The 227,628-nt window shown below is 75.6% G+C and carries 207 protein-coding genes, 4 tRNA genes, 3 pseudogenes and 1 riboswitch (1 of these 215 cut by a window edge); of the genes and pseudogenes, 102 read left to right on the top strand and 112 right to left on the bottom strand.

Translation table 11 applies throughout. The annotated features are described in order from the left end of the window. The first annotated feature begins 95 nt into the window (after positions 1-95). Positions 96-173: riboswitch (adenosylcobalamin (AdoCbl) riboswitch) on the top strand. A 51-nt stretch (positions 174-224) separates the two neighbouring features. The 5 genes from IEY94_RS03340 to IEY94_RS03320 all read left to right on the top strand — a co-directional run bounded on the left by IEY94_RS03340 (position 225) and on the right by IEY94_RS03320 (position 3,571). After that, the gene (locus IEY94_RS03340) at positions 225-419 is read left to right on the top strand and encodes a CbtB domain-containing protein (protein ID WP_189168492.1); all 195 of its coding nucleotides are present in this window, start codon (positions 225-227) and stop codon (positions 417-419) included. A 19-nt stretch (positions 420-438) separates the two neighbouring features. After that, positions 439-1,200, top strand: a complete 762-nt coding sequence (locus IEY94_RS03335) for a CbtA family protein (protein WP_189168491.1) — start codon at positions 439-441, stop codon at positions 1,198-1,200. 7 nt (positions 1,201-1,207) lie between these two features. Then, positions 1,208-1,768, top strand: a complete 561-nt coding sequence (locus tag IEY94_RS03330) for a histidine phosphatase family protein (RefSeq protein WP_189168490.1) — start codon at positions 1,208-1,210, stop codon at positions 1,766-1,768. A 71-nt stretch (positions 1,769-1,839) separates the two neighbouring features. Further along, a complete protein-coding gene (locus IEY94_RS03325; RefSeq protein WP_189168489.1) occupies positions 1,840-2,571 on the top strand; it encodes a peptidylprolyl isomerase in 732 nt (243 codons plus the stop codon). Between the two features lie 109 nt (positions 2,572-2,680). Further along, positions 2,681-3,571 carry an NAD-dependent epimerase/dehydratase family protein gene (locus tag IEY94_RS03320; RefSeq protein WP_229783270.1) on the top strand — a complete coding sequence of 297 codons (891 nt, stop codon included), beginning with the start codon at positions 2,681-2,683 and terminating at the stop codon, positions 3,569-3,571. A 103-nt stretch (positions 3,572-3,674) separates the two neighbouring features. Here the strand turns inward: IEY94_RS03320 and IEY94_RS03315 are convergent. Then, positions 3,675-3,746, bottom strand: a tRNA-Val gene (locus IEY94_RS03315). A 51-nt stretch (positions 3,747-3,797) separates the two neighbouring features. Next, positions 3,798-4,157 carry a TIGR02611 family protein gene (locus IEY94_RS03310; protein WP_229783322.1) on the bottom strand — a complete coding sequence of 120 codons (360 nt, stop codon included), beginning with the start codon at positions 4,155-4,157 and terminating at the stop codon, positions 3,798-3,800. A 403-nt stretch (positions 4,158-4,560) separates the two neighbouring features. Here IEY94_RS03310 and IEY94_RS03305 point away from each other — a divergent pair, with 403 nt between their 5' ends. The 5 genes from IEY94_RS03305 (at position 4,561) to IEY94_RS03285 (ending at position 9,949) form a co-directional block, all read left to right on the top strand. Then, positions 4,561-4,992 (top strand): SsgA family sporulation/cell division regulator, encoded by a 432-nt coding sequence (locus IEY94_RS03305; protein WP_189168487.1) that lies wholly within the window; start codon positions 4,561-4,563, stop codon positions 4,990-4,992. Positions 4,993-5,128: 136 nt separating this feature from the next. Further along, the gene (locus IEY94_RS03300) at positions 5,129-5,584 is read left to right on the top strand and encodes an RrF2 family transcriptional regulator (protein WP_189168486.1); all 456 of its coding nucleotides are present in this window, start codon (positions 5,129-5,131) and stop codon (positions 5,582-5,584) included. A gap of 73 nt (positions 5,585-5,657) precedes the next feature. Beyond that, the gene (locus IEY94_RS03295) at positions 5,658-7,340 is read left to right on the top strand and encodes a hypothetical protein (RefSeq protein ID WP_189168485.1); all 1,683 of its coding nucleotides are present in this window, start codon (positions 5,658-5,660) and stop codon (positions 7,338-7,340) included. A 297-nt stretch (positions 7,341-7,637) separates the two neighbouring features. Next, positions 7,638-9,140, top strand: coding sequence for a glucose-6-phosphate dehydrogenase (zwf, locus tag IEY94_RS03290; protein ID WP_189168484.1), 1,503 nt, complete (start codon positions 7,638-7,640; stop codon positions 9,138-9,140). Positions 9,141-9,559: 419 nt separating this feature from the next. Next, a complete protein-coding gene (locus IEY94_RS03285) occupies positions 9,560-9,949 on the top strand; it encodes a hypothetical protein (RefSeq protein WP_189168483.1) in 390 nt (129 codons plus the stop codon). A gap of 188 nt (positions 9,950-10,137) precedes the next feature. Here the strand turns inward: IEY94_RS03285 and IEY94_RS03280 are convergent, their stop codons facing one another. The 3 genes from IEY94_RS03280 to IEY94_RS03270 form a co-directional block, all read right to left on the bottom strand. Continuing rightward, entirely contained in the window at positions 10,138-10,506 is a 369-nt protein-coding gene (locus IEY94_RS03280; protein ID WP_189168482.1) for an ArsC/Spx/MgsR family protein, read from the bottom strand. Between the two features lie 65 nt (positions 10,507-10,571). After that, positions 10,572-11,093: a DUF6879 family protein gene (locus IEY94_RS03275; protein WP_189168481.1), complete on the bottom strand. Its 522-nt coding sequence runs from the start codon at positions 11,091-11,093 to the stop codon at positions 10,572-10,574. Positions 11,094-11,247: 154 nt separating this feature from the next. Then, the gene (locus tag IEY94_RS03270) at positions 11,248-11,643 is read right to left on the bottom strand and encodes a VOC family protein (protein ID WP_189168480.1); all 396 of its coding nucleotides are present in this window, start codon (positions 11,641-11,643) and stop codon (positions 11,248-11,250) included. A 69-nt stretch (positions 11,644-11,712) separates the two neighbouring features. Here IEY94_RS03270 and IEY94_RS03265 point away from each other — a divergent pair, with 69 nt between their 5' ends. Beyond that, entirely contained in the window at positions 11,713-11,922 is a 210-nt protein-coding gene (locus tag IEY94_RS03265; protein WP_189168479.1) for a hypothetical protein, read from the top strand. A gap of 3 nt (positions 11,923-11,925) precedes the next feature. On the opposite strand, the gene IEY94_RS03260 is transcribed toward IEY94_RS03265, so the two are convergent. From IEY94_RS03260 to IEY94_RS03245, 4 genes are all read right to left on the bottom strand, one after another. After that, positions 11,926-12,096 (bottom strand): hypothetical protein, encoded by a 171-nt coding sequence (locus IEY94_RS03260; RefSeq protein WP_189168478.1) that lies wholly within the window; start codon positions 12,094-12,096, stop codon positions 11,926-11,928. Positions 12,097-12,187: 91 nt separating this feature from the next. Next, entirely contained in the window at positions 12,188-14,722 is a 2,535-nt protein-coding gene (locus IEY94_RS03255; RefSeq protein WP_189168477.1) for a polynucleotide kinase-phosphatase, read from the bottom strand. Continuing rightward, positions 14,719-16,227, bottom strand: a complete 1,509-nt coding sequence (locus IEY94_RS03250) for a 3' terminal RNA ribose 2'-O-methyltransferase Hen1 (protein ID WP_189168476.1) — start codon at positions 16,225-16,227, stop codon at positions 14,719-14,721. The genes IEY94_RS03255 and IEY94_RS03250 overlap by 4 nt, the downstream gene beginning before the upstream one ends. Positions 16,228-16,323: 96 nt before the next feature. After that, the gene (locus IEY94_RS03245) at positions 16,324-16,746 is read right to left on the bottom strand and encodes a DUF1801 domain-containing protein (protein WP_189168475.1); all 423 of its coding nucleotides are present in this window, start codon (positions 16,744-16,746) and stop codon (positions 16,324-16,326) included. Between the two features lie 388 nt (positions 16,747-17,134). Between IEY94_RS03245 and IEY94_RS03240 the strand changes: the two genes are divergently transcribed. Next, positions 17,135-18,655 carry a M4 family metallopeptidase gene (locus IEY94_RS03240; protein WP_189168474.1) on the top strand — a complete coding sequence of 507 codons (1,521 nt, stop codon included), beginning with the start codon at positions 17,135-17,137 and terminating at the stop codon, positions 18,653-18,655. An 88-nt stretch (positions 18,656-18,743) separates the two neighbouring features. Here the strand turns inward: IEY94_RS03240 and IEY94_RS03235 are convergent, their stop codons facing one another. Further along, positions 18,744-20,555 (bottom strand): protein-arginine deiminase family protein, encoded by a 1,812-nt coding sequence (locus IEY94_RS03235; protein ID WP_189168473.1) that lies wholly within the window; start codon positions 20,553-20,555, stop codon positions 18,744-18,746. Positions 20,556-20,687: 132 nt separating this feature from the next. Here IEY94_RS03235 and IEY94_RS03230 point away from each other — a divergent pair, with 132 nt between their 5' ends. Then, positions 20,688-21,305 (top strand): class I SAM-dependent methyltransferase, encoded by a 618-nt coding sequence (locus IEY94_RS03230; protein ID WP_189168472.1) that lies wholly within the window; start codon positions 20,688-20,690, stop codon positions 21,303-21,305. Here IEY94_RS03230 and IEY94_RS03225 read toward each other — a convergent pair. Continuing rightward, positions 21,262-21,921, bottom strand: coding sequence for a phosphoribosyltransferase family protein (locus IEY94_RS03225; protein ID WP_189168471.1), 660 nt, complete (start codon positions 21,919-21,921; stop codon positions 21,262-21,264). The two genes, IEY94_RS03230 and IEY94_RS03225, sit on opposite strands and share 44 nt — an antisense overlap. A gap of 499 nt (positions 21,922-22,420) precedes the next feature. Here IEY94_RS03225 and IEY94_RS03220 point away from each other — a divergent pair, with 499 nt between their 5' ends. Further along, positions 22,421-22,711: a hypothetical protein gene (locus IEY94_RS03220; RefSeq protein ID WP_189168470.1), complete on the top strand. Its 291-nt coding sequence runs from the start codon at positions 22,421-22,423 to the stop codon at positions 22,709-22,711. A gap of 440 nt (positions 22,712-23,151) precedes the next feature. After that, positions 23,152-23,604, top strand: a complete 453-nt coding sequence (locus tag IEY94_RS03215) for a hypothetical protein (protein WP_189168469.1) — start codon at positions 23,152-23,154, stop codon at positions 23,602-23,604. Between the two features lie 41 nt (positions 23,605-23,645). Here the strand turns inward: IEY94_RS03215 and IEY94_RS03210 are convergent, their stop codons facing one another. Beyond that, positions 23,646-24,308, bottom strand: coding sequence for a Rossmann-fold NAD(P)-binding domain-containing protein (locus IEY94_RS03210; protein WP_189168468.1), 663 nt, complete (start codon positions 24,306-24,308; stop codon positions 23,646-23,648). 334 nt (positions 24,309-24,642) lie between these two features. Here IEY94_RS03210 and IEY94_RS03205 point away from each other — a divergent pair, with 334 nt between their 5' ends. Both IEY94_RS03205 and IEY94_RS24145 read left to right on the top strand, forming a co-directional pair. Beyond that, a complete protein-coding gene (locus tag IEY94_RS03205; protein WP_189168467.1) occupies positions 24,643-24,948 on the top strand; it encodes a DUF4286 domain-containing protein in 306 nt (101 codons plus the stop codon). 231 nt (positions 24,949-25,179) lie between these two features. Next, complete coding sequence (locus IEY94_RS24145) at positions 25,180-26,697, top strand: M28 family metallopeptidase (protein ID WP_306341583.1); 1,518 nt, start codon at positions 25,180-25,182, stop codon at positions 26,695-26,697. A gap of 47 nt (positions 26,698-26,744) precedes the next feature. Here the strand turns inward: IEY94_RS24145 and IEY94_RS03195 are convergent, their stop codons facing one another. The 3 genes from IEY94_RS03195 to IEY94_RS03185 form a co-directional block, all read right to left on the bottom strand. Further along, the gene (locus tag IEY94_RS03195) at positions 26,745-27,008 is read right to left on the bottom strand and encodes a hypothetical protein (RefSeq protein ID WP_189168466.1); all 264 of its coding nucleotides are present in this window, start codon (positions 27,006-27,008) and stop codon (positions 26,745-26,747) included. A 113-nt stretch (positions 27,009-27,121) separates the two neighbouring features. After that, complete coding sequence (locus tag IEY94_RS03190) at positions 27,122-28,864, bottom strand: FAD-dependent monooxygenase (RefSeq protein WP_189168465.1); 1,743 nt, start codon at positions 28,862-28,864, stop codon at positions 27,122-27,124. After that, positions 28,861-29,820 carry an MBL fold metallo-hydrolase gene (locus tag IEY94_RS03185; RefSeq protein ID WP_189168464.1) on the bottom strand — a complete coding sequence of 320 codons (960 nt, stop codon included), beginning with the start codon at positions 29,818-29,820 and terminating at the stop codon, positions 28,861-28,863. Before IEY94_RS03185 ends, IEY94_RS03190 begins: the two co-directional genes overlap by 4 nt. Positions 29,821-30,317: 497 nt before the next feature. On the opposite strand from IEY94_RS03185, the gene IEY94_RS03180 reads away from it, so the two are divergent. Genes IEY94_RS03180 through IEY94_RS03160 form a run of 5 tightly spaced genes read left to right on the top strand, consistent with a single transcriptional unit; the run spans position 30,318 to position 36,118 of the window. Further along, entirely contained in the window at positions 30,318-31,883 is a 1,566-nt protein-coding gene (locus tag IEY94_RS03180; protein ID WP_189168463.1) for an aldehyde dehydrogenase family protein, read from the top strand. Continuing rightward, positions 31,883-33,196, top strand: a complete 1,314-nt coding sequence (locus IEY94_RS03175; protein ID WP_189168462.1) for an aminotransferase class III-fold pyridoxal phosphate-dependent enzyme — start codon at positions 31,883-31,885, stop codon at positions 33,194-33,196. Before IEY94_RS03180 ends, IEY94_RS03175 begins: the two co-directional genes overlap by 1 nt. Then, positions 33,193-34,098, top strand: a complete 906-nt coding sequence (locus tag IEY94_RS03170; protein WP_229783268.1) for a CoA transferase subunit A — start codon at positions 33,193-33,195, stop codon at positions 34,096-34,098. The genes IEY94_RS03175 and IEY94_RS03170 overlap by 4 nt, the downstream gene beginning before the upstream one ends. After that, positions 34,095-34,823 carry a CoA-transferase subunit beta gene (locus IEY94_RS03165; RefSeq protein WP_229783267.1) on the top strand — a complete coding sequence of 243 codons (729 nt, stop codon included), beginning with the start codon at positions 34,095-34,097 and terminating at the stop codon, positions 34,821-34,823. Before IEY94_RS03170 ends, IEY94_RS03165 begins: the two co-directional genes overlap by 4 nt. Further along, positions 34,820-36,118, top strand: coding sequence for an aminotransferase family protein (locus IEY94_RS03160; RefSeq protein ID WP_189168461.1), 1,299 nt, complete (start codon positions 34,820-34,822; stop codon positions 36,116-36,118). Before IEY94_RS03165 ends, IEY94_RS03160 begins: the two co-directional genes overlap by 4 nt. Before the next feature lie 49 nt (positions 36,119-36,167). Here the strand turns inward: IEY94_RS03160 and shc are convergent, their stop codons facing one another. The 4 genes from shc to IEY94_RS03140 all read right to left on the bottom strand — a co-directional run bounded on the left by shc (position 36,168) and on the right by IEY94_RS03140 (position 43,921). Then, a complete protein-coding gene (gene shc / locus IEY94_RS03155; protein WP_189168460.1) occupies positions 36,168-38,042 on the bottom strand; it encodes a squalene--hopene cyclase in 1,875 nt (624 codons plus the stop codon). Positions 38,043-38,283: 241 nt separating this feature from the next. Further along, a complete protein-coding gene (locus IEY94_RS03150; protein ID WP_189168459.1) occupies positions 38,284-40,602 on the bottom strand; it encodes a tetratricopeptide repeat protein in 2,319 nt (772 codons plus the stop codon). A 229-nt stretch (positions 40,603-40,831) separates the two neighbouring features. After that, positions 40,832-42,391 (bottom strand): alpha/beta hydrolase, encoded by a 1,560-nt coding sequence (locus IEY94_RS03145; RefSeq protein WP_189168458.1) that lies wholly within the window; start codon positions 42,389-42,391, stop codon positions 40,832-40,834. Positions 42,392-42,538: 147 nt separating this feature from the next. Further along, positions 42,539-43,921, bottom strand: a complete 1,383-nt coding sequence (locus IEY94_RS03140) for an amino acid permease (protein WP_229783266.1) — start codon at positions 43,919-43,921, stop codon at positions 42,539-42,541. Between the two features lie 628 nt (positions 43,922-44,549). Between IEY94_RS03140 and IEY94_RS03135 the strand changes: the two genes are divergently transcribed. Further along, a complete protein-coding gene (locus IEY94_RS03135; RefSeq protein ID WP_189168456.1) occupies positions 44,550-45,353 on the top strand; it encodes a serine protease in 804 nt (267 codons plus the stop codon). Between the two features lie 115 nt (positions 45,354-45,468). Here IEY94_RS03135 and IEY94_RS03130 read toward each other — a convergent pair whose 3' ends face one another. Further along, positions 45,469-46,056: a 7-cyano-7-deazaguanine synthase gene (locus tag IEY94_RS03130; RefSeq protein ID WP_189168455.1), complete on the bottom strand. Its 588-nt coding sequence runs from the start codon at positions 46,054-46,056 to the stop codon at positions 45,469-45,471. Positions 46,057-46,232: 176 nt separating this feature from the next. Between IEY94_RS03130 and IEY94_RS03125 the strand changes: the two genes are divergently transcribed. Continuing rightward, positions 46,233-46,802 carry a hypothetical protein gene (locus IEY94_RS03125; RefSeq protein ID WP_189168454.1) on the top strand — a complete coding sequence of 190 codons (570 nt, stop codon included), beginning with the start codon at positions 46,233-46,235 and terminating at the stop codon, positions 46,800-46,802. 93 nt (positions 46,803-46,895) lie between these two features. Then, positions 46,896-47,528 (top strand): hypothetical protein, encoded by a 633-nt coding sequence (locus IEY94_RS03120; RefSeq protein ID WP_189168453.1) that lies wholly within the window; start codon positions 46,896-46,898, stop codon positions 47,526-47,528. A 225-nt stretch (positions 47,529-47,753) separates the two neighbouring features. Here the strand turns inward: IEY94_RS03120 and IEY94_RS03115 are convergent, their stop codons facing one another. Beyond that, positions 47,754-48,719, bottom strand: a complete 966-nt coding sequence (locus IEY94_RS03115) for a PLP-dependent cysteine synthase family protein (RefSeq protein WP_189168452.1) — start codon at positions 48,717-48,719, stop codon at positions 47,754-47,756. A gap of 120 nt (positions 48,720-48,839) precedes the next feature. Here IEY94_RS03115 and IEY94_RS24215 point away from each other — a divergent pair, with 120 nt between their 5' ends. The 4 genes from IEY94_RS24215 (at position 48,840) to moeZ (ending at position 51,689) form a co-directional block, all read left to right on the top strand. Next, positions 48,840-48,908 (top strand): Ms5788A family Cys-rich leader peptide, encoded by a 69-nt coding sequence (locus IEY94_RS24215; RefSeq protein WP_373291205.1) that lies wholly within the window; start codon positions 48,840-48,842, stop codon positions 48,906-48,908. A gap of 269 nt (positions 48,909-49,177) precedes the next feature. Further along, positions 49,178-50,020 carry a sulfurtransferase gene (locus tag IEY94_RS03110; RefSeq protein ID WP_189168451.1) on the top strand — a complete coding sequence of 281 codons (843 nt, stop codon included), beginning with the start codon at positions 49,178-49,180 and terminating at the stop codon, positions 50,018-50,020. A 5-nt stretch (positions 50,021-50,025) separates the two neighbouring features. Beyond that, a complete protein-coding gene (locus tag IEY94_RS03105; protein ID WP_189168450.1) occupies positions 50,026-50,349 on the top strand; it encodes a DUF1416 domain-containing protein in 324 nt (107 codons plus the stop codon). Between the two features lie 158 nt (positions 50,350-50,507). After that, positions 50,508-51,689: an adenylyltransferase/sulfurtransferase MoeZ gene (gene moeZ, locus IEY94_RS03100; RefSeq protein WP_189168449.1), complete on the top strand. Its 1,182-nt coding sequence runs from the start codon at positions 50,508-50,510 to the stop codon at positions 51,687-51,689. A gap of 46 nt (positions 51,690-51,735) precedes the next feature. Here the strand turns inward: moeZ and IEY94_RS03095 are convergent, their stop codons facing one another. The 3 genes from IEY94_RS03095 to IEY94_RS03085 all read right to left on the bottom strand — a co-directional run bounded on the left by IEY94_RS03095 (position 51,736) and on the right by IEY94_RS03085 (position 53,986). Continuing rightward, the gene (locus tag IEY94_RS03095; protein ID WP_189168448.1) at positions 51,736-52,083 is read right to left on the bottom strand and encodes a YciI family protein; all 348 of its coding nucleotides are present in this window, start codon (positions 52,081-52,083) and stop codon (positions 51,736-51,738) included. 184 nt (positions 52,084-52,267) lie between these two features. Then, positions 52,268-52,456 carry a hypothetical protein gene (locus IEY94_RS03090; protein ID WP_189168447.1) on the bottom strand — a complete coding sequence of 63 codons (189 nt, stop codon included), beginning with the start codon at positions 52,454-52,456 and terminating at the stop codon, positions 52,268-52,270. Positions 52,457-52,567: 111 nt separating this feature from the next. Then, the gene (locus tag IEY94_RS03085; protein ID WP_229783265.1) at positions 52,568-53,986 is read right to left on the bottom strand and encodes a stress response protein; all 1,419 of its coding nucleotides are present in this window, start codon (positions 53,984-53,986) and stop codon (positions 52,568-52,570) included. Positions 53,987-54,279: 293 nt separating this feature from the next. Between IEY94_RS03085 and IEY94_RS03080 the strand changes: the two genes are divergently transcribed. After that, on the top strand, positions 54,280-54,678 hold the full coding sequence (locus IEY94_RS03080; RefSeq protein WP_189168446.1) for an MmcQ/YjbR family DNA-binding protein: 399 nt from the start codon (positions 54,280-54,282) through the stop codon (positions 54,676-54,678). A gap of 150 nt (positions 54,679-54,828) precedes the next feature. On the opposite strand, the gene IEY94_RS03075 is transcribed toward IEY94_RS03080, so the two are convergent. From IEY94_RS03075 to IEY94_RS03045, 7 genes and pseudogenes are all read right to left on the bottom strand, one after another. Beyond that, entirely contained in the window at positions 54,829-55,104 is a 276-nt protein-coding gene (locus IEY94_RS03075) for a MoaD/ThiS family protein (RefSeq protein WP_189168445.1), read from the bottom strand. 23 nt (positions 55,105-55,127) lie between these two features. Further along, the gene (locus IEY94_RS03070; protein ID WP_229783264.1) at positions 55,128-55,589 is read right to left on the bottom strand and encodes a M67 family metallopeptidase; all 462 of its coding nucleotides are present in this window, start codon (positions 55,587-55,589) and stop codon (positions 55,128-55,130) included. Between the two features lie 11 nt (positions 55,590-55,600). Further along, positions 55,601-56,392 carry a sirohydrochlorin chelatase gene (locus IEY94_RS03065; RefSeq protein WP_189168443.1) on the bottom strand — a complete coding sequence of 264 codons (792 nt, stop codon included), beginning with the start codon at positions 56,390-56,392 and terminating at the stop codon, positions 55,601-55,603. Continuing rightward, on the bottom strand, positions 56,374-57,069 hold the full coding sequence (locus tag IEY94_RS03060; RefSeq protein ID WP_373291182.1) for a phosphoadenylyl-sulfate reductase: 696 nt from the start codon (positions 57,067-57,069) through the stop codon (positions 56,374-56,376). The genes IEY94_RS03065 and IEY94_RS03060 overlap by 19 nt, the downstream gene beginning before the upstream one ends. Further along, positions 57,057-57,233, bottom strand: a complete 177-nt coding sequence (locus tag IEY94_RS03055; protein ID WP_189168441.1) for a hypothetical protein — start codon at positions 57,231-57,233, stop codon at positions 57,057-57,059. The genes IEY94_RS03060 and IEY94_RS03055 overlap by 13 nt, the downstream gene beginning before the upstream one ends. Further along, complete coding sequence (locus IEY94_RS03050; protein ID WP_189168440.1) at positions 57,230-58,906, bottom strand: nitrite/sulfite reductase; 1,677 nt, start codon at positions 58,904-58,906, stop codon at positions 57,230-57,232. Before IEY94_RS03050 ends, IEY94_RS03055 begins: the two co-directional genes overlap by 4 nt. 2,641 nt (positions 58,907-61,547) lie before the next feature. Next, a pseudogene (locus IEY94_RS03045) lies at positions 61,548-62,531 on the bottom strand (ABC transporter ATP-binding protein); the annotation flags it as partial. Between the two features lie 3 nt (positions 62,532-62,534). Between IEY94_RS03045 and IEY94_RS03040 the strand changes: the two are divergent. From IEY94_RS03040 to IEY94_RS03030, 3 genes are read left to right on the top strand one after another with little or no spacing between them, the layout of a single operon-like run. Then, on the top strand, positions 62,535-63,221 hold the full coding sequence (locus tag IEY94_RS03040) for an ABC transporter permease (RefSeq protein WP_189168439.1): 687 nt from the start codon (positions 62,535-62,537) through the stop codon (positions 63,219-63,221). A gap of 4 nt (positions 63,222-63,225) precedes the next feature. After that, entirely contained in the window at positions 63,226-63,927 is a 702-nt protein-coding gene (locus tag IEY94_RS03035; protein ID WP_189168438.1) for an ABC transporter permease, read from the top strand. Beyond that, positions 63,908-65,032: a glycine betaine ABC transporter substrate-binding protein gene (locus IEY94_RS03030; protein WP_189168437.1), complete on the top strand. Its 1,125-nt coding sequence runs from the start codon at positions 63,908-63,910 to the stop codon at positions 65,030-65,032. Before IEY94_RS03035 ends, IEY94_RS03030 begins: the two co-directional genes overlap by 20 nt. 108 nt (positions 65,033-65,140) lie before the next feature. Here the strand turns inward: IEY94_RS03030 and IEY94_RS03025 are convergent, their stop codons facing one another. Next, complete coding sequence (locus IEY94_RS03025) at positions 65,141-66,061, bottom strand: sulfite exporter TauE/SafE family protein (RefSeq protein ID WP_189168801.1); 921 nt, start codon at positions 66,059-66,061, stop codon at positions 65,141-65,143. Positions 66,062-66,479: 418 nt separating this feature from the next. Between IEY94_RS03025 and IEY94_RS24140 the strand changes: the two genes are divergently transcribed. The 3 genes and pseudogenes from IEY94_RS24140 (at position 66,480) to IEY94_RS24130 (ending at position 68,838) form a co-directional block, all read left to right on the top strand. Next, entirely contained in the window at positions 66,480-66,629 is a 150-nt protein-coding gene (locus IEY94_RS24140; RefSeq protein WP_306341582.1) for a hypothetical protein, read from the top strand. After that, positions 66,626-67,228, top strand: a pseudogene (locus IEY94_RS24135) (sulfatase-like hydrolase/transferase); the annotation flags it as partial. The gene IEY94_RS24140 and the pseudogene IEY94_RS24135, both read left to right, overlap by 4 nt. Positions 67,229-67,389: 161 nt before the next feature. Continuing rightward, the gene (locus tag IEY94_RS24130) at positions 67,390-68,838 is read left to right on the top strand and encodes a sulfatase-like hydrolase/transferase (protein ID WP_306341581.1); all 1,449 of its coding nucleotides are present in this window, start codon (positions 67,390-67,392) and stop codon (positions 68,836-68,838) included. A 72-nt stretch (positions 68,839-68,910) separates the two neighbouring features. Here the strand turns inward: IEY94_RS24130 and IEY94_RS03015 are convergent, their stop codons facing one another. The 12 genes from IEY94_RS03015 to IEY94_RS02960 all read right to left on the bottom strand — a co-directional run bounded on the left by IEY94_RS03015 (position 68,911) and on the right by IEY94_RS02960 (position 82,490). Continuing rightward, the gene (locus IEY94_RS03015) at positions 68,911-69,276 is read right to left on the bottom strand and encodes a DUF4180 domain-containing protein (RefSeq protein ID WP_189168436.1); all 366 of its coding nucleotides are present in this window, start codon (positions 69,274-69,276) and stop codon (positions 68,911-68,913) included. Between the two features lie 138 nt (positions 69,277-69,414). Next, a complete protein-coding gene (locus IEY94_RS03010; RefSeq protein ID WP_189168435.1) occupies positions 69,415-71,505 on the bottom strand; it encodes a response regulator in 2,091 nt (696 codons plus the stop codon). Beyond that, positions 71,487-72,578, bottom strand: a complete 1,092-nt coding sequence (cheB, locus tag IEY94_RS03005; protein WP_189168434.1) for a chemotaxis-specific protein-glutamate methyltransferase CheB — start codon at positions 72,576-72,578, stop codon at positions 71,487-71,489. Before cheB ends, IEY94_RS03010 begins: the two co-directional genes overlap by 19 nt. Beyond that, positions 72,575-74,689 (bottom strand): hybrid sensor histidine kinase/response regulator, encoded by a 2,115-nt coding sequence (locus IEY94_RS03000; protein ID WP_189168433.1) that lies wholly within the window; start codon positions 74,687-74,689, stop codon positions 72,575-72,577. The genes cheB and IEY94_RS03000 overlap by 4 nt, the downstream gene beginning before the upstream one ends. Before the next feature lie 2 nt (positions 74,690-74,691). After that, positions 74,692-76,167, bottom strand: a complete 1,476-nt coding sequence (locus tag IEY94_RS02995) for a methyl-accepting chemotaxis protein (protein WP_229783261.1) — start codon at positions 76,165-76,167, stop codon at positions 74,692-74,694. A gap of 11 nt (positions 76,168-76,178) precedes the next feature. Next, on the bottom strand, positions 76,179-76,712 hold the full coding sequence (locus IEY94_RS02990) for a chemotaxis protein CheW (RefSeq protein ID WP_229783260.1): 534 nt from the start codon (positions 76,710-76,712) through the stop codon (positions 76,179-76,181). After that, entirely contained in the window at positions 76,709-78,130 is a 1,422-nt protein-coding gene (locus tag IEY94_RS02985) for a CheR family methyltransferase (protein ID WP_189168432.1), read from the bottom strand. Before IEY94_RS02985 ends, IEY94_RS02990 begins: the two co-directional genes overlap by 4 nt. Continuing rightward, entirely contained in the window at positions 78,127-78,588 is a 462-nt protein-coding gene (locus tag IEY94_RS02980) for a chemotaxis protein CheW (RefSeq protein WP_229783259.1), read from the bottom strand. Before IEY94_RS02980 ends, IEY94_RS02985 begins: the two co-directional genes overlap by 4 nt. A 214-nt stretch (positions 78,589-78,802) precedes the next feature. Beyond that, the gene (locus tag IEY94_RS02975; RefSeq protein ID WP_189168430.1) at positions 78,803-79,582 is read right to left on the bottom strand and encodes a YaaA family protein; all 780 of its coding nucleotides are present in this window, start codon (positions 79,580-79,582) and stop codon (positions 78,803-78,805) included. A 128-nt stretch (positions 79,583-79,710) separates the two neighbouring features. Beyond that, positions 79,711-80,631 carry an ABC transporter permease gene (locus tag IEY94_RS02970; protein ID WP_189168429.1) on the bottom strand — a complete coding sequence of 307 codons (921 nt, stop codon included), beginning with the start codon at positions 80,629-80,631 and terminating at the stop codon, positions 79,711-79,713. Beyond that, complete coding sequence (locus tag IEY94_RS02965; protein ID WP_189168428.1) at positions 80,621-81,415, bottom strand: ABC transporter ATP-binding protein; 795 nt, start codon at positions 81,413-81,415, stop codon at positions 80,621-80,623. Before IEY94_RS02965 ends, IEY94_RS02970 begins: the two co-directional genes overlap by 11 nt. A 19-nt stretch (positions 81,416-81,434) precedes the next feature. Beyond that, on the bottom strand, positions 81,435-82,490 hold the full coding sequence (locus IEY94_RS02960) for an ABC transporter substrate-binding protein (protein WP_189168427.1): 1,056 nt from the start codon (positions 82,488-82,490) through the stop codon (positions 81,435-81,437). A 989-nt stretch (positions 82,491-83,479) separates the two neighbouring features. Here IEY94_RS02960 and IEY94_RS02955 point away from each other — a divergent pair. The 10 genes from IEY94_RS02955 to IEY94_RS02910 all read left to right on the top strand — a co-directional run bounded on the left by IEY94_RS02955 (position 83,480) and on the right by IEY94_RS02910 (position 93,521). Beyond that, the gene (locus tag IEY94_RS02955; RefSeq protein WP_229783258.1) at positions 83,480-84,502 is read left to right on the top strand and encodes an ABC transporter substrate-binding protein; all 1,023 of its coding nucleotides are present in this window, start codon (positions 83,480-83,482) and stop codon (positions 84,500-84,502) included. Continuing rightward, the gene (locus IEY94_RS02950) at positions 84,499-85,317 is read left to right on the top strand and encodes an ABC transporter ATP-binding protein (RefSeq protein WP_189168426.1); all 819 of its coding nucleotides are present in this window, start codon (positions 84,499-84,501) and stop codon (positions 85,315-85,317) included. Before IEY94_RS02955 ends, IEY94_RS02950 begins: the two co-directional genes overlap by 4 nt. Further along, on the top strand, positions 85,310-86,179 hold the full coding sequence (locus IEY94_RS02945) for an ABC transporter permease (protein ID WP_189168425.1): 870 nt from the start codon (positions 85,310-85,312) through the stop codon (positions 86,177-86,179). Before IEY94_RS02950 ends, IEY94_RS02945 begins: the two co-directional genes overlap by 8 nt. A 12-nt stretch (positions 86,180-86,191) precedes the next feature. Further along, positions 86,192-87,523 carry an LLM class flavin-dependent oxidoreductase gene (locus IEY94_RS02940; protein WP_189168424.1) on the top strand — a complete coding sequence of 444 codons (1,332 nt, stop codon included), beginning with the start codon at positions 86,192-86,194 and terminating at the stop codon, positions 87,521-87,523. A 19-nt stretch (positions 87,524-87,542) separates the two neighbouring features. Beyond that, positions 87,543-88,064 (top strand): flavin reductase family protein, encoded by a 522-nt coding sequence (locus tag IEY94_RS02935; RefSeq protein WP_189168423.1) that lies wholly within the window; start codon positions 87,543-87,545, stop codon positions 88,062-88,064. After that, complete coding sequence (locus IEY94_RS02930) at positions 88,061-88,747, top strand: malonic semialdehyde reductase (protein WP_229783257.1); 687 nt, start codon at positions 88,061-88,063, stop codon at positions 88,745-88,747. Before IEY94_RS02935 ends, IEY94_RS02930 begins: the two co-directional genes overlap by 4 nt. Before the next feature lie 17 nt (positions 88,748-88,764). Then, a complete protein-coding gene (locus tag IEY94_RS02925; RefSeq protein WP_189168422.1) occupies positions 88,765-89,676 on the top strand; it encodes a TauD/TfdA dioxygenase family protein in 912 nt (303 codons plus the stop codon). Beyond that, complete coding sequence (locus IEY94_RS02920) at positions 89,673-89,957, top strand: hypothetical protein (RefSeq protein WP_189168421.1); 285 nt, start codon at positions 89,673-89,675, stop codon at positions 89,955-89,957. Before IEY94_RS02925 ends, IEY94_RS02920 begins: the two co-directional genes overlap by 4 nt. A gap of 67 nt (positions 89,958-90,024) precedes the next feature. Further along, positions 90,025-90,639, top strand: a complete 615-nt coding sequence (locus IEY94_RS02915) for a hypothetical protein (protein WP_189168420.1) — start codon at positions 90,025-90,027, stop codon at positions 90,637-90,639. Then, on the top strand, positions 90,636-93,521 hold the full coding sequence (locus tag IEY94_RS02910; RefSeq protein ID WP_189168419.1) for an ABC transporter substrate-binding protein: 2,886 nt from the start codon (positions 90,636-90,638) through the stop codon (positions 93,519-93,521). Before IEY94_RS02915 ends, IEY94_RS02910 begins: the two co-directional genes overlap by 4 nt. A 47-nt stretch (positions 93,522-93,568) precedes the next feature. On the opposite strand, the gene IEY94_RS02905 is transcribed toward IEY94_RS02910, so the two are convergent. The 5 genes from IEY94_RS02905 to IEY94_RS02885 form a co-directional block, all read right to left on the bottom strand. Then, a complete protein-coding gene (locus tag IEY94_RS02905) occupies positions 93,569-94,423 on the bottom strand; it encodes an aminotransferase class IV (RefSeq protein ID WP_189168418.1) in 855 nt (284 codons plus the stop codon). Between the two features lie 6 nt (positions 94,424-94,429). After that, positions 94,430-95,488: a 3-isopropylmalate dehydrogenase gene (leuB, locus tag IEY94_RS02900; protein ID WP_189168417.1), complete on the bottom strand. Its 1,059-nt coding sequence runs from the start codon at positions 95,486-95,488 to the stop codon at positions 94,430-94,432. Positions 95,489-95,490: 2 nt separating this feature from the next. Beyond that, the gene (leuD, locus tag IEY94_RS02895) at positions 95,491-96,039 is read right to left on the bottom strand and encodes a 3-isopropylmalate dehydratase small subunit (protein ID WP_189168416.1); all 549 of its coding nucleotides are present in this window, start codon (positions 96,037-96,039) and stop codon (positions 95,491-95,493) included. Further along, on the bottom strand, positions 96,036-97,400 hold the full coding sequence (gene leuC / locus IEY94_RS02890; protein ID WP_189168415.1) for a 3-isopropylmalate dehydratase large subunit: 1,365 nt from the start codon (positions 97,398-97,400) through the stop codon (positions 96,036-96,038). The genes leuD and leuC overlap by 4 nt, the downstream gene beginning before the upstream one ends. A gap of 84 nt (positions 97,401-97,484) precedes the next feature. Next, complete coding sequence (locus IEY94_RS02885) at positions 97,485-99,074, bottom strand: 2-isopropylmalate synthase (RefSeq protein WP_189168414.1); 1,590 nt, start codon at positions 99,072-99,074, stop codon at positions 97,485-97,487. A gap of 239 nt (positions 99,075-99,313) precedes the next feature. Here IEY94_RS02885 and IEY94_RS02880 point away from each other — a divergent pair, with 239 nt between their 5' ends. Then, the gene (locus tag IEY94_RS02880; protein WP_189168413.1) at positions 99,314-100,348 is read left to right on the top strand and encodes a hypothetical protein; all 1,035 of its coding nucleotides are present in this window, start codon (positions 99,314-99,316) and stop codon (positions 100,346-100,348) included. 132 nt (positions 100,349-100,480) lie between these two features. On the opposite strand, the gene IEY94_RS02875 is transcribed toward IEY94_RS02880, so the two are convergent. From IEY94_RS02875 to IEY94_RS02860, 4 genes are read right to left on the bottom strand one after another with little or no spacing between them, the layout of a single operon-like run. Continuing rightward, a complete protein-coding gene (locus IEY94_RS02875; protein ID WP_189168412.1) occupies positions 100,481-101,662 on the bottom strand; it encodes an NlpC/P60 family protein in 1,182 nt (393 codons plus the stop codon). After that, positions 101,659-102,141, bottom strand: coding sequence for a poly-gamma-glutamate biosynthesis protein PgsC/CapC (locus tag IEY94_RS02870; RefSeq protein ID WP_189168411.1), 483 nt, complete (start codon positions 102,139-102,141; stop codon positions 101,659-101,661). Before IEY94_RS02870 ends, IEY94_RS02875 begins: the two co-directional genes overlap by 4 nt. Positions 102,142-102,144: 3 nt before the next feature. Beyond that, complete coding sequence (gene pgsB / locus IEY94_RS02865; RefSeq protein ID WP_189168410.1) at positions 102,145-103,413, bottom strand: poly-gamma-glutamate synthase PgsB; 1,269 nt, start codon at positions 103,411-103,413, stop codon at positions 102,145-102,147. After that, positions 103,413-105,506, bottom strand: a complete 2,094-nt coding sequence (locus IEY94_RS02860; protein ID WP_189168409.1) for a HAMP domain-containing protein — start codon at positions 105,504-105,506, stop codon at positions 103,413-103,415. Before IEY94_RS02860 ends, pgsB begins: the two co-directional genes overlap by 1 nt. Before the next feature lie 208 nt (positions 105,507-105,714). On the opposite strand from IEY94_RS02860, the gene IEY94_RS02855 reads away from it, so the two are divergent. Further along, positions 105,715-105,909 (top strand): hypothetical protein, encoded by a 195-nt coding sequence (locus IEY94_RS02855; protein ID WP_189168408.1) that lies wholly within the window; start codon positions 105,715-105,717, stop codon positions 105,907-105,909. 12 nt (positions 105,910-105,921) lie between these two features. Here IEY94_RS02855 and IEY94_RS02850 read toward each other — a convergent pair whose 3' ends face one another. Together IEY94_RS02850 and IEY94_RS02845 are read right to left on the bottom strand one after the other, a co-directional pair. Further along, the gene (locus IEY94_RS02850; protein WP_189168407.1) at positions 105,922-106,998 is read right to left on the bottom strand and encodes a prephenate dehydrogenase/arogenate dehydrogenase family protein; all 1,077 of its coding nucleotides are present in this window, start codon (positions 106,996-106,998) and stop codon (positions 105,922-105,924) included. Positions 106,999-107,629: 631 nt separating this feature from the next. Then, positions 107,630-108,262 (bottom strand): lytic polysaccharide monooxygenase auxiliary activity family 9 protein, encoded by a 633-nt coding sequence (locus IEY94_RS02845; RefSeq protein WP_189168406.1) that lies wholly within the window; start codon positions 108,260-108,262, stop codon positions 107,630-107,632. Between the two features lie 250 nt (positions 108,263-108,512). On the opposite strand from IEY94_RS02845, the gene IEY94_RS02840 reads away from it, so the two are divergent. Continuing rightward, a complete protein-coding gene (locus tag IEY94_RS02840; protein ID WP_189168405.1) occupies positions 108,513-108,668 on the top strand; it encodes a hypothetical protein in 156 nt (51 codons plus the stop codon). Positions 108,669-108,812: 144 nt separating this feature from the next. Next, entirely contained in the window at positions 108,813-108,917 is a 105-nt protein-coding gene (locus IEY94_RS24205; RefSeq protein WP_189168796.1) for an RCC1 domain-containing protein, read from the top strand. Between the two features lie 127 nt (positions 108,918-109,044). On the opposite strand, the gene IEY94_RS02830 is transcribed toward IEY94_RS24205, so the two are convergent. The 3 genes from IEY94_RS02830 to IEY94_RS02820 all read right to left on the bottom strand — a co-directional run bounded on the left by IEY94_RS02830 (position 109,045) and on the right by IEY94_RS02820 (position 113,238). Beyond that, positions 109,045-109,413: a hypothetical protein gene (locus IEY94_RS02830; protein WP_189168404.1), complete on the bottom strand. Its 369-nt coding sequence runs from the start codon at positions 109,411-109,413 to the stop codon at positions 109,045-109,047. Between the two features lie 844 nt (positions 109,414-110,257). After that, on the bottom strand, positions 110,258-111,826 hold the full coding sequence (locus IEY94_RS02825; protein WP_189168403.1) for a glycosyltransferase family 2 protein: 1,569 nt from the start codon (positions 111,824-111,826) through the stop codon (positions 110,258-110,260). Next, positions 111,823-113,238: a glycosyltransferase family 4 protein gene (locus IEY94_RS02820; RefSeq protein WP_189168795.1), complete on the bottom strand. Its 1,416-nt coding sequence runs from the start codon at positions 113,236-113,238 to the stop codon at positions 111,823-111,825. Before IEY94_RS02820 ends, IEY94_RS02825 begins: the two co-directional genes overlap by 4 nt. Before the next feature lie 396 nt (positions 113,239-113,634). Between IEY94_RS02820 and IEY94_RS02815 the strand changes: the two genes are divergently transcribed. The 3 genes from IEY94_RS02815 to IEY94_RS02805 all read left to right on the top strand — a co-directional run bounded on the left by IEY94_RS02815 (position 113,635) and on the right by IEY94_RS02805 (position 117,344). Then, entirely contained in the window at positions 113,635-114,750 is a 1,116-nt protein-coding gene (locus tag IEY94_RS02815) for a glycosyltransferase family 2 protein (protein ID WP_189168402.1), read from the top strand. Continuing rightward, positions 114,737-115,885, top strand: a complete 1,149-nt coding sequence (locus tag IEY94_RS02810; RefSeq protein WP_189168401.1) for a glycosyltransferase — start codon at positions 114,737-114,739, stop codon at positions 115,883-115,885. The genes IEY94_RS02815 and IEY94_RS02810 overlap by 14 nt, the downstream gene beginning before the upstream one ends. Positions 115,886-116,591: 706 nt before the next feature. Then, positions 116,592-117,344, top strand: a complete 753-nt coding sequence (locus IEY94_RS02805) for a S1 family peptidase (protein WP_189168400.1) — start codon at positions 116,592-116,594, stop codon at positions 117,342-117,344. Positions 117,345-117,480: 136 nt separating this feature from the next. Here the strand turns inward: IEY94_RS02805 and IEY94_RS02800 are convergent, their stop codons facing one another. From IEY94_RS02800 to IEY94_RS02790, 3 genes are all read right to left on the bottom strand, one after another. Continuing rightward, positions 117,481-118,434 carry a dienelactone hydrolase family protein gene (locus IEY94_RS02800; RefSeq protein WP_189168399.1) on the bottom strand — a complete coding sequence of 318 codons (954 nt, stop codon included), beginning with the start codon at positions 118,432-118,434 and terminating at the stop codon, positions 117,481-117,483. 499 nt (positions 118,435-118,933) lie between these two features. Then, positions 118,934-119,443, bottom strand: coding sequence for a YflT domain-containing protein (locus IEY94_RS02795; RefSeq protein WP_229783256.1), 510 nt, complete (start codon positions 119,441-119,443; stop codon positions 118,934-118,936). A gap of 136 nt (positions 119,444-119,579) precedes the next feature. Beyond that, complete coding sequence (locus IEY94_RS02790) at positions 119,580-119,909, bottom strand: hypothetical protein (RefSeq protein WP_189168398.1); 330 nt, start codon at positions 119,907-119,909, stop codon at positions 119,580-119,582. Positions 119,910-120,129: 220 nt separating this feature from the next. On the opposite strand from IEY94_RS02790, the gene IEY94_RS02785 reads away from it, so the two are divergent. Beyond that, on the top strand, positions 120,130-120,327 hold the full coding sequence (locus tag IEY94_RS02785; protein ID WP_189168397.1) for a hypothetical protein: 198 nt from the start codon (positions 120,130-120,132) through the stop codon (positions 120,325-120,327). Positions 120,328-120,514: 187 nt separating this feature from the next. Here IEY94_RS02785 and IEY94_RS02780 read toward each other — a convergent pair whose 3' ends face one another. The 4 genes from IEY94_RS02780 to IEY94_RS02765 all read right to left on the bottom strand — a co-directional run bounded on the left by IEY94_RS02780 (position 120,515) and on the right by IEY94_RS02765 (position 124,589). Continuing rightward, complete coding sequence (locus IEY94_RS02780) at positions 120,515-121,336, bottom strand: DUF1206 domain-containing protein (protein ID WP_189168396.1); 822 nt, start codon at positions 121,334-121,336, stop codon at positions 120,515-120,517. Between the two features lie 133 nt (positions 121,337-121,469). After that, positions 121,470-122,702, bottom strand: a complete 1,233-nt coding sequence (locus IEY94_RS02775; RefSeq protein WP_189168395.1) for a sugar ABC transporter permease — start codon at positions 122,700-122,702, stop codon at positions 121,470-121,472. Next, on the bottom strand, positions 122,699-123,505 hold the full coding sequence (locus tag IEY94_RS02770; RefSeq protein ID WP_189168394.1) for an ATP-binding cassette domain-containing protein: 807 nt from the start codon (positions 123,503-123,505) through the stop codon (positions 122,699-122,701). The genes IEY94_RS02775 and IEY94_RS02770 overlap by 4 nt, the downstream gene beginning before the upstream one ends. Before the next feature lie 4 nt (positions 123,506-123,509). Beyond that, positions 123,510-124,589, bottom strand: a complete 1,080-nt coding sequence (locus IEY94_RS02765; RefSeq protein WP_189168393.1) for a sugar ABC transporter substrate-binding protein — start codon at positions 124,587-124,589, stop codon at positions 123,510-123,512. Positions 124,590-124,835: 246 nt separating this feature from the next. On the opposite strand from IEY94_RS02765, the gene IEY94_RS02760 reads away from it, so the two are divergent. The 4 genes from IEY94_RS02760 (at position 124,836) to IEY94_RS02745 (ending at position 132,152) form a co-directional block, all read left to right on the top strand. Next, positions 124,836-126,647, top strand: coding sequence for a S8 family serine peptidase (locus IEY94_RS02760; protein ID WP_189168392.1), 1,812 nt, complete (start codon positions 124,836-124,838; stop codon positions 126,645-126,647). A 100-nt stretch (positions 126,648-126,747) separates the two neighbouring features. Further along, a complete protein-coding gene (locus IEY94_RS02755; RefSeq protein WP_229783255.1) occupies positions 126,748-129,288 on the top strand; it encodes a putative bifunctional diguanylate cyclase/phosphodiesterase in 2,541 nt (846 codons plus the stop codon). Between the two features lie 290 nt (positions 129,289-129,578). Continuing rightward, positions 129,579-131,519, top strand: a complete 1,941-nt coding sequence (locus IEY94_RS02750) for a methyl-accepting chemotaxis protein (protein WP_189168391.1) — start codon at positions 129,579-129,581, stop codon at positions 131,517-131,519. A gap of 147 nt (positions 131,520-131,666) precedes the next feature. Beyond that, positions 131,667-132,152 (top strand): hypothetical protein, encoded by a 486-nt coding sequence (locus IEY94_RS02745; protein WP_189168390.1) that lies wholly within the window; start codon positions 131,667-131,669, stop codon positions 132,150-132,152. 57 nt (positions 132,153-132,209) lie between these two features. Here the strand turns inward: IEY94_RS02745 and IEY94_RS02740 are convergent, their stop codons facing one another. Both IEY94_RS02740 and IEY94_RS02735 read right to left on the bottom strand, forming a co-directional pair. Beyond that, positions 132,210-136,676 carry a beta strand repeat-containing protein gene (locus tag IEY94_RS02740; RefSeq protein WP_189168389.1) on the bottom strand — a complete coding sequence of 1,489 codons (4,467 nt, stop codon included), beginning with the start codon at positions 136,674-136,676 and terminating at the stop codon, positions 132,210-132,212. A 94-nt stretch (positions 136,677-136,770) separates the two neighbouring features. After that, positions 136,771-137,766, bottom strand: coding sequence for a LysR family transcriptional regulator (locus IEY94_RS02735; protein WP_189168388.1), 996 nt, complete (start codon positions 137,764-137,766; stop codon positions 136,771-136,773). A gap of 189 nt (positions 137,767-137,955) precedes the next feature. On the opposite strand from IEY94_RS02735, the gene IEY94_RS02730 reads away from it, so the two are divergent. Continuing rightward, positions 137,956-138,684 (top strand): S1 family peptidase, encoded by a 729-nt coding sequence (locus tag IEY94_RS02730; RefSeq protein ID WP_189168387.1) that lies wholly within the window; start codon positions 137,956-137,958, stop codon positions 138,682-138,684. A gap of 46 nt (positions 138,685-138,730) precedes the next feature. Here IEY94_RS02730 and IEY94_RS02725 read toward each other — a convergent pair whose 3' ends face one another. Then, positions 138,731-139,720 carry a M4 family metallopeptidase gene (locus IEY94_RS02725; RefSeq protein ID WP_189168386.1) on the bottom strand — a complete coding sequence of 330 codons (990 nt, stop codon included), beginning with the start codon at positions 139,718-139,720 and terminating at the stop codon, positions 138,731-138,733. 88 nt (positions 139,721-139,808) lie between these two features. Continuing rightward, on the bottom strand, positions 139,809-141,026 hold the full coding sequence (locus IEY94_RS02720) for a S8 family peptidase (RefSeq protein ID WP_189168385.1): 1,218 nt from the start codon (positions 141,024-141,026) through the stop codon (positions 139,809-139,811). Between the two features lie 482 nt (positions 141,027-141,508). On the opposite strand from IEY94_RS02720, the gene IEY94_RS02715 reads away from it, so the two are divergent. Continuing rightward, on the top strand, positions 141,509-143,245 hold the full coding sequence (locus IEY94_RS02715; protein WP_189168384.1) for a CocE/NonD family hydrolase: 1,737 nt from the start codon (positions 141,509-141,511) through the stop codon (positions 143,243-143,245). A 251-nt stretch (positions 143,246-143,496) separates the two neighbouring features. Here the strand turns inward: IEY94_RS02715 and IEY94_RS02710 are convergent, their stop codons facing one another. Further along, on the bottom strand, positions 143,497-144,102 hold the full coding sequence (locus tag IEY94_RS02710; RefSeq protein WP_189168383.1) for a helix-turn-helix domain-containing protein: 606 nt from the start codon (positions 144,100-144,102) through the stop codon (positions 143,497-143,499). A gap of 321 nt (positions 144,103-144,423) precedes the next feature. Here IEY94_RS02710 and IEY94_RS02705 point away from each other — a divergent pair, with 321 nt between their 5' ends. The 9 genes from IEY94_RS02705 (at position 144,424) to IEY94_RS02665 (ending at position 155,159) form a co-directional block, all read left to right on the top strand. Next, entirely contained in the window at positions 144,424-145,554 is a 1,131-nt protein-coding gene (locus tag IEY94_RS02705) for an NAD(P)/FAD-dependent oxidoreductase (RefSeq protein ID WP_189168382.1), read from the top strand. After that, on the top strand, positions 145,551-145,784 hold the full coding sequence (locus tag IEY94_RS02700) for a (2Fe-2S)-binding protein (protein ID WP_229783253.1): 234 nt from the start codon (positions 145,551-145,553) through the stop codon (positions 145,782-145,784). The genes IEY94_RS02705 and IEY94_RS02700 overlap by 4 nt, the downstream gene beginning before the upstream one ends. After that, on the top strand, positions 145,781-147,070 hold the full coding sequence (locus IEY94_RS02695; protein ID WP_189168380.1) for an FAD/NAD(P)-dependent oxidoreductase: 1,290 nt from the start codon (positions 145,781-145,783) through the stop codon (positions 147,068-147,070). Before IEY94_RS02700 ends, IEY94_RS02695 begins: the two co-directional genes overlap by 4 nt. Further along, positions 147,067-147,975 carry a dihydrodipicolinate synthase family protein gene (locus IEY94_RS02690; protein WP_189168379.1) on the top strand — a complete coding sequence of 303 codons (909 nt, stop codon included), beginning with the start codon at positions 147,067-147,069 and terminating at the stop codon, positions 147,973-147,975. The genes IEY94_RS02695 and IEY94_RS02690 overlap by 4 nt, the downstream gene beginning before the upstream one ends. Before the next feature lie 4 nt (positions 147,976-147,979). Next, entirely contained in the window at positions 147,980-148,981 is a 1,002-nt protein-coding gene (locus tag IEY94_RS02685; protein WP_189168378.1) for a proline racemase family protein, read from the top strand. After that, on the top strand, positions 148,978-150,276 hold the full coding sequence (locus tag IEY94_RS02680) for an aldehyde dehydrogenase family protein (protein ID WP_189168377.1): 1,299 nt from the start codon (positions 148,978-148,980) through the stop codon (positions 150,274-150,276). The genes IEY94_RS02685 and IEY94_RS02680 overlap by 4 nt, the downstream gene beginning before the upstream one ends. Before the next feature lie 76 nt (positions 150,277-150,352). Continuing rightward, positions 150,353-151,666: a PucR family transcriptional regulator gene (locus IEY94_RS02675; RefSeq protein WP_189168376.1), complete on the top strand. Its 1,314-nt coding sequence runs from the start codon at positions 150,353-150,355 to the stop codon at positions 151,664-151,666. A gap of 143 nt (positions 151,667-151,809) precedes the next feature. Continuing rightward, positions 151,810-153,033 carry a metallopeptidase domain-containing protein gene (locus tag IEY94_RS02670; protein ID WP_189168375.1) on the top strand — a complete coding sequence of 408 codons (1,224 nt, stop codon included), beginning with the start codon at positions 151,810-151,812 and terminating at the stop codon, positions 153,031-153,033. 125 nt (positions 153,034-153,158) lie between these two features. Then, positions 153,159-155,159, top strand: coding sequence for a M6 family metalloprotease domain-containing protein (locus tag IEY94_RS02665; protein WP_189168374.1), 2,001 nt, complete (start codon positions 153,159-153,161; stop codon positions 155,157-155,159). On the opposite strand, the gene IEY94_RS02660 is transcribed toward IEY94_RS02665, so the two are convergent. After that, positions 155,110-156,357 (bottom strand): hypothetical protein, encoded by a 1,248-nt coding sequence (locus tag IEY94_RS02660; RefSeq protein ID WP_189168373.1) that lies wholly within the window; start codon positions 156,355-156,357, stop codon positions 155,110-155,112. The two genes, IEY94_RS02665 and IEY94_RS02660, sit on opposite strands and share 50 nt — an antisense overlap. Positions 156,358-156,727: 370 nt before the next feature. On the opposite strand from IEY94_RS02660, the gene IEY94_RS02655 reads away from it, so the two are divergent. Further along, a complete protein-coding gene (locus IEY94_RS02655) occupies positions 156,728-157,432 on the top strand; it encodes an HAD family hydrolase (RefSeq protein WP_229783252.1) in 705 nt (234 codons plus the stop codon). Here the strand turns inward: IEY94_RS02655 and IEY94_RS02650 are convergent. Continuing rightward, positions 157,429-158,742, bottom strand: coding sequence for a helix-turn-helix domain-containing protein (locus IEY94_RS02650; RefSeq protein WP_189168371.1), 1,314 nt, complete (start codon positions 158,740-158,742; stop codon positions 157,429-157,431). The genes IEY94_RS02655 and IEY94_RS02650 overlap by 4 nt on opposite strands. Before the next feature lie 219 nt (positions 158,743-158,961). Here IEY94_RS02650 and IEY94_RS02645 point away from each other — a divergent pair, with 219 nt between their 5' ends. Further along, positions 158,962-159,282: a hypothetical protein gene (locus tag IEY94_RS02645; protein WP_189168370.1), complete on the top strand. Its 321-nt coding sequence runs from the start codon at positions 158,962-158,964 to the stop codon at positions 159,280-159,282. 79 nt (positions 159,283-159,361) lie between these two features. Here the strand turns inward: IEY94_RS02645 and IEY94_RS02640 are convergent, their stop codons facing one another. The 4 genes from IEY94_RS02640 to IEY94_RS02625 form a co-directional block, all read right to left on the bottom strand. After that, positions 159,362-159,925 (bottom strand): NUDIX hydrolase, encoded by a 564-nt coding sequence (locus tag IEY94_RS02640; protein ID WP_189168369.1) that lies wholly within the window; start codon positions 159,923-159,925, stop codon positions 159,362-159,364. 263 nt (positions 159,926-160,188) lie between these two features. Beyond that, positions 160,189-160,263: transfer RNA gene (locus tag IEY94_RS02635), tRNA-Val, on the bottom strand. 13 nt (positions 160,264-160,276) lie between these two features. Then, positions 160,277-160,347: transfer RNA gene (locus IEY94_RS02630), tRNA-Cys, on the bottom strand. A gap of 37 nt (positions 160,348-160,384) precedes the next feature. Next, positions 160,385-160,457: transfer RNA gene (locus tag IEY94_RS02625), tRNA-Gly, on the bottom strand. A 160-nt stretch (positions 160,458-160,617) separates the two neighbouring features. On the opposite strand from IEY94_RS02625, the gene IEY94_RS02620 reads away from it, so the two are divergent. Continuing rightward, positions 160,618-161,862 (top strand): cytochrome P450, encoded by a 1,245-nt coding sequence (locus IEY94_RS02620; protein WP_189168368.1) that lies wholly within the window; start codon positions 160,618-160,620, stop codon positions 161,860-161,862. 30 nt (positions 161,863-161,892) lie between these two features. Here the strand turns inward: IEY94_RS02620 and bioD are convergent, their stop codons facing one another. Beyond that, positions 161,893-162,627: a dethiobiotin synthase gene (bioD, locus tag IEY94_RS02615; RefSeq protein WP_189168367.1), complete on the bottom strand. Its 735-nt coding sequence runs from the start codon at positions 162,625-162,627 to the stop codon at positions 161,893-161,895. After that, the gene (locus IEY94_RS02610) at positions 162,624-163,793 is read right to left on the bottom strand and encodes an aminotransferase class I/II-fold pyridoxal phosphate-dependent enzyme (protein WP_229783251.1); all 1,170 of its coding nucleotides are present in this window, start codon (positions 163,791-163,793) and stop codon (positions 162,624-162,626) included. The genes bioD and IEY94_RS02610 overlap by 4 nt, the downstream gene beginning before the upstream one ends. Positions 163,794-163,917: 124 nt before the next feature. Here IEY94_RS02610 and bioB point away from each other — a divergent pair, with 124 nt between their 5' ends. Beyond that, positions 163,918-164,913 (top strand): biotin synthase BioB, encoded by a 996-nt coding sequence (gene bioB / locus IEY94_RS02605; protein ID WP_189168365.1) that lies wholly within the window; start codon positions 163,918-163,920, stop codon positions 164,911-164,913. Between the two features lie 8 nt (positions 164,914-164,921). Continuing rightward, on the top strand, positions 164,922-165,119 hold the full coding sequence (gene bsaP / locus IEY94_RS02600; RefSeq protein ID WP_189168364.1) for a biotin synthase auxiliary protein BsaP: 198 nt from the start codon (positions 164,922-164,924) through the stop codon (positions 165,117-165,119). A gap of 1,785 nt (positions 165,120-166,904) precedes the next feature. Here bsaP and IEY94_RS02595 read toward each other — a convergent pair. Further along, a complete protein-coding gene (locus tag IEY94_RS02595) occupies positions 166,905-167,450 on the bottom strand; it encodes a plasmid pRiA4b ORF-3 family protein (RefSeq protein WP_189168363.1) in 546 nt (181 codons plus the stop codon). A 400-nt stretch (positions 167,451-167,850) separates the two neighbouring features. Between IEY94_RS02595 and IEY94_RS02590 the strand changes: the two genes are divergently transcribed. The 7 genes from IEY94_RS02590 to IEY94_RS02560 all read left to right on the top strand — a co-directional run bounded on the left by IEY94_RS02590 (position 167,851) and on the right by IEY94_RS02560 (position 176,863). Further along, on the top strand, positions 167,851-168,612 hold the full coding sequence (locus IEY94_RS02590) for a dihydrofolate reductase family protein (RefSeq protein ID WP_189168362.1): 762 nt from the start codon (positions 167,851-167,853) through the stop codon (positions 168,610-168,612). A 214-nt stretch (positions 168,613-168,826) separates the two neighbouring features. After that, positions 168,827-170,590, top strand: coding sequence for an ATP-binding protein (locus IEY94_RS02585; protein WP_229783317.1), 1,764 nt, complete (start codon positions 168,827-168,829; stop codon positions 170,588-170,590). Beyond that, positions 170,590-171,732: an exonuclease SbcCD subunit D gene (locus IEY94_RS02580; protein ID WP_189168360.1), complete on the top strand. Its 1,143-nt coding sequence runs from the start codon at positions 170,590-170,592 to the stop codon at positions 171,730-171,732. Before IEY94_RS02585 ends, IEY94_RS02580 begins: the two co-directional genes overlap by 1 nt. After that, positions 171,729-174,203: an AAA family ATPase gene (locus IEY94_RS02575; protein WP_189168359.1), complete on the top strand. Its 2,475-nt coding sequence runs from the start codon at positions 171,729-171,731 to the stop codon at positions 174,201-174,203. Before IEY94_RS02580 ends, IEY94_RS02575 begins: the two co-directional genes overlap by 4 nt. Before the next feature lies 1 nt (position 174,204). Further along, on the top strand, positions 174,205-175,134 hold the full coding sequence (locus IEY94_RS02570; RefSeq protein WP_189168358.1) for a hypothetical protein: 930 nt from the start codon (positions 174,205-174,207) through the stop codon (positions 175,132-175,134). A gap of 79 nt (positions 175,135-175,213) precedes the next feature. Further along, positions 175,214-175,915: an alpha/beta fold hydrolase gene (locus tag IEY94_RS02565; protein ID WP_189168792.1), complete on the top strand. Its 702-nt coding sequence runs from the start codon at positions 175,214-175,216 to the stop codon at positions 175,913-175,915. Positions 175,916-175,966: 51 nt separating this feature from the next. Next, positions 175,967-176,863: a DNA-3-methyladenine glycosylase family protein gene (locus IEY94_RS02560; RefSeq protein WP_189168357.1), complete on the top strand. Its 897-nt coding sequence runs from the start codon at positions 175,967-175,969 to the stop codon at positions 176,861-176,863. Between the two features lie 82 nt (positions 176,864-176,945). Here IEY94_RS02560 and IEY94_RS02555 read toward each other — a convergent pair whose 3' ends face one another. The 7 genes from IEY94_RS02555 to IEY94_RS02525 all read right to left on the bottom strand — a co-directional run bounded on the left by IEY94_RS02555 (position 176,946) and on the right by IEY94_RS02525 (position 181,978). Next, positions 176,946-178,007, bottom strand: a complete 1,062-nt coding sequence (locus IEY94_RS02555; RefSeq protein ID WP_189168356.1) for an ATP-dependent DNA ligase — start codon at positions 178,005-178,007, stop codon at positions 176,946-176,948. Positions 178,008-178,011: 4 nt separating this feature from the next. Continuing rightward, positions 178,012-178,452, bottom strand: a complete 441-nt coding sequence (locus IEY94_RS02550; RefSeq protein WP_189168355.1) for a potassium channel family protein — start codon at positions 178,450-178,452, stop codon at positions 178,012-178,014. 93 nt (positions 178,453-178,545) lie between these two features. Beyond that, a complete protein-coding gene (locus IEY94_RS02545; protein WP_189168354.1) occupies positions 178,546-178,818 on the bottom strand; it encodes a hypothetical protein in 273 nt (90 codons plus the stop codon). Between the two features lie 20 nt (positions 178,819-178,838). After that, entirely contained in the window at positions 178,839-179,630 is a 792-nt protein-coding gene (locus tag IEY94_RS02540) for a TIGR03089 family protein (protein WP_229783250.1), read from the bottom strand. Between the two features lie 10 nt (positions 179,631-179,640). Continuing rightward, positions 179,641-180,348 (bottom strand): hypothetical protein, encoded by a 708-nt coding sequence (locus IEY94_RS02535; RefSeq protein ID WP_189168353.1) that lies wholly within the window; start codon positions 180,346-180,348, stop codon positions 179,641-179,643. Between the two features lie 125 nt (positions 180,349-180,473). Next, positions 180,474-181,484, bottom strand: coding sequence for a non-homologous end-joining DNA ligase (gene ligD / locus IEY94_RS02530; protein ID WP_189168352.1), 1,011 nt, complete (start codon positions 181,482-181,484; stop codon positions 180,474-180,476). A gap of 47 nt (positions 181,485-181,531) precedes the next feature. Further along, positions 181,532-181,978 (bottom strand): hypothetical protein, encoded by a 447-nt coding sequence (locus IEY94_RS02525; protein WP_189168351.1) that lies wholly within the window; start codon positions 181,976-181,978, stop codon positions 181,532-181,534. Between the two features lie 183 nt (positions 181,979-182,161). Here IEY94_RS02525 and msrB point away from each other — a divergent pair, with 183 nt between their 5' ends. Beyond that, positions 182,162-182,590, top strand: coding sequence for a peptide-methionine (R)-S-oxide reductase MsrB (gene msrB / locus IEY94_RS02520; RefSeq protein WP_189168350.1), 429 nt, complete (start codon positions 182,162-182,164; stop codon positions 182,588-182,590). Between the two features lie 61 nt (positions 182,591-182,651). Here the strand turns inward: msrB and IEY94_RS02515 are convergent, their stop codons facing one another. The 3 genes from IEY94_RS02515 to IEY94_RS02505 form a co-directional block, all read right to left on the bottom strand. After that, entirely contained in the window at positions 182,652-183,098 is a 447-nt protein-coding gene (locus IEY94_RS02515) for a hypothetical protein (RefSeq protein ID WP_189168349.1), read from the bottom strand. Between the two features lie 114 nt (positions 183,099-183,212). Then, positions 183,213-183,665, bottom strand: a complete 453-nt coding sequence (locus IEY94_RS02510) for a hypothetical protein (RefSeq protein WP_189168348.1) — start codon at positions 183,663-183,665, stop codon at positions 183,213-183,215. A gap of 232 nt (positions 183,666-183,897) precedes the next feature. Beyond that, a complete protein-coding gene (locus IEY94_RS02505) occupies positions 183,898-184,350 on the bottom strand; it encodes a hypothetical protein (RefSeq protein ID WP_189168347.1) in 453 nt (150 codons plus the stop codon). 163 nt (positions 184,351-184,513) lie between these two features. Between IEY94_RS02505 and IEY94_RS02500 the strand changes: the two genes are divergently transcribed. Further along, positions 184,514-185,173: a pentapeptide repeat-containing protein gene (locus IEY94_RS02500; RefSeq protein WP_189168346.1), complete on the top strand. Its 660-nt coding sequence runs from the start codon at positions 184,514-184,516 to the stop codon at positions 185,171-185,173. Between the two features lie 45 nt (positions 185,174-185,218). On the opposite strand, the gene IEY94_RS02495 is transcribed toward IEY94_RS02500, so the two are convergent. After that, positions 185,219-186,241: a M64 family metallopeptidase gene (locus IEY94_RS02495; RefSeq protein ID WP_229783249.1), complete on the bottom strand. Its 1,023-nt coding sequence runs from the start codon at positions 186,239-186,241 to the stop codon at positions 185,219-185,221. A gap of 460 nt (positions 186,242-186,701) precedes the next feature. Between IEY94_RS02495 and IEY94_RS02490 the strand changes: the two are divergent. Next, positions 186,702-187,142: pseudogene (locus IEY94_RS02490) on the top strand (GNAT family N-acetyltransferase); the annotation flags it as partial. A 94-nt stretch (positions 187,143-187,236) separates the two neighbouring features. Here IEY94_RS02490 and hemQ read toward each other — a convergent pair. The 3 genes from hemQ to hemE all read right to left on the bottom strand — a co-directional run bounded on the left by hemQ (position 187,237) and on the right by hemE (position 190,815). Then, positions 187,237-187,878 carry a hydrogen peroxide-dependent heme synthase gene (gene hemQ / locus IEY94_RS02485; RefSeq protein ID WP_189168789.1) on the bottom strand — a complete coding sequence of 214 codons (642 nt, stop codon included), beginning with the start codon at positions 187,876-187,878 and terminating at the stop codon, positions 187,237-187,239. 55 nt (positions 187,879-187,933) lie between these two features. Next, positions 187,934-189,325, bottom strand: a complete 1,392-nt coding sequence (gene hemG / locus IEY94_RS02480; protein ID WP_189168344.1) for a protoporphyrinogen oxidase — start codon at positions 189,323-189,325, stop codon at positions 187,934-187,936. 437 nt (positions 189,326-189,762) lie between these two features. Continuing rightward, positions 189,763-190,815, bottom strand: a complete 1,053-nt coding sequence (gene hemE, locus IEY94_RS02475) for a uroporphyrinogen decarboxylase (RefSeq protein ID WP_189168343.1) — start codon at positions 190,813-190,815, stop codon at positions 189,763-189,765. Between the two features lie 72 nt (positions 190,816-190,887). Between hemE and IEY94_RS02470 the strand changes: the two genes are divergently transcribed. The 5 genes from IEY94_RS02470 (at position 190,888) to IEY94_RS02450 (ending at position 195,619) form a co-directional block, all read left to right on the top strand. Continuing rightward, a complete protein-coding gene (locus tag IEY94_RS02470; RefSeq protein WP_189168342.1) occupies positions 190,888-191,460 on the top strand; it encodes a DUF3000 domain-containing protein in 573 nt (190 codons plus the stop codon). A gap of 75 nt (positions 191,461-191,535) precedes the next feature. Continuing rightward, positions 191,536-192,789 (top strand): HRDC domain-containing protein, encoded by a 1,254-nt coding sequence (locus tag IEY94_RS02465; protein WP_189168341.1) that lies wholly within the window; start codon positions 191,536-191,538, stop codon positions 192,787-192,789. 72 nt (positions 192,790-192,861) lie between these two features. Continuing rightward, the gene (locus tag IEY94_RS02460) at positions 192,862-193,503 is read left to right on the top strand and encodes a TetR/AcrR family transcriptional regulator (protein ID WP_189168340.1); all 642 of its coding nucleotides are present in this window, start codon (positions 192,862-192,864) and stop codon (positions 193,501-193,503) included. A gap of 28 nt (positions 193,504-193,531) precedes the next feature. Beyond that, positions 193,532-194,644 carry an MBL fold metallo-hydrolase gene (locus tag IEY94_RS02455; protein ID WP_189168339.1) on the top strand — a complete coding sequence of 371 codons (1,113 nt, stop codon included), beginning with the start codon at positions 193,532-193,534 and terminating at the stop codon, positions 194,642-194,644. Between the two features lie 87 nt (positions 194,645-194,731). Continuing rightward, positions 194,732-195,619 (top strand): dienelactone hydrolase family protein, encoded by an 888-nt coding sequence (locus IEY94_RS02450; protein ID WP_189168338.1) that lies wholly within the window; start codon positions 194,732-194,734, stop codon positions 195,617-195,619. 24 nt (positions 195,620-195,643) lie between these two features. Here IEY94_RS02450 and IEY94_RS02445 read toward each other — a convergent pair whose 3' ends face one another. From IEY94_RS02445 to IEY94_RS02425, 5 genes are all read right to left on the bottom strand, one after another. Next, entirely contained in the window at positions 195,644-196,690 is a 1,047-nt protein-coding gene (locus tag IEY94_RS02445; RefSeq protein ID WP_373291164.1) for a sensor histidine kinase, read from the bottom strand. Further along, the gene (locus IEY94_RS02440) at positions 196,687-197,358 is read right to left on the bottom strand and encodes a response regulator transcription factor (RefSeq protein ID WP_189168337.1); all 672 of its coding nucleotides are present in this window, start codon (positions 197,356-197,358) and stop codon (positions 196,687-196,689) included. Before IEY94_RS02440 ends, IEY94_RS02445 begins: the two co-directional genes overlap by 4 nt. Before the next feature lie 62 nt (positions 197,359-197,420). After that, entirely contained in the window at positions 197,421-198,176 is a 756-nt protein-coding gene (locus tag IEY94_RS02435) for an FAD:protein FMN transferase (RefSeq protein WP_229783248.1), read from the bottom strand. A gap of 1 nt (position 198,177) precedes the next feature. After that, positions 198,178-198,618, bottom strand: a complete 441-nt coding sequence (locus IEY94_RS02430; protein ID WP_229783247.1) for an FMN-binding protein — start codon at positions 198,616-198,618, stop codon at positions 198,178-198,180. Between the two features lie 15 nt (positions 198,619-198,633). Then, the gene (locus IEY94_RS02425) at positions 198,634-200,124 is read right to left on the bottom strand and encodes a ferredoxin reductase family protein (RefSeq protein ID WP_189168336.1); all 1,491 of its coding nucleotides are present in this window, start codon (positions 200,122-200,124) and stop codon (positions 198,634-198,636) included. A gap of 378 nt (positions 200,125-200,502) precedes the next feature. On the opposite strand from IEY94_RS02425, the gene IEY94_RS02420 reads away from it, so the two are divergent. Further along, positions 200,503-201,039 carry an RICIN domain-containing protein gene (locus IEY94_RS02420; RefSeq protein WP_189168335.1) on the top strand — a complete coding sequence of 179 codons (537 nt, stop codon included), beginning with the start codon at positions 200,503-200,505 and terminating at the stop codon, positions 201,037-201,039. A gap of 127 nt (positions 201,040-201,166) precedes the next feature. Here the strand turns inward: IEY94_RS02420 and IEY94_RS02415 are convergent, their stop codons facing one another. Next, positions 201,167-201,640 carry a GNAT family N-acetyltransferase gene (locus tag IEY94_RS02415; RefSeq protein ID WP_189168334.1) on the bottom strand — a complete coding sequence of 158 codons (474 nt, stop codon included), beginning with the start codon at positions 201,638-201,640 and terminating at the stop codon, positions 201,167-201,169. Between the two features lie 159 nt (positions 201,641-201,799). Between IEY94_RS02415 and IEY94_RS02410 the strand changes: the two genes are divergently transcribed. Next, on the top strand, positions 201,800-202,048 hold the full coding sequence (locus IEY94_RS02410) for a type II toxin-antitoxin system Phd/YefM family antitoxin (RefSeq protein ID WP_189168333.1): 249 nt from the start codon (positions 201,800-201,802) through the stop codon (positions 202,046-202,048). Continuing rightward, positions 202,036-202,428: a PIN domain-containing protein gene (locus tag IEY94_RS02405; protein WP_229783246.1), complete on the top strand. Its 393-nt coding sequence runs from the start codon at positions 202,036-202,038 to the stop codon at positions 202,426-202,428. The genes IEY94_RS02410 and IEY94_RS02405 overlap by 13 nt, the downstream gene beginning before the upstream one ends. A 22-nt stretch (positions 202,429-202,450) precedes the next feature. On the opposite strand, the gene dxs is transcribed toward IEY94_RS02405, so the two are convergent. From dxs to IEY94_RS02385, 4 genes are read right to left on the bottom strand one after another with little or no spacing between them, the layout of a single operon-like run. Next, complete coding sequence (gene dxs / locus IEY94_RS02400) at positions 202,451-204,448, bottom strand: 1-deoxy-D-xylulose-5-phosphate synthase (protein WP_189168332.1); 1,998 nt, start codon at positions 204,446-204,448, stop codon at positions 202,451-202,453. An 11-nt stretch (positions 204,449-204,459) separates the two neighbouring features. After that, positions 204,460-205,959 carry a glycosyltransferase family 2 protein gene (locus IEY94_RS02395; RefSeq protein WP_229783245.1) on the bottom strand — a complete coding sequence of 500 codons (1,500 nt, stop codon included), beginning with the start codon at positions 205,957-205,959 and terminating at the stop codon, positions 204,460-204,462. A 2-nt stretch (positions 205,960-205,961) separates the two neighbouring features. After that, positions 205,962-207,020: a HEAT repeat domain-containing protein gene (locus tag IEY94_RS02390; RefSeq protein ID WP_189168331.1), complete on the bottom strand. Its 1,059-nt coding sequence runs from the start codon at positions 207,018-207,020 to the stop codon at positions 205,962-205,964. Positions 207,021-207,030: 10 nt separating this feature from the next. After that, positions 207,031-207,405, bottom strand: coding sequence for a response regulator transcription factor (locus IEY94_RS02385; RefSeq protein ID WP_189168330.1), 375 nt, complete (start codon positions 207,403-207,405; stop codon positions 207,031-207,033). Between the two features lie 103 nt (positions 207,406-207,508). Here IEY94_RS02385 and IEY94_RS02380 point away from each other — a divergent pair, with 103 nt between their 5' ends. Next, complete coding sequence (locus IEY94_RS02380) at positions 207,509-210,322, top strand: hybrid sensor histidine kinase/response regulator (RefSeq protein ID WP_189168329.1); 2,814 nt, start codon at positions 207,509-207,511, stop codon at positions 210,320-210,322. A 54-nt stretch (positions 210,323-210,376) separates the two neighbouring features. Here the strand turns inward: IEY94_RS02380 and IEY94_RS02375 are convergent, their stop codons facing one another. Continuing rightward, positions 210,377-211,606, bottom strand: a complete 1,230-nt coding sequence (locus IEY94_RS02375; RefSeq protein WP_229783316.1) for a class I SAM-dependent RNA methyltransferase — start codon at positions 211,604-211,606, stop codon at positions 210,377-210,379. Positions 211,607-211,668: 62 nt separating this feature from the next. Beyond that, on the bottom strand, positions 211,669-213,717 hold the full coding sequence (locus IEY94_RS02370; protein ID WP_189168327.1) for an APC family permease: 2,049 nt from the start codon (positions 213,715-213,717) through the stop codon (positions 211,669-211,671). Between the two features lie 155 nt (positions 213,718-213,872). Between IEY94_RS02370 and IEY94_RS02365 the strand changes: the two genes are divergently transcribed. The 5 genes from IEY94_RS02365 to IEY94_RS02345 all read left to right on the top strand — a co-directional run bounded on the left by IEY94_RS02365 (position 213,873) and on the right by IEY94_RS02345 (position 218,867). Continuing rightward, positions 213,873-214,538 carry a potassium channel family protein gene (locus IEY94_RS02365; RefSeq protein ID WP_189168326.1) on the top strand — a complete coding sequence of 222 codons (666 nt, stop codon included), beginning with the start codon at positions 213,873-213,875 and terminating at the stop codon, positions 214,536-214,538. Between the two features lie 2 nt (positions 214,539-214,540). Then, positions 214,541-215,215, top strand: coding sequence for a potassium channel family protein (locus tag IEY94_RS02360; RefSeq protein ID WP_189168325.1), 675 nt, complete (start codon positions 214,541-214,543; stop codon positions 215,213-215,215). A gap of 109 nt (positions 215,216-215,324) precedes the next feature. Beyond that, positions 215,325-216,170 carry a YhjD/YihY/BrkB family envelope integrity protein gene (locus IEY94_RS02355; RefSeq protein ID WP_189168324.1) on the top strand — a complete coding sequence of 282 codons (846 nt, stop codon included), beginning with the start codon at positions 215,325-215,327 and terminating at the stop codon, positions 216,168-216,170. A gap of 73 nt (positions 216,171-216,243) precedes the next feature. Then, a complete protein-coding gene (locus tag IEY94_RS02350) occupies positions 216,244-216,735 on the top strand; it encodes a DUF6069 family protein (RefSeq protein WP_189168323.1) in 492 nt (163 codons plus the stop codon). After that, positions 216,732-218,867, top strand: a complete 2,136-nt coding sequence (locus tag IEY94_RS02345) for a hypothetical protein (protein ID WP_189168322.1) — start codon at positions 216,732-216,734, stop codon at positions 218,865-218,867. Before IEY94_RS02350 ends, IEY94_RS02345 begins: the two co-directional genes overlap by 4 nt. Positions 218,868-218,952: 85 nt before the next feature. Here the strand turns inward: IEY94_RS02345 and IEY94_RS02340 are convergent, their stop codons facing one another. The 3 genes from IEY94_RS02340 to IEY94_RS02325 all read right to left on the bottom strand — a co-directional run bounded on the left by IEY94_RS02340 (position 218,953) and on the right by IEY94_RS02325 (position 221,916). Then, positions 218,953-219,627, bottom strand: coding sequence for a S1 family peptidase (locus IEY94_RS02340; protein ID WP_189168321.1), 675 nt, complete (start codon positions 219,625-219,627; stop codon positions 218,953-218,955). A gap of 1,044 nt (positions 219,628-220,671) precedes the next feature. Beyond that, the gene (locus IEY94_RS02330; protein WP_189168320.1) at positions 220,672-221,394 is read right to left on the bottom strand and encodes a chymotrypsin family serine protease; all 723 of its coding nucleotides are present in this window, start codon (positions 221,392-221,394) and stop codon (positions 220,672-220,674) included. 144 nt (positions 221,395-221,538) lie between these two features. After that, positions 221,539-221,916, bottom strand: a complete 378-nt coding sequence (locus IEY94_RS02325) for a hypothetical protein (protein ID WP_189168319.1) — start codon at positions 221,914-221,916, stop codon at positions 221,539-221,541. A gap of 143 nt (positions 221,917-222,059) precedes the next feature. On the opposite strand from IEY94_RS02325, the gene IEY94_RS02320 reads away from it, so the two are divergent. The 3 genes from IEY94_RS02320 to IEY94_RS23895 all read left to right on the top strand — a co-directional run bounded on the left by IEY94_RS02320 (position 222,060) and on the right by IEY94_RS23895 (position 224,773). Further along, complete coding sequence (locus tag IEY94_RS02320) at positions 222,060-222,677, top strand: GIY-YIG nuclease family protein (RefSeq protein ID WP_189168318.1); 618 nt, start codon at positions 222,060-222,062, stop codon at positions 222,675-222,677. A gap of 318 nt (positions 222,678-222,995) precedes the next feature. Next, a complete protein-coding gene (locus tag IEY94_RS02315) occupies positions 222,996-224,240 on the top strand; it encodes an STAS domain-containing protein (RefSeq protein ID WP_189168317.1) in 1,245 nt (414 codons plus the stop codon). 146 nt (positions 224,241-224,386) lie between these two features. Further along, on the top strand, positions 224,387-224,773 hold the full coding sequence (locus IEY94_RS23895) for an excalibur calcium-binding domain-containing protein (RefSeq protein ID WP_189168316.1): 387 nt from the start codon (positions 224,387-224,389) through the stop codon (positions 224,771-224,773). 125 nt (positions 224,774-224,898) lie between these two features. Here IEY94_RS23895 and IEY94_RS02305 read toward each other — a convergent pair whose 3' ends face one another. From IEY94_RS02305 to dut, 4 genes are read right to left on the bottom strand one after another with little or no spacing between them, the layout of a single operon-like run. Continuing rightward, positions 224,899-225,624 (bottom strand): DUF3159 domain-containing protein, encoded by a 726-nt coding sequence (locus tag IEY94_RS02305; RefSeq protein WP_189168315.1) that lies wholly within the window; start codon positions 225,622-225,624, stop codon positions 224,899-224,901. Next, positions 225,621-225,992: an OB-fold nucleic acid binding domain-containing protein gene (locus IEY94_RS02300; RefSeq protein ID WP_189168314.1), complete on the bottom strand. Its 372-nt coding sequence runs from the start codon at positions 225,990-225,992 to the stop codon at positions 225,621-225,623. The genes IEY94_RS02305 and IEY94_RS02300 overlap by 4 nt, the downstream gene beginning before the upstream one ends. After that, the gene (locus tag IEY94_RS02295; protein WP_189168313.1) at positions 225,989-226,645 is read right to left on the bottom strand and encodes a DUF3710 domain-containing protein; all 657 of its coding nucleotides are present in this window, start codon (positions 226,643-226,645) and stop codon (positions 225,989-225,991) included. The genes IEY94_RS02300 and IEY94_RS02295 overlap by 4 nt, the downstream gene beginning before the upstream one ends. Continuing rightward, positions 226,642-227,127, bottom strand: a complete 486-nt coding sequence (dut, locus tag IEY94_RS02290) for a dUTP diphosphatase (protein WP_229783244.1) — start codon at positions 227,125-227,127, stop codon at positions 226,642-226,644. The genes IEY94_RS02295 and dut overlap by 4 nt, the downstream gene beginning before the upstream one ends. 60 nt (positions 227,128-227,187) lie before the next feature. Here dut and IEY94_RS02285 point away from each other — a divergent pair, with 60 nt between their 5' ends. Then, positions 227,188-227,628 carry the 5' portion of a DUF3093 domain-containing protein gene (locus tag IEY94_RS02285; RefSeq protein WP_189168783.1) on the top strand. The gene runs 36 nt beyond the window's last position, so the window shows 441 of its 477 coding nt (coding positions 1-441); its start codon is at positions 227,188-227,190; its stop codon lies beyond the right edge, outside the window.

The raw sequence follows: 227,628 nt of genomic DNA, 5'->3' as shown, positions 1-227,628 counted from the left end.
CGACGCCCGCGGCCGGGGCCGGTCCGCGGCGCGCCCGGTCCGGTTGACCGCCGTTCGGCGCGGCGGCTACGGTCAGCTCACCCCGCTGCGGCGACGCGGAGGAAACCGGTGCAACTCCGGTACGGTCGCGCCACTGTGACCCGGCCCCCCGGCCGGGAAGTCAGGACTACCGCCCGCCGCGCTGAATCCGGGACGCGTCATCCCACTTCGGAGGTAGGCCACATATGTCCGTCCAGACCACCGGCGCCGCCGCCGGCATCCCCGCGCGCGTGCTCGTCGCCGCGCTCGCGGTCGTCGCCGGCGCGCTCCTGCTCGCGTACCTCGTCGCGTTCGACAACGGCGCCGTCTCGCGCAGCGGCCTGTTCCTGCACGAGCTGATGCACGACGGCCGGCACCTGCTCGGCGTCCCCTGCCACTAGTACCGGGGACGGAGAGCACATGAACGGATTCCTCCGCATCCTGCTGCGCGGCCTCCTGGCCGGGCTCATCGGCGGCCTGCTGGCCGGCACGTTCGCGTACGCCGTCGGCGAGCCGGCCGTGGACCGCGCGATCGCCATCGAGGAGGCCAAGGCCGCCGCCGAGCCGGCGCCGGCCGACGGGCACACCCACGACGAGGAGGCGCTGGTCAGCCGCGCCGGGCAGAAGGGCGGCCTGTTCCTGGCCACCGCGCTGTTCGGGGTGGCGATGGGCGGCCTGCTCGCCACCGCGTACACGCTGCTGCGCCGCCGGCTGCGGCTCGCCGCCGACGGGCGGGCGGCGCTCGCCCTGGCCGGGGCGGCGTTCCTCGGGCTGGTCCTCGTCCCGGCGGTCAAGTACCCGGCCAACCCGCCGGCGGTCGGCGACCCCGAGACGATCACCCAGCGGACGATCGCCTGGCTGCTGCTCGTCGTCCTCGGCCTGCTCGCCGTCTGGGCGGGCGTGGCCGCGTACCGGGCGGTGCGCGGCACCGAGGCGCTGCGCGCGGCCGCGGCGGTCGGCGCGTTCGTCGCCACCGTCGCCGCGGCGTACGCCGTGCTGCCCCGGGTCGACGAGGTGCCGGCCGACTTCCCGGCCACGCTGATCTGGTCCTTCCGGCTCACCGCCGTCGGCACCCAGCTCGTCCTGTGGACGGGCCTGGGGCTGGCCTTCGCGGCGCTGGCCGAGCGGGCCGCCCGCCGGTCCCCGGCCGCCGCGCCGGCGCCCGCGCCCGCCGCGGTGTGAGCGGCCGGTGACCGAACTGCGGCTCGTGGCGCACGCCGCCACGGCCGCGCTCCGCGCCGCCCGCTGCGGCGCCGGCGAGGACGACCTGGACCCGGCCGGGCGCGCCGCCGCCGTGGCCCTGCCGGCCGCGGCGCTGCGCCGCCCGGACCGGGTCTGGACGTCCCCGGCGCCAGCGGCGCGGCAGACCGCCGCGGCGCTGGGCCACCCCGGCGCCGTACCGGAGGCGGCCCTCGCCGACCGCGGCTGGGGGCGCTGGCACGGGACCGCGCCCGCCGACCTGCCGGTGGCCGAGCTGGCCGCCTGGGTCGCCGACCCGGCGCAGGCCCCGCCCGGCGGCGAGCCGCTGGCAGCGCTGCGCGCCCGGGTCGACGCCTGGCTGGCCGGCCGGGCCGAGGAGCCGGGCCGGGCCGCCGCCGTCACCCACCCCGCCGTCGTCCGGGCGGCGCTGCTCGCGGCGCTCGGGCTGCCCGACGCCGCCTTCGCCCGGCTGGACGTGGCGCCGCTGTCGATCACGGTGCTGCGCCGTCGCGGTACGCGGTGGGCGCTGTACCTGCCGCCCGCGCATTGACCCCGACGGATCGGTGTAGTAGACCCCTCTTCGACCGTACGGCGAGGCACATCGATCCCCCGGAGGATTCCATGCGGGTTGAGCAGCGGACAGCACGAGCACTGGCGGCGACCGCCGCGGGAGCGCTGCTGGCGACGGCGGCCCTGACCACCCTCGGCGCACCGGCGAGCGCCGCCCCCGCGGACCGGACCGGCCCGGCCGGCGCCGGCATCTGCGGCTTCACCAAGACCGACGAGACCCCGTCCCGGCCGGTGGCGATCCCGGACGACACCCGGCTGCCGTCCACCGGTACCGCGACCGTGCGGATCACCACCCCGCACGGTCCGGCGACGCTGACCCTGGACCGGGCGAAGGCGCCGTGCGCGGCGTTCAACTTCGCGCACCTGGCGAAGGCGAAGTTCTACGACGACACGCGCTGTCACCGGCTCACGGCGTACCCGACGCTGAGCGTGCTCCAGTGCGGCGACCCGTCCGGCACGGGCGAGGGCTCGCCGGGCTACTCGTTCAAGGACGAGCTGCCCACCGACCTGCCGGGCCAGCCGGGCGACACCACGGGCAAGCGCCGGCTGTACGCCCGCGGCGTGCTCGCCATGGCCAACGCCGGCCCGGACACCAACGGCAGCCAGTTCTTCCTCGTCTACAAGGACTCGTACCTCCAGCCCAACTACACGATCTTCGGACGGGTCGAGGACGACGCGCTCAAGCTGCTCGACGGCGTGGCCGCGGGCGGGGTGGAGGGCGGCGGCACCGACGGCGCACCGGCGATCCCGGCGGAGCTGACCACGGTGACCGTCGAGGGCTGACCCACCCGACCACCGCACCGGCGGCGGGGCGCGGCGCGCGCGTCACCCTCCGTCGCCGGTGCGGTAGAGTCGGCGGGCTCTCGGACCGTCAGCGAAAGGGCCCAGCGCGGTGCGTACGACCATTCTGGTGACCGGCGGCGCCGGCTTCGTCGGCAGCAACCTCATCCGGCACCTGGTGGCCGACGACCCGGCCGCGGCGATCATCTCGGTGGACAACTACTTCACCGGGACCGCGGACAACCACGTCGACGACGCGCGGGTGACGTACCTCAACGCGAGCACGATCGACCTGGACAAGGTCTGGCAGGACCGCGGCCTGCCGTCCCCGGCGGTGGTCTACCACCTGGGCGAGTACTCCCGGATCGTGCAGTCGTTCGCCGAGGGCGACCTGACGTGGGAGTACAACATGCGCGGCACCAAGGAGGTCGTGCACTTCGCGCACCGGCACGGGTCCAAGCTCGTCTACGCCGGGTCCAGCTCGAAGTTCGGCAACGACGGCGCGGACGAGAACCTCAACCCGTACGCGTGGACCAAGGCCAAGAACGTGGAGTACATCCGCAACTACGCGGACTGGTACGGCCTGGAGCACGCGATCACGTACTTCTACAACGTGTACGGCCCCGGCCAGATCACCGAGGGCAAGTACGCGACGGTGATCGGGATCTTCGAGCGGCAGTACCTGGCCGGCGAGCCGCTGACGGTCGTCTCCCCCGGCACCCAGACGCGCGATTTCACCCATATCGATGACATCGTCGCCGGGGTGATCCGCTGCGCCCGCGACGGCAGCGGCGACGGGTACATGCTCGGCACCGGCCGGGAGTGGCCGATCATCGAGGTGGCGCGGATGTTCGGCGCCCCGACGGCCCTGCTGCCGGCGCTGCCGGGCGAGCGGACCCGCGGCCGGGCCGACACCACCCGGGCGCGCGCGCTGGGCTGGGCGCCGACCCGGGAGCTGCCGGCGTACATCGAGGCGTTCCGCGCGGCGCACCCGCTCGGCTGAGCCGGGCGGCCCCCGCCCCAGCGGCCGATCCGGTCCGCCGGACGACCCCCCACAATGGCGAAGGCCCCGCGTGAGCGGGGCCTTGACCTGCTGTTTCGTGCGGTGGGCGATACTGGGATCGAACCAGTGACCTCTCCGGTGTGAACGGAGTGCTCTCCCGCTGAGCTAATCGCCCGCAACGGGACATGACTGTACCGGATGCCGCCGGGGGTCCCGCGCCCCGGGGTCAGTGGGTGGTGACGTACCGCCAGACGTCGGCGACGACGTCGATGCCGAGCCCGTACCGCAGCGACAGCACCGTGACGGCGGCGACGAAGGCGAGCCCGGCGGCCCCGAGCAGCAGCCGGACCGGCAGCGACCGGCCGGTCGCCCACCGGGTCCAGAGCTGGACCCGGTGCCGGGTGTACCGGAGCAGGTGCTTGGCCCAGACGAACTCCACCGCCCAGATGGCGAGCCCCAGCAGCACCAGCGCCCAGCCGGGCCCGGGCAGCGGGATGAGCACCAGCCCCACGGCCACGACCAGGGCGCCGAGCAGGGCGATCGCGACCCGGAACGCCACCCGGCCGGTCGGGTGGGCCCGGATCACGGCGAGGGTGGCGGCGACCCGGAGGCGGAGCCGGGCCCACGGGCCCGCGGGGGCACTAACTCCACGTAATTGGTCTTTATCGGACAAAGTCACCCAATACGGTTACGCTTCGATGCGGTCACTAATTCGCCTCGCAGTCGCATTTGGCCCGTCACTAACCATGACGGCCGCACGTTACCGGAGTGAGTCGACGTACGGGTCAGGCCCGACGCCGGGCCACCTCTGCCTGCGATGGCAGAACAGCGCAGTATATCCGTAAATAGGGTGTTCCGCGGCAACACAATGTCCGCCTTCCCCCTACCGGGTGAGATCGGGGCATGGCTGAGCGTAACGACAGCTATCACCTGAGTATGGGAATCGCGGGGTTGAGCTGCCCCGCCGCGGTGCCGGGGGGAGTTCGTCCATGAGTGCCATTCGACCCACAACCGTTGAGGTTGAAACGTCGCTTCGGCTCGTCGCGCCTGATGCCACCGCGCTGCCGGTGCGCGCCAGTCTCCGCTACGACCCAGCCGATCCGTACGCCGTTCATGTCCTGTTCCACGCCGAGTCCGCCGGCGGGGAGGCCGTGAGCTGGTCCTTCGCCCGCGAGTTGCTGATGACCGGGCTCGACGAGCCCGCCGGCATCGGCGACGTCCGGGTGTGGCCCTGGGCCACGCCGCGCGGCGACTTCGTCGCGCTCGCGCTGTCGTCACCCGACGGCAACGCCCTGTTCGAGGTACCGCGCAGCGTGCTCGTCCGATTCCTGCGCCGTACCTACGTCGTCGTCGCCCGCGGCCGGGAGACCGACCACCTGGACGTCGACGCCGCGGTGAACCGCCTGCTCGCCGGGCGCTGACGGCACCGGGACAGCTCACCCGACCCGAACCGGGTCCGCTCCACGGGAGCGGGCCCGGCGCACTATGGACGCTGCCCGCCGGGCGATCCCGGCACCCGCCCCCGCCCGAACGTAACCATTCGGCATGATGGGGGACGTGCAAATATCAGCGCGCGGTGACTATGCGGTGCGGGCGGCCCTGAGTCTCGCCGCCGCCCACCCCCATCTGCTCCCCGCCCACGCCATCGCGCAACAACAGGCGCTGCCGTACAAATTCCTGGAGGCGGTGCTCGCGGACCTGCGGCGCGCCGGCCTCGTCCGCTCCCAGCGCGGCGCCGACGGCGGCTACGCGCTCGCCTCCGCTCCGGAGGACGTGACCGTCGGCCAGCTCCTGCGGGCCGTGGACGGGCCGCTCGCCGAGGTCCGCGGCGTCCGTCCGGAGGAGACCAGCTACGACGGCAGCGCCGAGCACCTGCCGACGCTGTGGGTCGCCGTCCGGGCGGCCGTCCGCGACGTGGTCGACCACGTCAGCCTCGCCCAGCTCATCTCCGGCCGGATGCCGGCCAGGGTGCGCAAGCTCACCACCCAGCCGGACGCCTGGCAGCCGCGCTGACCGGACGCCGGGGCCGCTCCCCCGGCACCGGTCGGCCTTGTCGCGGCCCTCGGCGAGCGACCACTATGGGTGCGTGACGGGGAACGTGGACGCGGACGGATGCCCGGCCGGGCCCGCCGCCGCACCCGACGCCGCCGGCGACCCGCCGGCGGCCGCTGGCGCGCGAGATGAACCGGCGGCTGTCGCCGCGCGCGACGAGCTGGAGCGCGTGCTGTCCGACCCGGCCACCGGGCCGGACGCCCTCATCGACGCCGCCGACCGGTACGCCGCCCTGCTCACCGCCGCGGGCCAGCCCGGCTTCGCCTGCGCCTGGGCCCGGTACGCCGGCGACGTAGCGGCGCAGGAGGGCGGGCCGGCGGACCCGCGGCGGGTCCGGTGCGCGACGACGCTGGCCGAGGCGCTGCACGCGGACGGGCGGCGGGCGGCGGCGATCCGCCAGTACGAGGCGGTCGTGGCGGCGCTGACGGCCCGGCACGGGGCGGGCGCGGCGGAGACGGCGGCGGCGGTCGAGCGCCTGGCGGCGGTGCGCGCGAACCCACCGAGCGGCGACGCCCGCGAACCCGATTCCGATGTGCCCGGGTCGGGTCCGGCGGCGGGTGGGCCGGTTCCCGCGGTGGTTCCGCCCGCTTCGGTCGTCGGCGAGCCCCGCCCGGACAGGACCGGCCCCGCCCCGGACGGGCCATGGGTGGGTCCGGTGGCCGGGGGTGCGGCGGCCACGGGCGCCGATTCGCGGGCCGCCGGGTCGTCGACCGGCTCGAAGCCACCGCCGAAACCCTCGCCGTCGCGGGTGGCCGATCGGGGTACCGATGCGTCCGGCACCGGGGTGAGCCCGCGGTCGGCGCCGGCCGGTGGCGGGTGGAACGGCCCGGATCCGGCGGGCGTCGGGGCGCACGGCGGACCGCTGCGGGAGCCCGGTCCGCCCGCACTCGCCGGCCGGGTCGAGGTCGATGTGGCCGAACCGGACAGCGGGGGCGACGCGCGCCTGTACGTCCCGCCCGGCTACCCGCTTCCCCGCCGGCCCGGCGACGCCGCTCCTCCCCCGGCGGCTCATACCCCCGCGGTGCCGTTGGCCGGACCGTCCGGTGTCGGCGCGCTGCCGCCCGGCCCCCGCTCCCCCGTTGCCCCGGTGCGGCGCATGACCGTCGACGACGCCCCGGACCCGTACAGCGGGTGGCGCAGCGGCGGGAGCGCGCGGCTGCGGACGCCGCTGCTGTACGGCGGTGTCGCCCTGGTCGCCGCCGCGCTCGGCGCGGGCGCCGTGCACTACCTCGACCGCTCGCCCCCGCCCGGCTCGGCCGTCCCGACGGCGGGTACGCCGGGCGCTGGCGCCTCCCCGGTCAGCGGCGCCCCGACCGGGAACGCGCCGGCGGGCACCGGGGCTCCCTCCGGGCGGCCCGGCAGCGGAACTCCGGGTGCCGGCGGGCCGGGTACCGGCGGGCCGGGAGCCGGGTCGCCGAACGCCGGTACCGCGGTGCCCGGTGCGGCGCTGCCGCCGCCCGGCGGGGTGCGGCTCGTGGACCGGGCCGACAGCGTGCTCCTGACCTGGTCGTACCCGACCGGCGCGCAGGGACCGGTGCTGGTCGCCGGCGGGCGGCGCGGCGGGCCCAGCGCGCCGTTCGGCTCCCTGCCGCCGGGCGCCACCCGCTACACGGTGCACGGCCTGCGCCCCGGCACCGGCTACTGCTTCACGATCGCCGTCGTCTACGCGACCGACGCCATCTCCCCCGCCGCCCCCGTCTGCACCCGCCGCCGCTGACCCCGGCCGAGCCCCCATCAAGAGCTGAGACACCTCTCAGCGCCCTCACGAGGTCTCTCCCACCATGATCACCAACGGCGCCGCGGGCGCGCCGGCAGCGCGGGGCCCGGGGGTGCGGGGGCCGGCGGCGCGGACGGTGGCGGCGGCACCCGCGAAGGGCAGGGGGTTCGCGGGCGCCGGGCTGAAAGGGCAGGTTCGGGAGGGCCGGCGGCGCGGGGTGCGTGGGGGCGGGCGGGGAGGCTGGTCCGTAGCGCGCGACCGCGCCCGGCCGGACCGGAGCCCGGATAGTCTCGGGCCATGACCGCCGCTGACGCCTCCCTCCCCGCGTTCGCCGACGACCGCAGCGCCCCGCCGGCCACCCTCGTGATCTTCGGCGCGTCCGGCGACCTGACCCGGCGCAAGCTGGTCCCCGCCGTGCTCAACCTCGCCCGGCACAAGCGGCTGGACAAGCGGTTCGCCGTGGTCGGGGTGGCCCGGTCGGCCCTGGACGACCCCGGGTTCGCCGCCCGCGCCTTCGACGGCGCCGACCTGTCGGCGCTGCCGCCGCTGCACCAGGGCATCCGGTACGTCAGCGGCGGCTACGACGACCCGGCGACGTACCGGAGGCTGGCCGGCGTGCTGGCCGACCTCGACGAGCAGCGCGGGACCGCCGGCAGCCGGCTGTTCTACCTGGCCACGCCGCCGCAGGCGTTCCCGAAGATCATCAACGGGCTGGCCGGGGCGGGCCTGAACGCCGAGGCGCCGGGGGCGTTCGCCCGAGTCGTGATCGAGAAGCCGTACGGGCACCACGAGGCCAGCGCCCGGCAGCTCGACGCGACCGTGCACGCCGCGTTCGACGAGTCCCGGGTGTTCCGGATCGACCACTACCTGGGCAAGAACACCGTGCAGAACGTCCTCGCCCTGCGCTTCGCCAACTCGATCTTCCAGCCGATCTGGAACCGCTCCTGGGTCGACCACGTGCAGATCACCGTGGCCGAGACGCTCGGCGTCGGGACCCGGGGCAGCTTCTACGAGCACGCCGGCGCGATGCGCGACATCGTGCAGAACCACGTCCTGCAGGTGCTCGCGCTCGCGCTGATGGAGCCGCCGGCGTCGTTCTCGGCCGAGTCGATCCGCAACGAGAAGGTCAAGCTGCTCCAGTCGATCCGGCTGCCCACGGCCGCCGACATCGACGAGATCGCCGTGCGCGGCCAGTACACCCGCGGCGGCACCCGGTTCGAGCTGATGCCCGGCTACCGCGAGGAGGAGGGCGTCGACCCGCTGTCGCGGACCGAGACGTACTCCGCGCTGCGCCTCGACGTGGAGAACTGGCGCTGGGCCGGCGTCCCGTTCTACGTCCGCACCGGCAAGCGGATGCCCAGCCGGGTGACCGAGGTCGTGCTCCAGTTCCAGCGCCCGCCGCACCTGCCGATCGCCGCGGCGCAGGTGCAGGAGATGGAGCCGGACGCGCTGATCCTGCGGATCCAGCCCGACGAGGGGATCACCCTGCGGTTCGGCGCGAAGGTGCCCGGCCACGCGTTCCGGGTCCGCTCGGCGTCGATGGACTTCTCGTACGGCGACACGTTCCGCGAGGAGTCCCCGGAGGCGTACGAGCGGCTGCTGCTCGACGCGCTGGTCGGCGACCCGACGCTGTTCATCCGCTCGGACGAGGTCGCCCAGTGCTGGCGCATCGTGGACCCGATCATCAGCCGTTGGGCGGATGACGACCGACCCATTCCGACGTACGAGGCCGCCTCCTGGGGTCCGACCGACGCCGATCGGCTCATCGCCCGGGCGGGCCGCACCTGGCGGAATTCCTGAGGACACCCGCGGTTCGCATTGGCTTTCCGTCGGCGTCCCATCCGGACGGTCGTGCGAGCGGGGTCACACCGATTCCGGCCGCCCTGTGGCAGCGCTCTCAATCGGCCCAACATAGCGGCTCTGACCTGCGGAAACGCGGAACCGGACCGGCGGATCGACAACTGTCGCTCGTGTGAGCTGCGCCGCTCGGGATCGGGCCCGGAATCGCGCCACCAGGGTAAATCGATCGCCACCGCTGGATACCGATAATCGACGCCGCCCCCCTCCATCGTGGATTGCACTATGGTTCCCCATGGCTGGTTCACCCGGACGGGTGAATAACACAACGGCCACCGGAGAAATGGGACTCCGGTAACGGGGAATTTCCGTGCCCGCCGCGCTCGCGGCGGTCATCGCAATCGTCTTGGGGAGGACGAACCATGAAGGTCGCCACGATGGTCCAGTCGCTCGTCGCCGGGGCCGTCGCCGCCACCGCCGCCGTCGCGGTGCCGGCTCCCGCCGCCGCCACGGTCGTGCAGGAGTCGCCGCTCGGCACCCGCAGCTCGCACACCCGCACCGAGGCGCTCGGCGACGCCGGCCGCGCCGCCGGCCTGTGGGTGACGTACGACATCCACGCCGGCATCGCCGGCCACATCCTGCTGGTCAACCACGCCCCGGCCAGCGGCCTGCGCCAGTCCTGGACCCACCTGTACACCGCGCCGCGCGGCACCGAGTGCGCCGACACCGGCCGGGCCGGCCTGGACAACCGGGTCTGGCTGAGCTTCAGCTGCGTCGGCAACGCCGGCGGCGACCACCTGTTCGTCCGCTGACCCCACCCCCTCCGCCGCCCGCGTCACCCGACGCCGGGCGGCGGACGCGTTCCCGCCCGGAATAGGTGGATGCGTTCCCGCGCGGGAGTCCCCGCGGGCCGCGAGCGCGCCGCCGACCACTCGTGCGGCGGGCGGTGCCGGCTCCCGCTGCGCCCCGGGGGTCGCCCGGCGGGCGTCGCACCCGCGTGTCAGCGGGTGCGGCGGATCGCCTCGGCGATCGCCCCCGGCGTGCGGGCCACGACCGCGCCGCCGTCGTCGGTGAGCAGGATCGGCCGCTGGATCAGCTCCGGGTGCGCCGCCATCGCCTCGATCCACCCCGGTACGTCGGCCGGCGTCCGGCCCCGGGCGGCCAGGCCCAGCTCGGCGGCGACCGGCTCGCCGAGCCGGCAGACGTCCCACGGTCGCACGCCGAGCCGATCCAGTACCGCGGCCAGCTCGGCCGGGGTGGGCGGCGCGTCGAGGTACGGCCGCAGCGCCACCGGCACCCCGGCGGCGGCCAGCTCGGTGCGCGCGGCGGCGCACTTCGAGCAGGCCGGGTTGTCCCACATCTCGACCATCCGGCACCCCCCTGTCCCGGCCACCGTACCGGGCGACGATCCGGCCGCGCCGGGACCCGGCCGGGCTAGCCGGCGACGGCGGCGCCGGTCAGGCCGGCGCCCAACACCCAGCACTCCTCGAACGCCGCCGCGCACGCGCGGACCACCCCCGGCTCCGTGGTGAGCAGCCGGGACAGCAGCCGCCCGTCGCCGTCGAAGTCGAGCAGGACGACGCTGCTGCCGTCCAGCAGGTAGTAGTCGGTCGCCGGCAGCCGGTGGCCCAGCACCGCGCGCCGGGGCAGCCAGCGGGTCGCCTCGCCGGCCTCGATGATCGGCGCGATCATCGAGCGGATCCAGCGGTGGTACTCGCTCAGCGGCTCCGAGACGACCTTGAGGCGGCGCAGGCTGCGGCCGCGGCCGGCGAGCCGGGCGAGCATCGCGGCGTAGTCGGCGTAGTACGACGGGTCGGTGGGCGCGCCGCGGCGCCAGCGGCGGATCTCGGCGAGGTCGTCGGGGGCGCCGTACGAGTCGCGCTGCTCGAAGTGGGCCCAGGACGACCGGATGCCGGTGAGCAGGTCGACGAACGCGTCGCGGGACAGTTCGCGCACTACGCCCGCCCGCACGGGGGCGCCGGGGTCGACGGGTCCACGATCCTGCCTCCACACCTTGACGATGGCGACCGTTCACATTCGATCACGCGTCGCGGCGATGTCGACAGTTCGGTCGGCAACCCGTCAAGGTCACCCGCGCCGGGCGGGCGGGTCAGGTGCGCGGGGCGCCGCCGTACGTGCCGAAGCCCCACAGGTTGCCCTCCGGGTCGCGGGCGATGAAGTCGCGGGAGCCGTGGTCGGTGTCGTGCACGGCCCGCACGATCGTGGCGCCGGCGGCGACCGCCCTGGCGTACAGGGCGTCCGGGTCGGCGGTGACCAGGTACGTGCCGGCCGAGCCCGGCGGCAGCGGCCACGGGTCGTCCGGGCCGCCGCGGGCGCTGCCGAGCATGACCCCGCCGCCGGGCGGCCAGGCCAGCTCGGCGTGGTCGACGCGGTCGCCCTCGCCGTACACGACGGCCTCGGTGAAGCCGAACGCGGCGGTGAGGAAGGCGATCAGGGCGCGGGCGTCGGCGGCGCGCAGCGCGGGCCAGACGTGGGTGTCGCTCATGGCTCCCAGTCTCGTACCGCGCCCGGCCGCGCGGGGCGGCGCGCGGAAATCCGGCTCCTCGAACAGCGCATGGACGTCACCGATGGGATTGCCCTGGTCGCCGCGGACCCCGCCGACGCGGCCGCCGAGCCGCGCGACCGGGTCGAGGTGGTGGACGCGCTGCCGACCAACCGGTACGGCGTCGGGCTGGTCCGCGCCGGCGCCGGCTGGGCCGTGCGGGCGACACGGATCGAGAACGTCCGCCACGCCGGCGACCCGGCGGCGGTCCTCACCCGCTGAGGGTCACCAGCGCCGGCGGCGGTAGTGCCCGTGGCCGCGGGCGCGGGCGGACAGGTGGCGCTCGGCCGCGCGCAGCAGGCCGCCCACCGCCGGGTGCCCGCCGCGCCGGTACGCGGCCCGCTGCAACCTGCCGGCGAGCGCCGACAGCAGCAATCGCTTGATGAACCCACCCACTCCGTACCTCCCGGTCCGCGGCTGCCGCCCAGGCTAGGCCACGCCGCCCGGGGCCGGCTGTGTCCCGGCTGCGGATATCCCGGGAACGGGGTCACAGGCGCGGGTCGACCGGCTCGGACTCGGCGGCCAGTACGGCGAAGACCGGCTCGTGCACCCGCCAGAGCGGCTCGCCGGCGGCCAGCCGGTCCAGCGCCGCCAGGCCCAACTTGTGCTCGCGCAGCGCCAGGCCGCGCTTGCGGCCGAGGTTGCGGTCGCGGCGGGCGGCGAGGCGGTCCGGCTCGGTGTAGTCGGGGCCGTAGATCAGCCGCAGGTACTCCCGGCCGCGGCACTTGATCCCCGGCTGGTGCAGCCGGCCGCGCGCGTCGGCGGCGGCCGGGCCGGCGTACGGCTTGACCACCATGCCCTCGCCCCCGGCGGCGGTGAGGTCGGTCCACCAGTCGGTCGCGGCGGCGACGGAGGCGGGGTCGCCGGTGTCCGCGACCAGGCGGCGGGTCGGGGTGAACCGGCCCGGGTCGGCCGCGACGAGCCGGTCGGCGACCGCCAGGTGCCAGCCGTGGTCCCGGTCGGTGTGCGCGCCGGCGGCGCTGGCCAGCAGCGCGAACGGCGCCAGTGTCACCCCGTCCAGCCCGGCGGTCGGCCGGACGTACGCCCGGTACGCGGCGGTGTACCGGTCCACGTGCTCGCGCCGGGCGGCCAGCCGGCCGCGCAGGTCGGCGACGTCGAGCCCGCGGGCCGCGGCGGCGTCGAGCAGGTCCAGGGCCGCGGGCAGGGCGGCCCGGCCGGCGGCGGCGACGTTGGCGAACCGGGTCCGGATCAGCTCGCCGGCCTTCGCCGACCAGGGCAGCAGCTCGCCGTCGAGCAGCAGCCAGTCGCCGTGCTCGGCGAACAGCCCGGCCTTCTCGGCGGCGGTCCGGGCGTCGGCCAGCAGCGCGGCGTTGGCCGCGGGGTCGGCGAAGAACGGCCGGCCGGTCCGGGTCCAGACCGCTCCCCCGCCCTCGCCGAACCGGCCGGGCGGGGCGTCGGCGTCGCGGTGGACCAGCAGTACCGCGCGCGAGCCCATGTGCTTCTCCTCGCAGACCACCCGCGCGACGCCGGCCCGGCGGTAGTCGTCGAGGGCCTGCTGGGGGTGCTCCAGGTACCCGTCGACCGTGGCGCTCGACGACGGCGCCATCGTCGGCGGCAGCCAGACCAGCCAGCGCGGGTCGATCGCGAACCGGCTCATCACCTCCAGCGCCGCGGCGGCGTTCTCGGCGGCGACCGTGACCGGCCCGTACCCGGTGTCGAGGTGCCGCCGCCCGGCGACGTCGGTGAGGTCGAGGGTGGTGGCGTCGCGCGCCGGCTCGGCCGGGCGCAGCGGCTTGACCGGGGCGTAGTACTCGCGCGCCGCCGGTACCGCGACCAGCTCCCGCTCCGGCCAGCGCAGCGCGGTCAGCGCGCCGCCGAAGACGCAGCCGGTGTCCAGGCACAGGGTGTTGTTGACCCACTCCGGTTCGGGCGTGGGGACGTGGCCGTAGACGACGGCGGCGGCGCCCCGGTACTCGTCCGCCCACGGGTAGCGGACGGGCAGCCCGTACTCGTCGGTCTCGCCGGTGGTCTCGCCGTACAGGGCGAACGCGCGGACCCGGGCCGACGCCCGCCCGTGGTACGCCTCCTTCAGCCCGGCGTGCGCGACCACCAGCCGGCCGCCGTCGAGGACGTAGTGGCTGATCAGCCCGTCGATGAAGGCGGCCACGCCGGCGGTGAACCCCGGCGGCTCGGCGTCGAGCTGCGCCAGCGTCTCGGCGAGCCCGTGGCTGACCGTCACGCCGCGGCCGCGCAGCTTGCGCAGCAGCTTCTGCTCGTGGTTGCCCGGCACGCACAGCGCGTGCCCCGCGGCCACCATCCCCATGACCAGCCGCAGCACGCCGGGCGAGTCGGGCCCGCGGTCGACCAGGTCGCCGACGAACACCGCCGTGCGCCCCTGCGGGTGCGCGGCGTCGACCGGCCGCCCCGCCTCGTCGAACGCGACCCGCCAGCCCAGCCGCTCCAGCAGCGCCACCAGCTCGGCGCGGCAGCCGTGCACGTCGCCGACGACGTCGAACGGGCCGGTCAGGTCGCGCCGGTCGTTGTACAGCCGCTGCCGCTCGATCCGCGCGGCGTCGACCCCCTCGACGCCGCGCAGCAGGTGCACGGTCCGGAAGCCCTCCCGGCCCAGCCCGCGCACGGACCGGCGCAGGTCGCGGTCCATCCGGGCGATGACGGCCCGGCCGATGTCCCGGTCCGGGCGGGCCCGGGTGCGCTCCCAGCAGACCCCCTCCGGTACGTCCAGCACGATCGCCACCGGCAGCACGTCGTGCTCGCGCGCCACCCGGACCAGCGCGGCCCGCGCGTGCGCCTGCACGTTCGTCGCGTCGACCACGGTGAGCCGGCCCAGCCGCAGCCGGTGCCCGGCGACGTGGTGCAGCGCGTCGAACGCCGCGGCCGACACCGACTGGTCGTTCTCGTCGTCGCCGACCATCAGCCGGAACGCGTCGGACGACAGCACCTCGCTCGGCGCGAAGTGCCGGCGGGCGAAGGTCGACTTGCCCGAGCCGGACGCGCCGACGAGCACGACGAGGGCGAGTTCGGGGATCTCCAGGGCGGTCACGCGGCGGCTCCCGGGGTCGGCGCGTCGGCGGCGGTGAAGAGGGCGAGTTGGGTCGGCGGGCCGAGGTCGGGGTCCGCCGGGCCGACCGGTTCGATCCGGCAGCGGTAGCCGTACCGGCGCGCCACCGCATCGGCCCACTCGGCGAACTGCGGCCGGGTCCACTCGAACCGGTGGTCCGGGTGCCGGAACGCGCCCGCGGCCAGGCCGGGGTAGCGCACGTTGTACTCCGCGTTCGGCGTCGTCACCACCACCGTCGCCGGCCGGGCGTCGCCGAACACCGCCGCCGCCAGCGCCGGCAGCCGCGGCGGGTCCACGTGCTCGACCACCTCCATCAGCACCGCCGCGTCGTACCCGCGCAGCCGCTCGTCGCGGTAGGTCAGCGCCGACTGGAGCAGCGTCACCCGCCCGCGCTGCCGCTCCGGCACCCGGTCCGGGTGCAGCCGCCGGTGCGCCCGCTCCAGCTCGCGCACCGACACGTCGGTGCCGGTGATCCGGGTGAACTCCGGATGCGCCACGAGGTCCGCGATGAGCGCGCCCGACCCGCAGCCCAGGTCCAGCACCGACCCGCCGCCGGCCGCGCGCAGGGCGGCGACGACCGCGGCCCGCCGCTGGGGCGCGAGCGGGACCGGCACCGGTACGGCGAGGTCCTCGTCGGCCGCGGCCTCGTCGGCGGGGTCGGCGACCGCGTCGGGGTCGCCGGCCGGCTCGGCGAGCCGCTCGCCGGCGAGCACGGCCAGCGCCGCCTGCCGGCCGGCCTCGTCGAGCTGCGCCAGCGCCGCCGTGGTCAGGCCGCGCGAGTGCGCCAGGTACCGGCCGGCGATCAGCTCCCGCTCCGGGTGCGCGGCGAGCCAGCCGGTGCCGGCCCGCAGCAGCTTGTCCACCTCGGCCGGCGACACCCAGTAGTGCTTGGCGTCGTCGAGGACGGGCAGCAGGACGTACAGGTGGTTCAGCGCGTCGGCGAGCCGCAGCGCGCCGGTCAGCCGCAGCGCCACGTACCGGCTGTCGCCCCAGCCGGGCACCCGCTCGTCCAGCGGCAGCGCGGTCGCCTCGACCGCCCAGCCCAGCGGGCCGAAGAGCTGTGCGGCTGCCGCGGCGCCGCCCCGGCAGCGCAGCACCGGCACGGTGATCTCCAGGTCCAGCGGCGCGGCGGCCCGCTCGGGGCGGTCCCGCGACTCGCCGCGCAGGGCCGACCGGAACACCCGGTTCAGGGCACCGGCGAGCAGGCTGGACGCCGCGTACGACCGGTCGTTGACGTACCGGCCGAGGGCGAACCCGTCGGGCATCGCCGGCCCGCGCCCGCCCTCGCGCCGGCCGCCGGCGGCGAGCCGGTCCTCGTCGACCTCCAGCAGCAGGGCGGCGGTGCAGCGGTCCGCGCCGGCCTCGGGGAAGAGGACGTGCGCGGTGCCGTACGCGAGGTCGAACCGGTGCGCGCGGTCCGGGTGCTTGACGAGCAGGTAGCCGAGGTCGGTGGCCGGGGCGGACGTGGTGGAGATGGTGAGCAGCACGGATCCGATCGTCCCGGGCCGATGCCCCGCCCCGCAGCCCGTTTCCGGCCGCCCGGGCCGGCGGAGCCTCGGTCCGGCAGCGCCCGCGTGCGTGCGTTACGTCGTGATCGTCGTGCCGTCGAGGTGGCGGAAGCTCGTCGCGACCAGTTCGCGCAGGACCGCGTCGTCGACGGCCGCGAGCCGCTTCAGGTACAGGCACGACCGGCCGGTCGTGTGCGGGCCGAGGCGGGCCAGCAGCTCGCGGTGGGCGTCGAGGCCGTCGGCGAGGTACAGGGTCAGGGCCTGCTTGCGCGGGGCGAAGCCGACCGCCGGCCAGTCGCCCTCCCGGCCGGACGCGTACCGGTAGCGGTACGCGCCGAAGCCGACGATGCCCGGCCCCCACATCCGCGGTTCGGCGCCGGTCACCTCGGCCATCAGCGCGCACACGGCGACCGCCTCGGCCCGCCGCCGCGGATCGGCCACGGCTGCCAGGAACTCCTCGACCGACGCCCCGGTCGGTACCGTCTTCGCCTCACCCACCCCCCCAGCCTAGGCGCCGCCGGGCCGCGGATCGCCGGTCGGCGGGGCGGCAGGCCGCCGTACTCCCTGATCTCGGCGGCCCAGGCGTCCGCCGCTGCCCGCCGGCGCCAGCGCCGTCGGGGTCCGGCTCCGCGCCCGCCGGCCGACGGATGTAGGGCACCACCGGCTGCCCTTCCGACACCCGGAGGTGGATCGGCGGGCGGCCGGGGACAACGATCCCGGTAGACATTTCCCGTCCCCACCGGCCGCGCGGCGGACCCCCGGATACCCCCGCCCGGGATCGATCCCGCCCCGGTCGCGCCGGCGTCCACCGCGCCGGTACCGATCGGGGGCTGTCGCTCGCCGGAGCCGCGGCCCCGGCGGGACCCACCCCCCAAAGGAGTCCCCCATGAAACGCACTGTCGCCGCGGGCGCGGCGGTCGTCGTCGCCGGCGCCGTCGCCCTCGCCGCCCCCGCCGGCCCGGCCGCCGCCGCGGCGCCGCGGGCCGCGCCGGCGCTGCTCGCCGCGGCCGCCGCCGACCGGCTGATCGCCGGCGATCCCGATGCGCTGCACCTGTCCCCGTACGACAGCGTCGAGCAGCGGTCCGTCGTCGCTGCCGGCGGGCTGGAGAACGTCGCGTACGAGCGGACGCACCGCGGCCTGCGGGTCCTCGGCGGCGACTTCGTCGTCGTGACCGACCGTGCGGGCACGGTGCTCAGCACGTGGGTCGCCCAGCGGGCCGAGCTGGCGCTGGCCACGACCCGGGCGGCCGTGCCCGCCGCGCGGGCCGTCCGGGTGGCCCGGGCCCGGCTCGGTACCGTGCGCCGCGTCGCCGCCCCGGCGCTGGTCGTGGTCGCCGACGGCGCCGGCCGGCTGGCGTACGAGCTGGAGATCGAGGGCGTCGACCGGGCCGGCGACCCCGCCCGGCTGCACGTCGTGGTCGACGCGCGGACCGGCCGGGTCATCGAGGACCGGACCTGGAACGAGGTCGTGCACGCCACCGGCCACGGCGGCTACTACGGCAAGCAGGACCTCGGCGCCCTGTCGGCCGGGCGGCTGGTCGACCCGACCCGGCCGGGCCTGCAGTGCGGCGGGCAGAACGGCTCGCCGTTCACCAGCTCCACCGACAGCTACGGCAGCGGCGGCGGGGCCGACCTGCCGTCCGGCTGCGCCGACGCGATGTACTCCGCGCAGCAGGAGTGGAACATGCTCCGGGAGTGGACCGGCCGCAACGGCTTCACCGGTACCGGCCGCGGCTTCCCGGCCCGGGTCGGGCTGAACCAGGCCAACGCGTTCTGGAACGGCAGCTACACCAGCTACGGCCGCTCCTCGGACGGCAAGCGGCAGATGACCAACATGGACATCGTCGGCCACGAGTACGGGCACGCGATCTTCGCGAACACGCCCGGCAGCGGCGGTGGCGGCGGTGAGGTCGGCGCGATGAGCGAGTCGGCCGGCGACATCCTCGGCAACGTCACCGAGTTCTACGCCAACCACCCGGGGGACAAGCCGGACTACGAGGTCGGCGAGCTGACGAACTTCTTCGGCAGCGGCCCGATCCGGTACATGTACGACCCGGCGAAGCGCGGCGACCCGAACTGCATGTGGACCGGCGGGCCGCCGGAGGTGCACAAGGGCGCCGGCGTACAGAACCACTGGTTCTACCTGCTGGCCGAGGGCTCGAACCCGACCAACGGCCAGCCGACGTCGCCGACCTGCAACAGCAGCACGGTGACGGGGATCGGGGTGCAGAAGGCAGCCAAGATCTTCGTCGCGACGCTGTCCCGCAAGACGTCCGGCTGGAGTCACGCCCGGGCCCGCGCCGCCTCGGTGGCCGCGGCCCGGGAGCTGTTCCCCGGCGGCGTGGAGTGTCGGACGACCCGGGCGGCCTGGGACGCCGTCTCGGTCCGGGGCAGCGACTCGTGCTAGGGCCGGGGCCGGGGCACGCGGCCGCGGGTCGGTGAACGCCGGGGGCGTCCGGGGTGTCGTGCAGGCACGCCGGGCGCCCCCGGGCCGGCTACCACCACCGGGCCGGGATGTCGCGCAGCGAGTTGGTGGCGCAGTGCACCTCGCCCTTGCCGACGTGGTACGTGGTGTAGTCGTCGACGTACTCGGCCGTCAGGCCCACCGCGGCGTAGGCGGCCGTGACGGCGTCCGCGAGCAGGTCCCTGCCGCCGACGACCGGGCCCCACTGCTTCGCGACGATGACCCGGTTCGGCGGCAGCACGATCGAGTTGATCGCCGCCGGCAGCAGCGCCCCCATCGAGCCGCGGCGCAGCGCCCGGTCCCGCTCGGCCGGCGTCATCCCGGCCAGCCGCTCGCGCAGCCCGGGCGTGGCGGCGAGCAGCCGGTCCCGGGCCGCCGCGGCGCCGGGCCCGCCGGCGGCGCGGCCGCTCTCCGTCCGGTACAGCGTCGGGATGCGGACGATCTCCGCCTCGGTGAGCCCGGCCGCGGCGGTGACCGTCGCCAGGTTGGCGTCGATCTTCTTCGCGGCCGTCTCCTGGTCGGCGAGCAGCCGCTTGTCGGCGAGGAAGCCGGCGATGGTCATACGGCGGAAGTCGCGGTGCGAGGACAGCGGCGCGCTGCCGTTGCCGGCGTCGGCCGCGCGGCGCAGCAGGGCGACGGCGCCGCGCGGGTCGGCGACGGCGTACCGCCAGCCGCGGGGCGTGCTCGCCGGCAGGAACTGCATGAACTCGTCCACGTGGCCGACGGTCAGCCAGCCGGTGTCCAGGATCAGCGGCGCCTGCGCGCCCTGCGCGGCGAGCACCCGGCGGGTGACCGCCGACGGGCCGGACCCGCCGGGGTCCTCGCCGAGCACGAGCCGCCCGGCCGGGTACCCGCGGTCGTCGGCCCGGTACGGCGGCATGGTCTCCAGGTTGCCGAACGAGTTGAACGTGTCCGGCCGCCGGGCCGTCCCGCCGGGGAGCTTCACCACGCCGACGCCGGGCCCGCGCAGCGGGTAGAGCTGGAGCTGCGCGTCCCGGTCCTGGTCGGAGCGCATCAGCAGGCGCAGCGACTGCGGCCCGTCGGGCGCCGGGACGCTGGCGTACATCGGCTCGAACCAGTCCTGCGCCCAGATGTCCCCGCCGCCGAGGATCCGGACCGGGTCGGGCACCCCGGCGCTGCCGGAGGCCCGCTCCAGGTCGCGGCGGAAGGCGGGGAAGTCGCCGCCGCTCGACGGCGCCGCGACGAGCTGCCGGGTCGGCTGGACGTGGGTGTGGGCGAGCATCGGCGCGACCCGCAGGGCGACGGTGTCGGTGCCGCCGTCGCTGGTCGCGACGGTCACCCGGGCGGTGCCGTCCCAGGTTGCCGGGTCGCGCACGATGTCCCGGCCCTCCAGGCCGAGGACCAGGCCGGCGCGCAGCTCGTCGGCCGCGAAGGCGGTCGAGGCCGTGACCTCAGCCCAGGCCGTACCGCGGCGGGCGAACAGCCGGGCCCGGCTCGCGGCGGCGCCCTCGACCGTCACCCGGGCCGTGCTGCCGGCGGCGATCGACGGGGCCGGGACGGTCCGGATCGGGGCCAGGTCGCGGGCGTCCTCGTCGCCGTTGACGACCGCGTCGGCGGCGTCGGCGCACACCTGGTCGCGGCTGGCGCAGCGGCGGGCGTCGTCGTCGAGGTTGGGCAGGAACAGCGCGCCGCGGGTGGCGTCGGCCGTGGTCTTGCCGGCCTCGTCGGTGGTCCCGGTCAGGTCGACGGCACCGTCGCGGTCGGTGTCGGCGCGGATCACCACGGCGGGTGCCCGCCCGGCGGCCGCCGCCGGTACGGTCACGGGCAGCGCGGCCAGCGCCACGATCAGCGGCAGGGCCGGACGGACGGAGGTGCGGCGCATCGCGACTCCCGGGGGCGGGCCGCCGGGGGGATGGGGACGGCGGCTACCGGCGATCATAGGAAGTCGACGGCACCACGTCCATTGATGGTATTCGATTGACAAGCCCGGCCGCGGCCGGCGAGGGGAGAGCGCGTGACGCGTTGGCGGGAGATCTCCGGTAACGACGGCGGCGACCGGTACGCGGCCAGGGTCGACGCGCTGGCCGCGACCGGAAGGGACATGCACGGCGAGGCGGCGTTCTGCGCGGCCCGGCTCGCGCCCGGCGGGCGGGTGCTGGACGCCGGCTGCGGCACCGGCCGGGTCGCGATCCGGCTGGCCGAGCTGGGGTACGCCGTCGTGGGCGTGGACGCCGACGCCTCGATGCTCGCCACGGCCGGCCGGCGGTCGCCGGACCTGCGCTGGGTCGAGGCGGACCTGGCCGACTTCGACCTCAATGACCGGTTCGACCTCGTGCTGACCGCCGGGAACGTGATCCCGCTGCTCGCCGCCGGCACCGAGGCAACCGCGGTGGCCCGGCTGGCCGCGCACCTGGCGCCCGGCGGCGCGCTCGTGTCCGGTTTCGGCCTGCGCCCCGAGGAGCTGCCGCTGACCGAGGCGCCGGTGGACCTACCGGCGTACGACGGCTGGTGCGCGGCGGCCGGGCTGGCGCTGGCCGAGCGGTACGCGACGTGGGACGGCGACCCGTACGCGGGCGGCCCGTACGCCGTCAGCGTCCATCGGCCGGCACCCGGTCCCGCAGCAGCGCCGTGACCTCGGCGTCGGTCACCGCCCGGAAGTCCCGGTAGGCGGCGCTGACAGCGGACAATTCGGGCGCCTCCCGCAGCGCCCGGTACCCGTCGACCAGGTCGCCCGCCGGCCCGCCGCCGGCGGCCAGGCTCACCGGTACGGCGAAGCCCAGCCACGCCGCCCCCCGGCGCCGGGCCAGCGCCAGCGCGGCCCGGGCGGTCACCCCGGTGGCCAGGCCGTCGTCCACCACCAGCACCCGCCGGTCGAGCAGCCGCGGCGCCGGCCGGCCGCCCCGGTAGGCGAGCCGGCGGCGGTGCAGCTCGGCGGTCTCGGCGGCGACCGTCGGCGCGAGCGCCGCCGGCGTCAGCCGCAGCCGGTCCAGGGCGTCCGCGTCGAAGACCGGCGGGTCGTCCTCGGCGAGCGCGCCGATCCCCCACTCGGCGTGGCCGGGCGCGCCGATCTTGCGGACGAGCAGCGCGTCGAGGTCCGCCCCGAGCGCCTCCGCGACCGCCGCGGCGATCACCACGCCGCCGCGGGGCAGCCCCAGGACGAGGTCGACGGCCGTACCGGCGAGCGCGGCCGCGAGCGCCCGGCCGGCGGCGGCGCGGTCGGCGAACGGCGGGGGCGGGCTGCGGTGCACGGGCGTACCTCCGCGGGCGGGACTCCTGCCGGAACGGTACCCGGCCGCGCCCGGCCGAAACGGCGCCCGCCCGCCGTGCGCAACTCTCAGGGAAATATCAGCGAGGCCGCAGCATTACCGCAGGCCAGCGGGCCATCCTGGGGAAATAACCCAGCACGGTCGCGGACCCCTCGGAGGAACAATGTCCGGTACCAGCGCCGATCAACCCTCGTCGCCGGACGCCCCGGCGACCGGTGAACCCACCGCCGCCCCGGCCCCGGCCGCGGCGCCGCACCCCCAGCCCGGTCCGGCCGGACCACCGCCGCCGCCGACCGCGAGCGGCCCGGCCGGACCGACCGGCGCCCCGCCCCACCCGGGCCCGCCCGGCGCGCCGCCGGCCGCGGGACCGTACGGGGGGCCGCCGGCCGGTGGCCCGCCGTGGCCGCCGGGCGGGCCGCCCCGGCGCGGCTGGCGCGGCGGTCCCGGCCGCCCGCCGCGGCGCTGGCTGACGGTACCGACGGTGGTCGCGTTCTTCGTCGGCGTACTGCTGACCGCGCTGCTGTGCGGCGCCGGCGCGCTGGTCGGCGCGGCGGTCAGCCACCACGACGGCGACCGGATGGGCCGGCACGAGCGGGTCGACCGGTGGCGCGACGGCGGCGGCCCGGGCCAGCGGTGGCGGGACGACGACCGCATGCGGGAGCGGCAGCCGCAGATCCGACCGCCGTGGATCAACCCGCCGAGCACGCCGACGCCGGTGCCGGCGCCCACGGGCGGCACGATCACGCCGACCCCGCCGACCCCGACTCCCTGAACCTCGATCCCCTTCCCCCGCGGCTCCCGACAGCCGAGCGGGGTCCCGGCCGGGCGCCGGTCAGCGGGTAGTGTGCCCCCGCCGGCCGGCGCCCGGCGCCGTACCCGCCGATCCGCGTCGCCGCCCCGTTCATCGCCCTCGGCGGTTCGGGGGGAGCACGTCGGCCGCATCCGCACCGGTGGCTTCCCCTCCCCCCGGCGCTCGTCGTGACCGGCTCCCGCACCCGGTCCGATGTGGTGTGTGGTGGCGGAGCGCCGCGGGTCAGCACCGCGGGGGCTGCCGCCCCGCGGCCATATTGGATATGGTCGGTCCCGCCTCCCCGACCGACGGTCGCCCCACCGGCCGATCGCGCGCCGCCACCCGCCGTGCCCGCGGGTCGCGCGACCGGTACCGCCCGACGTCGCGGATGCACCGCCGCGCATCGGGGAATGGGGACGCCCGTGAGGATCGACGATCGGATCGAGGATCTGGTCAGACAGGCGCTCAACGCCGTCATCAAGCGCAGCACGCCGCTGCTGGAGCAGGCGATCCACGTGTTCGGCGACGACGCCAGCCGGACCGAGGGCTGCCGGCTGGCCTGCGCGATCGTCTCGTTCATCGCCCACGACTTCCACGGCCGCACGCCCACGCCGGCCGAGATCGACGACCTGGCCACGGCGATCAGCGACCTGGAGCGGTGGTCCGGCGTGACGGCCGTCGAGGTGCGGGCGCTGCTCACGGTCGTCACCGGGCACGCGGGGCGGGACGGCATCAACACGCTGCTGCCGGCACACCGGGTGGCGCTGGTGTGCTACGTGACGGCGGCCAGCCTGCTGTCCTCGACCCGGGCGGACGGCGAACCCTGGTGGGACAACCTCGACCGGGTCGAGGCCGGCATCGAGGCGATGATGTGACACCGGCCGGCCGGGTACAGCGTCCGTGACGACGGGTCGATTCAGGCGCCGGCGGCGTTGATGTCCGGGCTGGTCATGACGTCGCGCGGCCAGCCCCGCTCGGCGACCGTGACCATCGCCCGGCCGATCGTGTCGGTGCGGGTGGTCCAGCCGGGCGCGACCCGGCGCAGCACCGGGTACAGCGGCGCCAGGACCGAGTAGGCCAGGGCGTACCAGCGGGTGCGCGAGGTGATGCCCGGACCGGCCTGGATGTAGCCCGGCCGGAACGCGTACACCCGCAGCGGCAGCGCCACCAGCGCGTTCTCTGTCGCCCCCTTGACCCGCGCCCACCGGCGCGGGCCGCGCTCGGTCCGGTCGGTGCCGGCGCCCGAGACGTAGCAGAAGGTCAGCCCCGGCGACCGCTCGGCCAGGACCCGGCCGACCGCGAGGGTCAGGTCGTGGGTGATCCGCTGGTACTCCTCGGCCGGCAGCCCGACCGAGGAGACGCCCAGGCAGAAGAAGCAGGCGTCGAAGCCGTCCAGCTCGTCGGCGTACGCCGGGGCGTCGGCCACGTCGGCCGGCACGAGCTGGCGCAGCCGCGGGTGGGCCAGCGCCACCGCCGTCCGCCCGACCGCCAGCACCTCGGTGACCCGCGGGTCGGCGAGGCACTCGCGCAGCACGCCCTGGCCGACCATCCCCGTGCCGCCGTACAGGATCACCCGCACCGGCTACTCCCCCCGCCGTCGATCCGCCCGACCGCCGGCGCCGGCCGCTCGGGTCGTGGACGCCGGCCCCGGTACGGAGCGCGTCGGGTTCGGCGCGGGCGGCGCATCGGTCGGCGTGATCCCCGTCACGTTCAGTGACGCCCGCCGGGCGCCGCGGGCCGGGTCCGGGCCCGCCGCCCGGGCGCCGGGCGGGGTCGGACCGGGCAGCGTCCCTCTCGCGTGCGGCGCCATGGCCGTAGGATCCCACAGCCGACCGACATTCGCGCCGGTTCCGCCCACCGCCGGGGCGGGCCGCGCCGGCCGCCCGGACGCGGCCCGACCAGGGGAGATCGCCATGACGTTCGCCTACACCGTGCGCGCGGAGTTCGAGCTGCCGGAGCGCCGCCGCGACTACCTGAGCTGGCTCGCCGACGGCCACGCGGCGGACGTGGTCGCCGCCGGCGCCGCCGAGGCGCGGGTGATCACGCTGGACGAGCGGACCGTGGAGGTGCGCTACCTGTTCCCGTCGGCGTCGGCGTTCGCCGCGTACGAGGCCGGTCCGGCGGTCGCGCTGCGGGCCGACGGCGCCGCCCGGTTCGGCACGCCCGACGTGCGCTTCTCCCGCAGCACGGGCGAGGTCGTCACCGAGATCACCGGCTGAGCCGCCGCGCTCGCGCCCGGGTGGCACCCGGGCGGGGGCGGAAAATTTCCCCGCCGCCGGACCACTCTGGACCGGCCTCTTCCGTGCCAGACTCCACAGAACATCGCCGACGGCCGATCCGGACCGTCGGCGCGTCCCTGGGGAGGCTCCCACCGCGCCCGTGCCCGCAACGCATCGGAGTGGTCGGAGCGACGCATCGTGAAGAAAGGCGCACTTGTGCACGCGAACAGATTGCCGATCGCAACCGGCAGGCGACGGACCGCAGTCGCCGGCATCGCCGCAGCCCTGCTGGGCGTACCGTTCCTCGCCGCTCCCGCGGCCGCCGGGCCGCCGGACTCCGCCGCCCTGCGCAAGGCAGTGACGGTCCAGAACATCATCAACCGGCTCAAGGTGCTGGACGGCATCGCGAAGGCCAACGGCAACACCCGGGCGGCCGGCACCCGCGGCTACGACGTGTCCGTCAACTACGCCGAGCTGGCGTTCCGGCAGGCCGGCTACCGGGTGGTCCGGCAGACGCTGGCGTTCCGCAAATACCAGGAGAACAGCCCCTCGGTGCTGCGCCGGGAGAGCCCGGAGCCGGCGGCGGCGATCCCGCACCACCTGCTCAGCTACTCCGGCAGCGGCGACGTGCACGCCCCGGCCACGCTGCCGGCGGGCTCGCCGCTCGGCTGCGCGGCGACCGACTTCGCGGCGCCCACCAAGGGCACGATCGCGATCGTCCAGCGCGGCGAGTGCACCTTCGCCCTCAAGGCGACCCACGCGCTCGCGGCCGGCGCGGTCGGCGTCGTCGTGATCAACAACGTGCCCGGTGAGCTGGCCGGCACGCTGGGCAACGACTTCCGCCCCGAGTTCCCGGTGGCCGGGGTCACCAAGGAGGTCGGCGCCGCCCTGGTCGCGGCCGTGCCGAACGGGCTCGCGCTGCACCTGCGCGCGGACACCAAGCGGTGGGACTCCAGCACCGCGAACCTCATCGCCGAGTCGCCCGACGGCGACCCGAACAACGTCGTCATGGCCGGCGCGCACCTGGACTCCGTCGAGGCCGGGCCGGGGATCAACGACAACGGCTCGGGCGCCGCGACGATCCTGGAGGTCGCGCAGCGGCTGCAGGGGACGAAGGTGAAGAACAAGGTCCGGTTCGCGCTGTGGGCGGCCGAGGAGGCCGGCCTGGTCGGGTCGACGCACTACGTCGCCCAGCTCCCCGCCGCCGACCGCAAGAAGCTGGCGCTGTACCTGAACTTCGACATGATCGGCTCGCCGAACTACGTCCGGTTCGTCTACGACGGCGACAACTCCGCGTTCCCGCCGGGCACCGGCTCGGCGCCCGGCCCGAAGGGCTCCGGCGCGATCGAGAAGCTGTTCCACGACTACTTCAAGTCGCAGAAGCTGGCGAGCGCGGAGACGCCGTTCTCCGGGCGCAGCGACTACGGTCCGTTCATCGCCGCGGGTGTGGACATCCCGTCCGGCGGCCTGGCCACCGGCGCGGAGGGCATCAAGACCGCGGAGGAGGCGAAGGTCTACGGCGGCCGGGCCGGCGAGGCGTACGACAAGTGCTACCACCAGGCGTGCGACGACCTGTCCAACATCAACCGCCGCGGCCTGAAGGAAATGGCCGGCGCGGTCGCGCACGCGGTGCACACGTACGCGTTCGACACCAGCAGCATCGGCCGCCCGCTCACCGGCCCGGCCTCGGGTACGACGAAGCCGTCGGCCGACGCCGGCGGCCTGCACGACCACAACACCACGATGTGACCGGTGCGGGGTGGGGCGCGGCGCGCCCCACCCCGACCACGGCGTGGTCAGCCGAGCTGGCGGCGCAGCGAATAGGTGACGCTCAGCAGCCGGTGCGGCTCGTGCGGCAGGTAGAGCACCGTCCGGTCGTACGCCTGCCAGCCGTCCGCGCCCGCCCGGTTGAGGTGCGCCAGGTCGTTGAACCGCTCGTCGGTACCCCAGCGGCCGACGCCGCCCGGGTGGTGGAACGTCGCCGTCCAGTCCATGTGCTTGTCGGTGCCCAGTGTGCCGGCGGCGCGATACTCGAGCCGCGCGTACTCCCATCTCACCATGACCCGATTCTGCCGACCCACCGATGTGTCCGGTCACGGCGCCCCCGCCGTCCCGCCGCGCGCGGCGCGGCAACCGTCGCCCGCGGCTGCCGCAACCGCGGGCCTCGTGGCCCTCATGTCGGTCCGCTCGGATAGCCGAGGACGCGGCGGACCGCGGCCCGGGCCGCGCCCTCCCGCGGCCGGGTGAGGACCGCGCCCAGGTGGCCGTCCGGGCGGATCAGCCACACCTCGCCGGGCCGCGCGCCCAGCGCGGCGGCGACGTCGCCGCCGGGGTCGATCGCCGCCAGCGGCAGCACCCGGATCGGCGCGGCGAGGCCGGCCAGCTCGCCCGCGACGGCGTCCGCGGTGATGCCGTCGGTCGTGAGCAGCAGGATGCCGTCCCGCACGATCCCCCGCAGCCAACCGCTGTCACCGGTGGGCCCGGCGGGGCCCGCCCGGTCGACGGGATCTCCCCACCCGCCGGAGCCCCCGGGACCGGGCGGGTCACCCGATCCACCGGGGAAGCCGGCGGCGGCGCCGAGGTACGCGGCGCCCGGTACGCCCGCGGCGGCCGGGCGGCGGATCGGCGCGTCCGGGACGAGGACCCCCGGCGCCACGGCCGGCGGGTGGCCGCGCGGCGGCCGCCCCGGGAACGGGCGGTCCGGGTCCGGGGTGGTCAGCGGTGAGTCGACGTACCAGAACGGCTCGGCGAACCGCCCCGAGTCGATGAGCCGGCGCGCGTCCGGGTCGGTCCGGGCCCGGTCGAGGATGTCCCGACGGCGGCGCTCGTCCGCCGGGTTCTGCGGGGCGAGGAAGCGCATCGTGGCCCCGGTGACCGCCAGGTTCTCCAGGGCGGCGGCGCGGCGCTCGGCGTCGAAGCTGGCCAGCAGCTCCGGCGGCGCCCAGCCGCGCAGCACGAACGCGAGCTTCCAGGCGGCGTTCTCGGCGTCCGGTACGCCGGAGTTGAGGCCCCGCGCGCCGAACGGCGCGACCAGGTGGGCGCAGTCCCCCGCCAGCAGCACCCGGCCGACCCGGAGCCGGTCGGCGCAGCGGGCGTGGAACCGGTACACCGTCCGCCACACCACCTCGGCCGGGACGTCGCCGACGATCGAGCGGACCCGCCGGTCCAGCCCGCCCGAGGCGGCATCGGCGTCGGCGTCGAAGTCGGGCGGCACCTGCCAGTCGATCCGGTACGTGCGGTCGGGGCACGGGTGCACGAGCACCTGCCGGTCGGCGTGGCCCGGCGGGTCGAAGTGGAACCGCCGCTCGGTGCGCCGGTCCGGCAGGTCCGCGCGGATGTCGCAGATGAGGAACCGGTCGTCGTACGACTCGCCGGCGAAGTCCACGTCGAGCCGCTCGCGCAGCGGCCGGCTGTGCGCCCCGGCGGCGAGCACCGCGTACCCGGCGCGCAGGAGGACCGGGCCGGCCGGCGTGGCGCAGGTGAGCGTGACGCCGGCGGCGTCCTGCGCGATGTCGGTGACCTCGTGCGACCACCGCTCGTCGATCAGCGGGCCGGCGGCGACCCGCTCGGCGAGGACCTGTTCGGTGCGGGACTGGGAGATGTTCACCATCGGCGGCAGCGGCGAGCGGCCGTGGTCCACGAACGACCAGGCGGCCAGCTCCCGGCCCCGGTGGTACGTGCGGGCGGTCGTCCAGGTGACGCCCTCGGCCGCGATCCGCCGCCCGGCCCCGACGGCCGCCCAGATGTCGAGGACGTCGCGCGCCTGGCAGATCGCCCGCGAGCCGATCGCGGCCCTGGCCGGCCGCGCGTCGACGACGATGCTGGGTACGCCCCAGCGGGCCAGCAGCAGCGCGGTCGTCTGCCCGACCGGGCCGTTGCCCACCACGACGACCGGGGCGGGCGGCGGGGCGGTCATCCCTGCAGCCGATCCCACACCTCGCGGTCGCGCTCCGGCGTCCAGATCCGCGGCCAGTCGACGCCGTCCAGCTCGTCCCACAGCCGCTGGACGTTGAACGGCAGGCAGTGCTCGAAGATCGGCCACGCGCCGTAGGTCGGCGCGAGCGCGGCGTGGGTCGCGGCGAACGCCTCGGCGAGCGTGCCGCCGCGGGCGTGCACCGCGCCCACGCGGTCGCGCATGACCAGCAGGAAGTCGCGGGTCTGGCCGATCGCGGCGGCCACCTCGTCGGCGCCCCGGCTGACCGCGCCGCGCCCGCCCACCAGCGTCTCGGCGCCGAGGGCGGCGACGGCGTCCAGCGTGCCGGCGGACCAGTCGGCGTGGAAGGCGTCGCCGGTGTACAGGGCGGCCCGCGCCTCGACCAGGTCGCCGGCGAACAGCACCCGCTGCCGGGGCAGCCAGGCGACGATGTCGCCGGCGGTGTGGCCGCGGCCGCAGTGGCGCAGTTCCAGCGGGCCGCGGTCGCCGCCCAGGTCGATCCGGAGCAGGTCGGTGAACGTCACGTCCGGGCGGGTGAGGCCGGGGATGCCGGCCGGGTCGCGGAACAGCCGGGGCATGCGGGCGTACTCGCTGGCCCAGTCCTGCGCTCCGCGCTCCTCGATCAGCTCCCGGGTGCGCTCGTGGGCGATGATCACGTCGGCGTCGAAAGCGCTGGCGCCGAGCACCCGGACGGCGTGGTAGTGGGAGAGGACCAGGTACCGGACCGGCTTGTCGGTGTGCTCCCGCAGTACCGCGAGCCAGTCCCGGGCGGCGGCCGGGGTGGCCCTGGCCTCGAACGCGACGACGAAGTCCTCGCCCTCGACCGCGCCGACGTTGGGGTCGCCCTCTGCGGTCAGGGCGTACACCCCGTCGGCGAGCACCTCCAGCGTCTCGGTCTTCGCGTCCAGATCGGCCGACGACGCGAACGGCTTGCCCACGACACCCTCCCCTGCCTCGCGCCGGTCGACCCGCGGCCGGCGCCCGTTGCCCGCCGGCGGACCACCCGCCGGGTGCGCCCAGTCTGCCGACTGCGCCGGCCGCGATCCATCCCGAACCCGGTGATCAAGTCGAGCGGACGCCGTTCGGCGCCGAATCCGGGTCCGTTCGACATGATCACCGCAATCGGGGCTGCGCGGGCCGCCGCCGGCTGCTCCACTGGCATCGCCACCGCGGACCGGCCGCCAGCCGACCGAGCCGCGGCGGCGGACCGCGCACGACGCAGCGAACGGGTACGGCGGCGCGGCGGGCGGCGGTCACCGCCGCGAGCCGTCGCGGAGTGGCCGACCGTCGCACCCCGCTTCGGTACACATGCGAAACAGGGACGAAGGTTCTCCTGACAAACGTCAACTGCACCGGAGAATTTTCCGTACTAACGTTGAGTTGAAGGTTCTTCTCCGGGAGACTGGACGCACATCCCGCATCGAGGAGGTTGCCGGTGACTGCCCGTTTCCGCGTTACTTATGCCACCTTGTCGGCGGACCATGAGGTACTGCACGAGGCGTACGAGGAGGGCGTCACCCGCGCCCGCGGCTGGCTCGGCGGCACCGTGACGCCGATCGTCGACGGCGCCGCGCGCACCGGCGGCCCCGTGCACCGCGTGACCAGCCCCAACGACGTACGGCTCGTCCTCGGCGACGTCGTCGGCGCGACGGACCGCGACGTCGCCGACGCCGTCGCCGCCGCCCGGGCGGCCGCCCCCGCCTGGGCGGCGACGCCCTGGCGCGACCGGGTCGCGCTGCTGCGCCGCGCCGCCGACCTGATCAGCGACCGGTCGAACGAGCTGGCCGGCCTGATGAGCCTGGAGGTCGGCAAGAACCGACTGGAGGCCCTCGGTGACGTCGAGGAGTCCGCCGACCTCATCCGGTACTACTGCGCGCAGTTCGAGGACGGCGACGGCTTCGACCAGCCGATGGCGACGATCGCGGCGCGCGAGACCACCCGCAGCGTGCTGCGCCCGCACGGCGTGTGGGCGGTGATCAGCCCGTTCAACTTCCCGATGGCGCTCGCGGCCGGCCCGGTCGGCGCGGCGCTGGTCGCCGGCAACACCGCGGTGCTCAAGCCGAGCCTGCAGGGCTCGTTCTGCGCGGCGAAGCTGGTCGAGTGCCTGCGCTACGCCGGGCTGCCGGCCGGCGCACTGCACCTGCTGCCCGGCGACGACGCGCCGGGGCGGGCGATCGTCGCCCACGACGGCGTGGACGGGCTGACGTTCACCGGCTCGTACGAGACCGGCATGGCGGTGCTGCGGGCGTTCCAGCGCGCCTACCCCAAGCCGGCGATCTGCGAGATGGGCGGCAAGAACGCCACGATCGTCTCCGCCGCCGCCGACCTGGACGCCGCGGCGCTCGGCGTGGCCCGGTCGGCGTTCGGGCTGAGCGGGCAGAAGTGCTCGGCCTGCTCCCGGGTGTACGTGCAGCGGGCGGTCCACGACGCGTTCCTGGACAGGCTGGTCGCGCACGCCGGGGCGTTCGGCGTCGGCGACCCCACCCTGCGCGAGAACCACCTCGGGCCCGTGATCGACGCCGCGGCCGTGGACCGGTACACCGACGCCGTCGCGCACGCCGCCAAGGCCGGCCGGGTGGTCACCGGCGGCCGGGTACTGAGCGGCGAGGACGGCCGCCCCGAGGGCCACTACGTCGCGCCCACCGTGGTCGCCGACCTGCCCGCCGACGACCGGCTGCTGGCCGAGGAGCTGTTCGTGCCGCTCGTCGCCGTCGCCCCGGTGGACGACATCGAGCAGGGATTCGACCTGGCCAACGCCCTGCCGCTGGGCCTCACCGCCGGCTTCTTCTCCGCCGACCCGACCGAGGTGCAGCGGTTCCTCGACCGGATCGAGGCCGGCGTCGTCTACGTCAACCGCCCGGCCGGCGCCACCACGGGCGCGTGGCCGGGGGTCCAGCCGTTCGGCGGCTGGAAGGGCTCCGGCAGCACCGGCAAGGCCGGCGGCGGCCCCTACTACGTACAGCAGTTCATGCGCGAGCAATCCCGAACGGTGGTGTCCTGATGTCCCCTACCCCCACGTGGTTCGACCCGGCCCGGCCCCTGCCGGACCTCCTCACGCCCGTACCCGGGCCGCAGGCGAAGCTGGTCCTCGAGCGGGACGCCGCGATCACCAGCCCGTCGCTGCCCCGGGCGTACCCGATGACGCCGCGGCGCGGCTTCGGCTGCGCGCTGGAGGACGTCGACGGCAACCTGTTCCTCGACTTCAACGCCGGCATCGCCGTCAACTCGACCGGCCACGCCCACCCCACGGTCGTCGCGGCCGTGCAGGAGCAGGCGGCCGAGCTGCTGCACTACTCGGCGTCGGACTTCTACCTGCCGATCTACGGGCAGATGGCCGAGGCGCTGGCGGCGACGGCGCCGATGTCCGGGCCCGTGCGGGTGTTCCTGTCCAACTCCGGCGCCGAGGCCGTCGAGGGGGCGCTGAAGCTGGCCCGGTACGCCACCGGGCGGCAGTACGCGATCAGCTTCTACGGCGCGTTCCACGGCCGCAGCTACGGCGCGCTCAGCCTGACCGCGTCGAAGGCGAAGTACCACAAGGGGTTCGGGCCGCTGCTGCCCGGCGTCCTGCACGCGCCGTACGCGCCGGCGCCGGTGTCGTACCTGACGGACGTGCTGTTCCGGTACGAGGTCGACCCCACCGAGGTGGCCGCCGTCTTCGTCGAACCGATCCAGGGCGAGGGCGGCTTCATCGTCCCGCCGGCGGACTGGCTGCGCGAGCTGCGCGAGGTCTGCGACCGGTACGGCATCCTGCTGGTCGCCGACGAGGTCCAGTCCGGGATGGGCCGGACCGGCCGGATGTGGGCGATCGAGCACTTCGGCGTCGAGCCCGACATCCTCACCTCGGCCAAGGGCATCGCCTCCGGCCTCCCGCTGGGCGCGATCATCGCCCGGCGGGACCTGATGGAGTCCTGGCCGGCGGGGGCGCACGGCTCGACGTACGGCGGCAGCCCGGTGCCGTGCGCGGCGGGCCTGGCCACGCTGCGGGTGATCGCCGAGGAGGACCTGCTGGCCAACGCCACGGCCCGCGGCGACGCGCTGCTGCTCGGGCTGCGCGAGCTGGCCGAGCGGTACCCGCGGATGGTCCGCGACGTGCGCGGCATCGGGCTGATGCTCGGCGTCGAGTTCCCCGAGGGGAGGATCGCCAACCTCGTCCAGGAGGCGGCGTTCCACCGCGGGCTGCTGGTGCTGGAGGCCGGCGAGAACGCGATCCGGATGTCCCCGCCGCTGACCGTCACCGCCGCCCAGACCGACACCGGGCTGCGGCTGTTCGGCGCGGCAGTGGCCGACGTCGCGGACGCCGAGGGGCTGGCTTGAGCAAGGTCACGACGATGGCGGAGGCCGTCGCGGCGTACGTCCGCGACGGCACCACCCTGGCCATCGAGGGTTTCACCCACCTGATCTCGTTCGCCGCCGGGCACGAGGTGATCCGGCAGCGGCGGCGCGACCTGACGCTGTGCCGGCTCACCCCGGACGTGGTGTACGACCAGATGATCGGCGCCGGCGTGGCCCGCAAGCTGGTGTTCTCCTGGCTGGGCAACCCGGGCGTCGGGTCGCTGCACGCGATCCGCCGGGCGATCGAGGGCGGCACGCTGGAGATCGAGGAGTACTCGCACTTCGGCATGGTCGGCCGGTACACCGCCGGGGCGGCGAACCTGCCGTTCTACCCGCTGCGCTCCTACGCCGACAGCGACCTGCCGGCGGTCAACCCGGCGCTGCGGGCGCTGGCCTCGCCGTACGACGGGCAGGAGGTGTACGTGGTCCCGCCGCTGCGCCCCGACGTGACGATCGTGCACGCCCAGCGCGCCGACGCCGCCGGCAACACCCAGGTGTGGGGGCTGCTGGGCTGCCAGAGGGAGGCGGCGTTCGCGGCGGAGAAGGTGATCGTCGTCGCCGAGGAGATCGTGGACGAGGCGGTGGTCCGCGCCGACCCCAACCGGACGCTGCTGCCCGGCCTGATCGTCGACGCCGTGGTGCCCTGCCCGCGCGGCGCGCACCCGTCCTTCGCCCAGGGCCACTACGACCGCGACAACGCCTTCTACCTCGCCTGGGACGCCATCAGCCGGGACCCGGCGGCGCTGGCGGCCTGGCTGGACGAGTGGGTGTACGGCACCGCCGACCACACCGGGTACCTGGCCAGGCTGGGCGCCGACCGGTGGCCGGCGCTGACCCCGGCGCCCGCCCTGTCCGGCGCCGTCGACTACGGGGACTACCGGTGACCGCGCCCGCCGGGGCGGCGTACACGCCCACCGAGATGATGGTCGTCGCCGGGGCGCGGGCCATGGCCGGCGCCCGGGTCTGCTTCGTCGGCATCGGCCTGCCCAACATCGCCGTGGCGCTCGCCCAGCGCACGGTCGCGCCGGCGATCGAGCTGATCTACGAGTCCGGCGTGTACGGCGCCCGGCCGGCCCGGCTACCGCTGTCCATCGGCGACCCGTGCCTGGTCACCGGCGCCATCGCGGCGATGAGCATGCCGGAGCTGTTCCAGTACTACCTCCAGCGCGGGCACGTCGACCTGGGCTTCCTCGGCGCCGCGCAGCTCGACCGGTACGGCAACGTCAACACCACGGTCATCGGCGACTACGCCGCGCCGCGGACCCGGCTGCCCGGCTCCGGCGGCGCGTGCGAGATCGCGCAGAACGCGCGCGAGGTGTTCGTCCTCATGCGCCAGTCCGCCCGGTCGTTCGTCGAGAAGGTCGACTTCGTCACCAGCTCCGGGCGGCGGCTCAGCCGGGTGATCACCGACCTGGGGGTGTTCGACAACCGGGGCGGCGAGCTGACCCTGACCGCCGTCCACCCGGGCGGGACCGTGGCCCGGGTGCAGGAGGCGACCGGCTGGCCGCTGTCCGTCGCCGCCGACCTCGCCGAGTCGCCGCCGCCGACGCCCGCCGAGCTGCGGCTGCTGCGCGAGGAACTGGACCCGGATCGGGCGTACCTGAAGTGAGCCACGTCTTCGGCCGCTGCCGCGCCGACGCCCCGCGCATCGCCCGCGCCCGCGGGCTGGAGGTGTGGGACGCCGACGGGCGGCGGTACCTCGACGCCTGCGGCGGCGCCATCGTCGTCGGCGTGGGCCACGGCGTCGACGCCGTCACCGACGCGATCGCCGCCCAGTCCCGCCGGGTGGCGTACGCGCACGGCTCGATGTTCCGCGCGCCGGTCCTGGAGGAGTACGCCGACGCGCTCGCCGCCGTGCTGCCGGTCGACGACCCGCGGGTCTACCCGGTCTCCGGCGGCAGCGAGGCGGTGGAGACCGCGCTCAAGCTCGCCCGGGCGTACCACCTGGCCCGCGGCGAGGACCGGCACGTCATCGTCGCCCGGGCCGGTGCGTACCACGGCAACACCCGCGGGGCGCTCGACGTGTCCGGGCGGCCGGGGCTGCGCGCGCCGTACCTGCCGTGGCTGGGGCAGGCCCGGCGGGTGCCGACGCCGTACGAGTACCGCTGCCCCTTCCCCGGCGCCCACCCGGGCGGCTGCGCCGCCGCGCACGCCGCCGCGCTGGCCGGCGTGTTCGCCGCCGAGCCGGTAGCGGCGTTCATCGCCGAGCCGATCGCCGGCGCCGCGCTCGGGGCGTGCGTACCGCCGGACGCGTACTGGCCGCTCGTCGCCGAGGTGTGCCGGGCGTACGGCGTGCTGCTCATCGCCGACGAGGTCATGACCGGTTTCGGGCGGACCGGGGCGTGGTTCGGCGTGGACCACTGGGGGGTGCGGCCGGACATCCTGACCGCGGGCAAGGGCGCCGGGTCGGGGTACTGGCCGCTCGGGCTGACCGTGTGCTCCGGGGCGGTGCACGAGGCGGTGGCCGACGGCGGGTTCACCCACGGGTTCACCTACTCGCACCACCCCGTCGGCGCCGCGGCCGGGCTGGCCGTGCTGCGCGAACTGCGGGAGCGGGACCTGGTCGCCGCGGCGGCCCGGCAGGGGCCGGTGCTGGACGCGATGCTGCGGGACGCGCTGACCGGGCACCCCTACGTCGGGGACGTGCGCGGGCGCGGGCTGCTGCGCGCGGTCGAGCTGGTCGCCGACCGGGAGACGGCGGCGCCGTTCCCGCGGGGCGACCGGGTGGCCGAGCGGGTGGCGGCGGCGGCGCACGCGGCCGGGCTGCTGGTGTACCCGGCGACGGGGTGCGCGGACGGCACCGACGGGGACCTGATCGTGCTCGGGCCGCCGCTGTGCGCGACGGAGGCCGACCTGGCGGAGATCACCGACCTGCTCGCGAAGGCCCTCGCCACCCTCCACTGAGGCCACCCAGCGAACAGGCGGGCCGAGCCGACCAGCGGGCGCGGTCCGGTCAGTCCGCCGTGTACCGGCCCAGGGCCCGCAGCGGGTACACCAGCCGGTACAGCTCCCGGTTGACGTGCAGGTCGCCCGGCACGGCGATGGCCGTGTACTCGGGCTCGTCCCACGACCCGTCCGGCCGCTGCCGCCGGACCAGCCAGCCGATCCCGCCGGCCGCCGCCCCCGCCCGCTCCCCCACCGCGAGCAGGCCGAGCACCGCCCGCGCCGTCTGCGACGGCGTGGAGCTGCCGCGGCCGATCCAGCCGGGGTCGCGGTACGAGCGCGGGTCCTCGCCCCAGCCGCCGTCGTCGTTCTGGTGGTCGACCAGCCAGCGCACCGCCCGCCGGACCGCCCGGCTGGCCGGGTCGATCCCGGCCGCCGCCAGCGCGGCCAGCGCCGCCGCCGTACCGACGACGTGGTTGGTGTCCCAGCGGGCCGACCAGGAGCCGTCCGGCTGCTGGTGGCCGAGCAGCCACGCGACGCCGCGGGCGGCGGCGGGCCGGTCGCCGTGGCCGAGCGCGCACAGCGCCTCGACGGCCGCGGCGGTGAGGTCCGGGGCGGCGCGGTCGGTGGGCGCGCCGACGTCGCACATCGGCAGCAGGGCGGGCAGGCGGGCGGTGTTGTCGGCGGCGTACGCCGCCCAGCCCCCGTCCCGGCCCTGCAGGCCGGACAGCCACGCGGCGGCGCGGTCCAGCGCCGGGCGCAGCGCCTGCGGGTCGCGGGCGCCGACCATCGGCGCGAGCGCGAGCGCGACGGCCGCGGTGCCGGCGCTGTCCGGGGCGCCGGCGTTGTCGACCTGCTGGGACCAGCCGCCCGGCGCGAGCCGCGGCCGGCGCTCCTGCCAGTCGCCGGGACGGCGGACCTCCTCGTCGCGCAGCCAGGCCGCCGCGCGGACCAGCGCCGCGTCGCCGGCCGGCGTACCGGCGGCGTGCAGCGCGGCGACCGCGAGCGCGGTGTCCGCGACCGGGAACTGCGCGGGCTCCACCCGGCGCAGGTCGCCGTCCGGGCCGGGTTCGGTGCGGGCGTACCGGTCCAGGCCGGCGAGGCCGCGGCGGACGGCCGGGTGGTCGGGGCCGTAGCCGAGGGTGCGCAGCGCGATCAGCGCGCTCGCCCACGGCGGCTGGCAGCCGCCCCACGAGCCGTCGGGCTCCTGCCGGGCGAGCAGCCAGTCGGCGGCGCGGCGCAGCGCGGTCGCACGCGGCCCGGCCAGGGGGCGGCGGCCGTACCGGCGCAGCGCCGCGTCCAGCAGCCCGGCCGGGCCGCTCGCGCGGGGCGGCGGCGGGTGCGGCGAGTCCAGTTCGGCCAGGTCGAACGGGACCGCGCGGACCGGCCGCAGCGCGGACACCACGGTCAGCGGGACGATCGTCCGGCGGGCCCAGTCGGCCCGGTCGGCCAGGCCCAGCGGCACCCCGGCGGGGACGTGCAGCAGCTCGGGCGGCAGCGCCGGCAGCGCGTCGTACGGCCACAGCCCGAACAGCGCGAGCCGGATCCGGGTGTACGCCCGGGCCCGGGCCGGGCCGCCGGCGGCGCGCACGTACGCGGCGGCGGCGGTCAGGTGCGGGGCGTCGATCGGGTCGCCGGCCAGCCGGAGGGCGGCGTACGCCTCGACCGACGTGGACAGGTCGCCCGGCCCGCCGTGGTGGGTGGGCCAGGTGCCGTTGGGCTGCTGCCGGGAGCGGATCCAGCGGGCGGTGGCGGCGGTCTGCTCCGGGGTCCGGACGCCGAGGAACTCGCGCAGCAGCAGGTCCTCGGCGTCGACCGCGGCGTTGGCGGCGACGCCGCCCTGCCACCAGCCGCCCGGTGCCTGGGCGGCGAGCAGCCGCTGCCGGGCGCGCTCGCGCGCCACCTCGACGGCCGTCGGGGCGAGCCCGACCGCGGTCACCGCCATCCCGCACCCCCGCGCAGCGCTCGCCGTGTCCCCCGCGGCGCAGCGTAACCACGCCCCCGGCCGTACGGCCGGCACTTCCCGCACCACTCCCCCGCGCGTGTCGCCGACGGCGACCACGGCGGCGCAGGCCCACACGCCGCGGCCGGCGGGCCCGAGCACGCGCGGGTGCGGAGCGCCGACCGCCGCTCCGCACCACGAAACGACGGCAGGCCACGAGCGCGGGATACCGGAGCGGGCGCGGTCAGGAGGACGGGGTGGGGGGCGGCTCGTCGTCCGGTGGGGACAGTCCGGCCGCCGGGTCGTACAGCGGCGTCGGGTACGCCGGGCAGCTCCCCCGCCGCCCCGTCACGCACGCCAGCGCCCGCCGCGTCGCCGCCGTGTCCGGGTGGTCCGCGCCGAGCACCCGGACCAGGTCCGCCACCAGCGCCCGCAGGTCGTCGGCGGCGCCCGGGTACCCGGTGCCGTGCCGCAGGTACGCGAGGTTCCCGCGCCCGCGCAGCGTCCGCGGGTGGGTCGGCCCGAGCACCCGCTCGAAGTCGGCGACCACCCCGCCGTACGCCTGGCTGGCCGCGACCAGGTCGCCGCGCGCGCCGCGCCACCAGGCGAGGTTGGCCGCGGACAGCAGCGTCTCCGGGTGGTCCCGGCCGAGGATCCGGTGCCGCTGGCCGAGGACGGTCGCCAGGTGCGCCACCGCCTCGTCCGGCCGGTCGGCCCGGCCGAGCCAGCGGCCGAGCTGGTGCCGGGTGGTGAGGGTGTCGGGGTGGGTGTCGCCGAGCGCCCGCTGCCGGTCGGCGAGCACCGCCCGGAACTCCTCGGCCGCCCCCGCCGCGTCGCCGCCCAGCCCCCGGCAGTACGCCAGGTGGTGCCGGGTCAGCAGGGTGTCCCGGTGGCCGGCGCCGAGCAGCCGGGTCCGGTCGGCGAGCAGCCGGGCCAGCTCGGCGGTGGCGCGGCCGATCCGGTCCGGGCCGGCGCCGCCCAGCCGGGACCAGGCCAGGTGCCCGCGCACGGCGAGCGTGCCGCGGTGGTCGGCGCCGAGCAGCCGGGCGGCGGTGGCGGCCAGCCCCTCCCAGTACGCGGCGGCGGCGACGGTCAGCCCGGCGGCGCCGAGGCTGCGGCCGCAGCGCAGCAGCACCGGCGGGACCCGGTGCCCGGCCCACAGGGCGTCGCCGGCCCGGGTGAGCAGCGCGAGCGCGTGCGTGCGCAGGACCCGGCCGGCGGCGCCGTCCTCGCCGTCGGGCCAGGCGGCGAGCAGCGCCGCGGCGGCCGCCCGGGCGGCGGCGACCCGCTCGCCGGGGGTGAGGTCCTGCCGGACGAGCCGCTGCACGAGCCCGTGCGTCTTGACCAGGTGGACGGGGCGGCCGCCGTACAGGCCGGCGGCGTAGTGGCCGGCGAGCTGGTACCGGCGCAGGCAGGCGATCGCCCGGGCCACGGCGGCCGGGGCGACGGCCGGGTCGGCGGCGCGGGCGGGCGCGGGGCGGGCCGCGGCGAGGTACGCCAGCGCCGGCTCGCCGGTCAGCACGCAGGTCGGTACGCCGGACGGGTCGTACATGGACAGCAGCGCGACGACCGGCCCGGCGAGCCCGGAGGCGAGCGACCGGTCGGCCCCGGCGAGGCCGAGCCGGGCGGTGGTGGCGACGGTGGCGCCCGGGTCGTCGCCGGGCGGGCGCTCGGCGCGCAGCCGCCGGTACTCGGCGCAGGTCAGCTCGTTGTCGCTGATGTACGCGGTGGCGTGGGACAGGGCCAGCGGCAGCCGGTCCAGCTCGGCGGCGAGCGCCGCGGCCTCGCCCCGCTCGGCGAAGCCGAGGCCGAGGCGGTCGAGGACGTACCCGGTGGCCTCCTCGGCCTCGAACACCCCGAGCGGGACGTCCACCCGGCCGCGCAGCAGCTCGGGCCGGCGGACCCGGGTGGTGACGAGCACGTCGCCGTGCCGGTGGCCGGGCGGCCACAGGCCGCGCAGGTCGGCGGGGTCGGTGAGGTCGTCGAGGATGACGAGCCAGCGCCGGTCGGTGGCGTCGAGCCAGGCGAGCAGCCGGGCGGCGGACCGGTCGGCGTCGTGGCCGGGGGCGCCGGTGAGGTCGTCGGCCGCGGCGGCGTACCCGGCGACGATGCCCTCGCGGGTGGTCGCGTTGATCCAGACGAGCAGGTCGACGTCGCCGGCGTCCCGGGCCCGCCGGGCGACGGCGGCGGCGACCTGCGTCTTGCCGACGCCGGCGGCGCCGTGCAGGACGTACGCCCGGCGCGGCAGCGGCTGCCGGATCCGCCGGACGAGCTGGTCGGTGACCGCGCGGTGGCGGAAGCAGGAAGCGGCCCGCGGGACGATGCCGGCGCCGTGCGGCCAGGCGATGCCGGGCGGCTCGACCCGGACGAGCCGGCGGGCCGGCTCGGGGCGGAGCCGGGCGACGAGGGCGAAGACGGCGAGGCCGAGGCCGACCGCGCCGACGACGGCGCCGACGACGCTGGCCGGCTTCCCGCCGGCGGGCCCGCCGAGGCCGGGGAGCGCGGCGGCGAGCAGCGCCGCCGCGCCGCCGCCGAGGAGGACGACGGCGAACCACCCGGACATCCGTCTGCGCCGCACCGTCACTCCCGGCTCCATTGTGGACGACCCCGCGAGCGGGATTCGCCGATCCGGAAATACGTACAACCCGCAAGGGTATTGACGCAAGCCGATTTGTTCCTCGTGTCGCAGAGTGTACGTCCCGGGGGCCGCGGCGCGCGGGCCGCCGCGCCGGAACGGCCGGAGGGGAGGCCGCGGCGCGGCCTCCCCTCCGGACTTCCCTACCGGGCCGGCGCTAGTACCGGAACGGCACCGCGTACGGGTCCGCCGGCGCCAGCGCCGTGGTCGACGCGGTCGGCTTCTTCGGCGCCTTGCACACCAGGTCCGCCCCGGCGCCGGGCTGGCGCTTCGGCAGCGTGCCGGACCTGAGGTACTCGGCGATCGGGCTGTCCACGCAGGCGTTGCCGCGCAGCGACGACGAGTGCGTGGTGCCGCCCGTGCTGTTGATCAGGGCCGAGCCGGGCAGGATCCGGCGGGCCTCCAGCGCCCCGTTGATCGGCGTGGCGGCGTCCAGCTCCTCGGTCACGATGAGCACCGGCGGCGCCTTGGCCGGGTCCACCACGACCGGCGTGCCGGCCTTGCCGGGCCAGGTGTAGCAGGGGGCGTTGAACCAGGCGTTCGCCCAGGTGTAGAACGGCGCCTTCTTGTTGGTCGCCCAGTTGTCCTTGCGCCAGGTCTGCCACTCGGTCGGCCACTGGATGTCGGTGCACTGGGTGGCCAGGTAGATGGCGAACAGGTTGTCGTCGCCGGGGCCGTTGGCCGCGTCGTACGCGTCCTTGATCGCCTTCGCGTCCTGCTTGGTCACCCACAGGCTGAACGCCTTGGCGATCGAGTTCCAGGCGCCCTGGCTGTACCCGGCGGGCAGGAACAGGTCGTTGAACTCGCTCGACCCGATCAGGCCGCCGGCCGGCTTCTTGGCCAGCTCGGCCTTCGTCTTGTAGTAGAGCTTGCTGACGGCGCCGCCGCTCGTGCCGAGGTGGAAGACCTTGTCGTTGCGGCCGATCCAGGAGAAGAAGATCTGGATGTTGCGCTCGAAGTTCACGTCCTGGTTCAGGTTGGCCTTGTACCAGACGTCGCGGTGGTCGACGACGCCGTCGATGACGACCCGGCGCAGCCGCTCCGGGAACAGCGTGGCGTAGACCTGGGCGATGTAGGTGCCGTACGAGAAGCCGTAGTAATTGATCTTCTCGGCGCCCAGCGCCGCCCGGATCAGCTCCATGTCCCGGACGGTGTCGGTCGTCTTGACGTGGTCGAGCAGCTTCGCGGCGGGCGAGGCGGCGCACTTCTTGGTGTAGCCGGCCGCCTTGGCCAGGTTGGCCTTCTCGATCTCCGGCGTACCGGGGGCGTACTCCGGCCGGTTGTAGGTGAAGTACTCCGGGTCGCAGCTCAGCGCCGGCTTGCTGGCGCCGACGCCGCGCGGGTCGAAGCCGATCCAGTCGTACGCCTCGCCGATCTTGTTCGGCACCCGCGCGCCGAGCGTGGCCCAGCGCAGCCCGGAGCCGCCGGGGCCGCCGGGGTTGACCAGGATCGGGCCCTGGTAGTCGGCGTCGGCGACCTTGTGCTTGACCCGCGACACGGCGATCTGGATCTTCTCGCCGGCCGGCTTAGCGTGGTCCAGCGGCACGTCCACGTAGCCGCACTCGGCGCCCGCCCGCGACAGCGTGGCGTCGGTGCAGGGCTGCCAGTCGATGGCCGCGGCCGGCGCCGGCGCGGCGGTGGCGGTGGCCGGCGCGACCAGCGCCGTTCCCGCCAGCGCCACGACCGCGGCGCACGCGCTCGAAACGAATTTCCGCATGATCTCCCCAGGTGTCATATCGATCCGGCGAGGGGCCGGCAATCGAACGGCGCGGATATTACCGGCCACACCCGAGAGCCGACTCTCCGCAAAGAAGCCAAATGGGACGGATCGCGGTGACACCCAGGGAGATGCGCGGAATGTCGTTTATTGAGGCGGCGGGGACTCCGCTCCGGAGTTCCGGCGCAACAGCGAGTTGCGGTACCCATAGGCGAAGTAGACGACCAGACCGATCGCCAGCCAGGCCGCGAAGCGCAGCCACGTCGTCGCGGTCAGGAACGTGATCAGCCAGACCGAGAAGACCACGCCGACCGCCGGGACCAGCGGCATCAGCGGCGTGCGGAACGTCCGGGGCAGGTCCGGCCGCCGGTACCGCAGCACCGTCACCGCCACGCAGACCACGATGAACGCCGCCAGGATGCCGATGTTGGTCAGCTCGGCCGCCTCCCGGATCGGCAGGAAGCCGGCGATGACCGCGGAGGCGATGCCGGCGATCCAGGTCACCCGGGTCGGCACCCGGCGGACCGGGTGGACCTTGGCGAAGTACCGCGGCAGCAGCCCGTCCCGGCTCATCGCGTACCAGACCCGGGTCACCCCGAGCAGGAACGTGAACATCACGGTCAGGATGCCGATGATCGCCCCGACGGCGATCACGCTGGCCAGGCCGTCCAGCCCGACCGCGGCGAACGCGGAGGAGAAGCCGCTCTTGGGGTCGATGTCGGTGTACTTCTGCATGCCGGTCAGCACGAGCGTGGCCAGCACGTACAGCACCATCGAGACGGCCAGCGAGTAGATGATGGCCTTCGGCATGTGCCGCTGGGCGTCCTTGGACTCCTCGGCGGCCGTGCTCATCGCGTCGTAGCCGAACACCGCGAAGAACACCGTCGCGGCGCCGGTGACCGCCCCGGAGAAGCCGAACGGGAAGTACGGCGAGTAGTTGCCCGTCCTGATGTGGAAGAACCCGACGACCACGACCAGCAGTACGACGGCGATCTTGAGCCCGACCACGAACGTCTCGAACCGCGCCGCGGCGCGGATGCCCAGGTTCAGCAGCAGCGCGATGAGCAGGCACAGGACCACGGCGAACAGGTCGACCACCCGGCCGTCCCCGGTGCCCGGCGCGCCCAGCATCCAGGCCGGCAGGTCCAGTCCCAGCTCGCCGACGAGGAAGCCGAAGTAGCCGGAGATGCCGATCGCCACCACGGCGACGATCGCGGTGTACTCCAGCAGCAGGTCCCAGCCGATCATCCAGGCGACCAGCTCGCCCAGCACGGCGTAGCCGTAGGTGTACGCGGACCCGGCCTTCGGGATCAGCCCGGCGAACTCGGCGTACGCCAGGGCCGCCGCGGCGCTGGCGACGCCGGCGATGAGGAAGGACAGCAGCACCGCCGGCCCGGCGGTCTCGTTGGCCACCGCCCCGGCGAGGGAGAAGATGCCGGCGCCGATGATGCCGCCGACGCCGATCGCGGTGAGCTGCCACAGCCCCAGCGAGCGGGATAATGGGCCACTCCGGTCATCAATGTCGTCCACCGGTTTCCGGCGCAGTACCCCGCGCCCGCCGCCCAGTGATGCTGGTCCCGAGGTCATGCGGGTCCCCTCCCGGCTCGTGTGTGCCGTGAAGGAGATCCGACATACGGATGATTGTCAATGTCCACCGAACAGCCTGCGCGACGGCCACGAAAACGAACATTCCGCCCGTACCGTCGGGCCGGGGTCGACCGCGCGGGGCGCGGCCCGCCGCGCGGGGCGCGACCGGACGGCCCGATGCATAGCCTTTTCCATGCCCGGATTCAATCGATCCGGCGCGGCTGAACAATTTTGCTTGCGTACGCCGGCCGCCGATCGAATTGGCGAACAGATTTGCCGCCGCGGCGCGATTCTGTGAAGAACTATTCGCCATTCGGCATTGCCGACGGTTCCGCGATCTTCCTATGCTGACGCTCGACCGCGATCATCGCGGTGCGGCCGCCGGCAGCCGCACCACAGTGGACCCTCGATTCCGGGAAAGCGCGCCCGGAACGCCCGCGGCCGGTCCATTCCGGCGCTCGTCCGCGGGTTCGCCCCGTTTCGCCACAGCCGGCCGGGTCACCCCGGCCGGTCCGGAATCGCGCCCGCCGACCCGGCGGCGCGCCCGCTCCCTCACCACCCCGGAGTTCGCATGAGATCCCGTTCGCTACCGGCCGTCCTCGGCGCCGCCACAGCCGCCGTGCTGGCCGCCGGGCTCCCCGCCGCCCCCGCCGCCGCCGACCCGGCGCCGCGCATCGTCGGCGGCAAGGCCGCGGCCGAGGGCGCCTACCCCTGGGTGACGTACCTCAGCATCCAGAACTTCTACCAGTGCGGCGGCTCGCTCATCTCGCGCGACATCGTCCTGTCCGCCGCGCACTGCTTCGAGGGCGGCCACGACCGCAGCACCGCCAGCGTCGGCCGGGTCGACCACCGCCAGGGGACGAAGCGCAACGTGGTCGGCGTGAAGTACGGCAAGCCCCCGCCGCCCAGCGGCCCGCTGCCGGACGACGTCGCCGACTGGGCGGTGGTGAAGCTCGACCAGCCGATCACCGACATCGCCCCGGTCGCCGTGCCGGCCGACGGCAAGTACGACGCCACCCCGTCCTTCCGCACGATGGGCTGGGGGGCCACCAGCGAGGGCGGCCAGGGCACCAACCTGCTGCGCGAGGTCGACCTGCCGTACATCCCGGACGCCTCCTGCCCGGAGGTCGTCGGCCCGGCCGAGATCTGCGCCGGCGACCTCGCCAAGGGCGGCATCGACACCTGCCAGGGCGACTCGGGCGGCCCGCTCGCGGCCCGCGACGGGGACCGGTGGGTCGTGGTCGGCGCGACGAGCTGGGGCATCGGCTGCGCCCGGGCCGAGAACCCCGGCCACTACGCGCAGGTCAGCGCGTTCATTCCGCAGCTCACGAGCGCCATCCGCGAGCTGGGCGGCACCCTCCCCGCCGGCTGGTGACCCCGGCCGGGCGATGACCCCCGACCCGCCGGCCGCCCCCGCACGGGCAGCCGGCGGGTCGGGCCGCGGGATGCGGCAGCCGAGGTGCGGCATCGAAACGAGCCGACGCGGTACCTCAGCCGACCCGCCCCGCCGGCGCGGCGTACGTGGTCGGGTCGACGATGCCGGCTCCGGCGAATGCCTCCTGCCGCTCCACGCAGGTGCCGCAGGTGCCGCAGTGCACCGAACCGCCGCGCCGGCACGACCAGGTCCGCCGGAACGGCACGCCCAGCACCGCACCCAGGCGGACGATGTCGGCCTCGGACCAGGCGAGGAACGGCGCCAGGACCTCGAAGTCCGCGCAGGCCACACCCTGAATGCCCAGCCGGACCATCTCCCGATACGGCGCGAACCACTCCGGCGGGCAGTCCGGGTGGATCGGGTGATCACCGGCATGCGCGCCGTACACCACCGCGTCGGCGCCGCAGCCGACCGCGGCCGACACCGCCAGGTCGAGCAGCAGCGCGTTGCGGCCCGGCACCACCGTGGCCGCCATCGACGCATCCGGGTCCGGCACCCGGACCGCCCCGTGGGTCAAGGTGCCCAGCGGGGTCAGGTTCACGACGTAGTGGGCAGCGTCCAGCGTCGCCGCGATCGCGGCCGCGCACTCCAGCTCCACCCGGTGCCGTTGTCCTACGCGCGACTCGGGGTACGAGCGGCTCATCGCTGAGTCCTTGGCTTCCCCTCGCGGGGCAGCGCCGCCGGCGACTCCGACGAGGGCGGACCTCCGTGGCCCTGCCGGCGGCGTCCGTCAGGTTCGCGCCGTGGGACGGTTGTGATCATCATCGATGACCGGTGATACTGCCGCCGGAAGCGTCCACATGACACGGGGGTGTAGAAGTGCGACGACTCTTCTTGCTGACGGCTGCCGTCTCGGCAGCGCTGATGATCGTTCCGGCTCCCGGCGTGGCAGCGCGGCCGACGCAGTCCGACGCCGGCACCTTCGTGGTACGGGCCAGGGACGCCAGGACGGGCAAGCCGGTCGAGGGCTTCTGCACCGAGGTGCGCGCCCTGGATGAGAGCCGGGCGGATTGCACCAAAGGCACCGCCACGAGCGTGACGCTCACGGACGTGCCCACGGACGAGCCGCTGACCGTGGTCACCACCCAGAACCTGAAGGAGTACCCGCAGCGGTACTACATCCCTGCCCAAAATTCGGTCCGGCCGGGGATGCCCAGGGAGTACACGTCGGTGTTCGAGCTGGGCGGCATCATCAGCACGTCCGTCAAGCGCAGGGCAACCGGCACGGCCGTCGCCAAGCCCGGCGTGGAGCTGCGCCCGCTGTTCGATCCGCATGCGAAGCATGTCGTGGTCTCGCTGGCTGCCGACGATGCCGGGTTGGCGGTCAGCGAACCGGTACCGGCCGGCCGGTACAACCTTTTCGCGTACGCGGAGGATCTGGGGGCCTAGTGGGTCGGCCAGAGTGGTGGAACCGGCGAGCAGCGCACGGCAGCCCCTGTCACCGTCACCCCGGGACAGACGACATCCGCACCGGCGGTACTGATGGACGAGCCCGGAAAGCTCGTCGGCAAGGTACTCCGCCCCGATGGGCGCCCCTACGGCAAGCGGCTCTACCTCACCACGTACGTCCAGCCCTACCACCAGCCGATCATCACCGGGGGCATGGGCGGCTGGAACACCTACGACGACGGCTCCTACGACTTTGACTTCGGCCCGTACAAATGGGCGTTCCGCCTGAACTTCGGCGCCGTCGGACGAGGCGAATTCCCGAACCAGTGGGCCGGCGGCGCGGTGAACGCCGCGGACGCGCAACTCGTCGAGATCAAGTCCGGTGAGCCCACGGACTGGTCGCCACGGCTCGCGGCCGGGATCGAGATCAAGGGCACCGCCGCCTCTGACGAGGACAACGCCGTTGATCGACGCCTGCGGTTGTGCGACCCCACTACCGGGGAAGTGGTTGACGACCTCCCGGCACCCTACAACTACTCCGCCCGCGTGCTCCCCGGTCATACCTACAAAGCGTTCATGACATCCACGAAGGAGGGCACGGGCGCTCGACTGGAGGGCTGGCACGACAACGCCAACAGCCTCGCCAACGCCACACCCTTCCAGGTCCCGGCCGGACCGGGTCCGGTCACGATCAACCTGCGCCTCCGTCAAGCCAACCCGGCCTAGAGCGCCTCTGAACCGACCTGGAGTGGGCACGGCTGGAGCCGCTGTTGTCGTCGACGTCCAGCCTTCGACAGATCGCCCACCGGCGACGCGCCCTCGGCGAACGCCGTCTCCACCGCCTCATGCAGTGGCGCGGCTCGGCAGCGCACCGGCGAACCCGCCGCGCGCTGCCGAGCCGCGCTCACCTTCCGGCGATCCGCCCCGGCCGCCGTGATCCAGGGGCGCTCGCTATGCCCAGAGCTGGCCGTCCAGCTTTTCGGCGGCGGCGTCGGGGTCGGTGCCGTACGCGCCGGTGGACAGGTACTTCCACCCGCTGTCGGCGATCAGCGCCACGATGTCCGCCCCCTCCCCGTCCGCCGCCGCCCGCTCGGCGAGCCGCCGGGCGACGTGCACGGCCGCGCCGCCGGACAGCCCGGTGAAGATGCCCTCGCGCAGCAGCAGGTCGCGGGTGCTGCGCAGCGCGTCGGTGGCGCCGACGGCGAACCGGCGGTCCAGCAGCGACTCGTCGTACAGCTCCGGCACGTACCCCTCGTCGAGGTTGCGCAGGCCGTAGACCAGCTCGCCGTACCGCGGCTCGGCCGCCACCACCCGCGCCTGCGGGCGGTGCTCGCGCAGGTACCGGCCGACGCCCATCAGCGTGCCGGTGGTGCCGAGGCCGGCGACGAAGTGGGTCAGTGTGGGCAGGTCGCGCAGCAGCTCCGGGCCGGTGCCGGCGTAGTGGGCGCCGGCGTTGGCCGGGTTGCCGTACTGGAACAGCAGCACCCACTCCGGGTGCTCGGCGGCCAGCTCGCGGGCCCGGGCCACGGCCGCGTTGGAGCCGCCGGCGGCCGGCGAGAAAATGATCTCCGCGCCGTACGCCCGGAGCAGCGACACCCGCTCGGACGAGACGTTCTCCGGCATCACGCAGATCAGCCCGTACCCGCGCACCGCCGCGACCATGGCCAGCGCGATGCCCGTATTGCCGCTCGTGGGCTCCAGCAGCGTGGCGCCGGGGGTGAGACGTCCGTCACGCTCCGCCTCGTCGATCATCGCGAGCGCGGCGCGGTCCTTGACGCTGCCGGTGGGGTTGCGATCCTCCAATTTCGCCCAGAGGCGCACGGGCGGGGCGCCGTCGGGCACGGCGGGGGTGAGCGCGGGCAGGCCGACGAGCGGGGTGTCGCCGAGGGCGCCGAGCAGATTGTCATACCTCGCCATGGGTTATCCGCCTGCCGTCGTCGGGTGATCAGCTACGTGCATGGTGACTCCTGGAGGGGCCGCGGGACCACCGGAAACGACGGTGTTCAGCCGCGGATCGAAATGGGCTAGAGTGGCGGCATGAGCCTGTTGCTCACTCGCCGGCGCGCGGTCGACCTGTGCCGCGTGGCCGCCTGCCTGTGTCGCTGAGCGACCCGCACCCCCTGCGGCGTCGCCGCTGTTCGGCGCCCTGATCCCGGCGCCACCCGCATCTGTTTCCCGGGTACCGACCCATTCGGAATCCAGCGCCCGTCCGCGCTTCGACGACTCCGACGAGGCAGCAGTATGCGCGGTATGGCAGGGAATGCGCAACCCGGGGTCCACGCGACCCCGTCCCCAATGGCTCATCCGCCGCCCGGTCCGCCGGCTGCGGCCCGCGCCGTCACCGGCGCAGCGAAAATCGGAAGGAACGAACGACCATGAGTCGTGACCGAGTACTGGTCAGCACGGCCTGGGCGGCCGAGAACCTGGACGCGCCCGGCGTCGTCTTCGTCGAGGTCGACGAGGACGCCGCGGCCTACGAGCGCGGCCACCTGCGCAACGCGGTCGGCCTGGACTGGCGGGCCGAGTTGCAGGACCCGGTCCGCCGGGACCTGCTCAGCAGGGAGCAGTTCGAGGAGCTGCTGTCGGCCAAGGGCATCGGCAACGAGGACACCGTCGTGCTGTACGGCGGCAACAACAACTGGTTCGCGGCGTACGCGTTCTGGTACTTCGCCCTCTACGGCCACGCCGACGTGCGGCTGCTCGACGGCGGCCGGAAGAAGTGGGAGCTGGAGGCCCGCCCGCTGGTCGCCGAGGTGCCCGAGCGGCCCCGCACGGCGTACCGGGCGCAGCCGGCCGACGCCTCGATCCGGGCCCACCGGGACGAGGTGATCGCCAGCATCGGGGGCGCCAACCTGGTCGACGTGCGCTCGCCCGACGAGTACAGCGGCCGCCTGCTCGCCCCCGCCCACCTGCCCCAGGAGCAGTCGCAGCGGCCCGGGCACATCCCGACGGCGCGCAGCGTACCGTGGTCGAAGGCGGCCAAGGAGGACGGCACGTTCCGCGGCGAGGACGAGCTGCGCGCGTTGTACGCGGACCTCGACCCCGACCGGCCGACCATCGCGTACTGCCGGATCGGCGAGCGCTCCTCGCACACCTGGTTCGTCCTGCACCACCTGCTGGGGCACCGGAACGTGAAGAACTACGACGGATCGTGGACCGAGTACGGCTCGCTGGTCGGCGTGCCCGTGGCGGTCGGCGACGAGCCCGGGAAGGCGTGACCCCCATGACCCAGGTATCCAGCACCGCCGGCTGCGCGGCCCCCGACCAGGGCGCCGGCGTACCGGCCTCGGTGGACCTCGCCACGGCGACCGTCATCGCCGGCGTGGTCCGCGGCGCCGACGGCGAGCCCGTCGCCGGCGCCTACGTCCGGCTGCTCGACGCGAACGAGGAGTTCACCGCCGAGGTGGTGACCTCCCCGGCCGGGCAGTTCCGGTTCTTCGCCGCGCCGGGCACCTGGTCGCTGCGGGCGCTGGCGGCCGGCGGCGATGCCGTGCTGACCGTGTCCGCGGTGACCGGCACCAACGCGTTCGACCTGCACCTGGCCTGATCCGTCGGGCCGCCGAAACCGTTCGGCGGCGGGCGGTGCGCACTCCCCCTCGTCGCACCGCCCGCCGCCGGATCGCTCCTCCCGGCCGGCGCCGCCGCCGCATCGGCGCCCCGCGGTACCGCCCGGTGCCGCCGCAGTACTCGACCAGTGAGGTGTGTATGTCCGTCCCGCCCCTCGTCGCGCCCGGACCCGAGCTGTCCGCCGCCGAGGTCCGCCGCTACTCCCGGCACCTGATCATCCCGGACGTCGGGGTGACCGGGCAGCGCCGCCTGGCCAACGCCAGGGTGCTGTGCGTCGGCGCCGGCGGGCTCGGCTCCCCCGCCCTGATGTACCTGGCCGCGGCCGGGGTGGGCACCCTCGGCATCGTCGACTTCGACACCGTGGACGAGTCCAACCTGCAGCGCCAGATCATCCACGGCCAGTCCGACATCGGTACCCCCAAGGCCGAGTCGGCCGCCCGGCGGATCGCCGAGATCAACCCGAACGTCACCGTGGTCCGGCACGACACCGCGCTGGACCGGGAGAACGTCAAGGAGATCTTCGCCCGGTACGACCTGATCGTCGACGGCACCGACAACTTCGCCACCCGGTACCTGGTCAACGACGCCGCGGTGCTGCTCGGCAAGCCGTACGTGTGGGGCTCGATCTACCGGTTCGACGGCCAGGCGTCGGTGTTCTGGGCCGAGCACGGCCCGTGCTACCGCTGCCTGTACCCCGAGCCGCCGCCGCCCGGCCTGGTCCCGTCCTGCGCCGAGGGCGGTGTGCTCGGCGTGCTCTGCGCGTCGATCGGCTCCATCCAGGTCACCGAGGCGATCAAGCTGATCGCCGGCATCGGCGAGTCGCTGCTGGGCACGCTGGTGGTGTACGACGCGCTGGAGCTGACCCACCGCCGGATCACCGTGCGCAAGGACCCGGACTGCGTCCTGTGCGGCCCGAACGCCACCCAGACCGACCTGCTGGACGACTACGAGGACTTCTGCGGCGCGGTCTCCCCGGAGGCCGCGGACGCGACCGCCGGCGCGACGATCACGCCGAACGAGCTGGCGGCGTGGCGCAAGGCCGGTGAGAACATCGTGGTCGTGGACGTGCGCGAGCCGGCGGAGTACGAGATCGTCCGGATCCCGGACACCGTCCTGGTACCCAAGGGCGAGATCGTCTCCGGCGCCGCGCTGGCGACGCTGCCGACGGACAAGCGGATCGTGCTGCACTGCAAGTCGGGGGTCCGGTCGGCGGAGGCGCTGGCGGCGCTGCACGCGGCCGGGTTCAAGGACGCGGTGCACCTGCAGGGCGGCATCCTCGCCTGGATCAACCAGATCGACCCGAGCCTGCCGACGTACTGACCGCGTCGCCGGTGGGGGCCGTTCGCGGGCCCCACCGGCGGCCGGCTCACCGTGCGGCGGCGCCGGGCTGCTGGGCCAGCGGCCAGACCTCGACCACGCCGCCGGCGACCGCGCACGGCGTCCCGGCGACCAGCGCGACCGCCTCCGCCATGGAGTCGGCCTCGATCACCGCGAAACCGGCGACCGGGAGCGGGGCGCGCAGGAACGCGCCCGGCTCGGTCCCGACGCCGGCCGCGCCGTGGTTGCGGACCAGCACCGGCGCGCCGGCGATGCCCATCGCGCCGCCGCGCTCGCGCAGTTCGTCGTCGTGGGCGTGGGCGGCGGCGCGGACCGCCGGGTCGGTGCGGTCGTAGCCGTCCCGGTCGCCGTACCCGATCGTCACGAAAGTGGCCATGACCGGGCAGTTTCCGGTACGCCGCCCGCTCAAACCCCGACCCGCCGCCGCCCCGGCCCGGCGGACGATCGCGGCGAGCCGCCCGACCTGGCGGGATCGTCGGCGCAGCAGTACAGCACCAGCTCGTCGGCACCCAGCCCGCGGTGCGCGGCCGCCGCGTTCGAACCGGGGCGGGCGGGGCCGGTCAGCGGGCGGTCGCCCGCAGCTCGGCCACGTACCGATGGCGGGCGAAGGACAGGGCCGGTAGCCCGGCGTAGTCCCAGTCGCGGTGGCCTGTGCGGAAGCCGGACCAGGTGACGGCGTCGTCGGTCACGTCGACCATCGCGGTGAACGGCCAGCATCCCCAGTCGCCGCAGCCGCAGCCGAGCAGCACCGTGTCGCCGTCGCCGAACCATCGGTGGGCCGGCTCGCCGAGGAAGTGCCGGCTGACCCATGCCGTACGCCGACCGGGGGCACCGCCCCAGCCACCCGATCGCTCGCCCGCTCAGGTATCGCGGACAGCTCCGGCGTTCGGAATCGGAGTGCTATCGGGGTGGTCGTGGCCCGGCAATGGGAACGGCGCTTCGATGAGCGGGTCGTCCTGTGACGATATTGCCGTCGATGCGAGAGGTGGGGGCACGGGCTCCACCTCGACGTCTGTTTCTGCCGAACGAAGTTTCAGTGGTGCCGGCATCCAGGGTTTGAGGTTCTGGATCACCTGTTCGTAGAAGCTGTCGATGGCATCGAGTACCGAGTCGACGAACGAACCACGGCCGGTGGCGCGCTTGGTCCCAGCCGTCGAGTTCGCTGCGACCCGGAATGCCCGAAGCTCTTTGCCGGCGTCCGCAACCAGCAGCGTCGGCTGTTCGCGCACCGCCTTGAGTAGCTCCGTCCTGCCCGGTCCACGCGCATGCGCGGCGAAGGACTCCAAGCGGACAGTCTCCGGCGCTTCGACCAATTGGCGGACGAGCCAGTTGATCCGAGTGGCGGGCTTCCCCTGACGTGGGGCATCGATGTCCACGTGACAGGTGAGCCGAAGTGCGCGGAGATCCGCGGTCACCGAGAGCGGGCCGACAGAGCCGGGAATGCGTAGAGCGGACGTCATCGTCCCGGTGCCGGCGAGCTGTGCGACGAGTGTCTGGGTGCGTGTGGTCGGTTCGGTCAACTCCCGCTTGGTGAGTGACGGAACAACCTCGGTACCGAGGCGCCGCCCGAGCCTCAGGCCGGCAAACCGCACCAGTGCGTCGAACCGGCCGGCCACCTCGGCTGCGCTGGCGTCAGGACGCAACGTTCCTGCGGCCGCCGCCTCCCGCAACTGCACCCAACTGGGTCCCATGTCGACGAACTCCAGGGCACCGGACCGGGGATGCTCCAAGTAGCGGATCAACTCGCCCAGGATCCACGCCTGTTCGGGGTCCGCTACTCCGCGGTACTCCTTTTGCATAACGGCAATCGTCAGGACCTCGGACCAGGGCAGGTGGTGCAGCGCGACTTTCTTGAGCTTCCGTTTGTCGAGAGCGACAGGGTGCTGACCGGGCACGGGAGGGATTTCGTTCGAGATCGTTATCAGAGCATCGAACCCTTGCTCCCTGGCAATATCAAGGTAGCGTTCGAGCTGTTCGGACTGTAGTTCGTTGCTGCCCGTCTTGACCTCCACCAAGGCGGTCCATTGTTTCTTGCCCCGGGTCACTCGGATCAGCCCGTCCGGGAAGTACTTTGCGCCACCCAACGCGAAGGGCACCTCGATGAAGGTGCTCACCGGCCCGGCTGGCGCGCCGAATGGTCGGGTCAACGCCCTGCCGAACTCTCTGACGGCACCCATCACCGCCAGTAACGCCGAGGTCGCCCGGCGCTCTTGCTCCTCGGCACCGTTGATCCCCGAGGTGGGGATGAGGCGAGCAGACAGCCAACTATTCTCGGTCATCGCCGCTCCTCGACAGTAAGGCCGGTCTCCGGGCCGCGGCTCGGGAGGGTGAAAGCTGGTGACGTCGATAGCGTTCGCAGTGAGGGCAGAAGGGGGCGGCAGGTCGACATACCGGCGACTCCATGGACAGTCCGCCACGCGCCCGAACCCTCATGCAGCGATTATCGGATCACCCGACCCCGACGATGGCTCGTTTCGCGGACTCGGGGCTATTCGCTGCTGTCGGCGCTGTCTGTCCGATTGCCGGCTCGACGTCCGCGGGAACTGTCGGTCCGGGCGCCTATCCTCCGGGCATGGGACATCCGATCATGTTCGACGACGCCGACCCGCTGCTGGCCGGGGTGCGGGCGCTCGCGCACGCCTTCCCCGACGCCGCCGAGAAGATCTCCCACGGCCACCCGGCGTTCTACACGACCAAGGTGTTCGCCTACTACGGCGGATCGATCAAGGTCGACGGCGAGTACCGGCAGCACGAGCACTCGGTGATCGTCCTGGTCGACGCCGCCGAGCGCCCGGCCCTGCTCGACGACGGCCGCTGCTACGTCCCCGCCTACCTGGGCGCGTACGGCTGGATCGGCCTCGACCTGGACGGCGACACCGACTGGGACGAGGTCAACGAGCTGCTCGACGCCAGCTATCGGCTGACCGCGGGGCCGCGCCGGGTGGCCCGGCTCGACGCCCGCACCTCCTGACCAGCCCGCGGCAACGGTCCGACCCCGCAGCACGGACCCGACCCCACAGCAACGGCCCGGCCGTCCCGGGCGCCGCGACGGCGGTCACGCCGCCGGGGAGGACACCGACCGGCCCGTGATCGCGCGGCCCGTGTCCCGCCGCGACCCCGGTCAGCCGCCGGCCACCGCCGGCAGGATCGTCACCGTGTCGCCGGCCCGGACCGCGGTGTCCAGCGCGCCGGTGAACCGCACGTCCTCGTCGTTGACGTACACGTTGACGAAGCGCTGGAGCGACCCGTCCGCGCCGATCACCCGGCCCGCGAAGCCGCTGTGCCGGCTGTCCAGGTCGCTGAGCACCTCGCGCAGCGTGCTGCCCCGGGCGGCGACGTTCTTCTCGCCGCCGGTGTGGCTGCGCAGGATGGTCGGGATCGTGACGGTGACGGACATGGCTGGTTCCTTCCGGTGCGTGGTCATGGCAGCACCGCCGGGTGGGGTGCGTCGTAGGTGGCCGCCGCGGCGTACGCGCCGATGGCGGGGTCGAAGCGGAACAGGCGCGCGCCCCGCACGCCCTCCGCCGTCGCGTCGACCACCAGGTGGTCGACGGGGTGGACGGGCTGGCCCTCGAAGACGGCGTACCTCGCGTCCTCGGCGCTGAAGTACGCGCCCACGTCGGGGTGCGAGTGGTAGACGACGCGGACCGGGTCGTCGGAGTCGAACGAGTCGGACAGCTCCCGCAGGTCGGCGACGCCGAAGGCGTACCCGGTGGCGGCGGTGCGGTACTCCGCCGGCCGGGCGCGGTGCAGCTCGTCCAGGACGTTCACGCAGCGGCGTACGTCCGACGCCCGGATGAAGCCGCAGCACTCCACGGGGTAGGCGTCCGCGGCGTGCGCGTACACCAGGGCGAGCTGCGCCGGACTCGGGTACTCGCTCATCATGCTCCTTCCTACCGGGCGCCCGCCCGGGCGCGCGGGAGTTCGGCCCAGCGGGACTGGGCCGACTCGGCGGCCCGGCGCAGCACGAGCCGCGGTACGTGCGGGGTCCGGCCCAGCGGCGCCGCCACCGCGACCGCGCCGGCGGACCGGGCGTCGTCGACCGCCGCGTCGTACAGCAGGCCGGGGGCCAGGAAGTACGACGCCACCGCCACCCGACGGGCGCCGGCCGCGCGCAGCCGGGACACGGCCACGCCCGGCCGGGGGCCGGCGGCGGAGGCGAACGCCGCCACCGCCGGCACCCGCAGCGCCTCGCCGAGCGCCGACGCGACCCGGCGGATGCCGGTGCGCGAGGGAGCGTGGGCCGTCCCGGCCGCCACCAGGACGACGGCGTCGAAGCGCTGGCCGAGGACCGCGAGCTGGTGCCGCAGCGCCGCCACCAGCGGCGCCGCGACCACCCCGCGGCTGAGCGGGCCGAGCGTGTCGGCGAGCGTGACCGCCATCGGCGGGCCGTGCCGGCGGGCGTCGGCGAGGACGGCCGGCAGGTCGACCCGGTGGTGGTACGCGCTGGTCAGCAGCAGCGGCACGACCACGGCGCCGGTGGCGCCGCGGCTGGCCAGGCCGGTCAGCACGCGGTCGACCCGCGGGCCGGCGTGGTCCAGGAACGCCGCCGCGACCGGCGCGTGCGGGCGCAGCCGGGCGACGTCGCGGACCAGCGCCTCGATCACCGGCGCGGCCCGCGGGTCCCGGCTGCCGTGCGCGACGAGCACGAGCGGCTGCGGCGCGGTCACGGGTGCAGCCCGCACTCGGTCTTGTCGAACAGCGGCCACCGGCCGGCCCGCGGGTCCTCCCCCGGCGCGGTGCGCCGGGTGCAGGGCCAGCAGCCGACCGAGGCGTAGCCGTCGGACAGCAGCGAGCTGACCGGTACGTCGTACCGGTCGATGTACGCGTCGACGTCGGCGGCGGTCCAGCGGGCCAGCGGCGCCACCTTGACCATCTGCCGGTTGGCGTCGTAGTCGACCACGGGCGTGCGGGCCCGGGCCGGGGACTCGTCGCGGCGCAGGCCGGCGGCCCACGCGTCGTACCCGGACAGCGCGTCCCGCAGCGGCATGATCTTGCGGATCGCGCAGCACGAGTCGGGGTCGCGGTGGAACAGCCGCGGCCCGTACCGGCCGTCCTGCTGGCCGACGGTCATCGGCGCCCGGATCGAGCGCACCTTGATCGGCAACTGCCGGGCCGCCTCGTCGCGCACCCGCAGCGTCTCCGGGAAGTGCAGGCCGGTGTCCAGGAACACCACGTCCACGCCGGGCACCACCCGGGACACCAGGTGCGCCAGGACCGCGTCGGCGAACGAGCTGGTCACGCAGAACCGCTCGCCGAACTCGCCCGCCGCCCACTCCACGATCCGCTCGGCGGTGGCCTCCTCCAACGCTACGGCCGCCGTCCGGGCCACCGCGCGCAGCCGCTCGCTCACGACCCCCACCCCTCGGCGCTGGTCAGCAGCCCGCGGAAGGACACCGTGAACACCCGGGCGCACGAGCGGCACTCCCACGGGTGGCCGCGCTCGCCCGGCTCGTCCGGCAGGTGCGGGTACAGGTTCTCCTCGCCGCAGTACGGGCAGTACTGGGTCGGTACCCGGCCGCTCACCGCAGGTCCTCCTCGGCCGCCCGGGCCACCCAGCGGGCGAACGACTCGCCGGCGGCACGCTGCTCCAGGTACCGGCCGACGACCCGGCGCACGTACGCCGGCAGCTCCGCGGCCGTGGTCTTCAGGCCGCGCAGCTTGCGGCCGAACCCGGCCTGCTGCCCGGTGGCCAGCGCCAGCCCGCCGCCGAGGTGGATCTGGAAGCCCTCGACCATCGTGCCGTCGCCGCCGGGGACGAGCTGGCCCTTGAGGCCGATGTCGGCGACCTGGGTCCGGGCGCAGGCGTTCGGGCAGCCGCTCAGGCTGATCGAGATGTCCAGGTCCTGCTCGGCGAGGTGGCGCTCCAACTCCTCGACCAGCGTGACCGCGCGGGCCTTGGTCTCGACGATCGCCAGCTTGCAGAACTCGATGCCGGTGCAGGCCAGCGTCCGCCGCCGCCAGGTCGACGGGCGGCTCTCCAGGCCGAGAACGTCCAGCGCCGCGACCAGGTCCTCGACCCGCTCGGCGGGCACGTCCAGAATGATGATCTTCTGCCCGGCGGTGGTCCGGGTCCGGCCCGAGCCGTACGCGGCGGCCAGGTCGGCGATCGCGGCGAGGGTGTCGCCGGAGACCCGGCCGGCGATCGGCGAGACCCCGACGTACCGCAGGCCGTCGGCCTGCTCGTGCACGCCCACGTGGTCGATCGGGTGCGCCGGCAGCTCCGGCGGCGGGCCGTCGACCAGCGGGCGGTGCAGGTACTCGTCCTCCAGCACCTTGCGGAACCGCTCCACGCCCCAGTCGGCGACCAGGAACTTCACCCGGGCGCGGTGGCGCAGCCGGCGGAAGCCGTAGTCCCGGTACAGCCGGACCGCGGCCACCCACACGTCCGCGACCTCGGCCAGCGGCACCCACACGCCGAGCCGCTGGGCGAGCATCGGGTTGGTGGACAGGCCGCCGCCGACCCACAGGTCGTAGCCCGGGCCGTGCTCCGGGTGGACCGCGCCGACGAACGAGATGTCGTTGGTCTCGTACGGCGTGTCGGCCAGCCAGGAGATCGAGGACTTCCACTTGCGCGGCAGGTTGGCCAGCGACGAGTCGCCGACGAACCGGCTGGTGATCTCGTCGATCGCCGGCGTCGCGTCGAGCACCTCGGCGGCGGAGATCCCGGCGGCCGGGCTGCCCACGATGACCCGCGGGCAGTCGCCGCACGCCTCGGTGGTGGACAGGCCGACGTCCTCGAGGATCCGCCAGATCTCCGGCATGTCCTCGATCCGGATCCAGTGGAGCTGGACGTTCTGCCGGTCGGTCAGGTCGGCGGTGTTGCGGCCGAACCGCTGCGACACCTCGGCGATCGCCCGGAGCTGGGCCAGGTCGAGCCGGCCGCCGTCGATCCGGACGCGCAGCATGAAGCGCTCGTCCTCCAGCTCGTGCGGCTCCAGCGCCGCCGTGCTGGCGCCGTCGAAGCCGGGACGGCGCTGGGTGTACAGGCCGAACCAGCGGAACCGGCCGCGCAGGTCGGACGGGTCGATGCTGGCGAACCCGCGCTTGGCGTAGATCGTCTCGATCCGCGCCCGGACGGCCAGCGGGTCGCCGTCCTTCTTGAACTGCTCGTTGGCGTTGAGGGGCTCCCGGTGGCCGAGCGCCCACTGGCCCTCGCCGCGCGCGGGGCGGGGGCGGGTACTGGTTGTCGCCGCCATGCGGCGTCCTCCTGACGGATGGGGGCGCGTGGCGGCGCACGCCCACGGCGGGGCGCTCGGGCGGCTCGACGAGCCGGGAAGAGGCGGGCCACGTGCCCGGAGCGGGACTGCTACCGGGGTCAGGAGGCCGGACAGATGGCGCTGCGGACGCGCCCGTAATCCACGTAGCGGCGGCACACCAGCCATACACCGGCGGCGGTGTCCGCGGGCCGCGGGGCGGCGTTCATCGACCGCGGAGCGGCGGCAGTCGATGTCCCGGCGGCGGTGAACATGCGCCCATCGTGCCAGACCCCGGGTACGGACGCCAGTCCGCGACCGCGGGGTCGGCGGCGGGTGAAGCGGGCTTGCTTCGCTTATCGGGGTGTTTCCGGCGGTGGGTGGGGGTGGCTCATGTCTCCTTGCGCGGCTCTTTGCGCGCCGCGGTCCGGCGTGGACGGCGCCGCGGGGCGGCGGGCGGCTCGGCGGCCACCTCCGCCGACGGCTGGCCCGCTGCCGGCTTGTCGCTGGGCGACTGGTCGCTGGCCGGCTGGTCGGCGGCCGGTTGGTCTGCGGCCGGTTGGTCTGCCGGCGTCCGGGCCGTGGCCGGCGGGTCTGCTGCCGGCTGGCCTGCCGTCGACCGGTCTGCAGGCGGCTGGTCTGCGGGCGGCAGGGCCGTGGCCGGCTGCTCCGCGGCGGGTCGGCCTGTGGGCGGCCGAGCCGGGGCCGGCTGATGCGTTTCCGCCCGATCCGTGGCCGCCCGGTCCGGGGCCGCCCGGTCCGGGGTGGGCCGGTCCGCCGGCGACGCTTCGGTCGGGGCCGGCTTGGCTCGCCTCCGCGCGGCCCGCTTCGGCGGCGCGGGCTTCGCCACGGCAGCGGGTTCCGAGCCGGCTGGCGCCCGGACCGCCGGTGCGGCGGTGGACGGTGCGGCGGTGGACGGTGCGGGGGTGGACGGTGCGGGGGTGGACGCGGCCGATCCCGCCGACCCGTGGCCGGTCGGCGCCGCGTCGGTTGACCCCGAGCCGCTCGGTTCCGCGACGCCCGACTCCGAGCTGCTCGACCCCGTGACGTCCGGCTCCGTGACACTCGACCCCGCGACGCTCGACCCCGTGACGCCCGGCTCCACGACGCCCGGCTCCACGACGCTCGGCTCGAGAGCGCCCGCCTCGGGAACGCTCGGTTCGGGATCCCCCGACGCCGCGACGCTCGATTCGAGCATGCCCGGCTCGGAGTCGGAGACGGTCGGCTCGAGGATGCCCGGCTCGGGGACGGTCGGCGCGGGGACGGTCGATTCCGTCAGGGTCGGCTGCGGCGATGCCGCGTTCGGCCGGGTCGGGCCCGGGTCGGACGGCCGGTGGGTCGGGGATTCGTCCGCTGCCTGATCGTCGGTCGCTCGGGGCGCCGCCGGCTGCGCGGGCGTGGGCCGGTCGGCCGCCGGTTCCGCTGATGCCCGCGCTGCGGTCGGTCCGTCGGTCGCCGGGGCCCGGGGCTCGTCGGCGGCCCGGGGCTCGACCCCGGTGGGGTCGGTGTCCGCGGGCTCGGCCGGCGTGCTCGCCGTCGGGTCGACCTCGTCGCGATCCACCATCGCCAGCAGGTCGGCCGAGGGCCAGTCGACCTCCGACGGGTCGACCGGGGGCGCGGCGGCCAGGGGTGCGCCGACCGTGAGCACCCCGGCCGGCAGGGAGCCGGCCGTGAGCGGGTCGGCCAGGAACGAATCCGCCGTGAGCGGATCGAGCGCGAGGGGATCGTCCGCGAGCGACCCATGGGGCGACGACTCGGCGGCAGGGCCGCCGGTCGCCGTAGCGGCGTCGGCCGGGCCGTCGGCGGCGGACTCGCGGTCGGTCGGTGCGGCGGGCCCCGGCCGGTCGGTCCGGGGTTCGCGGCCCTCGCCGGCGGGCCGGTCCGGGCTGCTCTCGCCGGTGAGCTGGTCCGGGCTGCCCTCGCCGGTGAGCTGGTCCGGCTCGTCGAGTTCGTCGTCCGGGTCGGGCGCGGCGTGCCGGCCCCGCCGCACCGGTGCGGCCGGGGCCTCGGCCCCGGCCGCGGGCCGGGGTTGTGCCGGCGCCGCGGGCTCGGCCGCCGGCTCCGGCGCCGCGGGCTCGGCCGCGTGCCGGCCGGTCGACGCGGCCCCTCCCCCGGGCTCGCTCCCCGGGCCGGCGGCCGGATCGTCGGCGGCGCGATCGAGGTCGGCCGCGGGGAGCGCAATGGCGGGCTCCGGTGCCGACCCGGCCGCCGGGGCCGGCGGCGCGGCGCCGGTGGGCGCGCCCGCGCCGCGGAACTCGAGTTCCACCGCACCGCGGGAGTCGGTCGCGCCGCCGGGGTACGACCCGCCGTGGGGATCCGACGCGATCGAGCCGCGGGGCTCGGGCTCGGCCGCCCCGCGCTGTCCGGAATCGGCCGTGCCGCGCTGCCCGGAATCGGCCGCACCGCGCTGTCCGGGCTCGGCCGCGCCGGCCGCCGACCCGGCGGCGTCGAACGCCGGGGCGGTCGCAGGGGAGGCCGGCTCGGCGGCGCCGGCTCGCGGCTCGGTACCCGCGATGCGCGGCACGGCGCCCGCGCCGTCCGGCGCGGCGTCCGGGGTCGGCTCGGCAGCGCGGGCGCGGCGGCCCGCCGGCCCGGCGTCGGCCGCGGGCTCCGGGGCCGCGACCGGGTCCGGGACGGCCGCGAACAGGGCCGACCGGGCGACCGTACCGAGCTTGCGCCGGCCCTCCCGGACCAGCACGTGCAGCGCGTCCGCGGCCAGCATCGCGTTGAGCGCGTCGTACAGCGTCGCCGTCGCCGGCAGCACCGGCAGCGCGTCGGACACCGACCCGGTGATCGGCCGCAGCGCCGCGGTCACCGGCGTGACCATGAGCCGGCGGACACTGCGGTCGGCGCCCACGAAGTCGGACACGAACGGCGTCGCGGGGGCGGCGAGCAGGGCGGCGGGGGTGGCGTACTGCTCGACCCGGCCGCCGGGCGACAGCACGGCGATCCGGTCGCCCAGCCCGACCGCCTCGTCGAGGTCGTGGGTGACCAGCACGATCGTCTTGCGGACGGTCTCCTGGAGCTTGCGGAACTCGTCGCGCAGCCGGGCCCGCTGGATCGGGTCGACGGCGGAGAACGGCTCGTCCATCAGCAGCACCGCGGGGTCGGCGGCGAGCGCCCGGGCGACGCCGACGCGCTGGCGCTGGCCGCCGGACAGCTCGTGCGGGTACCGGTCGCCGTGGGTCGCCGGGTCCAGCCCCACCAGGGCGAGCAGCTCGTCGGCGCGGGACTTCACCCTGGCCCGCGGCCAGCCGAGCAGGCGCGGGACCGTCCCGACGTTGGTGCGGACGCTCTGGTGCGGGAACAGGCCGACGTGCTGGATCACGTACCCGATCCGGCGGCGCAGCGTGACCGGGTCGGCGTCGGCGGCGTCCTCGCCGTCGAGGAGTACCCGCCCGGCGCTCGGGGCGACCAGCCGGTTGATCATGCGCAGGACGGTCGACTTGCCGCAGCCGGACGGGCCGATCAGCACGACCAGCTCGCCGGCCGGGATCTCCAGGCTGAGGTTGTCCACGGCGATGGTGGCGTCCGGGTAGACCTTGGTCAGCCCCTCCAGGGTGATCGCCGCGGCGGCGGCACCGGCCGCGCCGGGACCCGCGGCTGTGGCATCCGCGGTACGGTCCACTGCATGTCCCTTCCGGGTGCCGGCGGGCCGGCGGACCCAAACCCGTGGATCTCCTGGCGGTACGTGCAGGACAACGCCGACACCATCCTGGCGGCGCTGCGCGAGCACCTGGCGCTCACCGCGGGCGCGGTGTTGATCGCCGCGGTGATCGCGGTCCCGCTGGCCGTGGCCGCGTACTGGTTCCGCGGCTGGACCGGCCCGATTCTCGCACTCTCGGGCGTCCTGTACACGATTCCCTCGCTGGCGTTGTTCGCCTTCCTCGGCCCCTACCTGGGGATCCGCGCGGCGACCGTGCTGGTCGGGCTGGTGATCTACGCGCTGCTGGTGCTCGTCCGTAACACGCTCACCGGGCTGCGCGCCGTGCCGGCGGAGGTGCGCGACGCGGCGGCGGGCATGGGGTACTCCCGGCTGGCCCGGCTGCTGCGGGTGGAGCTGCCGCTGGCGCTGCCGGGCATCCTCACCGGGCTGCGACTGGCCACGGTATCGACGGTGGCGCTGACCACGGTCGGGGTGCTGGTGGGGTACGGGGGGCTGGGGCAGTTGATCCTGGGCGGTTTCGACAACAACTTCCACCGGGCGGAGATCCTGACCGGTACGGTGCTGTGCGTGGCCCTGGCGCTGGCGCTGGACCTGGCGCTCGCCGGCCTGGGCCGGCTGGCGACGCCGTGGCTGCGGCGGCGGGCGGGGTAGCGGCGTGGACGCGATCGAGCAGGCCGTGGTCTGGCTGAACGACCCGCTGAACTGGACCAACCCGGACGGGATCCTGGTCCGGCTCGGCGAGCACCTGGCGATCTCGGGCGCGGCGGTGGCGCTGGCCTGCCTGGGCGGGCTGCCGCTGGGCCTGTGGCTGGGGCACCGGGGGCGCGGCGGCGGGCTGGTCGTCTCGGTGTCGAACATCACGCTGGCCGTGCCCACGCTGGCGCTGCTGACGATCCTGCCGCTGACCCCGCTGGGCTTCGGCAAGCCGGCGGTGATCCTGGCGCTGACGGTGTTCGGGGTGCCGCCGCTGCTGGCCAACGCGTACACCGGGGTGCGGGCGGTCGACCCGGACGTCCGCGACGCCGCGGTGGGGATGGGCCTGTCCGGCGCGCAGGTGTTCCGCCGGGTGGAGCTGCCGCTGGCGGTCCCGTACCTGGTGGCGGGGCTGCGGACGGCCGCGCTGCAGATCGTGGCGACCACCGCGCTGGCGGCGCTGGTCAGCGGCGGCGGGCTGGGGCAGATCATCAGCGCCGGCTTCGGTCTGACGATCGCCGCCGGTGGCGGGCAGATCCTCGCCGGCGGCCTGCTGGTGGCCGTGCTGGCGCTGCTGGTGGAGGGGGTGCTGGCGCTGGTCCAGCGGGCGGTGACGCCGCGCTCGGCCCGCGGACGGGCCGCTGATGTCGGGGTGGCGGGGTAGCGTGCCCTGCATGGGCACATCGAGGGTTCGCCACGCTGCTCTTCACAGCTCTGCTCTCAGCGGCGCTGCGCTTGACGGCACTGCGCCGGGAGGCGCTGTTTCGCGGCGCGTCCGGTCGGTGGGTGCGGTGCTCGCGCTCGGGCTGGTCGGCGCGCTGGCGCTCGCCGGGTGCGGCGCGGCCGGCTCGTCCGGGACGAAGGCCGCGCCCAGCGCCGCCGGCGGCGCGGGCTGCGCACCGGTCGCCGGCGCGGCGCTGGTGATCCTCGAGGACGACAAGAAGCTGCAGACCGTCGACAACGTGGTCCCGGCGATCAGCAAGGCGAAGGCCACGCCCGAGCTGGTCACCGCGCTGGACGCGGTGTCGCTCGCCCTGGACACGCCGAAGCTGATCGGGCTGAACAAGGCCGTCGGCGTCGACCGGCTGCCGGCCGAGCGGGCGGCGAAGGACTTCATCGCCGCGTCCGCGCTGGCCGGCAGCATCCCGCGCAACTCGGGCAGCGGCGCGATCATCGTCGGCGCCGCCAACTTCCCGGAGAGCCAGGTCCTCGGCCAGCTCTACGCGCAGGCACTCGGGACGGCCGGCTTCCGGGCCGCCGTGCGGACGATCGGCAACCGCGAGCTGTACGAGCCGGCGCTGGAGCGGGGCGAGATCCACGTCGTACCCGAGTACGTGGGCACGCTCGCCGAGTTCCTGAACAAGAAGGTCAACGGCGCGGCCGCCGCCCCGGTGGCCAGCAGCGACCTGGACAAGAGCGTGGCCGCGCTCACCGGCCTGGGCGACCGCAGCAACCTGCGCTTCGGCAAGCCGTCGGCGGCGGCGGACCAGAACGCGTTCGCGGTGACCCGCGCGTTCGCCGACCAGCACGCGGTCCGGACGCTGTCCGAGTTCGCCGCGAAGTGCTCGGGTACGGCGACCGTGCTGGGCGGGCCGCCGGAGTGCCCGCAGCGGCCGTTCTGCCAGCAGGGGCTGGCGGGCACGTACGGCCTGACGGTGGGCCGGTTCAGCTCGCTGGACGCGGGCGGCCCGCGGGTGAAGACGGCGCTGACCAAGGGCGAGGTCACCCTCGGCCTGGTCCTCACCTCCGACGCCCAGTTCGCCACCTGACCCGGGTCCCGGCGTGCCGGGCGCCGCGGGGGTGGGTGCATTCGTGGCTGCTCCGGCGACCGTGAATGCACCCACTGCGCGACAGGTGGGAGCCGGGAGTGCGGCGGCTCATGGCGATGTCGAGGGGGCGCTGCGGAGGGTGGCGTCCGCGAGGGACGGGGTCGGTGCCGCGGGGGCGGTGGGGCGGCGCAGGGCGCGGAGAGCCAGGTACAGCGACGCCGCCCAGAGGGTCGCCAGCACCGTGTAGGCCGCGACGCGGGCGGCCGGCGGCAGGTCCGCCGCGTCGGCCAGGACGCGGGCGTTGGTCAGCAGGACCATGCCGCCGACGGCCGCGCCCAGTACCTGCGTCGGCACGATCCGGATCAGCCACGCCGCCAGCGGGGCCGCGATCAGGCCGCCGGCCAGCAGGGCGACGACGGTCGGGCCGACGAAGCCGCCGCTGCCCAGGCCCAGCAGGAAGCCCGCGCTGGCCGCCAGCGCGACGATGAACTCGGCGGTGTCCACCGAGCCGATCACCCGGCGCGGTTCGAGGCGGCCGTGGGCGAGCAGCGACGGGGTGGCCACCGGCCCCCAGCCGCCCCCGCCGGTGGCGTCGATGAAGCCGGCGACGAGGCCGAGCGGGGCGAGGAACCGGGTGCGGGTGCGGCCGCCGCGGGCCGCCGGCAGCGGGCGGGCGAAGCGCAGCAGCAGCGCGATGCCCAGGGCGACCAGGATGCCGGACACCCAGGGCGCCGCGGCCGCCGTGGACAGCGAGGCGAGCACCGTCGCGCCGAGGAAGGCGCCGACCGCGCCGGGCAGGGCGATCCGCCGGACGACCGGCCAGTCGACGTTGCCGAACCGCCAGTGCGCCACCCCGGAGGCCAGCGACGTGCCGACCTCGGCCAGGTGTACCGAGGCGGACGCGGCGGCGGGGGCGACGCCGGCGGCGAGCAGCAGCGTGGTCGACGTCAGGCCGTAGCCCATGCCGAGGGCGCCGTCGACGAGCTGGGCCGCAAGGCCCACCAGGGCCAGCACGATGATCTTGTGCACCGGTACCTCCACCATCCCGCGCGGCCACCGCCGCGCCGGCCGGGCCGGGCGGCGCGGGGCGCGGGCCCCGACACGCACGACTCCCGGGCGGTGGAGATTGGCAGCCGCGCGCCCCCGCGTCAACCGCGACCCACCCCGCGGCCGGCACGGATCACCGGGACTCACCCGCCCGCCGCGTGCCGCAGCCCGCACCGGGCGCCGGCGCCGAGTGCCGGCCACCATGCGCCGGGCGCCGGGCCACGGCGGCCGGGCGCCGGGCTGCGGCCGGACATCGGGCCGCGGTCGGACATCGGGCCGCGGCGGCCGGCCGGCTGCGCGTTGGGGCAGGGCCGCCGGCCCCGGCGGACGGGGTGGCGCCCCGCGCCGCCGGGTATTTCGACCGCCGACGGCGGCCATCTCACCCCAGCGGGCGGTACCCATGAGCGCGAACCCCGATCCGATCCAGCGATCCGTCCTGCCGATCCCGGACATCCGGCCGGTGGGCGTCACCACGTTCGACGCGAAGGACCCGGACACGGCGTACCCGGCGATCCGGCGCCACCGGCGGGGGCGCCGAACGTCCTGGTGATCCTGCTCGACGACGTCGGGTTCGGGGCCTCGACGCCGTTCGGCGGGCCGGTGCGGACGCCGACGGCGCAGCGGCTGGCCGACGGCGGGCTGCGGTACAACCGGTTCCACACCACGGCGCTGTGCTCGCCCACCCGGGCGGCGCTGCTGTCCGGGCGCAACCACCACGCGGTCGGGATGGGGTCGATCACCGAGACGGCCACGTCCGCGCCCGGCTACACCGGGCTGCGGCCGAACACGTGCGCGCCGCTGGCCGAGACGCTGCGGCTGAACGGGTACGCGACCGCCCACGTCGGCAAGTGCCACGAGGTGCCGGTGTGGGAGACGAGCCCGGCGGGGCCGTTCGACCGGTGGCCGACCGGGAACGGGTTCGAGTACTTCTACGGCTTCCTCGGCGGGGAGACCAACCAGTACTACCCGGACCTGGTCGAGGGGACCGCGCCGATCGAGCCCGACCGCGGCCCGGCCGACGGCTACCACCTCATGCCCGACCTCGCCGACCGGATGATCGACTGGATCCGGCAGGGGCGGTCGCTCACCCCGGACCGGCCGTTCTTCGCGTACTTCGCGCCGGGCGCCACGCACGCGCCGCACCACGTGCCGCGGGAATGGGCGGACCGGTACAAGGGGAAGTTCGACGGCGGCTGGGACCGGCTGCGGGAGGAGACGTTCGCCCGGCAGAAGCGGCTGGGCGTCGTCCCGCCGGACGCGACGCTGACCCCGCGGCACGACGAGATCCCCGCCTGGACGAGGTCGACCCGGTGCTCAAGCCGGTGCTCGCCCGGCAGATGGAGGTGTACGCGGGCTTCCTGGAGTACGCCGACCACCACGTCGGCCGGGTCGTCGACGCGCTGGACGCCCTGGGCATCCTCGACGACACGCTGGTGTACTACATCATCGGCGACAACGGCGCGTCCGCCGAGGGCTCGCTGCAGGGCACGCTGAACGAGATCGCCATCGCCGAGGCGCCCGAGCTGGAGACGCCGGAGTTCCTGGCCCGGCACATCGACCAGCTCGGCGGGCCGCGGGTGTACAACCACTACGCGGTCGGCTGGGCGCACGCCATGTGCACGCCGTTCCAGTGGACCAAGCAGATCGCCTCGCACTGGGGCGGCACCCGCAACGGCACGATCGTGCACTGGCCGGCCCGGGTCCGGGCCGGCGGCGGGGTCCGCTCGCAGTTCTGCCACGTCACCGACGTCGCGCCGACCGTGCTGGAGGCCGCGGGGCTGCCGGCGCCGTCCACCGTGCACGGCGTCACCCAGGAGCCGCTGCACGGGACCAGCATGGCGTACACGTTCGACGCGCCGCACGCGCCCGAGCGGCACGCCACCCAGTACTTCGAGCTGTTCTGCAACCGCGGCATCTACCACAAGGGCTGGTCGGCGATCACCAAGCACCGCACGCCGTGGCTGGTGCACGACCACGGCGGGCCGTTCGCCGAGGACGTGTGGGAGCTGTACGACGGCGCCGCCGACTTCACCCAGGCGCACGACCTGGCCGGGAAGCACCCGGAGAAGCTGGCCGAACTCCGGCAGCTCTTCCTGATCGAGGCGGCGAAGTACCACGTACTGCCGCTGGACGACCGGATGATCGAGCGGCTCAACCCCGACATGGCCGGGCGGCCGACGCTCGTCCAGGGCAGCACCCAGACGCTGTACGACGGGATGATCGGGCTGCAGGAGAACTGCATGCTCAACCTCAAGAACAAGTCCCACTCGGTCACCGCCGACGTCGTCGTGCCGGACGGCGGCGCCCGCGGCGTGATCATCAACGAGGGCGGGCTGACCGGCGGCTGGGTGCTGTACCTGACCGACGCGGGGCGGCCGGCGTACCACTACAACTTCCTCGGCCAGCAGCGGGTGACCGTCACCGCCGACCGGCCGGTGCCGGCCGGCGCGCACGAGGCGCGGATGGAGTTCGCGTACGACGGCGGCGGGATCGGCCGGGGCGAGACGGCCGCGCTGTACCTCGACGGGGAGCCGGCCGGCAGCGGGCGGGTCGAGCGGACGCACGCGTACAACTACTCGCTGACCGAGACCGGCGGCGTGGGCGTGGACAGCGGCTCGCCGGTGTGCCGGGACTACCCCGACGACGGGTACCGGTTCACCGGGGCGATCGGCCGGGTCAGGCTGGAGGTCGAGAAGGACAGCCACGACCACCTGCTCGACCCGCAGCACCAGCACCGCTTCGCGATGAGCCGCCAGTAGCCGGCGCCCGACCGCCGCAGCCGCCCGGCGCCGCTCGCCGGGCCGGCCGGTCGGCGCGGCCGGTCGCGGCGGTCAGGCCAGGCGTTCGTCCAGCTCGGTGAGGTCCGCGACGAACCACACGCCGCCGCTGCCGCCGCGCCCCGACTCCGTGACCAGGTCGCGCAGCGCGGTGCTCCCGGCGACCGCCGCGGAGATGTCGCCGACGACCGCGAGCTGCTTGCGGTAGTTGACGAACTTCTGCACGATGTCGCCGGCCACGCCGGTGCGCAGCGCGAAGAAGTCCGGGTGCAGCCGCTCGACCGGTACGGCGATGACGTCCGCCCGGTCGAACGACGCGCCGATCAGGTCGACCGCGTCGGCGGCGCCGGCCACCGGCGGGCCGTCGGCGGCGCACAGCAGGACGGGGACGCCGCGGCGCTCGGTGACGAGGTCAGCCACGGCGGGCCGCCGCGGGGTGGGGGGTGCGGGCCATGTCGCCTCCGGACGGATCGACCCGGCGCGCGCACGCCGGGCGGCAGGGCCCGCGCCGCGGGCCACCGCCCAGAATAGGCGCGCCCCCCGACCGCGCCGACCGATTTACCCGGCCGGATCGCGCGGCGGCGCGCTGACCGAATCGCGCGACCGGGCCCCAGCCGGATCGCGCGGCAGGGCCTCGGCCTGATCGTGGGGCTGGGTGCCGGCTTGGTCCGGGGGCGGGGCGGCGGGCGCGTCGTGGGGCAGGGTGAAGGTGAAGGTCGCGCCCCGGCCGACCTCGCTGTCGGCGCGAATCCGGCCCGCGTGCCGGTCCAGGATGCGGTGCACGGTGGTCAGGCCGATGCCGGTACCGGGGAAGTCCTCCGCGGCGTGCATCCGCTGGAACGGCCGGAAGATCCGCTCGGCGTCCGCGCCGGGGAAGCCGGCGCCGTTGTCCCGCACCCAGTACGCCGTCTCCGCGCCGCGCTCGGTGCTGCCCACCTCGATCAGCGGCGCGGCCGCGCGGCCGGTGAACTTCCACGCGTTGCCGATGAGGTTGGCCAGCACCACCCGCAGCAGGCCGGGGTCGCCGGGGGCGACCATCCCGTCGGCGATCCGGACGTCGACCGCGCGGTCCGGGTCCCGGCCGCGCAGCTCCTCGACGATCTCCCGGGCCAGCGCCGTCAGGTCGACCGGCTCGCGGCGCAGCTCGGCCCGGCTGGCCCGGGACAGCAGCAGCAGCGAGTCGACCATGTCGGACATCCGCAGCGACGCCGCGTGGATCCGCTGGATCCGGTGCTGGCCGGCCGGGCTGAGCGATTCCAGCTCGTCCTCGATCAGCATCTCGGCCAGGCCGCCGATCACCTGCAGCGGCGAGCGCAGGTCGTGGGTGACCGAGCCGGTGAACGCGTCCAGCTCCTCGTTGCGCCACTCGAGCTTCTCCACCAGCTCGGCCCGGGCGGCGGCCAGCTCCCGGGCGGCCCGCGCCTCGGCCGCCTCGATCTCGCCGCGCAGCAGCTCCTCGCGGATCCGCCTGGCCTTGTCCTGGGACCGGCGGCGGCGGATCTGGCTGCGGATGTTGGCCCGCAGCAGCTCCGGGCCCTCGTCCCGGCCGACGTAGTGGTCGGCGCCGGCGGCGAGGCAGCGGACGAGGGCGTCCGGGTCGGCCCGGTCGCCGAGGACCACGATCGGTACGTCGTGCAGCTCCGGCAGCGCCCGGATGTTGGCCACGACCGCGCCGCTGTCCACGCCGGGGACCTGCCCGTCCAGCACCACGCAGTCGACCGGCTGGGCGGCGAGCAGGGCGAGCGCGTCGTCGGTCCGGTCGGCGAGGACGACCTCGTGGCCGCCGCCGCGCAGCGCCTCGGCGGTCCCCTGCAACCGGTCCCGGTCGGTGTCGATGAGCAGCAGCTTGGTCGGGCCGTGCATGCTGCCCGCGGACGGGATGGGCAGGTAGTCGGCCGGGTCGCGCAGGATCGTGCCGAGGGTGGCCAGCACCACCGACAGGTCGTCCTGCTTGCGGACGACGGCGTCGGCGCCGGCCTCCAGCGTGCGCAGCTCGGTGGCGCCGTCGTCGGCGGCGGTGAACAGCACGCACGGCACGTCGCGCAGGGCGGCGTCGAGCCGGACCCGGCGGATGACGGTGGCGCCGTCGATGCCGGGCAGGATGTTGTCCACCACGATCGCGCTGGGGCGCCGGTCGGCGGCGATCCGCAGGCCCTCCTCGCCGCTGGCGGCGGCCAGCACCGCGTACCCGGCCTCGGCGAGCACCTTGCGCAGCAGCTCCCGGTACGTGCGGCTGTCGTCGATCACCAGCACGGTCGCCCGCTCGGGGTCGGGCGCCGACCGGTCGCTGAGCAACTGCCGGGTGCGGGCGATGACGTAACCGGCGTCGTACGGCTTGCCCAGGTACTCGTCGGCGCCGGTGCGCAGGCCGTGCAGCCGGTCGGTGACCTCGGCCTCGGTGGAGAGCAGCAGGATGATCGTGTCGGCGTGGGCGGTGTCGGCGCGCATCCCGCGCAGCAGGTCCACGCCGTCGGCGTCGGGCAGCAGGACGTCCAGGACGGCGACGTCGTACCGGTCGGCGGCCAGCGCCGCCCGGGCCTGCTCGCCGGTCGCGCAGAGCGTCGTGGCCAGCCCGGCGCCGCGGAAGGCCTCGTCGAGGTCCATCCGGACGGTCAGGCTGTCGTCCACGATCAGGACTGTGTGCGCCATCGGTTCCCCGTCGATCCGCCCGGCCCCGCCAGCGGCGCCAGGTAGGTGGCCATCTCCGCCGGGGGCAGCACCCGGCCGGCCGCCCGCAGCTCGACCGCCGCCCGCGGCATGCCGTACACGACGCAGGACGCCTCGTCCTGGGCGAAGGTGTGCCCGCCCGCGGTCCGGACGGCGAGCAGCCCGGCGGCACCGTCGCGGCCCATGCCGCTGAGCAGGCAGGCAGCGGACGCGCTGCCGTACTGCGCGGCGACGCTCTCGAACAGCGTGTCCACCGACGGCCGGCAGGAGTGCCGCTCGGGGGCGTCGCTGATCCGCAGGTGCCCGTGGTGGACGAGCAGGTGCCGGTCCGGCGGGGCCATCACCACCTGGCCGCCGAGGGTGGCGATCGGCTCGCCGCCGCGGGCGTACCGGACCCGGCGGTGCGCCCGCCCGCCCAGCCAGTCGGTGAACGCCACCGCGAACGGCTCGTTCGTCGAGATGTGCTGGACCAGCAGGATCGGCGCGGCGAAGTCGCCGGGCAGCGCCCGCAGCAGCTCGACCACCGCGCCGGGCCCGCCGGTGGAGGCGCCGAGGGCGAGCAGGCCGATCGCCGGCCCCGGTACGGTCAGCCGCGGCGCGCCGGGCACCGGCGCCGCCGGCGGGACGGGCTCGCGCCGGTGCCGGGTGACCACCGGCACCCGGGCGAGCAGCTTGACCGCGGCGCGCAGCCGGGCGCCCCAGGTGTCGTCGGTGCTGTCCCCGCGCGGCTTCTCCAGCACGTCGACCGCGCCCGCGGCGAGCGCGTCGTACGTGGTGAACACCTCGCTGCGCTCGCCGGCGGAGACGACCAGGATCGGCGTGGGGAAGCTGGCCATGATCTGCTCGGTGGCGGCCAGGCCGCTCATGCCGGGCAGGACGACGTCCATGGTGACGACGTCGGGGCGCAGCCGGCGGCACAGCTCGACCGCGTCGACGCCGTTGGCGGCCTCGGCGACGATGGCGATGCCGGGGTCCGCGGACAGCGCCTCCAGCAGGCAGTGCCGCGCGGTCGGGGAGTCCTCCACGACCAGCACCCGCACGCTGCCCCGGCTCATGCGCCGACCAGTTCCCGGATCCGGCGCAGCAGCTCGTCCTGGTTGAACTCGCTCTTGGCCAGGTACGCGTTCGCGCCGGCGGCCGCGCCGCGCTGCCGGTCCTCGGCGCTGGTCCGGGAGCTGACCAGGATCACCGGGGTGTCGCCGATGGCGGTGTCCGCGCGGGCCCGCTCGACGAAGGTGAAGCCGTCGATGCCGGGCATGTCGATGTCGACGAGGAACAGCGCGTACCGGCCGCCGGCGGCCTTGCTCAGCCCCTCCTCGCCGGAGGCGGCGAGGTCGACGTGGTACCCGGCCGACTCCAGGATGCTGCGCTCCAGCATCCGGGTGGTCAGCGAGTCGTCCACGACGAGGACCGACCGGTCGACCGCCTCCTCCCGGTCGGCCGGCGCCGGCCCGGCGCCCCGGCCGCCGGCGGCGGCGCCGACCAGGGCGTGCGGGTCCAGCACGATCCGCGGGATGCCCTCGACGTCGATGGTCACGCCGCCGACGATCGGGTCGGCCGGCGCGAGGTCGGGCAGCGGGCGGCCGACCAGGGTGGACGCGCCGAGCAGCGCCTCGGCGCCGACGGCGGCGGTGTCGTCGCCGGCCGCGACGATCACCGCGACGGTGTCGCCGCCGACGGCGGGCGGTCCGGGGAGCAGGCCGGCGAGCGCCACGTACGGCAGCAGGTTCCCGCCGTGCGGGACGGCCCCGGCGGCGGCGGCCTGCGCGGCGGCGTCGGGGTCCAGCCGCAGGCAGCCGCGGACGGCGTCCAGCGGCAGCGTGGCCTCGCAGCCGGCGGCGCGGACGGTGAGCCCGCGCAGCGACACCACGGTGAGCGGGACGGCCAGCTCGATCGTGGTGCCGGCGCCGGGCTCGGTCTCGACCGCGACCTCGCCGCCGAGCTGCTCGGCGACGTCGCGCAGCACGTCCAGGCCGATGCCCCGGCCGGCGACGGCGGTGACCGTCTCGGCGGTGCTGATCCCACCGCGCAGCAGCAGGTCCACCAGCTCGCGCAGGTCCCGGTCGGGGTCGCCGGTGCCGCGCCAGCCGGTCGCCCCGGCGGCCCGGCGCAGCGCCGCCAGGTCGAAGCCGGCGCCGTCGTCGCGGCAGCGGAACGCGGCGTGCCCGCCGCGGCGGGCGACGTCGACGGCGATCCGGCCCTCGGCGGGCTTGCCGGCGGCGGCCCGCCCGGCGGCCGGCTCGATGCCGTGGGCGACGGCGTTGCGGACGACGTGCAGCAGCGCGTTCCCGACGAGCGTCAGCACGTGCGGGTCCAGCCGCAGGTCCCCGCCCGCGGCGTCGAAGGTGGCGGCCTTGCCCTCGGCGTCGGCGGCGTCCCGGACGGCCCGGCGCAGCGGGGTGAAGATGCTCGCGGCGGGCACCAGGCGCAGCCGCTCGGCCCGCTGCCGCACCTCGTCCAGCTCGCGCTGCACGTACGCGGCGGAGTCGGTGAGGTGCCGGCCGAGGGCGGTCAGCTCGCCGGCCAGCCGGACGGCGGTGGCGTGCCCGGACTCGCGGGACCGGTCGGGGGCGCCGTCGTCGTGCGCCCGGACCCGCAGCCGGTCGGCGAGCAGCTCGGCGGTGCGCCGGGCCCGGTCGACCGCGTCGACCTGGCGGCGCAGGGGCGCGAACTGGGCGTACGCCTCGCCGACGACGTCCAGCAGCTCGTCCACGTCCCGGGTGTCGGCCCGGACGGTCGGCAGCACGCCGGCCGCCGCGGCGGCCGGCGCCGGCTCGGGCGGCCCGGCCGGCGCGCCCGGGTCGGCCGGGTCGGCGGCGGGTACGGCCGCGGGGGCGGGCTCCTCCCCCGGCGGGGCGGCGAGCCCGCCGACGGCGGCGTCCAGCCCGTCGACCAGGGCGAGCAGCCGGGTGAGCACGTCGCGGGGCACCGGCTCGCCGCCGCCGCGGTACGGCACCAGCAGGTCCTCGACCGCATGCGTGCGGTCGGCCAGCTCCCCCTGCCGGACCACCCGGGCCGCGCCCTTGAGCGTGTGCGCGGCGCGCAGCAGCCGACCCACCGGCTCCGGGTCGGCCGGGGACGCCTCCAGGTCGAGGACGCCCCGGCTCAGCTCGTCGGCCAGCTCGCGGGCCTCGATCCGGAAGTAGCGCAGCGGGTCGTCGGCCACCGCTAGCCCCCGCCCTTCGTACTGACCAGCCGCATCAGCTCGCCGGCCAGCCCGGCGAGCTGGGACGCGGTCTGCCGGGTCTGGGTCGAGCTGACCTCGGTCTCCTGGGTGACCCGGGCGGTGTCGCCGACGGCGACGTTGGTCTGCTCGACCGCGGTGCTCTGCTGCCGGGTGGACAGCTCGATCTCCCGGGCGGCGTCGGTGGTGGTGGCGACCATGCCGGAGATCCGGTTGAACGCCGCGGTCACCTCGTCGAACCGCTGGGCGCCCGAGTCGACGGCCTTCGCGCCGGTCTCGGTCGCCATGACCGTGGTGTTGACCGCGCCCCGCACGTCGTCGACCAGCGCCCGGATCTCCTTGGCCGAGCCGGCCGTCCGGTCGGCGAGCTTGCGGATCTCGTCGGCGACGACGGCGAACCGGCGCCCCCACTCCCCCGCCCCGCTGGCCTCGATGGTGGCGTTGATGGCCAGGATGTTCGTCTGCTCGGCCAGCTCCGAGACCAGTTCGACGATCACGCCGATCTGCTGCGACTTCTCGCCCAGCTCCAGCATGTGCCCGACGATGAGGTCCACCTGCCGGCGGATCGCGATCATCGACTCCCGGGTCTGGTCGATGGTGGCGTCGCCGGTCCGGGCCGCCTCGGCGGTCTGCTCGGCGGTGCGGGAGACCCGCTGCGCCGTGTCCACGATCTGCCGGGACGTGATCGTCAGCTCGTTCGTGGTCGTGGTGATCTCGTTCATCGCGGTGGCCTGCTCGCGGGCGCCGTTGGCCTGCTGCACGGCCACGGCCTCCAGCTCGGCCGAGGAACTCTGGATGTGCCCGACCACGCCGCCGATCTGCCGGGACAGCATCCGGGACAGGTACAACGCGAGCACCGCGCCGACGGCCGAGGTGACCAGCACGACGACCAGCAGCCACAGCAGCGCCCGTTCGGCCGCCCGGTCGGCGGCCCGGCGGTCGGTGACCAGTTGCCGGTCGAGCTGGGTGCGCAGCAGCGCGATGCGGTTCTCCAACTCGACGCGGCGGGGCAGCATCTCGGCCTCGAACGCCCGGCCGATCCGGTCCAGCGGCACCCCGGCGCGGCGCTGGGCCACGACCCGGTCCAGGCCCACGCGGTAGTCGGTCATGGCCTGCTCGATGCCGTCCAGCATGCCGCGCTCGGTGGCGGAGATCCCGGCGCTGCTGCGCAGCCGGGCGAGCTGGTCGGCGAACTCGGTGCTCGCCTGCTGCGCGCGGACGATGCTCTGCTCGTCGCCGGTGAGCAGGTACCCGCGGGTCTGCGCCGCCTGGTTGCCCGAGATGGCGCGCAGCCGCTCGACGTTCACCACCCGGCTGACGGCGCCGTCGATCACGCCGTCCTTGTCGGACCGGACCACGTTGACGGCGAGGATCGCCATCGCGCCCACGATCACCGTGAGCCCCACCATCGCCGCGAAGCCGACGCCGATCCGCCGGCCGAACGTCCATTGTCGTGCCACCGTCATCACGGTCAGCTCCCCTCCGGGTGGCCGGCTAAGGCGTGGATTTCCGCGCGGATCGCGCGCAGGTCGAGGACGCCGAGCGTCCGGTCGGGCAGCCGCGCCATGCCGTTGAGGCAGCGCGGCCGGTCGGCGTCCGGCGGGTACCGGACCAGCGCGTCGGCCGGCAGCCGCAGGTGCCCGTCCAACCGGCCGAAGGCCAGCGCCAGCGCGGGCGTGCCGGCGGCCAGCACCAGCCAGCGCGGGTCCGGGTCGGGCGGGTCGCCGAGGACGCTCGCCAGCCCGTACACCGGGACGACGACGCCGCGGAAGGTGGCCACGCCGAGCAGCCCCGGCAGGGGGCCCGGCAGCGCGGTGACCGGCCGGTCGGCGAACAGCCCGGCGGTCTCGGCCAGCCGGATCGCGCACCGGCGGGCGCCGACGCCGACGGCGAGCAGGTGGTCGCCGGCCTCGCCGGACGGGCGCGGCGGGTCCATGAACGACCGGTCGAACGCCGACCGCAGCGGCCCGAGCCGGTCGGCCAGGTCGCCGGCGGCGGGGCTCACCGGGCGCTCCCCGCGGCGCCGATCCGGCCGCGGCACACGCCGAGCAGCGCGTGCCGGCCGAACCCGCCACCGAAGTACAGGATCCGCTCGTCGCTCTCGCCGGGCAGCAGGGCGATCGCCCGGGCCAGCGCCTCCCGCTCGGCCGCCCGGTCGCCGCGCCGGCCGGCGAGCACGCCGAGCCGCAGCCAGGGCTGGGCGAAGTCGGGGTCCAGCCGGGCGGCCAGCCGGTACCGCTGGTCGGCCGCGGCCGGGTCGGCCTCCTCGACGCAGGTGCCGAGCAGGTGGTGGGCGTCGGCACTGCGCCCGTCCGCGGCGAGCAGCTCGCGGCAGGCGGCGACGGCCTCGACGGCGCGGCCGGCGTGCGCCAGCAGGACCGCGCGCAGCAGCGCGGCCGGGCGGTCGGCGCCGGCGGGCGGGAGGGCGGCGAGGGCCTCGGCGTACCGCTCCTCGCGCAGCAGCCGGGTGGCCAGCCGCCGGTCCCCGCCGGCGGCTGGGCGGGCGGCGGGGACGGCCGCGCCGCCGGCCTCCGCGTCGGGCCCGGGCGCGGCGGCCGCCGGTGCCGCCCCGGTACCCGGCGCCGGCGGGTCGGGCACGCGCTCGTAGTAGAAGGCGTCGTGGCTGTCCCGGACGCGCAGGCCCGCCGGCCGGGCGCCGAGGGTGTCGGTGTGACCGAGCAGCAGGGCGCCGCCGGGCGCCAGCGCCCGGGTCATCCGGGAGACGAGCTGCTGGGCGACGACCGGGTGCAGGTACATCAGCAGGTTGCGGCAGCAGATCACGTCGTACTCCCCGCCGGGCAGCGGGTCGGCCGCGACGTTGTGCTGGACGAAGCCGACCCGGCGCCGCAGCTCCGGCACCACCTCGTACCGCTGCCCGCGGGCGGTGAACCAGCGCCGCCGGACCGCGACCGGGGTCTCCCGCAGCGCCCAGGCCGAGTACCGCCCGGCGACCGCCCGGCGCAGTACGGCCGGGTTGGCGTCGAGCCCGCGCACGTGCACGTCCCAGCCCGGCTCGGGGACCGCCGTCAGGCCGAGGATCGCCAGCGTGTACGCCTCCTCGCCGGACGAGCAGCCGACCGACAGCAGCCGCAGCAGCCGCTGCCCGTCCCGCGCCCGCAGCCGGGCGGGCAGCACCACCGCGGCGAGCGCCCGGAGCTGCTCGGGGTGGCGGAAGAAGTACGTCTCGGTGATCGTGAGCGCCTCGGCGAGCGCGGCCAGCTCGTCCCGGTCGGGGGCGGTGGCCAGCCTGGCGAGGTAGCCGCGGGCGGACAGGCCGTGCCGGGTGGCGCGGCGGCGCAGCACCTCGCCGTACGGGTCGGTGCCGCGCGGGTCGGTGCCGTGCGGGTCGAAGCTCAGCCCGAGGTGCGCGGCCACGAGTTCGCGGAAGCGGTCGACGTGCGCGGGGTCCGGCCGGTCGGTCACGGGACGCCCGCGTGCCGGTCGAGGGCGTCCCAGACCGCGTCGGGGACGAGCGTGGCGCCGCGCAGGAGCAGCAGCGGCTCCGCGTCGTGCGTGCGGATGCCGCCGACCCCCGGCCCCGCGGCGGCCCGGTCCATGCCGGCCCGGTCCGCGCCGGCCCGATCCGCGGCCTCGCCGCCGCCCTCGTCGACGCCCAGGACCTCGCCGGTGGCGAGCACGACCGGGCCGGGGTCGGCGCGCACCGCGATGAACCGGCTGACCGGGCCGGCGGCGCCGCCGAGCAGGGTGGCCGCGTCCAGCACGGGCACGGGCGCGCCGCGCACGACGGTGATGCCGGCGGCGTACGGCGGCAGGTCGGCCAGCGGCCGGACCGGCAGCGGTCGCATCGTCTCCACGACGTCCTCCAGCGGCAGCCCGCACAGCAGCGGCCCGGCGCGGAACAGCAGCGCGCGCCGATTCACGGCCCGCTCCCCGCGACGCATCCGGACATCCAGCACCCGCCATACGGATTCAGTGCGATAACGGTCTGCACGATTCAGTCTGTTTTCGACTGACATTTGCAGATTAACTCCGCCTGCCGGACCGAGGTGCCGAACGGCCGCTTTCGCGCTCGCCACGGACTCGGCATTGGCGACGGCAAATGTGTAGCACCGCCCGGAAATGGTCGGACGTTTGTCAGGGCGCCAACCGTACGCTGAGGCCCTTTCCGCCGAATTCGGCGCAGACGAACACCGGCTCGGCCGGGGTGCTGCGGGCCGCGTCGTACCGGTACCCGATCCCGTCGAACCCGGCCACCGCGGCCGGGTCGGCGACCCGCTCGGTGATCAGCCAGCGGGCCAGCACCCCACGGGCGATCTTGGCGTGCACGGTGACGAACGCCGGCTCGCCGGTGCGCGGGCTGACGGTGAGGAAGCGGGGCGCGATCAGCCGGTCGGCGGCGACGTACCGGGTGACGGTGCGCCCGTACTCGGCGGCGGTGAGGTTGACGATCGGCCCGGCCGGCGGGAGCTGCGCGGCGATCCGGTCGCCCCAGAACGCGTACAGGCCGGTCACCCGCGGGCCGGGCAGCTTGTACCCCAGTTCGAGCCGGTACGGGTGGATCCGGTCCTCGGGGCGCAGGATGCCGTACAGGCCGGAGAGGATGCGCAGGTGCTCCTGCGCGTACGCCCGGTCGGCGGGGTCCAGCTCGCGGGCGCGCAGCCCGCTGTAGATGTCGCCGACGAAGCTGTCCGCCGCCGCGGCGACGCCGGCCGGGTCCCACCGCTCGTGCAGCTCGCGGGTGGCCGCGGCCAGCTCCGCGGACACGCCCATCACCGCGGCGATCCGGTCGGCGGGCAGCGCCCGCAGCTCGCCGATGAGCGTCCGGGCGTCGTCCAGCAGCGCCGGCACGGTCGGCGGCCCGCCCGCGGGCGCCGGCGCGCGCATGGTCTTGGACGAGTGCAGCAGGATCATCACGGCACGGATTCTCCCCCGCGCGGCCGCGCCGCCCCGCGCACCGGGCCGCCGCGGGCGACCGGTCGGGGACGGCGCAGTCCCGGCCGGTCGCCCGCGCGGGGCGACCGGTCCGGGCCGCGCACCGACCGTCAGCGGCCGGTGAGCCCCCACCGCCGGCGCAGCGCGTTGTCGGCGGCGTTGAACAGGATGTCGATCAGGATGCCCAGCACGAGCACGACGATGATGTACGAGAGCACCAGCGGCGCCTCGGACAGATCCCGCGCCCCCTGCATCCGGACGCCGATCGACAGCGCCCCCGGCACGATGACCAGCAGCTCCCCGGCCATCAGGCTGCGCCAGGAGAACGCCCAGCCCTGCTTGAGCCCGGACAGGAACGACGGCAGCGACGCCGGCAGGATCAGGTGCCGGTACTTCGCCGGGCCGGTCATGCCCAGCACCTGCCCGACCCGCAGCCAGGTGCGCGGCACGTAGTCGATGCCGCTGATCAGCCCGTTGGCCACCGACGGCGCCGCGCCGATGACGACCACGAACAGGATCGCGCTCTCGCTGAGCTGGAACAGCAGGATCGCCAGCGGGAACCACATGATCGACGGCATCGTCTGCAGGCCGGTGATCAGCGAGCCGATCGCCGCCCGCAGCGGGGCGAACCGGGCCACGGCGGCGCCGATGACCGTACCGATCAGCACCGCGAGCCCGAAGCCGAGCAGCGCCCGGCCGAGCGTCAGCCGGATCGCCTCCCAGAACGGGCCGGTGGCGATCAGGTCGCCGAGGACGCCGAACACGTCGCCCGGCGACGGCAGCACGTACCGCGGCCGGACCTCGGCCAGCACCAGCGCCTGCCAGGCGGCCAGCACCAGCGCGACGGCCAGCAGCTTGGGCCAGAGCACCGCCCAGACCCGCCCGGCGACGTACCCGAACGTGCGCTCCTCGGTGGCCCGCGGCGCCAGCTCCAGCGCGTCCAGGCCGGTGACCCGGTCGGCGGCCGCGCTGTCCGCGGCCGGGGCGGGCGCCGGCCGGGTGGCCGGGACGGGCGGCGACTCACTGGGCATGGCGGGCCACCTCCGTGCGGAGCCGATCGGTGATCTCGGCGGCGATGCCGGAGACGTCCGGCGAGTCGATCCGCCGCGGGCGCGGGTAGTCGATGGCGTAGTCCTCGATGACCCGGCCGGGCCGGCTGCTGAGCAGCACGACCCGGTCGCCGAGGCGCGCGGCCTCGCGGACGTTGTGCGTGACGAACAGGACGGTCAGCGCCTGCTCGCGCCAGATCCGCTCCAGTTCGTCGTGCAGGATGTCCCTGGTCATCGCGTCGAGGGCGCCGAACGGCTCGTCCATCAGCAGGATGTCCGCGTCCTGGGCGAGCGCCCGGGCCAGCGCCACCCGCTGCCGCATGCCGCCGGACAGCTCGTGCGGGCGCTTGCGGCCGAAGCCGCCCAGCCGCACGGTGTCCAGCAGCTCCGCGGTCCGCGCGCGGCGCTGCGCCCGGGGTACGCCGCGCAGCCGCAGCGGCAGCTCGACGTTGCCGGCGACCGACAGCCACGGGAACAGCGCCGCCTCCTGGAACATCAGGGCCACGTGCCGGCCGTTGATGTCCAGCGTGCCGGAGCTGACCTCGTCCAGCCCGGCGACGAGCGAGAGCAGCGTGCTCTTGCCGCAGCCGGAGGCGCCGAGCAGGCAGACGAACTCCCCCCGCCGGACGGTGAGCGAGACGCCGTCCAGCGCGAGCAGGGCGGCCGAGCGACGGCCGTACTGCTTGGAGATGTCCGTCAGCCGGACGACCACCTCCGCCCCGTCCTGCTCCGGCGGCCGGGTCCGCTCCGGCGCGTGCGTGGTCATGATCGGTCCCCCGTCCGGGTCAGGCCGCTGCCGGGGCGCCGGTGACCTCGGGCTTGCCCGCGGCCTCGAGCACCTCGTTCAGCGGCGCCAGCTCGTAGATGCCCTTGAGGTCGACCGGCTTGAGCAGGCCGACGTCCTGCGCGTGCTGGGCGCCGGTGAGCAGCGACGAGGCGATCGGGTCGGTGGTGAAGGACAGGTTCTTGAACGCCGCCGCCAGCGTGGCCTCCTTCAGCGGCTTGCCGGTGAGCGCGCCGAGCTGCTCGTTGGTGGCCCTCTGCCCGCCGGCGGAGTCGGTGGACAGCAGGTTGATCGCCTCGACGTGCCCCTTGAGCAGCTTCTTCACGGTCTCCGGGTGCTTGTCCAGGAACTCCTTGCGGACGATCAGGTGGGTGGTGACGAACTGGCCGCCGGGCCACAGGGTCCGCTCGTCGACGAGGATCCGGCCGCCGGCCTCGACCAGCTTGGTGAGGTTCGGCTCCGGCACCCAGCCGCCGTCGATCGCGCCCTGGGCGAACGCCTGGACGGCCGTCGCGTTGTCCTGCGGCAGCACGGAGACGTCGCCGCCGCCCTGCTGGTCGGCGTTCAGGCTGTGCTGCTTGAGCCAGTTGCGCAGGGCGACGTCCTGGGTGTTGCCGAGCTGCGGGGTGGCGATCTTCTTGCCGCGCAGCGCCGCCGCGTTGGTGATCGTCGGCTTGACGACGAGCCCGGCGCCGCCGGAGGTGCTGCCGGCGATGATTCTCAGCGCGCTGCCCTTGGACTGGGCCCAGCCGTTGATGGTCGGGTTCGGCCCGATGTACGTGGCGTCGAGCGCGCCGGAGAACAGCGCCTCGATCGCGGCCGGGCCGGCGTTGAAGGTCTTCGGCTCCAGCTTGGTGCCGCCCAGCGCCTGCTGGAACAGGCCGCGGTTGACGCCGACCAGGGCCGGCGCGTGGGTGATGTTGGGGAAGTACCCGAGGCGCAGCGCGCCGGCCTCGCTGCCGCCGGCCGGCGCGTCGTCGCCGCAGGCCGCGAGGCCGGCGGTGGCGAGGACCGCGGTGGCGGTCACCGCGAGGGTTCGGAAGGTACGGCTACGCATGGTTACTCCTTGGCACTGCTGGGCGCCGCCCGGGACAGCGGGCGGCGTCGATGAACCGACGGCCGGCGTGGGGACACGCCGACCGGTGGGTGGCAGACGGTGGATGCGCGGCATCCGGCGCCCCCGTGGGCGCGACGGTGTGCGCGGATGGGTGTGCCGCCGCCCGGGCGCGCTCTCCGGTGGCCCGGGCGGGGCGGGGATCTATCGGGGGAGGGTGCCGTCGACCCGACGGCGGGGCGGACGCGGGCGTCCGGACCGGGAGCGTGGGCGATCGGAGAAGGATCCGGAATGTCGAATACGACCGCTACTGCGTGCGCACGGTGGGTGCGGGAAGTGGGTCGTCGACCGGGTTCCGGTCAGGCGCGACAGGCGCTGCTGCACACCCGGAGGAAGTCGACGACGCGGCGCCGGGTGAGCCACGTGCTGCGATTCATGCACGCAGCGTACCGTCCCGGCACCCAGCGGCCAAGCCGAATGTGACCCAGGTCACGCACAATTCCTATCGGGTAACTGGGGGGTGTCACACCGGGCGGGCGGGGCGTCGGGGAGCCCTGCGGCGATATCCATTATGGTTGATCCAATTCCTGCTTTGCCTATAGGAATTATATGTGAGCTGGGTCACAGAATGGCTGACGCCGGCATGGTCGCGGCGCTACGTTGCTGGGCATGAATCGGAGCACGCCACTGACCCGGCGCCGCTTCGTCGACTTCCTCCGGGTGTGCAGCAGCACCTGTTGAGTCGGGCGGCGAAGCGCAGCCCCCGCGTACGACCGCCGTTGCCCCCGCCGGAACCCGTCGGCCGCCCCGCGGGCCGCCCGCCGCGCGGACCCACCCCCGCCGGTCACGCAGCGCAACCGCTCCCGCCGCCGTCCGGCCGGCACCCGCACCCCGCGGGCCGCCGCCCGGCGGTCGCCGCACACCCCTCCCCCGGCTCCCGCCGCCGGCACCCCGCCGGCGGCGAGCGCACCGCATCCGTCCGAGGAGATCCCGTGAGAACGATCAGATTCCCCGCCGCCGCCCTGGCCGTCGCCGTGGTCGCCGCGCTCGCCGGCTGCGGCGACCGCGGGGCCGGCGCCGGCGGCGCCGAGGTGACCGAGCTGCGGTACCAGGGCTCGGTCGGCCAGGTCACCCTGCCCGAGCTGGCGGCCGACCTCGGCTACCTCGGCGGGGTGCAGCTCAAGTGGATCGGCAACACGATCAGCGGCCCGCAGGACATCCAGGCGGCCACCACCGGCGACACCGACTTCGGCGGCGCGTTCAACGGGGCGATCGTGAAGCTGGCCGCGGCGCGGGCGCCGATCAAGGCGGTCGTCGGCTACTACGGCGCCAACGAGAAGACGTTCAACGGCTTCTACGTCCTCGACCGCAGCCCGATCCGGACCGCCCGCGACCTGGTCGGCAAGAAGATCGGCGTGAACACGCTCGGGGCGCACGCCGAGGCGGTCACCAAGACGTACCTGGCCCGCAACGGGCTGACCCCGGCCGAGATCGAGCGGGTGGAGTTCGTCGTCGTCCCGCCGGTGAACACCGAGCAGTCGCTGCGCCAGGGCCGGATCGACGTCGCCTCGCTCAGCCAGACGCTGCGGGACAAGGCCGTGGACCGGGGCGGCATCCGGCCGCTGTTCACCGACTCCCAGCTCCTCGGCACGTTCACCGCCGGCAGCTACGTCATCCGCACCGACTTCCTGAAGAAGAACCCGAACACCGTGCGGGCGTTCGTCGGCGGCGTGGCCCGGGCGATCGAGTGGACGAAGGCGCAGCCGCGGGACGCGGTCGTCGCCCGGCTGACCGACATCCTGCGCAAGCGCGGCCGCAACGAGGACGACACCCAACTCAAGTACTGGCGCAGCTACGGCGTCGCCGGCCGCGGCGGGGTCATCGAGGAGCGCGAGTTCGCCCTCTGGGTGGACTGGCTGGGCCGCGAGGGCGAGCTGAAGGGCAAGCAGGTCGCGGCCGCCGACATCTACACCAACGAGTACAACCCGTACCGCGACGGCGGTGAGCCCCGGTGACCGCCGCGAAGATCGTCTTCGACCGGGTCGGGAAGGTGTTCGCCGGCCGCGGCGGCCGGGTGACCGCGCTGGACGACGTGTCCTTCGACGTCCGGGCCGGCGAGTTCCTCGCCGTCGTCGGGCCGAGCGGCTGCGGCAAGTCCACGCTGCTCGACCTGCTGGGCGGCCTGGCCGCGCCGAGCAGCGGCCGGATCCTCATCGACGGCGCCCCGGTCACCGGGCCCGGCCTGGACCGGGGCGTGGTGTTCCAGCAGTACGCGCTGCTGCCCTGGCGCACCGCCCGGGGCAACGTCGAGTTCGGCCTGGAGGCCAAGAGCGTACCGCGGCGGCAGCGGGCCGACCGGGCCCGCGGGTACCTCGACCTGGTCGGCCTGGCCGGCTTCGCCGACCGGTACCCGCACCAGCTCTCCGGCGGGATGAAGCAGCGGGTCGCCATCGCCCGCAGCCTCGCCTTCGACCCCGAGGTGCTGCTGATGGACGAGCCGTTCGCCGCGCTGGACGCGCAGACCCGCGAGGGGCTCCAGGACGAGCTGGTCGGGCTGTGGCGGCGCACCGGCAAGACCATCGTGTTCATCACCCACGGCATCGACGAGGCCGTGTACCTGGGCCAGCGCGTCGTCGTCCTGACCTCGCGCCCCGGCCGGGTCAAGGAGGTGGTGGACACCTCCGGCGCCACCCCCGACGCCGCCGACGACCCCCGCTCGGACCCGCTGTTCGCCCGGCACCGGCACGAGATCTGGACGCTGCTCCGCGACGAGGTCGACACGGCCCGCCGCGAGGCGCTCCGCGACCGCCGGGAGGCACCCGTTGGCTAGCGCCGCCGCGTCCCCGACCGCCGTCCGCGAGCCGGCCGCGCCGGCCGCCCCCGCCGCGGCGCCGCCGACCGCGGCGCCCGCGGCCCGCTGGCCCTGGCGCCGGGCCGCCCGCCGGCTCGGCACCGCCGCCGGGCGGCTGCTCGCCGTCGGCCTGCTGGCCGCGGTGTGGGAGACCTTCCCCCGGCTGGGCCTGCTCGACGCGACCTTCCTGCCGCCGCTGTCGGAGGTGCTGGTCGCCTGGTGGGAGCTGCTGCGCTCCGGCGAGCTGGCCGACCACATCGGCGCCAGCCTGGCCCGATCGCTGGCCGGGTTCGTCCTCGCCGTGCTGCTCGCCGTCCCGCTCGGGCTGGTGATCGGCTGGTACCGGCCGGTGGCCACCCTGCTCAACCCGCTGCTGGAGCTGTTCCGGAACACCGCCGCGCTGGCGATGCTGCCGGTGTTCGTGCTGATCCTCGGCCTGGGCGAGACGTCCAAGGTGGCCATCATCCTGTACGCCTGCGCCTGGCCGATCCTGCTCAACACCGTCAGCGGCGTCCGGACCGTCGACCCGCTGCTGCTCAAGTCCGCCCGGTCGCTCGGGCTCGGGCCGGTCGCGCTGTTCCGGAAGGTGGTGCTGCCGGCGACCGTACCGACGATCTTCACCGGGATCCGGCTGGCGGGGGCGTACTCGATCCTCATCCTCATCGCCGCCGAGATGGTCGGCGCGAAGGCCGGGCTCGGGTACCTCATCAACTACGCGCAGTTCAACTTCGCCGTGCCGGACATGTACGCCGGGATCATCACCGTCTCCGCGATCGGCCTGGCCATCAACCACGTCCTCATCCTCGTCGAACGCCGCTTCTCCACCTGGCGCGCGCAGTAGCAGGGAGCCACGATGACCCGTCAGCTTCACCTCAACGCCTTCCTCATGGGCGTGGGCCACCACGAGGCCGCGTGGCGGCACCCGCGCACCGACCCGCGCCGGCTCACCGACGTCGCGCACTTCCGCGAGCTGGGCCGGATCGCCGAGCGGGGCAGGCTCGACTCGGTGTTCCTCGCCGACGGCCTGTCCGTCGGCCCGCACCCGCGGCACAACATCCAGACGGTGTTCGAGCCGCTGACGCTGCTCGCCGCCATCGCCACCGCGACCGAGCGGGTCGGCCTGATCGCCACCGCCTCGACCAGCTACCACGAGCCGTTCGCGCTGGCCCGGGTGTTCGCCTCGCTGGACCACCTCAGCCGCGGCCGGGCCGGCTGGAACATCGTCACCTCGGCCAGCGACGCCGAGGCGCGCAACTTCGGCCGGGACGGCGCCGCGGCGCACGCCGACCGGTACCGGCGGGCCGCCGAGTTCGTCGACGTGGCGGTCAAGCTGTGGGACTCGTGGGAGGACGGCGCGCTCGTCCTGGACCGGGCCGGCGGCGTGTTCGCCGACACCGACCGGGTGCACCCGGTCGACCACGCCGGAGAGCACTTCGCCGTCCGCGGGCCGCTGAACAGCCCGCGCACCCCGCAGGGCCGGCCGCTGCTGGTCCAGGCCGGTTCGTCGCCGGACGGGCGGGCGTTCGCCGCCCGGTACGCCGAGGCCGTCTTCACCGCCCAGCAGACGCTGGCCGAGGGGCAGGAGTTCTACCGGACGCTGAAGGTGGCCACGGCCGCCGCCGGGCGGGACCCCGACCACGTCAAGGTGCTGCCCGGCATCGTGCCGATCATCGGCTCCACGGAGGCCGAGGCGGCCCGGCTGGAGCGCGAGTTCGCCGAGCTGATCGTCCCCGAGTACGCGCTGGCCCAGCTCTCCCTGCTGCTGCGCACCGACCTGTCGGCGCACCCGCTGGACGGGCCGCTGCCGGAGCTGCCCGACGCGCTCAGCACGCAGGGCAACCAGAGCCGGTACCAGCTCATCGTCGACCTGGCCCGGCGGGAGGGGCTGACCATCCGGCAGCTCCTCGTCCGGCTCGGCGGCGGGCGCGGGCACCGGGTCCTCGCCGGTACGCCGGAGCAGCTCGCCGACGACCTCCAGCGGTGGTTCACCGGCGGCGCGGCGGACGGGTTCAACATCATGCCGCCGCACCTGCCCGGCGGGCTCGCCGACTTCGTCGACCACGTCGTGCCCGTGTTGCAGCGCCGCGGCCTGTTCCGGACCGAGTACGCCGCCAGCACCCTGCGCGGCCACTACGGCCTGCCCGCACCGGCCAACCGGTACGCGCGGACACCCGCCGCCGTCTGACCACCCCCGGGAGGATGCCATGACCCCGACCACCGTCCCCGCACCGGCGGGCGGCACCGCCCTGGACGCCGACCTGTTCCGGTCCCTGCTGCGCCGCCAGGCCAGCACGGTCGCCGTGGTGACCACGCCGGCCGACCCGGTGCCCGTCGGCTTCACCGCGACGTCGTTCACCTCGGTGTCGCTGCGGCCGCCGATCGTCTCGTTCTGCCTGAGCCGGTACTCGTCGAGCTGGCCGACCGTGCGGCGGGCCGAGTACGTCGCCGTGCACCTGCTCGCCGCCGGGCAGCAGGCCGTCGCCCAGCGGTTCGCCACCAGCGGCATCGACCGGTTCGCCGACCGGACCGCCTGGCGGCCCGGCCCGCACGGGGTGCCGCTCCTCGACGGCGCGTCCGCCTGGCTGCTCTGCCTGGTCACCGACCGGGTGCGCGCCGGCGACCACGCGGTCGTGCTCGCCGAGCCGCTGCGCGGGCAGCACACCGACCGGCCGCCGCTGCTGTACCACGACGGCCGGTACGCCGCGCTCGACCGGAGCGCCGCGTGAGCGCCCCGCCCGCCGCCGACCCGATCGCGCCGGACCCGGCCGACCCGATCCCGCCGGACCCGATCCCGCCGGACGCGACCGACCCGATCCTGCTGGACCCGGCAAGCCGGGACCTGCTGTTCCGGGCGGCCCGCACGGCGAACGCGTTCGCCGACCGGCCGGTCACCGACGCGCACCTGCGGGCCGTGCAGGAGCTGGCCCGGTACGGGCCGACCGCGTTCAACGCGCAGCCGCTGCGGGTGGTGGCGCTGCGCTCGCCGGCGGCCCGGCAGCGGCTGCTGCCGCACCTGTCCCCGGGCAACCGGGACAAGACCGCGGCGGCGCCGCTGACCGTGATCCTCGCGGCGGACACCGGCTTCGACGAGCACCTGCCCCGGCTCTTCCCGCACCGGCCCGGCGTCCGGGACTGGTTCGCCGGCGACGACAACGCCGCCGCCCGGGAGCGCACCGCCCGGTTCAACGCCACCCTGCAGATCGGCTACCTCATCGTGGGCGCCCGCGCGGCCGGCCTGGCCACCGGCCCGATGGCCGGCTTCGACCCGGCCGGGGTCGACGCCGAGTTCTTCCGCGACGGGCGGCTGCGCGCGCTGCTGCTGCTCAACCTCGGGTACCCCGCGGCGGGCGAGCCCGCGCACCCGCGCCCGCCCCGGCTGTCCGCCGACGACGTCCTGTACGACCTCTAGTTGATTGGACACCCGCCATGCCCCTCGTGCACACCCGCCTGGACATCGCGCAGATCGGCGGCCGGATCGGCGCCGAGGTCCGCGGCCTGGACCTGGCCGGCCCGCTCGACGACGACACCGTCGCCGTGCTGACCACGGCGCTGCTGCGCCACCACGCCCTGTTCTTCCGCAACCAGCGGCTCGACGAGGCCGGGCAGCTCCGGTTCGCCCGCGCGTTCGGGCCGCTGACCACCGCCCACCCGACCGTGCCCGGCGTGGCCGGGCAGGAGCACATCCTGCCGGTCGACGCCGGCGAGGGCGCCCGGGCGAACCACTGGCACACGGACGTGACGTTCGTGCTCACCCCGCCGCGGCTCAGCACGCTGCGGGCGCTGGTCGTTCCGCCGTACGGCGGGGACACGCTGATCGCCAGCGCCGCCGCCGCGTACGCCGACCTGCCGGCCGAGCTGCGCCAGCTCGCCGACGGGCTGTGGGCGGTGCACCGCAACGACCACGACTACGCGCACCCGCAGTTCCGCACCGAGGAGGCGGAGGAGCGGCGGCGGGTGTTCGTCTCCCGCCGGTACGCCACCGCCCACCCGGTCGTCCGGGTGCACCCGGAGTCGGGGGCGCCGAGCCTGTTCATCGGCGGGTTCGCCGATCGGCTCGTCGGGCTGTCCCGGGCCGAGTCGCGGGACCTGCTGCGGCTGTTCCAGGGGTACGTGACCCGGCCGGAGAACACGGTCCGCTGGCGCTGGGCCGAGGGCGACGTGGTGCTGTTCGACAACCGCAGCACCCAGCACTACGCCGTCGACGACTACGGCACCCTAGCGCGCCGGCTGCACCGGGTCACCGTCGCCGGGGACGTCCCGGTCGGCGTGGACGGCCGGCGCAGCCACCTCATCGAGGGCGACGACGCCGCCCACTACACCCAGCGGGACCTCCGGTGAGGACGGCCGGCACCGGGTGGCGGCTCGCGCCCGCCCGCCGGCGCGCGCCGGTCGCCCGGCGGCCCGCGGCACCGGACGGCGGGGGTCCGCCCGGCGCCGTCCGGCGGGCGGCACCGATCGTCACCGGGCCGCTGGTCGCGTGGGCGGCGCCGTGCAACGACCGGTACCGGTCCGGCCGGGACCCCGCCCTCGACCGGGACGGCGGGGGCTGGCCCGAACGCCGGCCGCGCGACCCGCGCGGACCGGCGGAACCGCCGGAGCGGCCGACCGCGGACGGCTGACGACGCGCCCGCCGCGCTGGCCGCCACATGGGACGATCGGGTCCCGGACGGCGAGCGAGGTGGCTGGATGGCGCAGCAGGTGTGGACGCTGGCGGCGGTGGCGGTCGGCTCGGCGCTGACCTTCCTGGCCGGGTTCCTCACCGAGCGGTCGCGCTGGCGCCGGCAGCACGCCGTCCGCTGGGACGAGCGCCGGGTGGAGGTGTACGCCGAGTACGCCCGGGCGCTGCGCGAGTGGACCACGCTGGGCCAGCGCCTCGCCGCCGGGCACGGGCTGGACCACCCGGCGCAGCCGCTCGACCCGGCCGAGGGGTACCCGCAGCTCGCCGCCGCGCAGGGCGCCTGCCTGGCCCGCTGGGAGGCGGTCCTGCTGCTCGGCGACGAGGCGACGATGGCCGCCGCGCACGCCTGGCAGCGGCAGGTGTACCAGCTCGTCGGGTTCGCCCGCGGCCTGCGCGACGACCCGGCGGCGTTCCAGCGGCTGCGGCACGCGATCGGCGTCGCCCGGCGCGACTTCTACCTGGCGGCCCGCGCCGACATGGGCGTACCGGGGTTCGGCTTCGCCGCGCCGCTGATCTGCCCGCCGTACGAGGAGGCCGACGACGACCCGGCGCCGCCGCTGCCGGCCCCGACCTCCCCCACCGGCCCGCTGCCGCTGATCGCGCCGCCGGGCGACCCCCGGTGAGCGGCGACCGCCCCACCGCCACCGGCGCCGAAGCCACCTGCACCGCCGCCACCGGCTCCCGGCCGGCCGGCCCGCCGCGCCCGCGCGGGGCCGTGCCCGGCGCGCCGCCGGGCGCCGGGCCGGCGCTGCGGGCGGCCTGCCGCCGCGGGCGGCCGCGGTGGGTGCGGCCGGTGCTGTACGTCGCGGCGCCGCCGGACCCGGCCGCGCTGCGCGCCGCGGCACCCGGCGCGGTCGTCGCGCTGGACCCGGACCGGCCGGCCGGCGCGGCGCTGGCCGCCGCCGCGGACCGGCTCGCCGGCCCGGCCGGGCGGCCGCTGCGCCGGTTCGCCGCGATCCGCGCGCACGCCGCCGGCGAGTCGCTGCCGGACCAGCGCCGGCGCCGGCTGGACCGGCTGATGGAGACCGCCACGGCCAGGTACGTCGTGCCGCTGCTGCTGACCGTCGCCGGCGTGCTGATGCAGGGCGCGAACGGCCGCGACACCGTGTGGAGCACCGGCTGGCTGCTGGTGAGCGCCGCGGCCGGGCTGCTGCTGGTCGGCGCGGTCCTGCACAGTTGCCGGCGGGTGCCGCTGCGGCAGGTGTGGCGGCCGTTCCCGGTGGCCTGGCGGTGGCGGGCGCCGGAGGCCGGCGCGCTCGACGCGGTGCTCGCCCGGGCGCTGCTGCTCGACGTCCGGGAGGTGTGGAGCCCCGGGCCGCTGCGCCGGGCGATGACCCGGTTCTGGCCCGGCGCGCTGCCGGTGCTGCTGCTGCCGGCCGGCGCCGAGGTCACCGACCTGCTGCTGCGGCAGTACGCCGACCTGACCCGCCGGCGCGGGCCGCTGCGCCGGCGGGCGTGCGGGGTGCTGCTGACCGACGGCCCGGCCCCGCCCGGCACGCCGCCCGGCCCGTCGGGCCGCCGGGAGCCGGCCTGGCTGGCCGGGCCCGCCCCGGCCGCGCCCCGCCCGCCGGCGCCGGAGCGGTGGCTGCCCCCGGCAGCGGCCGGCCGCTGCGCCGCCGCCCGGCGGGTGCTCGCCGCCGCCGGCCGCCGGTGCGGGCGGGCGATCGGCCGCCGGTACCGCACCCGCTGGGTCGCCGCCGCGCTGGCGCTCGCGCTGCCGGCCGGCGCCGGGCTGGCCGGGCTCGGCGCCGTCTACGTGGCGTACAGCGACGACTGGTCGTACTGCCGGCTCGGCGCGGCCGGCGGCAGCGTCGCCGCGTACGGGGAGGAGTGGATCGGGTACCGGTACTGCCGGGACACCGGCACGCTGCCCGGCCGCGCGGCCCGCCGGCTGGCCCGGGCCGCCGCCGCGGCCGGGGTGCCCGGCATCGACGCCGGCCCGCCCGAGCATCCCGGGCTGTTCGACGTGGACCTCATCCACGCCGAGAACAAGCGGGTCGACGACCTGCTCACCCGGCACGCGGACCGGGCCGCCGTGACGATCCTGCTGATCACCTCGCTGACCCGGCTGCCCGGCAGCAACCGGTCGCTCGTCGCCGAGCGGGAGGCCCTGGCCGGCGCGTACGCGGCCCAGCGGCGGCTCAACGCGGTGCTCAGCCGCAACCAGCCGTACCTGCGGCTGGCCATCGCCAACGCCGGCGACGCCACCCAGCCGACGGCCGAGGCGGTCGAGCAGCGGGTCGCCGAGGGCGCCGGGCGGGAGCCGGCCGAGCGGGCCGCGGCGGCCGGGCGGCGCACCGCCGCCGCGCGGGAGGCGGCCCGGACGGCGCTGCTGCGCGACTTCGCCGGCCGGGTCGACGGGCTGCTGCACCGCGACGACGCGGCGGTGATCGGGGCGATGGTCACGATCGAGAGCCGGGCCGGGACGCTGGGGGCGCTGCGCGTCCTCGACCGGTCCGGCCTGGTGATGGCGTCGCCGACGATGCCCGTCGACGGGTTCGGTGCGAAACTGCCGTACTTCTTCCAGGTCACCTCCACCAACGCCGACCAGGTGCGGTTGGTCCGCGCGTACGCCGCCCGGCACGCCCCGGGACAGTCGATCGTCGCCGTGCACCCGGCGACCGGGGCCGGCGACCTGTACGTGGCGAGCCTGCGCCGGCTGCTCGACCGGCGCGGGAAGTACCCGGACCGGCACGTGACCTGGCAGTGGTCCGCCGGCCGGGACGGCGCCCGGAACCCGCTGTCGGGCGCGTGCGCGCAGGGCGGCAAGCGGCCGGTGGTGTTCTTCACCGGCCGGTACACCGCGTTCGCCGACTTCGTCCGCGACCTGCACCTGACCTGCGGCGCCGACCTGCCGCTGCTGGTGGCGGCGGACTCGGCGTCCCGGTTCCTGGCCGACCCGGCGCTGGCCGCGGAGGTGCCGCACGGTACCGAGGTGCTGATCGCCCACCGCGGGGAGCTGCTGACCTGCGCCCGGCTGCGGGCCACCGACGCCGGCTCGACCGACGGCGCGAAGCGGCTCGCCGCCGGCCGGCAGGCGGACTTCCGGCAGGACCTGCAGGAGTACCTGGGGCGCTGCCGCGGCGGGGCGAACGACGCGGACACCGACGTGTGGCTGGCCGGCGGCTGGGCCGCGTCGGGGTACGACACGGTCCGGATGCTCAACGACGCGATGCTGCGCAACCGGCCCGCGGCCGGGCAGCGGCTGACCGCCGCGGCGGCGCGCGAGCTGCGGGACGCGATCCGCCGGCAGCTCGCGGTGACCGACCCGGCCGACGGGTACGGCTACCCGGGCGCGTACGGCCTGATCCGGTTCGGAGCGGACCGGGTGGCCCGGCGGCAGGTCACGCTGTACCGCATCCCCGAGCTGAGCGAGGCGTTCCGGGACGGCCCGGCCAGCGCGACGGCCGTGCCGGTCGGCACCTGCCGGCCGGGCCCGGCGCCGCCGGGGCCCGGCGGGGCCGGCTGCGTGCCGCTGCTGCCGCCGGCGCCCCGCGCCCGCTGACGGCGGCGGGTCCGACGCCCGCCCGCGCCGGACCCGGCCGTCGCCCGCTACATCGCCGACAGGACCGTGACCGGCACCGGGTCGAGCCAGTGGTGGTACCGCCGGGTGTACCCGTAGTACGCCGCGACCAGCCCGCCGTGCACCGCCCGGGTGACCGGCCCGGCCGCGCCGGCGCCCACCGCCCGCCCGTCGATCTCCCGCAGCGGGGTGACCGGCGCGGCCGCCCCGGTCATGAACACCTCGTCGGCCGCGGCCAGGTCGGCCCTGGTCAGCGGCCGCTCGACGACCGGGTGGCCGAGGTCGCGGGCGATGTCCAGCACCGTCGCGCGGTCCACCCCGCCGGGCGCCGGCCGGTCGGCCGGGGCCGTGGCCAGCACCCCGCCGCGGACGGCGAACAGGCTCTCCCCCGCGCTGCCGCGGACGCTGGCGTGGTTGTCCAGCAGCGTCGCGTCGGCCGGCGCGCGGCGGTGCGCGCCGGCGTCGATCGGCGCCGGGTAGCCGGTGCGCTCCAGCGGGATCACCCGCGCCCGCACGCCCGGCCCCGGGCCGTCGTCGCCCAGCTCGGCGCCGCCCCAGCGCCACAGCGAGATGGTCACGTCCACCCCGCCCGGGTGCCGGGCGGCGCGCGCCCGGACCCAGCACGAGCGGGCCTTGGCCCGGGCGATCAGGTCGAGGGTGGCCCGGCGCAGCTCCCCGTCGCCGTACGGCAGGTCGATCCCGTACGCCGCCGCCCGCTCCCGCCAGTGGGCCAGGTGGTCGGCGTGCCGGAAGACGGCCGGGCCGATGAGCGTGTGGTAGCAGCGCATCGCCTCGACGACCCCGGCGACGCGCTCGCCGCGGTCGGCGTCCCCGGCGCGGTCGTCGACCGCGCCGTTGCGCCAGTACGTGTCCATCCGGTCCATGTGGGCCTACCCCTCGTCGTCCGGTGGCCGCAGGTGCGCCAGCACCGCGGCGGTGGCGTCGGCGGTACCGGCGGTACCGCCCAGGTCCGGCGTGCGCAGCCCGCCGTCGAGCGCCGCGGCCACGGCCGCCTCCACCGCGTCCGCCGCGGCCGCCCGGCCGAGGCCGTGCCGCAGCAGCAGCGCGGTGGACAGGAACATCGCCAGCGGGTTGGCGATGCCCAGCCCGGCGATGTCCGGGGCCGAGCCGTGCGCCGGCTCGAACAGGCCCGGCCGGCCGGGGTCGGACAGCGACGCCGACGGCAGCATGCCGAGCGAGCCGGAGATCATCGCCGCCTCGTCGCTGAGGATGTCGCCGAACAGGTTCTCGGTGACGAGCACGTCGAAGTCGGCCGGGCGGGCGACGAGCTGCATGGCCGCGTTGTCCACCAGCAGGTCGGCCAGCTCGACGTCCGGGAACTCCTGCTCGTGCACCCGGTGCACGACCGCCCGCCACTGCCGGGACGTCTCCAGCACGTTGGCCTTGTCGACGCTGACCACCCGGTTGCGCCGGCCGCGGGCGGCGGTGAACGCCACCCTGGCCACCCGCTCGACCTCGGCGACGGTGTACGCGCACAGGTCGGAGGCCGCGTCCGCGGTCCGGGTCCGGGCGCCGAAGTAGATGCCGCCGGTCAGCTCCCGGACGATCAGCAGGTCGGTGCCCTCGATCCGGTCCCGCTTGACCGGGCTGGCGTCGTACAGGGCCGGGAACGGGCGGACCGGGCGCAGGTTCGCGTACACGTTCATGCCGCGGCGCAGCGCCAGCAGGCCCTGCTCCGGGCGGGGCGCGTCCGGGTCGGTCGTGTCCCACTTCGGGCCGCCGACCGCGCCGAGCAGCACCGCGTCGGCGGCGGTGCAGGCGGCGAGCGTCGCGGCGGGCAGCGGGCCGCCGGTGGCGTCGATCGCGGCGCCGCCGAACGCGTGCTCGGCGACGCGCACGCCCGGCGCGAGCCGGCGCAGCAGGTCGACGGCGGGGGCGCTGATCTCCGGGCCGATGCCGTCGCCGGGGAGTACCACCACAGTGGGCATGCTCAGACCTCCGTCGTCACCGGGCCGCGCCGGGCGCGGTCCCGCTCGTAGGCGTCGATGGCGTCGGCGTGCGCCGACAGGGTGATCGAGATGTCGTCGAGGCCGTCCAGCAGCCGCCGCTTGACCTCGGCGTCGATCGCGAACGGGTACTCGTCCACGGTCTGCGTCCCGAGGTCCACCCGGGCCCGGCCGCGGCGGACCAGCTCCGCGCAGGCGTCGGCCGGCAGCTCGATCGGCAGCAGCCCGTTCTTCGTGCAGTTGTTCTTGAAGATGTCGGCGAACCGGGGCGCGACCAGCGCCCGGAAGCCGTAGTCCAGCAGCGCCCACGGGGCGTGCTCGCGGCTGGACCCGCAGCCGAAGTTGTCCCCGGCCACCAGGATCGGGTTCGCCGGCAGGTCGTACCCGGCGGCCCGCCACTCGTGGAAGCAGTACTCGCCGAAGCCGGTCCGCTCGACCCGCTTCATGAACCGGGCCGGGATGATCTGGTCGGTGTCGACGTTGTCCCGCGCGATGTGCGTGACGGCGCCCTCGACGACGCGGACGGGGTTCATGCGGCGCTCCCCTCGGGGGCCCAGTGGCGGATGTCGACGAAGCGGCCCGCGATCGCCGCGGCGGCGGCCATCTCGGGCGAGACCAGGTGGCTGCGGGCGCCCCGGCCCTGCCGGCCCTCGAAGTTGCGGTTCGACGTGGACGCGACCCGCTCCCCCGGCCCGGCGACGTCCGGGTTCATGCCCAGGCACATCGAGCAGCCGGCCACCCGCCAGTCGAAGCCGGCCTCGGTGAACACCCGGTCCAGGCCCTCGGCCTCGGCCTGCGCCTTGACCTGCTGCGAGCCCGGTACGACCAGCGCGGTCACCCCGTCGGCGACCCGCCGGCCGCGGATCATCGACGCGGCGGCCCGCAGGTCGCCGATCCGGCTGTTGGTGCACGAGCCGATGAACACCCGGTCCAGGGTGATGTCGGTCAGCGGGGTGCCGGGGCGCAGGGCCATGTACTCCAGCGCCCGCTCCCAGGTGGCGTCGCGCGGCTCGGGTACGGCGGCGGTCACCTCGGCGACCATGTCCGGCGCGGTGCCCCAGGTGACCTGCGGGCCGATGCCGGCGGCGTCGATGACGACCTCGGTGTCGAACACCGCGCCGTCGTCGGTGCGCAGGTCGGCCCAGTCCGGGTCGGTGTCGACGCCGCGGGCGCGCAGCCACGCGTACGTGGTGCCGTCCGGGGCGATCATGCCCGCCCGGCCGCCGGCCTCGATCGTCATGTTGCAGACGGTCATCCGGCCCTCCATCGACAGGCCCTCGATCGCCGGTCCGGCGAACTCGACGACGTGCCCGGTGGCCCCGTCCACGCCGATCCGGCCGATCGTGCCGAGGATCAGGTCCTTGGCGGTGACGTGCGGGCCGAGCTGCCCGGTGTACCGGATCCGCATCGACCGCGGCTTGCGCTGCGGCAGCGTCTGGGTGGCCAGGACGTGCTCGACCTCGGACGTGCCGATGCCGAAGGCGAGCGCCCCGAACGCGCCGTGCGTGGCGGTGTGCGAGTCGCCGCAGACGATCGTCATGCCGGGCTGGGTGACGCCCAGCTCCGGGCCGATGACGTGCACGATGCCCTGCTTGGCCGAACCGAGCGAGAACAGCGGGACGCCGAACTCGGCGCAGTTGCGCTCCAGCGTCTCGACCTGCTCCCGGCTCAGCTCGTCGGCGATGAGCCGGGCGACCGGGGTGCCGTCGGTGGGCGTGTTGTGGTCGGCCGTGGCGAGCGTGCGGTCCGGCCGGCGGACCGGCCGCCCGGCGAGCCGCAGGCCGGCGAACGCCTGCGGGCTGGTCACCTCGTGGACGAGGTGCAGGTCGATGTAGAGCAGGTCGGGCACGACCTCGTGCCGGTCCCAGATCTTGTCGAACAGCGTCCTGGACATGTGCCGTCTCTCTCGGGTACCCGGGGTGCGGGCGCGCGCGCCCGCACCCCGGGTGTGGCTGGGTGTGCGAGTGGGGAGGTGCGGTTACCGGGTGCGGCGGGTGGCCGCCGAGAGCGCCCGGGTGTAGGCGAGGCCGGCGGCCTCGATGATGTCGGTGGCCACGCCCTGCCCGGCGCCGGTGACCCGCTCGCCGCTGGCCACGCCGGGCATCTCGCCGGCCACCGCGGAGCCGGGGTCGCCGATCTCCAGGACGACGCTGACCTCGCCGAGCGCGTCCTGGCCCTCCGACACCGACTCGATCCGGAAGTCGCGCAGCCGGGCGTCCACGCCGGTGGCGGCGTTGATCGCCCGGAACACGGCGTCGATCGGGCCGTCGCCGGTGGAGGTGCCCTCGACGCCGACCCCGTCCGGGGTGGCGACGCCGACGGTGGCGACCGGCGGCCGGCTGGACGAGGCGACGACCTCGAACCGCTCCAGCGTGTACCCGGAGGCGTCGCTGCGCAGCTCGTCGGTCAGCAGCGCCTCCAGGTCCGAGGCGGTGACCTGCTTCTTCTTGTCGGCCAGCTCCTTGAACCGCTTGAACGCGGTGTTCAGCTCCGGGCCGTCCAGCTCGTGCCCCAGCTCGGCCAGCGCGTTGCGCAGGGCGTGCCGGCCGGAGTGCTTGCCCAGGACGACCGAGTTGGCGACCAGGCCGATCGACCGGGCGTCCATGATCTCGTACGTCGACCGCTCCTTGAGCACGCCGTCCTGGTGGATGCCGGACTCGTGGGCGAACGCGTTGCGGCCGACGACCGCCTTGTTCGGCTGGAGCGCGTACCCGGTGAGGCGGCTGACCAGCCGGCTGGTCTTGGCGATCTCGGTGGTGACCACGTCGCAGTGCAGGCCGAGGGTGCTGCCGCGGGTGTGCAGCAGCATCACGAACTCCTCCAGCGCGGCGTTGCCGGCGCGCTCGCCGATGCCGTTGATCGCCGTCTCCACCTGCCGGGCGCCGGCCAGGGCGCCGGCCAGCGAGTTCGCCACCGCCAGGCCCAGGTCGTCGTGGCAGTGGGTGGAGAGCACCGCGCGGCGCAGGTCGGGGAGCAGCTCGTACAGCGCGGTCAGGTACGCGGCGTACTCGCCGGGCACGGCGTAGCCGACCGTGTCCGGGACGTTGATCGTGGTGGCGCCCTCGTCCAGCGCGATCTGCAGCACCTCGGCGGTGAACTCCAGGTCGGCCCGGGTGGCGTCCATCGGCGAGAACTCGACGTCCGGGCAGTGCGCCTTGGCCCTGGCCACGGACTCGCGGGTCAGCTTCTTGACGTCGTCCCGGCTGGACCGGAGCTGGTGCTCGATGTGGATGTCCGAGGTGGAGACGAACGTGTGGATGCGCGGGCGCTCGGCGTCCCGCAGCGCCTCCCAGGCGCGGTCGATGTCCTGCGGGTTCGCCCTGGCCAGGGCGGCGATCGTGGGCCCGTGCACCTCGCGGGCGATGCCCCGGACGGCCTCGAAGTCGCCCGGCGAGGCGATCGGGAAGCCGGCCTCGATGATGTCGACGTTCAGCCGGGCGAGCTGGTGGGCGATCTCCAGCTTCTCGGCGGCGTTCAGCGAGATGCCGGGCGACTGCTCGCCGTCGCGCAGGGTCGTGTCGAAGATCAGGACGCGCCCGGCGTCGGGCGCGGAAGGATTGTTGGACATAGCGCTGCCACGTCTCCCTGTGGAGTGGGTTTGCTTCGACTATTCGCTCCGGATATGCGGCATGCGGCCGCCACGCATTACTCCCCCCGAGGGGGGAGGATCAGAAGTCGAAGCTGGAGCAGCACAAACGCACCGTAGCACCGCCCCTACCGGCGGACAAGCAGCTTCACCCCATTCGCTGGCGGCAATCACCCGCGGCACGCTGCCGACCGGGCCGCCGCGGACTACCATGGTTGTCGATGTCTGCCTCGGTATCGCACCTGTCCGCCCCGGCCGGCCCCACCCCGGCCGGTCCTGTCCCGGCCGGTCCTCTCCGGTCCGGGCCGGTCCGGGCCGGTCCCGGCCCGGCGGCGCGGCCGGTGCGCCGCGGCGCCGCGCTGGTGCTGGTCGCGGCCCTGCTCGCCGGCTGCGGCGGGGCCCGGCCGGACACCCGGTTCAGCCCGCCGACCGCCCGCCCCGACGCGGGCGAGGCGCCCGAGCGGGTCGTCGCCTCGCTCACCGCCGACCTGTCCGCGGACGGCCCGTACCGGGCGCCGACCGCCGCCGAGTCGCGCCGCGCGGCCGCCGCGTTCGGCGGCCTGCTCGCCGGCGCGCGGGCGCCGGGCGGGCTCGCCGACCTCGGGTACGTCGCCGGCGCGCACACCGACCCGGCGACCGGCCGCCGGTACGCGCTGCTGCGCCCGCCGGCCGGCGACCGGCGCGGCTGGCCGAGCGTGCTCGCGTACGCCGACGCCCCGCCGACCGTGCTGGTCGAGGCCCCGCACCCGCGCGCCGACCTGGGCAGCGAGGTGATCGCCGCCCGGCTGGCCGCCGCCGCGCCGCGGGCGATGCTGCTGGTCGCCGGCGCGCACCGGGACGCCGCCGGCGGCCGGGCCGACGTCGCGCACGAGCGGGGATCCCTGTTCCACACCCTCGCCGCCCGGGCCGCCGCGGCCCGGCTGCCGCAGGTGCAGGTGCACGGGTACGCCGACGCCAGCCTGCCCGGCGTGGACGCGGTGGTCTCCACCGGCGCGACGGTGGTCGCGGTGACCGACCCGGCGCCCCGGGTGGTGGCGGCGCTGGCCGGTACCGGCCTGCGGGTCTGCGCGGCGTGGCAGCGCCGGTGCGGCGACCTGGAGGGCCGGACGAACGAGCAGGGCCGGGCGGCCCGGGCCGCGGGCGCGGCGTTCGTCCACCTCGAACTGAGCCGCTCCGTCCGCGAGAACCCGGCCCGGCTGGACCGGGTGATCACCGCCCTGGCGCCGATCCTCGCCGACCTGCGCCCACCGGCCTGACAAGCGCGTCGGCGGCGACCGGCGGCAACGGCCCGGCAAGCCCGGCCCGGTGCGCGGTCGGCGGGGCCGGCCATCCGCCCGCCGGGGCGCGCCGAGCCCCCTCGGCAGCGGCCGGCCCGCCGGAGCCCGTCGTCAGAGGCGGCGGATCGCGCGCAGGGAGCGGGCGTAGTGGCCGCCGCCGTCCAGCTCGGCGCGGCCGCCCGTGTCGCCGAACGTCGGGCCGTCGGCGCGCGACCGGCTGGCCGCGAAGCGCGGCCGCCCGTTGTCGTCCGGGCCCAGGTAGATGCCCACCCGGGTGATCGCCGTACCGGCCGGGCCGTCGGCGAACAGCACCAGGTCGCCCTCCTGCAGCGCGCCCAGCGACGGCGGGCCCGAGCGGTCCCGGGCGACCAGCGTGCCGCTGCCGCGGGCGGCGATCCCGGCCGCGGTGCGCGGCAGGCCGCCGGTGCCGGTGTCGGCGCGGCTGCGCAGCCGCAGGCCGAGCCGGTACCCGTAGACCAGCCGGACGAAGCCGGGGCCGTCGACGTTGCCGTACCGGCCGTCGGTCGGCTGCCGGGTCGCGCCGTCGGGGAACGACCACGGGACGCCGAGGTAGTCGTGGAAGTCGGGGCTCTCGGCCCGGCCGTCGCCGTCGTCGTCGGCCGGCGCCCGGTACGCGGCGTCCCCGGCGAACCGGACCCCGGCGCGGTCGCGCTGCTCCGGGGCGCCGTCGAGGTACTGGGCGACGACGTCGAGCACGTCCGGCGAGCGGTCGTCGCGGGCCCGGGCGAACCAGTCGGCGAACCAGCCGGTCCGGTACGCGGTCGCCCGCCACGGCCGCGGCAGCAGCCGCACCCGGGCGTCGGTGTGCACCGTGCGCGGGGTGAGCCGCGGCTCGGTGAACCGCCGCGGCGGCCCGGTCAGCCGGACGGTGCGGGAGCCGTCGGTAAGCACGGCGACCACCGCGCCGCCGGCCGCCCGGACCACGGTGCGGGCCGGGTCGGTCAGCCGGTCGTAGGTGTACCCGTCGCCGCCCGGCGCGGTCGGCACGGGCCCGGCGGCGCGGTGGCCGACCGGCCGGCGGACGAAGCCGACGACGCTCGCGGTACCGAGCAGCAGCGCCGCGACGACGACCACGACGGTGCCGAACCGCTCGTCGACGGCGGGTCGCGCGGGCGGGACGGCCACCGCGGGGTGCGGGCGCGGCTCGACGGTCGGCGCGGCCGCCCGGCCGGCGTGCCGGCCGCGGCCGGGGTTGCTGGTAGGCGCGGCGTCGGGCATTGCGGCGGCGGGGTGGGCCGGGCCGTGGCGGTCGACCGGGGTGGGGTGGCTCATCGGCCCGGCGCCAGGCCGAAGAGGATGCCGCCGGCCAGCCCGGCGAACGTGATCCCGGAGACGATCACCACCGCGGCCAGCGTGGGCACCGGCGGCTGCCGCAGGAGCTGGTAGCTGATCAGGCCGGGGGCGATGAAGCCGAGCGTCTGGTGCTCGAACAGCAGCGGCAGGTCCCGCTGGATCAGCAGGTACAGCGAGAGTTGCAGCACCACGCCGAGCAGCACCACGGCGGCGAACAGCCGCTTGCCGTACAGGATGGTGACCCGCTGCACGGCCTTCGTGGCGAGGTACGTGAGCACGGTCATCCCGGCGATCACCAGCGTCTGCCGGTACTCGGTGAGCACCGACACCGCCACCCAGCCGGGCGTGATCATGCCGCCGGGCGACAGGTTGGTGGCCAGGTAGCAGACCAGGGCGAAGATCAGGCCCAGGCCGAGGCCGATGGCGGCGAGCTGGGGGCTGACGGCCGTACCGAACATGGGTTACCGACTCCTCATCGCGAGCGACTGCGCGGACCGCTGCCGGGGCGCCGCGGCGGGCGCCGCGCCCTCGGACGCCGGCGGCGCGGCGTCGGCCGGCGGCAGCCCGGCCAGTTGGGCGAGCAGCACCTCGCCCTGTCCGTGGATGTTGCCGACGGCGACCATCGCCGCGTCGCCGCGCAGGTCGCGCAGCACCGCGTCGCGCAGGTCGGGCCCGGTGCGCCGGCCGCCGAGGTCGAGCACCCGGTCGTGCCAGGCGGCGCCGATGGTGGACCGGGCGCTGCGGGTGGGGTCGCCGATGAGGACGACCCGGTCCGGGTCCAGCTCCTCGATCAGCGTGCCCATCTGGGCGTTGCGCTCCATCCGGTCCGGCCGGCAGTTGATCACGACGTGCAGCGGGCCGGCGATCAGGTCGCGGTCCTGCATGAGCCGGATGTTGTCCAGGGTGGACTGCGGGTCGTTGGCGGCGAAGACGTTGGCGAAGGCGAGCACGCCGCTGTCGAGGGCGTACCGGGAGACGGTCAGCGCGCCGGGGTCCGGCGGCGCGGCCCACATGCCGGCCAGCGCCGCCCGCCGCGGCACGCCGAGCAGCTCGGCGACCTTGAGCGCGATGGCGACGTTGTCCTTGAACGTGATCCAGTGGAACCGGGCCAGCTCCTCGTCGCTGACCGTCTCCGGGTCGACGGCGACGAGCGTGCAGTCGCGGCGGGCGGCCTCGCGTTCGAGCAGCGCCAGCCGCTCCCGCTCGGCGGTCACGCACACCCCGCCGACCGGCATCGACCGGCTGAGCGAGCGGGCGATGTCGTCCAGCGTCGGGCCCATCTCCTCGACGTGGTCCTCGCGGACGTTGCACAGCACGCCGATGTTCGACTGGATGAGCTTCTCCTGGTTCAGCTCCTGGAGCGCGGGCATCACGGCCATGCACTCGATGACGACGGTGTCCGGGAAGTAGGCGGCCGCCCGGCGGATGATGCCGATCTGCTCGACCACGTTGGCGATGCCGAACTTGCGGTGCACCGGCTCCTCGGAGCCGTCCGGGAAGATCAGCCGGGCCGCCGTACCGGTCGTCTTGGCGACGACGACCTGGCCGCCGCCGCGCAGCGCCCCGGCGCACAGCCGGGTGATCGAACTCTTGCCGCGGATGCCGTTGACCAGGACCCGGTGCGGGATCAGCCGCAGGTTGCGGAAGTGCCGGCGCTGCTCCCGGACGCCGGCGATCAGCAGGCCGAGGCTCGCGGTGGCGAGGATGACGAACAGGACGCGGATGACCATCAGCGGTGCCCCCGCCCGGTCAGCGCGGCGTGCCGCGGGGCCACGGTCGGCAGGACGACGGTGATGTCCGGTCCGTCCGGGCGCAGCCGCGGCGAGCCGCCGAGCCGCGGGTCGCCGTCCACGGTGGCCTGCCGCCACACCTCCAGGCAGACGGCCAGCGCGCCGATCTCGTCGAACCGCGGCGGCGTGATCGGCGTGCGGGTGTCGCCGTCGGCGAGCCGGACGGCGGCCGCGCGCAGCCGGCGCAGCGGCAGCACGATCACGAAGAGTTGCCAGAGCAGCAGGCCGGTGGCCACGGCGGCGACGGCCGCGGCGACCATCCGGGCCGCGCGCCGGGCCTCGGTGGCGGGCAGCCGCAGCGCCGACACCGGCGCGACGGCGACGGCCGCCCAGCGCAGGTCGGGCAGGCGCGGGTCGCGCCAGGCCGTCGCGGTGAGCACCCGGCCGTCCCGGGTGATCCGGGTGGGCTGCTCGGCGCCGCGGTCGGCGGCGGCCGCGGCGGCGCGCGGCGCGGCGCCGTCGAGGGCGGTGAAGGCGATGTACCCGTCGGTGTCCAGGATGGTCCGCTGCCGGTCGTCGACCACCCGGATCCGGCCGTCGGCGCGGCCCAGGTGGTCGATCAGCCGGCGGACGTCGTACTCGGCGGCGAGGAACCGGCCCGACGGGAGCTGGACCTGGGCGTACAGGGCGGGGCGGTTGCCCACCCGCGGGTCGAGGCGCACGCCGTCGCGCGGGTTGTCCAGCCCGGCGGGCCGGTACGGCTCGGCGCCGGAGGTGAGGGAGCGGCGGCCGTCCGGCTCGGTGAGGTACGCGCTGCGCAGGCCCGGTTCGGCGGCGCGCAGCCGGTCCAGCAGCGGGCCGCCCCGGTTGTCGGCGGGCCAGGCGGCGGCGGTCCGGGCGAGCGCCTCCCGGCCGCGGACCAGGTTCTCCCGGAGCGCGAACTGCGCCCCGGTGGCCCGGTTGCGGACATCGGCGAGCAACTGCTGGGAGACGGTGTCGGGCTGCCGGGCGTACGCCCGCAGCAGCACGGCGGCGCCGGCCAGCGCGCAGCCGGCGGCCAGCGCGACCACGACGGCGGCGGGCAGCCCGCGGCCGCGGGCGTGCAGCGAGCCGACCACCCGCAGGATGCGCGCGCCCTCGGCCAGCCGGGCGGCCGACCGGGACGGGGCGGCGGCGCCGCAGGCCCGGGCGCGGAGTACCGCGAGCAGGTCGCGCAGGGGCCGGATCAGCCCCCCGTACAGCAGCAGCCAGACCAGCGCGGCCACCCCGAGCCCGCCGGCGGCGACCCACCACGCGGCGGGCAGCGCGACCCGCCGGGCGGCGGGGACCTGGAGCAGCGAGGCGACGTGGTCGCCGGTCTCGCCGATCGGGGCGACGGTCACCAGCGGGGTGCGGGTGCCGAACGGGGTGTGCGCGCCGGTCCCGGCCCGGGTGGCGGGGGCGGCGGCCGCGCGCTGGTCGGCGACGGCGGCGCGCAGCAGCCCGGCCCACGGCTCCCGCTCGGGGACGACCGGGCCGCGGGTCTGCACCGGCGTGCCGGTGGCGTCGGTGACGACGACCGTCTGCCCGGTCTCGGGCGCGAGGTCCAGCGGCCGGGTCGGCAGCGGGCGGACGGCGGTGAGCACCCGCCCGCCGGGCAGCGGCAGGTGGGCGACGACGCCGTCGCGGCCGGCGGCCACCCGGCGGTCGGCGGCGCCGGGGTCCTGCGGCACCGCGCGGCCGGCGGCCGCCTCGGTGCGCCGGGTCGCGGGGCGCCAGACGGCGGCACCGGCCCAGCCGCTCCCCCGGGCGGCGGCCACGGCGGCGGGGGCGGCGGCGTCGGCGGTGGCCGCGGCGAGCGCGTCGACCTCCCGCCGGACGGCGGCGTCCAGGCCGCGGGCGACGTCGGCGAGCAGCGCCTCCTGCGAGGCGGCGACGGCGGCGTTGGGGTCGCTGGTACCGGCGCGGTGCAGCAGGCCCGCGCCCACGACGGCGAGCAGCGCCAGCGCGCCGGCGCCCACGGCGGCGGGCACGGCGATGCCGGCGGGGAAGGACGGGTGCGGCAACTGCCGGTCCAGGCACGTCTGCCGCCACGCGAGCACCGATGCGGACATCGCCGGGTGCCTCCCCTGCCGACCGCGGGGACCGGCCCGGGCGGGGGTGGCCCGGGCGGCGCGGTCTCGGGGTCGGCCTTGCCCATACTCATGGGTTTTGATGCCCCGGACGGGTCGCGGCGTGACCGGGACCACGCGGCGGGGTTGGCCGGGGCGGGGTCGGGGTACCGGTGCCGCACCCTGTACCGACGACCCCTGGTGGTGAATTATGTTCGCGATTCTCGCCGCCGTCCTGTTCGGCATCGCGGCCATCGTGCAGTTGTTCGGCCTGCGCCTCGGCGGTCCGCTGGGCGCCGGCCCGCTGACGACGCTCGGCCTGCTCTGCGTGGCGCTGCACCTGGCCGGCGTCGGCGCCGGCTGGCGTGCGGGCCGCCGCGGTGGCGGCGGCGGCCGCCGCTGGTGACGCGCGCCGGCGTCAGGCCGTCGTGACGTAGGTGTACGTGACCGCGTCGGCGTCCGTCGCGCAGGCGGTGAGGTAGCCGCCGGCCGCGCCGACGCGGTCCAGCAGCGCCCGCTCCGGGCCCTCGTCGCCGGCCCGCGGGAAGCGCGCGGTCGCCACCGACGCCGTGCCGGTGCCGGTGCCGGTGCCGGTGCCGGTGCCGGTGCCGGTGCCGGTGCCGGTGCCGGTGCCGGTGCCGGTGCCGGTGCCGGTGAGCATGGCGTGTGCGGTGTCGAACAGCTCCCGCACGCCCGCGTCGTCGTCGGCCGCCAGCCGCTCGTCGGCCGCGGCGAGCACGCCCCGCAGCCGATCCAGGGCGCGTCGGACGGCCGCCCGGTTCTCCCACACCATCGCCGCGCTGCGGTACGGCGCCGCCGCCGCCGACCGGGTGCCGCGGGCGAAGCTGCCCGCCGCCAGCCGGGCGGCCAGCGCCGCGTGCGGATCGGTCGCCGCGGTACCGGCCAGCGCGGCGGCGAGCAGGTGCGGCAGGTGCGACACCAGCGCCGCGGCCTCGTCGTGCGCGGCCGCCCCCACCGGGACGACCCGGGCGTCGAGGTGCCGGGTGAGCAGGCCGGCGAGCGCCCGGAACGCGGCCAGCCCGGCCTCCGGCGCGCACAGCACCCAGGACGCGCCGACGAGCATGTCCGGCGCGGCGTCGGCGAACCCGGCCCCGCGGCTGCCGGCCATCGGGTGCCCGCCGACGAACCGGGCGGCGGCGTCGCGCCCGGCGGCGTGCGCCACGACGGCCGCCTTGACGCTGCCGACGTCGGTGATCAGGCAGTCGGGCCCGGTGTGGGCGAGCGCGGTGTCGAGCAGCTCGGGGCCGGCGCGCAGCGGCCCGGCCAGGACGGCCAGGCCGGCGCCGCGCAGGGCCGCGGCGGCGTCGTCGGCGCAGGCGAGGCCGGCGGCGCGGGCGGCGGCCCGGCTGTCCGGCGCGGGGTCCCAGACGCGGACGTCGAGACCGCGGTCGCGCAGCCGCAGTGCGAGCGAGCCGCCGATCAGACCGGCGCCGAGGACGGCGACGCGCGCGGGTGGTGGGGCATCCGGCAGCACCGGACCAGGATGTCACGCCCACCCACTCCTCCCGCCGCGCGGGGCGGGGCGAGTGGGCGGGGCGAGTGGGCAGGGCGGGGGTGCCGCCCGGGCGGGACGGGCGCAGGCGAGCGGAACGGTCCGGTGATCCGGGCGGTGCGGTGCAGGGCGGGCCGGGGCGAGGCAGTGCGGGCCAGGCCGGGGCGAGGCAGTGCGGTGCAGGGCGGGGCGAGGCAGTGCGGTGCGGGCCGGGCCGGGCGAGGCGAGGCGGTGCAGGGCGAGGCAGGGGCGGGCGGTGCGGGCCGGTGCGAGGCGGTGCGGGCCGGGCCGGGCCGGGCGAGGCGAGGCGAGGCGGTGCAGGGCGAGGCAGGGGCGGGCGGTGCGGGCCGGTGCGAGGCGGTGCGGGCCAGGTGCGGTGGGCCGGGCCGGGTGGGTGGCCGGCAGGGGGAAAGCCGGTCACCCACCCACCGGCCGCGGCGGTCGCGGCGGGCACCCGCTGCCCGCCGGCCACCTCACGTCCCGCGACCGGACCCGGCCGGGCGGCGCCCGGCGGAGCGTGCCCGGTACGCCGCCGGCCGCGTGGCCGGTGCGCCCCGCCGTCGGCGGGGCCGTGCTGAATGGTGGTGTGCGTGCTCAGTGGTGCTGTGCGTGCTCAGTGGTGGTGTGCGTGCTCCGCCGCGGCGACCGGCGCCGCCGGGGCGGGGTGGGCGGCGCAGCCGGCGGCCGGGGCGCCCGCGTCGACCGGGACGGGCGCGGCGGCGATACCCGCCTCGGCGCTGACGTCCAGGTCGACGCAGTTGTAGAAGGCATTGACGGTGTCGGCGATGTTCCACCGCGCCAGCACCTTCTGCCGGCCGGTGTACCCGGCGAGGCTGACGTGGTGGGTCATCGTGGCCTGGGCGGGCTTGCCCTTGTCGTCGAAGACGGCGATGCGCTTGCCGCCGATGAAGTACTCCCACGTCGTCGTGGCGTGCCGGGCGGTGATCTTCCAGGTGAAGGTTGCCTGCTGGCCGACCTTCGCCGCCGGCCACGGGCGGCTGTCGTCGTTCAGCTCGGCGAACCGGGCCCCGTTCCCGTTGCAGGACATCGCGCCCTTGGGGGCCTCGACGCTCTGCGGTTCCCAGACGATGTCGCCGCAGCCGGCCATGGCCTTGCTGGCGCAGTTGGCCTGGCGGCTGGGCGGGGTGAGGACGTAGCCGTGGGCGAGGGCGGGCGGTACCGCCACGAACAGGGACACGACCACCGCGGCGGTGGTCAGCAGTGGCAGCAGAATGCGTCGTCGCATGGGGTCTTGCTCCTCCGGAGTACGGCGGCGGTGCAGGAGTGGGTGCGACGCGGTGAAGCCGCCACTTCACCGTTGCCCGAGCGTACGACCGGGTGCCCGGCCGGGCCAGGAGACGCAAGGAAAAATTAAGCCGGTCAATGTTTCACATCCCCGGGCGCATTCCGGCGACCGGACACGCGACGCCCTCGGGGCGCGAGCGGCACGAATCCGTCAACGTCAATGTGCTGTCCGTTCATCCGGAGTCCCGCCCGTGAATCCCATTCCGGGCGGCCGCGCGGCCGACTTCGCCGTCGGCCACCTGTACGGGTTCGGCTCCAATACCACCGGCGCCACCGGCGTCGGCAGCGCCAGCCCCGCCACGACCAGCACGCCGCTGGAGGTCGCCGGCTCGTACCCCGACCGGTAGAGCCCGGTCGTCGCCGAGCAGAGCGCGTGCGGACTGCGCGCCGGCGCGCTGTACCGCTGAGGCCAGAACGACGACGGCCAGGCCGGCCAGGGCGACACCGCCGACTACGACACCCCCAACCAGGTCGGCACCGCGACCAACTGGATCGCGCTGACCGCCGGGACCGCCCACACCTGCGGGGTCCGCGGCACCGGCAGCGCCGGGACGCTGTACTGCTGGGGCGACAACAGCGAGTACCGGCGGCGGTGACACCGATGGCCGGCCCGATATCGGGCCGGCCATCGGTGGGATCCGGTGGGGCGGGTGGCGGGGCACCCACCCGTGCCGGGGCACCCGCCCCACCGGCGCTCAATCGTCCGCGCGAGCGCGGACCGGGTCAGCGGCGCGCGAACGTCTCGCGCAGCGGGCGGCCCTCGCCGTCACCGTCGCCATCGTCGCCGCCGCACTCGACCACGACTGTGCCGGTGAACTGGCCCTCCTCGTCGGGCTGCACGTCGTAGTCGACGACCTCGCACGTCTCCAGGTCCTCGCCGGCCTCCTCGGCCTGCGTGGCGGCGTCCTCGACCGCGAGGTCCAGGGCCTCGTACGGGTCGGCGGCGGTACCGGTGCCGGTGTACTGGCCGAGCGCGGCAACGACCGCGGCGGGGGCCGGCTCGGCGGCGGGCGCGGCGACGGCCGGGGCGGCCAGAACGCCGGCGGCGAGCAGGCCGGCGGCGAGCGCCAGGCACCGGGTGATCGTGGTCATGGGTGTCACTCCTCTGGGACGGAGGAAGAGGCCGGGCGGGGCGCGGCATGCGGGCTGCGCCACGTCCGGCGGAAGGGGCCCAGCGACTATGCGCGGCGGGGGAAATCGTTGACCAATCCCAACAACGCATAAGCGCGGCCTATAGGTGGTCGGCGGAATCCGCCCGCGACCTCCGACGCAATCGGGGGGCTCCCGGTTCCACTTTTCTTGGCGCTGGGTGCATGCGCGGGACCCGTCAGTGATACGTCGCGCGTGCGGGAAAACGGGGTGGGGGCCGAGCGGTGGGCTGTTTGCGGTGTTTCCGTGCGGCAGTTGCGGGTGTTCGCTACGGCGGTTGCGGGTTGTTCGTCGGTGGTGGCGTTGTTGTCCCGGCCGCGACCCACCCGTCGGACGGTCGTGGTGGTCAGCGGCCGTGATAGCGAGCTGCGCCATGGCGGGAGCGGCGCCGGTCGTGCTGGTGGGTGCCGGTCGTGGTTGTGGTGGTGCGGTCGTGGCGCGGGAGGGGCGGGTGCCCCGGCAGGGGCGGTCAGGCTTGATCCCCTGCCGGGGCACCCGCCCCTCCCGCTCGGGCCGTACGCGGTTGCGCTGCGCGGGGCGGGGGCCCGCTTTTCGCGTGGGCTACGCGGTTTCGGGCCACCGGTTTCGGTGCTGCGGCCTGCTGCGCCCGGAATAGGCCGGCTCGGCGGATGCCTTTGCGGCGGCTCCCCTGCCGGAAGGCTCGGACTTCGGATTCGGGTTCGTGGTCGGTCCAGCGTGGAGTCGGCTGCTCGCTATCGGTGGTCGGGGCGAGGCGGTCGACGGATAAGTGAGTCGGGTGAGGGCGGAGATGGGTGGGTTCTGTGTTTCAGCGGCGCAGGTGGTTGGTGGCGCGGGTCAGGAGGCGGCGGGGGGTGGCGGGGACGACCGAGAGCATCACGCGGCCCGAGGGGTCGCGGACCAGGGCGATGGCGTACAGGCGGGGGCCGCTGCGGTGCAGCAGCGGGCGGGGCGGGCGCAGCCGGGGCGCGCGCAGTGCCGCCGCCCCGGCCGCGCCCGGCGCGCTCGCCACCCCGAGCGCGCGGGTGGGGGCGAAGGGGCCCACCTGGGCCGAGACGATGCGGCGGCGGCCCCGGTCGCCGCCGCCGGCGAGCAGGTCGGCGGCCGGGAAGCACAGGCGCAGCGTGGTGCCGGCGGCGTCGGTGGCGACCACGCGAACGTCGGCGGGTACGTCCTCGGCGCCGGCGGTGATCGCGGCGGTGCCGGTGCGGGCGGGGGTGTGCGCGGTGATCGTCAGCTCCCGGCCGCGCGGGCCGGTCCCCCACTCGGCGGCGACGGCGTCGAGCACCGCCGGCCAGTCGGGGCTCGCGGTCACGTCGAAGCAGGCGTCGGGGAGGGTCCCGAAGCCGGGGTACGCGGCGTACCGGCGGCCGTCCGCGGCGACCGTCGCCGGCACGCCCAGCCGGGCGTCGCGGTCGATCACGGCGGCCAGGTCGGCGGCCGTACCGGCGGCGGCGACCGCGAGCCGGATCCGGGTCGGCGCGTTCAGCCGGGCGGCGACCCGCGGGCCGAGGTGCGCCGCGGCGACCCGGCGCACGCCCGCGTGCACCGCCGCCCGGGTGGCCGGGTCGAGGCGGAGGAAGTCGTCGTCGACGAGGCGGGCGACCTCGTGGTCGAACCGGTACGCGAGCACGGCGTCCCGCCGCGGGCCCGGCTCGATCAGGTCGGCGACGAAGGCCAGCGTCGCCTCGACCGCGCGCAGCCGGGCCGCGGGCCGGGACCGGTACGTGATGTTCCCGGCGCCGAGCCGGCGCACCGCGTGGTAGAAGTCGTACCCGGTCAGCACCGAGATCCGCCGCGCCCGGTAGCAGGCCGCCAGGGTGAACGGCAGGTCGCTGGCCAGCGGCAGGCCCTCGGGGTAGCGGATGGCGTACCGCTCCAGCAGCTCCCGCCGGAACAGCTTGGTGTTGGCCAGCGAGCGCGGCAGGGGCGAGTCGAACAGGTCCACGTCGACCGCGTCGCGGGCGAAGATGTCCTGGTAGATGGTGCGGCTGTTGGTGCCGACGACCCGGCCGAGGACCACGTCGGAGCCGTGCGCGTCGGCGGCGGCGACCAGCCGGGCGAGCGCCTCCGGGCCGAGGTGGTCGTCGGCGCCGACGAAGAAGACGTACCGGCCGGTGGCCACGTCCAGCGCCCGGTTGCACGGCCCGGCCGGGCCGCCGGAGTTCGGCTGGTGCAGGACGGTGACCAGGCCGGGGTACCGGCGGGCGAACCGGTCCAGCTCCCGCCCGCTGCCGTCGGTGGAGCCGTCGTCGACGGCGATGACCCGCATCCGGTCCCGGCCGATGGTCTGGTCGACGAGCGAGCGCAGGCACCGGGTCAGGTACGGCATGGTGTTGTACACCGGGACCACGACGTCGACGTCCGGCCCGCTCACGCCGACCCCACCGCCCCGGCACCCGCCGCCCGCCCGCCGGCCGACGGCGTGGCCGCGGACGACGGCGGGGCCGCGGACCCGGGCGGGACGATCGCCGCGGGCGGCGGCGGGGCCGACGAGGGCGGGGCGAGGGTGCGGTACAGGGTCGTCAGGGTCGCCGCCTGGGCGGCCCAGGTCCACTCGGGCAGCAGGCAGTCGGGGCGGTCGTAGGCGGCCCGGTACCGGGCCGGGTCGGCGAGCACCGCGCGGACCGCGCGGGCCAGGCCGGCCGCCGAACGGGCGCGGAACACCTCCCCCTGGCCGGTACGCCGGACCGTGGCGGCCATCGTCCGGACGTCGCTGACGACGATCGGCAGCCGGGCGTGGGCGTACTCGAAGAACTTGGTGATCAGGGCGAGTTCGTGGTTCGGCCAGTGGTGCAGCGGGATCAGGCCGACGTCGGCGGCGGCGAGGTACGGCACGACCGCGTCGTGCGGCACGTACGGCAGCGCGTGCACCCGGTCGGCCACCCCGCGCCGGGCGGCCCGGCCGAGCACCGCGCGCACGTACGGTGCGGCCGGGTCGCCGACGACCAGCGCGAGGTGCACGCCGGGCAGCCGGGGCAGCGCGGCCACCGCCGTGTCGAGGCCGCGCTGGGGCAGCGCCGCGCCGCTGTACACCAGCAGCGGGGTGGCGGGGCCGATGCCGCACTGCCGGCGCAGGTCCGGCGGCGCGGCGGCGGGCCCGGCGGCGAGGTCGGGGGCGTTGAGGACGACCGTCGGGCGGGTGGCGAGCCGGTACTCGCGGCGCATCAGGTCGGCGATCGGGGCGGAGACGGTGACGACGGCGTCGGCCCGGCCGGCGTACTCGCGGGCGTAGCCGCGGTGGGCCGGCAGCCAGCAGGCGTTGTTGCGGCCGGGCTTGACGCCCGGCAGGTACTCGTGCGCGTCCCAGAGCAGCCGCACCGGCCGGCCGACCGCGCGCGCCCGGGCGGCGGCCCGGGCGCCGACGCCGAGCATCCGGACGTCGTGGGCGTGGATGAGGTCCGGGGCGAGGTCGTCGACCACCGGCCCGAACGCCCGCTCGTAGTGCCACAGGCCGGGTTCGAGCCGGCGCCACGCGCGGTCGCCGGCCGCGGCCCGCCAGTACCACACCCGGGCCCGGTCGACCGGGCGCTTGGCCAGCCGGGCCAGCCGCAGCGGCAGCCCGCCGCGGGCGAGCAGCCGCGCCCGCCAGCCGGCGCCGCCGGGCGCGCCGCGGTCGTCGCCGCCGGACAGCGGGAGCAGCAGCAGCCGGGCGGCGCCGAGCCGGCGGGTCCGCGCGGTCGGGCCGGGCGCGCAGCCGAGGACGGTCACGTGCCAGCCGGCGTCGGCCGCCGCCCGGGCCGCCTTCTGCACCCGGGAGTCGCCGTCGACGGCGTTGTCCACCAGCATGACGAGCCGGCCCGGCCGGTCGGGTCCGTGGGATGGCATGGGCGTCCCTCCCGCTGTCGTCCGCCGAGCCGCGGCGAGTGTACGGCAGCCGCGGCCCCGCCGGCCGGCGCGGAGAATCGGCCCGCGGACCCCGCCCGGCGGGCCGCCGGCCGGGGCGCACATCGATGTCCACCTGCGACGACGCGATCCGGGCCGGTGCCGCGCGGGCCCGGCGGCGGGCCGCCGGGCGCCTGCTGCTCGCCCGCCGTACGAACGAATACCACCCGGGATTCACCGGGGCGCCGCGCCGCGTGGCTAGCGTCCCGCCCGTAGTGCTCGGCGGCGGCTCCCCCCGGCGCGAGCGGCCCACACCGCTCCCCTGTCCGTGCCCCACTTCCCGGAACGGGTCTCCAACCCATGTCGGTTCCGCCCCGCGTCAGCGTGGTCATCCCCACCCACCGCCGCCCCGACCTCGTCACCCGCGCCGCGCGCAGTGCGCTGGCCCAGACCGTCGCCGACATCGAGGTGATCGTCGTCGTCGACGGCGGCCCCGACCCGGCCACCGCCGCGGCGCTCGCCGCGCTCGGCGACCCGCGGCTGCGGTTCGTCCCGCTGGACCGGCAGGGCGGCGCCCCGAACGCCCGCAACGTCGGCGTCCGCGCCGCCCGCGCGCCGTGGACGGCGCTGCTGGACGACGACGACGAGTGGCTGCCGCGCAAGCTCGCCGTCCAGCTCGACCACGCGGAGGCGGCCGGCGTACCGCTGCCGATCGTGGCCAGCCGGCTCATCAACCGGACCCCGCGGGCCGACCTGGTCATGCCGCGGCGGCTGCCCGAGCCGGGCGAGGCGCTGAGCGAGTACCTGACCGTCCGGCGCGGCCTGTTCCACGGCGAGGGGTTCATCCAGACCTCGACGATCCTCGCGCCGACGGCGCTGCTGCGCCGGGTCCCGTTCACCGTCGGGCTGCGCCGGCAGCAGGAGCTGGACTGGACCCTGCGCGCCGCCGCCGAGCCGGGCGCCGCCCTGGTCGTCGCCGACGACGCGCTGGTCGTCTGGCACACCGACGAGGACCGGCCGCGGGTGAGCCTCGCCGCGCCGTGGGCCGACCAGCTCGCCTGGCTGCGGCGCAGCCGGCACCTGTTCACGCCGCGCGCTTACGCGGCGATCACGATGAGCGTGGTCAGCTCGATGGCCGCGCCGACCCGCGACCCGCGGGTGCTGCGCACGCTGCTGCGCGAGGCCCGCCGGCACGGCCGCCCCGGCGCGATCGACTACCTGACGTTCGCCCAGATCTGGCTCATCCCCGAGGGGCTGCGGCGCAGCCTGCGGGACCGGATCCTGCGCCGCCGTGCCGACCGCCCGCCGGCCCCCGCCCGGCCGCCGACGCCTGACCGGCCGCCGACGCCTGACCGGCCGCCGACGCAGTCGCGGCCCGCCGCCGCGCCCGCCCGCCCGCTGCGGCCGCTCGCCGTCGGGCCGGTGCCCCGCGGCGCCGGCGCCGGTACCCTGACCCGGGACGATGCCCGCCGCTGACCCGACCGCGCCGCCGGATCACCGCCCCGACCGCTCCGTGGTGATCTGGCGCTGCGCGCTGCTCCCGCCGTCCGAGACGTTCGTCCGCCAGCAGGGCGACGCGCTCACCGCCTGGCGCCCGACGTTCGTCGGGGCCCGCCGGGTGCCGTCGTTCAACGCCCGAGCGTCCGACGTGATCGCGTACGGCGGCGGCCGCCGCGACCGGGCCGCGTTCGCGCTGCTGCGGGCCACCGGCCGGGCGCCCCGGCTGCGCAAGCTGCTGGCCGGGCACGCGCTGGTGCACGCCCACTTCGGCGGCGACGGCTGGCTGATCAGCGACGCCGCCGCCCGGGCCGGGGTGCCGCTGGTGGTGACGGTGCACGGGTACGACGTCACCCGGCTGCCCGCCCTGCCCGGCGCGCGCGGGCTCCGGCACCGGCGGCACCTGCGCGCGGTGTTCGAGCGGGCGGCGCTCGTGCTGGCCGTCTCCGGGCACATCCGGGACCGGGTGCTGGCCCTCGGCGCCGACCCGGCCCGGCTGCGGGTGCACCACACCGGCGTCCCGATCCCGCCGCTGCCGCCGCCGGCCCCGCCGCGCTGGGACGTGCTGTTCGTCGGCCGGTTCGTGGAGAAGAAGGGCCTGGCCGACCTCGTCGACGCCGTCGGCGCGCTCGGCGCCGGCGGGGTGCGCCGGCCGCGGGTGCTGCTGATCGGCGCCGGCCCGCTGGAGGGCGCGCTGCGCGCCCGGGCGGCCGCGCTCGGCGTGGACGCGACGTTCGGCGGCGTCCGCGAGCCGGCCGAGGTGCGCCGGGCGATGAGCGAGTCGCGGCTGTTCGTCTCGCCGTCCCGGACCGCGGCCGACGGCGACTCCGAGGGCCTGCCGACGACGATCCTGGAGGCGGCGAGCCTCGGCCTGCCGACGGTCGCCACCCGGCACTCCGGCATCCCGGAGGCGGTCCTGCACGGCCGGACCGGCCTGCTCGGCCCCGAGGGCGATCCGGCGACGCTGGCCCGGCACATCCGGGTGCTGCTGGCCGACGACGAGCGGCGGGCGCGGTACGGCGCGGCGGCGCGCGAGCGCGCGTGCGCGCACTTCGACCTGCACCGGCAGACCCGGCTGCTGGAGGAGCTGTACGACGGGGTGGCCACCCGCTGACCCCGCGGTACGTACAGCGGGGTGGTGTGCCCCCGGCGGCAAACGGCCGCGCCAACGCGTTACCCCGGAGACCACCCAGTATCCGGGACCTTCCCTACCGCACACGCCGGCCGGGAGCACACCCAACCGCCGGAACACCCACGTCATCGGCGGCGGGCTCGACCGTAACCAGGTCCGGGCCGCAGCGGGACCTCGCTACAACCGCGGATTCCGCCGGGGTCCGAACCTTCGGTTTATTGGCGGTGGTCGCCACCCCGATCACACCCGGAACCCGGGTGTTCACCGCATCGATGTCCGCATTCCCGTCACGTTTCACATTCGTCCGGCGACCGCGGTCGAAATCGGTTCACGAGTTGCGGCGAACATCGATGACCTTCTTGAAGGCTCCTGGCGGGCGGCCCGGGGCGCGCCTAGCGTCCGATCGCGCCGGGCGGCACTCCCGGCGCCAGCGCCCCGGCTCCCCGAACTTCCGCACCCGGGGGAGCCGGGGTGACCCGCGACCGACGCACGCGAAGGCGGTGAGCCCTCCCGGCCCGTTCTCCACAGCACGTCATCAGCGCATTCCGGGTGGGGCGGAGCCGGCCGCGGTCGGGCCATCCCCACCTGTCCTTTCCCCATGCTCGCTTTCCCCCCCCACGCTCGCGGGTGGCGCCGTCCGTACCGGCGCCGCCCGCGTCCCCACCCCTCCACCCAAGGAGTGATCGGCATGCGTACCTCCCCGTCCCTCGCCGCGGCGGCCGCCGTCGTCGCGGCCCTCGGCCTCGTCGCCGTCCCCGCGAGCGCCGCCCCCACCCCGACCCACCCGATCGCCGACGGCGAGCGCCCCGCCGCGGGTCCGCGCATCGTCGGCGGCGAGCGGGCCACCGGCTCGCTGCCGTGGATCACCGCCCTGTGGGCCGGCAGCAAGTTCAACTGCACCGCGTCGCTGATCGCCGCGGAGTGGGTGCTCACCGCGAAGCACTGCGTGGACGCGGCGTCGCTGAACGTCCGGATCGGCTCGCTGACCCGCTCGTCGGGGGGCACGACCGCGGACGTCGCCCGGGTACTCAAGTCGCCCGGCAACAACGACGTCGCCCTGCTCCGCCTGTCCCGCGCGGTCGAGGCCACCTACATCAAGGTCGCCGCGCAGGGCAGCCTCAGCGTCGGCACCCGGGAGCGGGTGTACGGCTGGGGGTACGAGCGGTCCGACTGGACCGGCCTGCCGGAGAACCTGAAGACCTCGACCGGCAGCGTCACCGAGCTGAACTGCTCCACCCAGTTCGGCGACATCGCCTGCATCCGCAACTCCGGCGACACGTCCGGGGGTGACTCCGGCGGCCCGATGATCAACTCCTCCGGGGAGCAGATCGGCGTCTGCGCGATGGGGAACAAGCCGACGAACGGCACCGGCTTCGGCGGGTACAACACCGTGGTCAGCTCGACGGTCCGCAACTGGATCCGGCAGAACGCGGGAGTGTGACGGCGGCCGCCCCGAGCCGCCGACGGTGGGGTCGGAGCGCGTCGACGTGGACGCGTTCCGGCCCCACCACCGTTTCCGCCGGCGGGCGCGCGGCCGGCCGGCCCCGGCAGCCGGGCCGTCGGCTCCGGTCGCGCGCTCAGCCGGTCGGCGTGGTTCCCGGCGTGCCGGGGGTGCCCGCGGTGCCGGGGGTGGACGGGCCCGCGGCCAGGTGGGTGTCGAACCAGCCGGTCAGCCGGGTCCACGCGGTCGCGGCGGCCGCGGCGTCGTACCGGGCGCCGGTGTCGTTGAAGAACGCGTGGTCCGCGCCGGGGAACGTCAGCACCTCGTGCACCAGCCCCGCCCGCTGCAACGCCGCCGCGGCGGCCGCCCGGCTCGCGTTGACCCGGGCGTCCCGCTCGGCGTACACCGCCAGGACGGCGGCGTTGCGCGACCCGGCGAACGCCGCGCCGTCGGGCAGCGGCCCGTAGAACGGCGCCGCCGCGCGCAGCCGCGGCTCCCCCGCCGCCAGCAGCGACCACACCATCCCGCCGCCGAAGCAGAAGCCGACCGCGCCGAGCCGCGTCGCGGCGTGCCGCCGGGCCAGCTCGTCCAGGCTGGACCTCATGTCGGCGACGAACCGGGCCGGCGGCGCGGCGTTCAGCGCGGCCGTGGCCGCGGCGTCGTCGGCGAACGCCCCGCGCCCGCCCTCCGGCGACAGCAGGTCGACCGCGAGCGCCGCGTACCCGGCGGCGGCCAGCCGCCCGGCCACCGAGCGGACATGGTCGGTCAGGCCGCGGTTCTCGTGCACCACGAGCACCGCGCCGCGCGGCGAGGGCGCGGCCGCGTAGGCCCCGAGCACGGTACGGCCGGCGGCGCCGGGGTACCGGATCGACTCCGTCGGCAGCGGCGCCGGGCCCGCCGGGGTACCGCCGGACGGGGTCGGGGCCGGGGTGTCGGCGCGGTCGGTGTCGCAGGCGGCGAGCAGCGGGGCGGCGATGGCGGCGGTCATGCCGAGCAGGCCGAGCTGGCGCAGGGCCTCGCGGCGCGGGATCAGGCCGTCGGCGTAGTTCTCGACGACCTCTTCGGTGAGGTACCGGTTGATGTGGTCCACGCGGCCTCCGCCCGTCGGGCGCGGCCCCGGTGGGCGGCGGCGCCATCGGCGTCGGCCGACTCGATCACCGTACGGCGGCGGGGGTGCGGGCGCGGGCCGGCGCCGGCGGGGCACCCGCGCGAGGGACCGGCGCCGACCCGTTGGTGGAGGCCCCGAGCCCGGCGTGGGTCATCGGTTCGGCGTGGGTCATCGGTTCGCCGCAGGTCGTTGGCCCGCCCGCGGGGCGTTCCTGTCGTGGGTGGGCGCGGGAGGGGGCGGGTGCCCCGGCAGGGGCGGTCAGGCTTGATCCCCTGCCGGGGCACCCGCCCCCTCCCGCTTCTCGCCGTGGGCGGTCCCGCTCCCCCGCCGTGGGCCGATTCGCGACCCCTGCCGTGGGCGACTCCCGCTCCCCCGCCGTGGGCGATTCCGCTCCCCGCCGTGAGCGGTCGGGGGTGCGGGTGGTCGGGGTCCGGGGTCGGGCGGGTGGCCCGGTTCGGGGGTTCGGTGTGGTCGGGTCGGGTCAGGGGTGGGTGGCGGCGTCCAGGAGGCGGCTGGCCTCCAGGGCCGCGGGGGCGTCCACCAGCAGGTCGTAGCTGTCGGCACGCATGCCCGAGATCGAGCTGAAGTCGCGGCGGCCGCCGGTGAGCGCGTGGCCGGCCAGGCCGAACAGGCCGCCCACCACGGCCCCGAACAGGGCGCCGTACAGGGCCAGCAGCAGGCCGGAGATGATCGGCTCGATCCAGGCGAAGACGCCGAACAGCCAGCCGAACAGCGCGCCGATGACCGCGCCCGACAGGGCGCCGCCGCCCGCCGCGCCCCACGTCGTCAGGCGGCCGGTGACCTGTTCGACGGTGCTGAGGCCGCGGCCGACGATCGCGACCTGCTGGACCGGGAAGCCGCTGTCCGAGAGGTGGTCGACGGCGCGCTCGGCGTCGGCGTACGACGGGTACGAGGCCACGACGACCTGGCCGGCGGTGGCCGACTCGGGCCGGGTCGCGGCGGGGTCGGTCCGGTACTGCGGCTGCACCATCGTGGGCTCCTTCGATGTCGACGGCATGCGCCTGCCGTTACCCCGCCGGCGGCCGCGGCTAACCGTCGGTGACCGTTCGGGGTACTCCGAACCGGACGGTGCCGGCGCGCGGACGCCGCCGCGGGCCCGCGGCGGGTCAGCCCGTGGCCAGGGCCAAGGCGACCGGCGGGACCGCCACCGGGACCACCGCCGGGGCCGGCATCGGGGCGGTCGCGTGGCCGAAGGTGGCCACCTCGACGCCCCTGGCCCGGGCCGGGCCGGCGATGTCGCCGACCAGGGTGCCGGCCAGCTCCGCCGAGACGTGCGCGGCGGTCAGGTCGAGCGTGAGCTTGCGGGTGCCGGGCGACGCGACGGCCAGGCGGGCGAGGTCGTGCACGTCCCCGACCGTGGCCGCGTCGACCGCGCCCTCCACGCACAGCCAGCGGTGCCCCCCGAACGGGGGGAGGACAGTAACGGCGAACGACATCGGACCTCCACTCCGGTGACCCTGCGGCGACCGACGCCACGAGGGGGGTGCGTGTTCTCGGTCGAGTGTCAGACTTACCCCCGACCGCCGGCGGCGCACACCTCATTGCCGGGATTCCACTCGACATTGCCGGGATTCCACTCGCCCGAAACCCCGCCGCCGGTCGCCCGCGCCGCGGGTCGCGCGGTTTCGGCGCCGCCGGCGCGGGTACCGGAACAGCATGCTCGACACGACCAGGGAGCAGATCACCGAGCTGCTCGACCGCATCTACGCCGGCCGCGAGCGGTTGAGCGGCGTCGCGATCTTCCAGCACGCCGCCGCCGACGACATGCCGGCGGAGGCCCTGCTGCGCCTGGACGCGCTCCCGGACGGGGAGTACACCGTCGACGAGGCCGCCGACGCCGTCACCACCCCGTAACCCCTCCCACCCCAACGCCGCAGTGCCCCTTCCGGACACTGCCCCGCGCCGTCCGGGGTCACCGCCTCACCCGCCCGGCTGCCGCGCCCGACACGGCCCCACGCACCGGATCGGCGCCGGATAGGGTGCCCACCCCATGATCACCCACCGGTCGCGCGGCGACGGGATGGCGTCAGAGGGGGTGGCGTCAGAGGTCGGTGCGGTAGCGGGACTGGATGACGCAGACGGTGGCGTAGCAGGCGAAGCCCAGGGCTACCGCGCCCAGCAGCCACGCCCCCGCGGGCTGGGCGGCGAGCGTGCGCAGCGCGGCGTCCAGCCCGCGCGAGCGCCCCGGGTCGAAGTGGACGGCCGCGAGCAGGACGAGCACCCCGGCGACGCCGTACGCCACTCCCTTCGCGCCGTACCCCGCGACGCCCGCCACCGCCGTCAGCCGGCGCACCGGCCGGGGCATCCGGCCGGTGTCGAGCTTGCGTTCGTACCGGCGCAGCACGCCGTACCCGAGCATCCCCAGCCCGATCGCCGCGACGACCACGCCGGCCGCGCCCACGAACACCCGCCCGCCGGGGGCCTCCATCAGCCGGGCGGTGGCGGTCTGCTGCTGGGCGGCGCTGGACGGCCGGGCGTGCCGCAGGACGCCCAGCGCGGTGCCGGCGGCGGCGCCGTACACGACCGCCCGGCCGGCGGCGATCGCCCGGCGGCCCCACTCGCCGGCCCGGGCGCGGTACGGGCCGGCGAGTGCCGTGGTCGCCTGCCAGACGACGAGCGCGGCCAGGCCGAGCGCGACGGCGCCGACCAGCCACACCCCGGCGGGCTGCGCGGCGAGCTGGTGCAGGGCGCCGCTCTGGTCGCCCTCGGGCGCCGGGCGGCCGAGGGCGATGAGCACGGCCAGCCAGGCGATGAGCAGGTGGACGAGGCCGAAGCCGACCAGGCCGGCGCGGGCGGTCCGGGTGATCGCGGGGTGCCGGGCGACCCGGCGGACGGCGTGGCCGGCGCGGGCGGCGGCGTTCATGGGCGGGCTCCGGGCGGGATCATGCGCCGTCCTTCACCACCGGACGCCCGCCCCAAACCGCCCGCCCGCCGGCGGCCCGGCGCGGCCGCCACCGGCGGGGCGGCCCGCGGTCGGTGCGGCCGGCGGCCCGGCGTCAGCGCAGGCCGGTGGCGGCGGCGCGGCGGCGGGACAGCGCGTCCACGCCTGCCGCCAGCAGCAGGACCAGGCCGGTGAAGACGAACTTGGTGCCGGCGCTGTACCCGAGCAGGCCCATCCCGTTGTCGATCACCGCGATCACTGCCCCGCCCAGCACGGCGTCGAGCATCCGCCCCTTGCCGCCGAACAGGCTGGTCCCCCCGATGACCGCCGCCCCGACCGCGTACAGCAGCACGTTGCTGCCGCCGGTGTTCGCGTCGACCGAGTTGCCGCGGCTGGCCGCCACGATGCCGCCGACGGCGGCCATGGCCGAGCTGATCACGAACACCGAGATGCGGATCCGGTCGACCCGGATGCCGGCCCGGCGGGCCGCCTCGCGGTTGCCGCCGACGGCGTAGACGTGCCGGCCGTACGCGGTCCGGTGCAGGACGAACGTGCCGACCACGAGCAGCGCGGCGATCAGCGGCACGACCAGCGGTACGCCGCGCAGCGAGACCGCGGGGCTGCGGCTGCGCTCCAGGTTCAGCATCGCGACGGCGACGCCGAGCAGGACGGCCAGACCGCCGACGCGCAGCGCGACGATCCCCCACGGGTCGCGGGTCAGGCCGAGCCGGGTCCGGGTGCGCAGCCGCAGTACCTGGACCAGCGCGAACACCGCGACCGCGGCGACCGCCAGGGTGACGCTCCAGCCGGGCGGCAGGTTCTTGTTCGCGATGGCCAGCACCACCGGGTCGGTGATGGAGATGTTGCGGCCGCCCTCGATCAGCAGCAGCACGACGCCCTGGAAGGCGAGGAACGCCGCGAGCGTCACCACGAACGACGGGATGCCCACCCGGGCGACGAGGAAGCCGAGCAGCAGGCCGATGAGCATGCCGGTGCCGAGCGCGGCCAGCAGCGCCACCGACCAGGGCAGGTCGTGCTCGACCAGGCCCACCGCGAGCACCGCCGCGCACACCCCGCTGGCGAAGCCGGCGGACAGGTCGATCTCGCCGAGCAGCAGGACGAAGACCAGCCCCATCGCGATCAGCGTGACGGCGGCGCCCTGGGCGAACAGGTTGGCGAAGTTGCCGGCGGTGAGGAAGGCGGGCCGGACGACGGCGAAGACCGCGCACAGCACGACCAGGCCGAACAGCGCCGGTAGCGCGCCGATGTCGCCGCCGCGGACCCGGCCGAGGTACCCGCGCAGGTGGCCCGCGACGGTCGGCGCGGGGGCCGGGGTGGGGGCGGTCATCCGGGGGCCTCCGGTGCGGTCAGGTCGACGGCCGCCGTGGTGATCTCCGCGGGCAGGCCGAGGTCGCCGCTGCGCCCGGCGGTGATCAGCTCGACCACCCGGCCGTGGCTGACGTCGGCGGTCCGGACCTGCGCCGCCATCCGGCCGAGGTAGAGGGCGGCGATCCGGTCGCAGACGCGGAAGACGTCGTTCATGTTGTGCGTGATGAGGATGACGGCGAGGCCGCCGTCGGCGAGCCGGCGGACCAGGTCCAGCACCTGCTCGGTCTGGGCGACGCCGAGGGCGGCGGTCGGCTCGTCGAGGATGACCACCCGGCTGTTCCACAGCACGGCCTTGGCGATCGCGACGGTCTGCCGCTGGCCGCCGGACAGGCTGGCGACGAGCTGCCGCAGCGAGGTCACGGTCCGCACGGACAGCCCGGCCAGGGTCTCCCCCGCGAGCCGCTCCATCGCCGCCTCGTCGAGCACGAGGCCGCGGCGGCGCTCCCGGCCGAGGAACATGTTCTGGACGATGTCCAGGTTGTCGCAGAGGGCGAGGTCCTGGTACACGACCTCGATGCCGAGCGCGGCGGCGTCCCGCGGGCTGGCGACCGACACCGCCCGGCCGTCGAAGACGATCTCGCCGGCGTCGATCGGGTGGATCCCGGCGACGCACTTGACGAGCGTGGACTTGCCGGCGCCGTTGTCCCCGACCAGCGCGGTGACCTCGCCGGCCGGGGCGTCCAGGTCGACGCCGCGCAGCACCTGTACGGGACCGAACGCCTTGTCGATCCCGCGCAGGCGCAGCAGCGGCTCGCCGCTCATCGGGCTAGCTGATCCCGGCCTGCGTGCACAGGGCCGCGTACGCGGCGGTGCAGAGCTGGGCCTTGGTGACGAACCCGTCGTCGACCACGGCCTTCACGTTGGCCTTGGTGATCGACTGCGGTTCGAGCAGCACGGCGGGGACGTCCTGGCCGCTCTCGGTGTCCTTGACCGTGGCGGTGGTGTCGCCCTTCTCCCCCTTGGCCAGCTTGACGGCCAGGTCGGCGGCGGCCTGTGCCTCCTTCTTGATCGCCTTGTAGACGGTCATGCACTGGTCGCCGGCGAGGACGTTCTGCAGGCCCTGCACGGTGGCGTCCTGGCCGGTGACCGGGACCCGCCCGTTGAGCTTGTTCTTCTTCAGCACGGCGATGGCCGCGTTGCCCAGGCCGTCGTTGGCGGCCAGCACCCCGTCGATCCGGTTGCGGGTGGAGGTGAGCATCTGTTCGAAGATCGTCCCGCCGGTGGTGTTGTTCCAGTCGGGTACGTCCTGGTCCGGGCCCTTGGCGTACTGGCCGGCGTCGAACCTCGGCTTGAGGACCGAGTCGTACCCCTCCTTGAACAGCTTGGCGTTGTTGTCCGTCGGGGCGCCGTTGAGGTACGCGACGACCGGCTTGGCCACGTTCTTGGCGGTGAGGCAGTCGACCAGCCCCTGCCCCTGGAGCTTGCCGACGGCCACGTTGTCGAAGCTGACGTAGTACGACGCGCCGCCGCCGAGGGTGAGCCGGTCGTAGTCGATCGTGGCGACGCCCTGGTTCTTGGCCTTGCTCAGCACGGCCTTGCCGGTGCCGGAGTCCAGGTTGACGATCATCAGGACGTTCGCGCCGTTGGTGACCATCTGGTCGGCGATCGTCTGGAACTGGGTCTTGTTGCCCTGCGCGTTCTGGATGTCCGACTCCACCCCCGCGGCGTCGAACGCCTGCTTGAGGAAGACCCGGTCGGCGGTCTCCCAGCGGGCGGAGGTGGCGCTGTCGGGCAGGATCACGCCCACCCGCGCCTTGCGGCCGTCGCCGGCCCGGTCCTTGTCGCCGCACGCCGCGGTGCCGGTGAGCAGCAGCGCGGTGGCGCCGAGCGCGATCGCACGTCGCACGGTTCCTCCTCGGGGTGGGGGCAGGCCGCCCGCCGGCCGGGGGTCCCTGTCCGGACCGTAACCTGAATCGATGCCCGTTCGTGGTGATTTGCGCCGATATGCCGATGGGCCGTACGCCGTCCGGCCGGACCCGCCGGGCCGGTATGGATTTCCCGGGCGGTTCCTAAGGAGGTCCCGGGCCGGACCGATCTCTGCTTCCGCGTCGGGGCAGGAAGCCCCCTTGCCGGCGCGCGTGGAGGAGAAGCGATGCGTACACACGGACGTTCCTCGAGCCGGTTCGCACGGATCACGGCCGGCGCGGCCGCGCTGACCCTGACCGTCGGCGCACTCGCCGGCGCGACCCCCGCCGCGGCCGCCGCGACTCCCGACCTGGACGTCATCGTCCGCACCGCGGGGCCCGGCGACGCCGCCGCGGCCCGGGCGCTGGTCGCGCGCGCCGGCGGTACGGTCGGCAGCTCCCTCGACGTGATCTCCGGCTTCACCGCGCGGGTCCCCGCGGCGGCCGTGCCGGCGCTGCGCCGCGCGCCCGGCATCGCCGGCGTGACGGCCGACGGCACTGTCCGGATGAAGGCGTTCGGCGGCGGCGGTGGCGGGAGCGGCGGTGGCGGCGGCGGGGGCTACAGCGGTGGTGGCGGGGGCGGCGGCTACAGCAGCGGCCTCGGCTCGTCGCTGTTCGGCGACGATGACGACGACAACGGCTGGGGCTACGACAGTTGGGGCGACTCGAGCTGGGGCTCCTGGCGCAACGAGACCGGCTCCAGCACCCCCACCGGCAAGGGCATCGGCGTCGCGCTGATCGACTCCGGCGTCGCGCCGGTCCGCGGCCTGGACCGCGCCGGCAAGGTGATCAAGGGCCCGGACCTGTCCTTCGAGTCGCAGACGCCGAGCCTGCGCAACGTCGACACCTACGGCCACGGCACGCACATGGCCGGCATCATCGCCGGCAACGACCCGGCCACGAGCGGCAGCACGCCGCGGTTCGACGGCATCGCCCCCGGCGCGCACCTGGTCAGCCTGAAGGTCGCCGCCGAGGACGGCGCGACCGACGTGTCCCAGGTGCTCGCGGCGATCGACTGGGTCGTCCAGCACCGCAACGACACCGGCCTGAACATCCGCGTGCTGAACCTGTCCTTCGGCACCGACTCCATCCAGGCCGCCTCGCTCGACCCGCTGTCGTTCGCCGTCGAGGCGGCCTGGCGCAAGGGCATCGTGGTCGTGGTCGCCGTGGGCAACGACGGCGCCGCCGCGACCCGGGTCCGGATGCCGGCGGCCAACCCGTACGTCATCGCCGTCGGCGCCGCCGACTCCAAGGGCACGACGAGCCGGCTGGACGACAGCGTGGCCGACTTCAGCACCAAGGGCAGCGCCAACCGGCACGCCGACCTGCTGGCGTCCGGCCGCTCGGTGGTCTCGCTGCGCGCCCCCGGCTCGAAGGTCGACAACGAGAACCCGGCCGCCCGGGTCGCCGACAAGAACGGCACCCAGCGGCTGTTCCGCGGCAGCGGCACGTCGCAGGCGGCGGCGGTGGTCTCCGGCTCGGTGGCGCTGCTGCTGGAGAAGCGGCCGACCCTCACCCCGGACCAGATCAAGAAGGTCCTGGTGGACAGCGCCGACCGGGTCTCCGGCGACTCGACCGCGGCCGGCGCCGGCCAGCTCGACATCGGCGGTGCCACGCTGCTGTCCACCCTGAACAACACCTCGGTGGGCTCCCTCACCGCCACCCAGCGGCACACGGCCGCGACCGGCATGGGCTCGCTGGAGCTGTCCCGCGGTACGGCCCACGTGGTCAACCCCGAGACCGCCCAGGAGCTGGTCGGCGAGCGGGACATCTTCGGCAACCCCTGGGTGCCGGCCAAGTGGACCGTCGCGTCCCGCAACGGCACCGCCTGGACCGGCGGGAGCTGGAACGGCTCCGTCTGGGCGGGCACCTCGTTCCTGAGCGGGATCTGGGCCGCCGTGACCTGGACCGGGCGTTCCTGGACGGGCGCGCTGTGGTCGGGACGATCCTGGACGAACGTGACCTGGTCGGGACGTTCCTGGACAGGCCGCATCTGGTGATCGCCCGGCCGGGCGATCGCGGCGCCGGGCTCCTCAACCGCGGCGGTCGGCTGCCGACCGGGCAGGGGTAGCACGGCGTCGAGCGGGGAGGAGGGGTCGCGTGTCCGCTGCCGCCCCGAACCCCGACCGCCGCCGGGGCGCCGCCTGGCGCACCCCCGGCGCCCGGGTGATCCAGTTGGCCGTCGGCCTGGCCGCGCTCGTCGTGGCCGGCCAGGCGGCCTGGCTGGCCGCCGGCGGACCGCCGGACCCGGTCCGCTCGCCGGCCGCGCTCGTGGCCGTCGGCCTGCTGTTCGCGCTGGCCGAGAAGTTCGTCGTGACGTTCCCGGTCCGGCGGGGATCGCACACCCTGAGCCTGAGCGAGATCCCGCTGGTGCTGGGGCTGGTCCTGCTCGACCCCGCGCCGCTGCTGGCGGTCCGGGTCGCCGGGGCGGTGCTCGGGCTGACGGTGTTCCGCCGGCAGCGGGGCAGCAAGCTGGGCTTCAACCTCGCCCTGTACGCCACCCAGATCACGGTGGCCGCCGCCGTCTTCCACCTGGTCACCGGCTCGGCGGACCCGCACAGCCCGCTGATGTGGGCGGCCGCCTTCGCCGCGACGTTCGCCGCCGACCTGGTGTCGATCGTGCTGATCACGGCCGTCATCGCGCTGCACGACGACAACTCGGAGTGGCACCGGCTGCTCACCGCCGACATCAAGAACCTGTTCCAGCTCCCGCTGGTCGCCGTCACCACCACCCTCGGCCTGGTCACCGCGCTGGTGGTCCGCGAGGAGGTGCGGGCGGCGCTCCTGCTCGGCGTGCTGTCCGTGGCCATCTACCTGGCCTTCCGCCGGTACGCCCAGCAGACCCGCGGCCACGCCCAGGTCGAGGAGCTGTACGCCTTCACCCGCGCGCTCGGCGGCTCGCACGACCCCGACGACGTCGCCCGGATCGTCCTCAGCCGCGCCCGCGACCTGCTCCGGGCCGAGTCCGCCACCCTCGTGGTGGCCGGCGCGGGGCCCGCCGCCCCCGCCGTCCGGATCCGGCTGTCCGGCCGCGGCGAGTTCAGCACTGCCGCCGCCGACGCGGGGCCGGACCCGTGGTGGGGTCCCGCGCGCACCGGCGCGACCATGCTGCTGCCCGCCTCGCCCCAGCGCGCCGCCGCCGGCCCCGCGCCGGCCGACGCGATGGCCGTACCGGTGGCGCTCAACGACGCCACCGGCGTGCTCATCGTCACCGACAGCCTGCCCGACCTGCCCACGTTCACCGCCGAGCACCTGCGGCTCATGCAGGCGCTGGCCGCCCACGCCGGGGTGGCGCTGACCAACGTCCGGCTGGTCGACCGGCTCCGGCACATCGGCCTGCACGACGCCCTGACCGACCTGCCGAACCGCCGCCAGTTCCTCGCCCACCTGCAGGACGCGACCGACGCGATCACCGCGACCCCGTGCACGGTCGGGGTGCTGCTGCTGGACCTGGAACGGTTCAAGGAGGTCAACAACGCCCTCGGCCACGACGTCGGCGACGGCCTGCTGCGCGAGGTCGCCCGCCGGCTGACCGCCCGGGTCGGCGCCCGCGGCACGGTCGCCCGGCTCGGCGGCGACGAGTTCGCCGTGGTGATCCCGCGGGCCTGGTCCACCGACGAGATCCTCGCCCTCGCCGACGACCTGCGCCGCTCGATCGAGGAACCGGTGTCCGTCGGCGACCTCACCCTGACCACCCGGGCCAGCGTCGGCGTCTGCTTCGCCCCGGAGCACGGGGTCGACGCCGACCGGCTGCTCCAGCGCGCCGACATCGCCCTGTACGCGGCGAAGCAGACCCGCGCCGGCACCCGGGTGCACCGCCCCGAGGACGACCACGGCACCCGCCGCCGGCTCGCCCTCATGGGCGACCTGCGGGAGGCCATCGCCGACCGGACCCTCACCGTGGCGTACCAGCCCAAGGTCGACCCGGCCACCGGCGCCGTCCTCGGCGCCGAGGCGCTGGCCCGCTGGCAGCACGCGGAGGGCACGGTCCCGCCGGACGAGTTCATCCCGCTGGCCGAGCGCGCCGGCCTCATCCGGCCGCTGACCAACCTGATCCTGGACACCGCGCTGGCCGCGTGCGCGGGCTGGCACCGGGCCGGGCACCCGATCTCGGTGGCGGTCAACCTCTCCCCCCGGGTGCTGGCCGACCCGCTACTGGCCGAGGACGTGCTGGCCGCCCTGCGCACGCACGGCCTGCCCGCTGGCGCGCTCACCCTGGAGATCACCGAGAACGGCATGATGGACGACCCCGCCCGCGGCCGGGCGACGCTGGCGGCGCTCGCCGACCACGGCATCCGCCTGTCCATCGACGACTTCGGCACCGGCCACTCCTCGCTGGGCCGCATCGCCGAGCTGCCGATCCACGAAATGAAGATCGACAAGACGTTCATCCGGGACCTGCCGGCCAACACCGGCACCCGGGCGGTCACCGACGCGTCGCTGGAGCTGGGCCGGGCGCTCGGGCTCACCGTGGTGGCCGAGGGCGTGGAGCGGGAGCAGGAGTACGCGTACCTGCGGGCGCACGGGTGCGACGCGATCCAGGGCTACTGGATCGCCCGGCCGATGCCCGGCGCGGCGTTCCTCACCTGGCTGGCCGACCCGGACCGGCTGCCCGCGGCCGCCCGCCCCCGCGCCGCCTGACCCCATGTCGCCGAATCCGCGCCGTCCGACCCCGCGCCGCCCTGACCCCGCACCGCCGACCTTGCGCCGCCGACCCCGCCCGGCGGTGGTGGGGTCGCTCGGTCGCGCCGCGCCCCGCCGGTCCCGAATCGGACACGCGCCCCGGGAGTGACCGGGGGCCGCGTGCGCGGACGTGCGCGCTGGGCAACGAGGGCGGCCGATTCGGCGTACCGGGGCACGGGTTCCGGCAGAACGGTCCGGCGCGGCCCCCCGCGACCCCAGAATGGCGGTCGGGGGAAGGGGACGGCCGGATGGGGTTCCTGTTCGCGCCCGCCGCGGCGCTGCTCGGACGGCTGCGGTACGCGCAGAAGACGATGGTGGTGGCCGCCGTGCTGCTGCTCCCGCTCGCGTTCGTGAGCTGGGGGTACGTGGCGATCCAGCGCGGCCAGGTGGCGTTCAGCGCGGCCGAGCGGGACGGCATCGCGTACCTGCGCCCGCTCCAGGACCTGGCCGCCCGCGCGGCCGACGCCCGGCACCGGGCCGTGACCGGCGGCGACCCGGCGGCCGCCGACGTGGCCAGCGCGGCGACCGCGGTGGATGCCGTCGACGCCCGGTACGGCGACGCCCTGGACACCCACGCCGCCTGGAACGACGCCCGGCGGGCGCTGAGCGCGGCGGCCGGCGCCGCGCCCGGCGCCCCGGCGCTGACCGCCTACGGCACCGCCCTCGACGCGCTCGTGACGCTGGTCGTCCGGGTCGCCGACAAGTCGAACCTCACGCTCGACCCGGACCTGGACACGTACTACATCATGGACGCGCTGATGTTCCGGCTGCCGCTGCTGCTGGACACCAGCGGCCGGGCTATCGACGCCGCCCTGGTGAACGCCGCCGGCCCGCCCGCCGCGGTGGCCGCGACCCGGTTCGACCTGGCGGTGGCCAGCGGGGCGATCCGCAGCACCCGGGACGCCGTCGCCACCGGGATGGCCACCGGCATGGCGAACACGGGCAGCGACGCGTTCCGCGGGATGGCGCCGCGGGTGGCCGAGACGATGGCGGCCGTCACCGCCGCGCTGGACGAGATCACCACCGCCGCCCGGACCGGCAACCTGCGCGCCGCCCGGGCCGAGACCGCCGACCGGGTGCGCGGCGCGGTGGCCGGGCTGGCCGACGCCCTCGCCCCGCTGGAGGACGAGCTGATCGCCGCCCGGATCGACGGGTTCACCACCAACGCCACCGTCGTGATCGGCGCCGGCGTGCTCGGCCTGCTGGCCGTGCTGTACCTGCTGGTCGGCTTCTACCGGTCCTCGACCGGCCCGCTGCGCCGGATGGTCGCGGCGCTGCGCGGCCTGGCCGACGGCGACCTGACCGTCCGGGTGGCCCGGACCACCAAGGACGAGGTCGGCGACATGGCCGACGCCGTCGGGTCCGCGATCAACCGCATCCGCGATCTGCTGCGCACGCTGCACCGCAGCGCCGGCGGCCTGACCGACACGTCGGTGGAGCTGTCCACCGTGGCCGGGGACCTGCGGAACGCGGTCGACGAGACGTCCAGCCGGGCCGCCGAGGTGCACGCCGCGGCGGAGCTGGTCAACCGCAACGTCACCACCGTCACCGACGGCACCGCCCAGATGACCGCGGCGATCAACGAGATCTCCACCGGCGCCGCCACCGCCGCCGGGGTGGCCACCGACGCCGTCGCCGCCGTGGACACCTCGCACGCGGCGGTCCGCCGGCTCGACCGCAGCTCGGCCGAGATCGAGGACGTCGTCAACGCCATCACCGCCATCGCCGGCCAGATCAACCTGCTCGCGCTGAACGCCACCATCGAGGCGGTCCGGGCCGGCGAGGCCGGCCGCGGCTTCGCCGTCGTCGCCGACGAGGTCAAGCAGCTCTCCACCCAGGCCGCCCGGGCGACCGAGGACATCACCACCCGGGTCCGCGCGATCCAGCAGGACACCGGCGCCGCGGTCGGCTCGATCGAGCAGATCAGCGGGATCATCGCCCGGATCAGCGAGATCCAGACGTCCATCGCGTCCGCGGTCGAGGAGCAGACGGCGACGACGGCCGAGATGAGCCGCGGCGTCCGCGAGGTCTCCGACGGGGCCGGCGGGATCAGCGGAGGGCTGGACGCGGTGGCCCGCAGCGCCGACCGGACGACCGAGTCCGCGGCGGTCACCCAGCGCTCGGCGACCCAGCTCGCCGACGAGGCGGACGCGCTGAACGCCGTCCTCGCCGGCTACCGCACGGAGTAGCCGGCGCATTCCCGGATCGGGCCGTGATCGCGCCCACTTCGGCGGTCGCCGAAGGGTCCGCCGGCGCCCGCCCCGCGGCGGCAGTCTGGGGTGGACGGCGGGTCGGCTTCCGCAGCCAGCGGACCCCGCCGCGCCAAGGGGGAACGCATGCGCAAGATGGGGCTCGTCGGTGCCGGCCTGCTCGGTGCCGCACTCGCCGCCGCGCTCGGCGCTGCCGCGCCGGCCGCCGCCCGGCCGCCGGCGGACCGCGCCGACTGCGTGGGCCTGCTCGTCCCGGCCGCCGACGGCGGGCACGCCGTCGAGCAACGGTGCGGCGCGGCCGCCCGGCGGACCAGGGCCGAGGCGGTGATCATCGTCACGTACTTCGAACACATCAACCTCAACCAGGGCCAGCCGCCCGGCGCGGACCTGCCGGTCTACGGCGGCGCGCCGTGCGACTCGGCCGGCTACACGTTCACGCCGCCGTCGTGGTGGCAGTCGAACATGTCGTCGATCAGCGTGTTCTACGGGCAGAACTGCCGCAACTTCCGGGTCCGCAACCGCGCCGGGAAGACGGCGCAGTGGGCCAACTCGGTGATGTACATGGGTCCGGACTTCAACGACAACGTCAACCAGGTCAAGGTCTGGGCGTAGCCACGCGACGGCGCGGCGGCCCGGCACACCCGCCGGACCGCCGCGCCGCGTCGCGCCCTAGCTGCCGGCCGGCTCCCGGCGGCGGACCCAGCGCAGCGAGCACAGCACCGCGCCCGTGGCCAGGAAGGTCAGCGCCACCAGGACCAGCGGGGCGACCGCCCCGCCGCCGGTGACCGGCAGCTCCCCGTCGACCTCGTCACCCGCGGCCGCGGCGACCGTGATCTCCAGCTTGAGGAAGTGCGGGTTCCCGTCCGGGTCCACGCCGGCGGCGATGAACGTGTGCGTACCGGCGGCCAGGTTCGCCGGTACCCGCACGGCCCTGCGGAACCGCCCGTTGCCGTCGGTGACCACCGTGGCCAGCACGATCGGCGCCGAGTACAGCGTGATCGTCACCGTCGAGTACTCGGCGAAGCCGCTGCCGAAGACGACGATCTCCTCGCCCGGCTCGGCCGTGGTGATGTCGCCCTTGTCGGTGCTCATCGTCAACTCGGTGGCCGGCGGCGTCGTCGGCACCACCGGGGCGGTCGGCGTGGCCGACCCGGACGCCTCCGACGGCGCCGAGTCCAGCCCGCCCGCGGCGTGCGCCACGACCGTCACGGTGTACGCGGTACCGGCCGTCCCGCCGAGCACGCAGCTCGTCGCGCCGTCCGTGGTGCACGTCGCCGGGCCCGGCGACGCGGTCGCCGTGTAGCCGGTCACGGCCACGCCGTTGTCCGTCGGCGCCAGCCAGGAGACCTCGATCGACGACGTGCCGGCAGCGGCCGTGACCGTCCGCGGCGCCAGCGGCGTGCCGGGGGTGAGGGTCACGGCGGCGCTCGCCGCGCCCGCGCCCTGCCCGGTGACCGCCCGCACCCGGATCGCGTACGCCGTGCCGTTGGCCAGCCCGGTCACCGCGCCGACCCGGCTGCCGCCGGCGCCCGCGGTGGTCGGCAGGCTCGCCCAGGTGGTCCCGTTGTCCGTGGACACCTCGTACCCGGTGACCGCGCTGCCCCCGTCGCTGGCCGGCGGCGCGAAGGTCAGCGCGACGCCCGCGTTCTGCGGGGTGCCGGTGAGCGAGACCGGCGCCGTCGGCACGGTGGCCGGCGTGACGGTCGTGCTCCCGCTGGCCGTGCCGGCCCCGACGGCGTTCACCGCGCGCACCCGGATGGTGTACGGCGTGCCGTTGGCCAGCCCGAACACCGTGCCGACCCGGGTCCCGCCCGCGCCCGCGCCGGTGGTCAGCGTCGCCCAGGTCGAGCCGTTGTCGGTGGACACCTCGTACGAGGTGATCGCACTCCCGCCGGTGTTGCCGGGCGGCGTGAGGGTCAGCGCCACCCCGCCGTCCTGCGGCGTGCCGCTCAGGCCCGTGGGGGCGCCCGGCGTGGTCGACGGCGTCACCGAGGCGCTGCCGCTGGCTGTGCCCGGCCCGACCGCGTTCACCGCGCGCACCCGGATCAGGTACGGCGTGCCGTTGGTCAGCCCCGACACCGTCGCGGTCCGGGTACCGCCCCCGCCGGCGGCGGTGGGCAGGGTGGCCCAGGTGGAGCCGTCGTCGGTGGACACCTCGTACCCGGTGATCGCCGTGCCGCCGGTGTTCGCCGGCGGCGTGAACACCAGGTCGGCGCTCTGGTTGCCGCGGTCGGCGGTGAGGCTGGTCGGCGCGCCCGGCGCCGCCACCGGCGTCTCGGTGACGCTGCCGCTGGCCGTGCCGTTGCCGGCGGTGTTCAGGGCGCGCACCCGGATCGTGTACGGCGTCCCGTTGGTCAGCCCGGACACCGTGCCCACCCGGGTGCCGCCCGCGCCGGCCGCGGTGGCCAGCGCGATCCAGGTGGTGCCGTTGTCCGTGGACACCTCGTACCCGGTGATCGCGCTCCCGCCGTCGCCGCCGGGGGTGAAGGTCAGCGCGACGCCCCCGTCCTCCGGGTTGCCGCTGAGCCCCGACGGCGCGCTCGGCGTCGTCGCGGGCGTCACCGACGTGCTGCCGCTGGCCGCGCCCGGCCCGACCGCGTTCACGGCGCGCACCCGCACGGTGTACGGCGTGCCGTTGGTCAGCCCGGACACCGTGCCCACCCGGGTCCCGCCCGCGCCCGCGCTGGTCGACAGCGTCGCCCAGGTCGAGCCGTTGTCGGTCGACACCTCGTAGTCGGTGATCGGCGTGCCGCCGGTGTCGCTCGGCGGGCTGAAGGTCAGCGCGGCGCTCTGGTCGCCGCGGACCGCGCTCAGCCCGGTCGGCGCGGCCGGCGCCGCCACCGGCGTCTCGGTGACGCTGCCGCTGGCCGCGCCGTTGCCGACGGCGTTCAGCGCGCGCACCCGGATCGTGTACGGCGTCCCGTTGGACAGCCCCGACACCGTGCCGACCCGGGTGCCGCCGGCCCCGGCGCTGGTGGTCAGCGCCGCCCAGGTGGTCCCGTTGTCGGTGGACACCTCGTACGAGGTGATCGCGCTGCCGCCGGTGTTCCCCGGCGGGGTGAAGGTCAGCTCGACCGCGCTGTTCTGCGGTACGCCGCTGAGCCCGGTCGGCGCGCCGGGCGTGGTGGCCGGCGTGACCGACGCGCTGCCGCTGGCGGTGCTCGGCCCGACGACGTTCACGGCGCGCACCCGCACGGTGTACGGCGTGCCGTTGGTCAGCCCCGACACCGTGCCGACCCGGGTCCCGCCCGCGCCCGCGCCGGTGGTCAGCGTCGCCCAGGTCGAACCGTTGTCGGTGGACACCTCGTAGGAGGTGATCGCGCTGCCGCCGTCGTCGCCGGGCGGCGTGAAGGTCAGGTCGGCACTCTGGTCGCCGCGGACCGCGCTCAGCCCGGTCGGCGCCTCCGGCGCCGAGGGGGCCGGGGTGACGCTGTCGGCGGCGGAGGCCGCGCCGGCGCCGACGGAGTTGACCGCCCGCACCCGGACGTCGTAGCTCACGCCGTTGGTCAGCCCGGTCACCGTGCCGGCCCGGTCGCTGGCGCCGTCCGGCGCGGTGGTGAACGCCTGCCAGGTCGAGCCGTTGTCGGTGGACACCTCGTAGGAGGTGATCGCGCTGCCGCCGTTGTCGGCCGGCGGCGTGAACGTCACCCGGGTACCGCCGTTGCGGACGGCCGCGTCGATCATCGTGGGCGCGTCGGGGACCTGCGCGGCCGGCGTGCCGACCTCGCTCGCCGACGGCGTGCCGTTGCCGACGGCGTTCAGCGCGCGCACCCGCACGGTGTACGGGGTGCCGTTGACCAGGCCGGTCACCGTGGTCCGGCGGTTGCTGGTGGCCGGGACGGCCGTCGTCGTCGCGGCGGCCCAGGTGCTGCCGTTGTCGGTGGAGACCTCGTACCCGGTGATCGCGCTGCCGCCGTCGCCCGCGGTCGTGAAGGTCACGACGAGGCTCTGGTTGCCCGGCGTCAGCACCAGGCTCGTCGGCGCGGCCGGCGTCGTCGCGGGCGTGGCCGTCTCGCTGGCCGACGGGGTGCCGTTGCCGTCCACGTTGACCGCCCGCACCCGCACGGTGTACGGCGTCCCGTTGACCAGCCCGGTCACCGCGCCCTCCAGCCGGCCGCCGGACCCGGCGGAGGTGGTCAGGGTGGTCCAGTTCGCGCCGTCGTCGGTGGACACATCGTACGAGGTGATCGGGTTGCCGCCGCCGGCCGGCGGCAGGAAGGACAGGTCGATCCGCTGGTTGCCGCGGGTGAGCTGGAGGCCGGTCGGGGCGGCCGGCGTCGTGCATGCCTCGAACGTCACCGTGATCGAGCCGGCGCCCGTGCCGGAGGCGGTCCCGTTGAACAGCGGGCTGGCCGGGGCCAGGTTGCTGCCGCCACCGCCGCCGCCGGCGTCCGCGTCGCCCAGGCCGTCGATCGCGGTCCCGCCGCCACCGCCGCCGAAGTAGCCGCCGCCACCGCCGCCGCCGGCCGCGGCCGAGCCGTTGCCCTCGTACCCGCCGTTGCCGCCGATCAGCGGCGCGCCGCTGGTGGAGCCGCCACCGCCGCCGGCCGGGCCGCCGGAGCCGCCGGCACCGCCGGGCGAGGCGCTGATCGCGCCGGCCGTGCCGGCCTGCCCGGTCTGGCCGCCGTCGCCGCCCGCGCCGGCGCTCATGAAGTAGTCCGAACCGCCGCCGCCGCCCGCGGCCACGATGACGTCGCTGCCGTTGAGCAGGAACCGCGACGAGCCGCCCCCGCCGCCGCCGACGAAGCTGCCGCTGCCGCCGGAGCCGCCGGAGCTGCCGCCGCCGCTGAGCCCGCCGGCGCCGTTGCCGCTGCCGGTGCCGGCCGCGCCGGCGTCGCCGACCCGGGCGACGTACGTGTCGCTGCTGGTGACCGCGATCCGCGCCTCGACCCGGCCGCCCTTGCCGCCGGTGCCGGAGCTGGCCGTGCCGCCCTGCCCGCCGATGGCCTCGACCACGATGAAGCACACGCCGCTCGCGATCGAGCCGCCGTGCGGCTGACTGGCGTCGGTGTACGTGATGGGGTTCGGGACCGCGGCGGACGCCGGTGTCGGCAGGAGCCCGGTGGAGCCGACGCCCAGCGCCACCGTTCCCGTGATCGCCGCAGCCCTGTACAGCCCGATCGAATGCCGCCGCACCTTCACCCACCCCGTCAGATCCAGGTAACCGCTTCGGTTCGCAGCCACCCAACCACACATCGAGGCATGAACATGGGCAATTCAGAATAGTTGGCTATATCGAGCGTATGGCGTCGCTCCGACCACTCGCCGGCAGCGCTCCCGACCATTCCGGATGGCGCTTCAGCCACGCCCGATAGGTGTCGTTCGCCTCGACGATCCCGTGCTGCGCCTCGACCAGCTCGGCCCACAATTTCCGCGCGGTCCCGTCCCCGCCGGCCGGCTGCTCCGCGGGAATGTGCAGGCTCGTCGTCATCCGCAGCGGCGTACCCGCCAGCGGTACCACGAACATCCCCGGCGGCGGCTGACTGCTCGGCTTCATCAACAGAACGGTGTGCGGCCGCTGCGCGATGGCGCGTACGTCGGCGAATCCGAGGCTCGCCCTTTCCGGCGCGAAACCCGCGGTCCGGCAGGCGCCGATCAGGTGCTCGCGAATACTCGGCCCGGTATCGCGCACGGCGCCGAATGTGTCGCCCGCCAGGTCCGCCAGTTCGACCTCCGCCCGGCCGGCGAGCGGGTGGCCCGCGGGCAGCCCAACGAAGATCGGCTCAACGGCCACCACCCGCCGCTCGGCGTGCTCGCCGACCACCTCGTCGCCGGGGTAGTCGGTGACCAGCGCGGCGTCGAGCTGCCGGCTGGCCAGCAGGTTCACCCAGCGCCGGCCGTTCAGCCCGATCCGCACGTCCGGGGTCGCGTCGAGCACCTGGTCGATGATCCGCGGCAGCGCCGACGCGAGCAGCCCCGGCGTCGCGCCGACCCGCAGCGTGCCCGGCACCGCGTCCTCGCCGTCCCGGGCGCCCGCGAACTCGGCGAGCTGCTCCAGGGCGCCGAGAACGGTCAGCGCGTGCGCGGCGACCAGTTCGCCGAGCTGTGTGGGTACGGCGCCACTGGTGGCCCGGTGGAACAATTTCCCGCCGAGGATCCGCTCCGCCCGGACCAGCGCCGCGGTCGCCGACGGCTGCGCCATTCCGACCACCGCGGCGGCGGCGGTGAGCGACCCGGTATCGACGATCGCCTTGATGAGCCGCAGGTGGCGGAAGTCGAGCTCCATCGCCGCAGGCTACTCCTCCCCTACCAATAGGGGAAGTTTCCGATCTCATGGAATTGCTCGAAACGGCACCCCGGAAAAGTTCTCATAGAACTGTGTTATGCGAGGTTGGGATTGTCAGTGCCGACGCGTGCCGCGCAATAGTCACGGTAGCAGTTCCCCCCACCCCGTAATCCACTGAGGAGCCCACCAGTGAATCGCAGGAGCATCCGATCGGCCGGGCTGGCGATCGCCGTTGCCGGCGCGCTCGGCGTGGCCGGGCCCGGCCACGCCGCCGACGATCCGGCACCCGGCCAGCACGGCATCGTGAACGGGAAGGCGACCGAGAGCGCGCCGTGGGCGGTGCAGTTCTACCGCGGCAACGGCAGCACCGGCAGCCCGGTCTGCTCGGCGTCGCTGGTCGCCGCCGACTGGGTCCTCGTCGCCGACCACTGCCTCACGTACCAGCACACGGGCCGCGTCTTCTCCGTCAGGATCGGCAGCCTGCGGCGGGGCGAGGGCACGCTGTACCAGGTCGAGACGTTCAAGAGCAAGTACGACGTGACGCTGATGAAGCTCGCCTCCGCCGTCCCGAACGCGCCCGTCGCCCGGGTAGCCGACGCCGCCCCGGCCACCGGCGCGCAGGTCGAGATCTACGGCTGGGGCCGGACCTGCCCGGTCGACCAGCAGTGCGACCCCTCGCCGGTGCTCAAGCAGGCCACCGTCAGGGTCAGCGGCAGCACCAAGGACGTCAAGGGCGGGCCGGCGTTCCAGCTCACCTCGGTCACCGGCAACGCGTCCAAGGGCGACTCCGGCGGCCCGGCCCGGTACAACGACCTGATCGTCGGCGTGGCCTCCACCGCCACCTCGACCACCTCGCAGTACTCCAACGTGACCGCCGCCGCGACCCGGGAGTGGATCAAGTCCACGGCCGGCGTCTGAGACACCGCCGCGGCCCGGGCGCCGGGCCCGGGCCGCGGCGGACCACTCAGCTCTCCAGTTGGGTGGCCTTGACCGCCTTGTCGACCTGCCCGCAGTCCGCCGTCGTCGTACCGGCCACGCCGTCGCGGGCGTGCGCCGCGCACACGCTGCGCACAGTGGAGGCGAGCTGCTTGAACTGCGCCCTCGCCGGCATCGCCTTGATCACCCCGTACCAGAGGGCAGCCGACTTCGCGGTGCCGATGCCGGTGACGGTCTGGCCGTTGAACGTCTCCCCCTCGGCGATCAGGAAGCCGGCCTTCTCCACCACCGCGGCGTTGATCACCGCATTGCCGTCGCTGGCCCAGTACTGGCCGCCCTTGCGGTCCGGCATCTTGCGCAGGCCCGGCTTGTCCATGTCGCGGTAGATCCCGTACGGCGAGCCGTCCCCCATCTTCCACCGCACCGCCGCCGTGTCGTCGGCGCTGCCGTTGGTCAGGTCCACCAGCTCGCCGAGGATGTCCGCGATCCCCTCGCTGACCGCCAGCGCCTCGGTCTTGTCGCCCAGCTTGCCGTGGTGGTCCTGCACGCCGTGGGTGAACTCGTGGGCGAACGTGTCGTCCGAGAACAGCCCGGAGTTCAGCACCACGTGCTTGCCCGTGTAGTACGTCGGCCACGCCCCGCCCGGGCACTCCCCGCTGCTGTCGCAGACCCGCACCGACACCCCGACGGTCGGCTTGCCGCCGATGTCGGAGGCGAGCATCTGCTGGAAGTCCCCGCCGACCGAGGCGTAGAACCGGTCCAGGTCGCCGAGGAAGTCGTACGCGGCGTCCACGTCCTTGACCCCGGACGGGCCGCTGCCCTCGGTCCGGGTGACCTTGACGCCCTGGCCGCAGAAGTGGTTGCTGTACCGCTGGTTCGCGCCGTCGCAGACCGCGCGGTTCAGCGCCGCGCGGGTCGCGGCGGGGGTGGTGGTCGAGGGGGGCGCGGCCGCGGCGGGGGCGGCGGCGAGCAGCAGGGGCGCGGCGAGGGCGGCCGCGGCGAGGCGGGATCGGTACACGGGATCACTCCGGGGGTGGTGGGTGGGGTACGTCGGCGGGCGGGCGGCCGATTGGCCCGCCCGCCCGCCGACGCGGTGAGGGGTGAGGTCAGAGCCGCGCGTGGAGCAGCCGGTTCGGCACGCCCTTGCCCGGGTTCTTGACCACGTCCGGCGTCGCGTTGTCGATGATCCACTTCTTGACGTCGGCCGGCTTGTAGGCCGGGAACTTCTCCAGCAGCATCGCCGCGACACCCGCGCCGTGCGGCGAGGCCATCGAGGTGCCGGACATGCCGGTGGTGGCGGTGTCGCTGCTGTGCGACGCCGACGTGATGCTCACGCTCGGGCCGAGGGCGGTGATGCAGGAGCCCCAGTTCCACTGGAACCCGTCGCTGCTGTTGGTCCCGCCCATCGAGATGACGGTGGCGGCGCTGGCCGGGGAGTAGGTGCAGGAGTCCTTGCCCTCGTTACCGGCGGCGCCGACCTGGACGATCCCGGCGGCCGAGCCCTTGTCCACGGCCTCGTTCATGGCCTTGTGCGGGTAGAGGTCGGCGCGGAAGCTCATGTTCGTGACGGCCTTGGTGCCCTTGGCCTTCTCGGTGACCCAGTCGATGCCCTTGATCACGCCGTCGTCGGGGCCGTTGCCGCCGCAGTCCAGCACCCGGACAGCGACGATCTTGGCCTCCTTGGCGACGCCGTAGTCCTTGCCGGCGAAGGTGCCGGCGGTGTGGGTGCCGTGGCCGTGGCAGTCCTGGGAGATGTCGTCGTTGTCGATGAAGTCCCGGCCGTCGGTGACCCGGCCGCCGAAGTCCTTGTGCGTCTTGCGGATGCCGGAGTCGATGCCGTAGATGGTGACGCCGGCGCCGGTGGTGTCGTACGTGTACTTCTTGTCCAGGGGGAGCTTGCGCTGGTCGATCCGGTCCAGGCCCCACGACGGCGGGTTCTGCTGCTCGCCGGGCGGGCTCTGCTGCTCGCCGGCGATCCGGACGTTGCCGCTGGCGTGGACGTACTTGACGCCGGGCTCGGCGGCGAGGCGGCGGGCGTCGGCCTCGTCCATCGCGACGGAGAAGCCGCGCAGGGCGTTCTCGTAGGTGAACCGGACCGTCCCGTCGTGGCGCTGCGCGAGGCGCTGCGCGGTCGCGGTCACACCCGCGGCGGCGAAGGCGTTGTCCTCCAGCACCACGATGTACCGACCCGAAACCGCGCCGGGCTCACCCGCGGCGACGATCGAACCCACCGCAGCGGCCGGGACCGCGGCGCCGGTCGCCACCGTCGTGGCCACCACGGCCAAACCGACCGCCAACCGGCGGTACGTGATCGCTGAGTGCATTGCTCCTCCATCTGGGGTGGGACGCCGGCACCCGCGTGAGGGACGTGCGGGCAGGCAACGGGTGCGGCGCCGATCCGAGGGCAGGCGCGGGCAAGCGTTCGATGCCCGGAACATCCGGATACGAACAGGTTCGCCCTCCCGCGGTGATAGCAAGACCGTAGCCACGCCCCGGTGCCCGGCCCAGCCCCTTTCAATCGACACAGATGAATGCGACTCAAATCTGTTGAGCCGCACGGCGGCATCGGGGCCGGCCCGGGTCCGGCAGCCGGCCCTCCTCGAAGGACCCCCCGTCCCACGGCTGTAGTGGCCGCGGCGGCCGACCTTCCGACACCTGTGGGTGGCTCCACCGATGCCCGGCGGCAACGATCGTCGTGGATATCCGGTACCCCACGTCCCGGATCCCGGCCGACCCGCCGCCCGCCGGCGCGGTCGGCGGCACCCACCCCCGCCCCGTGCCCGGGGCGCCACGAACGGAGCACCCCATGGCCCGATTCGGGCGTCCGCCCGTCGCGTCGACCGTGGTCGGCGTACTGGCGGCGGCTCTCCTCCCCGTCCCCGCCCCCGCGGCGTCCGCCGCCCCCGCCGCGTTCATCGCCGAGCGGGTGTACGTCGAGACCGGGGTCGACAGCGACAACAACGGCCGCAGGGACCGCGTCGCCATCGACATCAACCGGCCGGCGAGCGGCCGGTCGCCGGTGGTGCTGGAGCACACGCCGTACAAGGAGGGGCTCGGCACGCTGCACCACCACCCCGTGGACGTCGGCAGGCTGCCGCAGGAGGCCGGCCGGACGGCGTTCCGCGACGGGCGCGTCCCGGACCGGCCGACGCCGATCAGCCGGGGCAACCTGAACGGGCACATGTTCGACGAGCTGCTCGCCGCCGGGTACGCCACGATCTCCGGGCAGAGCATCGGCACCGCGAGCAGCGACGGCTGCCCGACCAGCGGCGACATGCAGGAGGCGCTGGGCGGCGTCGCGATCATCGACTGGCTCAACGGCCGGGCGAGGGGCTTCGACGCCGGCGGCCGGGAGGTGCGGGCCGACTGGGCCACGGGCAGGGTGGGCATGACCGGCGTCTCGTACAACGGCACCCTGCCCAACATGATCGCGGCCACCGGGGTGGAGGGGCTCGCCGCGATCGTCCCGGTCGCCGGGCAGTCCGACTGGTACGAGTACTACCGGGCCAACGGCCTGGTCGTCGCCCCCGGCGGCTACCAGGGCGAGGACACCGACGTGCTGGCCCGGGCCGTGCTGCGCAAGAGCGGCGGCTGCGCGGCGCAGATCGCCGCGCTGGGCCGGGCGCAGGGCCGCGAGCACGGCGACCTGACGCAGTTCTGGAAGGACCGGCAGTACAGCGACAAGGCCGGCAACGTGAAGGCCGCCGTCCTGGTCGTGCACGGCCTCGCCGACTGGAACGTCAAGGGCACCCACTACGCCAAGTGGTACGAGGCGCTCGCGCGGGCGGACAAGCCGCGCCGGATCCTGCTGCACCGCGGCGGCCACGGCCCGGGCAGCAGCTTCCCCGGCTACCACCAGCTCATCACGCGCTGGTGGGACAGGTACCTCAAGGGCGTCGACAACGGGGTCGACCGGGAGCCGCGGGCCGACGTGGACGTCGACGGCACGTGGAGGAAGTTCGCCGACTGGCCGGACCCGGCGGCGAAGGAGACCGCGTACCGGCTCGGCGCCGCCGACGCGACGGCGCCCGGCACGCTGACCACCGGTACGCCGGCCGGCACCGCGGCCCAGTCCTTCACCGACCTCGGCCGCAACTCCCGGGTCGGGACGCTGATCGGCGGCGGCAACGCGGCCAGGGACGGCCGGCTGATCTACCTGACCGAGCCGATGGCCGGCGCCAAGCGGATCAGCGGCGTCCCCCGGGTGACCCTCACCCTGGCGGTGGAGAACCGGACCGCGGCCAACCTGACGGTGGCGCTGGCGTCGTACGACAGCGGCGGCAACGCCACCCACCTCACCCGCGGCTGGGCCGACCCGCAGAACGCCGCCAGCGTCGAGAAGGGGACCCCGCTCACGCCCGGCAGGCCCGTCACGATCACGTTCAACCTCGAACCGCAGGACCGGCGGATCGCCGCCGGCCGGCGGCTCGGGCTCGTCGTCACCTCGACCGACGTCGACTACACGCTGCGCCCGCCGGCCGGTACCCGGCTGCGGGTGGAGCCGGCCGGCAGCTCCCTCACCGTGCGCCTCGCGAGCGACTGACCCCGCCGCGAACGACCGATTCCCCTCGCGGGCGAGCGATGCGCCGCGCGGGCGACCGAGCGGAGCCGACCACGCCCACCGACCACACACCGGGGTGGAGAGCGGGTCCCGACGCGGGCAGCAGTCGGGACCCGCGCACCGTGCCGGGGCGGGGCATCACACCCCGCCCCGGCCGGTTGCCGCCGGGATCCGTCGCCGCGCCGCTCGGAGCGGCCGACGTGGGGACCGGATCGGGTGGCGGGCCGGGCGGGTCAGTCGGCGCGCGGGGCGGGCCGGGCGGCGTGCGGGGCGGGCGGCAGGTCGTCGTCGGTGTCGTACTCCAGCAGCAGCACGGACGCCACCGGCCCGCCGACCGCCTGGTAGACGTGCGGGCCGCCGGCCGGGAAGCTCAGGTAGTCGCCGGCGCGCAGCTCGTGCGGGGCGTCCGCCGGGCCGGCGCGCAGCACCCCGGCGGTGACGAGCACGTGCTCCCGGCCGGGGTGCCCGGCCGAGTGCTGGACGGCCGGCGGGCGGACCCGCTGGTCGTACACCTCGATGGTGGTCCCGCGCAGGTCCAGCCGGCGGGCCAGGCGCAGGTCGACGGCGTTGCTGGACAGCACGTCGAGGTCGGCGCCGCGGACCAGGATGACCTCCGCGCCGACCGGCGCGGTCAACAGGTCCGACACCGGTACGCCGAGGGCGTTGGACAGGCTGAACACGGTCTCGATCGTCGGGTTGCCCGAGCCGGACTCGAGCTGGGACAGCGTGCCCTTGGCGATGCCGGAGTGCCGCGCGAGCGCCGACAGCGACATCCCCCGCCGCTGCCGCAGGGCGCGCAGGTTCTCGGCCAGTACGCGGCCGGCCTCCTCCTTGACCATCCCACCTCCGCGGGTCCGGGTCCGTCGCGCGGACCAACCTACCGAGCGCCGGCCGGCGCCGGGCCGCGGCGCCGCGGCGGCTCCCGCCCCGCCGGCGTACCGTTCACTTTACCGAACGTTGGAGAAACGCTGCCCCGTGCGCACGACCACCGCGCCCCGCACCGGCTCCCGCTCGGCTCCCGACCCGTCCGCGACTCCGCTCCCCTGCGAAGACATCGGTCCGTGACGACCGGGACACGATCGCGGGGACCGATCCTGGCCGACCCATTGACGGCGATGACTCGCCGGCCTACTGTTCGCTCTATCGAACGGGAGGTGTCGATGGAGCACGCGGACGTGGTGGTCGTCGGGGCCGGCATCATCGGCGCGGCCTGCGCCGAGGCGCTGACCGCCGCCGGTCGCCGGGTCACCGTGCTCGACCGCGGCCCGCTCGCCTCCGCCACCAGCGCCGCCGGCGAGGGCAACCTGCTCGTCTCGGACAAGCGGCCCGGCCCCGAACTCGACCTCGCGCTCGCCTCGCTGCGGCTGTGGCCCGCGGTGCTCGACCGGCTCGGCCGCGACGTCGAGTGGGAGGCCAAGGGCGGCCTCGTGGTCGGCACCGGCGACCCCGCCCCACTGCGGGCGCTCGCCGCGGCCCAGCGGGCGGCCGGCGTCGACGCCCGCCCGCTGCCGCCGGACGCCGCCCGGCAGCGCGAGCCGCGACTGACGCCGCTGGTCACCGGCGCCGTGCACTACCCGCAGGACGCCCAGCTCCACCCGGTCCTGGCGACGATGGCGCTGCTGGCCGCCGTCCGGCGCCGCGGCGGGGTGCTGCGGCCGGGCGTCGCCGCGCTCGGCCTCGGCCCGCGCGGGCTGCGGACCAGCGCCGGGGACATCCCCTGCGGCGCCGTGGTCAACGCCGGCGGGCCGTGGGCGGGCGCGGTGTCCCGCGCGCTCGGCGGGCCGATCGACATCCGGCCGCGGCGCGGGGTGGTGCTGGTGACGGCGCCGCGGCCGCCGCTGGTCCGGCACAAGGTGTACGACGCGGACTACGTCGGCGCGGTCGCCGCCGACGCCGCCGACCTGCGCACGTCCACGGTGGTCGAGGCGACCCCGGCGGGGACGATCCTCATCGGGTCCAGCCGGGAGCGGGTCGGGTTCGACGAATCGCCGCGGGTGCGGGTGTGGCGGGAGCTGGCCCGCAAGGCGGTCGCGCTGTTCCCGGCGCTGGCCGACGTGCCGGTCCTGCGCGCGTACGGCGGCTTCCGCCCGTACGCCCCCGACCACCTGCCGGTCATCGGGCCCGACCCGCGCCGGCCCGGCCTCTGGCACGCCACCGGGCACGAGGGCGCCGGCATCGGCCTGGCCGCCGCCACCGGCGCGCTGGTCGCCCAGCTCCTCACCGGCGGTACGCCGCTGCTGGACCCGGCCCCGTTCCGGGTGGACCGGCCGGGGGTGCTGCTGTGCGGGTGAGCATCGACGGGCGCGGGTACGACGTCGAGCCCGGCCGGACCGTCGCCGCGGTCCTGCTGGAGCTGGGCCGGGTCTCCTGGCGGGCCACCCGCCGCGGCCGCCCGCGCGGGGTGTTCTGCGGCATCGGCGTCTGCTTCGACTGCCTGGTCGACGTCAACGACACCCCCGACGTACGGGCGTGCCAGCGCGTCCTCGCCGACGGCGACCGGGTCCGGACGGTGCCGACGTGATCGTCGCGGTCGTCGGCGCGGGCCCGGCGGGAATGGCGGCCGCGGCCGCGGCGGCGGACGCCGGGGCGGACGCGGTCCTGGTCGACGGCGAGCCGGCGCCCGGCGGCCAGTACCACCGCGGGCACCCGCCCCGGCTCGACCCGCGCGTGCGGCACCTCGCCGACAGCACCGTCTGGGCGGTCGAGGGCCGGCGGCTGCACCTGCTCACCGGCCCCGCCGACGCGCCCCGGCGGACCGCCGCCGCACTCGACGCCGACGCCGTGGTGCTCGCCACCGGCGCGCACGACCGGGTCCTGCCCTTCCCCGGCTGGGACCTGCCCGGCGTCTACACCGCCGGCGCCGCGCAGGCGCTGGCCAAGGGCCAGCGGGTCGCGGTCGGCCGCCGGGTCGTCGTCGCGGGTACCGGGCCGTTCCTGCTGCCGGTGGCCGGGGCGCTGCTCGCCGCCGGGGCCGGCGTGACCGCGGTCTGCGAGGCCGCCGGCGGCGGCCGCTGGCTGCGCCACCCGGCCGCGATCGACGCCGGCCGGCTGGCCGAGCTGGCCCGCTACGCGGCCGTCCTGCGCCGGCACCGGGTGCCCTGGCGGCGGCGGACCGCGGTCGTCGCCGCGCACGGCGACGGCCGGGTCACCGCCGTCACGCTCGCCCGGCTCAACCCGGACTGGACCGTCCGGGCCACCCGGCGGGTCCCGGCCGACGCCGTCTGCGTCGGCCACGGCTTCACCCCGCGGCTGGAGCTGGCGGTCGCCGCCGGCTGCGCGCTCGCCGGCGGGTTCGTCCGGGTGGACGAGCGCGGCGCGACGTCCGCCCCCGGCTACTGGGCCGCCGGCGAGGTCACCGGCATCGGCGGCGCCGACGCGGCCGCCGCCGAGGGCGCGGTCGCCGGGGCGGCCGCGGCCGGCGCGACCCCGCCCGCCGCGGCGCTGGCCCGGGCCCGGCGCGGGCGGCGGTTCGCCGCGGCGCTCGCCGACGCGCACCCGATCCGGGACGGCTGGCGGTCCTGGCTCGACCCCGACACCCTCGTCTGCCGCTGCGAGGAGGTCACCCTGGGCGCGCTCCGGGCGGCCGTCGCGCACGGCGCCGGCAGCGTCCGCACCGTGAAGCTGGCCAGCCGGGCCGGGCTCGGCATGTGCCAGGGCCGGGTCTGCGGCCCGCACGTCGCCGACCTGGTGGCCGCCGACCCCGGCGGGCCGCCCGCCGACCCGGCCGCCTGGCACCGGCGGCCCGTCGCCACCCCCGTCCGGCTCGGCGAGCTGGCCGGACCGCACCCCCCGGAGGAGATCACGTGACCGAACGACTCGACGGCGTCATCGTGGCGACGGCGCTGCCGTTCACGGCCGACCGCACCGCCCCCGCCGGGCTGCGGCCGGACCTCGACCGGTACGCCGAGCACTGCCGCTGGCTGATCGACAACGGCTGCCGGGGCGTCGGCCCCAACGGCTCCCTCGGCGAGTACTCGTCGCTGACCGACGCCGAGCGCCGCCTGGTGGCCCGCACGGCCGTCGAGGCGGTCGCCGGTACCGGGGTGGTGGTGGTCGGCGTGCACGGCGTCGGCGCCCACCAGGCCCGGCACTGGACGGAGATCGCCGCCGAGGACGGCGCCGACGGCGTGCTGTGCCTGCCGCCGACCATGTACCGGGCGAACCGGCGGGAGCTGGTCGCGCACTTCGCCGCCGTGGCCGGCGTCGGCCTGCCGGTGATGCTGTACAACAACCCGGTCGACACCAAGGTGGACCTCACCCCGGCGGTCCTGGCCGAGCTGGCCGCCATCGACAACGTCGTCGCGGTCAAGGACTTCTCCGCCGACGTGCGCCGGGTCCTGGAGATCCGCGAGCTGGCCCCCGACCTGGCCGTCGTCGCCGGCGCCGACGACGTCGCCCTCGAATCCCTGCTGATGGGGGCGACCGGCTGGTTCGCCGGCTTCCCGAACGCGTTCCCGGCCGAGTCGGTGCGCCTGTTCGAGCTGGCCCGGGCCGGCCGGGCGGTGGAGGCGCGGGCGCTGTACGAGCCGCTGGTGGCCGCCTTCCGCTGGGACTCGCGGACGGAGTTCGTCCAGGCCATCAAGCGCGGCATGGACCTGGTCGGCCGGTACGGCGGCCCGTGCCGCCCGCCGCGCGGCCCGATGTCGCCGGAGCAGCTCACGGCGCTGGACGCCGACCTGCGCCGCGCGCTCGACGCGCTGATCCCGGGCTGACGCCGTGCGCTCGATCCGCTGCCTGCACGCCGTCGACTCGCACACCGAGGGCATGCCGACCCGGGTGATCACCGGCGGGGTCGGGGTGATCCCCGGCGCCACCATGGCCGACCGGCGCGCGCACTTCACGGCGCACCTGGACCACCTGCGCCGGTTCCTGGTGCACGAGCCGCGCGGCCACCCCGCGATGAGCGGGGCGATCCTCCAGCCGCCGACCCGGCCGGACGCCGACGTCGGGGTGCTGTTCATCGAGGTGTCCGGCTGCCTGCCGATGTGCGGGCACGGCGCGATCGGCGTCGCCACCGTCCTGGTGGAGACCGGCATGGTCGCGGTCCGGGAGCCGGAGACCGTGGTCCGGCTCGACACCCCCGCGGGGCTCGTCGAGGCCCGGGTGGCGGTCGCCGACGGCCGCGCGGCGGCGGTCACGATCGAGAACGTACCGGCGTTCGTCCTCGAACTGGACGCCGCCGTGACCGTCCCCGACCGCGGCACCGTCCGCTACGACATGGCGTACGGCGGCAACTTCTACGCCATCCTCCCCGTCGCCGACCTGGGCGTGCCGTTCGACCGGGCGAACAAGGACCGGATGCTGTCCGCCGGCCTGGCCATCCTGGACGCCATCAACGCCCAGCGCCCGCCGACCCACCCGACCGACCCGGCGATCACCGGCTGCAAGCACGTCCAGCTCGTCGCGCCCGGCGCGGACGGCAGCGACTCCCGCAACGCCATGGTCATCCACCCCGGCTGGTTCGACCGGTCGCCGTGCGGCACCGGCACGTCGGCCCGGATGGCGCAGTTGCACGCCCGCGGGCGGCTCGCCGTCGGCGAGCGGCACGTCAACGAGTCGCTGCTCGGTACCCGGTTCACCGGCACGCTGCTGCGCACCGCCGCGGTCGGCGGGCTGCCGGCGGTGATCCCGACGATCACCGGGCGGGCCTGGCTCACCGGCACGGCCCAGTACCTGCTCGACCCCACCGACCCCTTCCCGAACGGATTCGTCCTGTGAACCCCGTCTCCTCCACCTCGCCGCAGCGGCCCGACGACGTGGTCGTCACCGTCGGCGAGGGCGACGCGGCCGCGGCCGTGCGCCGGGCCCGCCCGGCCCAGCGCGACTGGGCGGCCGCCGAGCCCGCCGCCCGGGCCGCCGCGCTGGCCGGGCTCGCCGACGCGGTGGCCGCCTCCGACCTGGCCGCGCTCATCGTCCGCGAGGTCGGCAAGCCGGTCACCGAGGCGCGGGCCGAGGTGCAGCGCGCCGCAGCGATCCTGCGGTACTACGCGCAGCAGGCGTACGACCCGATCGGCGAGACGTACGCCGGCCGGCTCTCCTTCACCGTGCGCCGCCCGCGCGGGGTGGCCGGGCTGATCACCCCGTGGAACTTCCCGCTGGCGATCCCGGTGTGGAAGGCGGCGCCGGCGCTGGCGTTCGGCAACGCCGTCGTCCTCAAGCCCGCCCCGGCCGCCACCGCCTGCGCGCTGCGCCTGGCCGAGCTGGCGGCCGACCACCTGCCCGCCGGCCTGTGCGCGGTCGTGCCGGGCGGCGCGGACGTCGGCCGGGTGCTGGTCGGCACGGCCGACGCGGTGTCGTTCACCGGCTCCGGCCCGGTCGGCCGCTGGGTGGCCGGGGCGGCGGCGGCCCGCGGCGTACCGGCGCAGTGCGAGATGGGCGGCCTGTCCGCGACGATCGTCCTGCCGGACGCGAACCTCGGCGCCGCCGCCGCCGACATCGCCGCCGCCGCGATGGCCTTCGCCGGCCAGAAGTGCACCGCGACCAAGCGGGTCATCGCCGTCGGCGCCGACCTCGCCGACGCGCTGCGCGCCGCGGTCGCCGACCTGGCCGTCGGCGACCCGGCCGACCCGGCCACCGCGGTCGGCCCGGTGATCGACGAGAACGCGCGCCGGCGGGTGGTCGCGGCCGGCGGCCGGGCGCTCGACGGCGCCGGCTGGTACGTCCGCCCGACCGTCGTCACCGACCCGGCCAGCCGGCTGCACCGCGAGGAGGTCTTCGGCCCGATCTGCACCCTCACCGCCGCCGCCGACGCCGACGCGGCCATCGCCCTGGCCAACGCCACCGACTACGGCCTGGTCACCTCGCTGTACACCGGCGACCTCGACGCCGCGCTGCGGTACGTGGACCGCTGCGAGTCCGGCCAGGTCAAGGTCAACATGCCGACCACCGGGGTGGACTTCCACCTGCCGTTCGGCGGCGAGCGCCACTCCGGGTACGGCGGCAAGGAGCAGGGCAAGGCCGCCGCCGCCTTCTACACCCGCAGCCGCACCATCCAGATCTCCGGTCCGCAGTGACCGGTGTACCACGTCCGACGAGCCACGCGCCTTGGCCGAGGGGGAGAACCGTACGAGAAGTCAGGTGACCACACGCATGAACAAGCCCCACCGCGGCAACCCACCCGCCGACGGTCCCGCCGAACCCGGCGCGGACGTACGGCACCGCTGTCGGCCGCTCAGCCTCCAGGAGGCCGTGGATGCGCTCGCCGCCCGGCTCGCCCGCCCGGCGATGATCGAGGACCACCAGCACCGGGTGATGGTGCACAGCGCGCACGACGGGAACCTCGACGACGTGCGCCGGATGTCCATCCTGAACCGCCGGACCGACCCGGAGGTGATGAGCCGGCTCCAGCACTTCGGCATCGGCCGCGCCACCGGCGCGGTCCGCACCCCCGCCTACCCCGACCTGCGGATGTGGCCGCGGCTGTGCGTGCCGGTCCGGCACCGCGGGATGCTGCTCGGGTACGTCTGGTTCCTGGACCGCGACGGCACCCTGACCGGCGCCGACGTGACGGTCGCCGAGGAGGCGTGCGGCGAGCTGACCCTGGAGATGTTCCGCGAGCTGCGGACCAACGACACCGCCGGCCACCGGGTCGCCGCCTGGGTCCGCGACCTGCTCTCCACCGACCGGACCGCGCAGGTGGCCGCCGCGGCGGCGTTCCTGGACGACGGGTACTTCGTCGACGGCACCCCGGTCGCGGTGCTGATCGGCCAGCCGGTCGGGGCCCGGGCGCGGCCGGCGGAGTTGCAGGTGCTGCTGGAGGAGGCGCTGGTGGCGACCGCCCGGTTCGGCGGCCCGCGCGGCTCGCTGCACCTGGCCCAGCACGACCGGGCCATCCTGGTGACCGCGCAGTGCGCCGGGTACCCGACGGTCGAGGAGACCGCGGCCCGGCTGCGCGCCGAGATCGCCCGGACCACCGGCGAGGACGGCGCGGTGGACGACGTGCTGATCGGCGTCGGCGGCCCGGCCGACGCGCTGGACGACGCCCTGTCCTCGTACGGCCGCGCCCGGCTCGCGCTGCGCGTCGCCGCGGTCCAGCCGGACCTCGGCCCGATCGCCCGCTGGGCCGACCTCGGCGTCTACCGCGCCCTGCCGGCGATCATGGCGGCCCGGCACGGCGAGATCAGCGTGCACCCGCAGGTGGAGCGGATGTTCCCCGACCCGGCGCACGGGCCGATGCTGGAGACCCTGGAGACGTACCTGGACCTGGCCGGCAACGCGGACGCCGCGGCCAAGCGGCTGCACCTGCACCGGACGTCCCTGTACTACCGGCTCCAGCGGGCCGAGCAGCTCCTCGGCGCCGACCTCAAGAACGGCGCCGAGCGGCTCTGCCTGCACCTGGCCCTGAAGGTCGGCCGGCTCTCCGGCGCCTACCGCCCCGGCAGCGTCCACTTCCCACGGCTGTAGCGGCCGCACCGGGCGACCTTCCGACACCTGTGGGTGGATCGACCGGCCCCCGAGGACAACGATCGTCATAGATATCCCCACGTCACGCACCCGGTCGCCCACCCCTTCCCCGAGCGCCGGCGCGTGCGCCCCCGGAGGTTGGCATGCGAATCACCAGACGACAGCCCGCGGCAGCGGTCCGCGCGGTACTGCACCTGGCCCTGGCCGCGGCGACCGGCGTCGCCCTGGCCGCGGTGCCCGGCGCCGGCGCCGCCGCGGACCCGACGTCCGGCGGCCACGCCGCGGACCCGGTGACGGCCTGCCGGATCGCCCCGGGCGGCTTCCTGCACGAGGGCCCGACCGACTGGAACTCCTTCCCCAAGCCGGTCGGCCCGCGCAGGGCGGCGCTGCTGTTCAGCGGCGGCTGGAACATGGACGCCGAGTACGACCGGCTCAAGGCGGCCGAGGAGTGGTACCGCACCGCCTCGTTCGGCCGCTACCAGCTCACCCTCGTACCGCACAAGAAGCCCGTCTCCCTCTCCCCCGCGGGCGAGCGGGAGCTGCGGCGGCACGACCGGGCGGCCGACCCCGACCGGCTCGGCGACGTCGTCGCCGACCGCGGCATCCCGTCCGTGTGGGGCGACGCCGCCCGCCGCGCCGACCGGGACTTCGACTTCTCCCAGATCGACATCGTCTTCTACATGCACAGCGGCACCAGCCGCTCGTACGCCCAGTTCGACGGGGTCACCCTCGACGGCAAGAGCATCAAGACCGGCGCCATCCTCGGCACGGACTGGGGCAGCCACAAGGCCAAGCTGCTGATCCACGAGGGCGGCCACACGATCAGCCTCCCCGACCTGTACGGCGGCTCCGGCGGCTACGCCTACACCGGCGGCTGGGACATCCAGAGCAGCATCAACGGCCCCTCCCCCGACCACTTCGCGTGGCACAAGTGGAAGCTCGGCTGGCTGGACGACGACCAGCTCCGCTGCGTCGCCACCCGCAACACCAGCAGCGAGCACGTCCTGACGCCCAACGAGACGACCGGCGGCACCAAGGCGGTGGTCGTCCGGTACGGCAACTCGACGGCCTACATCGCCGAGGTCCGCACCAAGCAGGGCGTCAACACGGCGAGCTGCGACACCGGGGTCCTCGTGTACCGGGTCGACTCGAAGACCGCCAGCGGCTCCGGACCGGTCCGGGTCATGGACTCCCACCCCAGCAGCAGTTGCGGCGGCAACAACCTCAACGACGGCACGTACGACGTCGGCGCCGGCGAGGTGAGCACCTTCACCGACAGCGCCAACCAGGTCAAATTCGAGGTCCGCAGCAAGGACGGCGAGAACTACACCGTCAGGGCCACCTACGGCAACGCGGTCGCCGGCTGACCCGCCCGGCCGGCTCCGTCCCCGAAGGCGGAGCCGGCCGGGCCGGGCCCCGGGGCGCTCCCGCCTCCTCAACCGCACACAGGGAGCGCCCCGGGGCCGCTCCCCCACCCCGGAGGACGTTTCCGATGCACCCACCAGCAGCCCGCCGCGCCGGGCCGATCGTCGCGATCACGGCCACCCTGATCGGCACCCTCGGGGTACCGGCCGCGGCCGCGGCGCCCGCCGCCGACCCGTTCGCGGTACTCGACCCGCAGCACTGGCAGAACCCCGACACAATGACCCGGGACGACTACAAGCCCATCCCGAACACGCCCCGGGTCGACCCGGCCCGCCGCGGCACGATCCGCAACTTCAGGATCGCGCTGGTCACCCTGGACTTCCCGGACCAGCCGTTCACCGCGACCCTGCCGCCGCGGTCGGACGTCTTCGGCAACCCGCAGGCGACCGCCGCGAACATCCCGCGGGACCGGGTCGCCGCTTTCTACCGCGACTTCCTCAACCGGCCGAACGAGCTGAACCGCGGCCGCACCCTGCACGAATACTGGATGCAGGACTCCGAGGGCCGGTACGGCGTCGAGCTGACCGCCTTCGGGCCGTACAAAATGCCGGGCAAGGCGCACGAGTACGGCATCGACGGCTTCAACCCCGGCGCCTGCCCCGCCGGCGACCGCTGCGGCCGGGACATCCGCGCCGACGGCCTCGGCGCCTGGCGCCGCGCGGTCGGCGAGGCCGAGGCGCGCAAGTACGAGATGTCGTTCATCCTCTCCGCCGGCCAGGACGAGTCGTCCACCTGGCAGGAGTTCGGCCAGATGATGTTCAAGAGCAGGGAGGACGTACCGCGGGCATGGGGCCCGCCCGGCGGCGGCCGCACCTGGTCCGCGACCCGCTACGTCGACTGGACCTCGTGGAAGGCGGCCGCGGCGATCTGGCCCAACGCCGGCGGCACCTCGTCGACCCAGGCGGAGAGCTCCGGGATGGCGACGTTCGCCCACGAGCTGAGCCACCTGCTGAGCATCGGCGACAACTACAACAACCCGTACGGCACGCCGCTGCGCCGCGCGTACACCGGCATCTGGAGCATGATGTCCCGCGGCACCTTCAACGGCCCCGGCGGCCCGCACACCCGCTGGCGGATCCCGCCGACCGCCGGCGGCGCCCTGGGCTCCCTGCACACCCTGCGGGACAAGATGAAGATCAAGCTGGTCGGCGAGCAGAACGTACTGCGCCTGTCCCGCGAGGCCCTGGCCGACTCCGGCATCGTCGTCGCCGAGGTCACCGCCCGGGCGATCCCCGCCGGCCCGACGGGCCTGACCGGCCTGAACATCGCCCTGAACCGGGACAACGCGCCGTCGTGCAGCATCGCCGCCGACCCGCGCTGCGACGGCGGCGGGTTCAACAACTACACCGTCGAGGTGATCGGCCGGGTCGGTCCCGACTCGTTCACCCCCGACTCCGGCGTCCTGCTCAGCAAGACCAAGAACGCCGACAGCGCCCCCTTCCAGTGGGTCGTCGATGCCCACCCGGAGGACATCAACATGATCGACTTCTACCGGCCGGACGGCACCCCGCAGAAGATCACCATGGGCGACTACCGCCAGCTCTCCGACGCCCTGCTGCACGCCGGCACCCGCTCGAACAGCGAGTACGAGTACGTGGACAAGAGCAACAAGCTCCATTTCTACGTGCTGGACGTGCAGCGGGCGGCCGACGGCACCGTCCGGTACGCGGTGGCGGTGCGCTCGCTGGACGGCAGCGGGCCGAGCACGCGGGGCGTCACGCTGTCGGCGGGTGTACCGGGCGACGGCTCGCCGACCGGCGCCGGGGTGGCGTGCACGTTCGACCTGGCCAACACCGGGCGGTACGTCGCCGGCGGGAAGCACCCGGAGGACGTGGCGGCCCAGTTGCAGTCCGACGTGTACAAACTGACCGCCTCGGTCGCCGGGGATGGCTGGCGGGCGGTGCTGCCCAACGCGCTCGCGACGGCGGCCTTCGGCCGCAGCGTGCCGGTGCGGGTCGCGGTCGGGGCGACGGCGCAGGCCGCGGAGACCGGCGTGGTGACGCTGACGGCGACCTCGGTCAGCGACCCGACGAAGACGGCCAGCGGCGAGTGCCGGGTGCGCCGCTGAGTCCGCGGCGGGCGGCGGATGCCACTGGGGGCCGTCCGCCGCCCGCCGCCGGAACCCCGGCCTCCCACAGCGTGTCGAGGCCGGAGTCCGCATCGGACCCCGTGACGGTGATCGCGTCGCCGTGACAGTCGATCCGGCCGAAGTACGCGCCGGTGCGCGCGTCCCGGTGGACGACCTCCACCCGGCCACCGGGGCGCCAGCGGCGCATCTCCTCGTACGGGCCCGACCCGGCGAACACCGCGACGGTCCAGTAGGCGTGGCCGGCGCAGTACCGCAGCGAGCCGGGGTGGGCGTCGCCGAGCGGGACCACCCGCCCGGCGAGGCCCGCCCAGATCCTGCCCTCGTCGGCGTTCTCGAGGTCCGGCTGCTCCACCCACACCGGCGTACCGGCGAGGTCGAGCGCACCGGCGGCGGTGCACGCGCGACTCATGCTCGGCAGGACGGTGCGGGTCCCGCCGCGAGGGTCGAGCAGGACGTTGCGGGGGCAGCCGTGGGGGTCGGTCTCCGTGAAGCCGATGCCGGCGCCGGTGACCTCGACCCCGCTGACGCTCGCGCCCGCCGCCGGACAGTGCAGGGTCGCCGTGGCCAGGGTGGGCACGATCAGGGTCGAGACGCACCACGTGTCGGTGCGCGGGTCGGCCGACTCGTGGTACAGGGTGTCGCCGACGACGCTCCAGGGGCCGGTATGCGCCGGGTGGGCGGGGACGGCCTGTTGTCGGCCGGTGCGCAGGTCGACGCGGAGGAGCCGGACCCGCGATCGGGGCGGCGCACCCGCGGTGAGGGCCGAGTCCTCGGCGACGATCGCGTAGTTGCCGGCGAACCGAACGTTGTGGATCTCCCGGCCCGCGGGCGGATCGACCCGGGCGACGACCCGGCCGGTCGCGGCTTCGACGAAGACCGCGGTCCTCGACCGCGGGTTCGCGGGGGCGACATACATGCCGTGGCCGTTCCCGCCGGCGAAGCCGGTGTTCGGCATCCCGGCCCGGACGACGCTCCGCCAGGCGAACAGGGCATCCAGCGGTACGGGCGACGGCGCGGCGGACTGCCCGGGCCGGGCTTCGACCCGGGCCGCGGCACTGGACCGGGGGGTGGGGCGCACGTCGCTGCCGGTGGCCAGCAGCGCGACCAGCGCGGCGCAGGCGCCCACCGCCCGAAGGGCGCTCCGCCCGGACCTGGTCCGGTCGCGCGCTGCGTCCATGCTCTCCTCCTCCCGCGACCGGTACCCGCCGCCACCGCCGCCCCGAGCGCCGCCGCCGAACGCCGCCGGCCGCTGGGTCGCGCCCGCTGCGAGCCGGCGACGCGGCGTCCACCTCGGGCCCCGGCCCGACCGCGGCCGCACGTCCCGATTCTCGTCGTCCGGAGTGGATTCGCTGCCGCCCTGTCGGCTTGCCGACAACCGGGTTGCATATCCGCCGCCCCGAACCGGACATGGCTGCGATCTGGGCAATTCTGTCGCGCAAGAGAAGAAATACGGCGGCCGAGAGCACTGCACCGCAGGCCGGGACGGCGGCACAGGGGTACTCCTCGGGAGAGGACATCGACCGGCCACCTGTGACAGCATCGGGCGCGTGACCGGCCAGCGAACCGCCCTCATCCTCTGGGACATCGACCACACCCTCGTGAGCATCGGCGGCCTGAGCCGCCGCATCTACGAGCGCGCCTTCCGGGAAGTCACCGGCCAGCCGCTCGGCGAGCTGGCGGACATGACGGGCCGTACAGAGTGCGCCATCCTCACGGACACCCTGGACATGCACGGCATCCACGCGACCAGCGAGCTGCTCGACGCCTGCTACCGTGCCCTGGCGGTGGCGGCTGAGGACCTGCGCGACGAGATCCGCGGCTCGGGACGGGTGCTGCCGGGTGCCCCGGGTGCCCTCGCGGGTTTGGCGGCGGTAGCGCAGCAGACCGTGGTAACCGGCAACATCCGGCCCATTGCCGAGATCAAGTTGGGCGCCCTCGACCTGGCAGAGCACATCAACTTCGCCATCGGCGGCTACGGCTCCGACGGACAGTACCGCGAGCCCCTCGTTCGGCTGGCCTGTGCGCGGGCCAACGAACAGCTCGGCACTTCGTTCGCCGCCCAGCAGGTAGTGGTCATCGGTGACACGCCCTTGGACATCGAGGCGGCGCGTGCCGCAGGCGTGCATTCCATCGGCGTTGCTACGGGAAGCAGCTCGGTGGAGGCGTTGGAAGCCGTCCAGTCGTCAGCCGTCCTGCCCGACCTGAGCGACAGCGACCGGCTGCTGAGGGTGGTACTGGAACTCACTGCCTAGCGGGCCGTTGCGGCGGCGTGCTGGTCCCGGAAGGTGCGGACTGCCCGGCTGCTCCCGAAGGGCTCGAGTGCGCTGCGGAAGTCGTCGAGCCGGGTGGCAACGCGCGCTGAGCCCAAGGCGGTGGCTCGGGCGAGGGCATCGCCGGCCACGGCACAGGCGCCGTCAACGTCGTACTCGATGAGGTGGCACTTGGCCAGCCGCGCGAGGTAGTGCACAGCATCGCGTACCCGGTGCGGGGCGTTCTGGTCCAGCAGCCGCAGAGCGCGACCGATGGCCTGACGGGCTTCGCGCGACATCCGAGGTTCGAGGTAGCAGGCACCCTCCTGAGCAGCCAGTTCGACTTCGTCCACGTATCCGGCCCACAGTGGTTCGGGTGTGGGTGCAGCCGCGGCGAAGGCGGTCCGCGCCCTGTCCAGCGCCCGCAGACTGGCGGCCTTGTTCCCCAGCGCAGCATTGGCCCGGGCCAGCCGGGTGGCCAGCATCGTGCGCACCAGCGGGGTCGTACTGCCATCCGCCGTCTCGAAAGCGGTACGGGCCAGCGACAGTGCCGACTTGGCGCGCAGCCGGTACGTGTCCTGCAAGTTCATGTACGCCAACACACCGGCTGCCAGGGCCGGGTCGTCGGCCTCATGGGCGGCGTACACGGCGGTACTCCAATATCGACGGGCGGCACCGTGCTGGTTGCTCTCCAGGGCCAGCCACCCGGCGAGTTGACTCAGTTGCCCGAAGGTGTGCAGGTGCCGGTCCGGGTCGGTTTCGGCGTGCGGTGCGAGCCGAGCAACGTACTGCGCCACCGGCGCCAGGAGAGCATTACCGCCTTGCTCGGCATCCAACTTGTAGACCAGGCGAAGCAGCAACTCAGCACGCGCGGGGATTGCATGTGTTGCCGGATCGGCCGGCTCGGGTACCGGGAACTCATTACTCACCGCCATGTCCCGGATGAGACTGCGCGGCACAGCGGGTGGCTCAGCGAGCCCCGGCGCGGCGCTGGCATATGGACTCATGGTCGCCGCACTGACCTCACCGAGCGGAGAAAGTCGCTGCGCGGTCACCCGCTGCTGAAGCTGCACCTCGGCGATGTGGGCATCATGGCCGGCAGCCAGCATGCCACCGGTACCCAGCAGCTCGTCGCACTGCACCCAGAACGCCCGAGGTGGGCACTGACGGCCGGTTTCGACGTTGGCGATGCTGCTGCGGGTGTAGCGCACGAGCGCCGCGAAGGTCTGTTGACTGTGCCCTGCCGCCCGGCGGTACCCCGCGAGCTGGCGACCGAGCCGTTGCCGGGCGCTACCGGGCGCTGTGTCGGCCATACCTGTCCTCCCCGGATGTCAACAGATTGTCAGTGCTGCGCCGAGACTGTCGCCACCACCGTAGTGCCCGACTTGACTCAGGCACATGGCACCGGGATGGGTGCTGCTGCCGCTGCCACACGGACGTGGCTGTGGAACCCGACGCCGCCCGTCCCGGTGCCGCCCATCTGCCCAGCGTGGACAGTCCCGGCATTGCCCGCAGCACTCAGGAGCGACAACGTGAAGCCGACCCTCTACGGATTCCTGCGGGTTCCCGCCGACGTGTCGGACGCCGCCATACGGGAGTTGGAGCAGCAGCTCCACGACTTCGCTCACTCCGAGGGCTTCACGCTCGACACCATCTACCACGAGTACCGCAACAGCTCTTACGACGTGCTGTTGGAGATGATCGAGCGTATGCGCCGGGCTGAGGTGCACCACGCCGCTATGCCAATACTGCACCACATCTCGGCGCACCCCCTGTTGCAGCGGATGTACTTCGACCTGTTTCACCAGTCGGGGCTCTGGGTGTATGGGACGGCATATTCGCCGGGGCTGTAGCGATCCGCGGGCGAGCAAGCGCCGGGCACGTCATGTACTGCAAGAAAAGCAAGCCCGGGCTTGTGCCGGCCGCCGCCGACTACAGGTCGCCGAGCGCGCGGCGGGTCACCAACTCCAGCACAGCGATCACCGTGCCGGCACCCACGATCTCCCCCTCCGACACGGAGCTGCGGGCCCGGTCCAACGGAACCCACGCCACTTCCTCGGCCTCGTTGATGTCGACCGGCGGGCCGACGTACTCGGCCGACCGGGCCAGGAACAGCAGATTCTCCGCATCCGCCGTCGCCGCCCACGTCTGGAACGACACCAGTGGCTCAACCGGGCCGGGCCGCCAACCGGTCTCCTCCTCGACCTCTCGGGCCGCGCACGCCGCGGCGGACTCCCCCGGGTCGACATAACCGCCGGGCAACTCCCACACCCAGCGGTCGAACACGAGCCGGTGCCGCCGCATCAACAGCAAGCGCCCTTGGCCGTCGAGAACCGCCACCATCGCCGACCGGGGCGCGCGGATCACGTACTGCTCGAACCGCACCCCGTCCGGCAGCTCCACATCGGCGATGCTCAGGTGTGCCCGCCGGGTGGCGTCCACCACACGCTCCCCGTGAATGGTCCACTGCGTTCGACCGATCCTGCTGTCCGCCACTCCGCCAGTATCGGCGCCGACCGTGTCCAGGCCAGCGTCACCGGCGGCTCACCTCTCTCCGACCTCGGTGAGTCAGCCCGGACATCGCCGCCGACCTGCGCGGCCGGGCCAGCATCAACATCACCGGCCATCCACCGCCGTCAACTTCGCCGGCTGCCCCGCGGGGTGCCTGCGGGATGTCCCGGACCGGGGATGCCCGGTCACACAGTTGATCACTCAGACAACAAAGAGACCACATCCGCCAATGAATGTGGTCTCCGAGCTGGTGGGCGATACTGGGTTTGAACCAGTGACCTCTTCCGTGTCAAGGAAGCGCGCTCCCACTGCGCCAATCGCCCGCGTCTTCAGTTGAGGTGGGGACGGGATTTGAACCCGCGTGGACGGCTTTGCAGGCCGTTGCCTCGCCTCTCGGCCACCCCACCGAGTCTGAGGCCTTCGCCACGATACATGGCCTCGCAGAGCGGACGACGGGACTCGAACCCGCGACCCTCACCTTGGCAAGGTGATGCGCTACCAACTGCGCTACGTCCGCATGTGCTTACCGGGAGCCCGCCGGAGCGCTTTCCCGTTTGTCCCCGCTGTTCCCCGGTGACGGTTGAGAACTGTAGCAGGCGGCCCGGAGCGGGTGCCAACCCGACCCCCGCACCGGCGCGTCGATGCCGATCCCGACCGGCACAGCCGGATCAACCAGGATGAATCACCCAGCAGCCCGCGGCCCGCCGGAGCGGCGCCGGGCCGGCGGCGGGGGCGGGTGGGCGGCTTGTAGCGTCGGCGGCGTGTTGACGCGTACCTGGGACGAGACGATCACCGCGGCCACGCCCCCGGTCGCCGTGGTGACCGATCCCGTCGGCGGGACGCACGTGCTGGTGGCACGGCATGCGCTGGTGCGGGAGGTGCTCGCCGATCCGGTGCGGTTCCGGCCGGACAACGCGCTCGACGCCCTCACCCCGATCCCCGTGTCGGCGCTGCGGATTCTCGCCCGGCACGGGTTCCGGCTGCCGCCGACGCTTGCCAACAACGGCGGGGCCAGCCATCCGGGGATTCGGGAGATCACCGCGGCGGCGCTGCACCCGGACCGGGTCGCGGCGGCGCGGCCGTGGCTGGACGACGTTGTTGCCCGGCGGGTGGCGGGGCTGCGGGCGCGGCTGCGGGCCGGGGACGCCGTCGACCTGTACGCCGAGCTGGCCGCCGACCTGCCGCTGCTCGTGCTGAGCCGGCTGATCGAGCTGCCCGCCTCCGACGTCGCCGTGGTGAAGGAGTTCTCCCGGGCGGCGCTGGAGCTGTTCTGGGCGCCGCTGGACCGGGGGCGGCAGGAGGAGCTGGCCGCGGTCGTCGGGCGGTACCACGGGGTGCTGCGCGGGTTCGCCGCCGAGGGCGGCGGGATGGTCGGGCGGATCCGGGAGTTCGCCGGCAGCGTCGACGTGGCCGTGGGGGCCCTTTTCTTCCTGCTGGTCGCCGGGCAGGAGACGACGTCGCAGTTTCTCACCCTGCTGCTGCACCGGCTGGCCGGCGAGCCCGACGTGCTGGCCGCCGTCGAGGACGGGCGGGTGGCCGTGGACGCCGTCGTCGAGGAGGGGCTGCGGCTCGTGCCGCCGATCACCACCTGGCGGCGGGTGACCGGTGTCGACACCGAGCTGGGCGGGGTGGCGGTGCCGCGGGGTACGTCCGTGGTGCTGTGGCTGGCCGCGGCCGGGTCGGACCCGGAGGTGGTGGCCGAGCCGGGGGCGTTCCGGCCGGGGCAGCGGGGGTCGCGGCGGCACCTGGCGTTCGGGGCGGGGGCGCACCGGTGCGTGGGGGCGCAGCTCGCCCGGATGGAGGCCGGGGTGGTCGTCGGGCGGGCGGCGGGGCTGCTGCGGGACGCGGCCGTGCGGCGGGCGCCCTGGTGCCCGGACAACCTGTCCTTCCGGATGCCGGACGCCCTCGTCGTCGCCCGCTGACTCCCCGCGAGCGCCCGCGAGCAGCGCGGGTCAGGCGTCGGACTCGGCCCAGGTGCGCCAGTCGTCCAGCAGACCGTACAGGGCCGGCGTCAGCCACTCGGGGGCCGAGCGGGCGAACACGCCGGGCTCGATCGCGCCCGCGCCGTCGGGCAGGACGCCCAGCAGGTTCTGCGGGATCAGCTCGCCGACGTTCGTCCAGTGAACCAGCTCCGGCGCCGCCGGCCACGCGCCGACCACCACCCCGGCGGTCACCCCGCGGCGGTCCAGGGCCTCCAGCGTCAGCGCGGTGTGGTTGAGCGTGCCGAGGCCGGCGCGGGCCACCACGACCGCGCGGGCGTCCAGCGTCACGGCGAGGTCGGCCAGGGTCCAGGGCTGGCCGGACGGGCGCAGGCCCATCGGTACCAGCAGCCCGCCCGCCCCCTCGACCAGCGTGAGGTCGTGTCGGCCGGCGATGTCGCGCAGCTCGTCCACGACCGCGTACAGCTCCAGCGGCGGGCGCTCGCTCACCCGCGCCGCGGTCAGCGGGGCGAGCGGGTCGGGGTAGTCGGCGAGGGTGCGGACGGTCGCCGGGGCGCTCAGCCGCGCGATGGTGTCGGCGTCGCCGGGGGAGCCGTCCGCCGTACCGCTCTGGGCTGGTTTGACGACCGCGACCCGCAGGCCGGCCGCCCCGGCCGCGGCGGCGATGGCGGCGGTGGCGACGGTCTTGCCGACGCCGGTGTCGGTGCCGGTGACCAGGACCGGGCCGCGCCACTCCTCGCCGGTCACGCGAGCACCGCCGCGATCGTGTCGAGGGCCGCGTCGAAGTCGGCGGCGGGGATGCCGACGTTGACGGTCAGCCGCAGCCGGGAGACGTGGTCGGGGGTCGACGGGGGGCGGAAGACGCCGACGGCGACGCCCTTCTCCCGGCAGGTCGCGGCCCACGCGACGGCCGCGTCGGGGCTCGGCGCGGCGACCGAGACGACGCCGCCGGCCGGTTCGCGGACGGTGGCGCCGGCGGCGCGCAGGACGGCGGCGGCGCGGGCGGCGCGGCGGCGCAGTTCGGCGCGGCGGTCGTCGGCGGCGATGGCCAGGTCGAGGGCGGCGGCGACGCCGGCGGCGACGGCGGGGGGTGGGGCGGTGTCGTAGATGAACGTGCGGCCGGTGTCGACCAGGTGCCGGCGCAGCGCGGCCGGGCCGGCGATCACGCCGCCGGCGCCGCCGAGGGCCTTGGACAGCGTGCCGGTGCGGACCACGTCCGGCTCGGCGGCCAGCCCGGCGGCGGCGACCGCGCCGGCGCCGGCGGGGCCGAGCACGCCGAGGGCGTGCGCCTCGTCGACGAGCAGCAGCGCGCCGGCGGCCCGGGTGACCGCGTGCAGGGCGGGCAGCGGGGCGAGGTCGCCGTCCACCGAGAAGAGCGACTCGGTGAGGACGACGGCCGGGCGGCCGGGGTGGGCGGCGAGCGCCGCGGCGACGGCGGCGGGGTCGGCGTGCGGGACGGTGATCGTCTCCGCGCCGGCCAGCTTGCAGCCGTCGTGCAGGGAGGCGTGGTTGTGCGCGTCGTTGACCAGCAGGGTGCGCGGGCGGGTCAGGGCGCGGACGGCGCCGAGGTTGGCCAGGTACCCCGACGAGTACGTGAGCGCGACGTCGGCGCGCAGCCAGGCGGCGAGCCGGTCGTCGAGGTCGGCGTGGGCGGCGGTGCTGCCGCGGACGAGGCGGGAGCCGGTGGCGCCGAGCCCGTACGCGGCGAGGGCCGCGGCCGCGGCGGCGGTGACCGCGGGGTGGGCGGCCAGGCCGAGGTAGTCGTTGCCGGCCAGGTCGACGGCCGGGTCGCCGGGCGGGCGGGCGGCGAGGCCGCGGGCCAGGCCGGCCCGGGCGCGCAGGTCGGCGCGCCGGTCGAGGGTGGCCAGCCAGGCGGCCGGGTCGGGCGGGCGAGCGTCCCTGTGCTGCGGCACCGTGTCCTCCGAAGCCTGCCGTCCCGCGGGGTCCGCCCCGCTGGGCGGGCGCGCGCCGGGCGGGCGCGCGGGTGGCCCGGCGGCGGTGGCGGCGGCGCCGCGGGCCGCTTGTAGGGTACGACCCATGCCCGACATCCTCGACCGCGCCCGCGCGCGGGTGCTGGAGTCCGGCGCCGGTCTCGACGAGGCCGGCGTGCTGGAGATCCTGCGCCTGCCGGACGACCGGCTCCCCGCCGCCCTGCAGCTCGCCCACGAGGTACGGATGCGCTGGTGCGGCCCGGAGGTCGAGGTCGAGGGCATCGTCTCGCTGAAGACCGGCGGCTGCCCGGAGGACTGCCACTTCTGCTCGCAGTCGGGGCTTTTCTCCTCCCCGGTACGGGCGGTGTGGCTGGACATCCCGTCGCTGGTCAAGGCGGCCAAGCAGACGGCGGCGACCGGGGCGACGGAGTTCTGCATCGTGGCCGCGGTCCGCGGGCCGGACGCCCGGCTGATGAAGCAGCTCCGCGCCGGTGTCGAGGCGATCCGCGCCGAGGTCGACATCCAGGTGGCGGCCAGCCTGGGGATGCTCACGCAGGAGCAGGTCGACGACATGGTCGACATGGGCATCCACCGGTACAACCACAACCTCGAGACGTCCCGGTCGTACTTCCCGAACGTCGTCACCACCCACTCCTGGGAGGAGCGGTGGGGCACGCTGCGGATGGTCCGCGAGTCCGGCATGGAGGTCTGCTGCGGCGGCATCCTGGGCCTCGGCGAGACGCTGGAGCAGCGGGCGGAGTTCGCCGCGCAGCTCGCCGAGTTGCAGCCGCACGAGGTGCCGCTGAACTTCCTCAACCCGCGGCCGGGCACGCCGCTGGGCGACCGCGAGGTGGTCGACCCCAAGGACGCGCTGCGGGCGATCGCGGCGTTCCGGCTGGCGCTGCCGCACACGATCCTGCGGTACGCGGGCGGGCGGGAGATCACGCTCGGGGACCTCGGCACGCGCGAGGGGCTGCTGGGCGGCATCAACGCCGTCATCGTCGGCAACTACCTGACCACGCTGGGCCGGCCGGCGACCGCGGACCTGGACCTGCTCGTGGACCTCAGCATGCCGGTGAAAGCCCTCTCGGCGACCCTCTAGGCGGCGCGATGACGACGGGGATCCAGTGGTGCGACCGGTGCGGCGACGGCGTGGCCGGCGCCGACCACGCGGCCTGCGCGGCGGCGCGGGGGTTGGAGCCGCCGCGGTACTGCGGGTACTGCCGGCGGCGGATGAGGGTGCAGGTACTCCCCGCGGGGTGGTCGGCAACCTGCGTTGCGCATGGGGAAACTAGTAACTCTGGGTGATTGTTGCCGGCGTTATGTCTGGTTTCGCTGCGTACGGGTCCGTCGGTCGGTTCGGCTGTCCGTTTAGTGGCGTACCAACGTGATGCGTCCGTCGTTGAACCGTCTCGGTCGCGGTCCCGCATACCGGGCGGCCCGGACAGTTCCCCGGCGGACGAGTTGCGCAAGTCACTCCTCGCTACCTAGAGTGACGTGGTCTGGTGCGGGCGCGAGGGGCGAAAGGTCCTACCGCTGGGGTACCCCGGGTGCCCGCACCGACAACCCTCCCCTGGCCGCGTTCCGTGCGGGATCAGCGGCGAGGGTCCCAGCGAGGCTGCCAGCCGACCAGTCGAGCGATCCCGACCTCCCAAGCGTAGAAACGCGGACGGGCAGAGTAAAAGAGCCCCAACCGACCAGGGCAGGAAGAGCGGTTCGCACCGTGCTGCGGGAGTTGCTTTCAGGAGCTCACGCGCGGGACACCCAGCAAGACCTTATGAGTTGGATGCATCACTTCGACCAGGTCAAAACCAGTGATCTGTGCGATCACCTCGATGCTCGGTCGACTCTTGTCGACAAGCATTTCGACAGTCAACGTACCGCCTGTCGGAAGCCGGAAAGGCATCACACGCAATTCGTGCCGACGACTGATGTGCTCGGCGGCATCGCCTGTCCCTTGGCTGGGATCGATACGCAACCGGCGGGCTCAGCAATCCGAGGACGATCGGGTTGCCAGCAAAGTCGTCCCGCGTCACTTCAATGGGTGATTTATTCACCAAGCAGAAACCGCAGAAGCAACATGATGAATCAGGCCCCGAAGGTACTGCCCATCGCACCGCTTTCAGAAGATTGGCGGATTCCCGCTTCACTACTCCGTGACGCGTCAGCTTTGGCAGTACGTGACCCAGAGGCGGTTGGCGCCGTTCTCGTCGGCGTACTGACCGGTGTCCTTGAGCGCGGGGATGGGTGCAGCGAAGCGGCCGTCACGGTCGGTGGTGGCAGAGGCCAGTTCGAGCCGATCGCGTCGTTGTCCTGCTCCGCCGCGATCTGCATCTCCGGGCTCGGGTCCAACGCGAAGGCCAGTGGTACGTCGGGCACGGGGGTACCGCTCTCATCGACCAGGACGCCATTGAGAGTGAACGCTGCGGACGTACGAGCTGGGTCGTCGCTGGTCGTCAGCTTCGAGGGCATCGACTGCTGCACCAGCACCCGACCGCCACCAGGGGTTCTGCCCGTCGCGGATACCGGTACGGCCGACGCCACCAGTCCTACAGCCAACACGGATACGCAACCGAGCCGGACCCGCGTGTGTTTCTCACCTTGTCTCCCACCTCCATGAGCTGTACTGATGTACTTGCGGGATGCTAGGCATCGGTGGTCGACGAAACAAACCGTCAGCTACCCGACAGTAGGTCACTCCACGTAGTGTGGATCGTCCAGCGTGGACTAATTCAGGCGGCTAGCGCCTGAGTGGGTGAAGCGAGCAAGCCAAGATGTTCAGGGATGCCAGCGTCTCGGTACTCCCGTCGCGACACTGGTGCATTCTTCCGGTGCGTCCATCATCCGATTCGGAACATAGGCCGTCAAGGTCAATATTTGTCAACCTGCTTCGTTTGTCATTTTCCCCGCTATGCCCGTTGTGAATATGTGGTGGTGGCTATTCATGATCGGATCGGGCACCGGTTTCCTGCCCGGCTTCCGAAATCAGAGGGTCGGTGGTGTCCGGCATTCGGCGGTTCCACATTGGCGTTGCGGCCGGAGCGGAGCAGCGCTGACCACTGGTGACGTGCTGCTCCATCGGAGGCGGCCGGGTCAGGTCAGGCGGCGCAGCAGCGTGCTGACCCGGCCCGGGTCGAACCGGATCGACGCGTGCGCCGCGCCCACCCACTCGCGCAGCTCCGCGTGCCGCGGGTGCGCCGGGTCGGCCAGCGCCACCCGGAACTCCGCGTACCCCGACGGGCCGCCCACGTCCTCCGGCGGGCAGGCGTGCTCGCCGGCGACGCAGAGCGGGTACCGCTCCCCCGGCGCCGCCTCGAGCACGTCCTCCACCCGGATGTCGTGCTGCCACCAGTCGCCGAAGTCGTACGTGTAGCTCAGCCGGTCGCCCTTGCCGACGACGGCGTCGAGCCGGGTGTCCAGCTCGTCGGCCTGCTGGAGCAGCTCGTCGGGGTCCGGCGGGCCGTACTGGCGGCCGTCGGCCTCGAACGAGTGCAGGTGGCAGTCCTGCCAGCCCATCGCGTACTGCAGGACGCGGTGGACCCGGTCGAGGGTGTAGCCGCCCGGCACCAGCACCCGGCGCCAGACGAGCGGCGTCGTATCGGTCAGGGAAACCTTGAGTTGGAGGATTCGTCGCGGCATGGTGCCCAACCTTGACCCATCGCCCCGCCTCCTGCCTAGGCTTTGCACATGATCTGTCTGGCGTGTCGTCCGGCCGGGGCCCGGCGCGGCGAGCGGTGCCGCCCGCCCGGCGCGGCCCGCGACCTGCCCGCGGGCCGGTGCGGCGCATGACCCGCGCGGCCACCGTGCGGCGCGGCGCGTGATCTGCCCCGCGTGCCGGGAGGACCGGCACGGCGAGTGTCGCGGCGGGAGCTGGTGCGACTGCCAGCACCGGCCGCCCGAGCCGACGCCGCCGGCCACCGGGGCACCCGGTGACTGACCCGATCCGCCGGGGTCCCGGTGACCGAGCCGAACCGCCGGGAGGCACAGTGCCGGAGCCCGTCCGCCGGGGCGCAGGGACCGAGTCGAACGCCGGCGCACGGTGACCGAGCCGATCCGCCGCCTCTGGCCGGCGCCCGACCCCGATCCGCTCGACGACGACGCCCTGGCCGCCGCGTACGCCGAGCCACCCGGCCCCTGGCTGCGGGTCAACTTCGTCAGCAGCCTGGACGGCGCGGTGGAGGTCGACGGGTACTCGGCGCCGCTGTCCGGCCCCGCCGACAAGCGGATCTTCGGGCTGCTCCGGATGCGCGCCGACGCGGTCCTGGTGGGCGCCGGGACGCTGCGGCACGAGGGGTACCGGGCGCTGCGGCTGGACGAGCGCCGCCGGGCCCGGCGGGAGGCGGACGGGCGGCCGCCGTACCCGACGCTGGTCGTCGTCTCCCGCTCGCTGGACCTGGACCCGGACCTCGCGGCGTTCGCCGACGCGCCGGTCCGGCCGGTCGTGCTGACGGCGGCGGCCGCGCCGGCCGCGCGGCGGGCGGCGCTCGCGCCGGTCGCCGACGTGCTGGACTGCGGCGACGCCGACGTCGACCCGGCGGCGGGCCTGGCGGCGCTGCGGGCGCGCGGCCTGGTCCGGCTGCTCAGCGAGGGCGGGCCGCACCTGCTCGGCGCGCTGACCGCCGCGGACCTGGTCGACGAGCTGTGCCTGACGGTAGCGCCGCTGCTGGCGGGGGCGGGCGCGGGGCGGATCACGGCCGGCCCGGCCGCGCCGCCGGCGCCGGTCCGGCTGCCGCTGCGCGGGATCCTGGCCGCGGGCGACACCCTGTTCCTCCGCCACGCCCGCACCACCCCGCCCGCCTGACCCGGCCCACGCGACCGGCCGCCCGTTCGCGGGTGCCGTCGCCGGTGCCGCCGCCACCCGCCGCGGCGCCCGCGGAGTGTTCCCGCGACGCCGGGGGCCGGCCCGCTCCCCCGCGACCGTACGGCGACCGGTCGGTTGCCGTACGGAATCGGCCGGCTCGCCGGGGGCGGGCGGCGGCGGGATGTCGGGGGCGTACGGCACCATGGCTCACGTGGTGGATGAGGCGAGCGGGGCCGGCGGGGCCGGCGGGGCGGCGGTCGGGCGGGTGCTCGGCACCGCCGACGCGACCCCGCTGACCTTCTGGACCGCGGTGGCGCCGGGCGCATATTTGCAGCTCGACGACGTGGTGACGACCGTGCGCGAGCTGCCCGGCCGGGATCCGGTGACGATCGCCGGGGTGGTCACGGCGGTGCGGGCGCGGCACGAGGGGGCGCAGTTCGACTCGGACGTGTTCGCCATCGCCGCCGGCACGCTGCCGGCTCAGGTGCAGGAGGCGGCCGAGATCACCACCACCCGGATCGACCCGGAGGTGTACGTCCCGCCGGCGCCGGGCGCCCCGGTGGCCCGGGCGACGGGCTCGGCCCGGGACGCGGCGCTGCACTTCGACCGGATGAGCCGGGCGATCCCGATCGGCTCGGGCCGGGACGGGCAGCCGGCGTACCTGAACGCCGACTTCCTGGACGGCCAGCGCGGCGCACACGTGTCCATCTCGGGCATCTCGGGCGTGGCGACGAAGACGAGCTTCGCGACGTTCCTGCTGTACTCGGTGTTCCGGTCGGGGGTGCTCGGCGCCGACGGGGTGAACGCCAAGGCGCTGATCTTCAACGTCAAGGGCGAGGACCTGCTGTTCCTCGACCACCCCAACACCAGGCTGACGCCGGAGACCGTCCGGGCGTACACGGCGCTCGGGCTGCCGGCGGGGCCGTTCCCGGACGTGCGGGTGTACGCGCCGCCGCGGGCCGGCGACGCCACCGGCACGCCGGACGTGTCCAGCCGGACGAGCGGGGTGGACAGCTTCTACTGGACGCTGGCGGAGTTCTGTGCCGGGCGGCTGCTGCCGTACGTGTTCGCCGACGCCGACGACGAGCGCCAGCAGTACACGATGGTCGTGCACGCGGTGACCGCGCAGCTCGCCCGGCTGGCCACCCCGGCCGACGGCGGGATCAGCCTGGACGGGGTGCGGCTGGGCGGGTACGAGGCGCTGGTGGACCACCTGGTCGACCGGTTGTCCGACGAGGAGACCCGGTCGTCGTGGACGGGCTCGGCGGTGTCGCTGGGTACGGTCAACGCCTTCGCCCGCCGGCTCATCGCCAGCAAGCGGGACCTGGCCCGGCTGATCCGCGGCGACCTGGCCGCCCGCCGCCCGCACGAGATCAACACGACCGAGGGCGCGCAGGTGACAGTGGTCGACCTGCACAACCTGCCGGACCGGGCGCAGCGGTTCGTCGTCGGCGTGACGCTGAAAACGGAGTTCGAGCGCAAGGAGCGGGCGGGCACGGCCAAGCCGCTGCTGTTCGTCGTCCTGGACGAGCTGAACAAGTACGCCCCCCGCGACGGCTCCTCCCCGATCAAGGAGGTGCTGCTGGACATCGCCGAGCGCGGCCGGTCCATGGGCGTGGTCCTGGTCGGCGCCCAGCAGACGGCCAGCGAGGTGGAGCGGCGGATCGTCACCAACTCGGCCGTCCGGGTCGTCGGCCGGCTCGACCCGGCGGAGGCGTCCCGGCCGGAGTACGGGTTCCTGCCGCCGACCGCCCGGCAGCGGGTGCTGCTGGCCCGGCCCGGCACGATGTTCGTCAACCAGCCCGACATCCCGGTGCCGCTGTGCCTGGAGTTCCCGTTCCCGGCCTGGGCCACCCGGCACGCCGAGGCCGGCACGCCGCCCGCGGCGTCGCTGCGCTCGGTCACCCAGCGGGCCGACCCGTTCGCCGTCGTCGGCAACGGCGCCACCGCGATCAGCGACGACGAGATCCCGTTCTGATGCGCATCCTGCACACCTCCGACTGGCACGTCGGCAAGGTCCTCAAGGGGCAGCAGCGGCTGGCCGAGCACATCGCCGTGCTCGCCGACGTCGTGGCCATCGCCCGCCGCGAGCGGCCCGACCTGATCATCGTGGCCGGCGACCTGTACGACACGGCGGCCCCGACGCCGGACGCCACCCGGGTGGTGACCCGCGCGCTGACCGCGCTGCGGGCCACCGGCGCGGCCGTGGTCGCGATCGGCGGCAACCACGACAACGGCGCCGCGCTCGACGCGCTGCGGCCGTGGGCCGACGCCGCCGGGATCGCGCTGCGCGGCACGGTCCGGGACAGCCCCGCCGAGCACATCGTCGCCGGCCGCACGGCCGGCGGCGAGGCGTGGCGGCTGGTGGCGCTGCCGTTCCTGTCCCAGCGGTACGCCGTGCGGGCCGCCGAGATGTACGAGCTGACCGCCGCCGAGGCGCAGCAGACGTACGCCGACCACGTGGGCCGGCTCGTCGCCGCGCTCGCCGACGACGCCCCCGACACCGTGCACCTGATGACCGCGCACCTGACGGTGGCCGGGGCGACGATGGGCGGCGGCGAGCGGGAGGCGCACTGCGTGCTCGGGTACGCCGTGCCGGCCACGATCTTCCCGGCGAGCACCCACTACGTCGCGCTCGGGCACCTGCACCGGGCGCAGTCGGTGCCGGGGCCGTGCCCGGTGCGGTACTGCGGCAGCCCGCTCGCCGTCGACTTCGGCGAGGAGGAGAACACGCCGTCGGTGGCGCTGGTCGAGGTCACCGCGACGACGCCGGCGAAGGTGACGGACGTGCCGATCCCGTCCGCCGTACCGCTGCGGACCGTCCGCGGCACCCTCGCCGAGCTGGCCGACGTCGACGCCGCCGGGGCGTGGCTGCGGGTCGTGGTGCGCGAGGCGCCGCGGGCCGGGCTGCGCGAGGAGGTGCAGGAGCTGCTGCCCCGGGCGCTGGAGATCCGGATCGACCCGGACCTGCTGCCGACGCCGGGCGGGGCGGCCCGGCCGTCCCGGGTCGGGCGGTCGCCGGCCGAGCTGTTCGCCGACTACCTGACCGCCCGCGGGCACGCCGACGACGACGGGGTGCGGGAGCTGTTCGACCGGGTCCACGACGAGGTGTGCGCGTGAGGCCGCTGCGGCTGGACCTGGCCGGATTCACGGTGTTCCGGGACGAGACCACTGTCGACTTCACCGACGCCGACTTCTTCGCCCTGGTCGGGCCGACCGGGTCGGGCAAGTCCACGGTGCTCGACGCGATCTGCTTCGCCCTGTACGGGACCGTGCCGCGCTGGGGCGACCGGCGCGCGGTCGGCAACGCGCTCGCCCCGTCGGCCACCGAGGCCCGGGTGCGGCTGTGCTTCGAGGCGGCCGGCAGCCGGTACGTGGCCAGCCGGGTGGTGCGCCGCGACGGCAAGGGGCGGGTCACCACCGCGCACGCCGGGCTGGAACTGCTGCCGGTCGGGTTCGACCCGGCCGCCCTCGACGACGGGCTCACACCGGCCGACCTCGGCGAGGTGCTGGCCGGTACGCCCGGCGAGATGGACGACGCGGTGCAGGCGGCGGTCGGGCTGCCGTACGACCAGTTCACCCGGTGCGTGGTGCTGCCGCAGGGCGAGTTCGCCGAGTTCCTGCACGCCAAGCCGGCCACCCGGCAGAAGATGCTGGTCAACCTGCTCGGACTCGAGGTGTACGAGCGGATCCGGGTGCGCGCCGCGGGCCTGGCCGCGGAGGCGGAGGCGAAGCTCGGCGCGGTCGACCAGGTGCTCGCCGGCGGCCGTACGGTCGACGACGACGCCCTGGCCGCGGCCCGCGAGCGGGTGGGCGCGGCGACCGGCCTCGCGGCGGCGGTCGGCGCGGCGCTGCCGCGGCTGACCGCGGCGCAGCGGGAGGTGACCGCGGCCGCCGACGCGCTCGCCGCGCTGGACCGGGAGCTGGCCGCGCTGGCCGCGGTCCGGACGCCGGCCGGCGCCGTCGAGGTGGCCGCGGCGGTCGCCGCCGCCCGGGCCGACCTGGCCGCCGCGGACGAGCGGGTGGCCGCGGCCGAGCGGGACGAGGACGCCGCCCGCGCGGCCCTGGACGCCGCCGGCGACGAGGCGGCGCTGCGCCGGCTGCTCGACGCCCACGGCGAGCACGCCGCGCTGACCGCGCAGCTCACCGCGGCCGACGGCGAGCTGACCGCGGGCGAGGCCGCCGCGGGCGCCGCCGAGGCCGCGCTGGCCGCCGCCCGGGCCGCCGCGGCCGGCGCGGCGGTGGCGTTGGAGGACGCGCGCGAGGCGTACCAGCGGGCGCAGACCGCCGACCGGGCGACCGCGCTGCGCCGGGGCCTGGCCGCCGGCGACGACTGCCCGGTCTGCGCGCAGCCGGTGGCGACCGTGCCGGTACTGCCGGACGGGTCCGCCGTGGCCGCGGCCGAGGCGGCCGGCAAGCGGGCCCGGGCCGCGGCGGACGAGGCCGACGCGGCCGCGGCCGGCCGGGACCGGGCCGCGCGCGAGGCGGAGCAGCGGGTGGCCCGGCTGCGGGCCGCGCACGAGCAGCGCCGCGGCGACCTGGACCGGCTCGCGGCCCGGCTCGCCGGCGCCCCGCCGCCGGCCGAGCTGACCGCCGCGCTCGACGCGCTGGGCGCGCACCGGCGGCGGCAGGCCGCGGCCGGCGCCGCGGTGCGCGCGGCCCGGGCGGCCCGGCGGGACGCCGACGCCGCCGCCGGGCGCGCAACCGGGCGGCTGGGCGCGGCGTGGCGGGAGTTCGACGCCGCCCGCGACGCCGTCGCCGCGTACGGGCCGCCGCCGGCCGACCGGGACGACCCCGCCGCCGCCTGGGCCGCCCTCGCCGACTGGGCCGCGGGCGCGGCCGGCGCGCGCCGGGACGCCCGCCCGGCCGCGGGGGCCGACGTGGACCGGGCCCGGGCCGCGGCCGGCGTGGTCGTCGAGGAGCTGGCCGCGCTGTTCGTCGCCGCCGACGTCGAGGTCGGCGAGGACCCGGCCACCGCCGCGACCGTCGCCGTCGAGCGGGCGGAGGCGGAGCTGCGCCGCCTGGTCGAGCTGCGCGAGCAGACCGCCGCGCTGTACGCCCAGCGGGCCGGGCACGAGCGGGCCGGGCACGTGGCCAAGGCGCTGGCCAACCACCTGCGGGCCAACAACTTCGAGCGGTGGCTGCTGGCCGAGGCGCTGGACCTGCTGGTCGACGGGGCGTCCGGGATCCTGCGGCAGCTCACCGACGGGCAGTACACGCTCGTGCACGACAAGGGCGACTTCTTCGTCGTGGACCAGTACGACGCCGGGCTGCGCCGGGCCGTCCGGACGCTGTCCGGCGGGGAGACGTTCCAGGCGTCGCTGGCGCTGGCGCTGGCGCTGTCCGAGCAGCTCGCCGGCCTGTCCTCGACCGGGGCCAGCCTGGAGTCGATCATCCTGGACGAGGGGTTCGGCACGCTCGACGCGGCCACCCTGGACACCGTCGCGGCGACGCTCGAGTCGCTCGCCGCGCGCGGCGACCGGATGGTCGGCGTGGTCACCCACGTCGCGGGGCTCGCGGCCCGGGTGCCGGTGCGGTACGAGGTGCGCAAGGACGCCCGGTCGGCCCGGGTCGAGCGGGTGGGGTTCTGACGTGACCTGGTTCGTGGACCCGTGGAGCCCGAGTCACGGGGCAAGCTTCCAGGCCGACGGCGCGCCGTCCACCAGATCCGATGCCGGCGTCGACTCTGACGTTGAACTGCCGGTCGGAGCGTGGACAGCTCGACCGAGACCAATCGGCGTCCGCGAACCGGACGTTGTGCTACTGGTGGACGGCGTCCGCCGCATCGACGCGACGCTGTGGACAGCCGAACCCGACGGTGATTCGTATCCCGGCCTGGCGGCGTCATATGCCGCCGGGGTGGTGCGCTGTGACCTTCGCGCAGGCGCGGCCGCCGTGGTCGGCAGCGCGGTGCGGCGCGGCGTATTCACCGGCAGCCCAACGGCGGGACCGCTGGTGACCGCGCACGGGTCGTACGAGCTGCATCGAACGAAAAAGCGCGAGCTTGATCAACTCCCAGCCGCTGTTCAGGCGTCACTGAGCGCGCTGGAGATCAAGGTGTCGGCGGAGGTCGAACAGGACGCGGATCTCCTCGTCGTGGACGGCAAGCTGGGCGGGCGAGATTCAGCGAAAACGCTTGGATACGTCAAGACCCAACAGGCCAACTACCTGAATGCCGCAGGCACAGCGGTAGTCGCTGGGCTGGCACCGGGTGAGCGAACGCCCATCTTCCGGATCGGCGACCCGTGGCCGAGCCTCAGCTGGTACCTGCGGCTGCCGGGGCCGCGCGGCGGGCCGTGGGCGGGGATCGTCCGGGTGGAGTGCGCGGCCTCGCTGCCGGTACCGGTGGCGGTCGGGCTGGCGGACCTGTCGCAGGTGACGCTGCCGCTGTTCGCGTCGACGGCGTACAAGGATCCGCGGGCGCCGCAGAACCTGACGCCGATCGCGGGGTTGGAGCGGCGGCTGCGCGGGCTGCTCGGGGACGGGCGGCTGCTGCACCGGGCGATGTCCGCGGCCCGCTGACGGTCGCGGTTCGGGTCGGCGCGGTGGCGTTCGGCCGGCGTGACGTTCGGCGGGCGGGCGTTGGCAGACTGGCGGGGTGATGCTTCTGCTGCTGCACGGGATGGGCGGGAACGCCGCCGTCTGGGCCGACTGGGCGCCGCTGCTGGACCGCGAGTGGCCGGGCGCGTGGCGCGCGGTCGACCTGCCGGGCCACGGCGCCGCCCCGCCGCTGGACCGGTACACCTTCGCCGGGATGGCCGCGGCCGTGGCCGCCGACCTGGACCCGGCCGCGGAGTACGCCGTCCTCGGCCACTCCCTCGGCGGCGTGGTCGGGCTGGCGCTCGCCGGCGGCGACCACGGCGTCACCGTGCGCCGGGTGGTCGGGCTCGGGATCAAGGCCGAGTGGACGGAGCAGGAGCTGGCCGGGGCGGCGGGGCTGGCCGCGCGGCCGGTGCGCTGGTACGACGACCGGGGCGGGGCCGCGCAGCGGTTCCTGCGGGTCGCCGGGCTGGCCGGGCTCGTGGGCGCGGAGCATCCGGCGGTGGCGGCGGGGCTGCGCGAGTCGGCGGGGCGGTGGCGGCTGGCGATGGACCCGGCGGCGTTCGGCGTCGGGGCGCCGGACATGCGCGGGCTGCTGGCGTCGAGCACGGCCCCGGTGGTGCTGGCGCGCGGGGCCGGGGACGCGATGGTGAGCGACGCGCAGTTGGCGGCGCTGGACCCCGCCGCGGTGACCCTGCCGGGCCTCGGCCACAACGCCCACGTCGAGTCCCCCGCCGACACGCTCCGCCTGCTCTCCCCCTGACCCCACCGGCGCGGCTTCGGCGGTGTCGGGGGCGGGTGGGAGAGTGGGGGTGTGAGCGCGCGGATTCTTGCCGTACCCGAGGGGTATCGGTTGTCGGCGTCGCTCGGCGGGCTCACCTTCAGCCGGCACGACCCGTGTGCCCGTTTTGTCAACGGGGTGCTCTGGTGGGCCGCCCGTACGCCGGCCGGGCCCGGCACCCTCGCCCTGAGCCGTACCGGCGACCGCCTCACCGCCACCGGGTACGGCGCCGGCGGGGGCTGGCTCGCCGACCGGGCCGACGCGATCGCCGGGCTACGCGACGACGTGGCCGGGTTCGGGGCGGTGGCGGCGGGGCATCCGCTGGTCCGGGAGCTGGCGCACCGGCACCGGGCCGTGCGGCTGCCCGCCACCGGGCTGGTCTTCCCGCGGCTGCTGCGGGCCGTGCTGGAGCAGAGGGTGACGGGCAAGGAGGCGTACCGGGCGTACGCGGCGACGGTCCGGCACTTCGGCGAGCCCGCGCCGGGACCGGTGCCGCTGCTGCTGCCGCCGGACCCGGCCGCGGTGGCGGCGGCGCCGTACTGGACATTCCACCGGTTCGGCGTCGAGCAGCGGCGGGCGACCACCCTGCTGCGCGCGGCGGTGGCCGCGGCGGCGGTGCAGCGCAGCGCCGACGCCGCCGCGGCCGGGGCGCGGCTGCGGGCGATCCCCGGCGTGGGGGCGTGGACGGTGGCCGAGGTGCTGCACACGGTGTACGGGGACGCGGACGCCGTCAGCGTCGGCGACTACCACCTGAAGAACATCGTGGCCTGGTCGCTGGCCGGCGAGCCGCGCGGCACCGACGAGCGGATGCTGGAGCTGCTGGCGCCGTTCGCCGGGCACCGGGGGCGAGTGTGCGGGCTGCTGCTGCGGTCCGGCGGCGCGCCGCGGTACGGGCCGCGCGCCCCGATCCGCTCCTTCGCCCGCTTCTGACGGGCCGCCGACTCCGCCCGCAGCCGCTCCGCCCGCGACCGCTCCGCCCGCCGCAGGCAACGGGGCGGCGGCGCGGCCGCGGTCAGAGGTTCAGCACCTCGGCGATGGAGAAGTCGACCGGGCGGTCGAGCTGGTCGTACGTGCACGACTCCGGCGTCCGGTCCGGGCGCCAGCGGACGAACTGGGTCGTGTGCCGGAACCGGGGACCCTCCAGGTAGTCGTACTTGACCTCCACCACCCGCTCCGGCCGCAGCGGCGTGAACGACAGGTCCTTGCCGGCGTTCCACCGGCTCGTCTCGTTCTTGCGCGGGGTGCGCTCGCCGCGCTCGTGGGCGGACCGGTCCCACGGGTGCCCGGCGAAGTCGGTGACGAGCGGTTGCAGTTCGGCGTACAGCGCGCGGCGGGTGGCCATCGGGAAGGCGCCGACGACGCCGACGCTGTTCAGCGTGTCCCCGTCGTACAGGCCGAGCAGCAGCGAGCCGATCGCGTCGTCGGCGGACTTGTGCACCCGGTACCCGGCGAGCACGCAGTCCGCGGTCCGGGTGTGCTTGATCTTGGTCATGACCCGCTTGTCCGGCTCGTACCGCAGGTCCGGCCGCTTGGCGATGAGCCCGTCGAGGCCGGCCCCCTCGTACTGTTCGAACCACTGCCGGGCCTCGGCCAGATCGCGGGTCAGCGGGGTGAGGTGGATCGGCGGGCCGGCGGGCGCGAGCGCCGCCGCGAGCCGCTCGCGGCGCTGCGCGAACGGCGCGCCGGTGAGGTCCTCGTCGCCGAGCGCGAGCAGGTCGAACGCCACGAACGCCACCGGGGTCTGCTCGGCCAGCAGGTTCACCCGGCTGGCCGCGGGGTGGATGCGCTGCTGGAGCGCCTCGAAGTCGAGCCGGTTGCGCGCGGTGTCGGCGATGACGATCTCGCCGTCGATGACCGCGCGGGGCGGGAAGTGCTCCCGGACGGCGGCGACCAGCTCCGGGAAGTACCGGGTCATCGGCTTCTCGTTGCGGCTGCCGATCTCGACCTCGTCGCCGTCCCGGAAAATGATCGAGCGGAAGCCGTCCCACTTGGGCTCGTAGCAGTGGTCCGGCGGGATGTCGGCGGCGGTCTTCGCCAGCATGGGCCGGACCGGCGGGCGTACGGGCAGGGTCACGTGATCATTGTGCGCCGCGGGCGCCACCGGGCGGGCCCGGTTCGGCGGCGATTCCCTCGACGATCCGCTGGATCTCGCGCAGCCGGTGCTTGATCTCCTCCTGCTCCTCGTGCCGGAACGCGTCGGTGTCGACGATCAGCTTGCTGGCGAAGTGCGCGGTGATCAGCGGGATCACCAGCAGCACCATGCCGGAGATGAGCACGCCGGCGAGGATGCGGCCGCCGACGGTCACCGGGTACGAGTCTCCATAGCCGACGGTCGACGCCGTGACCACGGCCCACCACAGCGAGTCGCCGAAGCTCTTGCCCTCCAGCACGCTGAACAGCCCGCCGCTGACGACGAGCAGGACGAGGTAGAAGCCGAGCAGCTTGCCGGGCGAGTTCGCCACTCGGACGAGCAGCCCGTACAGGGTGCGCGCGGGCCAGGTGAGGAACGAGATGATCATACGTCGGACGCTAGTACGGCCGGCCGGCGCGCGGCGGCGATCCCGACAGGTGGTCGCGCGCGATACCGCTGGTCAGCGCGGGGTGGCCGCTGGTCAACGGGGTGGCCGCTGGTCAGCGCGGGGTGGGCGCGGCGTGCGCCCAGAGGTACTCGACGTGGGCGAGGTACCGGTCGAACGGGCGGCCAGGGTCCCGCGCAGGCGCGGCACCTCGGTCCACAGGAAGTAGGACGTGCAGCCGGCGCACCGGATCCGCCGGCGGGCGCCCTCGATCAGCTCGCGCCGGACGGCGCGGGGCGGCTCCGAGCGGTACGGGTGGACGGCGACGACCTCCCGTACCGGCCCGCGGATCGCCGATCGCCGCAGCATGCGTTCCCCCTCCCCCGGTCCTACGGGCGCGCGCCCTCCCCCGCGTCCGCCGCCGGCCAGACGTGGGTGGCCTGTTCGGCGGCCGCGTGCCGGGCCAGCGCGGCCGCGTCGCCGCCCGCGCACAGCACGATCGTCGCCCCCACCGACAGCGGCGCCAGCAGCCACCGGACCGGGTGCTCGTTGGCCGCGTCGTCCGCGTCGATCAGCACCCGGTCGCCGGCCCGCAGGCCGCCCGCCGTCGCCAGCTCCCGGGCCAGCTCGCCCCACTGCCGGTGGGTGGTGCCGTCCGGGCTGGCCGCCGCGCCCGCCGGCAGCGTCGGCCGCGGGGCCGCGGCGGCGTCCCGGTCGCGGATCGCGGCCGCGAAGTCCCAGTACCCCGGCGGCACGTCGGCGACCGGGCCGTCCGGGCCGACGACGAAGCGGTGCCGGCCGGGCGGTACCTCCTCCAGCCAGCTCCGCAGCCGGGCCGGCGAGACGAACACCGCGTCGGCGTGCGCGGCCGCGGCCAGTCCGGCGGTGGCCCACTGTCGGTACTCGACGGCCGCGCCGGTCGCCCAGCAGCCGAGCAGGACGGCGGCGCTGCGCCAGTGCGGCGGGAGCAGGACCGCGCACCGGCTGCCCGGCCCGACGCCGCAGTCGTCGCGCAGCAGCACGGCCGTCCGGGCGGCGGCGTCGGCGAGCGCGTCGGCGGTCAGCGCGGTGCGCTCGCCGCGGGCGTCGTCGAGGTACGTCAGGACCGGCGGCGCGCCGGGCGGCGGGTCCGCGAGCAGGAGCGGTACGTCCGCGGTGCCGCCGGTCCGGGCCTCGTCCATGCCGGCCATGCTAGCCGCGCCGGGGCCACCCGCCGCGGGCCGCGCCGACCAGGTTCGGCCCGACCGCCCAGAGCAGCGCCATGACCGGCCACATCGCCCATGCGCGCGCCGTCGCGGTACCGTCGAGCAGGGGCAGGAGCTGCCCGTACGGCGTGAGCAGGTCCCGGACGCCGTGCAGCGGCGCGGCGAGCCCGAGCAGCGCCCACACCCCGATCGGCAGCAGCGTCGCGGCGCAGGCGGCGACCGGCGAGCGCAGCAGCAGCCCGCAGCCGGTGCCGACGAGCTGCGCGACGACCTGCCCGGGTACGCCGGCCAATCCGATCGCGACGGCCGCGCGCCACGGGTCGGCGACCGGGCCGGGCGGGGCCAGCGCGAGCGCCGCGGCGGTGAACAGCGCGCCGGCGAGCGCGACCGCGGCCGCGTACAGCACGGCGGCGGCGAGGACGGCGCGCAGCGGGCCCGGGTCGCGCTCGCGGGCGAGCCGGGCGCCGTCGCGGGCGAGCAGGACGCCGAGGAACGGCAGCGGTACCGACATGAGTTGCTGGACCGGGCCGGCGATGCCGGCGAAGCTGCGCAGGCCGGGGTCCGCCGGCACCGCGGCGGCCGCCAGGGCGCCGAGCCCGAGGGTGATCGCCAGCAGCCAGCGCCGGGGCCGGCTGTCGACCGCGCGCCCCAGCGCCCACCGCACCCCGCCGACGACCCCCGCGTCCCCTGCCACGGCCCGCCACCCTAGCGGAGCACCCGGCGGCGTGGTCGGGTGCGGCTCGGCTGGACCCGTCAGGCAGGCCGAGCACGGCTCGGCTGGACCCGTCAGGCAGGCCGAGCACGGCTCGGCTGGACCCGTCAGGCAGGCCGAGCACGGCTCGGCTGGACCCGTTTGGGCTCGCCGGGCATCTTCGGGTAGTCCGGCGGGTACGGCAGGTCCCCGCTGCCCGACCCCGCGTCCCGCTCCGACCACTCCAGCACCGGCGTCAGGTCGTGCGCGACGTCGTCGATCCCGGCGTGCGGGTCGCCGGCGGCCACCCGCGGCGGGACCGTGCGCAGGTCGAAGTCGTCCGGCGTGGCCGCGGTCAGCTCGTCCCAGGTGACCGGGGTGGAGACGGTGGCGCGGGCGTTGGCGCGCAGGGAGTACGCGCAGGCGATCGTCCGGTCCCGGGCCATCTGGTTGTAGTCGACGAAGACCTTCGCGCCGCGCTCCTCCTTCCACCACTTCGTGGTGACGAGGTCGGGGCGGCGCCGCTCGATGGCCCGGGCCATGGCGATGGCGGCGCGGCGGACCTCGACGAAGGTCCACCGGGGCGCGAGCCGCACGTACACGTGGACGCCGCGGCCGCCCGAGGTCTTCGGGTACCCGACCCAGCCCAGCTCGTCCAGGATCGCCCGCAGCTCGCCGGCGACCGCGACGGCGTCGGCGTAGTCGGTGCCGGGCTGCGGGTCGAGGTCGATGCGCAGCTCGTCGGGCCGGTCCACGTCCGCCGAGCGGACCGGCCACGGGTGGAACACGATCGTGCCCATCTGCGCCGCCCAGGCGACGTGCGCGAGGTCGGCGGGGCACAGCTCGTCGGCGGTCCGGCCGCTCGGGAACGCGATCCGGCAGGTCTCGATCCACGGCGGGACGCCCTTGGCCGGCACACGCTTCTGGAAGAACATCTCGCCGCCGACGCCGTCCGGGAAGCGCTGGAGCATGGTGGGCCGGTGCCGCAGCGCGCGCAGGATGCCGTCACCCACCGCGAGGTAGTACGCGAACACGTCCCGCTTGGTGAAGCCGCGGTCCGGGAAGACGAGCTTGTCCGGGCTGCTCAGCCGGACGTCCCGGCCGGCGACCTCGATGACCTCCGCGGGTGTCGCCCCCATGGCGGTGACACTACGTCACCCGCCACGGGGGCGGGGGTGGGAACGGCTCAGCGCCGGCGCCGGGCCGCGACCCGCAGCAGGACGCCGCCGGCCGCCAGGACACCGCCGGCGGCGGCGGCGATGGCGATCGGCGTACCGGTGACGGGCAGCTCGCCCGCACTGACGCCGCTGGGCGTCTCGCCGGCGCTGACGCCGCAGCACGACGCACTCGGCGGCGCGGTGGTCGCCGCGGGCGGCGGCGTGGTGGCCGGCGGGGTGCTCGGCGGCGGGGTGGTCGGGTAGCCGGGGTAGTTGCCGCGGCCCGGGCGGCCGCCGCTGTGGGCGGGTGGCGCGTCGGTGGCGGTCGGGGCGGGCGTCGCGGCCGGGTCGTTGGCGACCGGTGCGGGCACGAGGTTCGGCTGGGCGGATGCCGAGCCGAGCCCGGCCAGCGGGGACAGAAGTACCGCGGCCGCGCCCGCGACCGTGAGCGCGGCGATACGCACGCGACTGGACATGAGCATTCCCGTCATTTCATTCTGGAACAGGCGGATGCGTGGGCGCCGATGCCGGACACCGACGATAAACCGGCGGAACGGACATCGCTCCACGACGGCTTCATTGGTGCGCAACGACATTCCTCATCATTCGGACATTGACCCTCGCGGGTGATTCACGATCGGGGCGCCTACCGTGGGGTGATGAGCACACCAGCGGAATTCGGGATCGACGGCGGCGGGGCGCTGCCGGCCGACGAGGAGCAGTGGCGGGTCCGGCTCGACCCGGAGGAGTTCCGGGTCCTGCGCGGGGGCGGCACCGAGCGGCCGTTCACCGGCGAGTTCGTCGAGCACAAGGTGATCGGGGCGTACCACTGCCGGGGCTGCGGACAGGAGCTGTTCACCAGCGGGACGAAGTTCGACTCCGGCTGCGGCTGGCCGAGCTTCGCCGCGGCCGAGCCGGACCGGGTCCGGCTGCTGGAGGACCGGTCGCACGGAATGGTGCGCACCGAGGTCCGCTGCGCCCGCTGCGACTCCCACCTCGGGCACGTCTTCTACGGCGAGGGGTTCACGCCGGAGAATGCGCGGTACTGCATCAACAGCATTTGCCTGACGTTTTCCCCGGCGGAGTGAAGCGGGGCCGAACCCCGGTTCCCCGGCGTTCGGCCCCGCCATCATGGCGCGCGGGTCGCGGTCAGGCGCTGATCCGCATCCGGGCGATGTTGTCGTTGTGCGACTCGCCCGGGTCACCGACCGGACCGTAGAAGGTCTTGGCGACACCCTCGCGGTTGTACGCGACCACCTTGCGGCACTCACCGAGCGGCCGCCACGAGCTGATGTTGCGCGACAGCTCGTCGCCAGGCGCCACGTTGAAGCCCTCGACGGTGCACGTATCGCCCCAGATGGTGGTGCGCGGGCCCGCCCAGTAGGGGTTGTAGTACAACTCGATCAGCGCGGCGGCGCGCCGGGCGGCCGCGGCGTCGGTGCCGCAGACCTCGGTGACGGCCAGGTGACGGGCGTTGCCCGCGGCCGGCACCGCCAGCAGCTCACAGTCGCCGCCGGCAGGTGCGGCGCTCGCCGGTACGGCCGGCGCGGCCACGGCGAGTGCCGCGACGCCCAGCGCGATTCCGATCATCCTCATCACGATGTTCCCCGTTTCTCATCGGTATGGGTCGTGCTCGTTCCCGCGGAGTGAACGGGGCCGGACGCCGGTACCCCGGTGTTCGGCCCCGTCATCACGGCGTGCAGATCGCGGCTAGCTGGTGATCCGCATCCGCTTGATGTTGTCGTTGTGCGCGTCGCCCGGGTAGTTGACGTTCCCGTAGAAGGTCTTGGCAACGTTGTCGGGGTTGTACGCGACAACCTTGCGGCAGTTGCCGACCGGCGTCCACGAGCTGATGTTGTGCGCGGCGTCCCAGTTCAGCGTCACGTGGTAACCCTCGGCGTCACAGGTTCCGCCCGCGCCCCGGATCGGGCCGCCGACGGTGTCGAAGTCGGCGTTGCGGTACCACTGGACGAGCACGGTCTCCCGCCGAGCGGCCACCGCCGCCGCGCCGCAGACCTCGGTGACGGTCAAGTCGCGGGCGTTGCCCGCGGCCGGTACCGCCAGCAGCTCACAATCAGCGGCGCCGCCGGCAGGTGCGGCGCTCGCCGGTACGGCCGGCACCGCCACGGCCAGTGCCGCGACGCCCAACGCGATTCCGATCATCCTCTTCACGATGTTCCCCGTTTCTCATCGGTGTGGATCGTTCTTGCCGTACCAGCATCGCCGGACCGGCCGGCGCGGTTCCACATCGTTCGGACAGCCCCGAAAGGTCCCAGATCACACTTGAGTCCTTACCTAAGCCGAACCGACAGACGGCGATCGGGCCGGCCCGGATGTCCCGGGTCGGCCCGATCGCGTCGGTGTCCGGCCGCCGCCGTCGCGGCGTGCGGATCGGCTAGCTGGTGATCCGCATCTGGTCGATGTTGTCGTTGTGCGCCGGACCCGGGTAGTTGACGTTGCCGTGGAAGGTCGCGGCGACGCCGCCGTCGTTGTACGCGACGACCCTGTGGCACCAGCCCGCCACCTGCCACGAGCTGATGTTGTTCGACGCGTGCGAGTCCAGCGTCACGTGGTAGCCCTCGGCGTCGCACGTCCCGCCGCGGCCCCAGATGGTGCCGCCGGAGGTGTCCCAGTCGGCGTTCTCGTACCAGTAGACCAGCGCGGTCGAACGCCGGGCGGCCGCGGCGTCGGCGCCGCAGACCTCGGTGACCGTCAGGTCCCGGGCGTCGCCCGCCGCCGGTACCGCCAGCAGTTCGCAGTCGCCGCCGGCGGGTGCGGCACCCGCCGGTACGGCCGGCGCGGCCACGGCGAGCGCCGCGGCGCCCAGCGCGATTCCGATCGTCCTCATCACGATGTCCCCCGTTGTCATCGATGTGGATTGACCTTGCCGCTCCAGCATCGGCCGGGCGCCCGCCGCGCCGCCACACCATTCGGGCTGGACCGAAATGTTCCTTATGTTCCACCACCCCCGACCGTGCGGCCCCGGGCCGCCCTCCCCTACCGTGGGCCCCATGGACCGCCGCATCGTTCGTGACGTGACCGTCGTGCTGCCGGATCTCGACGACGAGTACCTGGACCCGTTCGACGACGAGCCCGACGAAGACCTGGACGAGGTCGCCGTCACCGGCGGCGAGTGGGTCGGGCACCGGCTGGGCGGCGGCCGGATCGACGGCAGCCGGCTCACCGGCGTCACCGCGCGGGAGGCCGAATGGACCAGGATCCGGGTCGCCCGGACGGTGTTCGAGCGGTGCGACCTGTCCGCGGCCCGCTGGACCGACGTGGCGCTGGACCGGGTCGAGCTGCGCGGCTGCCGGCTCAGCGGCCTGCGGCTGGCCCGCTCGACGCTGCGCAACGTCGTCTTCGACGGCTGCCGGCTGGACTACGCGAGCTGGCTGGAGGTGACCGCGGCCGGCGGCGTGGCGCTGGTGGACTGCGTGCTCACCGAGGCGGCGCTGACGGCGTGCCGGCTGCCCGGCGTCGTCCTGGACGGCTGCACGCTCGATGGGCTGGCGCTGTCCGGCACGGACCTGCGCGGCGCCGACCTGCGCGGCAACGAGCTGGCCGGGATCACCGGCCTGGACGGCCTGCGCGGCGTCCGGCTGGACCGCGGGCAGCTCCCGGACCTCGCCGCGGTGGCCGCGCGCGACCTCGACGTCGTCGTCGAGGAGTGAGCCGCCCGGCGGCCGGGCGGGTGCCGCGGCCGCCGGGGGCGGGGCTCAGTCGAGCCAGAACTCGTGCTTGGCGGGGGGCGTGTTCGGGGCGTACTTCTTGATCGCCCTGGACATCTCGTCCAGGCCGACCACGCTGAACGGGCGGCCGAGCGCGCGCATCAGCGAGTTGTCCGACGGGCGGTACACGCCCTTGGAGTAGTTCGCCATGCCGCCCTCGAACGCGCCGATCTTGCCGCCGTCCGGGGTGTCCTTGCCGAGGAACTTGGCCCACTTCTTGCCGTTGGCCTTCATCGTCGACTCGTTGTAGGTGGAGATGTTGCTGGTGCTCGGCTCCGAGCCGCGGTACGTCTCGTCGGCGTAGAAGTACTCGTCCAGCATGTCGGCGATCGTGTGGCCGAACTCGTGCACCACGATCTGCCCGGACTGGGCGTTCTTGCCGGCCGAGGTGGCCATGTCGTCGGTGACGTAGCCGACGCCGCCGTACTTCTCCGAGTTGGCGATGGCGATGGCCTGGTCCGAGCCGGGCGCCTGGCGGGCGTACTGCTTGGCCTTCTGCACGTTCACGCACAGGGCCCGCTCGGTGCCGCCGCACCAGTACCCCATGTCCAGGGCGGTGTTGCGCTTGGTGCCCTTGGGGTCCTCGTCCACGCCGGACTCCTGCGAGACGACCTCGACGGCCCACACGTTGATCGAGTTCTTGTACGTGGGGTACGGCTCGACCTTGAGCATCTCGTCCCACTTGGACTTGACGTGGTCCACGAACGCGGTCTGCTCGCTCGACGTGTACCCGTCGCCGACGAACACGATGTCGAGCCGCTGGTCCGACGGCCCGCTCTTCCAGATCTCGTGGACGGCGGCGTTCGCGGCGGCCCGGCGGGTGGCCTCGGTGACCGGGGCGTCGACCTGCGCGGGGACGACCTCGCGCGAGATCGTGCCGTCCTCGGCGAAGACCTCGCGTTCGATCATGCGGGGCGGCGGGGTGGCGCCGGCGGTGGGGGCGTGCACGATGAGGGCGGCGGCCGACAGCACGATGATGCCGGCGACGCGCAACGGGGTGGATGGCGACACGGGACTCCTCCCATTGATGCCGATGAATAGCCGCCAGCCTAGGAGCGCGGCGGGGTGCGGGGAAGCGCCCGGCGGCGATCGATGCGCAAATATCGCCGGCGCAACGATCCGCGGGGGACAGTGCGGACATCCGGTCGGAAGCCCGGCGATCGGGGCGCACGCCGGATAGCCCGAACGGCCGCGGGGGCGGCGGACGAAGGGCGTTGCTACGTGGAGCGACGTACCGACGACCGACCGCAGTGGTTGATGCGCCGTCGGCGGTGATTGATGCCCTGCGATCATGAATACCCGGGGCCGGGAATACGCGGGGGTCGGGAATCCCGGGGTCGGGCGCGCCGGGGGTGGCGTGGGTCCGAGCCCACCGGCCGGGGCGCCCGGCGGGAATGCCCGGATTCCGGCGGGGAGCGGCGGCGGGGCGGTCCGCGGCGGGCCGGCCGGGCGGGGTCATAGCATCGGGCGCATGGTGGAGACCAGGAGTGCGACCTTCGACCGGCTCGACGCGCGAACGCTGTACGGCATCCTGCGGCTGCGCGCCGCCGTCTTCGTCGTCGAGCAGGACTGCGCGTACCAGGACCTCGACGGCCGGGACCTCGAACCCGCCGCCCGCCACCTGTGGGCCGAGGGCGACGGCGGCGGGATCCTCGGCTACCTGCGCATCCTCGCCGACCCCGACGGCACCCCGCGGATCGGCCGCGTCGTCGTCGCGCCGGACGCCCGCGGCACCGGCGTGGTGCAGCGCCTGATGCGGGCCGCGCTGGAGCACGTCGGCGACCGCCCCAGCGTCCTGGCCGCCCAGGCGCACCTCGAACGCTTCTACGCCGGCTTCGGCTACCGCACCTGCGGCCCCGGCTACGACGAGGACGGCATCCCGCACCTCCCCATGCGCCGCGACGCCCCCGCCACCGACCGCCCGGCCGCCGCCGAACGACAGGCCACCGAACGGGGGGCCGCCGAGCCGACCGCCACCGAGCCGGGTACCGGCGGCGGGCCGGGCGCTACGGCAGGCCGTTGACCAGGTCCGGCAGCGTCATCCTGCGGCCGGTGTAGAACGGGATCTCCTCGCGGACGTGCCGGCGCGCCCCCGACGCCCGCAGCTCCCGCATCAGGTCCACGATCCGGTGCAGCTCGTCGGCCTCGAAGGCCAGCAGCCACTCGTAGTCGCCGAGGGCGAACGACGCGACCGTGTTCGCCCGGACGTCCGGGTAGCCGCGGGCCATCCTCCCGTGCTCGGCGAGCAGCTCGCGGCGCTCGGCGTCGGGCAGCAGGTACCACTCGTAGGAGCGGACGAACGGGTACACGCACACGTACCGGCGCGCCTCCTCGCCGGCCAGGAACGCCGGCACGTGGCTGCGGTTGAACTCCGCCGGCCGGTGCAGGGCCGCCTGCGACCACACCGGCGCGAGGTGCCGGCCGAGGGCGGTCCGGCGCAGCGCGGCGTACGCGTCCTGCAGGGCGTCCGCGGTCGGCGCGTGCCACCACACCAGGAGGTCCGCGTCGGCGCGCAGGCCCGCGACGTCGTACAGGCCGCGGACCACCACGTCCCGGTCGGCCAGGTCGGCGAACAGCGCCGCCGCCTCGTCGGCGAGCTTGTCGCGCTGCTCCGGCAGCCGGGTCCCGGCCCGGAACACCGACCACATCGTGTACCGGAGGGTGGCGTTGAGCTCCTTGAGCCGGGCGGCGTTGGTGGGGGCGTCAGTCACGGAGTTCTCCCGAGGCGAGGATGGGCCGGAGGTCGTCGGCGGCGCGCCGCCCGGAGGCGACGCAGGCCGGGATGCCGATGCCGTCGCAGGCCGCGCCGGCGAGCGCGAGGCCGGGCGGCAGCGCCGCCCGGGCGGCGGCGACCCGGTCGAGGTGGCCGGGGCGGTACTGGGGCAGGGCGCCGCCCCAGCGCTGGACGTGCGCCGCGAGCGGTTCGGGCAGGCGCGCGCCGAGCAGCGCGGCCAGGTCGGCCCGGGCGGTCGCGACGAGGGCGTGGTCGTCGGCCTGCAGGACGGCCTCCTCGCCGTACCGGCCGAGGGAGGCGCGCAGCAGCACCGGCACGTCGGCGGGGTGGCCCCACTTGCGGCCGAAGAAGGTGGCCGCCTTGACCGCGCCGGGGCCGGCGACGAGCAGGCCGGACAGGTCCGGCAGCGGGGTACCGGCCGGCAGCGCGAGGGTGACCAGGGCGATGCTGGCGTAGTCGAGGGCGCCGATCAGGTCGGCGGCGAGCGGGGCGGCCGCGGTGAGCAACCGGGCCGCCGGCCGGGCCGGTACGGCGAGCACGACCGCGTCGGCCTCGGCGTACGCCGGGTCGGCGGTCGGGCCGATGGTGAGCCGCCAGCCGGCGGCGGTGCGGTCGAGCGCGCGGACGGTCCGCCCGCAGTGCAGCGCGGCGCCGCCGGCGGCGGCGAGCGCCCCGACGAGGCGGGTCATGCCGCCGGCCGGCGCGGCGAACACCGGCGCGCCGGGCCGGCGCGGCAGGGCGGCGACGGCCGCGCGGACGGCGCCGGCCAGCGTGCTCTCGGTCCGGCAGGCGCGGGCCAGCGCGGGCATGGTCACGGCGAGCGAGAGGTCGTCGGCGCGGCCGGCGTAGACGCCGCCGAGCATCGGGTCGACGAGCCGGTCCAGCACGCCGGCGCCGAGCCGGGCGCGGACGAGCGCGCCGACGCTGACGTCCTGCGCCGGGCCGAGCAGCGGGCGGTCGCCGGGCGGCTCGGCCGACGCGGCGGTCAGCGGCGGCAGGGCGGCCGGGTCGCCGGGGACGCCGACGAGGGTGCCGGCCGGGACCGGGTGCAGCGCACCGTCGGCGGCGATCGCCGCCCGGGCGGTGGCGGGGTGGCGCAGGGCGGTACCGGGGTCGACGGCGCGGGCGAGGGCGACCGCCGCGGAGTCGTCGCCGGTGACCGGGTCGCGGGCCAGGAACGCCTCGGCGCCGTACTCGACCGGGTGGCCGGCGAGCCGGCCGGAGCGCAGCTTGCCGCCGGGGGCGGGGCCGGCCTCGTACACGTCGACGGCGACGGCCGCGCCGGCCAGCTCGCGCAGCCGGTGCGCGGCGGCCAGGCCGGCGATCCCGCCGCCGACAACCGCCACCCGCACCCGTGCCATTCCCCCACCCTTTCAGGCCCGCCCGCCCCACCGACCGGCGGGGCAGGGCAGCTCCCGCGCCCGGCGGGCGGGCTCCCGCGTCCGCGGGCTCGGGCGCGGGGCCGGCCGGCGCGCGCACGCCGGACGGCCCCGGACCCGGCCGGGTGGGCAGGACGGGTCCGGGGCCGGCCGACATCGGGTGGCGCCGCCGCGACGGCGCCCGGGTGGGAGCGGGGCCCGGGGACGCCGGCGAACGATCCATCCTCGACAGCGGCCGCGGTGCGGCCCGGCGTCCCTTGCTTCTGTGTCCCCGGCCCGGCCGTCGGGCCGGGGACGCCGACAGTTATCGGGCCGCCCGGCCGGGCCATGAGATTTTGGTCACGAAAAGCGTGCGGCTCATCACGCCACGCAGTTACTCCACCCGGGCGGCCGACGGCCGAACGGACGTCGGCGGGCATTCACCCGCGCGCCGACACCTCGTGCACCAGCGCCACGACCCGGGTCAGCACGTCCGGGTCGGTCTCCGGCAGCACCCCGTGGCCGAGGTTGAACACGTGCCCCGGCGCGGCCGCGCCCTCGGCGAGCACCCGCCGCACCTCCGCCTCGACCACCGGCCACGGCGCGAGCAGCACCGCCGGGTCCAGGTTGCCCTGGACGGGCAGCGCCCCGCCGAGTCGCGCCGCGGCCTCGTCCAGCGGGGTCCGCCAGTCGACGCCGACGACGTCCGCGCCCGCCTCGGCCAGCGCCGGCAGCAGGTGCCCGGTACCGACGCCGAAGTGGATCCGCGGGATGCCGGCCGCGGCCAGCTCGCCCAGCACCCGGCGCGAGTGCGGCAGGACGAACCGGCGGTACTCGGCCACCGACAGCGCCCCGACCCACGAGTCGAACAACTGCACCGCGGCCACGCCCGCGCCGGCCTGCACCCGCAGGAACTCGGCGGTGATCTGCGCCAACCGCTCGCACAGCGCGTGCCACAGCGCGGGATCGCCGTGCATCAGCGCCTTGGTCCGGGCGTGGTGCCGCGACGGCCCGCCCTCGACCAGGTAGCTGGCCAGCGTGAACGGCGCCCCGGCGAAGCCGATCAGCGGGGTCCCCCCCAGCTCGGCGAGCAGCAGCCGGACGGCCTCGGCGACGAAGTCGACCTGCCCCGCGGCCAGCGGGCGCAGCCGGTCCAGGTCAGCCGCGGCGCGGATCGGCTCGGCGATGACCGGCCCGGTACCGGGCACGATGTCCAGGTCCACGCCGGCCGCGGCGACCGGCACCACGATGTCGCTGAACAGGATCGCCGCGTCCACCCCGTGCCGGCGGACCGGCTGGAGGGTGATCTCGGTGACCAGGTCCGGGCGGCGGCAGGAGTCGAGCATCGCGATGCCCGAGCGCAGCGCCCGGTACTCCGGCAGCGACCGCCCGGCCTGGCGCATGAACCAGACCGGCGTGTGCGCCGGGGTGCCCCGGCGGCAGGCGGCGAGGAACGGCGCGGCGGCGGTCCGGCTGGTACTCATCGCCGCCATGCTCGCACGCCCGCGCCGCGCTCCGGCGCGGCGGGGCCGGTGCCGGCGGTCGGCGCCCTAGGCTTGGCGCTCATGCAGCCGCAGGACGGTCCCCCGGAGGTCTTCACGCGGGCCGTCGCCGGCCTGCGCGCCCACCGGCCGCGGGCGGAGATCACCCTCGCCGAGGTGCCGGCGCCGCAGCGGCTGGCCCCGTACGCGTTCGCCCTCGGCGCCGAGGTGCACCGCGACGACGTCGAGGTGGCGACGGGCCGGCTGATCCTGCTGCACGACCCGGTCGGCCACGAGGCGTGGGAGGGGACGCTGCGGCTGGTCACGTACCTGAGCGCGGACCTGGAGCCGGAGCTGGCCGCGGACCCGATGCTGCCCGGCGTGGGCTGGAGCTGGCTGGTCGACGCGCTGACCCACCACGGCGCCGCGCACCGGGCCGCCGGCGGGACGGTGACCCAGACGATCTCGACCCGGTTCGGCGAGCTGGCCGGGCCGCCCGCCGCCGGCGACGTGGAGCTGCGCGCCTCGTGGACCCCGGCCGACGACGACCTGGCCGCCCACCTGCGGGCGTGGTGCGCGCTGCTGGCCTCCACCGCCGGACTGCCGCCGCCCGGCGTGACCGCGCTGCCCGAGCGGCGCGGCACGCCCACCGGATAGGTGCGCGCCACGCCGGTGGGGACGCGCCGACCCACCCTCCGCCGGGCGACAACCGCCGACACGTACGGTTAACGGATGACCGACGAGCCAGCCAGTGCCGCCCCGGCGGCCGGGGGCGCGCCGGCGGAGCGGACGACCCCGCTGACCGCGCCGCGCGAGGGCACCCCGCCGACGGTCGCCACCGCCGACGGCGTCGCCGACCTCGTGGCGCGGTTCGCCGCGGGCATCGGGCCGGTCGCGCTGGACGCGGAGCGGGCGTCGGGCTACCGGTACAGCCAGCGCGCCTACCTGGTCCAGCTCCGCCGGGAGGGCGCCGGCACCGCGCTGATCGACCCGATGGGCGTGCCGGACCTGGCCGGGCTGGACGCGGCCATCGCCGACGCCGAGTGGGTGCTGCACGCCGCCAGCCAGGACCTGCCCTGCCTGGCGGACCTCGGGCTGCGGCCGCGCCGGCTGTTCGACACCGAGCTGGCCGCCCGGATCGCCGGCCTGGAGCGGGTCGGCCTGGCCAGCCTGACCGAGAACCTGCTCGGCTACTCGCTGGAGAAGCACCACTCGGCCGCGGACTGGTCCACCCGCCCGCTGCCCGAGTCCTGGCTCGTCTACGCCGCGCTGGACGTCGAGCTGCTGGTCGACCTGCGCGACGCGCTCGCCGAGAACCTGCGCGAGCAGGGCAAGCAGGAGTGGGCCGCGGAGGAGTTCGCCGCGGTCGTCCGCTGGGGCGGCCAGCCGCCCAAGCCGCGGGTCGAGCAGTGGCGCCGGACGTCCGGCGTGCACCGGCTGCGCGGGCCGCGGGCGCAGGCCCGGGTCCGGGCCATGTGGACCGCCCGGGACGACCTCGCCCGGCGCCGGGATACCGCGCCCGGCCGGGTGCTGCCCGACGCCGCGCTGGTCGCCGCCGCCGAGGCGGACCCGGCCGACGAGCGGGCCCTGCTCGCCATCCCCGGCTTCAACGGCCGGGCCACCCGCCGGCTGGCGAAGGTGTGGCTGGACGCGCTGGCCGAGGCGCGGGCGCTGCCGGACAGCGCCCTGCCCGGCCCGCCGACCAACGACGGCCCGCCCCCGCCGCACCGCTGGGCCGAGCGGGACCCGGCCGCCGCCGCCCGGCTCGCCCGCTGCCGGCAGGCGATCACCACCACGGCCACCGCGCTGAACCTGCCGCCGGAGAACCTGACCAGCCCGGACAGCATCCGCCGGCTGGCCTGGACCCCGCCGGGCGAGATCACCCGGGACACCGTCGCCGCCGAGCTGCGCGGCCTCGGCGCCCGCGAGTGGCAGGTCAAGCTGGTCGCCGCCGACCTGGCCGTCGCCCTGGCGGCGCTGGACTGAGACCGTACTCCCGGGACATTGCCAGGTACGGAAACTTTGCTGACCACCGCAAGATTGCGTACCCTGGTAATCATGGACGAGGAGCCCCCCGGCCTGCGGGAACGCAAGAAGGCCGCCACCCGGCGCGCGCTCAGCGAGGCCGCCCTGCGGCTGGCGCTCGCCGACGGCATCGAGCGGGTGACCGCCGACGCGATCGCCGCCGAGGCCGACGTCTCCCCCCGGACGTTCCACAACTACTTCAGCAGCAAGGAGGAGGCGGTCGCCGCCGCGGTCGACGAGCAGACCCGGGCACTCGCCGACGACCTGCGCGACCGCCCCGAGGGCGAGCCGCTGTGGGACGCGCTCACCGAGGTCGCCCTGCGCCGGTTCGCCGACAGCGAGCAGCGGCTCGCCGACACCGTCGCCGCCAAGCGGCTCATGCACTCCACCCCCGCCCTGCGCGCCCACCACTACCGGGTCAGCGAGGCCACCGAGCGGATCCTGGCCGAGGTCGTCGCCGCCCGGACCGGCACCGATGTCGACACCGACCTGTACCCGCGCCTGCTCATCGCCACCGTGTCGAGCGCGGCGCAGACCGCCATGCAGCTCTGGGCCAGCGGGTCCAGCGGCGCCGCGAGCGCCACCGATCTGCTGATCGAGGCACTCGGCCTCGTCCGCGCCGGCCTGCCGGAGCCCGGGGCCGCGCCGGTCCCGGCGATGACCGCTCGACACTGACACGACCGAAGGAAAGCGGGTGGGGTCCATGTTCAATCCACTGCGATCGCTGGGTGCCGTGCCCACCGGGGCCAGGGCCGAGCGGGTGCGCACGTCGCCCAACTACCGGGACGGCCAGTTCCGCAACCGGGCCGCGGCCGACAGCCCCGCCGCCGTACCGGGGGCGGGCCGCCCGAGCAGCGCCGAGGCGCTGCGCGAGTGGCGCGAGCGCGGCGCGCAGCGCCCGGCCAAGCCGGTCCCGCTGGTCCGCGAGCGCCCCGCCACCGAGCCCGGCGACCTGCGGCTGACCTGGCTCGGCCACGCCAGCACGCTGGTCGAGCTGGACGGCGCCGCGGTCCTGCTCGACCCGATCTGGAGCGACCGCTGCTCGCCGGTCGCCGGGGTCGGCCCGCGCCGGCTGCACGCGGTCCCGATGGAGATCGCCGCGCTGCCCGAACTGGCCGCCATCCTGATCTCGCACGACCACTACGACCACCTGGACATGCGGACGATCCGCCGGCTGACCGCCGCGCAGTCCGCGCCGTTCGTCGTCCCGCTCGGCGTCGGCGCGCACCTGGAGCGGTGGGGCGTACCGGCGGACCGGATCGTCGAGCTGGACTGGGACGAGGAGCACGCCGCCGGCGGCCTGCGCCTGGTCGCCACCCCCGCGCAGCACTTCTCCGGCCGCACCCTGACCCGCAACCGGACCCTGTGGTCCGGCTGGGCGGTCATCGGCGAGCGCCGCCGCGTCTTCTACACCGGCGACACCGGCTACTTCCCCGGCTTCGCCGACATCGGCGCGGCGTACGGGCCGTTCGACGCGACGCTGATGCAGATCGGCGCGTACGGCGACTCCTGGCCGGACATCCACATGACCCCCGAGGAGGCGGTCGCCGCCCACCGGGACGTCCGGGGCGAGCTGCTGATCCCGGTGCACTGGGGCACGTTCACGCTGGCCTTCCACGCGTGGAGCGAGCCGATCGACCGGCTGCTGGCCGCGGCGGAGCACGAGCAGGTGGCCGTCGCGGTACCCCGGCCGGGCGAGGCCGTCGACATCACCGCGCCCGTCGCCCTGGACCACTGGTGGCAGCGGGTGGCCCGGGCGCCGGAGCCGGCGGCGGTACCGCTGCACGAGCTGGTCCAGGGCGCCCGCGCCGACTGATCCCGCGGCACCCGGCGCCTTGCGCGGCCGGCGGGCGGGGACGAGGATCGATGCCGTCGGTGCTGCGCGCGGTTGTCGGGAGGCGTCATGACGGAGATCCAGCGCTACCTCGCCGAAGAGGTGGCCGAGGACCTGGCCGACGGCATCATCAACCGCCGCGAGGCGCTGCGCCGGCTGGGCCTGATGGGCGTGACCGGCGCGGCCGCGACCGGCCTGCTGTCCGGCTTCGCCGCCGGGGCGGCCACCGCGCCGCCGCCGCCGGCCGCCGGCCGGGACGGCACCGAGACGGCCTGGGCGCCGGTCCCGGTCGAGTCGATCACGTACGCCGGCCCGCGCGGGCCGCTGCTCGCCGCCTGGGCGCCCGCCGCCCGGCCGCGCGGCGGCGTGCTCGTCATCCACGAGAACCGCGGCCTGACCGCCCACATCCGCGCCGTCGCCGCCCGGCTCGCCGCCAGCGGCTACTCCGCGCTGGCCCTGGACCTGCTCTCCGAGGAGGGCGGCACCGGGGCGTTCCCCGACGAGGCCGCGGTCGCGGCGGCGCTGGCGAGGATCCCGCCGGAGCGGTTCGTCGCCGACATGAAGGGCAGCCTGCCCGAGCTGGGCCGGCGGGTCGACGGCGGCAGGCTCGCCGCGGTCGGCTTCTGCTTCGGCGGCGCGATGGTCTGGCGCCTGCTCACCTCGAATGAGCCGCGGCTGGCCGCGGCGGCCCCGTTCTACGGCCCGTTCCCCGACGGCGGCGACCTCGCCGGCTCCCGGGCGGCGGTGCTCGGGGTGTACGGCGGCCTGGACGGCCGGGTCAACGCCACCCGTCCGGCGGCGCGGGCGGCGCTGGAGAGGGCGGGGCTGCGGCACGAGCTGCTGACCTTCACCGAGGCCGACCACGCGTTCTTCAACGACACGGGCGCCCGGTTCAACCCGCCGGCCGCCACGGAGGTCTGGCGCCGCACCCTCAACTGGCTCGACGCCGCCGAGTAGCCCGGCGCGCCGCCGCCGGGCGGGTCAGCGCGACGGGAGGCGGACCGTCACCGTGAGGCCGCCGTCCGGCGCCGCGTGCGCGGTGGCCGCCACCGTCCCCCCGTGCGCGTCGCACACCGCCCGGACGATCGACAGCCCCAGCCCCGACCCGCGCGCCCCGGTCCGCTCCCGCCCGCCCCGCCGGAACGGCTCGAACAGGCTCGGCACGTCCCGCTGCGGTACCTCGAAGCCGGTGTTCCCGACCTCCAGCCACGCCTGCCCGCCCTCCACCCCGGTGCGCGCCCACAGCCGCCCGTGCAGGTGGTTGTACCGGATCGCGTTCTCGATCAGGTTCCCCGCCAGCCGGGCCAGCAGGTCGGGGTCGCCGTGCACCGGCGCCGGCTGGAGGTCGGCGGTGACCTCGACCCGGACCCGGTCGATCTCGTACCGCATCGCCGACAGCGCGTCGGCGACGTCGGTGGCCAGGTCAACGTCGCCGGTGCGGGCGAGCTGGCCGCGCTGCCCCTCGCTGCGGGCGAGGACGAGCAGCGACTCGATCAGCCCGTTGGCCCGCTCGGACGCCTCGCGCACCACGCCGGCCATCCGGCGCAGGTCGGCGGCGTCGGCGTCCGGGTCGGACAGGGTCACGTCGATCTCGGTGCGCATCACGGCGAGCGGGGTGCGCAGCTCGTGCGAGGCGTTGGCGACGAACCGGCGCTGGCCGTCGAAGGCCCGGTCGAGCCGGTCCAGCATCGCGTCGAAGGTGGCGGCCAGCTCGGCGACCTCGTCGTTCGGGCCGCGGTAGCCGATCCGCTGGTCCAGGGTCTGCTCGGACAGCCGGCGGGCGGTCGCGGTGACCTGGTGGATGGGGCGCAGCGCGCGGCCGAGCAGCAGGTACCCGCCGACGACGCCGGCGATGGTGATCAGCAGGCAGGCCACGATGCCCTCGACCAGGTGCAGCCGGCGCAGGTCGGCGAAGACCCAGGCGACGAACAGCAGCAGCAGCCCGGCGTCGAAGACGAGGAAGCCGATCAGCGCGGTCAGCCGCAGTCGCAGGCTCGCCCGCGGGCCCATCGGCCGGGCGGCGGTCACGCCGTGTCCGGGGCGACGATCCGGTACCCGGCGCCGACCACCGTGTCGATCAGCGGCGGGTCGCCGAGCTTGCGGCGCAGCGTGCGCATGGTGACCCGGACGATCGTGGTGAACGGGTCGGTGTTGGCGTCCCACACCCGGTCCAGCAGCTCCTCGCTGGAGACGACCGCGCCGCGGGCCCGCAGCAGGCACTCCAGGACGCCGAACTCCTTGTTCGTCAGCTCGACCGGCACGCCGCCGCGGGTGGCCACCCGGCGGGCCGGGTCCACGTGCAGGTCGGCGACGGCGAACGCCGGCGGTGCGGCCGGGGTGGCCCGCCGGCCGAGCGCCCGGACCCGGGCCACCAGCTCGTCGAACGCGAACGGCTTGGCCAGGTAGTCGTCGGCGCCCAGGCCGAGGCCCTCGACCCGGTCGGCGACCGTGCCGCTGGCGGTCAGCATGAGCACCCGGGTCAGCGCGCCGGAGCCGGCCAGGTCGGCGCAGATCTCGTCGCCGTGCCGGCCGGGCAGGTCGCGGTCGAGGACCAGGACGTCGTACCGGGTCACGAACGCCATCTCGTGCCCGGCGTCGCCGTCGTACGCGACGTCGACGGCCATCCCGTGCCGGCGCAGCCCGCGGGCGATCGCGTCGGCCAGGTTCCGCTCGTCCTCCACCACCAGTACCCGCACTCCCCCATCCTGCCCGCCGCCCGGTGAGCCCGGCGTGAGGCCCCCGCCGGGGTACCGGCGGGTCAGGCCGCGACGGCCGTGGGCAGCCGGCGGGAGGTGTACGCGCGGCCGTCCTCGGTGACCGCGGCGCTGGCGTACCCGTGCGCGTCGAGCCGGGCCAGCCACTCCAGCCCCGGCCGCCCCATCGCCATCGCGATCGTCGCGTACGCGTCGGCCCGGCCCAGGTCGGCCCCGACGACGGTGACGGAGCGCAGCTCGGTGGCCGGGCGCCCGCGGACGGGGTCGACCACGTGCTCGCCGCGCTCGTACACCCCGGAGGTGGCCACGGCGACGTCCGTGCCGGTGACCACCCAGGAGATCTTGTCCGGCTGCCACGGGTGGCGCACGCCGATCCGCCAGTCGCGGCCGGGTGCCGGGCAGCCGCGGGCGCGGATGTCGCCGCCGGCGTTGAGGCAGTGGTTGGTGGAGCCGTTCGCGGCCAGCCAGCGCGAGGCCACCTCGACCGACCAGCCCTTGACGAAGCCGGACGGGTCCAGCTTGCCGGTGGCGTACGCGTCGAAGTACCCGTCGGACTCGCGCCACAGCTCGGCGCACATCGCCAGCACCTCGCGCACGTCCGGCGAGCAGTCGGCGACGGTCAGCTCGCCGCGGTCGAGCCGGCTGATCTCGCTGTCCGCCTTGTACGTGCTGAACCGGCGGTCCACCTCGTGCAGCCAGGCGACCGTCTGGTCGATCAGCCCGACCAGGGTGGGCCGCGGCAGCGGGTCGGTCAGCTCGATGCTGACCGCGGTGCCCATGACGTGCTCGACGTGCCGCATATCAGTTCCCCCGCAGGCCGGCCTGGTCGAGCGCGGACTGTAGCGACCGGCGGTACCCGTCGCTGGTGTACGTCGCGCCCGAGACGGTGTCGAGCTGCGCGTTCTGGGCCTGGAGCGTGGCCTCGCGCAGCTTCGGGATCGCGTTGCCGTTGACCGTGGCCGAGTTGCCGTCGGTCGGGTAGGTGGCGTCCGCGGCGGTGATCCGGCCGCCGGCGACCCGCACGCTGACCTGGATGGTCCCGTACGGGTACTGGATCGCCTGCCCGCGGAACGTGCCGTCGCCGCCCTGCCCGCCGCCGTTGCCGGCGGGCTGCTGGTCGGCGATGGGCTCGGTCGCCACGGGCTGCCCCCCGAGGACGACCGGGGTGGCGGTCAGCCGGACGCCGACCAGCATGGCGGCGCCGGCCAGCGTACCGATCACGGCGGCGGTGGAACGTCGCACGATCTCCTCCAGGGGTTACAGCTCGAACGGGTCAAGGTGGATCTGCCGGGGCGGCACGCCGAGCTGGCGCAGGTTGTCCATCGTCCCGGTGACGAAGGCGCGCGGGCCGCACAGGTACACGTCCCGCTCGGCGATGTCGGGCACCAGGTACTCCAGTCCCCCGGCGGTGGACAGCTCGCGCGGGCCGCGCTCGGTGCGGCGGCCGAGCACGTACTCGACCCGCATCCCGCGGCGGGCCGCGACGGCCTCGATCTCCTGGCGCAGCGCCAGGTCGGACTCGGTCCGCGCCCGGTAGATCAGCACGGTGTTGGAGGGCATCTCCTCCAGCAGCGCCCGGACCGGCGAGATGCCGGAGCCGACGGCGATCATCAGCGCCCGACTGCGGGTCCGCCGCTCGGCGGTGAACACCCCGCTCGGGCCCTCGGCCAGCACCCGGGTGCCCGGCTGCAACTCGCGCAGGGCCCGGGTGTGGTCGCCGACCGCGGTGACGGTCAGCCGCAGCCAGCGGCCGTTCGGCGGGGCGGACAGCGAGAACGGGTGCGACTGCCACCAGCCGTCGCCGGCGAGGAACCGCCAGCGGAAGTACTGGCCCGCCCGGGCGCCGAGCCGGTCCAGGTTCCGGCCGGTCAGGTAGATGGAGAAGCTGGCCGGCGACTCGACGACGACCTCGGCGACGGTGAGCTTGTGCCGCAGGTTGAACCAGAGCGGGTCGATCACCCGGCCCCAGGCGAGCGCGGCGATGGCCAGCGCGTACAGGGCGGTCCAGTACCAGTAGCCGAAGCCGTCGGTGAGGTTGCTGCCCATCGTGAACTGGTGTCCGTACGCGAGGATCAGCGCCCCGTACACCGACAGGTGCAGGGCGTGCCAGATCTCGTACCGCATCCGCTTGCGGATGCCGCGGATGGCCATCAGCCCGACCAGCGCGAGGATGCCGGTGGCGACGATGGCGGTGAGCAGGTCCGGTACGGCGATGAAGCCCTTGACCTGGTCGAGCAGCGGCAGGTTCGACTTGAGCGCGAACCCGTACGTGATGAACAGGCCGTGCGCGAGCAGCATGACCAGCAGTGAGGTGCCGATCCAGCGGTGCCAGCTCATGAGCGAGCGGCCGCCGACGGCCTGCTCCAGCCAGGCCATCCGGCTGGCCAGGATCACCTGGGCGATGAGCAGGAAGCCGCCGATCATGCCGGTGACCCGGCCGACCGCGGTGATCACGTCCGCGTTGGTGGCGAGGCTGCCGGGCGGGGTGTCGAACACCCAGACCGCCACGCTGGTGGCGAGCATGGCCCAGAACAGGATCGCCACGAGCAGGGTGTTGCCGGCGGCCTCGTCGGAGCGCAGCCGGTGCCGGCGGATCCGGCGGTTGCCGGCGACGAGGGTGCCGTCGGGGCCGGGGCGGGCGGCGGGGAGGGCGCCGGTCTCCGGCGGGGCCGGCCGGCGGCCGGCGGTGGGGCGGTGGGCGGCTCGGCCACCGCCCGGCCGGCCGACGGCCGGACCCGGCCTCGGCATGGCCCGGATGGCACTGCTGGTCACTGCGGTAGCCCTTCGACGTTGCGGATGGTCGGTCTGCCGCGGGGTACGGGCGCGGGGCCGCCGACGGTTCGACGCCGGAGCGGTTTTGTCGTCGGGACCCCCCGTGGCTCCCCCGCGCGGCCTGACAGGTCCGGATATCAACGGCGCAACCGCCCAAGCACCGGAAACCGCATTGATCGGACTTGTCCCCGCCGATCGCGGGGGCACGATGATCCGACGTATCGACGTCTTTGCGGGGATAAATATTCTGAAACGGCATATTCCAGACAAGGATTGCCATACTACGACGGACGGCGGCCGGAGATTTTTCCGTCGCCGTCCGGATAATCCGTTTCAGAGAGGCATCACATAATCATGCGAATCCGTAGCATCGCGGCCGCCGGCGCGGCCGTCGCCCTGCTCGGCACCGGTACCGCGGCCAGCGCCGCGCCGGCCGTCGAGCGGGCCACCCAGGTGAACCTGATCAGCCTGCGGCTGGCCATGCACCCGAACCAGGTCGCCAACGTCGAGGGCGACTCGCAGAACAACGGCGCCCGGGTCATCCTGTGGGACCTGACCAACGCCGAGAACGAGCGCTGGGAGCCGGAGAGCCAGCTCGACGGCTACGTCCGGCTGCGGGCGCAGAGCAGCGGCAAGTGCCTGAACGTCGCCGGCGGCGGCAACGCCGACGGCGCCGGCGTCATCCAGTACACCTGCGGGACCGCGGCCAACGAGCTGTGGAAGTTCAACCAGGTGGGCTGGGGCTACCAGGTCGTCGCCAAGTCCAGCGGCAAGTGCCTGAACGTCCGGGGCGGGGTGGTGAAGGGCAACACCCTGATCCAGTACACCTGTGCGGGCGGCGCGGGCGCGGCCAACGACGTGTGGCTGGCGAGCTGGGAGCAGCCGAAGTAGCCAGCGGCGCGGGTCCGTCTCCCGGCCGGCCGACCGCCGACCGGGAGCGGGCCCGCCGCCCGCCGCGACGGCCCCCTGCCCGCCGGGCCGGGCGGGCGCGGCGGGCTGCTGCGGCGCGGCGTCCGGGTCAGGGCAGGTCGCGGTAGTAGAAGTACATCGGCTCGGGCTGGCCCGGCTCGGTGTTGCGGTACCCGTGCGCCTCGTAGAACCGGCGGGCGTCGACGTCCTCGCCGTCGACGTTGATCTCCAGGGTCCCCGCCCCCCGCTCGACCGCCAGCCCCTCGGCCGCGGTCAGCAGCGCGTGCCCGTGCCGGCGACCGCGCAGCTCCGGCGCCACGTACAGCTCGTCGAGCGTGACCACCGGCCCGTCGTACCAGACGCTGCGGCGGAACGACAGCAGCGCGACGCCGACCGCGGGCTCGCCGCTGAGCAGGGCCGCCAGGTCGCCGGTGGCCAGCAGCTCGCGCAGCCGCCCGGCCAGTACGCCCGCGCCGGGGGTGGGGGTGTCGAACTCGCGGTTGAACGCGTCGAGCAGCTCGGCGACGGTACCGGCGTCGGCGGCCGTCGCCCGGCGCACCGGCCGGTCGGTTTCCCTGGTCATCCCGCCAGCCTGCCGCCCGCCCCGCTCCCCCGCCACCACTTTCCCGCCGCTCTCGGGGAGACGACCGCACCGCACGACTCCGGGATCGAGTACACAGGTTCGGATCCGACGGTACCGGCGGGATGGCAATGCGGTAGCACAGGTGCTACCGTACGATCCATGGCTGCTGAAGTGGGTCTGCGCGAGCTGCGCCAGGACGCGAGCGACCTGGTCCGCCGCGCCGAGGCGGGCGAGCGCGTCACGATCACCGTCTCGGGGCGCCCCGCCGCGGTCCTCGGCCCGGTCGGGCCGCGTGCCTGGCGGAGCTGGGACGACCTCGCCCCCATCCTGAACGGGCCGGCCGACCCCGACTGGGCCGCCGATCGGGACCGCATCGACCCGACGATCGGTGACCCGTGGCAGCGGTGAGCCGGGGCGTCCTCGACACCAGCGTGCTCATCGCCACCGACGTCACGCCGCTCCCCGGTGCGCTGGCGATCAGCACGGTGAGCCTCGCCGAACTCCACTTCGGCGTCCTCGTGGCGCGCGATGCGGCGACCCGGGCCAGCCGGCTGAGCCGCTTGGTCGCGCTGCAGCGCCGGTTCGACCCGCTGCCGGTCGACGAGGCTGTCGCCGACAGCTACGGCCGGCTCGCAGCGCGGGTCGTGGAGGTCGGCCGCAAGCCCCGGGCCCGGGCGCTGGACCTGTTGATCGCTGCGACGGCGCACGCGCACGGTGCCACTCTGTACACACGCAACGCGGTCGACTTCGCCGGACTGGACGACCTGATCCCCGTGGTCGCGGTCTGACCCGCGGCGCGCAAGTCGCCGGTCAGTCCAGCGGTACGGTGAGTTCGACCGGGCTGTCGTCCAGCGTGGACACCCAGCCGGTGATGTCGCGGGCGACGTCCTGCGCCGTCAGCCCGAGCGCCGCCAGGATCTGCGCCCGCGACCCGTGCGCGTGCCAGCGCGCCGGGATGCCCAGGTTGCGCACCGGGGTGTCCACCCCGGCGTCGCGCAGCCGCTGCGCGATGGCCTGGCCCACGCCGCCGTCGCGGACGCCGTCCTCGACGGACACCACGAGCCGGTGTGCCGCGGCGAGCGGAACCAGCTCCTCGGGCACCGGGCGGACCCAGCGCGGGTCGACGACGGTGACGCCGTACCCGTGCTCGGTGATCCGGGCGGCGGCCTCGACGCCGAGCTGACCGAACGCGCCGACGGCGACGAGCAGGACGTCCCGGCCGGCGCCCTCGGCGAGCACGTCCACGCCGTTGACCCGGCGCAGCGCCGGTACCTCGCCGGGGATGCTGCCGGTCGGGTACCGCACGATCGTCGGCCCGTCCGCGGTGGCGACGGCCTCGCGCAGCTCCTCGCGCAGCGTGGCCGCGTCGCGCGGGGCGGCGATGGCCAGGCCGGGGACCACGCCGAAGATCGACATGTCCCACATGCCGTAGTGGCTGGGGCCGTCCGGGCCGGTGATGCCCGCCCGGTCCAGGGCGAACGTCACCGGCAGCCGGTGCATCGCCACGTCGAGCAGGACCTGGTCGAAGGCCCGGTTGAGGAACGTCGCGTACACCGCGACGACCGGGTGCAGCCCGCCGAGCGCCAGGCCGGCGGCCGAGGTGACCGCGTGCTGCTCGGCGATGCCCACGTCGTACGCCCGCTCGGGGTGCTTGCGCATCAGCGCGGCGATCCCGGTCGGCCCGGCCATCGCGGCGGTGATCCCGACGACGTCGGGCCGCTCGTCGGCGATGGCGACCAGCTCCTCGGCGAACACGCCCGTCCAGGCCGTGCCCGGCTTGGCCAGGGCGACGCCGGTGGCGACGTCGAAGGCGCCGGGGCCGTGGAAGCAGTCGGCGTCGTCCTCCTCGGCGGGGCGGTAGCCGTACCCCTTGCGGGTCACCGCGTGCACGATCACCGGGCCGCCGAACGCCCGGGCCCGGCGCAGCGCCGACTCGACCGCCTCGACGTCGTGGCCGTCGACCGGGCCGACGTACTTGAGGCCCAGGTCCTCGAACATGCCCTGCGGGGCGAGCACGTCCTTGACGCCCTTCTTGACCGCGTGCAGCACCTCGTAGGTGGCGCGGCCGACGAGCGGGGTGCGGTCCAGCGCGCCCTTGACCCGGCCGAGGGTGTGCTCGTAGCCGGGGGTCAGCCGCAGCGTGGCCAGCCGGTCGGCGAGGCCGCCGATGGTCGGCGAGTACGACCGGCCGTTGTCGTTGACGACGATGACCACGGGGTTGCCGGCGCCGGCGATGTTGTTCAGCGCCTCCCAGCACATGCCGCCGGTGAGCGCGCCGTCGCCGACGACGGCGACGACGTGCCGGTCCCGCTCGCCGCGCAGCGCGTACGCCTTGGCCAGCCCGTCGGCGTAGGACAGGGCGGTGGAGGCGTGCGAGTTCTCGATGATGTCGTGCTCGCTCTCGGCCCGGTTCGGGTAGCCGGAGAGCCCGTCGCGCTGGCGCAGCAGGTCGAAGCCGGCCTGCCGACCGGTGACGATCTTGTGGACGTACGCCTGGTGCCCGGTGTCGAACAGCAGCCGGTCCCGGGGCGACTCGAAGACCCGGTGCAGGGCCAGGGTCAGCTCGACGACGCCCAGGTTGGGCCCGATGTGCCCGCCGGTGCGGGCGACCTTCGCGACGAGGAAGTCGCGGATCTCGGCCGCCAGGGTGCGGAGCTGCGCGGCGTCCAGCCGGCGCAGGTCGGCCGGCTGGCGGATGCCGGCGAGCAGCTCGTGGTCGGCGGACGCGGGGGCGGTCCCCGGCGCGGGGCCGGGACCCGGCGCGGGAGCGGGACCCGGCGCGGGGGTGGACGCGTGCTCGGCCTTCATAGCGGACGAGTCTATCCGGCACCCGCCACCGGCGAATGGTCCCGCGGGGCGGCGTCACCCGCCGGTACGGTGACCGGCGGTACGGTGACCGGCGGCCCCGGGTCGAAGCCCTGCCGGGACTGGCCGCCCCAGACGGCCCGGGTGCGGGCGAGGGCCGCGAGCAGGCCGCGGAGCTGCCAGAAGGACAGGTACTGGCGGTACCCGACATTCTCCGCGAACGCGGCGATCACCGCCAGGCCGACGTCGCGCCAGTGCGGGTACCGGTGGTACGCGATCTCCTCTAGCAGCAGCGCCGCCAGCGTGATGAAGAACGCGTAGCCGTACGCGACCAGGATGAACCGCCAGGCGAACCCGACGTCCACCACGCCCAGCACCAGGCTCAGCGGCAGCACGACCAGGGCGAGCAGCTCGACCAGCGGGGCGAGCAGCTCGAACAGCACGTACCAGGGCAGCGCGACCAGGCCGACCCGCCCGTACCGGGGGTTGCCCACCATCGTCCGGTGCCGCATCAGGATCTCGGACAGGCCGCGGTGCCAGCGGCGCCGCTGCCGGCCGAGGCCGCGCAGGTCGGTCGGCGCCTCGCTCCAGGAGACCGGCTCGGAGACGAAGACGATCCGGTACGCCTCCTTGCGCCGGCGCAGGTGCTTGTGCAGCCGGACGACCAGCTCGGCGTCCTCGCCGATGCAGTCCAGGGCCATCCCGCCGACCTCGACCACCAGGTCCCGGCGGAACAGCCCGAACGCCCCGGAGATCACCACCAGGCCGCCGAGCCGGGACCAGCCGGCCCGGCCCATGAGGAAGGCGCGCAGGTACTCGACCACCTGGATCCGCGGCAGCCAGCGGCGCGGCATCGCCACCTTGACGACCCGGCCGCCGATCACCTCGCAGCCGTTGGCGATCCGGACCACGCCGCCGGTGGCGGCGACCCGCAGCGGGTCGTCGGCGAACGGCTTGGCGACGATCAGCAGCGCGCCGGGGTCCAGGATCGAGTCGGCGTCCACCATGCACAGCATCGGGTGGCCGGCCACGTTGATGCCGACGTTGAGCGCGTCGGCCTTGCCGCCGTTGTCCTTGCGGACCACGACCAGGCCGTCCGGGTTCTTGGCCGAGACGTACACCGCGCGGACCGCGCCCAGGTGCGGCACGTCGCGCGGGATCACCCGGGGCACCTCGACCAGCTCGAACTGGTCGCGCAGCAGGGCGAACGTCTCGTCGGTGGAGCCGTCGTCGACCACCACGACCTCGAACCGGGGGTACTCCAGCGCGGTGATCGCCTGGACCGCGGCGACGATCCCCGGCCCCTCGTTGTACGCGGGCACGATCACGCTGATCGGCGGCGTGAACGGGCTGCGCAGCATCTCGTCGGTACCGGCGAACGAGACCCGCCGGCGGTGCCGGCCGAACTCGAGCGCGGCGAGCACGAGCAGCACGAGGTAGCTGGTGTTGATCAGCCCGAAGTAGACGAGGAACGCGCTGTCGGCCCAGCGCAGCAGCTCCCGGATGAGATCCATCGTCACCCCCGCCCGCCGAGCGCGGCCCGGGCGACGGCCTCCCGGGCGTGCGCCGCGGGGATGCCGGGCGGGCCGTCGGCGAGCCGGCGCAGCTCGGCGGAGCCGGCGTTGCCGAGGTGGCGCAGGGCATCGGCGGCGGCGTGCGCGGCCGGGTAGCTGCCGTCGTGCACGAGCGCGCCGAGCGGCGGCACCGCGGCGGCCGCACCGACCACGCCGAGCGCCTCGGCCGCCGCCGCGCGCAGCGCCGCCGGGCCGGGGGCCTGCACGACCGCGAGCAGCGGGGCGAGGGTGGACCGGGTGCCGAACCGGCCGAGCGTCCGGGCGGCGGCGACCCGGACCGCGGGGGCCGCGCCGGTCTCGGCCAGCACCTCGGCGACCGGCGGCAGGGTGGCGGGGGCGACCAGCGTGCCGAGCGCCTGGAGCGCGCTGACCCGGACGGCGTCGCCGTGGCCGGGCTGGAGCGCGGCGACGAGCGGGCGCAGCGCGCCCTCGCCGAGCCGGCCGAGTGCCCGGGCGACGAGCTGGGCCGGCAGCTCGCGGTCGCCGAGGGCGCGCAGCAGCGGGCCGGCGGCGCGCGCGTCGCCGAGCCGCCCGAGCGCCCGGACGGCGACGACGGCCACCTCGTCGCTGGGGTCGTCGAGCAGCCGGATCAGCACCGGTACGGCCGGCACGTGGCCGAGGTCGCCGAGCACCTGCGCGGCCTCGGCCCGGACGGCCGCCGACCGGTTCCGCAGCCCGGCCCTGGCCCGCTCGGCGGCGCCGCGCCGGATGAACACCTCGGCCAGCGCCGCGTACCCCTCGCCGCGCAGCTTGCCCAGCAGCGCCGTGGCGGTCGGCTCGACCGCGGCCCACTCGGCCTCGGGCATCGCCACCAGCGCGTCGGCGTCCGGGGGCTCGGGCTCGCCGACGAAGGCGAGCAGCCGGCGCCGCGGCCCGGCCGCCCGCTGCTCCCGCCCGCGCTCCAGCCGCAGCCGGACGGCCCGGACGGTCACCAGGACGGCAACCAGTAGCAGCGCCACCCCGAGCAGCCCGAGGTACGCGGCGGTCAGCGCGCCTGTCACCGTCGCGGCCTCAGGCGCCGGACCGGTTCAGCAGGGCCTCGACCCGGGTGACCAGCTCGCGCGGGCTGAACGGCTTGGTCACGTAGTCGTCGGCGCCGGCGCTGAACCCGCCCTCGATGTCGTCCTCCTGGGTGCGCGCGGTGAGCAGGATGATCCGGATGTCCCTGGTGGCGGGGTCGGCACGCAGCATCCGGCACACGTCGAGACCGGACATACCGGGCATCGAGACGTCCAGGACGGCGACGTCCGGCGGGTTCCGCTGCGCGGCGGCGAGCGCGGCGGCGCCGTCCTCGACCGCGGTGACCGCCATGTCCGACTGCTCCAGCTTGAAGGCGACCAGGTCCCGGATGTCGGCGTCGTCGTCCGCGATCAGTACGGCCGTCACGTGCCCTCCTCAACCCGCCAACCCACTGGCTGGATATTCACGATATCGCTGGATTGGCCGGAATTTGCGGTGTCCGCGTACGGATCGACCTACCGTCGGCCCTGTGAACCCCACCGACGGCGCGCCGCCGGCGGTGAGCCCGGCGCTGCCCGACGCCCGGTCCCGGTGGACCGTCCGGCGGGTGATCATCGCCGGCTACCTCGCCGCGGGCATCGTGCTGGGCGTGGTGGCGATCAGCGCGTACGCCCAGATCGGCTCGCTGCTGACGGCCCGCCAGCCGGTCGAGCACACGTACCGGGTGCTGGACCGGATCGCCGGCGTCCGGGCCGCGGTGCAGGACGTCGAGGCCGGCCAGCGCGGGTACGTGATCACCGGCGACCCCGGCTACCTCGACGCGCTGCGCCGCTCCCGGGCCGAGCTGGAGGAGGAGCTGCGCGGCCTGCGCCGGCTCGTCGACGACAACCCCCGCCAGCAGCAGAACCTGGGCCGGCTCGGGGGCGCGCTCAGCGTCCGGCTGGACCACCTCGACGCGAACGTCCGGCTCCGCCGCACGGCCGGGTTCGCCGCCGCCCAGCGGGCCGTCCGGGACGAGCGGGACGCCGCCGAGGCCGGCGGGATCGAGGAGCGGCTGGGCGTCCTGCGGGCCGAGGAGGAGCGGCTGCTCGCGGTCCGGCAGCGGGCCAGCGCGGCGTCGGCCACGGCGATCCGCCGGCTGATCCTGTACGGGTCGATCGTCGGGGCGCTGGCCGTCGGGCTCGGCGCGCACTGGGTGGTCCGGGCGCTCAACCGGCCCGTCCGGCGGGTCACCCGGGCCGCCGAGCGGGTCGCCGCCGGCGACCTCACCCGCCGGGCCGCGGTCACCGGGCCGCGCGAGCTGCGGCAGATGGCCGTCGCCGTCAACGCCTCGATGCAGGTGATCACCAGGGCCCGGGACGAGGCGCTCGCGGCCACCGCGGCCAAGTCGGCGTTCCTGGCGACGATGAGCCACGAGATCCGTACCCCGATGAACGCGATCATCGGCATGACCGGCCTGCTCGTGGACACCCCGCTGACCCCGCAGCAGCGGGAGTTCGCCGAGGTCGTCCGGGACAGCGGCGAGGCGCTGCTGGTGATCATCAACGACATCCTCGACTTCTCCAAGATCGAGTCGGGCGAGTTCGTGCTGGAGGACGCGCCGTTCGACGTCCGGGACCTGCTGGACAGCGCGCTGGCCCTGGTCAGCCTCACCGCCGACGCCAAGGGCCTCGAACTGGTCGGCCGGGTCGAGCCCGGCTGCCCCGGCCGGCTGCGCGGCGACGTCACCCGGCTCCGCCAGGTCACCGGCAACCTGCTGTCCAACGCGGTGAAGTTCACCGAGCGCGGCGAGGTCGTGCTCGCCCTCGCCGCCGGGCCGGGCGCCGGCGGCGGGGTCGAGCTGGCGATCAGCGTCGCCGACACCGGCATCGGCATCCCCGCCGACCGGATGGACCGGCTGTTCCGCTCGTTCAGCCAGGTCGACTCCTCGACCACCCGGGTGTACGGCGGCACCGGGCTCGGTCTGGTGATCAGCCGGCGGCTGGCCCGGGCGATGGGCGGCGACCTGACCGTGCGCAGCGCGGTCGGCGCCGGCTCGACCTTCCGGGCCACCGCGCTGCTGCACCCCGAGCCCGGCGCCGCGCCGGAGCCGCCGGTGCCGGCGCTGGTCGGCCGGCGGGCGCTGGTGGTCGACGACAGCGCCAGCGGCCGCGCGGCGCTGTGCGCGCAGCTCACCGGCTGGGGGATGGACTGCGTCGACGCCGCCGACCCGGCCGCGGCGCTGGCGATCCTGCGCGGCGGGGCGTCGGTCGACGTCGGCCTGCTCGACCTGCGGCTGCCCGGCCTGGACGGGGCGCAGCTCGCCGCCGCCGTGCGCGCGCTGCCCGGCCGGGCCGGCCTGCCGCTGATCCTGCTGTCCAGCGTGCACTGGCAGCTCGACCCGGCGCAGCAGGCGCTGTTCGCCGCCGTCCTGCCCAAGCCGCCGCGGGCGACCCGGCTGCGGACCAAGCTCACCCGCATCCTGACCGGCGGCGCCGGGCCCGAGCCGCCGGCCGCCGCCCCGGCGCCCGCGGCGGCGCCGCTGCGCGTCCTCGTCGCCGAGGACAACCCGACCAACCAGCGGGTCGCCCGGCTCATGCTCGGCCGGCTGGGGCACCGGGTCGACGCGGTCGGCAACGGCGCGGAGGCGGTCGAGGCGGCGCACGGGATGCCGTACGACGTGGTGCTGATGGATGTCCAGATGCCCGTCCTCGACGGACTGGCCGCGACCCGGCGGATCCGCGCCGACCTGCCGCCGGACCGGCAGCCGCGGATCATCGCGCTGACCGCCAACGCGCTCGCCGAGGACCGCGCGGCCTGCCTGGCGGCCGGCATGGACGACTTCCTGAGCAAGCCGGTCCGGGCGGCGGAGCTGGCGGCGGCCCTGGCCCCGCTGACCCCGCGCACCCGGTCGGCGCCGGCCGCCGGCACCCGCCCGATCACCCCGGCCGCGGCGATCGACCCGCCCGCCGCGCCACCCCCGGCCGACGCCGGCGACGCGGAGCTGGCCGGGCGGTGGGCGGACATCACGGCGCGGCTCGCCGACATCACCGGGCCCGAGCCGCCGCCCGAGGAGCGGGCGCTGCTCGACCGGCTGGTCGCCTCGTTCGCCGCCCGCGCCCCGGCCGCCGTCGAGGAGCTGGCCGCGGCCGTCCGGGCCGGCGACGCGGCCGCGGTCCGCGACCGCGCCCACGCGCTCAAGGGCTCGGCGGCCAACCTCGGCGCCGCCCGGCTCGCCGCCCTGTGCGCGGACCTGGAGGACCGGGCCCGGGCCGGCGACACCCCGCCGCCGGGCGACCCGCTCGCGGCGCTGCGCGCCGAGGCGGCCGCGACCCTGCGCGCCCTCGCCACCCTCCCCCGCTGACCGCGGCGCGGCCACCCGCCGCCGGCCGCGCCGCGGTCCCGGGTCGGGCCGCGGTCAGGGGTGCAGCAGCGCGACCGCCTCCAGGTGGTGCGTCATCGGGAAGCAGTCGTACCCGCGCACCGCCGCCAGCCGCCAGCCCGCCGCGGCGAACGTCCGCACGTCCCGGGCGAGCCCGGCCGGGTCGCAGGCCACGTACGCCACCGCCCGGGCGCCGCTGCGGGCCACCGCCCGGACCACGGCCGCGCCCGCGCCGCTGCGCGGCGGGTCCAGGACCACCAGGTCCACCGGCGCCGGCAGGGTCCGCCGGCGCAGCGCGGCCTCCACCCGCTCGACCCGCACCCGGACGCCGGGCAGGTCGGCCAGCGCCGCGCGGCCGGCGCCGGCGCTGCCGGCCGCCGCCTCCACGACGGTCGCGGCGACGCCCGGCCCGCCCGGCCGGCGGGCGGCGACGGCGTCGGCGAGCGCGGCGGCGAACAGCCCGGCCCCGCCGTACAGGTCCCAGACCCGGTCCCCCGGCCGCGGGTCGAGCAGCTCGACCACCACCGCGGCCAGCGTGCCCGCCGCGGCGGGGTGCACCTGCCAGAACGCCGTCGCCGGCAGCTCCCAGCGGCGCGGCCCGAGCCGCTCGACCACCGTCGCCGGGCCGTCGACCACGGCGCCGTCGGCCAGGACGGTCCGCCGCCCGTCCGCGCCGGCGACCACCGTCACGGCGTCGGCGGTCGGCCAGTCCCGCCCCGGTACGGCCGCCGCCCGGACCGCCGGGTGCGCGATCGGGCAGTCGTCCACCGGCACCACCTCGTGCGAGCGGTGGGCCAGCAGCCCGGCCCGGCCGGAGGCGGCGACGGCGTACCGGACCCGGGTCCGCCAGCCCAGCCCGTCGGCGTCGCCGGGCAGCGCGACCACGGTCGCGCCGAGCGCGTCCAGCGCGGCCGGGTCGACCCCGCCGAGCCGGGTGAGCTGCTCGCGCAGGACGGCCGTCTTCCAGGCGAGCTGCGCCGGCCGGGACGCGTGCTGCAGGTCGCAGCCGCCGCACCCGCCGGGGTGGGCGAACCGGCACGGCGGCCGCACCCGGTCGGCGGAGGGGTCGTCGACCCGGACGGCGTCGGCCCGCAGGTACCCGCGGTGCACCTCGGTGACCTCGGCCCGCACCCGCTCGCCGGGCAGCGCGTGCCGGACGAACACGACCCGGCCGGGCGGCGGCCCGTACCGGGCCACGCAGTGCCCGCCGTGCGCCGGCGCCCCGACGGTCAACTCCAGCACGTCCCCCTCGACGGGATCGTCGATGGCGGCGGACGCGGCGCCGGAGTCGACGCCGTTGGGAGCGGCGGCGGGGTTCGACGGGGCGGTCACCGGCGCGGCTCGGTCGACTCGTCCAGCTCGATCACCGTCGCGCCGTCGGTGCCCGCCTGCTGGCGCGGCCCGCGGGCCGGTGAGGTGACCGACAGGCCGCGGTCCCGCCGGGCCATGTTCACCGCCTCGGTCGAGCTGAGCTGCCACGGCACGCTGGTCACCATCACCCCCGGCTCGAACAGCAGCCGGGTCTTGAGCCGCAGCGCGCTCTGGTTGTGCAGCAGGTTCTCCCACCACCGCCCGACGACGTACTCCGGCACGAAGACCGTGACGACGTCCCGCGGGGCGTCCCGGCGCAGCGACTTGACGAACTCGATCGTCGGCCGGGTGATCTCCCGGTACGGCGAGTCGATCACGGTCAGCGGGATCGCCAGCTCGCGCCGCTCCCACTCCTCCTGCAGCGCCCGGGTGTCGCCGGCGTCCACCTGCACGGTGACGGCGGTCAGCGTGTCCGGCCGGGTGGCCCGGGCGTACGCGATGGCCCGTAGCGTCGGCTGGTGCACCTTGGAGACCAGGACGATCGCGTGGTTGCGGGCCGGCAGGATCGGGTTGTCGTCCGGCGGGGCCAGCTCGGCGGCGACCCGGTCGTAGTGCCGCTTGATCGCGATCATGACCAGGTAGATCACGGCCATGGCGGCGATCGCGATCCAGGCGCCGTGGGTGAACTTGGTCAGCAGGACGACGATCAGCACCGCCCCGGTCAGCACCATGCCGAAGCCGTTGATCGCCCGGGACCGGTTCATCCGCTGCCGCACCCGCGGGTCGCGGACCGTCCGCAGGTGCCGCTTCCAGTGCCGCAGCATCCCCGCCTGGGACAGCGTGAACGACACGAACACCCCGACGATGTAGAGCTGGATCAGCCGGGTCACCTCGGCGTGGAACGCGATGATCAGCACCCCGGCGCACACCGCCAGGAAGACGATCCCGTTGGAGAACGCCAGCCGGTCGCCGCGGGTGTGGAGCTGCCGGGGCAGGTACCGGTCCTGGGCGAGGATCGAGCCGAGCACCGGGAAGCCGTTGAACGCGGTGTTCGCCGCGAGGAACAGGATCAGCGCGGTCGCCCCGGCCACCGTGTACAGCAGCGCGCCGCTGCCGAAGATCGTCTGGGCCAGCTCGGTGGTGACGGTCTTCTGCACGTACCCCGCCGGCCCGGCGACGATCTGCCGGACCGGGTCCTCCACGTGTTGCAGCCCGGTGGCCCGGGCGAGCATGACCATCCCGACCATGATCCCGACGGCGATGCCGCCGAGCAGCATCAGCGTCGTCGCGGCGTTGCGGCTCTTGGGCGGCTTGAACGCCGGTACGCCGTTGGAGATCGCCTCCACGCCGGTCAGCGCGGCGCAGCCGGAGGAGAACGTGCGCAGCAGCAGGAACGCCATCGCCAGCATGGTGAGGTCGCTCTCCTCCGCGGCGATGGTCAGCGCGGCGCTCGGCGCCCGCAGGTCCTCGCCGAGCAGGAAGATCCGGACGAAGCCGGTGACCAGCAGCCCGCCCATGAGCAGCAGGAACCCGTACGTCGGCACCGCGAACGCCCCGCCGGACTCGCGCACCCCGCGCAGGTTCATCGCGGTCAGCACGACCACGGCGACCAGGGCGATGCCGACCTTGTGCGTGGCCACCCAGGGCAGCACGGCGCCCAGGTTGGCCACCCCGGCGGAGACCGACACGGCCACGGTCAGCACGTAGTCGACCAGCAGCGCGCTGGCCACCACCAGCCCGTACCGGGGGCCGAGGTTGACCGTGACGACCTCGTAGTCGCCGCCGCCGGACGGGTACGCGTGCACGTTCTGCCGGTAGCTGGCCACCACCGTGATCATCACGACCACGACGGCGAGCGCCACCCACGGCGAGAACGCGTACGCGGCCGCGCCGGCGATGGACAGCGTGAGCAGGATCTCGTCCGGCGCGTAGGCGACGCTGGACAGGGCGTCGGAGGCGAAGACCGGCAGGGCCAGCCGCTTGGGCAGCAGGGTGTGTTCGAGCCGGTCCGAGCGGACCGGCCGGCCCAGGAGCAGTCGCTTCAGCAGCGAGCTGGAGGTAGCCACAAGCCGTAAGCGTACGACCGAAGGCACATCCCCGGGCGTCGGCCCACCGCCGGGCCCGACACCCGGCGGCCGGGCCGCGGCGGCCGGGCGGGCAGGGTACGGTCGCCTCACGACCGTTTCGCCCCGGGAGGCTCGGCAGTGCATGTGGTGACCAAGTGCATGTAGTGATCATGGGCTGCGGCCGGGTGGGGTCGACGCTGGCGCACAGCCTGGAGGCGCGCGGGCACTCGGTGGCGATCGTCGACCAGGAGGCCAACGCCTTCCGCCGGCTCGGCGCGGACTTCGCCGGGATCACCGTCACCGGCATCGGCTTCGAGGCGGCGACGCTCAAGGAGGCCGGGATCGAGCGGGCGGACGCCTTCGCCGCGGTGTCCTCCGGCGACAACTCCAACATCATCTCCGCCCGGGTGGCCCGGGAGACGTTCGGCGTGGAGCGGGTCGTCGCCCGGATCTACGACCAGAAGCGGGCCGAGGTGTACGAGCGGCTGGGCATCCCCAGCGTCGCCACCGTCCGGTGGACGGCCGACCGGATCGTCCGGCACCTGGTCCCGGCCGGCGCGATCGAGCTGTACCGCGACCCCACCAGCACCGTCTCGCTGATCGAGGTGCCGCTGCACACGGCGTGGATCGGCCGGCCGCTGAGCGAGTTCGAGGCGGCGGCCGGGGCGCGGGTGGCGTACCTGACCCGGTTCGGCGTCGGCGCGCTCCCCCAGCCGCACACCGTGCTGCAGGACGGCGACCAGGTGTACCTGCTGGTCACCGACGACATCGCCGAGGTGGTCACGGACGTGGCCGCGCGCGAGCCCGGGGAGGTGCGGTAGCCGTGCGGGTCGCCATCGCCGGAGCCGGCAACGTCGGCCGGTCCATCGCCAGCGAGCTGATCGGCAACGGCCACCGGGTCATGCTGATCGAGCGCCAGCCGGGCATGCTGCGCCAGGAGCGGGTGCCGGACGCCGAGTGGATCCTCGCCGACGCCTGCGAGCTGACCAGCCTCCAGGAGGCCGACGTCGCGGCCTGCGACGTGGTCGTCGCGGCCACCGGCGACGACAAGGTCAACCTGGTCGTGTCGCTGCTGGCCAAGACCGAGTTCGCCGTACCGCGGGTGGTCGCCCGGGTCAACCGGGCCGAGAACGAGTGGCTGTTCACCGAGCAGTGGGGCGTCGACGTCGCGGTCAGCAAGCCGCGGCTGATGGCCGCGCTGGTCGAGGAGGCGGTGACGGTCGGCCAGCTCGTCCGGCTGATGACGTTCCGCCAGGGCCAGGCCAACCTGGTCGAGATCACCATGCCGCCGGACTCGCCGCTGCAGGGCCGGGCGCTGCGCGAGGTGCCGCTGCCGCCGGACGCCGCCCTGGTGGCGATCCTGCGCGGCCGCCGGGTGCTCGTGCCGACCGGGGACGACTCGGTCGAGGGGGACGACGAGCTGTACTTCATCTGCACCGCCGAGGTGGAGGAGCAGCTCCGCGCCGTGGTGCTGGGCGAGGACAAGCCGGCCGCCTGACGCCCGCGGGCCGCACCGCACTGCCGCGGCCCGGGCCACCGCGCGCGGCCCGGGCCGCGGCGGCGGAAAGCGGCCGGCGGGCGCCGCGGCGGCGGTAACGTCTCGCGGCATGGGCCGGCCCGCGCCGCTGCGCCCGGCCGCCCGGCCCGACCGCCGGCCCGGGCGCGACCGGCTCGCCCGCTGGGCGGCCGGCCCGGCCGGCCGGTTCGCGGTGGCGGTGTTCGGTCGCCTGCGCAGCAGCCTGGTGGAGAGCGCGCTGGTCCTGGCCGCGCAGGCGTTCCTGGCGCTGTTCCCGCTGCTCATCGTCGTGTACTCGGTCGCCCCGCCGGTGCTGCGGACCGCCCTGCTGGACGCGGCCCGGGCCCGGTTCGGCGGCGCCGGCGACACCGCCGCCGCGGTGGCCGACCTGCTGGCCGGTACCGAGGAGGTGCGCGGCGGCCTGACCGCCGGCGGGGCGCTGCTGGTGCTCGCCTCGGCCACCGCGTTCGCCCGCGCGCTGCAGCGGATGTACCAGCGGATGTGGCGGCTGCCGCCGCTGGGCCTGCGCGGCTGGTGGCGCAGCGTCGCCTGGCTGGGCGGGGCGTTCGGCTACCTGGCGGCGGTGGCCGCCGCGGCGTGGCTCGGCGACGGCCCCGTACCGGCCGGGCTGGTGGCCGGGGCGGCGGGCCCGGCGCTGTGGTGGTGGACGCCGCACCTGCTGCTGGGCGGCCGCGTCACCTGGCGCGCGCTGGCCCCGCTGGCGCTGCTGACCGCGACCGCGCAGGTCGTGGTGGCCCGGCTGACGGCGGTGGTCATGCCGCGGGCGATCCGGACCAGCGAGGCCGAGTACGGCCCGATCGGCGTGGTGTTCGCCATCGAGTCCTGGCTGGTGGTGGTCTGCGGCGTCCTGGTGGCCTGCACGGCCGTCGCCGCCGCCCTCGCCCCGGACCCGCCCCCCTCCCCCGACCGAAAGTGACAACTTCTCGCATCCTCCGCCGGGGCGGCCCGGGGCGGGGTTACGTTCCGGGGCGGAGAAAGCGAGGTGCGCCATGACGCTCTACCAGGGCCCCTCCGAGTACGCCGCCGCCACCGGCCGGTCCCGGGTCCGGGCCGGCACCCTGTACTCCGGCGGCATCGCCGCGGCGGTCGTCGCGGCCGGGGTGGCGGTCGTCGGCTTCCTCGACGCGCACAGCCTGCTCGGCCTCCCGGTGCTCGGGATGACCGCCGCGGGAGCCGCCTTCCAGCCCTCCCTGGCCTGGTACGCCGGGGCGGCCGCCGGCGCCGCGCTCGCCGCCACCGTGGTCATGCACCTGCTGCTGCTCGCCACGCCCCGCCCGCGCACGTTCTTCGGCTGGATCGTCGGCCTCGCCACGCTGATCAGCATGATCGTGCCGATGACCGTGGACCGCGCGTGGAGCGCCGCACTGCCGGCCTCGGCGATCAACCTGGCGATCGGCCTGACGATCGGCGTCCTCGTCTCGATCAGCGCCGCCGCGGCGGTGCGCCCGCCGGCCCTACCCCCGCCCGAACCGCTGTCGTGACCGCGGCGGACGCCGAGGTCGCGCGCCTGCGCGCCGAACTGGACCGGCTGCGCGCCGGGCGCACCGGCCGCTTCGGCCGCTGGGTCGCCGCGGCGGCCCTGCTGCTCGCGGCGTTCCTGCTCGGTACGGTCGCGGTCGCCGCGGTGTTCGCCCGCAACCAGCTCCTCGACACCGACCGCTACGTCGCCACCGTCGCGCCGCTGGCCCGCGACCCGGTGATCCAGGACGCGCTCGCCGACCGGCTCACCGACGTCGTCGTCACCCACGTGGACCTCGACGCGGTCGCCGCCCGGGCGGCGGCCTGGCTGCGCGAGCAGGGCGCCCCGCCGCAGGTGGACGCGCTCGTCCAGCCGGCGGTCGGCGGGGTCCGCTCGCTCATCCGCAGCACGACCCGCAAGCTCGTCGGCTCGGACCGGTTCGGCGCCGCCCGGGACACCGCCAACCGGATGGCCCACGACGACCTCGTGGCGGTCCTCACCGGCGGGCGCAGCGGGGCGCTGTCGAGCAGCGGCACCACCGTGACCGTGGACCTCGGCGTGTTCCTCGGCGTGGTGCGGGAGAAGCTCGTGGAGGCGGGGCTGGGGCTGGCCGCGCGGATCCCGCAGGTGTCGATCCCGTTCACCGTCTTCTCCTCGCCGCAGCTCCCGGCGCTGCGCACGTACGTCCGCTGGCTCGACCGGACGGCGACGTGGCTGCCCTGGCTCGCCCTGCTGGCCCTGGCCGGGGCGGGTCGCGGTGGCGCTGCGGCGGGGTACGGCGGTCGGGCTGGACGGGGTCGCGGGGGCGCTCGGGCGGGCGGAGCTGCCGTGGGGCGCGGCGGCGGGGCTGGCGCGGCGGTACCGGGGGCTGGTCGAGGTGTTGATCTGCGTGGGGGCGTTCGGGGTGCTGCTCCTGGCGCCCGGCGTGGCGGCGGCCTGGTGGTGCGGTGGTGCTGCGCTCACGTTGGTCGTGTCGGTCGAGGTGCTGGCGCGGCTGCCGCGGGGGGATTCGGTCGGTGCCGTGCCCGGGTGAGGTTCTCGGACGGCCGGGCGGGTTTCGCGGGGCCTCGGCATGGTCCGGTTGATTCGGCGGTGGGGTGGAGGTGGCTGCCGGGGCTTGGCGGGGTGGGGTGCCTCATTCATCATGGTCGATGCACGTGGACGGGGAACGCGGGGCGGCGCGTACTGCGTCCCACTGCTGTCGGCGTGGAGGGAGGCGCTGTGGTCGAGCCTGCTCGGCGGGTCGGCGGCGCGGTCGCCGGCGGGGAGTCCTTCGCGGACGCGCTGCGGGGGGCGATCCAGCGCAGCGGGCTGAGCCTGGACCGGATCCGGTTCCGGCTGGCGCAGCGGGGGCATCCACTGAGCCCGGCCACGCTCAGCCTGTGGCAGTCGGGGCTGCGGCGGCCCGAGCGGCGGGACTCGCTGCGCACGCTGTCGTCGCTGGAGGAGATCCTGGCGCTGCCGGCGGGCGCGCTGCGCTGCGCGCTGGGACCGCCGCGGCAGCGGGGACCCGGCAAGGCCGGGCAGCGCCGGCTGCCGCGCGAGACGGCGTGGCCGCACGACCCCGACCTGCCGCCGCTGCTGCGCGAGGTCGACGACGAGGACGAGTTCTTCGTCCGGCTCAGCCACCACGACCAGATCCGCGTCGGGCCCGACGGCCTCGAACGGTCGCTGCGGGTGCGCCTCGTCCTCCGGGCCGCCCGGTCGGGCCTGTCCCGGCTCCCGATGGTCTGCGCGCTGGACCGGCCCCACCCGCGCGGCCCGCGCGTCCGCGCCCTGAACCACTGCTCGGTGGCGGCCTCCGAGTACTTGCCGGAGACCGGCTACCTGGTGTCGTCGCTGGCCTTCGACAGCAAGCTCACCCGGGGCGAGGCCGTGATGATCGAGTACGAGGTCACGTACCCGACCCGCTCGGGGTCCGACGCCGTCCGGTCCACCTTCGCCGAACGCAAGCTGCGGTTCCCCGTGAGCGAGTACTTCGCGGAGGTCCGGTTCGACCGGCGGGCGGTACCCGCGCGCTGCGCCTCGCGGGCCACCGGGGCGGACGGCTTCCTGCGCGGCGGGGCGCTGCCGGTGGACAGCGCGCGGTGCGCCCGGCTCGCCGTGTCGGACGCCGCCCCGGGGAGGTACGCGCTGCTGTGGGACTGGGCCTGACGGAAGCGCGGCCGGGGCGGGAAGCACTGCTTCCCGCCCCGTTCCCGTCCGACAACGGCGGTGGCGCGCAGCTCCGGTCGGCTGGTCAGAGCTGGCCGCTGTTGGAGAGAATCCACTGGCGGTAGGTAGCGACGTTGACGTGCCCGGAGGTGCCCGCGTTGGTGTCGCCGTAGGAGTGGACGCCGATCAACTCCTGGTTCTGGAGGATGGGGCCGCCGGAGTCGCCGGGACCGGTGTAGCCGTCGGCCTTCGCGGCGTCGATGAACACGCTGCCGACCTTGGTGATCCTCATGTTCGCCACCTTCAGGTAACGGGAGTCCCGGCCGGCCTCGGTGCGGCCGTAGCCGTACGCCTGCTCGGTGCTGCCGACGCTCGGCGCGGCGCTGGTCAGCTTCGCGTAGGTGGTCGACACCGCCTCGTTGATCTCGTACAGGATGATGTCGGCGCTCGGGTGGGACACCGACCGGGTGGCGGTCCGCGGCTGCCCGGCCTCGCGGTCGATGTTGCCGATCAGGAACTTGTTGTTCGCGTTGGCGCAGTGCTTCGCGGTGAGGACCCAGCGCGAGGCGATGATCGTGCCGGAGCAGTTCTGCGACCCGTTGACCATGATCGCGACGGCCCAGGGGCCCTCCTTGGCGAGCGAGCCGCCGATGATGTGGTGGCTGTCCGGGGTGGGTTCCGCGGCCGAGGCCGCGCTCGCCCAGGCCAGTCCGGCGGCGACGACGCCGCACAGGATGGCCGGGAATGTGTTCGCGCGCACAATTCACTCCGTAGTCAGAAATGAAGCAGGGGGTGGCTGACTTTCCGAATTCGGTTCTCGCCGCGGGTGCCGGCAGGGGCGGTGGGGCATCCGACGAACGGATGAAATGTAGGCGGCCGCGCGGTACGGAATCAAGAGTCCGACCCACGGCGAACCTCGACGGCAGGCTTCTGGCCTGCGGTTTCACGGTCAAGCTGTAAAGAGTCAACGCCCGGGCCGAGAAGGGGATCGTCGATGCCGGCACCTGCCACTCGCCTCCGGAAGAATGGCGGGATGGACCCGGAGGATCTGCGACTCGCCGGCTACCGCTCGTTCGCCGACACCGGGCGCGCTCCCGATACGGCCCAACTCGCCCGGCGGTTCGCCGTCGGCATCGCCGTGGTACGAGCGGGGTTGGCCGACCTCGCCCGGGCCCGCCACCTCGCCCCGGCCGGGGCCGGCGACATCGGCATGGCGCACCCGTTCTCGGCCGTACCGCTGGGCTTCGCGGACATGGGCCGCCGGACCCTGTGGTGGGGCGGCTGCGCGTGGGACTCGTTCGCCCTGCCGCACCTGCTCCCCGCCGAGGCCCGGTGCTCGTGGCCACCACCTGCCCGTATTGCTCCCGGCCGCACACCCGGAACGTCGGCACCGCACGACCGCCGGACGGCGACCAGCTCGCCCACTTCCCCGCCGCCCGCATGTGGGACGACGTCGTGCACACCTGCCGGCACCAGCGCCTGTTCTGCTCCGGGCAGTGCATCGATACGTGGCGCCGGGACGCCGGGGTCGCCCACGGATCCCTCTTGGACCTGCCGACGCTGCGGCGGTTCGCCTCCGCTGGTACGCCGGGCGCCTGGACCGGGGCTACGGCCGCCGGGAGCCGGCCGCGGCGGCGGAGTACCTGCGCCGCGTCGGCCTCACCGGCCCGTTCTGGGGGATGTGACCGTTCAGTTCAGCGGCCGCGGCCGACGGGAATGCCGCCGCGGGCCCGGACCGCGAGCGCATGTGCGCCGCGATTACCTCTCGCGGCGCACATGCGCGGCCGTTGTTTCCGCTACCTCGTCAGTCGCTGCCCGGCCGGCCCAGCTCCCCCTTGAAGTGGGTCAGCAGCGTACCCATGGGAAGGAAGCACATCCGCCCGTCGTCACCGACCGCGGTGGCGATGCCGGCGGCCGCGAAGTTGCCGGGTCGCGACGTACGCAGGACGACCGGCCCGCCGAGGTCACCCGGCGCCATGGCCGGCCCGTCGCCACAGAAGTGGCGCTGGCCGTTGATGACGCGGCTGTCGGTGACCACGCCTTCGGTCAACTCGGTGCCCTTGCCGCTGCGCAGGTACCGCGACCCGATGAGGTTGCCCTCGGGCGCCACGCTGGTGACCCTGCCGTACACCCGGCCCTCGAGTGTGAGGAAATCGTTCGCACTGTGGATCCCGTTGCGCGGGGCGAAAAGCGCAGCGTCGAGGGGCTTGCTGCCGCTGTCGGCGGGGATTGCGTTCGCGGTGACCGTCCCGATCCGGAGAGCCGGCGCGGACACCGGGCTCAGCACCGCGCCGCCGACCGGGGCGACGCACTGCCCGGCGGCGAGGACCTGGCGCTTGCCGTTCACCCGCAGCAGGAAACCGGCCGTGCAGCCGGCGCTGCTGTCGGTGCCGTGGACGAGACCCGAACCGACGCCGAGCATGTAGCCCCGCGGGCGGGCGTCGGTGTCGGCATGGGCGGCGGCCGTAGGGGCGAGCAGGGTGGCTGCCAGCGCGGTGGTGGCCAGCGCGGTACGAGAAAGCATCATGGAGTCCCCTCGTGTCGGACCCCGGGCCGCCGGCATGGCCGGTCCGAACGAGGGCGCCCGTCAGCGCACCCGGGGCGGCGGTCGGTCACAGCAGACGCGACCATGACAACGATAGTTGTCGATGACACGAAGAACTCACGGCTGTCAGTTTTCCGACACTCGCCTGCGCACCGCCGAACGCCGAGCCAGCGGCACGTGCAGGTCTGTAGGCCGGTCGCACTCTCCTGCGGGCACCGAACCGTAGAAGGCGAAACAACAACGAGTCTCCGGACCAACCGGTGCGGTGCCCGCCAGGGCGTCGAGCAGCGCGATGAGACTGGTGCGTCGGGTCATCCCTCCGAGGGTGGCCGGATGTTCACCGGCCAGCTCGTCGTAGGGAACCAGCGATGGCACGGCGTTTACCTGTTGGTCGGAGCCCAACCTGACGCCCTGGCGTGACCAGCGCAGCCTCGCCAATGCCCGCCGGGCTTCCACGTAACCGAGCGGAACGCCCTTGGCAGTAATCATCTTGTCCGGGTTCATACCGGATCGCACACCGCCCACCGCCCACCGCCCACATCGACAGCACAAACGCGGCATCGCTCACCAGAGAACGCACTCCGTTGCCGAGATGAGTACGTCTGGCGAAGCGGCAGGCATGTCATCCGGACGCTTACCATGATTCGGTGACCACTCCCGCGAAGCGATCCCACGAGGTCCAAACCGCCCGGGGCCGGGTGGAGAACGCTCTGCGGCTGCTCTCCGGCGCCCCAGTCGACCTTGACGTCGCCGTCAAGCGCCTCAGCCGTGGCAGTGGTGTCTACGCGTGGTGGGCTGCTGCGTCAATCTTCCCTGACCTGCTCGGACCGCCGAACGAACACATCCCCGCGCTACGACTGCTGTATCTCGGCCGGGCCACCAGCCTCCGAGGCCGGATCCTACGCAACCATCTACGGCGCTCGGGCAGCTCGACCCTGCGCCGCACACTCGCCGGACTTCTCGTGTCCGAGAACTACCGCACGACCTGGACCGATCGTGTGGTCCTGATCCCTGAAGACGAGGCGCGACTGACCGCGTGGATGCACGCACACCTGCGGCTGACCTGGGCTGAGGACGCGGAGCCGGCCACCACTGAGGCAGAGCTTGTCCAGCGCCTGCACCCGCCACTGAACGTAAGCGGCGTCGACCCCGAACACGTCCAGGCGGCCGTCGTCGCCGCCAAGAACGCCTACAACACCTCCAGCCATCCAGCGGACCCCTCGCCGACATCGGAACCGGTCGCTCCGCGCGCGGGCGGGCACTGACACGCCCGTGCCGCGGCGAGTGCGCCCCGGGTTGCAGGGATGTGGGCGCGCTCGAGTCCTCGCTCAGCTAGAACGAATAGGTCGGGGTCCATCGGCCAGAGTCGAAGCCGTAGATCCATTCCAGTTGCCGCATGCAGGCACTCTCCTGCCGCCGACCGGGCGCTTCGTCAGCGAGCGACAGTAGGGCAGGCTGACCCGGCGGCCTCTTCATCTGGAGCGCTCTGCTCGGTCGGACCAGTGCCGGCTGGTCCGACCTGGTCGACGCGTTCGTGCTGTCGCCGCTGCTCAACGTGGCCGTCGGGTTCGTGGCGACCGCCCGTGGCCATCGTGCTGATCGTCGCGCCCAAGGGGCTGGATGCGAGCACGTTCGCGCCGCTGCTGTCGATGCTGCGGGTACTGCTCGCCGACGTGGGGTCGGTGGCGCTGCTGGCGGTCGGGCTGCTCGCCGCGATCCTGGCCGCGGTGTGGATCGGCACCCGGTTGCGGCGCTTGAACTGGTTCGTGCTGCTCCCCGTGGTAGTCCTCCATGCACCGATCCCGGGTTTGTCGGCCATGCAGAACGTGGCGGCGCTGGTGGTACTGACCGGGAATTGCACCCGGGACCAGCTCCGGAGCTGGTTCGGCGCGGCGGACATCCACCCGCTGCTGCCGGTTCACGCCAAGGCGCTGCTGGCGGTCATGCAGGTCGTCGTCGGTACGGTCGCCATCCTCACCGGCAAGGGTGGCGGCACCGTGTTCATGGGCTGGTTACCGGTCCTGGCGATCGCGGGTCACGTCGGCATGTTCGCGCTCATGATGGTGGAACTGCGCCAGCGCCTCTCCGGCCGGCTGCCGCTCGCCGGGCTGGTCACCGCCGGGCTGACCGTGCTGACGCTGCTCTTCCTCACCGGCCTGTTCGCGGAGCTGCCCGAGGCGACGCTGGCCGCGGTGGTGATCGCCGCGCTGGCCGAGCTGGTCGACCCGGCGGCGCTGCGCCGGCTGTGGCGGGTGGCGCTCGGGCCCGGCGGCGGCCCGGCCGCCCGGCCGGACTTCGTCGCCGCCGCGGCCGCGCTGCTGGGGGTGCTGCTGTTCGACACGCTGCCGGGGCTGGTGATCGGCATGGTGGTGTCGATCCTGCTGCTGCTCTACCGGGCGTCCCGGCCGGCGGTGGTCCGGCTCGGCCGGACCCCGGCCGGGCAGTGGCTGGACCCGGCCCGGCACCCCGCCGCCCGCGAGCTGCCGGGCGTGGTCGTGCTCCGGCCGCAGGGGGCGCTGTTCTTCGCCAACGCCGACCGGGTCCGCGACGCGCTGCTGGGCGCCGGCCGGGCGCCCGGCGTCCGGACGCTGGTGCTGGACGCCGAGGCGGTGCCGGGCGTGGACGCGACCGCGGCGGCGATGCTGGCCGGGCTCGCCGCGGCGCTGCGCCGGTCGGGGGTCACCCTCCGGGTGGTCCACCCGCTCGGCGGCGTCCGCGACGTGCTGCGGCTGGCCGGGGCCGCCGACACGCTGCCGGCGCCCAGCGACACGATCGATGACGCGGTCGCGGGTGACGTATTACCCGAACGGACTACCGGAAACGTCTGACCAATTACGCCCGCCAATTCTCAGACCATTGACTTGGCCTCTCTCCATTCGGGGTACCACTGCCGAAATAAGCCGGTGGATTACGGCAATGCGGCACCGGAAATGGAACGTGGCACATTACGGTGGGCGGTATGAGATTTCGTCTAATGGCCGCCGCCATGGCGACGGTGTCCGCGAGTACCGCGCTGCTGATCGCTGCCTCGCCCGCCTCCGCCGCACCGCAGACTCCCGGCCCGGGGCAGCGCCCCGGCCAGGGTCAGCCGGGCGGACCGGGTGGTCCCGGTGGTCCCGGTGGACCGGGTGGACCGGGCTGGCCGCCCGGGCACGGCAACTTCCCGCAGCGCTACTGGAACTGTTTCGATCTGAACGACGATTACCCGTACGGGGTCGGGCTCCCGGGGGCGCGGGACCGCGTCCGCTGGGGCGAGCGCCCGGTGCGTCACTTCGAGCGCAACGGCCGGGTGTACCTGCTGAACCGCCACCTCGACCGCGACCGCGATGGGATCGCGTGCGAGCGTTGGCGCCGTTGGTGAACTGAAACGACCCAAGCGGTTCCCACAATTCCGCTGGTCATGAGAAAGAAATGACGAAAGGGTGGAAGGCTTCGCCTTCCACCCTTTCGTGGTACGTCGAAATCGATGCGGAACGCGAAAGTCGATCACACCCGCGGGGCGGGAATGGGCTCCGCCGCCGCCTCGGCGGCCTTCACCCGGCGGACGGCCCACATGGTGAGCAGCAGCAGCACGAGGTACGGCGGGTAGCCGAACACCAGCCGGGTGATCGCCAGGCCGGCCTCGCTGCCGAGCTGGTAGAAGACCAACTGGATGCCGACCTTGATCAGCCAGACCGTGCCCCAGACCAGGGTCAGCCAGCGGAACGTGCGCATCAGCCGCGGGCTGTCCCGCCAGTCGTGCTTGCCGCCGTCGGCCATCACCGACCAGATCCAGCCCACCAGCGGCCACCGGGAGGCGGCCGTGGCCAGCAGCACCACCCCGTACGCCAGGCCGTACCAGATGCCGGGCAGGTAGAAGTCGCGCGCCTCGCCGCTGCGCCAGGCCAGCCAGGCGCCCAGGCCCACGCCGACCAGGCCGTTGACCGAGTGCCGGACGGTCCGCTTCTGGGCCAGCCGGCGGGCCGCGATGCCGACCGCGACCAGGACGGCGATGCTGACGGCGACCTTCAGGTCGTACTTCGCGCCGAGCGCGCCGGTCAGCCCCGCGTCCCACCCGAACGCCTTCGCCAGCGGCTCCAGGCCGGCGTTGACCGCGATGAACGCCACGATCGGGACCGTGGTCTCGACCGCGCCGCGCCAGCCGCCCAACTGGGCGGCCACCTGCTCGCTGATGGTCGGCAGCGGCGCCGCCGACCGGTTCCCGGTGCTCACCGCGGCGGCTCCAGCTCGTAGTACGGGTTGTAGATCACCTTGCGGTCGTCGCGCAGCGCCACCCGGCCGCTGACCGTCAGCGCCCGGCCCGGCTCGATGCCGGCGATGTGCCGGCGGCCCAGCCAGACCAGGGTGACGGTGTCGCTGCCGTCGTACAGGTCGGCCTCCAGGTTGGGCGCCGTCGTGCGCGGCGGGTACACCACCGTGCGCAGCCGCCCGGAGACGCTGACGAGTTGCCCGCGCCGGCACGCGCCGGCCGGGGTGCAGCCGGAGGCGGCGCTGCCCTCGCGCAGCTCCGCCGCCTCCAGCTCGTCCGGCGAGGGGGCCAGCCGGCGCAGCAGCCGGTGCACCGGCGACCCGCCGCTCATGTGCCCGGGTCGAGCGGCGCGCCGGTCGTCGGGTCGATGCCCTGCTCGCGGGCCGACTCGACGACCTCCGGGGGCAGCCGCAGCGCCAGCGGCTCCTTGGCCGGGCGCGGCTCCTCGCCCCGGTCCACCACCAGCTCGCGCAGGCAGACGTCCAGGGCGCCGGCGGCGCCCGGGTCGGTGGCCGCCGCGCCCTGGTACACGCCGCGGACCATCCACCGCGGGCCGTCCACGCCGACGAACCGGATCGCGGCCGGGCCGTCCGGGCTGGGCACGGTGGCGTGCAGCTCGGTGCCGTACGCGCCCTGGACCTCCGCGCCGGTCAGGCCGTCGGCCTGCAACGACTCGAGGATCTCCTCGCGCACCTCGTCCCAGATCCCCTCGGTGCGCGGGGCGGCGAACACGCCGAGTTGCAGCGCGCTCTGCCCCTGCACGAGCAGGACCTGCTGGATCGTCCCGTCCGGGTCGGCCTGCACCCGCACCTCGACGCCCTCGACCGCCGGCAGCCGCATGGCGCCCAGGTCGAGCCGCTCCACGCCCTCGGGCGCGACGCTCACGTCGTACGGGCCGTGCTCCGGCACCGCGCGCGACTGCGTGGCGGTGGACCCGCCGGCGGCCCGCTCGCCGGACTCCGCCCGACGTCGATTGAAGATCACAATCTGAACCCTTCTCGCGCGGCGTCCGCCAGGCCGGACAGCCCGCCGGTCGACCCGTGTCCGCCATCGCCCCGGTCCGATCCGGGGAGTTCGTCGACGACCCGGAAGTTTGCCCGTTCGACGCGCTGCACCACAAGCTGCGCGATGCGATCGCCGCGGGCGATCCGGGCGGTGGCCCGCGGGTCGAGGTTGATCAGGTTCACCCTGATCTCGCCACGGTAGCCCGCGTCGACCGTGCCGGGGGCGTTCAGCACGGTCACGCCCAGCTTCGCGGCCAGGCCCGAGCGCGGGTGGACCAGGCCGACGTACCCGGCCGGCAGCGCGATCGCCACCCCGGTGCCGACCAGCGCCCGCTCCCCCGGCGCCAGCTCCACCGGCTCGGTGGCCACCAGGTCGGCGCCGGCGTCGCCGGGGTGGGCGTAGCAGGGCGGCGGCAGGTCGGGGTCGAGCTGCCGCAGCAGGACGGTGACGGACTCGGTCACGGACGCTCCTCGGAGGCGGTGGGCCGGACTGCCGGCGTAGGCTCGCCCCTCGTGACGGACGTGCGCACCCCGGCCGGCCCACGGTACGCCGAGCGGCTGCGGGTACCCCATTGGTGGTGGCTGCTCGCGCTGGCCGGCGCGGCCGGGCTCGCCGCCGAGCTGTGGCTGGGCGCGCCGGGCGTGCGCGCGTGGCTGCCGTTCGCGGTGCTGCTGCCGGTGGCGGTGGCGGGGTTGTGGTGGCTGGGGCGGCTGCGGATCACCGTCACGGGTGACGAGCTGCGGGTCGACGACGCCCGGCTGCCGCTGCGGTTCGTGGCCGACGCGGTGCCGATCGACGCCGCCGGGCGGCGGCTGCTGCTCGGCCAGGCGGCCGACCCGCTGGCGTTCGTGATCCAGCGGCCCTGGGTGGCCGGGGCGGTCCAGGTGGTGCTGGCCGACCCCGCGGACCCCACGCCGTACTGGGTGGTGAGCAGCCGCGACCCGGTGGCGCTGGCGGCGGCC

The sequence above is a fragment of the Pilimelia anulata genome (assembly GCF_014647895.1).
GTDB lineage: Bacteria > Actinomycetota > Actinomycetes > Mycobacteriales > Micromonosporaceae > Pilimelia > Pilimelia anulata.
The sequence above is the reverse complement of the archived record's forward strand: the minus strand, read 5'-3'. Positions and strand labels throughout refer to the sequence as shown.

What these genes read in the sequence shown, in the direction of transcription:
- zwf (WP_189168484.1), top strand. Translation starts at nt 7,638, where the DNA reads ATGACCGCCGCTGACGCCTCCCTCCCCGCGTTCGCCGACGACCGCAGC.
- ligD (WP_189168352.1), bottom strand. Translation starts at nt 181,484, where the DNA reads ATGGGGGCGACACCCGCGGAGGTCATCGAGGTCGCCGGCCGGGACGTC.
- IEY94_RS02915 (WP_189168420.1), top strand. Translation starts at nt 90,025, where the DNA reads ATGGCGCAGCAGGTGTGGACGCTGGCGGCGGTGGCGGTCGGCTCGGCG.
- IEY94_RS03085 (WP_229783265.1), bottom strand. Translation starts at nt 53,986, where the DNA reads ATGACCGAGAATAGTTGGCTGTCTGCTCGCCTCATCCCCACCTCGGGG.
- IEY94_RS02500 (WP_189168346.1), top strand. Translation starts at nt 184,514, where the DNA reads ATGGACCGCCGCATCGTTCGTGACGTGACCGTCGTGCTGCCGGATCTC.
- IEY94_RS02885 (WP_189168414.1), bottom strand. Translation starts at nt 99,074, where the DNA reads ATGTCCAACAATCCTTCCGCGCCCGACGCCGGGCGCGTCCTGATCTTC.
- leuD (WP_189168416.1), bottom strand. Translation starts at nt 96,039, where the DNA reads ATGAACCCCGTCCGCGTCGTCGAGGGCGCCGTCACGCACATCGCGCGG.
- IEY94_RS02820 (WP_189168795.1), bottom strand. Translation starts at nt 113,238, where the DNA reads ATGCTGGTGGACAACGCCGTCGACGGCGACTCCCGGGTGCAGAAGGCG.
- IEY94_RS02450 (WP_189168338.1), top strand. Translation starts at nt 194,732, where the DNA reads ATGACGGAGATCCAGCGCTACCTCGCCGAAGAGGTGGCCGAGGACCTG.
- IEY94_RS03270 (WP_189168480.1), bottom strand. Translation starts at nt 11,643, where the DNA reads ATGAGCGACACCCACGTCTGGCCCGCGCTGCGCGCCGCCGACGCCCGC.
- IEY94_RS02455 (WP_189168339.1), top strand. Translation starts at nt 193,532, where the DNA reads ATGTTCAATCCACTGCGATCGCTGGGTGCCGTGCCCACCGGGGCCAGG.
- IEY94_RS02505 (WP_189168347.1), bottom strand. Translation starts at nt 184,350, where the DNA reads ATGAGGACGATCGGAATCGCGCTGGGCGCCGCGGCGCTCGCCGTGGCC.
- IEY94_RS03130 (WP_189168455.1), bottom strand. Translation starts at nt 46,056, where the DNA reads ATGAGCCGCTCGTACCCCGAGTCGCGCGTAGGACAACGGCACCGGGTG.
- IEY94_RS03240 (WP_189168474.1), top strand. Translation starts at nt 17,135, where the DNA reads ATGAAACGCACTGTCGCCGCGGGCGCGGCGGTCGTCGTCGCCGGCGCC.
- IEY94_RS03175 (WP_189168462.1), top strand. Translation starts at nt 31,883, where the DNA reads ATGTCCCCTACCCCCACGTGGTTCGACCCGGCCCGGCCCCTGCCGGAC.
- IEY94_RS02330 (WP_189168320.1), bottom strand. Translation starts at nt 221,394, where the DNA reads ATGATGCTTTCTCGTACCGCGCTGGCCACCACCGCGCTGGCAGCCACC.
- shc (WP_189168460.1), bottom strand. Translation starts at nt 38,042, where the DNA reads ATGGCGGTGACCGCGGTCGGGCTCGCCCCGACGGCCGTCGAGGTGGCG.
- IEY94_RS02875 (WP_189168412.1), bottom strand. Translation starts at nt 101,662, where the DNA reads ATGAGCCACCCCACCCCGGTCGACCGCCACGGCCCGGCCCACCCCGCC.
- IEY94_RS03280 (WP_189168482.1), bottom strand. Translation starts at nt 10,506, where the DNA reads ATGGTCGAGATGTGGGACAACCCGGCCTGCTCGAAGTGCGCCGCCGCG.
- IEY94_RS03135 (WP_189168456.1), top strand. Translation starts at nt 44,550, where the DNA reads ATGAGATCCCGTTCGCTACCGGCCGTCCTCGGCGCCGCCACAGCCGCC.
- IEY94_RS02760 (WP_189168392.1), top strand. Translation starts at nt 124,836, where the DNA reads ATGCGTACACACGGACGTTCCTCGAGCCGGTTCGCACGGATCACGGCC.
- IEY94_RS03080 (WP_189168446.1), top strand. Translation starts at nt 54,280, where the DNA reads ATGGGACATCCGATCATGTTCGACGACGCCGACCCGCTGCTGGCCGGG.
- IEY94_RS02860 (WP_189168409.1), bottom strand. Translation starts at nt 105,506, where the DNA reads ATGTCCGCATCGGTGCTCGCGTGGCGGCAGACGTGCCTGGACCGGCAG.
- IEY94_RS24140 (WP_306341582.1), top strand. Translation starts at nt 66,480, where the DNA reads ATGAGCGCGAACCCCGATCCGATCCAGCGATCCGTCCTGCCGATCCCG.
- moeZ (WP_189168449.1), top strand. Translation starts at nt 50,508, where the DNA reads ATGTCCGTCCCGCCCCTCGTCGCGCCCGGACCCGAGCTGTCCGCCGCC.
- IEY94_RS02415 (WP_189168334.1), bottom strand. Translation starts at nt 201,640, where the DNA reads ATGACCAGGGAAACCGACCGGCCGGTGCGCCGGGCGACGGCCGCCGAC.
- IEY94_RS03235 (WP_189168473.1), bottom strand. Translation starts at nt 20,555, where the DNA reads ATGCGCCGCACCTCCGTCCGTCCGGCCCTGCCGCTGATCGTGGCGCTG.
- IEY94_RS03305 (WP_189168487.1), top strand. Translation starts at nt 4,561, where the DNA reads ATGAGTGCCATTCGACCCACAACCGTTGAGGTTGAAACGTCGCTTCGG.
- IEY94_RS02940 (WP_189168424.1), top strand. Translation starts at nt 86,192, where the DNA reads ATGACCCGTCAGCTTCACCTCAACGCCTTCCTCATGGGCGTGGGCCAC.
- IEY94_RS02675 (WP_189168376.1), top strand. Translation starts at nt 150,353, where the DNA reads ATGAACAAGCCCCACCGCGGCAACCCACCCGCCGACGGTCCCGCCGAA.
- IEY94_RS02650 (WP_189168371.1), bottom strand. Translation starts at nt 158,742, where the DNA reads ATGGCCGACACAGCGCCCGGTAGCGCCCGGCAACGGCTCGGTCGCCAG.
- IEY94_RS02460 (WP_189168340.1), top strand. Translation starts at nt 192,862, where the DNA reads ATGGACGAGGAGCCCCCCGGCCTGCGGGAACGCAAGAAGGCCGCCACC.
- IEY94_RS02795 (WP_229783256.1), bottom strand. Translation starts at nt 119,443, where the DNA reads ATGGTGCAGCCGCAGTACCGGACCGACCCCGCCGCGACCCGGCCCGAG.
- IEY94_RS02855 (WP_189168408.1), top strand. Translation starts at nt 105,715, where the DNA reads ATGTTCGCGATTCTCGCCGCCGTCCTGTTCGGCATCGCGGCCATCGTG.
- IEY94_RS23895 (WP_189168316.1), top strand. Translation starts at nt 224,387, where the DNA reads ATGGCCGCCGCCATGGCGACGGTGTCCGCGAGTACCGCGCTGCTGATC.
- IEY94_RS02350 (WP_189168323.1), top strand. Translation starts at nt 216,244, where the DNA reads ATGACGCTCTACCAGGGCCCCTCCGAGTACGCCGCCGCCACCGGCCGG.
- IEY94_RS03205 (WP_189168467.1), top strand. Translation starts at nt 24,643, where the DNA reads ATGACGTTCGCCTACACCGTGCGCGCGGAGTTCGAGCTGCCGGAGCGC.
- IEY94_RS02395 (WP_229783245.1), bottom strand. Translation starts at nt 205,959, where the DNA reads ATGGATCTCATCCGGGAGCTGCTGCGCTGGGCCGACAGCGCGTTCCTC.
- IEY94_RS03115 (WP_189168452.1), bottom strand. Translation starts at nt 48,719, where the DNA reads ATGGCGAGGTATGACAATCTGCTCGGCGCCCTCGGCGACACCCCGCTC.
- IEY94_RS02810 (WP_189168401.1), top strand. Translation starts at nt 114,737, where the DNA reads ATGCCCGCCGCTGACCCGACCGCGCCGCCGGATCACCGCCCCGACCGC.
- IEY94_RS02355 (WP_189168324.1), top strand. Translation starts at nt 215,325, where the DNA reads ATGGGCCGGCCCGCGCCGCTGCGCCCGGCCGCCCGGCCCGACCGCCGG.
- IEY94_RS02300 (WP_189168314.1), bottom strand. Translation starts at nt 225,992, where the DNA reads ATGAGCGGCGGGTCGCCGGTGCACCGGCTGCTGCGCCGGCTGGCCCCC.
- IEY94_RS03150 (WP_189168459.1), bottom strand. Translation starts at nt 40,602, where the DNA reads ATGTCCGGGTGGTTCGCCGTCGTCCTCCTCGGCGGCGGCGCGGCGGCG.
- IEY94_RS02710 (WP_189168383.1), bottom strand. Translation starts at nt 144,102, where the DNA reads ATGGTCAAGGAGGAGGCCGGCCGCGTACTGGCCGAGAACCTGCGCGCC.
- msrB (WP_189168350.1), top strand. Translation starts at nt 182,162, where the DNA reads ATGAGCACACCAGCGGAATTCGGGATCGACGGCGGCGGGGCGCTGCCG.
- IEY94_RS02735 (WP_189168388.1), bottom strand. Translation starts at nt 137,766, where the DNA reads ATGGAGCTCGACTTCCGCCACCTGCGGCTCATCAAGGCGATCGTCGAT.
- IEY94_RS02325 (WP_189168319.1), bottom strand. Translation starts at nt 221,916, where the DNA reads ATGAACCCGGACAAGATGATTACTGCCAAGGGCGTTCCGCTCGGTTAC.
- IEY94_RS02580 (WP_189168360.1), top strand. Translation starts at nt 170,590, where the DNA reads ATGCGCATCCTGCACACCTCCGACTGGCACGTCGGCAAGGTCCTCAAG.
- IEY94_RS02410 (WP_189168333.1), top strand. Translation starts at nt 201,800, where the DNA reads ATGGCTGCTGAAGTGGGTCTGCGCGAGCTGCGCCAGGACGCGAGCGAC.
- IEY94_RS03070 (WP_229783264.1), bottom strand. Translation starts at nt 55,589, where the DNA reads ATGAGCGAGTACCCGAGTCCGGCGCAGCTCGCCCTGGTGTACGCGCAC.
- IEY94_RS03075 (WP_189168445.1), bottom strand. Translation starts at nt 55,104, where the DNA reads ATGTCCGTCACCGTCACGATCCCGACCATCCTGCGCAGCCACACCGGC.
- IEY94_RS02770 (WP_189168394.1), bottom strand. Translation starts at nt 123,505, where the DNA reads ATGAGCGGCGAGCCGCTGCTGCGCCTGCGCGGGATCGACAAGGCGTTC.
- IEY94_RS02785 (WP_189168397.1), top strand. Translation starts at nt 120,130, where the DNA reads ATGCTCGACACGACCAGGGAGCAGATCACCGAGCTGCTCGACCGCATC.
- IEY94_RS02805 (WP_189168400.1), top strand. Translation starts at nt 116,592, where the DNA reads ATGCGTACCTCCCCGTCCCTCGCCGCGGCGGCCGCCGTCGTCGCGGCC.
- IEY94_RS02420 (WP_189168335.1), top strand. Translation starts at nt 200,503, where the DNA reads ATGCGAATCCGTAGCATCGCGGCCGCCGGCGCGGCCGTCGCCCTGCTC.
- IEY94_RS03095 (WP_189168448.1), bottom strand. Translation starts at nt 52,083, where the DNA reads ATGGCCACTTTCGTGACGATCGGGTACGGCGACCGGGACGGCTACGAC.
- hemE (WP_189168343.1), bottom strand. Translation starts at nt 190,815, where the DNA reads ATGGCGGCGATGAGTACCAGCCGGACCGCCGCCGCGCCGTTCCTCGCC.
- IEY94_RS03110 (WP_189168451.1), top strand. Translation starts at nt 49,178, where the DNA reads ATGAGTCGTGACCGAGTACTGGTCAGCACGGCCTGGGCGGCCGAGAAC.
- IEY94_RS02465 (WP_189168341.1), top strand. Translation starts at nt 191,536, where the DNA reads ATGACCGACGAGCCAGCCAGTGCCGCCCCGGCGGCCGGGGGCGCGCCG.
- bioB (WP_189168365.1), top strand. Translation starts at nt 163,918, where the DNA reads ATGCCCGACATCCTCGACCGCGCCCGCGCGCGGGTGCTGGAGTCCGGC.
- IEY94_RS03040 (WP_189168439.1), top strand. Translation starts at nt 62,535, where the DNA reads ATGTCCCTTCCGGGTGCCGGCGGGCCGGCGGACCCAAACCCGTGGATC.
- IEY94_RS02510 (WP_189168348.1), bottom strand. Translation starts at nt 183,665, where the DNA reads ATGATCGGAATCGCGTTGGGCGTCGCGGCACTGGCCGTGGCGGTGCCG.
- IEY94_RS02780 (WP_189168396.1), bottom strand. Translation starts at nt 121,336, where the DNA reads ATGAACGCCGCCGCCCGCGCCGGCCACGCCGTCCGCCGGGTCGCCCGG.
- IEY94_RS02595 (WP_189168363.1), bottom strand. Translation starts at nt 167,450, where the DNA reads ATGCCGCGACGAATCCTCCAACTCAAGGTTTCCCTGACCGATACGACG.
- IEY94_RS02545 (WP_189168354.1), bottom strand. Translation starts at nt 178,818, where the DNA reads ATGCTGCGGCGATCGGCGATCCGCGGGCCGGTACGGGAGGTCGTCGCC.
- IEY94_RS03030 (WP_189168437.1), top strand. Translation starts at nt 63,908, where the DNA reads ATGTCGGGGTGGCGGGGTAGCGTGCCCTGCATGGGCACATCGAGGGTT.
- IEY94_RS03145 (WP_189168458.1), bottom strand. Translation starts at nt 42,391, where the DNA reads ATGCGGAAATTCGTTTCGAGCGCGTGCGCCGCGGTCGTGGCGCTGGCG.
- leuC (WP_189168415.1), bottom strand. Translation starts at nt 97,400, where the DNA reads ATGTCCAGGACGCTGTTCGACAAGATCTGGGACCGGCACGAGGTCGTG.
- IEY94_RS02715 (WP_189168384.1), top strand. Translation starts at nt 141,509, where the DNA reads ATGGCCCGATTCGGGCGTCCGCCCGTCGCGTCGACCGTGGTCGGCGTA.
- IEY94_RS02470 (WP_189168342.1), top strand. Translation starts at nt 190,888, where the DNA reads ATGCAGCCGCAGGACGGTCCCCCGGAGGTCTTCACGCGGGCCGTCGCC.
- IEY94_RS02965 (WP_189168428.1), bottom strand. Translation starts at nt 81,415, where the DNA reads ATGACCACGCACGCGCCGGAGCGGACCCGGCCGCCGGAGCAGGACGGG.
- IEY94_RS03335 (WP_189168491.1), top strand. Translation starts at nt 439, where the DNA reads ATGAACGGATTCCTCCGCATCCTGCTGCGCGGCCTCCTGGCCGGGCTC.
- IEY94_RS02815 (WP_189168402.1), top strand. Translation starts at nt 113,635, where the DNA reads ATGTCGGTTCCGCCCCGCGTCAGCGTGGTCATCCCCACCCACCGCCGC.
- IEY94_RS02435 (WP_229783248.1), bottom strand. Translation starts at nt 198,176, where the DNA reads ATGCGGCACGTCGAGCACGTCATGGGCACCGCGGTCAGCATCGAGCTG.
- IEY94_RS03265 (WP_189168479.1), top strand. Translation starts at nt 11,713, where the DNA reads ATGGACGTCACCGATGGGATTGCCCTGGTCGCCGCGGACCCCGCCGAC.
- IEY94_RS02970 (WP_189168429.1), bottom strand. Translation starts at nt 80,631, where the DNA reads ATGCCCAGTGAGTCGCCGCCCGTCCCGGCCACCCGGCCGGCGCCCGCC.
- IEY94_RS02935 (WP_189168423.1), top strand. Translation starts at nt 87,543, where the DNA reads ATGACCCCGACCACCGTCCCCGCACCGGCGGGCGGCACCGCCCTGGAC.
- IEY94_RS02750 (WP_189168391.1), top strand. Translation starts at nt 129,579, where the DNA reads ATGGGGTTCCTGTTCGCGCCCGCCGCGGCGCTGCTCGGACGGCTGCGG.
- IEY94_RS02745 (WP_189168390.1), top strand. Translation starts at nt 131,667, where the DNA reads ATGCGCAAGATGGGGCTCGTCGGTGCCGGCCTGCTCGGTGCCGCACTC.
- IEY94_RS03285 (WP_189168483.1), top strand. Translation starts at nt 9,560, where the DNA reads ATGAAGGTCGCCACGATGGTCCAGTCGCTCGTCGCCGGGGCCGTCGCC.
- IEY94_RS02775 (WP_189168395.1), bottom strand. Translation starts at nt 122,702, where the DNA reads ATGACCGCCCCCACCCCGGCCCCCGCGCCGACCGTCGCGGGCCACCTG.
- dxs (WP_189168332.1), bottom strand. Translation starts at nt 204,448, where the DNA reads ATGAAGGCCGAGCACGCGTCCACCCCCGCGCCGGGTCCCGCTCCCGCG.
- IEY94_RS03190 (WP_189168465.1), bottom strand. Translation starts at nt 28,864, where the DNA reads ATGACCGCCCCGCCGCCCGCCCCGGTCGTCGTGGTGGGCAACGGCCCG.
- IEY94_RS02515 (WP_189168349.1), bottom strand. Translation starts at nt 183,098, where the DNA reads ATGAGGATGATCGGAATCGCGCTGGGCGTCGCGGCACTCGCCGTGGCC.
- IEY94_RS03325 (WP_189168489.1), top strand. Translation starts at nt 1,840, where the DNA reads ATGCGGGTTGAGCAGCGGACAGCACGAGCACTGGCGGCGACCGCCGCG.
- IEY94_RS03195 (WP_189168466.1), bottom strand. Translation starts at nt 27,008, where the DNA reads ATGGTGAGATGGGAGTACGCGCGGCTCGAGTATCGCGCCGCCGGCACA.
- IEY94_RS02550 (WP_189168355.1), bottom strand. Translation starts at nt 178,452, where the DNA reads ATGATCATCTCGTTCCTCACCTGGCCCGCGCGCACCCTGTACGGGCTG.
- IEY94_RS02720 (WP_189168385.1), bottom strand. Translation starts at nt 141,026, where the DNA reads ATGCACTCAGCGATCACGTACCGCCGGTTGGCGGTCGGTTTGGCCGTG.
- IEY94_RS03105 (WP_189168450.1), top strand. Translation starts at nt 50,026, where the DNA reads ATGACCCAGGTATCCAGCACCGCCGGCTGCGCGGCCCCCGACCAGGGC.
- IEY94_RS03050 (WP_189168440.1), bottom strand. Translation starts at nt 58,906, where the DNA reads ATGGCGGCGACAACCAGTACCCGCCCCCGCCCCGCGCGCGGCGAGGGC.
- pgsB (WP_189168410.1), bottom strand. Translation starts at nt 103,413, where the DNA reads ATGGTCATCCGCGTCCTGTTCGTCATCCTCGCCACCGCGAGCCTCGGC.
- leuB (WP_189168417.1), bottom strand. Translation starts at nt 95,488, where the DNA reads ATGCCCACTGTGGTGGTACTCCCCGGCGACGGCATCGGCCCGGAGATC.
- IEY94_RS03120 (WP_189168453.1), top strand. Translation starts at nt 46,896, where the DNA reads ATGGACGAGCCCGGAAAGCTCGTCGGCAAGGTACTCCGCCCCGATGGG.
- IEY94_RS02670 (WP_189168375.1), top strand. Translation starts at nt 151,810, where the DNA reads ATGCGAATCACCAGACGACAGCCCGCGGCAGCGGTCCGCGCGGTACTG.
- IEY94_RS02540 (WP_229783250.1), bottom strand. Translation starts at nt 179,630, where the DNA reads ATGGACGAGGCCCGGACCGGCGGCACCGCGGACGTACCGCTCCTGCTC.
- IEY94_RS02790 (WP_189168398.1), bottom strand. Translation starts at nt 119,909, where the DNA reads ATGTCGTTCGCCGTTACTGTCCTCCCCCCGTTCGGGGGGCACCGCTGG.
- bsaP (WP_189168364.1), top strand. Translation starts at nt 164,922, where the DNA reads ATGACGACGGGGATCCAGTGGTGCGACCGGTGCGGCGACGGCGTGGCC.
- IEY94_RS02880 (WP_189168413.1), top strand. Translation starts at nt 99,314, where the DNA reads ATGTCTGCCTCGGTATCGCACCTGTCCGCCCCGGCCGGCCCCACCCCG.
- IEY94_RS02660 (WP_189168373.1), bottom strand. Translation starts at nt 156,357, where the DNA reads ATGGACGCAGCGCGCGACCGGACCAGGTCCGGGCGGAGCGCCCTTCGG.
- IEY94_RS02905 (WP_189168418.1), bottom strand. Translation starts at nt 94,423, where the DNA reads ATGGACCGGATGGACACGTACTGGCGCAACGGCGCGGTCGACGACCGC.
- cheB (WP_189168434.1), bottom strand. Translation starts at nt 72,578, where the DNA reads ATGAGCCGGGGCAGCGTGCGGGTGCTGGTCGTGGAGGACTCCCCGACC.
- IEY94_RS03010 (WP_189168435.1), bottom strand. Translation starts at nt 71,505, where the DNA reads ATGGCGCACACAGTCCTGATCGTGGACGACAGCCTGACCGTCCGGATG.
- IEY94_RS02620 (WP_189168368.1), top strand. Translation starts at nt 160,618, where the DNA reads ATGAATCACCCAGCAGCCCGCGGCCCGCCGGAGCGGCGCCGGGCCGGC.
- IEY94_RS02830 (WP_189168404.1), bottom strand. Translation starts at nt 109,413, where the DNA reads ATGACCACGATCACCCGGTGCCTGGCGCTCGCCGCCGGCCTGCTCGCC.
- IEY94_RS02525 (WP_189168351.1), bottom strand. Translation starts at nt 181,978, where the DNA reads ATGTCCAGTCGCGTGCGTATCGCCGCGCTCACGGTCGCGGGCGCGGCC.
- IEY94_RS02960 (WP_189168427.1), bottom strand. Translation starts at nt 82,490, where the DNA reads ATGCGTAGCCGTACCTTCCGAACCCTCGCGGTGACCGCCACCGCGGTC.
- IEY94_RS02845 (WP_189168406.1), bottom strand. Translation starts at nt 108,262, where the DNA reads ATGCGACGACGCATTCTGCTGCCACTGCTGACCACCGCCGCGGTGGTC.
- hemG (WP_189168344.1), bottom strand. Translation starts at nt 189,325, where the DNA reads ATGGCACGGGTGCGGGTGGCGGTTGTCGGCGGCGGGATCGCCGGCCTG.
- hemQ (WP_189168789.1), bottom strand. Translation starts at nt 187,878, where the DNA reads ATGTGGTCGGTGTTCCGGGCCGGGACCCGGCTGCCGGAGCAGCGCGAC.
- IEY94_RS02705 (WP_189168382.1), top strand. Translation starts at nt 144,424, where the DNA reads ATGGAGCACGCGGACGTGGTGGTCGTCGGGGCCGGCATCATCGGCGCG.
- IEY94_RS03340 (WP_189168492.1), top strand. Translation starts at nt 225, where the DNA reads ATGTCCGTCCAGACCACCGGCGCCGCCGCCGGCATCCCCGCGCGCGTG.
- IEY94_RS02565 (WP_189168792.1), top strand. Translation starts at nt 175,214, where the DNA reads ATGCTTCTGCTGCTGCACGGGATGGGCGGGAACGCCGCCGTCTGGGCC.
- IEY94_RS02425 (WP_189168336.1), bottom strand. Translation starts at nt 200,124, where the DNA reads ATGCCGAGGCCGGGTCCGGCCGTCGGCCGGCCGGGCGGTGGCCGAGCC.
- IEY94_RS02870 (WP_189168411.1), bottom strand. Translation starts at nt 102,141, where the DNA reads ATGTTCGGTACGGCCGTCAGCCCCCAGCTCGCCGCCATCGGCCTCGGC.
- IEY94_RS02925 (WP_189168422.1), top strand. Translation starts at nt 88,765, where the DNA reads ATGCCCCTCGTGCACACCCGCCTGGACATCGCGCAGATCGGCGGCCGG.
- IEY94_RS02665 (WP_189168374.1), top strand. Translation starts at nt 153,159, where the DNA reads ATGCACCCACCAGCAGCCCGCCGCGCCGGGCCGATCGTCGCGATCACG.